General features: G+C 50.4%; 177 protein-coding genes, 5 tRNA genes, 5 pseudogenes and 1 riboswitch. Of the genes and pseudogenes, 80 read left to right on the top strand and 107 right to left on the bottom strand.

Annotated features, from left to right (window positions below; genetic code table 11):
* The first annotated feature begins 413 nt into the window (after positions 1–413).
* Positions 414–2,090 carry an alpha-keto acid decarboxylase family protein gene (locus GOB58_RS07820; RefSeq protein ID WP_086555301.1) on the top strand — a complete coding sequence of 559 codons (1,677 nt, stop codon included), beginning with the start codon at positions 414–416 and terminating at the stop codon, positions 2,088–2,090.
* 94 nt (positions 2,091–2,184) lie between these two features.
* On the opposite strand, the gene GOB58_RS07815 is transcribed toward GOB58_RS07820, so the two are convergent.
* Both GOB58_RS07815 and GOB58_RS07810 read right to left on the bottom strand, forming a co-directional pair.
* On the bottom strand, positions 2,185–2,613 hold the full coding sequence (locus GOB58_RS07815) for a hypothetical protein (protein ID WP_143295994.1): 429 nt from the start codon (positions 2,611–2,613) through the stop codon (positions 2,185–2,187).
* A gap of 251 nt (positions 2,614–2,864) precedes the next feature.
* Positions 2,865–3,095, bottom strand: coding sequence for a YiaA/YiaB family inner membrane protein (locus GOB58_RS07810; RefSeq protein WP_086555303.1), 231 nt, complete (start codon positions 3,093–3,095; stop codon positions 2,865–2,867).
* 152 nt (positions 3,096–3,247) lie between these two features.
* On the opposite strand from GOB58_RS07810, the gene GOB58_RS07805 reads away from it, so the two are divergent.
* The gene (locus GOB58_RS07805; RefSeq protein WP_173559829.1) at positions 3,248–3,835 is read left to right on the top strand and encodes a TetR/AcrR family transcriptional regulator; all 588 of its coding nucleotides are present in this window, start codon (positions 3,248–3,250) and stop codon (positions 3,833–3,835) included.
* Positions 3,836–3,901: 66 nt separating this feature from the next.
* On the opposite strand, the gene GOB58_RS07800 is transcribed toward GOB58_RS07805, so the two are convergent.
* Positions 3,902–5,311, bottom strand: coding sequence for a lytic transglycosylase domain-containing protein (locus tag GOB58_RS07800; RefSeq protein ID WP_086555305.1), 1,410 nt, complete (start codon positions 5,309–5,311; stop codon positions 3,902–3,904).
* Between the two features lie 618 nt (positions 5,312–5,929).
* On the opposite strand from GOB58_RS07800, the gene GOB58_RS07795 reads away from it, so the two are divergent.
* Entirely contained in the window at positions 5,930–6,268 is a 339-nt protein-coding gene (locus GOB58_RS07795; RefSeq protein WP_086636263.1) for a YnfA family protein, read from the top strand.
* Here the strand turns inward: GOB58_RS07795 and GOB58_RS07790 are convergent.
* The 4 genes from GOB58_RS07790 to GOB58_RS07775 form a co-directional block, all read right to left on the bottom strand.
* Entirely contained in the window at positions 6,265–7,323 is a 1,059-nt protein-coding gene (locus GOB58_RS07790; RefSeq protein ID WP_086555307.1) for a CorA family divalent cation transporter, read from the bottom strand. The two genes, GOB58_RS07795 and GOB58_RS07790, sit on opposite strands and share 4 nt — an antisense overlap.
* Positions 7,324–7,486: 163 nt before the next feature.
* The gene (locus tag GOB58_RS07785) at positions 7,487–7,765 is read right to left on the bottom strand and encodes a hypothetical protein (RefSeq protein ID WP_233127813.1); all 279 of its coding nucleotides are present in this window, start codon (positions 7,763–7,765) and stop codon (positions 7,487–7,489) included.
* 189 nt (positions 7,766–7,954) lie between these two features.
* Positions 7,955–9,022: a histidinol-phosphate transaminase gene (gene hisC, locus GOB58_RS07780; RefSeq protein ID WP_173559828.1), complete on the bottom strand. Its 1,068-nt coding sequence runs from the start codon at positions 9,020–9,022 to the stop codon at positions 7,955–7,957.
* 108 nt (positions 9,023–9,130) lie between these two features.
* A complete protein-coding gene (locus GOB58_RS07775; RefSeq protein ID WP_173559827.1) occupies positions 9,131–9,670 on the bottom strand; it encodes an ankyrin repeat domain-containing protein in 540 nt (179 codons plus the stop codon).
* Between the two features lie 493 nt (positions 9,671–10,163).
* Here GOB58_RS07775 and tkt point away from each other — a divergent pair, with 493 nt between their 5' ends.
* The 12 genes and pseudogenes from tkt to GOB58_RS07720 all read left to right on the top strand — a co-directional run bounded on the left by tkt (position 10,164) and on the right by GOB58_RS07720 (position 24,202).
* Positions 10,164–12,266 (top strand): transketolase, encoded by a 2,103-nt coding sequence (tkt, locus tag GOB58_RS07770; RefSeq protein WP_173559826.1) that lies wholly within the window; start codon positions 10,164–10,166, stop codon positions 12,264–12,266.
* A 98-nt stretch (positions 12,267–12,364) separates the two neighbouring features.
* Entirely contained in the window at positions 12,365–15,220 is a 2,856-nt protein-coding gene (locus GOB58_RS07765; RefSeq protein ID WP_173559825.1) for a bifunctional transaldolase/phosoglucose isomerase, read from the top strand.
* Between the two features lie 27 nt (positions 15,221–15,247).
* The gene (gene gnd, locus GOB58_RS07760; protein WP_173559824.1) at positions 15,248–16,246 is read left to right on the top strand and encodes a phosphogluconate dehydrogenase (NAD(+)-dependent, decarboxylating); all 999 of its coding nucleotides are present in this window, start codon (positions 15,248–15,250) and stop codon (positions 16,244–16,246) included.
* 107 nt (positions 16,247–16,353) lie between these two features.
* A complete protein-coding gene (locus GOB58_RS07755; RefSeq protein ID WP_173559823.1) occupies positions 16,354–17,229 on the top strand; it encodes a Cof-type HAD-IIB family hydrolase in 876 nt (291 codons plus the stop codon).
* 56 nt (positions 17,230–17,285) lie between these two features.
* Positions 17,286–18,032, top strand: a complete 747-nt coding sequence (pgl, locus tag GOB58_RS07750; RefSeq protein WP_086555314.1) for a 6-phosphogluconolactonase — start codon at positions 17,286–17,288, stop codon at positions 18,030–18,032.
* 24 nt (positions 18,033–18,056) lie between these two features.
* Positions 18,057–18,758: pseudogene (rpiA, locus tag GOB58_RS07745) on the top strand (ribose 5-phosphate isomerase A); the annotation flags it as partial.
* Between the two features lie 93 nt (positions 18,759–18,851).
* Positions 18,852–19,334, top strand: a complete 483-nt coding sequence (locus GOB58_RS13085; protein ID WP_233127815.1) for a gluconokinase — start codon at positions 18,852–18,854, stop codon at positions 19,332–19,334.
* A gap of 24 nt (positions 19,335–19,358) precedes the next feature.
* Positions 19,359–20,402, top strand: coding sequence for an ABC transporter substrate-binding protein (locus tag GOB58_RS07740; protein WP_173559822.1), 1,044 nt, complete (start codon positions 19,359–19,361; stop codon positions 20,400–20,402).
* 2 nt (positions 20,403–20,404) lie between these two features.
* Positions 20,405–21,781 carry an aminotransferase-like domain-containing protein gene (locus tag GOB58_RS07735; protein WP_173559821.1) on the top strand — a complete coding sequence of 459 codons (1,377 nt, stop codon included), beginning with the start codon at positions 20,405–20,407 and terminating at the stop codon, positions 21,779–21,781.
* A 51-nt stretch (positions 21,782–21,832) separates the two neighbouring features.
* The gene (locus GOB58_RS07730; RefSeq protein ID WP_173559820.1) at positions 21,833–22,147 is read left to right on the top strand and encodes a putative quinol monooxygenase; all 315 of its coding nucleotides are present in this window, start codon (positions 21,833–21,835) and stop codon (positions 22,145–22,147) included.
* 17 nt (positions 22,148–22,164) lie between these two features.
* The gene (locus GOB58_RS07725) at positions 22,165–23,385 is read left to right on the top strand and encodes a Tm-1-like ATP-binding domain-containing protein (RefSeq protein ID WP_173559819.1); all 1,221 of its coding nucleotides are present in this window, start codon (positions 22,165–22,167) and stop codon (positions 23,383–23,385) included.
* Entirely contained in the window at positions 23,372–24,202 is an 831-nt protein-coding gene (locus tag GOB58_RS07720; protein ID WP_173559818.1) for a phosphoenolpyruvate hydrolase family protein, read from the top strand. The genes GOB58_RS07725 and GOB58_RS07720 overlap by 14 nt, the downstream gene beginning before the upstream one ends.
* Positions 24,203–24,313: 111 nt before the next feature.
* Here GOB58_RS07720 and GOB58_RS07715 read toward each other — a convergent pair whose 3' ends face one another.
* A complete protein-coding gene (locus GOB58_RS07715; protein ID WP_173559817.1) occupies positions 24,314–25,099 on the bottom strand; it encodes a siderophore-interacting protein in 786 nt (261 codons plus the stop codon).
* A 520-nt stretch (positions 25,100–25,619) separates the two neighbouring features.
* Here GOB58_RS07715 and GOB58_RS07710 point away from each other — a divergent pair.
* Positions 25,620–26,594: an MBL fold metallo-hydrolase gene (locus GOB58_RS07710; protein WP_173559816.1), complete on the top strand. Its 975-nt coding sequence runs from the start codon at positions 25,620–25,622 to the stop codon at positions 26,592–26,594.
* Positions 26,595–27,332: 738 nt separating this feature from the next.
* On the opposite strand, the gene GOB58_RS07705 is transcribed toward GOB58_RS07710, so the two are convergent.
* Together GOB58_RS07705 and GOB58_RS07700 are read right to left on the bottom strand one after the other, a co-directional pair.
* Positions 27,333–27,409, bottom strand: a tRNA-Arg gene (locus GOB58_RS07705).
* A gap of 108 nt (positions 27,410–27,517) precedes the next feature.
* The gene (locus tag GOB58_RS07700; protein WP_086553296.1) at positions 27,518–28,219 is read right to left on the bottom strand and encodes a hypothetical protein; all 702 of its coding nucleotides are present in this window, start codon (positions 28,217–28,219) and stop codon (positions 27,518–27,520) included.
* Between the two features lie 218 nt (positions 28,220–28,437).
* On the opposite strand from GOB58_RS07700, the gene GOB58_RS07695 reads away from it, so the two are divergent.
* Positions 28,438–28,908, top strand: coding sequence for a DUF1489 family protein (locus GOB58_RS07695; RefSeq protein ID WP_086553297.1), 471 nt, complete (start codon positions 28,438–28,440; stop codon positions 28,906–28,908).
* A gap of 364 nt (positions 28,909–29,272) precedes the next feature.
* Here the strand turns inward: GOB58_RS07695 and hemW are convergent, their stop codons facing one another.
* The 6 genes from hemW to GOB58_RS07665 form a co-directional block, all read right to left on the bottom strand.
* Entirely contained in the window at positions 29,273–30,427 is a 1,155-nt protein-coding gene (gene hemW, locus GOB58_RS07690) for a radical SAM family heme chaperone HemW (RefSeq protein ID WP_173559815.1), read from the bottom strand.
* A gap of 3 nt (positions 30,428–30,430) precedes the next feature.
* A complete protein-coding gene (locus GOB58_RS07685; RefSeq protein WP_086636366.1) occupies positions 30,431–32,437 on the bottom strand; it encodes a potassium transporter Kup in 2,007 nt (668 codons plus the stop codon).
* Positions 32,438–32,541: 104 nt separating this feature from the next.
* Positions 32,542–33,225, bottom strand: coding sequence for a YggS family pyridoxal phosphate-dependent enzyme (locus GOB58_RS07680; protein ID WP_173559814.1), 684 nt, complete (start codon positions 33,223–33,225; stop codon positions 32,542–32,544).
* Entirely contained in the window at positions 33,222–34,259 is a 1,038-nt protein-coding gene (locus GOB58_RS07675; RefSeq protein WP_407651752.1) for an NAD(P)H-quinone oxidoreductase, read from the bottom strand. The genes GOB58_RS07680 and GOB58_RS07675 overlap by 4 nt, the downstream gene beginning before the upstream one ends.
* Positions 34,260–34,269: 10 nt before the next feature.
* Positions 34,270–35,313 carry an ornithine cyclodeaminase gene (locus GOB58_RS07670; protein ID WP_173559813.1) on the bottom strand — a complete coding sequence of 348 codons (1,044 nt, stop codon included), beginning with the start codon at positions 35,311–35,313 and terminating at the stop codon, positions 34,270–34,272.
* 222 nt (positions 35,314–35,535) lie between these two features.
* Complete coding sequence (locus GOB58_RS07665; RefSeq protein ID WP_173559841.1) at positions 35,536–36,816, bottom strand: oligogalacturonate lyase family protein; 1,281 nt, start codon at positions 36,814–36,816, stop codon at positions 35,536–35,538.
* A 146-nt stretch (positions 36,817–36,962) separates the two neighbouring features.
* Here GOB58_RS07665 and GOB58_RS07660 point away from each other — a divergent pair, with 146 nt between their 5' ends.
* From GOB58_RS07660 to GOB58_RS07650, 3 genes are read left to right on the top strand one after another with little or no spacing between them, the layout of a single operon-like run.
* Complete coding sequence (locus GOB58_RS07660) at positions 36,963–39,248, top strand: TonB-dependent receptor (protein WP_173559812.1); 2,286 nt, start codon at positions 36,963–36,965, stop codon at positions 39,246–39,248.
* 48 nt (positions 39,249–39,296) lie between these two features.
* Complete coding sequence (locus GOB58_RS07655; RefSeq protein WP_173559811.1) at positions 39,297–42,017, top strand: exo-rhamnogalacturonan lyase family protein; 2,721 nt, start codon at positions 39,297–39,299, stop codon at positions 42,015–42,017.
* Complete coding sequence (locus GOB58_RS07650; RefSeq protein ID WP_173559810.1) at positions 42,004–42,705, top strand: DUF6250 domain-containing protein; 702 nt, start codon at positions 42,004–42,006, stop codon at positions 42,703–42,705. The genes GOB58_RS07655 and GOB58_RS07650 overlap by 14 nt, the downstream gene beginning before the upstream one ends.
* A 98-nt stretch (positions 42,706–42,803) precedes the next feature.
* On the opposite strand, the gene GOB58_RS07645 is transcribed toward GOB58_RS07650, so the two are convergent.
* The 10 genes from GOB58_RS07645 to GOB58_RS07600 form a co-directional block, all read right to left on the bottom strand.
* Complete coding sequence (locus tag GOB58_RS07645; RefSeq protein ID WP_173559809.1) at positions 42,804–43,550, bottom strand: ABC transporter ATP-binding protein; 747 nt, start codon at positions 43,548–43,550, stop codon at positions 42,804–42,806.
* Positions 43,550–44,554, bottom strand: coding sequence for a FecCD family ABC transporter permease (locus tag GOB58_RS07640; RefSeq protein ID WP_173559808.1), 1,005 nt, complete (start codon positions 44,552–44,554; stop codon positions 43,550–43,552). Before GOB58_RS07640 ends, GOB58_RS07645 begins: the two co-directional genes overlap by 1 nt.
* Positions 44,551–45,396 (bottom strand): ABC transporter substrate-binding protein, encoded by an 846-nt coding sequence (locus tag GOB58_RS07635; RefSeq protein WP_173559807.1) that lies wholly within the window; start codon positions 45,394–45,396, stop codon positions 44,551–44,553. Before GOB58_RS07635 ends, GOB58_RS07640 begins: the two co-directional genes overlap by 4 nt.
* A complete protein-coding gene (locus tag GOB58_RS07630) occupies positions 45,396–47,384 on the bottom strand; it encodes a TonB-dependent receptor plug domain-containing protein (protein WP_322973247.1) in 1,989 nt (662 codons plus the stop codon). The genes GOB58_RS07635 and GOB58_RS07630 overlap by 1 nt, the downstream gene beginning before the upstream one ends.
* A gap of 176 nt (positions 47,385–47,560) precedes the next feature.
* Positions 47,561–47,788: riboswitch (cobalamin riboswitch) on the bottom strand.
* Positions 47,789–47,831: 43 nt separating this feature from the next.
* Complete coding sequence (locus GOB58_RS07625) at positions 47,832–48,722, bottom strand: LysR family transcriptional regulator (protein ID WP_086553311.1); 891 nt, start codon at positions 48,720–48,722, stop codon at positions 47,832–47,834.
* An 83-nt stretch (positions 48,723–48,805) separates the two neighbouring features.
* On the bottom strand, positions 48,806–49,834 hold the full coding sequence (locus tag GOB58_RS07620; RefSeq protein WP_173559805.1) for a methionine synthase: 1,029 nt from the start codon (positions 49,832–49,834) through the stop codon (positions 48,806–48,808).
* A gap of 28 nt (positions 49,835–49,862) precedes the next feature.
* Complete coding sequence (locus GOB58_RS07615; RefSeq protein WP_173559804.1) at positions 49,863–50,846, bottom strand: DUF1852 domain-containing protein; 984 nt, start codon at positions 50,844–50,846, stop codon at positions 49,863–49,865.
* Positions 50,847–51,168: 322 nt separating this feature from the next.
* Complete coding sequence (locus GOB58_RS07610) at positions 51,169–52,638, bottom strand: efflux transporter outer membrane subunit (protein ID WP_173559803.1); 1,470 nt, start codon at positions 52,636–52,638, stop codon at positions 51,169–51,171.
* Between the two features lie 2 nt (positions 52,639–52,640).
* Positions 52,641–53,822 (bottom strand): efflux RND transporter periplasmic adaptor subunit, encoded by a 1,182-nt coding sequence (locus GOB58_RS07605; RefSeq protein ID WP_173559802.1) that lies wholly within the window; start codon positions 53,820–53,822, stop codon positions 52,641–52,643.
* On the bottom strand, positions 53,815–57,096 hold the full coding sequence (locus GOB58_RS07600) for an efflux RND transporter permease subunit (RefSeq protein WP_242005264.1): 3,282 nt from the start codon (positions 57,094–57,096) through the stop codon (positions 53,815–53,817). The genes GOB58_RS07605 and GOB58_RS07600 overlap by 8 nt, the downstream gene beginning before the upstream one ends.
* 352 nt (positions 57,097–57,448) lie before the next feature.
* Between GOB58_RS07600 and GOB58_RS07595 the strand changes: the two genes are divergently transcribed.
* Positions 57,449–58,396, top strand: a complete 948-nt coding sequence (locus tag GOB58_RS07595) for an AraC family transcriptional regulator (protein WP_233133226.1) — start codon at positions 57,449–57,451, stop codon at positions 58,394–58,396.
* A gap of 211 nt (positions 58,397–58,607) precedes the next feature.
* Here the strand turns inward: GOB58_RS07595 and GOB58_RS07590 are convergent, their stop codons facing one another.
* The 5 genes from GOB58_RS07590 to GOB58_RS07570 all read right to left on the bottom strand — a co-directional run bounded on the left by GOB58_RS07590 (position 58,608) and on the right by GOB58_RS07570 (position 64,804).
* On the bottom strand, positions 58,608–59,516 hold the full coding sequence (locus tag GOB58_RS07590) for a hypothetical protein (protein WP_194299666.1): 909 nt from the start codon (positions 59,514–59,516) through the stop codon (positions 58,608–58,610).
* A 240-nt stretch (positions 59,517–59,756) separates the two neighbouring features.
* Positions 59,757–61,346, bottom strand: a complete 1,590-nt coding sequence (locus GOB58_RS07585) for a bifunctional aspartate transaminase/aspartate 4-decarboxylase (RefSeq protein ID WP_173559800.1) — start codon at positions 61,344–61,346, stop codon at positions 59,757–59,759.
* A 30-nt stretch (positions 61,347–61,376) separates the two neighbouring features.
* Positions 61,377–63,068, bottom strand: a complete 1,692-nt coding sequence (gene aspT / locus GOB58_RS07580; RefSeq protein ID WP_265793179.1) for an aspartate-alanine antiporter — start codon at positions 63,066–63,068, stop codon at positions 61,377–61,379.
* A 310-nt stretch (positions 63,069–63,378) separates the two neighbouring features.
* Positions 63,379–64,362, bottom strand: a complete 984-nt coding sequence (locus GOB58_RS07575; protein WP_173559799.1) for an aldo/keto reductase — start codon at positions 64,360–64,362, stop codon at positions 63,379–63,381.
* Positions 64,363–64,414: 52 nt separating this feature from the next.
* Positions 64,415–64,804 (bottom strand): (R)-mandelonitrile lyase, encoded by a 390-nt coding sequence (locus GOB58_RS07570; RefSeq protein WP_086636284.1) that lies wholly within the window; start codon positions 64,802–64,804, stop codon positions 64,415–64,417.
* A 128-nt stretch (positions 64,805–64,932) separates the two neighbouring features.
* Here GOB58_RS07570 and GOB58_RS07565 point away from each other — a divergent pair, with 128 nt between their 5' ends.
* Entirely contained in the window at positions 64,933–65,829 is an 897-nt protein-coding gene (locus GOB58_RS07565) for a LysR family transcriptional regulator (protein WP_086553321.1), read from the top strand.
* A gap of 129 nt (positions 65,830–65,958) precedes the next feature.
* On the opposite strand, the gene GOB58_RS07560 is transcribed toward GOB58_RS07565, so the two are convergent.
* The 11 genes from GOB58_RS07560 to GOB58_RS07510 form a co-directional block, all read right to left on the bottom strand.
* On the bottom strand, positions 65,959–66,699 hold the full coding sequence (locus tag GOB58_RS07560; protein ID WP_173559798.1) for an SDR family oxidoreductase: 741 nt from the start codon (positions 66,697–66,699) through the stop codon (positions 65,959–65,961).
* A 242-nt stretch (positions 66,700–66,941) separates the two neighbouring features.
* Positions 66,942–68,714: an AMP-binding protein gene (locus GOB58_RS07555; protein ID WP_173559797.1), complete on the bottom strand. Its 1,773-nt coding sequence runs from the start codon at positions 68,712–68,714 to the stop codon at positions 66,942–66,944.
* Positions 68,715–68,728: 14 nt separating this feature from the next.
* Positions 68,729–69,976 carry an MSMEG_0569 family flavin-dependent oxidoreductase gene (locus GOB58_RS07550; protein ID WP_173559796.1) on the bottom strand — a complete coding sequence of 416 codons (1,248 nt, stop codon included), beginning with the start codon at positions 69,974–69,976 and terminating at the stop codon, positions 68,729–68,731.
* Between the two features lie 14 nt (positions 69,977–69,990).
* Complete coding sequence (locus tag GOB58_RS07545; protein ID WP_086553325.1) at positions 69,991–70,278, bottom strand: MSMEG_0570 family nitrogen starvation response protein; 288 nt, start codon at positions 70,276–70,278, stop codon at positions 69,991–69,993.
* 2 nt (positions 70,279–70,280) lie between these two features.
* Positions 70,281–71,447 carry an MSMEG_0565 family glycosyltransferase gene (locus GOB58_RS07540; RefSeq protein ID WP_173559795.1) on the bottom strand — a complete coding sequence of 389 codons (1,167 nt, stop codon included), beginning with the start codon at positions 71,445–71,447 and terminating at the stop codon, positions 70,281–70,283.
* Entirely contained in the window at positions 71,444–72,415 is a 972-nt protein-coding gene (locus GOB58_RS07535; protein ID WP_173559794.1) for a sll0787 family AIR synthase-like protein, read from the bottom strand. The genes GOB58_RS07540 and GOB58_RS07535 overlap by 4 nt, the downstream gene beginning before the upstream one ends.
* Positions 72,415–72,969, bottom strand: a complete 555-nt coding sequence (locus tag GOB58_RS07530) for an MSMEG_0567/Sll0786 family nitrogen starvation N-acetyltransferase (RefSeq protein WP_173559838.1) — start codon at positions 72,967–72,969, stop codon at positions 72,415–72,417. The genes GOB58_RS07535 and GOB58_RS07530 overlap by 1 nt, the downstream gene beginning before the upstream one ends.
* A 2-nt stretch (positions 72,970–72,971) precedes the next feature.
* On the bottom strand, positions 72,972–74,081 hold the full coding sequence (locus GOB58_RS07525; RefSeq protein ID WP_173559793.1) for an MSMEG_0568 family radical SAM protein: 1,110 nt from the start codon (positions 74,079–74,081) through the stop codon (positions 72,972–72,974).
* Positions 74,078–75,046 carry a Nit6803 family nitrilase gene (locus tag GOB58_RS07520; RefSeq protein ID WP_173559792.1) on the bottom strand — a complete coding sequence of 323 codons (969 nt, stop codon included), beginning with the start codon at positions 75,044–75,046 and terminating at the stop codon, positions 74,078–74,080. Before GOB58_RS07520 ends, GOB58_RS07525 begins: the two co-directional genes overlap by 4 nt.
* 23 nt (positions 75,047–75,069) lie before the next feature.
* Positions 75,070–75,552 carry an MSMEG_0572/Sll0783 family nitrogen starvation response protein gene (locus GOB58_RS07515; protein ID WP_086553330.1) on the bottom strand — a complete coding sequence of 161 codons (483 nt, stop codon included), beginning with the start codon at positions 75,550–75,552 and terminating at the stop codon, positions 75,070–75,072.
* Between the two features lie 341 nt (positions 75,553–75,893).
* Entirely contained in the window at positions 75,894–77,297 is a 1,404-nt protein-coding gene (locus tag GOB58_RS07510; protein WP_173559791.1) for an aminotransferase-like domain-containing protein, read from the bottom strand.
* 404 nt (positions 77,298–77,701) lie between these two features.
* On the opposite strand from GOB58_RS07510, the gene GOB58_RS07505 reads away from it, so the two are divergent.
* Entirely contained in the window at positions 77,702–80,491 is a 2,790-nt protein-coding gene (locus GOB58_RS07505) for a bifunctional aconitate hydratase 2/2-methylisocitrate dehydratase (RefSeq protein ID WP_173559790.1), read from the top strand.
* Between the two features lie 433 nt (positions 80,492–80,924).
* On the opposite strand, the gene GOB58_RS07500 is transcribed toward GOB58_RS07505, so the two are convergent.
* The 3 genes and pseudogenes from GOB58_RS07500 to GOB58_RS07490 all read right to left on the bottom strand — a co-directional run.
* Positions 80,925–81,203 carry a hypothetical protein gene (locus tag GOB58_RS07500; RefSeq protein WP_173559789.1) on the bottom strand — a complete coding sequence of 93 codons (279 nt, stop codon included), beginning with the start codon at positions 81,201–81,203 and terminating at the stop codon, positions 80,925–80,927.
* 163 nt (positions 81,204–81,366) lie between these two features.
* Positions 81,367–81,666 (bottom strand): hypothetical protein, encoded by a 300-nt coding sequence (locus GOB58_RS07495; RefSeq protein WP_173559788.1) that lies wholly within the window; start codon positions 81,664–81,666, stop codon positions 81,367–81,369.
* 251 nt (positions 81,667–81,917) lie between these two features.
* A pseudogene (locus GOB58_RS07490) lies at positions 81,918–82,321 on the bottom strand (transposase); the annotation flags it as partial.
* 239 nt (positions 82,322–82,560) lie between these two features.
* Here GOB58_RS07490 and GOB58_RS07485 point away from each other — a divergent pair.
* A complete protein-coding gene (locus tag GOB58_RS07485; protein ID WP_194299665.1) occupies positions 82,561–82,830 on the top strand; it encodes a hypothetical protein in 270 nt (89 codons plus the stop codon).
* 61 nt (positions 82,831–82,891) lie between these two features.
* Here GOB58_RS07485 and GOB58_RS07480 read toward each other — a convergent pair whose 3' ends face one another.
* From GOB58_RS07480 to GOB58_RS13350, 4 genes and pseudogenes are all read right to left on the bottom strand, one after another.
* Complete coding sequence (locus GOB58_RS07480) at positions 82,892–83,590, bottom strand: GAD-like domain-containing protein (protein ID WP_173559787.1); 699 nt, start codon at positions 83,588–83,590, stop codon at positions 82,892–82,894.
* Positions 83,591–83,600: 10 nt separating this feature from the next.
* Positions 83,601–83,744 (bottom strand): annotated as a pseudogene (locus GOB58_RS13355) (polymorphic toxin type 15 domain-containing protein); the annotation flags it as partial.
* Positions 83,745–84,249: 505 nt separating this feature from the next.
* Positions 84,250–84,408, bottom strand: a pseudogene (locus GOB58_RS13080) (IS6 family transposase); the annotation flags it as partial.
* Positions 84,342–84,497: a hypothetical protein gene (locus tag GOB58_RS13350; protein WP_407651751.1), complete on the bottom strand. Its 156-nt coding sequence runs from the start codon at positions 84,495–84,497 to the stop codon at positions 84,342–84,344. The pseudogene GOB58_RS13080 and the gene GOB58_RS13350, both read right to left, overlap by 67 nt.
* On the opposite strand from GOB58_RS13350, the gene GOB58_RS13220 reads away from it, so the two are divergent.
* Entirely contained in the window at positions 84,444–84,713 is a 270-nt protein-coding gene (locus GOB58_RS13220) for a RusA family crossover junction endodeoxyribonuclease (RefSeq protein ID WP_407651755.1), read from the top strand. The two genes, GOB58_RS13350 and GOB58_RS13220, sit on opposite strands and share 54 nt — an antisense overlap.
* Before the next feature lie 22 nt (positions 84,714–84,735).
* On the opposite strand, the pseudogene GOB58_RS07465 reads toward GOB58_RS13220, so the two are convergent.
* From GOB58_RS07465 to GOB58_RS07445, 5 genes and pseudogenes are all read right to left on the bottom strand, one after another.
* Positions 84,736–85,442: pseudogene (locus GOB58_RS07465) on the bottom strand (IS5 family transposase).
* A gap of 330 nt (positions 85,443–85,772) precedes the next feature.
* Positions 85,773–85,863 (bottom strand) — tRNA-Ser (locus GOB58_RS07460).
* 65 nt (positions 85,864–85,928) lie between these two features.
* Positions 85,929–86,591, bottom strand: coding sequence for a phosphoribosylanthranilate isomerase (locus tag GOB58_RS07455; protein WP_173559786.1), 663 nt, complete (start codon positions 86,589–86,591; stop codon positions 85,929–85,931).
* A gap of 3 nt (positions 86,592–86,594) precedes the next feature.
* Positions 86,595–87,299: an orotidine-5'-phosphate decarboxylase gene (gene pyrF / locus GOB58_RS07450; RefSeq protein WP_173559785.1), complete on the bottom strand. Its 705-nt coding sequence runs from the start codon at positions 87,297–87,299 to the stop codon at positions 86,595–86,597.
* Positions 87,296–87,628, bottom strand: coding sequence for a lipopolysaccharide assembly protein LapA domain-containing protein (locus tag GOB58_RS07445; RefSeq protein WP_086553701.1), 333 nt, complete (start codon positions 87,626–87,628; stop codon positions 87,296–87,298). Before GOB58_RS07445 ends, pyrF begins: the two co-directional genes overlap by 4 nt.
* Before the next feature lie 260 nt (positions 87,629–87,888).
* Between GOB58_RS07445 and GOB58_RS07440 the strand changes: the two genes are divergently transcribed.
* From GOB58_RS07440 to GOB58_RS07415, 6 genes are all read left to right on the top strand, one after another.
* Positions 87,889–88,392 carry a protein-export chaperone SecB gene (locus tag GOB58_RS07440; RefSeq protein ID WP_086553722.1) on the top strand — a complete coding sequence of 168 codons (504 nt, stop codon included), beginning with the start codon at positions 87,889–87,891 and terminating at the stop codon, positions 88,390–88,392.
* Between the two features lie 64 nt (positions 88,393–88,456).
* Positions 88,457–89,122, top strand: coding sequence for a glycosyl transferase (locus GOB58_RS07435; protein ID WP_173559784.1), 666 nt, complete (start codon positions 88,457–88,459; stop codon positions 89,120–89,122).
* 98 nt (positions 89,123–89,220) lie between these two features.
* Positions 89,221–90,618: a dipeptidase gene (locus GOB58_RS07430; protein ID WP_173559783.1), complete on the top strand. Its 1,398-nt coding sequence runs from the start codon at positions 89,221–89,223 to the stop codon at positions 90,616–90,618.
* A gap of 19 nt (positions 90,619–90,637) precedes the next feature.
* Positions 90,638–91,609, top strand: a complete 972-nt coding sequence (gene pdxA / locus GOB58_RS07425; protein WP_173559782.1) for a 4-hydroxythreonine-4-phosphate dehydrogenase PdxA — start codon at positions 90,638–90,640, stop codon at positions 91,607–91,609.
* On the top strand, positions 91,606–92,343 hold the full coding sequence (locus tag GOB58_RS07420) for a pyridoxine 5'-phosphate synthase (protein ID WP_173559781.1): 738 nt from the start codon (positions 91,606–91,608) through the stop codon (positions 92,341–92,343). Before pdxA ends, GOB58_RS07420 begins: the two co-directional genes overlap by 4 nt.
* Before the next feature lie 90 nt (positions 92,344–92,433).
* Complete coding sequence (locus tag GOB58_RS07415; RefSeq protein ID WP_173559780.1) at positions 92,434–93,591, top strand: MFS transporter; 1,158 nt, start codon at positions 92,434–92,436, stop codon at positions 93,589–93,591.
* A 56-nt stretch (positions 93,592–93,647) separates the two neighbouring features.
* On the opposite strand, the gene pyk is transcribed toward GOB58_RS07415, so the two are convergent.
* The 4 genes from pyk to GOB58_RS07395 form a co-directional block, all read right to left on the bottom strand.
* Entirely contained in the window at positions 93,648–95,084 is a 1,437-nt protein-coding gene (pyk, locus tag GOB58_RS07410; RefSeq protein WP_086553695.1) for a pyruvate kinase, read from the bottom strand.
* Between the two features lie 29 nt (positions 95,085–95,113).
* A complete protein-coding gene (locus GOB58_RS07405) occupies positions 95,114–96,085 on the bottom strand; it encodes an SH3 domain-containing protein (RefSeq protein WP_233133268.1) in 972 nt (323 codons plus the stop codon).
* Between the two features lie 87 nt (positions 96,086–96,172).
* Positions 96,173–96,652 carry a DsrE family protein gene (locus GOB58_RS07400; RefSeq protein ID WP_173559779.1) on the bottom strand — a complete coding sequence of 160 codons (480 nt, stop codon included), beginning with the start codon at positions 96,650–96,652 and terminating at the stop codon, positions 96,173–96,175.
* Positions 96,649–97,425: a HesA/MoeB/ThiF family protein gene (locus tag GOB58_RS07395; protein WP_173559836.1), complete on the bottom strand. Its 777-nt coding sequence runs from the start codon at positions 97,423–97,425 to the stop codon at positions 96,649–96,651. The genes GOB58_RS07400 and GOB58_RS07395 overlap by 4 nt, the downstream gene beginning before the upstream one ends.
* A gap of 203 nt (positions 97,426–97,628) precedes the next feature.
* Between GOB58_RS07395 and GOB58_RS07390 the strand changes: the two genes are divergently transcribed.
* Positions 97,629–98,246 (top strand): DUF2939 domain-containing protein, encoded by a 618-nt coding sequence (locus GOB58_RS07390; protein ID WP_173559778.1) that lies wholly within the window; start codon positions 97,629–97,631, stop codon positions 98,244–98,246.
* A 66-nt stretch (positions 98,247–98,312) separates the two neighbouring features.
* Here the strand turns inward: GOB58_RS07390 and GOB58_RS07385 are convergent, their stop codons facing one another.
* Entirely contained in the window at positions 98,313–98,543 is a 231-nt protein-coding gene (locus GOB58_RS07385; RefSeq protein WP_086553720.1) for a DUF3126 family protein, read from the bottom strand.
* Positions 98,544–98,890: 347 nt separating this feature from the next.
* Between GOB58_RS07385 and GOB58_RS07380 the strand changes: the two genes are divergently transcribed.
* The 3 genes from GOB58_RS07380 (at position 98,891) to GOB58_RS07370 (ending at position 103,637) form a co-directional block, all read left to right on the top strand.
* Positions 98,891–99,430 (top strand): hypothetical protein, encoded by a 540-nt coding sequence (locus tag GOB58_RS07380; protein ID WP_143216343.1) that lies wholly within the window; start codon positions 98,891–98,893, stop codon positions 99,428–99,430.
* 318 nt (positions 99,431–99,748) lie between these two features.
* Complete coding sequence (locus GOB58_RS07375) at positions 99,749–101,539, top strand: alginate export family protein (protein ID WP_173559777.1); 1,791 nt, start codon at positions 99,749–99,751, stop codon at positions 101,537–101,539.
* 115 nt (positions 101,540–101,654) lie between these two features.
* Positions 101,655–103,637 (top strand): OPT family oligopeptide transporter, encoded by a 1,983-nt coding sequence (locus GOB58_RS07370; protein WP_173559776.1) that lies wholly within the window; start codon positions 101,655–101,657, stop codon positions 103,635–103,637.
* On the opposite strand, the gene GOB58_RS07365 is transcribed toward GOB58_RS07370, so the two are convergent.
* Positions 103,634–104,437, bottom strand: a complete 804-nt coding sequence (locus GOB58_RS07365) for a universal stress protein (RefSeq protein WP_086635450.1) — start codon at positions 104,435–104,437, stop codon at positions 103,634–103,636. The genes GOB58_RS07370 and GOB58_RS07365 overlap by 4 nt on opposite strands.
* Positions 104,438–104,687: 250 nt before the next feature.
* Between GOB58_RS07365 and GOB58_RS07360 the strand changes: the two genes are divergently transcribed.
* Positions 104,688–105,479, top strand: a complete 792-nt coding sequence (locus tag GOB58_RS07360; protein ID WP_086553719.1) for an alpha/beta fold hydrolase — start codon at positions 104,688–104,690, stop codon at positions 105,477–105,479.
* An 11-nt stretch (positions 105,480–105,490) separates the two neighbouring features.
* Here GOB58_RS07360 and GOB58_RS07355 read toward each other — a convergent pair whose 3' ends face one another.
* The gene (locus GOB58_RS07355) at positions 105,491–107,152 is read right to left on the bottom strand and encodes an NAD(P)/FAD-dependent oxidoreductase (RefSeq protein ID WP_173559775.1); all 1,662 of its coding nucleotides are present in this window, start codon (positions 107,150–107,152) and stop codon (positions 105,491–105,493) included.
* A 123-nt stretch (positions 107,153–107,275) separates the two neighbouring features.
* Between GOB58_RS07355 and GOB58_RS07350 the strand changes: the two genes are divergently transcribed.
* The 5 genes from GOB58_RS07350 to GOB58_RS07330 all read left to right on the top strand — a co-directional run bounded on the left by GOB58_RS07350 (position 107,276) and on the right by GOB58_RS07330 (position 112,965).
* Positions 107,276–108,355 carry a cation diffusion facilitator family transporter gene (locus tag GOB58_RS07350; RefSeq protein WP_242005262.1) on the top strand — a complete coding sequence of 360 codons (1,080 nt, stop codon included), beginning with the start codon at positions 107,276–107,278 and terminating at the stop codon, positions 108,353–108,355.
* Positions 108,356–108,404: 49 nt separating this feature from the next.
* Positions 108,405–109,325 carry a cation diffusion facilitator family transporter gene (locus GOB58_RS07345; RefSeq protein WP_369822903.1) on the top strand — a complete coding sequence of 307 codons (921 nt, stop codon included), beginning with the start codon at positions 108,405–108,407 and terminating at the stop codon, positions 109,323–109,325.
* 125 nt (positions 109,326–109,450) lie between these two features.
* Positions 109,451–110,830, top strand: coding sequence for a chloride channel protein (locus GOB58_RS07340; protein WP_173559773.1), 1,380 nt, complete (start codon positions 109,451–109,453; stop codon positions 110,828–110,830).
* Between the two features lie 105 nt (positions 110,831–110,935).
* Positions 110,936–111,916, top strand: a complete 981-nt coding sequence (locus GOB58_RS07335) for a CobW family GTP-binding protein (protein WP_086553685.1) — start codon at positions 110,936–110,938, stop codon at positions 111,914–111,916.
* Positions 111,913–112,965 carry a WD40 repeat domain-containing protein gene (locus GOB58_RS07330; RefSeq protein ID WP_173559772.1) on the top strand — a complete coding sequence of 351 codons (1,053 nt, stop codon included), beginning with the start codon at positions 111,913–111,915 and terminating at the stop codon, positions 112,963–112,965. The genes GOB58_RS07335 and GOB58_RS07330 overlap by 4 nt, the downstream gene beginning before the upstream one ends.
* A 23-nt stretch (positions 112,966–112,988) precedes the next feature.
* Here the strand turns inward: GOB58_RS07330 and GOB58_RS07325 are convergent, their stop codons facing one another.
* On the bottom strand, positions 112,989–113,819 hold the full coding sequence (locus tag GOB58_RS07325; RefSeq protein ID WP_086553683.1) for an alpha/beta fold hydrolase: 831 nt from the start codon (positions 113,817–113,819) through the stop codon (positions 112,989–112,991).
* Between the two features lie 37 nt (positions 113,820–113,856).
* Positions 113,857–114,252, bottom strand: a complete 396-nt coding sequence (gene msrB / locus GOB58_RS07320) for a peptide-methionine (R)-S-oxide reductase MsrB (RefSeq protein ID WP_086553716.1) — start codon at positions 114,250–114,252, stop codon at positions 113,857–113,859.
* A gap of 189 nt (positions 114,253–114,441) precedes the next feature.
* Between msrB and GOB58_RS07315 the strand changes: the two genes are divergently transcribed.
* The gene (locus GOB58_RS07315) at positions 114,442–115,917 is read left to right on the top strand and encodes a cryptochrome/photolyase family protein (protein ID WP_242005261.1); all 1,476 of its coding nucleotides are present in this window, start codon (positions 114,442–114,444) and stop codon (positions 115,915–115,917) included.
* Positions 115,918–115,941: 24 nt separating this feature from the next.
* Here the strand turns inward: GOB58_RS07315 and GOB58_RS07310 are convergent, their stop codons facing one another.
* From GOB58_RS07310 to GOB58_RS07300, 3 genes are all read right to left on the bottom strand, one after another.
* Complete coding sequence (locus GOB58_RS07310) at positions 115,942–116,214, bottom strand: YggT family protein (protein WP_233133264.1); 273 nt, start codon at positions 116,212–116,214, stop codon at positions 115,942–115,944.
* A 742-nt stretch (positions 116,215–116,956) separates the two neighbouring features.
* Entirely contained in the window at positions 116,957–117,664 is a 708-nt protein-coding gene (locus GOB58_RS07305; protein ID WP_173559771.1) for a hypothetical protein, read from the bottom strand.
* Positions 117,665–118,100: 436 nt separating this feature from the next.
* A complete protein-coding gene (locus GOB58_RS07300) occupies positions 118,101–118,664 on the bottom strand; it encodes a cob(I)yrinic acid a,c-diamide adenosyltransferase (RefSeq protein WP_086635458.1) in 564 nt (187 codons plus the stop codon).
* Between the two features lie 39 nt (positions 118,665–118,703).
* Here GOB58_RS07300 and GOB58_RS07295 point away from each other — a divergent pair, with 39 nt between their 5' ends.
* Entirely contained in the window at positions 118,704–119,120 is a 417-nt protein-coding gene (locus GOB58_RS07295) for a DUF423 domain-containing protein (protein WP_173559770.1), read from the top strand.
* 10 nt (positions 119,121–119,130) lie between these two features.
* On the opposite strand, the gene GOB58_RS07290 is transcribed toward GOB58_RS07295, so the two are convergent.
* A complete protein-coding gene (locus tag GOB58_RS07290) occupies positions 119,131–119,421 on the bottom strand; it encodes a hypothetical protein (RefSeq protein ID WP_173559769.1) in 291 nt (96 codons plus the stop codon).
* A 44-nt stretch (positions 119,422–119,465) separates the two neighbouring features.
* Positions 119,466–120,026 (bottom strand): hypothetical protein, encoded by a 561-nt coding sequence (locus GOB58_RS07285; protein WP_338421273.1) that lies wholly within the window; start codon positions 120,024–120,026, stop codon positions 119,466–119,468.
* A 37-nt stretch (positions 120,027–120,063) separates the two neighbouring features.
* Here GOB58_RS07285 and GOB58_RS07280 point away from each other — a divergent pair, with 37 nt between their 5' ends.
* Positions 120,064–120,366: a DUF1653 domain-containing protein gene (locus GOB58_RS07280; RefSeq protein WP_242005260.1), complete on the top strand. Its 303-nt coding sequence runs from the start codon at positions 120,064–120,066 to the stop codon at positions 120,364–120,366.
* A 108-nt stretch (positions 120,367–120,474) separates the two neighbouring features.
* On the opposite strand, the gene GOB58_RS07275 is transcribed toward GOB58_RS07280, so the two are convergent.
* Positions 120,475–120,891 carry a DUF2501 domain-containing protein gene (locus GOB58_RS07275; protein WP_086553676.1) on the bottom strand — a complete coding sequence of 139 codons (417 nt, stop codon included), beginning with the start codon at positions 120,889–120,891 and terminating at the stop codon, positions 120,475–120,477.
* A 478-nt stretch (positions 120,892–121,369) separates the two neighbouring features.
* On the opposite strand from GOB58_RS07275, the gene GOB58_RS07270 reads away from it, so the two are divergent.
* Positions 121,370–122,764 carry an amino acid permease gene (locus GOB58_RS07270; RefSeq protein ID WP_173559768.1) on the top strand — a complete coding sequence of 465 codons (1,395 nt, stop codon included), beginning with the start codon at positions 121,370–121,372 and terminating at the stop codon, positions 122,762–122,764.
* A 71-nt stretch (positions 122,765–122,835) separates the two neighbouring features.
* Here the strand turns inward: GOB58_RS07270 and putA are convergent, their stop codons facing one another.
* The 7 genes from putA to GOB58_RS07235 all read right to left on the bottom strand — a co-directional run bounded on the left by putA (position 122,836) and on the right by GOB58_RS07235 (position 136,332).
* Positions 122,836–126,471, bottom strand: coding sequence for a bifunctional proline dehydrogenase/L-glutamate gamma-semialdehyde dehydrogenase PutA (putA, locus tag GOB58_RS07265; protein WP_173559767.1), 3,636 nt, complete (start codon positions 126,469–126,471; stop codon positions 122,836–122,838).
* A gap of 564 nt (positions 126,472–127,035) precedes the next feature.
* Positions 127,036–127,935, bottom strand: coding sequence for a S1/P1 nuclease (locus tag GOB58_RS07260; RefSeq protein ID WP_173559766.1), 900 nt, complete (start codon positions 127,933–127,935; stop codon positions 127,036–127,038).
* 88 nt (positions 127,936–128,023) lie between these two features.
* Positions 128,024–130,102, bottom strand: a complete 2,079-nt coding sequence (locus GOB58_RS07255; protein ID WP_173559765.1) for a phosphocholine-specific phospholipase C — start codon at positions 130,100–130,102, stop codon at positions 128,024–128,026.
* Between the two features lie 101 nt (positions 130,103–130,203).
* Complete coding sequence (locus tag GOB58_RS07250) at positions 130,204–132,630, bottom strand: TonB-dependent receptor (RefSeq protein WP_407651750.1); 2,427 nt, start codon at positions 132,628–132,630, stop codon at positions 130,204–130,206.
* A gap of 829 nt (positions 132,631–133,459) precedes the next feature.
* Positions 133,460–133,533: transfer RNA gene (locus tag GOB58_RS07245), tRNA-Gly, on the bottom strand.
* Between the two features lie 71 nt (positions 133,534–133,604).
* On the bottom strand, positions 133,605–134,990 hold the full coding sequence (gene radA / locus GOB58_RS07240; RefSeq protein WP_173559763.1) for a DNA repair protein RadA: 1,386 nt from the start codon (positions 134,988–134,990) through the stop codon (positions 133,605–133,607).
* 28 nt (positions 134,991–135,018) lie between these two features.
* Positions 135,019–136,332 (bottom strand): UDP-glucose dehydrogenase family protein, encoded by a 1,314-nt coding sequence (locus GOB58_RS07235; protein ID WP_173559833.1) that lies wholly within the window; start codon positions 136,330–136,332, stop codon positions 135,019–135,021.
* Between the two features lie 307 nt (positions 136,333–136,639).
* Between GOB58_RS07235 and GOB58_RS07230 the strand changes: the two genes are divergently transcribed.
* From GOB58_RS07230 to GOB58_RS13215, 3 genes are read left to right on the top strand one after another with little or no spacing between them, the layout of a single operon-like run.
* On the top strand, positions 136,640–137,425 hold the full coding sequence (locus tag GOB58_RS07230) for an MlaE family ABC transporter permease (RefSeq protein ID WP_086553668.1): 786 nt from the start codon (positions 136,640–136,642) through the stop codon (positions 137,423–137,425).
* Positions 137,422–138,198, top strand: a complete 777-nt coding sequence (locus tag GOB58_RS07225) for an ABC transporter ATP-binding protein (RefSeq protein WP_086553667.1) — start codon at positions 137,422–137,424, stop codon at positions 138,196–138,198. Before GOB58_RS07230 ends, GOB58_RS07225 begins: the two co-directional genes overlap by 4 nt.
* A 25-nt stretch (positions 138,199–138,223) precedes the next feature.
* On the top strand, positions 138,224–138,358 hold the full coding sequence (locus tag GOB58_RS13215; RefSeq protein WP_255375955.1) for a hypothetical protein: 135 nt from the start codon (positions 138,224–138,226) through the stop codon (positions 138,356–138,358).
* Positions 138,359–138,401: 43 nt separating this feature from the next.
* Here GOB58_RS13215 and parC read toward each other — a convergent pair whose 3' ends face one another.
* Complete coding sequence (parC, locus tag GOB58_RS07220) at positions 138,402–140,609, bottom strand: DNA topoisomerase IV subunit A (RefSeq protein WP_173559762.1); 2,208 nt, start codon at positions 140,607–140,609, stop codon at positions 138,402–138,404.
* A gap of 174 nt (positions 140,610–140,783) precedes the next feature.
* Here parC and GOB58_RS07215 point away from each other — a divergent pair, with 174 nt between their 5' ends.
* A complete protein-coding gene (locus tag GOB58_RS07215; RefSeq protein ID WP_173559761.1) occupies positions 140,784–141,743 on the top strand; it encodes an alpha/beta hydrolase in 960 nt (319 codons plus the stop codon).
* Between the two features lie 3 nt (positions 141,744–141,746).
* Here the strand turns inward: GOB58_RS07215 and recO are convergent, their stop codons facing one another.
* The 7 genes from recO to dnaE form a co-directional block, all read right to left on the bottom strand.
* Positions 141,747–142,493 (bottom strand): DNA repair protein RecO, encoded by a 747-nt coding sequence (recO, locus tag GOB58_RS07210; RefSeq protein ID WP_265793146.1) that lies wholly within the window; start codon positions 142,491–142,493, stop codon positions 141,747–141,749.
* Positions 142,494–142,556: 63 nt separating this feature from the next.
* Positions 142,557–143,462: a translation elongation factor Ts gene (tsf, locus tag GOB58_RS07205; RefSeq protein ID WP_086553663.1), complete on the bottom strand. Its 906-nt coding sequence runs from the start codon at positions 143,460–143,462 to the stop codon at positions 142,557–142,559.
* Positions 143,463–143,594: 132 nt separating this feature from the next.
* Positions 143,595–144,371: a 30S ribosomal protein S2 gene (rpsB, locus tag GOB58_RS07200; RefSeq protein ID WP_086553662.1), complete on the bottom strand. Its 777-nt coding sequence runs from the start codon at positions 144,369–144,371 to the stop codon at positions 143,595–143,597.
* Between the two features lie 163 nt (positions 144,372–144,534).
* On the bottom strand, positions 144,535–145,638 hold the full coding sequence (locus tag GOB58_RS07195) for an aromatic ring-hydroxylating oxygenase subunit alpha (protein WP_173559759.1): 1,104 nt from the start codon (positions 145,636–145,638) through the stop codon (positions 144,535–144,537).
* A 116-nt stretch (positions 145,639–145,754) separates the two neighbouring features.
* A complete protein-coding gene (locus GOB58_RS07190; RefSeq protein WP_173559758.1) occupies positions 145,755–146,564 on the bottom strand; it encodes an aminotransferase class IV in 810 nt (269 codons plus the stop codon).
* Positions 146,561–147,934, bottom strand: coding sequence for an aminodeoxychorismate synthase component I (gene pabB, locus GOB58_RS07185; RefSeq protein ID WP_173559757.1), 1,374 nt, complete (start codon positions 147,932–147,934; stop codon positions 146,561–146,563). Before pabB ends, GOB58_RS07190 begins: the two co-directional genes overlap by 4 nt.
* An 8-nt stretch (positions 147,935–147,942) precedes the next feature.
* The gene (gene dnaE, locus GOB58_RS07180; RefSeq protein WP_086553713.1) at positions 147,943–151,362 is read right to left on the bottom strand and encodes a DNA polymerase III subunit alpha; all 3,420 of its coding nucleotides are present in this window, start codon (positions 151,360–151,362) and stop codon (positions 147,943–147,945) included.
* A gap of 124 nt (positions 151,363–151,486) precedes the next feature.
* Between dnaE and GOB58_RS07175 the strand changes: the two genes are divergently transcribed.
* Complete coding sequence (locus tag GOB58_RS07175; protein WP_173559756.1) at positions 151,487–152,566, top strand: cobalt-precorrin-5B (C(1))-methyltransferase; 1,080 nt, start codon at positions 151,487–151,489, stop codon at positions 152,564–152,566.
* Positions 152,567–152,571: 5 nt separating this feature from the next.
* On the opposite strand, the gene cobM is transcribed toward GOB58_RS07175, so the two are convergent.
* Genes cobM through cbiE form a run of 3 tightly spaced genes read right to left on the bottom strand, consistent with a single transcriptional unit; the run spans position 152,572 to position 154,939 of the window.
* The gene (cobM, locus tag GOB58_RS07170) at positions 152,572–153,324 is read right to left on the bottom strand and encodes a precorrin-4 C(11)-methyltransferase (protein WP_173559755.1); all 753 of its coding nucleotides are present in this window, start codon (positions 153,322–153,324) and stop codon (positions 152,572–152,574) included.
* Entirely contained in the window at positions 153,321–153,710 is a 390-nt protein-coding gene (locus GOB58_RS07165; RefSeq protein WP_173559754.1) for a cobalamin biosynthesis protein, read from the bottom strand. The genes cobM and GOB58_RS07165 overlap by 4 nt, the downstream gene beginning before the upstream one ends.
* The gene (cbiE, locus tag GOB58_RS07160; RefSeq protein ID WP_173559753.1) at positions 153,707–154,939 is read right to left on the bottom strand and encodes a precorrin-6y C5,15-methyltransferase (decarboxylating) subunit CbiE; all 1,233 of its coding nucleotides are present in this window, start codon (positions 154,937–154,939) and stop codon (positions 153,707–153,709) included. The genes GOB58_RS07165 and cbiE overlap by 4 nt, the downstream gene beginning before the upstream one ends.
* A 98-nt stretch (positions 154,940–155,037) precedes the next feature.
* Here cbiE and GOB58_RS07155 point away from each other — a divergent pair, with 98 nt between their 5' ends.
* The gene (locus GOB58_RS07155; RefSeq protein ID WP_173559752.1) at positions 155,038–155,826 is read left to right on the top strand and encodes a cobalt-precorrin-6A reductase; all 789 of its coding nucleotides are present in this window, start codon (positions 155,038–155,040) and stop codon (positions 155,824–155,826) included.
* Here GOB58_RS07155 and cobJ read toward each other — a convergent pair.
* The 6 genes from cobJ to GOB58_RS07125 all read right to left on the bottom strand — a co-directional run bounded on the left by cobJ (position 155,796) and on the right by GOB58_RS07125 (position 162,028).
* Positions 155,796–156,557, bottom strand: a complete 762-nt coding sequence (gene cobJ / locus GOB58_RS07150) for a precorrin-3B C(17)-methyltransferase (protein ID WP_173559751.1) — start codon at positions 156,555–156,557, stop codon at positions 155,796–155,798. The two genes, GOB58_RS07155 and cobJ, sit on opposite strands and share 31 nt — an antisense overlap.
* Positions 156,554–157,279 (bottom strand): precorrin-2 C(20)-methyltransferase, encoded by a 726-nt coding sequence (locus GOB58_RS07145; protein WP_173559750.1) that lies wholly within the window; start codon positions 157,277–157,279, stop codon positions 156,554–156,556. The genes cobJ and GOB58_RS07145 overlap by 4 nt, the downstream gene beginning before the upstream one ends.
* Positions 157,279–157,908 carry a precorrin-8X methylmutase gene (locus GOB58_RS07140; protein ID WP_086553653.1) on the bottom strand — a complete coding sequence of 210 codons (630 nt, stop codon included), beginning with the start codon at positions 157,906–157,908 and terminating at the stop codon, positions 157,279–157,281. Before GOB58_RS07140 ends, GOB58_RS07145 begins: the two co-directional genes overlap by 1 nt.
* 20 nt (positions 157,909–157,928) lie before the next feature.
* Complete coding sequence (cobG, locus tag GOB58_RS07135; protein ID WP_173559749.1) at positions 157,929–159,143, bottom strand: precorrin-3B synthase; 1,215 nt, start codon at positions 159,141–159,143, stop codon at positions 157,929–157,931.
* Between the two features lie 306 nt (positions 159,144–159,449).
* Positions 159,450–160,550 (bottom strand): O-fucosyltransferase family protein, encoded by a 1,101-nt coding sequence (locus GOB58_RS07130; protein WP_143216341.1) that lies wholly within the window; start codon positions 160,548–160,550, stop codon positions 159,450–159,452.
* 548 nt (positions 160,551–161,098) lie between these two features.
* Entirely contained in the window at positions 161,099–162,028 is a 930-nt protein-coding gene (locus GOB58_RS07125) for a DMT family transporter (protein ID WP_369822905.1), read from the bottom strand.
* A 178-nt stretch (positions 162,029–162,206) separates the two neighbouring features.
* Between GOB58_RS07125 and panC the strand changes: the two genes are divergently transcribed.
* Positions 162,207–163,046 carry a pantoate--beta-alanine ligase gene (gene panC / locus GOB58_RS07120; RefSeq protein ID WP_173559748.1) on the top strand — a complete coding sequence of 280 codons (840 nt, stop codon included), beginning with the start codon at positions 162,207–162,209 and terminating at the stop codon, positions 163,044–163,046.
* Between the two features lie 31 nt (positions 163,047–163,077).
* Positions 163,078–163,431: a RidA family protein gene (locus GOB58_RS07115; protein WP_086553649.1), complete on the top strand. Its 354-nt coding sequence runs from the start codon at positions 163,078–163,080 to the stop codon at positions 163,429–163,431.
* Positions 163,432–163,553: 122 nt separating this feature from the next.
* On the opposite strand, the gene GOB58_RS07110 is transcribed toward GOB58_RS07115, so the two are convergent.
* Positions 163,554–163,629: transfer RNA gene (locus GOB58_RS07110), tRNA-Asn, on the bottom strand.
* A 136-nt stretch (positions 163,630–163,765) separates the two neighbouring features.
* On the opposite strand from GOB58_RS07110, the gene GOB58_RS07105 reads away from it, so the two are divergent.
* Positions 163,766–164,806, top strand: coding sequence for an ABC transporter substrate-binding protein (locus GOB58_RS07105; protein WP_242005259.1), 1,041 nt, complete (start codon positions 163,766–163,768; stop codon positions 164,804–164,806).
* A gap of 95 nt (positions 164,807–164,901) precedes the next feature.
* On the opposite strand, the gene GOB58_RS07100 is transcribed toward GOB58_RS07105, so the two are convergent.
* Positions 164,902–167,058, bottom strand: a complete 2,157-nt coding sequence (locus GOB58_RS07100) for a TonB-dependent receptor (RefSeq protein ID WP_242005258.1) — start codon at positions 167,056–167,058, stop codon at positions 164,902–164,904.
* Between the two features lie 190 nt (positions 167,059–167,248).
* Between GOB58_RS07100 and GOB58_RS07095 the strand changes: the two genes are divergently transcribed.
* Genes GOB58_RS07095 through GOB58_RS07085 form a run of 3 tightly spaced genes read left to right on the top strand, consistent with a single transcriptional unit; the run spans position 167,249 to position 169,340 of the window.
* The gene (locus GOB58_RS07095) at positions 167,249–167,590 is read left to right on the top strand and encodes a hypothetical protein (protein ID WP_143295963.1); all 342 of its coding nucleotides are present in this window, start codon (positions 167,249–167,251) and stop codon (positions 167,588–167,590) included.
* A complete protein-coding gene (locus GOB58_RS07090) occupies positions 167,590–169,044 on the top strand; it encodes a PepSY-associated TM helix domain-containing protein (RefSeq protein WP_173559745.1) in 1,455 nt (484 codons plus the stop codon). Before GOB58_RS07095 ends, GOB58_RS07090 begins: the two co-directional genes overlap by 1 nt.
* Positions 169,041–169,340, top strand: coding sequence for a hypothetical protein (locus tag GOB58_RS07085; protein WP_086553644.1), 300 nt, complete (start codon positions 169,041–169,043; stop codon positions 169,338–169,340). The genes GOB58_RS07090 and GOB58_RS07085 overlap by 4 nt, the downstream gene beginning before the upstream one ends.
* Here GOB58_RS07085 and GOB58_RS07080 read toward each other — a convergent pair.
* Positions 169,304–170,161: an N-acetylmuramoyl-L-alanine amidase family protein gene (locus tag GOB58_RS07080; RefSeq protein ID WP_086553643.1), complete on the bottom strand. Its 858-nt coding sequence runs from the start codon at positions 170,159–170,161 to the stop codon at positions 169,304–169,306. The genes GOB58_RS07085 and GOB58_RS07080 overlap by 37 nt on opposite strands.
* 602 nt (positions 170,162–170,763) lie before the next feature.
* On the opposite strand from GOB58_RS07080, the gene GOB58_RS07075 reads away from it, so the two are divergent.
* The 8 genes from GOB58_RS07075 (at position 170,764) to GOB58_RS07040 (ending at position 178,030) form a co-directional block, all read left to right on the top strand.
* The gene (locus tag GOB58_RS07075) at positions 170,764–173,538 is read left to right on the top strand and encodes an Rne/Rng family ribonuclease (RefSeq protein WP_173559744.1); all 2,775 of its coding nucleotides are present in this window, start codon (positions 170,764–170,766) and stop codon (positions 173,536–173,538) included.
* Between the two features lie 117 nt (positions 173,539–173,655).
* On the top strand, positions 173,656–174,360 hold the full coding sequence (gene hisG / locus GOB58_RS07070; protein WP_086553641.1) for an ATP phosphoribosyltransferase: 705 nt from the start codon (positions 173,656–173,658) through the stop codon (positions 174,358–174,360).
* Positions 174,361–174,378: 18 nt separating this feature from the next.
* Positions 174,379–175,692, top strand: coding sequence for a histidinol dehydrogenase (gene hisD, locus GOB58_RS07065; protein ID WP_086635482.1), 1,314 nt, complete (start codon positions 174,379–174,381; stop codon positions 175,690–175,692).
* Between the two features lie 71 nt (positions 175,693–175,763).
* Complete coding sequence (gene infA / locus GOB58_RS07060; RefSeq protein WP_003622234.1) at positions 175,764–175,982, top strand: translation initiation factor IF-1; 219 nt, start codon at positions 175,764–175,766, stop codon at positions 175,980–175,982.
* Between the two features lie 5 nt (positions 175,983–175,987).
* The gene (locus GOB58_RS07055; RefSeq protein WP_173559743.1) at positions 175,988–176,620 is read left to right on the top strand and encodes a Maf family protein; all 633 of its coding nucleotides are present in this window, start codon (positions 175,988–175,990) and stop codon (positions 176,618–176,620) included.
* A complete protein-coding gene (locus GOB58_RS07050; protein WP_173559742.1) occupies positions 176,617–177,723 on the top strand; it encodes a ribonuclease E/G in 1,107 nt (368 codons plus the stop codon). The genes GOB58_RS07055 and GOB58_RS07050 overlap by 4 nt, the downstream gene beginning before the upstream one ends.
* The gene (locus GOB58_RS07045) at positions 177,716–177,880 is read left to right on the top strand and encodes a DNA gyrase inhibitor YacG (RefSeq protein WP_086553637.1); all 165 of its coding nucleotides are present in this window, start codon (positions 177,716–177,718) and stop codon (positions 177,878–177,880) included. The genes GOB58_RS07050 and GOB58_RS07045 overlap by 8 nt, the downstream gene beginning before the upstream one ends.
* Before the next feature lie 74 nt (positions 177,881–177,954).
* A tRNA-Phe gene (locus GOB58_RS07040) sits at positions 177,955–178,030 on the top strand.
* Between the two features lie 40 nt (positions 178,031–178,070).
* Here GOB58_RS07040 and GOB58_RS07035 read toward each other — a convergent pair.
* On the bottom strand, positions 178,071–178,391 hold the full coding sequence (locus tag GOB58_RS07035; RefSeq protein ID WP_086635485.1) for a hypothetical protein: 321 nt from the start codon (positions 178,389–178,391) through the stop codon (positions 178,071–178,073).
* 184 nt (positions 178,392–178,575) lie between these two features.
* Between GOB58_RS07035 and GOB58_RS07030 the strand changes: the two genes are divergently transcribed.
* The 3 genes from GOB58_RS07030 to GOB58_RS07020 all read left to right on the top strand — a co-directional run bounded on the left by GOB58_RS07030 (position 178,576) and on the right by GOB58_RS07020 (position 183,598).
* Positions 178,576–180,042, top strand: a complete 1,467-nt coding sequence (locus GOB58_RS07030) for a glycosyltransferase family protein (protein ID WP_173559741.1) — start codon at positions 178,576–178,578, stop codon at positions 180,040–180,042.
* 133 nt (positions 180,043–180,175) lie between these two features.
* Positions 180,176–182,974, top strand: coding sequence for a DNA polymerase I (gene polA / locus GOB58_RS07025; protein WP_173559740.1), 2,799 nt, complete (start codon positions 180,176–180,178; stop codon positions 182,972–182,974).
* A 3-nt stretch (positions 182,975–182,977) separates the two neighbouring features.
* Positions 182,978–183,598 (top strand): SCO family protein, encoded by a 621-nt coding sequence (locus tag GOB58_RS07020; RefSeq protein WP_173559739.1) that lies wholly within the window; start codon positions 182,978–182,980, stop codon positions 183,596–183,598.
* A gap of 10 nt (positions 183,599–183,608) precedes the next feature.
* On the opposite strand, the gene GOB58_RS07015 is transcribed toward GOB58_RS07020, so the two are convergent.
* On the bottom strand, positions 183,609–185,747 hold the full coding sequence (locus GOB58_RS07015) for a protein-disulfide reductase DsbD family protein (protein WP_242005257.1): 2,139 nt from the start codon (positions 185,745–185,747) through the stop codon (positions 183,609–183,611).
* Between the two features lie 285 nt (positions 185,748–186,032).
* On the opposite strand from GOB58_RS07015, the gene GOB58_RS07010 reads away from it, so the two are divergent.
* Genes GOB58_RS07010 through GOB58_RS06985 form a run of 6 tightly spaced genes read left to right on the top strand, consistent with a single transcriptional unit; the run spans position 186,033 to position 192,561 of the window.
* The gene (locus GOB58_RS07010; RefSeq protein ID WP_265793119.1) at positions 186,033–187,772 is read left to right on the top strand and encodes an ABC transporter substrate-binding protein; all 1,740 of its coding nucleotides are present in this window, start codon (positions 186,033–186,035) and stop codon (positions 187,770–187,772) included.
* On the top strand, positions 187,769–188,788 hold the full coding sequence (locus GOB58_RS07005) for an ABC transporter permease (RefSeq protein WP_173559738.1): 1,020 nt from the start codon (positions 187,769–187,771) through the stop codon (positions 188,786–188,788). Before GOB58_RS07010 ends, GOB58_RS07005 begins: the two co-directional genes overlap by 4 nt.
* Positions 188,789–188,802: 14 nt before the next feature.
* Positions 188,803–189,777, top strand: a complete 975-nt coding sequence (locus GOB58_RS07000) for an ABC transporter permease (RefSeq protein ID WP_173559737.1) — start codon at positions 188,803–188,805, stop codon at positions 189,775–189,777.
* Positions 189,767–190,774, top strand: a complete 1,008-nt coding sequence (locus tag GOB58_RS06995) for an ABC transporter ATP-binding protein (protein WP_173559736.1) — start codon at positions 189,767–189,769, stop codon at positions 190,772–190,774. Before GOB58_RS07000 ends, GOB58_RS06995 begins: the two co-directional genes overlap by 11 nt.
* Positions 190,775–190,782: 8 nt before the next feature.
* Positions 190,783–191,784: an ABC transporter ATP-binding protein gene (locus tag GOB58_RS06990; RefSeq protein ID WP_407651754.1), complete on the top strand. Its 1,002-nt coding sequence runs from the start codon at positions 190,783–190,785 to the stop codon at positions 191,782–191,784.
* A gap of 39 nt (positions 191,785–191,823) precedes the next feature.
* Positions 191,824–192,561: a lysophospholipid acyltransferase family protein gene (locus GOB58_RS06985; protein ID WP_086553628.1), complete on the top strand. Its 738-nt coding sequence runs from the start codon at positions 191,824–191,826 to the stop codon at positions 192,559–192,561.
* Between the two features lie 122 nt (positions 192,562–192,683).
* On the opposite strand, the gene GOB58_RS06980 is transcribed toward GOB58_RS06985, so the two are convergent.
* The 4 genes from GOB58_RS06980 to GOB58_RS06965 all read right to left on the bottom strand — a co-directional run bounded on the left by GOB58_RS06980 (position 192,684) and on the right by GOB58_RS06965 (position 201,683).
* On the bottom strand, positions 192,684–196,055 hold the full coding sequence (locus GOB58_RS06980) for a glycosyltransferase (RefSeq protein ID WP_173559734.1): 3,372 nt from the start codon (positions 196,053–196,055) through the stop codon (positions 192,684–192,686).
* 117 nt (positions 196,056–196,172) lie between these two features.
* Positions 196,173–199,109, bottom strand: coding sequence for a glycosyltransferase (locus GOB58_RS06975; protein WP_173559733.1), 2,937 nt, complete (start codon positions 199,107–199,109; stop codon positions 196,173–196,175).
* Positions 199,110–199,223: 114 nt separating this feature from the next.
* Complete coding sequence (locus tag GOB58_RS06970) at positions 199,224–200,240, bottom strand: CgeB family protein (protein ID WP_086553625.1); 1,017 nt, start codon at positions 200,238–200,240, stop codon at positions 199,224–199,226.
* A 237-nt stretch (positions 200,241–200,477) separates the two neighbouring features.
* Positions 200,478–201,683, bottom strand: a complete 1,206-nt coding sequence (locus GOB58_RS06965; RefSeq protein ID WP_233127702.1) for an AI-2E family transporter — start codon at positions 201,681–201,683, stop codon at positions 200,478–200,480.
* A 217-nt stretch (positions 201,684–201,900) separates the two neighbouring features.
* Between GOB58_RS06965 and GOB58_RS06960 the strand changes: the two genes are divergently transcribed.
* The 3 genes from GOB58_RS06960 to GOB58_RS06950 all read left to right on the top strand — a co-directional run bounded on the left by GOB58_RS06960 (position 201,901) and on the right by GOB58_RS06950 (position 203,839).
* Positions 201,901–202,140 carry a (2Fe-2S)-binding protein gene (locus GOB58_RS06960; protein ID WP_086635494.1) on the top strand — a complete coding sequence of 80 codons (240 nt, stop codon included), beginning with the start codon at positions 201,901–201,903 and terminating at the stop codon, positions 202,138–202,140.
* 66 nt (positions 202,141–202,206) lie between these two features.
* Complete coding sequence (locus GOB58_RS06955; protein WP_173559732.1) at positions 202,207–203,160, top strand: NAD(P)H-dependent glycerol-3-phosphate dehydrogenase; 954 nt, start codon at positions 202,207–202,209, stop codon at positions 203,158–203,160.
* A gap of 139 nt (positions 203,161–203,299) precedes the next feature.
* On the top strand, positions 203,300–203,839 hold the full coding sequence (locus tag GOB58_RS06950; protein ID WP_086553622.1) for a Dps family protein: 540 nt from the start codon (positions 203,300–203,302) through the stop codon (positions 203,837–203,839).
* A 102-nt stretch (positions 203,840–203,941) separates the two neighbouring features.
* Here the strand turns inward: GOB58_RS06950 and GOB58_RS06945 are convergent, their stop codons facing one another.
* The 3 genes from GOB58_RS06945 to GOB58_RS06935 all read right to left on the bottom strand — a co-directional run bounded on the left by GOB58_RS06945 (position 203,942) and on the right by GOB58_RS06935 (position 207,190).
* Positions 203,942–204,340: a hypothetical protein gene (locus tag GOB58_RS06945; RefSeq protein WP_173559731.1), complete on the bottom strand. Its 399-nt coding sequence runs from the start codon at positions 204,338–204,340 to the stop codon at positions 203,942–203,944.
* Between the two features lie 95 nt (positions 204,341–204,435).
* Positions 204,436–205,344 (bottom strand): 4-(cytidine 5'-diphospho)-2-C-methyl-D-erythritol kinase, encoded by a 909-nt coding sequence (locus GOB58_RS06940; RefSeq protein ID WP_173559730.1) that lies wholly within the window; start codon positions 205,342–205,344, stop codon positions 204,436–204,438.
* A 19-nt stretch (positions 205,345–205,363) separates the two neighbouring features.
* Positions 205,364–207,190 (bottom strand): tetratricopeptide repeat protein, encoded by a 1,827-nt coding sequence (locus GOB58_RS06935; protein WP_173559729.1) that lies wholly within the window; start codon positions 207,188–207,190, stop codon positions 205,364–205,366.
* A gap of 42 nt (positions 207,191–207,232) precedes the next feature.
* Between GOB58_RS06935 and GOB58_RS06930 the strand changes: the two genes are divergently transcribed.
* Together GOB58_RS06930 and GOB58_RS06925 are read left to right on the top strand one after the other, a co-directional pair.
* Positions 207,233–208,141 carry a uracil-DNA glycosylase gene (locus GOB58_RS06930; protein WP_242005256.1) on the top strand — a complete coding sequence of 303 codons (909 nt, stop codon included), beginning with the start codon at positions 207,233–207,235 and terminating at the stop codon, positions 208,139–208,141.
* 210 nt (positions 208,142–208,351) lie between these two features.
* The gene (locus tag GOB58_RS06925; protein WP_086553618.1) at positions 208,352–210,283 is read left to right on the top strand and encodes a transglycosylase SLT domain-containing protein; all 1,932 of its coding nucleotides are present in this window, start codon (positions 208,352–208,354) and stop codon (positions 210,281–210,283) included.
* A 43-nt stretch (positions 210,284–210,326) separates the two neighbouring features.
* On the opposite strand, the gene GOB58_RS06920 is transcribed toward GOB58_RS06925, so the two are convergent.
* Together GOB58_RS06920 and hpnH are read right to left on the bottom strand one after the other, a co-directional pair.
* Positions 210,327–211,625, bottom strand: coding sequence for a hemolysin family protein (locus tag GOB58_RS06920; protein ID WP_086553617.1), 1,299 nt, complete (start codon positions 211,623–211,625; stop codon positions 210,327–210,329).
* A 186-nt stretch (positions 211,626–211,811) separates the two neighbouring features.
* A complete protein-coding gene (gene hpnH, locus GOB58_RS06915; protein ID WP_173559728.1) occupies positions 211,812–213,014 on the bottom strand; it encodes an adenosyl-hopene transferase HpnH in 1,203 nt (400 codons plus the stop codon).
* A gap of 369 nt (positions 213,015–213,383) precedes the next feature.
* On the opposite strand from hpnH, the gene GOB58_RS06910 reads away from it, so the two are divergent.
* Positions 213,384–213,863 (top strand): 1-deoxy-D-xylulose-5-phosphate synthase N-terminal domain-containing protein (locus GOB58_RS06910; protein WP_277876773.1); only part of this gene is annotated, 480 nt, incomplete at its 3' end.

Here is a 213,863-nt window from a genome sequence, read left to right as displayed (position 1 = left end):
CGAAACCTCACCCTCAGAGAAAATACGCCGTCAGCATATCCCTCTCTCATATTCTCTTGTCAAAGACCGCTAAAGTCAGAAAAAACCCCGGAAGCCTCAGCCTCCAGAGCCTCATCCGCTCTCGATGAGCCAGCTTCTACAGCCTCATACTAACCCTGTCAACACACCCCAAAATTAACCCAAAAACCCAGGCAAAACCTGGTGAAAACAACTCAAACACACCTCAATTCCACTCAACTCCACTCAAAAAAAAGCAAAAATCCTCAAAAAAAAATCGTTTTTTCGTGTGATATATGATTAAAATATGACAAACGAATATTTCATATATTTGACATTTGGATGTGATATACGTTTTGATTAAGCAGACATCTGATCTCATGATCGTCCTCTGATCACCACAGGAGAGAATTCAAATGACTTATACAGTTGGTATGTATCTGGCTGAGCGTCTGGCTCAGATTGGCCTGAAACAACATTTTGCTGTTGCTGGTGACTATAACCTGGTTCTGCTCGACCAGCTGCTGCTCAATAAAGACATGGAGCAGATCTATTGCTGTAATGAGCTCAATTGCGGTTTCAGTGCTGAAGGCTATGCCCGTGCACACGGAGCAGGCGCTGCGATCGTAACCTTCAGCGTTGGCGCTATCTCTGCCATGAACGCTATTGGCGGTGCCTATGCTGAAAACCTACCGGTTATTCTGATTTCCGGCTCACCAAACAGCAACGATTACGGTACAGGCCATGTGCTGCACCACACAATCGGCGGCACCGACTATAACTACCAGATTGAAATGGTGCGTCACGTTACCTGTGCAGCTGAAAGCATTACAGATGCAGGCTCAGCACCGGCTAAAATTGACCACGTGATTCGTACCGCCCTGCGTGAACGTAAGCCAGCTTACCTCGAAATCGCCTGTAACGTAGCAAGTGCTGAATGCCCTCGCCCTGGCCCTGTTTCAAGCCTGCTGGCTGAACTGAGCGCAGATAAAGAAAGCCTGAAAGCTGCCGTTGCTGCATCTAAAGAGTTTCTTGAAGCTTCAGAACGCGCTGTTATGCTCATTGGTACCAAGCTGCGCTCTTCTCATGCGACAGAAGAAGCTGAAGCTCTTGCTGACCGTCTGGGCTGTGGCGTTGCTACTATGGCAGCTGCGAAAGGCTACTTTGCTGAAGATCATGCTGGTTTCCGCGGTTTGTACTGGGGTGAAGTCTCCTCTCCCGGCACTCAGGAGCTGGTAGAAGGTGCTGATGCGCTCGTTTGTGTTGCTCCGGTATTCAACGACTACTCAACCGTTGGCTGGAAATCATGGCCTAAAGGCGACAAAGTTCTGCTGGCAGAACCAAACCGCGTTACCGTTAAAGGCCACAGCTATGAAGGCTTTACGCTAAAAGAGTTCCTTAGCGAACTGGCTAAAGTTGCTCCTTCACGTCCGCTGTCTGCTCAGGAATCGACATACGTTAAACCTGAAATCGCAGCCGCACCGGGTGATGCACGCCTGACAAATGACGAAATGACTCGTCAGATCACAGAAATGCTGACCTCAAAAACCACCCTGAGTGCCGAAACCGGTGACTCATGGTTTAACGCGATGCGTATGCATCTGCCACGTGGTGCACGTCTCGAGACCGAAATGCAGTGGGGCCATATTGGCTGGTCTGTTCCTTCTTCTTTCGGTAACGCCATGGGCTCTCAGGACCGCCAGCACATCGTTATGGTTGGTGACGGCTCTATCCAGCTGACCGCTCAGGAAATCGCACAAATGGTGCGTTATGAGCTGCCGGTTATCATCTTTGTTGTAAACAACCGTGGTTATGTGATCGAAATCGCTATTCACGACGGTCCATACAACTACATCAAGAACTGGGATTATGCTGGTCTGATGGATGTGTTCAACGCAGGTGAAGGCCATGGCCTGGGTCTGCGCGCAAACACAGGTGCCGAGCTGGCTGAAGCCATCAAAAAAGCACAGGCTAACCGCCGTGGCCCAACCATTATCGAATGCAGCATTGAGCGTGATGACTGCACCGATACACTGATCCAGTGGGGCAAAGCTGTTGCCGGTGCCAACTCTCGCAAACCACAGGTTGGCTAAGAGTGACGCCCTGATACAGGGATAAAGAGTAAAATGAAAAACCCTGCTGCCACATTACGCTGGCAGCAGGGTTTTTTTATAATATCAGCGCAGATCAGCAGGGGCCGATTGCTTTTTCTTCAACCATAACCTTCATCACAGCATCAGCTGCCTTCACGGCAACAATTTTGCGGTCATCTGACTGGCTATTAACCTCTGCCAGGTTAAAATTTTTGGTCCATAATCGCTTTTGGTTAACAGCATCAACAAGCTTTAACATCAGCGCATCAGGCAGCATATTCAGCGTGTTACCTGGCTGTAAAAATGAAAATGCTAAAAACAAAACCCGCTCAGTATGATGCTGCGTAATATATTCTGTCACCGCCTCTCCGCTCGGGAAACGAGGCCCATCCATATCAGGAGTCTCAAGCGTGATATGACAGGCCTTAAGGTCGCTTTTAAGACGCGCTACAAAAATAGGGTGAGCCTCGGTTTCAAACGTTTTATCGAAACTGTTGATCAGAAGAATATGACTGTCAGCCACGGCTGCTGACGCGTTTTGTTGTTTTTGTTTTTCGGTCGTTGCCGTGCACTGGCTTAAAAAAAGACAGCACAGCATTAAGATCGAAGTAAGATACTTAATCTGCATGCCGCTGAACCTTATCTATGAATAACCTCCTGTCCTGCTTATTCTTTCTCTTCCTGCCCTAACAAATCAAAAAAAGAAGAGAAACCTCCCTTCCCTGCCAGGAAAACTGCACGTCTCACAGCACCTGGACTGAGGGTTTTACCTGATCATTCAGGGCGGCTGATATCGACCTGATCCTCAGCCTGATCACGTAATGTTTTAGACAAAGAGATAGAAGACTGGACAATAAACAACGCCGATAAACCCAGATAAGCGCGCAGCCAGCTTTCCATCGGCATGTAAATAACAGCGGCCGCCATAGAGACAATCGAAATTGCAAAACAGATCCATGTGAACATGATCCAGCTTGATGAGTTGGTTGCTTTACGTGTTGTCATTGTTTTCATCCTTTTCATTTGTGAACAACGTTCATTAACTACAAATAAAACAGTCCGGCAAGCATAAAATGAACATTGTTCACAAATAAATTGCATCACCTTGAATTCTCTGACACTACAGAGACAGATGTCATGCCTCAGCAGGAGATTTTATGGGCCGCAAAGGAAGAAACCCTGAGACACTCAGAGCCTTAATTACCGATTCGGCGGAAACAATTATCGTTGAACAAGGACTGAGTGGCTGCACGGCTCGTGCGATCACAACTAAGGCAGGATGTGCCCTTGGCTCACTCAGCTACCTCTTTGGCGGGATAGAACACGTTATACTGGCCGTGAATACACGTACCCTGGCCGTTATGGGTAACCTGATGTTTGAGCAGGCACTAAAGGTAACAACTGAACGAAGCGCAGACCGTCTGGAAGCTCTGGCTCTGGCCTATTTTCACTATGCCCGTAATAACCTGAATCGCTGGCATGCACTTTTCGCACTCCGCCTCTCTTCACACGAAGAATTGCCTGAAGAATATCTGACACTGAGAAACGGGCTGATTGAACGCATCACGACATTCTTTGCTCATGACGTTGAGACACGTGGTCACTCACCACAGATTCTGGCACGAACGATGTACGAAGCCGTACACGGTGTCGTTATACTCGGGCTTGACCAGCGGCTTGGTGGCAGCCCGGAGGATGTCGAGGAGCGTATTCGTCTTCTGGTTAAAAAACTCTCTGCCGGGTAAAAGGTCAGGAGGGGTTACGAGCCTCATCCACTCACTCACCCCACACTCTGGTGAAACGCATAGTCTTCAGGATGCCGGAGCAACGACAATGCACTGACCGGTACCCGCCAGCATGCCACAGGCTGTAACAGCCTGCTCATGAGACAAATTAGCCATGCGGGCACGGTAGAAAGAGTTATTTTTTCCCGAGACCTTACTAATCTGCGCAGATGCAGCACTCAGCACCCGATGCGCTCTGAGCTGCGCCTTACCTATTGCCTGACGCGCCTGCGCTACGGACGCAAATGCACCAACCTGAATTCCCCAGTTACGGGCAACTGTAACTGCCGCAACACGCACAGGAGAAGGCTTCACCACAGCAGGCGGCGGGCTGTTGCTTCTGTTACGTGCAGAAACTGCCGGCGCGGGAACATCAGCGACCTGGGGGGTATTCTCGGTTATCTCTCTGCCGCTCTCTTCTGCTCCGTCACTGCTGGCTGAAGCTGACAAACGTTTCTGCCACACTGAACTGACGTCCGCGCTTGTTTCATAACTATTTTGCTCCTGAACCGGGACTGCCGTCGTAACCGGTTCAGCTTCAGACGAAGAAGAGCTATTCTCACTTCCATCTGAAGGCTGCGTTGTCTGGGCACTCTCATCAGCCATACGCTTTGCCCATGCGGCACTGACCGCAGCCTTCTCAGAAGAGCGGGCTACATAAACAGGCTGATATGTCTGCTGATTATTTAAACGGCTATTCCATGCTGCACTGACTGACTGTGTCTGCGCATTGCTCTGCACCGGCTGATAGTTTTGCGCCATTGTGTCATGACTGCTAACCAGCAAATCCGCCTGAGAGCGGCTGGAAGGGAACACCCCCACGATGCGCCGTCCGATAGAGGCAACATAGTTACGTGTCTCACGCGGGAGTGTACGGTTATGGCTCAGAAAATCCTCAAGCCGGCCCGGCCCCGCATTGTAAGCCGCGAGAAACCCCGGCGTGCCATAGGTATCATACATCTGTCTGATATAGGCTGTTCCCGCCATGATATTATCATGGGGCTCGTAAGGATCATCCTGCAGGTTATGAGCATAACGCATTTCATCATAAGTCGGAGACATCAGCTGCATCAGCCCCATGGCTCCGGGAGCTGACGTGATCAGCTGGCCATTCTGAAAAAGCCGGCCTCCCGATTCCTGATGCATGACTGCCCTGATCCATATTTCAGGCACGTCAAAACGCCCGGCAGCTTCACGAATATAAGGTCCCCACGGGTCTTCGGGTGGACCGGGAATCGTATAAGACGAGCGTGCATGCGCACGATACTTGGCTGCAGCCTCCTCAACTGATTCTGAAGAAGGTGTTGTCTGGGAAGCCTGCTGCCCGGCACAGGCTGCAAGCAAAAATAACGCCCCACAAACAGGTACATAACGCAATAACGGCCGGGACAGGCGCCCACGAAAATAACCAAATGATAAAACTGATCCGGAGCTCATAAATCGCGCTGCCCTAAAAAGAAAATACGCCGTGCCATATCTTAAAACCTGTCCATAATACGTAAAAAAAACTTACACCACCGTTTAGCGTGACTTTTGTTATATTACTTACGATATCAAGTCGGCTCATACCCGCACCATACAACGCTGACTGCACTGTAAAGAGCGGCACCACGCCATGCACCACCTGAAACTTCAAAGAAGCGCTTATACCGGCAATCTTGTTTTCACCTCATGTTACAGACGGTCTGTATTTTCGTTTTTTCCATATGAGTATAACGAGTTGTCTGCCTAGCCCTTCTTTTCGAAGATTTTATGGCAACATACTATAGCCACCAGAATACAGAAAAATATCAAAAAAACCTGTAAAAAATGTAATTATAAAATTATATATTTATCAAATTCACACTATATAAAAAATTTATTTATATTTATGGAATAAAAACTAAAATAATTTTTCAATAAAATAATAACCAAACCACCAACCATCTTCTAAATTATATAAGAATACCCGGCACATCAAAAATCAGCCTCCCCGAAAATCATAATTCAGGATAAAGTCCCCCTTCCTGCCCGAGCAGCCCTCAGGTACCTGTATCCCCCGGCAAGGCTGAAAATATGCTTTTTTTTATCAAACCTGTTCTGATTTATATTCTGGCCGGTTTTGCTGAAATTGCGGGATGTTACATGGCCTGGCTCTGGCTCAGAGAAGGGCGTTCAGCCTGGCTGCTTCTCCCCGGGGCGTTCAGTCTGGCTGTTTTTGCTCTGCTACTGACCAGAATTGAAACGGATAGTGCGGGCCGGGCTTACGCTGCCTATGGCGGTATTTATATTATGACTTCACTTTTATGGATGCGATGCGTTGAAGGCCGCATGCCAGATAAGTGGGAAATAGCCGGCGCCGCTGTTTGCCTCTTTGGTGCAGGTCTTATCCTCCTTGCCCCCAGAGGGGGTTAAAGAAGGCGGGTAATTTTAAGCAGCATCCATGTTCCCAGCATGATAACAAAACAGATACCACCGGCTTCAACAGTTCCCCACGAACCATTGGTCAGAAACATACCACCCGTATTCATACCGAAGAAGCCAGTTACAAATGTTGCTGGCAGCATCAGCGTTGTACCAACAGAAACAAGGTAAAGCTGACGGTTAGTATCTTCAGCCTGGTTCGCCATAAGCTCGTCCTGCAGTGACCGCGCACGGTCCTGCAATGCCAGAAGGTCATCAAGAGCAGCATGAACCTGACGCTGCGAGCGATCGCGCAGATCATCCTCAGCCCATTCAGGCAGTTCAAGCTCTTCATCACGAAAAATACGGTCTACAGGCGCAAGCACACGACGCAGCTCTGTTGCCCGGCGCCGCACCAGACCAAGCAGACCATTCACACGCCTGAGATCAGTATCACGATCAAGCATAAGCAAAACATCTTCTGCCCGGTCAAGCTGATCATCAAGACGCGCAAAATCACGCCGCAACGTATCGGCAAACTCAAGCAAAGCACGGTCAACAACCTGCGCCGGAGAACGCGGGATTATACCACGCCTGAGCTCATGATATACCACGCCAAGCGCCGGAATAGGATGGCGGCGCGTTGTTGTCAGCAAATCAGGCTGAAGGGCAAAACGCCACGTACTGACATTACGATCATCATCAGTCGTCGTATCATCAAAAGCAGGCAGAGCACCAAAAACCGTATCTCCCTCATTATCGAGGCGTATACTTCGTTCGAGGTTGGTCAGAACCTGCCTGACCTCCTCATGCAAAGAAGGAATATTTTCAATCTGTGCCCGTGAAAGGGTATGGACGATATCAAAATGAAACCAGCCCCACCCTTCCATCTCAGCATAAGGAGAAGGAAATGTACCTGTTGCCAGACGATACGTGACAACATCGGGCTCAAGTTCTATCGGGTCATGGCCGGGACGACAGAAAATGGCCCAGATCAGGCCATTGCGCAGCAGGGTGCCACCTTCTGAAACAGGATCAGGTATGGCAGATGACGGGGTTTCGGTCATCACTCAACTCCCTGCTCTCCAAAATAATGCTCAGCCCATACTGAACCAGCAACACATTACAATAAAAAACCTGAACGCACGCAAAAAATGCCTGATATTCTGCGCGCTACATATCACGAGCAGCGCACAGAACAACCCCTCTCTGTGCGCTTATCGTGCTTCATTAACGAAAATGAACAACACGTTCCGTACGAGACGTAACCCTGCGACGCTCTGTTTTAGCTGCGGCAGGTTTCCTCTGCGCAGCTTTTAAGGCCGGAGCTGCGGCAACTTCAGCCTCAAGCTGGCTAATGCGTTTACGCACACTCTCTCTGAGAGCCGGAGCCGTATGAGACTTCATTGCAGCCAGTGTTTCTTTCAGGTCACGCAGCTGTTTTTGTTTCTGATCAAGGTTGCGCCTGATAGGCTGATTATCAGAAAACTGTCCATGAAATGCACGCATAGATAAAACTCCATTGCTTAAAAAGCCTGACACAGAGCACAGCCCACACATCAGGAATAACATGTTTCAAACCCTCACCAGCCCTTTGCCGATGAAGGGTGAAACTGCCTGTAAATTTCAACCAAAACACGATATTCCCATGGTATCTGCTATAAAACAGACTATGGGAAAGAGACTTTAAGCACACCCTTAGTCGTTGCGAAGAAGAATATCCCGCAAGACTGAAAGCAGCACGTCACATTGCTGATCAGTACCTATTGTCACGCGCAGCCAGTCAGCTGTGCGCTCACCCTTAAGATGACGGACAATCACGGCGTGCTCACGCAAGTCAGAAGCTATACGCGCAGCACTACGATCAACATGGTGAATATAAACAAAGTTAGCCTGTGATGGCAAGATACTAAAGCCCAGGGCGGCCAGGCCAGCACTAAGCCGCTCCCGCGAGGCCTTAACTTTTTCAACATGCTCACAAAACCAGGCCTCATCTTCAGCAGCAGCCTGTGCTCCGGCCTGGGCAATACGATCAAGCGGATAGGAATTAAAACTGTCTTTTACCCGTGTCAGCCCTTCAATCAGCTCCGGGCTGGCAAAAGCAAAGCCCACACGGATACCGGCCAGTGCCCGCGACTTAGAAAAAGTCTGCACGACAAGCAGGTTGGCATATTCTTTTACCAGGCTGGCTGCGCTTTCAGCGCCAAAATCAACATAGGCCTCATCAACCAGCACAACCCGGTCCTGATGCATTTCAAGCAACTGACGAATTTTATCCAGCCCAAGAGCAATGCCTGTTGGCGCATTAGGGTTTGCCAGCACCACACCACTACAGGGCTGATTATAATCCTCAATCTGCACCTGCATAGTCTCATCAAGTGCAACGGTCTGATAAGGCAGGCGGTATAACTCACAGTACACTTTATAAAAGCTGTAGGTCACATCGGCAAAAAGTAACGGAGCCTTATGCGCAAAAAAAGCCTGAAATGCATGAGCCAGCACTTCGTCAGACCCGTTACCAACAAACACATGATCTGCCGGCAAGCCAACACGCTTACCCAATGCTGTACGCAGCGATAAAGAGACCGGATCAGGATACAAACGCAGCGTATCATCAGCTGCATCGCGCATAGCCTTCAAAGCACGGGGAGACGGGCCGTAAGGCAGCTCGTTCGTATTAAGTTTAATCAGCCCCGGCGTTCTGGGCTGCTCACCTGGCACATAAGGGGTAAGCTGATGAACAAGAGGGCTCCAGAAACGACTCATAGCTGGTATCCGCCGATAAAAATCTCACGGCGACAGCACTGCGCTGTCACTCACTCTGAGACATAAACCAGAACACCTCACAGAGCCAGAGAGCAGATACCAGGTTCTTTACTGTTTTTGAAAAGCCTGAATACAGGCAAGCAGATCAGCATTACCCTGACGGCGAGCCAGCTCAAAACTATCCAGACCTTCTCCGTCCCGCAAAAACGGACTGGCGCCGGCTTCAAGCAAAAGCCGCGCCATTTCAACACGACCAAACATCACAGCAAACATCAGAGGTGTACGACCGACATGATTTGCGAGATCAACGGATGCCCCGGCATCAAGCAAAAGCCGCGCCACAGGCAAAAAGCCCTTAAACGCAACCCCGGCAAGTGCTGTGGCTCCCTTTTCATCCTGCAGGTCAGGCTGTGCCTTATGCGCCAGAAGCTGCTCAACCACACCAGCGTGATTATTATATGACGCCAGGATAAGCGGGGTATACCCTTTTTCAAGGCGAAGATCGGGTGACATACCTGCATCAAGGAAGCTGATAACCAGGTCCGTCTCACCATCCCGAACGGCATCAGCAAACAAAGTTTCTATCTGCTCCTGAGTAAACTCGCCTGCTGCTGCCGGCGGGACATTCTCAGAGGATAACTGTGTCATGGCCTGTCTCCGACAATTTCAAGAACACCAGAATAGCATAACATCATGGCTTACGTCATCTGCTCTGCACTTTCCCCCTGTCAGATTGAACAACGCAGACAATCCGGCACTTTTTGCAACAGGCGCCCTGGCACAAAAAAGAAAATTTTATCCCATCACAAAATTATGATGTGACAATTATAATATCGATATTGTAATAATCTCGCCCCGGCATAAACCGCTGCTTTATATCACGGCAGAGGCCAGGTTAATATCAGATTATAAGTTCTCACACATCGCAGATTGTGATTTATCCCCCCTCTTCTGCTGCGCTGAGCCCCTGTGCGTGCCTGTCCACTACAGGCCGAGCTTGCACTATTCATCCCAAGTATGTGTAATGCGCCACGCTTGACGGGTTATGTCTGCCATATCAGACTTCAGGAATTACAGCTGCGCCCTCATACAGGTTTTTTACGGGCAGGTTCGCCCTTTTTTACAGAGGATCCAGGTCAGAATGCGTACTTTATCTCCTACCCCCCTCTATGCTCCGGATAGTGCTCAGGCCAGCGGGGCAGGACATCTCGATACACTGAGTATCGACACCATACGTACGCTCTCCATGGACGGAGTACAAAAAGCTAATTCAGGCCACCCTGGCACAGCTATGGCACTGGCGCCGGTTGCCTATACCCTGTGGCAGGATGTGCTGAGCTATGACCCGGCAGCGCCGCTCTGGCCAAACCGTGACCGCTTTGTTCTCTCCATCGGTCATGCCTCTATGCTCATTTACTCCCTGATTTTTCTCGCCGGGATTAAAGATGTAAAAGGCGGAAAAGTTACAGACAAACCGGCTCTGACCCTCGAAGACCTTAAACAATTCCGTCAGTTCGACTCAAAAACACCAGGCCACCCTGAATTTGGCCACACCTCAGGTGTTGAAACCACCACAGGCCCACTGGGCGCAGGCTGCGGCAACTCAGTCGGTATGGCCATGGCAGAAAAATGGCTTGCCGCACGCTATAACAAACCTGGCTTTGACCTGTTCTCTCACCATGTTTACGCCCTGTGTGGCGACGGTGACATGATGGAAGGTGTCTCCAGCGAAGCCGCCTCCATGGCCGGGCACCTTCAGCTGGGCAACCTGGTATGGATGTATGACGCCAACAAAATCTCCATCGAAGGCTCAACCGATATCGCTCTGACTGAGAATGTTGGTGAACGCTTTGCAGCCTATGGCTGGCAGGTGCTTGAGCTGCACGATGCAAATGATACGAAAAAGCTCAAAGAGCTGCTGGCTCAGGCTAAAGCAGAAACCACCCGCCCAAGCCTTATCATTGTACATTCAGTCATTGCCTGGGGCTCCCCCAAAAAAGCCGGCACGGCATCAGCCCATGGTGAGCCGCTGGGAGACGAAGAAATTCGCGCCACCAAAAAAGCATATGGCTGGCCTGAAGATAAAACATTCTATGTGCCTGACGGCGTTCAGGATCACTTCCGGAAGGGTCTGGGAGCACGTGGCGCACAGGCACATGCAGAATGGAACAAACTGTTTGACGCCTACACCAGCAAATACCCCGAACTGGCCGCCGAGCTGAAAAACATCTTTAGTGGTGAACTGCCTGAAGGCTGGGATTCTGACATCCCTTCATACAAAACCGATGCAAAAGGCATTGCCTCACGCGCAAGCTCAGGCGAAGTGCTTAATGCTGTTGCGAGCAAACTGCCATGGCTGCTGGGTGGCTCGGCCGACCTTGCACCCTCAACAAAAACCCTTCTTAAAGGTGAAGAAAGCTTCCAGCCTGCAAAATGGGGCGGCAGCTACAGCGGGCGCAACTTCCATTTTGGTGTGCGTGAGCATGCTATGGGCGCTGTAGTGAATGGTATGGCCCTTTATGGCCTGCGCCCTTTCTGTGCAGGCTTCCTGATCTTCTCAGATTATATGAAAGCCCCGATCCGTCTTTCTGCACTGATGAACCTGCCTGTAACCTATGTTTTCACGCATGATTCCATCGGTGTCGGTGAAGATGGCCCCACCCATCAGCCCATCGAGCAGCTGCTGCAGATGCGCGCAACACCTGGCATGACCGTCATCCGCCCCGGTGATGCCAGCGAAGTAGCTGAAGCATGGCGCTTCCTCATTGCCAAGCAGAATGGCCCGGTTGCACTGGCACTGAGCCGGCAGAACCTGCCCACTATCGACCGCTCGCGCTATGCAGCGGCTTCTGGCCTGGCAAAAGGGGCCTATATTGTAGCTGACAGCAAAGCAACACCGAAAGTCATTCTTATTGCCTCTGGCAGTGAGTTGTCTCTGGCCATGTCAGCCTATGAAACACTGAGTGCAGAAGGTGTGGCTGCCCGCGTTGTCTCTATGCCAAGCTGGGAACTATTTGAGGCACAGCCTGCCTCTTACCGCGAGCAGGTTCTGCCGTCATCTGTCACAGGCCGCGTTGCCATCGAAGCGGCCTCTGCCATTGGCTGGGACCGTTATGCTGGCCCGACAGGCGAAATTATTGCAATGCGCAGCTTTGGTGCGTCTGCCCCGGCAGGACAGCTGATGAAAAAATTTGGCTTTACCCCAGAGTCTGTTCTTGAAGCAGCCCGCCGCCAGGCTGGCTAAAACTGACAGGGCGCTGCACGACATCGCCTGACCTGATACACTTAACCCTGTTCTGCCAGAGTAAGCTGACAGAACAGGGACAGAATGAAGGATGTCCAATGACCACGTCTCATAAAAAAGGTGTTAACCCTCTTCAGGCGCTGGCAACCGTCCGGCAGTCTCCGTGGCTTGACTTTATCCGCCGCTCTTTTGTGGAAGATGGCTCACTCACCCGCCTTGTTGAAGACGGTGACGTGCGTGGTGTGACCTCAAACCCCGCCATTTTTCAGAAAGCTATGGGCGAAGGCACAGAATACGATACACAGATCAAATCTGTTCTGGCGCATGACATCATCTCTCCCGGTGCACTTTATGAAAAGCTGGCTGTTAAAGACATTCAGACAGCAGCACATATTCTTGCCCCTCTTTATAAAAGCACCAAAGCACGTGATGGCTTTGTAAGTCTTGAGGTTTCTCCTTACCTCGCACGCGACGAAAAAGGTACGGCACACGAGGCAGTGCGTCTCTGGAACGACGTTTCAGAGCCAAACCTGATGATTAAAATTCCGGCTACACCGGAGAGTATTCCTGCTATTCGTCAGACAATTGCTGCAGGCATCAACGTCAACGTCACACTGATTTTTGCACTCTCTGCCTATAAAGCCGTTGTTGAAGCATGGGTTTCAGGCCTTGAAGAACTCCACAAAAAAGGCGGAGACCTCTCACGCGTTGCCTCTGTAGCGTCTTTCTTCGTCAGCCGTATTGATGGCAAAATTGATGCTGAAATTGACCGTCGCGTTAAAGCTGGTGACAAAGAAGCAGAAGCCCTGAAAGCACTGCGCGGCAAAGTAGCCATAGCAAATGCCCGTATTGCTTATGTTTACTGGCAGGATTTTGTAAAAACTGATCGCTGGAAAAAACTCGAGGCTGCCGGTGCACAGCCGCAGCGCCTGCTATGGGCCTCAACAGGCACAAAAGACAAAGCATACAGCGATGTGCTTTATGTCGACAGCCTGATCGGTCCTGACACAGTCAACACCATTCCGCCTGCAACAATGGATGCCTTCCGTGACCACGGCACGGTAAGCGAAACACTGACGCAGGATATTGAAGGCTCACGCCATATTCTGGCTGAAGCAGAACGCCTTGGCCTCAATCTTGACGGGGTTACAGCCACCCTGGTTGATGAAGGTGTAACATCGTTCGAGCAGGCATTTGACCTGCTGCTCGGCTCTGTTGCAGCCAAACAGAAAACCCTGCTGGCTGACAAACTGACAGACCTGAAAACCTCTCTTCCGGCAGAGCTGGGCGAAAGCATTAAAAAAGGCCTGGCTGACTGGCAGGCAAAAGGCACCATTCGCAAGCTATGGGCAAAAGACGCCTCTGTCTGGACCAGCGGGCCAGAAAGCAAATGGCTGAAATGGCTTGATATTGTTGATAATCGCCTGTCGCATCTGAGCGAACTTGAAAGTTTCCAGGCTGAAGTCAAAGCCCGCGGATTTAAGCAGGTTCTCCTGCTTGGTATGGGCGGCTCAAGCCTTGGGCCGGAAGTGCTGGCAGAAACTTTTGGCAAACATGAAGGCTATGGCCACCTGTATGTGCTCGACAGCACAGACCCACAGCAGGTTGCTACCTATGCTGGCAAAATTGATCCGGCTGAAACGCTGTTCATCGTTGCTTCCAAATCGGGCAGCACGCTTGAGCCAAATATCATGCTGGCTTATTTTTATGACCTGGCCAGAAAATCACTGGGCGATAAAACCAGTGCACATTTCGTAGCAATCACTGATCCAGGCTCAAAACTTGAAGCACATGCGAAAAAAGCCGGGTTCTGGAAAATTTTTGCAGGTGAGCCTGAAATTGGCGGCCGTTATTCCATCCTTTCTAACTTTGGTCTTGTACCGGCTGCAGCATCTGGCATTCCGCTCAAAGCGTTCCTTAATGATGCCCTGCATGGCGTACGCGCAAGTGATGCCAGTGCGCCACCAGCTGAAAACCCCGGTGTAACCCTCGGGACTATTCTGGGTGTCGCTGCAACGCAGTATGGACGTGACAAGCTGACCATCATTGCCTCACCTGCGATTGCCAGCTTTGGAGCGTGGATGGAGCAGCTGGTTGCTGAATCAACCGGCAAACATGGCAAAGGTATTATCCCTGTTGATGGTGAAACCCTTGCCGGTCCGGCCCGCTATGGCAAAGACCGTCTCTTTGTCTATCTGCGTCTGGCATCAGCGCATAGCCATGAGCAGGATGAAGCTATCAAAACGCTGATTGATGCCGGTCAGCCCGTGCTGACAATCACCCTGCACAACAAACGCCAGATCGCACAGGAGTTCTTCCGCTGGGAGCTGGCAACAGCTGTTGCAGGTGCTTTCCTTGGCATTGACCCGTTCGATCAGCCTGATGTTGAAGCCAGCAAAATTGAAACCCGCAAGCTGACTGATGCCTATAATAAAACAGGCAGCCTGCCGGCCGAAAAGCCTTTTGCTGAGCATGGTCCGTTTGCTTTTTTTGCTGATGCGGCAAATGCCGGCGCTTTGAAAGGCTCTGATGCCAGATCCATCCTGAAAGCGCATTTCGACCGGGTTAAAGCAGGCGATTACGTTGGGCTTCTCGCTTATATTGAGCGCGATGCCGCCACACTTGAGTGGATTCAGCACAACCGTCTGAAAATCAGAGATGCGAAAACTGTTGCTACGGCAGCCGAGTTTGGCCCACGCTTCCTGCACTCTACCGGCCAGGCCTATAAAGGTGGACCAGACAGCGGCGTTTTTCTGCAGATCACAGCAGATGACAGTCACGATCTGCCTGTCCCGGGCGAAAATTATACATTCGGGGTTGTAAAAGCTGCTCAGGCACGAGGTGATTTTGATGTCCTGGCCGAACGTGGCCGCCGGGCTCTGCGCGTCCATATTCGTGGATCACTGAAAGACGGCCTGGCCTTACTGGCTCAGGAACTCCATGCAGCTGTGTAAAATACAAGACTAAAAAAGGAATACAGAATGCAGATAGGTATTACCGGACTGGGCAGAATGGGCGGCAATATTGCCGTCCGCCTGACACGCCACGGTCATGATGTTATCGTTTATGACCGCGACAGCAGTGTTGTTGAAAAAACCGTACAGCGTGCCGAAGCTGGTAAAGCTGTTGCAGCAACCAGCCTTGAAGACCTCGTATCCAGACTGAACGGTCCGAAAAAAATTGTCTGGTCAATGCTGCCAGCAGGCCAGATTACAGAAGAAACCGTCAGCACTCTGAGCGGCCTTCTGACAAAAGGTGATATCATTATTGATGGCGGTAACGCTTACTATAAAGATGATATTCGCCGGGCAAAAACGCTGGCTGAAAAAGGCATCGACTATGTTGATGTCGGCACGTCAGGCGGTGTCTGGGGGCTGGAGCGTGGCTATTGTATGATGTATGGCGGCACACCTGAAGCTGCTGAACATATTGACCCTATTCTGGCTGCTCTTGCACCTGGTCAGGGCGATGTACCCCGCACACCCGGCCGTGACACAGGTAAGGACCTCGACCCGCGTGCTGAGCAGGGTTATCTGTACTGTGGTCCGGCTGGTTCAGGCCACTTTGTCAAAATGGTACATAACGGCATTGAATACGGCATGATGCAGGCTTTCGCTGAAGGCTTTGACGTCATGTACCGCAAAGACTCCCCTCTGCTGGCTGAAGATGAGCGCTTCTCACTCAACATGGCCGACATTGCTGAAGTCTGGCGTCGTGGCAGCGTTGTCTCCTCCTGGCTTCTTGACCTGACAGCCCAGGCCCTGGCAAAAAATGGCGAATTGTCTGAGTTCTCCGGCGAAGTCAGCGATTCCGGTGAAGGCCGGTGGACCATCGAAGCTGCTATTGAAGAAGGTGTGCCTGTACCTGTCATGACGGCAGCACTTTTCACACGTTTCCGTTCACGTACAGATAACACCTTTGCAGAAAAAGTTCTTTCTGCAATGCGCTTTGGTTTTGGCGGACACGTTGAAACTAAATAACAAGTTGCTATGGTAGCGCACCATAACATCAGCAGGACAGAACCCGTATACAGCACCCGCTGTACCAGGTTCTGAGCCTGCAACCTTACTCGGGAAGGTAAGCCACTATGCCGGTTAATATAAGTGCTTCATCAGGGGAGAGAAACTCTCCCGCCTCCCATATCAGGCTTGTCGTCACAGACATGGACGGCACACTCCTCACACCTGAAAAACAAATCACACCACGCAGCATAGAGACAATCAGCGCTCTGCATGCAGCGGGGGTTCCGGTCTGCCTCGTCAGCAGCCGCCCCCCGGCGGGTATCGAGATGTACCTCGATGCTATCGGCCTGACCACGCCTTATGGCGCGCTTAATGGCGCCAGCGTTTACAATGCTGACCGCTCGATACACACCCAGCTGACCCTGCCTCCTGATGTCATTTCTGACACGCTTGATATGTGCAACGTGCACCATCTGGATACCTGGCTGTTTCGCGGGCATGACTGGCTGATTAAGAACAGTGCCGGCCCTTATGTCGCAACAGAAAAAAGGGTTATCCGTCAGGAACCGGTCATTGTTGATAATTTTGCTGAACATATGTCCGGCATCGGTAAAGTCACCGGATCAAGCACTGATTACACGATGATGCATGACCAGGAGCTTGAAATTGGCCGCCTGATGGAAGGCCGGGCCAGCGTCGCCCGCTCTTCTCAGTGGTATCTCGATGTGACGCCACTCAACGCCAATAAGGGTTATGCTCTGTGTAAAATTGCCGAGATGTATAGTGTGGCACCGCACGAGGTTGCCTGTATTGGCGACATGAATAATGACCTGCCAATGTTTGACAAGGCAGGGCTTGCCATTGCTATGGGACAGACTTCACCCGAAGTCATGGCACAGGCACATTACATCACTGCCTCAAACAGTCAGGAAGGCTGGGCTGAAGCCATGCGCACTCTGATTCTGCCACGTGCTGTTTCTGTTGAGCAGAAACAATCCTGAACAGCCGCCTCTACTGGCGTTAACTAATAACACTCCGATCTGAAAAGGTTCTTTCTATGTCAGGACATGACACTGCCTCAGCGCCCGTTGAAATTTTCAAAAATGCGTCTGAAGCCACACATCATCTTGCTGACTGGCTGCTGAAACTGGCCTTAGAAAAAACTGATGGCCCCTTCTCTCTTGCACTTTCAGGCGGGTCAACACCACAGCCACTTTACAGCCTGATGGCCTCTGAACCTTATGTCAGCCGTTTTCCATGGGCACGTATGCAGTTCTTTATCGGCGATGATCGCTTTTTACCTCATGATCATCAGGACAGTAATTATGGTATGTTGCAGCGCCTTCTGTTCTCCCGTGCACCGATCCCGGCAGATAATATCCATCCGATTCCGGCTACGGGCACGGCGGAAGAAGCTGCTAAAAGTTATGAAGCACTGCTAAAACGTTTTTATGGCGCAGACCAGTTTGAAAAAGACCGCCCGCTGTTTGATTTCAACCTCCTCGGGCTGGGTGATGACGGCCATACAGCCTCTCTCTTTCCTGGCCAGCCTGTGCTGAACGAAAAAACCGCCTGGGTTTCAAGCTGCGTGCCACCTGTTGCCCCTTATACACGGGTTACTCTGACATATCCGGCCATTCATGCCAGTCGTCATCTGGTTCTGTTTGTTGAAGGAGCCGGTAAAAAAGAAGCTGTTAAAAAAGTGATGTCGAAAGATCCCTCTTGCCCTGCAAGTGCCATAACAGGCATGGATGATGTGCGCTGGATTCTGGATGAACCAGCAACCCCTGACTGTGTTAAATAATAAGAACAGACAAAGAGAACGACCATGACCACTTCTGCTCCTGACCCCGCATCCGTCTTTAAAAAACAGGCGGCGGAACACGCTGTAACACTGGTCAGAGATGGCATGGTCGTGGGCCTTGGCACAGGCTCAACGGCAGCTTTTGTTGTCGCTGCACTCGGCCGGCGAATCAGGGATGAGAATTTGCACATCAGTGCTATTCCGACCTCTGACGTTACAGAGCAGCAGGCTCTCTCTGAAGGCATTCCTCTGACGACCTTTGGTCAGCACACAGTGCTGGATATTGCTATTGATGGTGCAGATGAGATTGAAACATCCACCCTCAACCTGGTTAAAGGGCGCGGTGGAGCCCTGTTGCGCGAAAAAATTGTCGCCTCGGCCGCAAAACAGCTGGTGATCGTTGCAGACACCAGTAAGTATATGGACCATCTGGGCGAGAGCTGCCCTCTGCCCGTTGAGATTGTGCCTTTTGGCTGGGAACTGACGATCTCTCACCTCGCACGTCTGGGCGCGCAGGTTTCCGTGCGCAAAAACCGCGATGGCTCCTTTTACGTCACCGATGAAAAAAATCTGATAGCCGATTGCGTATTCGGCCCGATTAGCGACCCGGATGCGCTGAGCCGCAATATCTATGCCATTGTTGGCGTTATCGAACATGGTTTGTTTCTGCATATGGCAGAGCGCGCCATTATCGCCGGCCCTGAAGGTCTTTCGGTTGCCACACCTGGCACCTCAGTACCACAGCACCTTGCCTGCTCTCTGCCCCCGGCAACAGGAAAAGAGTCTGCTCTGAGCGTACCAAAACAACTCCTGGTCATTATGGGTGTATCGGGCAGTGGCAAAACAACAATTGCTCTTGGCCTGCAAAATGAGCTGGGCTGGCCGTATCAGGAGGGTGACCACCTTCACCCCAGCCATAATGTTGAAAAAATGGCTGCAGGGACCCCTCTGACCGATGAAGACCGCTGGCCATGGCTGGAACGCTGCCGTGAGTGGATGGAAAACTGTGCCACCCGGCATAGCGGAGCAATTCTCACCTGCTCTGCCCTCAAACGTATCTATCGGGACCAGCTGCGGGCATCAGGCCTGAACCCTGTTTTTGTCTATCTTTACAGCACCCAGGACGCTCTGAGCCAGCGCATGGAAAAGCGTAAAGGCCACTATATGCCGGCAACACTTCTCCCCAGCCAGCTTCAGACCCTTGAACCGCCACAGCAGGATGAGCTGTCTATTGCAATAGATGCCGCTGCATCTCCCAGTCAGATTATTGCCACCGTTATTCATAAACTCAGAACTCTCTGATATCAGACTAAAACAGAGTGAGGCATGCCAGTAAATAAGACCCTCCTGAAACGTCAGTTACCAGCACTCGGCCTCATTTGTTCTGCGTTTTGCTTTTCGACAGCAGCAACGGCTTCTGAGCAAAACCGGCAGATAACTGATATGGACGGCACAGTTGTTTCTGTGCCACCTCACCCTGCCTCTATTGCTGATTTATGGTTCGCTCATAACGAAATTCTGGTCATGCTGGGGGCGGCACAAAACATCACAACCTCAGCCGAAAGCCCGGCTGAACACCCATGGCTGTTTAAAATAGCCCCTGCTTTACGACATGCCCGCACAGGAGTGAGACCTGGGGCTGTCAGCCCGGAAGAATTACTGACACAAAAGACAGACCTTGTTTTCGTTTCCGGTCAGGCCCAGGCTGAAAACTTACGCCGCTTTTCCCTCACAACCCTGGATGCACGGTACGTCACATTACCGGCTATGCTGAAGTCACTCGACATGACCGCGCAGGCTCTGAACACTGTCCAGGCACGCGAAACAGCACAGCATTACCGTCAGAAGATGGAAGATACTCTTCTTTTTCTCAAAAAACATACAGACGCACTGGCTGAAAAAGATAAACCCCGGGTGCTGCATATTGCCCGCCTCGCCCCGCTGCAGATAGATGGCACAGACACCCTCATCAATAGCTGGATTGAAGCTGCCGGCGGGAAAAATGCAGCCACGGTGTCAGGCAACCACCGGCCAGTGAGCTTCGAACAGATTGTCGCCTGGCAGCCCGATATTATCATCTTTGATCCGGCAGCAGGGGCTCCTGATGCTGCCTCTCCCCTCAGAACCCTTGAGGCTTTTCGCAATAACCGCTGGGCCATCAACCCGGAAGGGGTTTTTCCGTGGGACCGCTACGGCTGTGAAGCACTGCTTCAGTTAAAATGGGCAGCGAAACTTATTCACCCTGCACTGTTTAACGATGTGGATATACGCAAAGATACCCGTGATTTTTATCAGGATTTTTTCAGATACACCCTGACGGAAGACGACATTAACCGTATCCTCAACGCTCAGCCTCCCGCAGCATTATAACGATGCGCCGCCAGTCTTCCTGGGCCCCTCATCTGGCTGATGGCACAACCTCTCCCGCAGAACGACTGGCAGAAGCCCTGAGTAATGACATCCTCTCAGGGCAGCTTCAGGTCAATGAACGCCTTCCTGCACATCGCGACCTTGCATGGCGCCTTAGCATTGGCATAGGCTCCGTCACCAGAGCCTACGCTATACTTGAACGGCGGGGACTGGTGCGTAGTGTGCACGGCCGTGGCACTTTTGTTGCCGTTGGGCACGAAAATGCTACTACCCGGTTTGATCTGGCAACCAATATGCCGCCGCCTATGTTCAGCAACAAAGCACTCGCTGGAACGCTCACCCGGCTTGCAAAACAGGTCGACCCTGATTTGTTCAATATCTACCCTCCGGTGGCGGGGCATCTCGAACACCGCCGGATTATGGCACACTGGCTTGAAGGGCTTGGCATTGACACACGTGCCGAGCAACTGCTGCTCACATCGGGTGCACAACAGGCATTAAATGTTGCCATCACCGTCATACGCAGACATGTACATTATGCTGTGGTGGAAGAGCAAACATATCCTGGCATGCTGGGGGCTATTCATCAAAACCAGCTTCCTGTTCATGCGGCAAGGATGGATGAAGAGGGTCTTCTGCCCTCCGCTCTCGAAGATATTTTACAGCGTAACAAACATCAGCGCGCTGTTATTTACCTGACCCCCACCATGCACAACCCCACAACGGCAACTATGGAGCTGCAACGCCGCCGGGATATTGTTGCACTTTGTAAAAAATTTGATGCTTTGATTATAGAAGATGGTGTTTATCTCTCAGAACGTGACCCATCCCGCCCTTCACTGATGGAACTTGCGCCCGAGCGGACATTTCATGTCAGCAGCCTGTCAAAAATTCTCAGTCCGGGTCTGCGGATAGGCGCTCTTATTCCTCCAGCAGATTACCTTGAAGCCTGTCACCCTGTATTGCTGGCCTCATCACTGATGATTGCCCCACTTTCTTACGCAATGATGGCCCAGTGGATGGAAAACGGCACGGCAGAAAGTGTAAGACACTCTTTACTGCACGAAGCCATACGTCGCCAGAAACTCGTTCTGACTGAACTGCCACAGGCTGTTACCCCACGTCACCATGCCTTTCATGTCTGGATGCCAGTCTCTGCCACGCTGGCCCCTCATGTCATTCAGCAGGCACATGCTCTGGGCATTTCTCTTCCCCCGGCCACAGCATTTCAGGCGACTTCAGCACCGGCAGCGACCGGTATACGCCTGGCACTGGGGAATATCAGCTTTCGTGCACTACCTGAGGCACTCAGACGTATACGCTCGGCCTGTATGCATGCTGAAGAAATAGTGTCACGTGACACTATTCCAATATACTAAAAGTGTCTCTTTCAGTTAGGCTCCTCTCATGCCAACGTGCGGAGAAAGCCAATGCGCCAGACCTCTCAGGGGGTGACAATTGTCGCCTCATTTCACCTTAAGAAAGACTATCTCGACGTTGCTTTACCCGTTGTCGCGGCTTGTGTACGGGCCTCCCGCCAGGAGGCAACAAATTTTTCCTACACCTGTCGCCGGGATATCAATAACCCGCTGCATTTTGTCTTTATCGAACACTGGCAAAGCATGGAGGCAATTCAGGAACATGAAAAACAGCCTCATTTTTTAGCACTGAAAGCTATGCTGGAACGTGGCTCGGAAGGTCCATTAACTGTGACTTTCCTTGAAGACATCACGGCTCCTGCCTGAAAACGAGGCACAGCATAATGACACTCTGCGTCTACCTTCTTGGCACAGCCGACACAAAGTCTGAAGAACTCGATTATCTCCGCGCTGTTCTGACAGAACGCGGTGTGAGCACCAGAGTTGTGGATGTCAGCACGGGCGAAGTCTCATACCAGGCAGATATCAGCGCACGCACTGTTGCCAGTCATCACCCTCAGGGCGCTGAGGCTGTTTTTTGCGGTGAACGTGGCCGGGCAATAACCGCCATGTCTGAAGCACTGAGACACTTTCTGCCCGGCTGTGACACTCTGGGCGGCGTTATCGGGATTGGAGGTTCAGGCGGTACAGCCATTGTTGCGCCTGCTATGCAGAGCCTTCCCGTCGGATTACCCAAAATTCTGATCTCAACCGTCGCTTCAGGTAATATTGAGCCATATGTAGGTGAATCAGATATTGCTATGATTTATCCTGTGGTTGACCTGCAGGGTTTAAACCGTATTTCACGCACTGTTCTGGCGAATGCCGCCAATGCCATGAGCGGGATGATACACCACCACTATACCCCGCCTGCCGATACCAGACCGGCGATTGGTATTACCATGTTTGGTGTAACCACCAGCTGCGTTGCCAAAGCAGTACGTACACTCGGGAGCAGCTTTGAGTGTCTGGTTTTTCACGCTACCGGCTCAGGTGGAAGATCAATGGAACGCCTTGTGGCACAAGGTATGCTGCGTGGCGTGCTTGATGTCACGACAACAGAGTTCTGTGACTTCGTCGCCGGTGGGATTTTCCCCTGCACAGCCGAACGTCTTGAAAGTATTGCTCAGACGGGTGTCCCGTATGTTGGCAGTTGCGGTGGTCTCGACATGGTCAATTTCGGGGCCATAGAAACTGTACCTGAGCAGTATCGTGACCGGGTTCTGCTTCAGCATAACCCGTTTATCACCCTGATGCGCACCACACCGGCAGAATGCCGGCAAATAGGACACATAATCGGAGAACGTCTTAACCGTTGCGATGGTCCTGTGCGTTTTTACTACCCGGAAGGCGGTTTTTCTCAGCTTGACTGCCCCGGCCAGCCTTTTCACGACCCGGCAGCTGACAGCGCTTTTCGCGATGCGCTGCTTGACACCCTCAGACAAACAAAACAGCGGCGTTTTATCAGTCTGCCACTGACAATTAATGATCCGGCTTTTGCTAAGGCAATGGCGGATGAACTCACTCAGCTTTTCAGGGAGCATGAACATTATGCCAAAAATTGAACGTAATCTTATCCTCGGCCGCCTGCGTAAACTCATCGACGCCCGTAAGCCTATTATTGGTGGTGGTGCCGGCACAGGTCTTTCAGCAAAATGTGAGGCAGCCGGTGGTATTGACCTTATTGTTATTTATAACTCTGGCCGCTACCGCATGGCAGGACGCGGCTCTCTTGCCGGGCTTCTGGCCTATGGCAACGCGAACCAGATTGTTATGGAAATGGCACGCGAAGTTCTGCCTGTAGTACCCGATACCCCCGTGCTGGCAGGTGTTAACGGTACTGATCCTTTCATCAATTTTGATGTTTTTCTTGATGATCTGTCACGTGCAGGCTTTTCAGGGATTCAGAACTTCCCGACAGTTGGTCTGATTGACGGTAATTTCCGCAAAAACCTTGAAGAAACCGGCATGAGCTACAGCCTGGAAGTCGATGTGGTTGCCCGGGCGCATAAAAAAGACATGCTTACAACGCCTTATGTCTTTGACACCGAGCAAGCCAAAGACATGGCCCGCGCAGGTGCTGATATTCTGGTGGCTCATATAGGGCTGACCACAGGCGGCAGTATTGGCGCTGAAACCGCCTTTACTCTGGAAGATTCTATCAGGCTCATTAATGAAATTTCTGAGGCTGCCAAAAGTGTACGCGACGATGTTATTCTGTTGTGCCATGGCGGACCAATTGCCATGCCGGCTGACGCGCAGAAAGTACTGAACGCATGCCCTGACTGCCATGGTTTCTATGGCGCTTCGAGCATGGAGCGACTACCTGCTGAAACAGCGCTGATTGAACAAACACAAACTTTTAAAGCAATGACCCGATAAATCATTAACCGGGAACGGCTGATTTTTGCTCCTGGATAGCAGCAGAAATCAGCCGGCTCTATGCCATCGTCAGGAGCGGGAAAGTATGAACAACCTATCATCTGCGCCTCCTCAGCGTGTGTCTCCGACATCTTTGACTGAGGCATCAGCCATACCCTTCACCCAGTAACCAGAAGCCTTGATCCACTTTGCCGGAATTTTACATTCTTCCAGCAGATACTGACGGATAGCCTTTGCCACTTGAGCTTCGGCTCCGACCCAGACGAAAGTCCGCTCCGGGATTTGAATATTTTTTAAGGCATCAAGAATGGCAGCAGCGTCATCTGCCATATCCATGGATCGATGAACCCAGTGTCCTACATGCCTCGCATCCGTGACGAATACCTGTTCGTCTTCAGCTCCAGGCACAGCAATGACAGTAGTGACGGAAGCCCCGGCATGAAGCTCCTCGACACGTCGACCAATTGCAGGCAGCGCTGTTTCATCGCCGACCAGAAGCCAGTGGTCGATTACGCCGGAGATCATCTGGGAACCACGTGGCCCACCAATTTCAAGCCGATCACCAGGCCTGGCGGCCCGTGCCCAGGCCGCTGCTGGCCCACCATGGTGGTTAACGAAATCCAGAATCAAAGTGCCATTTTGCGGATCATAACGGCGCGGCGTGTAATCGCGACGGGTCGGAACACCATCCAGACCGGGGATGAAAATCTTGATATGATCATCGGGAGAGGGACTGCTGAATCCAGCTAGTTCTGCTCCGCCCAGCGTAATACGGATCATGTGCGGGGACAGACGTTCGACGACGCGAACCTCAAGACTGCGCCTGTTGAGTTCATGCCTTACCCGCTGAACTTCGGGGCCGTCACCGCGATTACGAAAAGATTGGAAGAGTTTCATGCCTATGTATCCTTGTCATGCCGACAGACCGGTGACTGTGGATACACAGACGCACAGGCTGCCAGCATTCCGCTGTCAGTTGCTGTGCGTTGTTTCACGTTAACGCCTACGAGGCCTGGCTATGAAGCTTGGCCTAATCCGCTTCAGTTAGTGCGCTTTTCCTTTCACGTGTCAAGAAATTTCCGATACTTCTGACCTCAACAGAATATATCTCTAACCAGGCTCATTCTTTAAGATAGAAGATAAAATGTGCTGCAATATGGGTTGCAAACATGTTTTCGAGGCAGACATAGCTGTGTTTTAAAAAACGGCAGTTTTCTTCCATTTTTAATGCTACTTTTACAGCGCGAGTTTTACATTTTACAAAATCGATAAAAGTTTTTCACTCTTGATGTAAGATTTATTCATCTTCTGGCGTGTGGCCTATCACGAATAGATGACCGGCGTATTCTGGCTATGAATTTTGAAACAGCAATGGTCTATTCATTGACGGCATATTAATCGCAACAGGGCCCTTTTAATGACGCAAGCACATTCCCGCTGGAAACACGTTTCTTTTTACTGTTGTATAATATCTTTATCCTTAAATATCAGCATTGCTTCAGGGGCATCCTTACCTGCACTTCAGGCTCCAACTATTCCTGCTGTACCGGCAGGGGCAACTGTACCATTACTTGATGCCAGTAAAACCGTACAGCTCAGTCCCCATATATGGATGATTCCGGGCTATCCTAATATTCCGATTATTATTGGTAAAAAAGCTGTGCTGGTCGTCGATACCGGACTGGGGAATGCCGCAGCACACGTCATTTCAGAAGAAGTAGAACGCCTCGCTCCTGGTAAGCCAGTTTACCTCACAACAACACATTTTCACCCCGAGCATGCCGCAGGCTTTGGCGGCTTTCCTGCCGGCACGAAGCTACTGCGCCCGAGTATTCAGCAGGATGAACTGAATGCTGACAAAGGGCGCATGCTCGAAAGATTTCGTATTCACAATGCAGAAGCACTGAGTAACGCGGATTACGGCAAGCCCGAACTTTTTAACGGTGAAAAAACACTTGATCTGGGCGATGTGCATGCCCGTATTTTCTGGGCTGGCCCCGCACATACTTATGGTGACACACTAGTATACATTCCAGAAGATCAGGCTCTCGTAACGGGAGACGTCGTGCAGAATCTTGCTACACCAACATTTCTTGGTGGTAGTATCGGCCCAGAAGAATGGCTTCATACACTCCAGGCTCTTGTGCCACTTAAGCCCAAACTGGTTATTCCTGATCACAGTCCCCCAGGGCCGGGTGAAAAGCTTATTAAAGATGAAGAAGCTTTTATGGCAGCACTGATTGCAGAAACCCGGAAAGCTAAGAAAAGTGGTCTTTCTGAAGATGAGGCTGTAGAAAAAGTCACTACTATACTTCACGCTCAGTTCCCTGACTGGACCATGAATCCGCTTACCGGGGATGGTATTCGTCGAGCCTGGAAGAAAGAAGCATAATAGCTATTAAACCATTAATATACGTTACAGAATTTTTCTGAATCTGTGACGGTTTCCCACCCTAAAAAGGAACTTGGGCAAAGTCTTAATCGAAGTAATCAAAAAAAAAGCCGGGCTAAAATAGCCCGGCAAGTAAGAAAAATGTATTATCCAATTTTCATTGAGGCAGGTTCTATTCCCTCACTCATCCTCAGTATTGCGCCAGAAGTCAGATTTCACGATGAGTATGCGCTACACGATAGCTAACACTACAGTTGCATTTTATGTCGTGAGTGAGCGCGGATAGCGCTGGCCTGATGTGTTCGTCGAAAGACGGACCATCTGAGGATGTGGGCGACGGGCAGTCTGCGCTCACTCACGACATAAAATGCAACTGTAGTGCTAAGGGAAAGAGAGCGGCAGCAGCACAAAAGGAGGAAGTCGCCTCTCTGGTCACGATAGCCGACACACTCTTAAAAGAGACTGAGTGGTGCGGATGTCGTATCGTCCTGAAGAATGGTCGGCCAGTTATTGAGGGGAGCACCTCACAGCTAGACCCTGAAACGCTGGCACTAATAAAAGAGAACAGGCTCCTCATTATTGAGAGACTGGCAGAGCAGGAACAACACAGACCAGCAACAGAAGAAGATAGTGAGGCAGCAGCAGAGGCTCTTGCCGCCCTAGCGATCGTTTTAAGAGGGGTGACGATTTTAGGAAAGTCGTTATCTATTTGTTTTTATTGGATATTTTATAAGAGTATGGCGGACCCGAAAGGATTCGAACCTTCGACCTTCGCCTTCGGAGGGCGACGCTCTATCCAGCTGAGCTACGGGTCCACATTTTGCTTTCCTAGCGCAAAGCCTGTGTTCTGCCAAGAGGATATAATGAAAAACAAAGAATAACCCTGTGCTCCTTTTTACATCGGACCACAGGATTATAAAATATTATGGCGCGTTAGCCGGCGCAATAGCTGAAGGTATTGCTGGTGTAACCGCTTTTGTCTTCAGGTCAGGCAGAGTAGTAGCTGGCATACCTTCGACGGCTGCTCCGGCCTGAGGCGTAACGGCGGCACCCTCTCCCGTTGCAACTGGCTGCGATTTGGCAGGTTTAATCTGTGGCTGACGATATGCCTTGACCGGCCCCAGGGGATTAGAAGAAATAACCTGCATCGACGGCAGGGGACGACGAACACACCCCCTGGCAATTGTCGCACAAACACCATCAGCACCGACAATTTCGTCATTATCGCCACCATAATGCAGATCAGTCACTTTCCCGTCTGTAATACGCACATCTGCAACGCAGGTTTTTCCGGCGCCACCCAGTGCATTTTCAATAATATTGACGACACTTTGCAACGGGAAAAGAGTGGAGTCATTAGCTGATGGTATATTAAGACCCCGGGTATATTCATAAATTTCAGACCCGTCAGGCAGCTTTTTAGTCTTATCAGGGATACCCATACAGGCCTGTAAATCACTGCTTGAAATACCGATAAGAGAGATCTGCGCTTTATGGGCCGTACGAGAGTCGTAATAACCACAACCCGATAGTGCCAGTGAAAAAACACTCGTTAGTATCACAAGAGGAGAAGCTTTAGGCCTGCTACGGAAAAGACCTGTAATGTTCAAAAGACGAACAGACATGGATAACAAAAAATTCCTTATATGTTCGAAAAAAGGGAGGATGCTGACGAAACATTCATAAAATGCTGTCTTTTCTCAGGATGTCCCTGAATTTATCATTGGTGATGATAAAACACAAACTATGCTTCTACGGCAAAAGAGAATATCTGTCAGTGACAGGATTTTCCCCCATGTACCACAACCCTGCTAACTTACTCTGATATAAGAAGGTCCCTCTCATGCTCGGTCTCATCAAACTTGCCGTTGGTGTGTCTTCGCCTGAAGAGCTGATACAGCGCCAGAAAATGTCAGAAAACCTTTATCCACACCCGGATTATGGCCCGGTGCCGGTGGTCTATACGCGGTTTTTTCCTAAACGTGCGGATGAACTTCTGAGCGGCGGTTCATTATACCGGGTAATTGGCGGGCTGATTGTATGCCGGCAAACTATTCTTGATATTAAAAGCGGTACACGTCCCGATGGCAGAGAGAGTACACTCATATGTGTATCGCCTGAGTTAATACGCACTAACCCTATGACAATGCGTCCTTTTCAGGGGTGGCGTTACCTCGAAGGGAAAGATTGTCCACCCGACAGCGCCTTTCAGTCATGCTCTGAGCTACCAGGAACATTGCAAAAAAAACTGGTCATGTTAGGCTTAGCAAGTCTCTTCTTTTGTCTGGTATCACTAAATACCGCTATTTTATGACTAATAAGAATTAAAAAAACTGTCAAAAATAACAAGAGAGAAACAGGGTAGAAACAGACCATCTCAGAGTGACTGGTACAGACTATTTTACCGTCATAACCGGAGATATTTTCCTGATAGCTCCCTGCCGGAGCTCTTTACGCGAGAGGTTATAGTATGAACCTGTCTGTCCATAATCAATCTCCCTCCTCTGCTCCGTCCGAGCAGGCAAGAGAACGCTGGCTGAACACGCTGTCTCAGAAAGCGAAAAATCTGAACGGTCCCCAGGACCTTCATTTCGAGCGCCGCCCTCAGCGGCCGACACGCGAAAGAGATAATGTAAAACCCTGCAAAGAGCTCTGATAATATACGTGTAAGGTGCCTTTTAACGAATCAGGGCACCAAGCAAAGCTTCCAGGCGCAGGCGGCCCTCAGCTGTGGCACGGAGATTATTACCCTCTAAAGTAAGGTAGTTTTCTTCGCAGGCTGCGTCGAGAATAACTGAGTTCGTCGCATCAGCTAATGTAAGCCCGGTACGCTCTCTGAAGCGTGTAAGGTTCAGGCCTTCTGTGACCCGCAGCCCCATCAGCAACATCTCTCGTGCACGTTCCTGTGCAACAAGACTTTCCTTCTGTGTCTGGCCTGTACCTTTTTGCTCAACCAGCGTTGCCCATGGCTCCGGGGCACGGTGACGACGTGTCGCAAACAGATCATCACCCTCAGTAATACGCCCGTGTGCACCTGGCCCGATCCCCAGATAATCACCATAACGCCAGTATGTCAGATTGTGTCGGCTTTCACTGCCAGGGCGGGCATAGTTCGACACCTCATATCCGGCCAGCCCGAAACGGGAGGTGACTTCTGCTGTGTGCTGATAAAGAGAAGCTGCCTCGTCTTCATCTGGCAAACTAAACTTACCTGAACGAAAAAGAGCTTCAAAACGTGTGCCCTGCTCTATTGTGAGCTGGTAAAGAGAGATGTGATCTGCCGCAAGAGTTAATGCTGTTTGCAGCTCTTCCTCCCAGTCAGCAAGTGACTGCCCTGGTCTGGCGTAAATCAGATCGAAGGTAATGCGACTAAACAGGTTGCGGGCGGTTTCGAGTGCTGCAACTGCCTGTTTTGCAGAATGCTCCCGCCCAAGGAAACGCAGAGAAACATCATCAAGAGCCTGAATCCCTAATGAAACACGATTCACTCCGGCCTGTCTGAAGCCGTGCAGACGCCCCGCCTCAACACTGGTCGGGTTAGCCTCAAGAGTAATTTCGATATCATCTGCCGGATCAAAAAGTGAGGTCGCATCTTCAATCAACGCGGCCACATTTTCAGGCGATATGAGAGAGGGCGTGCCTCCGCCAAAGAAAACCGAGCCCAGCTTACGCCGCCCGAGGCGGCTGGCCTCGTAAGCCAGCTCAGCACGCAACGCTTTAACAAAGCGCCCCTCAGGGATCTGCTCTCTGACGTGCGAATTAAAATCGCAATAGGGGCATTTGGCCAGACAAAAAGGCCAGTGGATATAAAGAGCGAGTGGTTCAGCAGACAAGGATCAGATCGCCACTTTCACACTCAGCTGCACAGCACGGTCAGGCGGAATGCGGAAGAATTCCATGCTGGATGTTGAGTTACGTGCCATGAACATAAAGAGCCACATTCTCCACCGCGAGAGACGTGAAACTGGCGAACGGGTAATCATCTCGCGTGAGGTGAAGTAAGAGGCCTGCAGCGCATCAAAATCCACACCATTTGCTTTGAGGTTTTCAAGAGCGCGCGGAATATTGGGCATTTCCATAAAGCCATAGCGCAGAATAACACGATAAATATCGGGGGCCAGCTGCTCGACAGAAACACGATGGCCTCTTTCAGCTTCAGGCTGATCAAGGTTCTGCACCGTCACAAACATTACATGGTCATGCAAAATTTTATTATGACGCAGATTATGCAACAGGCACGGAGGTACAATATCAGGCGTACCCGTCATAAATACTGCCATACCCGGCACACGGATGATGCGCGACTGTGGCAGCCTGGCGATGAAGGAGCCCATGGGCAGGCTGTCCTGACGTTGCCTGCCTATGACCAGACTGCGGCCTTTTTTCCAGGTCGTCATCATCAGGGTCAGTACACAGCCAAGCAGGACCGGCACCCAGCCGCCATCAGGAATTTTAAGCGCATTGGCTGAAAAGAAGGTCGTATCCAGCACCATGAAGCTGCCAAAGACAACAGCCACCCGCCAGGCAGGCCAGTTGAAATGATAACGAAAGACAACAATCGCCAGCAATGTGGTGCAGATAAACGTACCTGTAACAGCGATGCCATAAGCTGAAGCGAGACGGTCTGAACTCTGAAAAGCCAAAACCAGCAGCACCGCACCAACAGCCAGAAAACGGTTAAAGTCGGGCAGATAAATCTGCCCTTCCTCTTCAGCATTCGTATGCGTGATACGCAGCCGCGGCATGTACCCTAGCTGAATCAGCTGGCGACAGACCGAAAAACCACCTGAAATACCAGCCTGACTGGCAATAACGGTGGCCAGTGTGGAGAGAACAATCATAAAACCCTGCATCCACCCCGGGCAGAGCAGGAAGAAGGGATTAGCCAGAGATTTAGGACTTTCAATAATAAGTGCCGCCTGGCCAAAATAGTTCAGCACCAGCATAGGCAGCACAAAAAACAACCAGGCATAACGAATAGGCGCCCGACCAAAATGCCCCATATCGGCATAAAGAGCCTCAGCCCCGGTGACACAGAGCACGACAGAGCCAAGCGCCAGAAATGAGAGCCTGCCGTGGTAGAACACGAATTCAACTGCATAAACAGGCGAGAGAGCCATGAGAATGGCAGGATGATGAAGAATTTTAAGCAAACCCATCACACCAATTGTGCCAAACCAGAGGAGCATAACCGGCCCGAAAATTGTTCCTACCTTGCCGGTACCGATATACTGCACACTAAACAGGCTGATAATAACAATCACAGCGATCGGAATAACCAGATCATGCGCTGCGGGCACACTGACTTCGATACCTTCGACCGCCGATAAAACAGAAATAGCCGGAGTAATAATACCATCGCCAAAAAACAGGCAGGCTCCGACAACACCAACCAGTGCGAGCGCTGTACGAAGCTTTGGTTTTGAAATGACACGCTGCGCCAGAGAGGAGATGGCCAGAATACCACCTTCTCCGTTATGGTCAGCGCGCATAATCAGCATGACATATTTCAGGGTTACGATGAGGATCAGTGTCCAGAAGATCAGACTGGCGACCCCCATCACCTCCCACGCGGCCACCTGATGATGACCCGAAATAACCTGCACGGTAGACCGAAAGGCATAAAGCGGGCTTGTACCAATATCACCATAAACAACGCCAAGCACAGACAGGAGGGCCGCAAAGCCAACCGGAGCTGCTACGTGCTGAGGTTCATCACCGGCAAATTCAGTAATATGCCGGGGCCCGGGAGGGGCTGACTGATCGTGCAGTGGCGCTGCATCGACTGACGTAGCGCCGTCAGAGGCACCATGATCAGATGAAGGGCTGGCTGGGTCGGTCATGTCAGTTTACACTCCGTATGCATGTACTTACGGGCAAGAGGTTCAGGAGCGCCTGCATAAAGGCACTTGCAGGCAAAGAGCAAGTCATTCGTGTTTTTTCTTCATCAGGGTATAGTTGGTCTGGGCCCGAAAATGGCCGTACCTACCCGCACATGTGTTGCACCCTGAGCAATCGCCTGGGGGTAGTCAGCTGACATACCCATAGAAAGAACAGGCAGTCCATGATGCAAGGCCATACTGCGAAGCAGCTGAAAATGCAAAGTCGGATCTTCATCCGCCGGGGGAATACACATCAGCCCGCACAGTTTCTCTCCGAAGCGTTTTTGACAAAGCCTGATGAAATCATCGGCCTGATCGCGGGCTATACCAAATTTTTGTGGCTCGTTACCCGTATTTACCTCAATCAGCAGCTCTGGCATACGGCCACAGGCATCAGCAGCTTTTGCCAGAGCATCAGCCAGGGCAGGACGATCAAGGCTTTCAATCCTGTCAGCCAGCTGCACAGCATCCCGGGCTTTGTTAGTCTGCAACCCACCGATGAGATGCAGCTTTATGTCAGGACTGAGTTCCCGTAATGCCGGGAATTTTGCAGATGCCTCCTGCACACGATTTTCGCCAAATATACGCTGACCAGCAGCAATAGCTTCAGCAATACTACTGGCGGGATGAAATTTGGAAACAGCAACAAGCTCAACATCCTCCGGGTTTCGACCGGCTTTATGTGCAGCTGCGGCAATTTCAGAGCGCACCCGCTCAAGACGTTGTGCCAGCAGAGAAGATGTTGTCATGACTGAGGAGACTCTTCTGTTGTCAGAATAATCTTACCTGAATGATTACCGCTCTCCATTTCCTCATGCGCCTGCGCTGCCTGCGATAGCGGTAAAATAGTATGGATCAGAGGCGTTATTTCACCCGACGCCAGAAGTGGCCAGGCATGCTGCTGCAATTGCTGAGCGATCTGTGCTTTTGCCTCAGGGCTTCGTTTACGCAGGGCGCTGCCGGTAATGGTCAAACGCTGTGTCATAATACGGGTCAGGTCAGCATCCGGTGCTTTAGAGCCACTCTGAAGAGCAATGATAACCAGACGACCATCCGTTGAGAGACTGCGCAGGTTACGCTCAAGGTAGCCGCCACCCACCATATCAAGGATAATATTGACGCCTTTTTTGTCTGTTAACTCACGAAGACGTTCAGCAAAATCTTCTTCACGGTAATTAATGGCTATGGCACCAAGCTTTTCACATAAAGCACATTTTTCAGCTGTACCGGCTGTGACATAAGGGATGCCACCAAAAGATCTGACCAGCTGAATAGCCGCTGTGCCAATGCCACTGCTGCCACCATGAATGAGCACACGTGCCCCTGGGGCAGGAAATGCCGGCATAAACAGATTAGACCAGACCGTAAAAAACGTTTCAGGCAGAGCTGCGGCCTCAACCGCATTAAAACCATCAGGCCAGGGCAAAGACTGGGCTGCAGGCACAAGTGCATACTCTGCATAGCCGCCACCATTTGTCAGAGCACATACCCGTGCACCGACTTCAAGCATAGTCTGACCAGGCAGAGGCTCACCGCAGGCGGCGACAATACCGGCCACCTCAAGCCCCAGACCAGGATGTGCACCAGGTGGTGGCGGATACAGCCCTTTGCGTTGCATAACATCAGGCCGGTTTACACCGCAGGCCAGGACGCGCACCAGAATGTCACCCGGCCCGGGTTGTGGCACGGACAGAGTTTCAAAACGAATTGCGTCTGGTCCGCCCGGGGCCGGCACTGTTGCAGCCACCATTGTTGCGGGCACAGGAGGGTGAGACAAAGACATAGGCTACATCCTATTCAAAAGAGCACTCTTCATCCGGTACAGAACTGTTAAGAAGCCCGAAGAGATTACGAGGGTCTTCAGGATTTGCCAGAAGATCGAGAGTTTTACAAAAAGAAGTACCGCTCACTTTATCGCGCAGATAGCGCAGAGCGGAAAAATCCTCCGTCGCGAAACCAACAGAATCAAAAATGGTAATATCACGCGCGCTGCGACGACCTTTTTTGTTACCAGCTATAATCTCCCATAGCTCGGTAACCTGAAAGTCTTCGGGCATTTGTTGCAGTTCGCCTTCAAGCCGTGTCTGTTCAGTATATTCCACAAAGACTCTACCTCGCGTCAGAATATCAGCCTGCAGTTCGGTTTTACCGGGGCAGTCTCCGCCAACAGCATTAATATGCACACCAGCGCCGATCATATTATCAGACAGGATAGTCGCCATTTGTTTATCTGCTGTAATGGTCGTTATGATATCAGCGCCCTCAACCGCCTCCTGACTACTGGCAGCGATTGTGATACTCAGGCCGCTGTTTTTCATATTGTCACAGAACTTCTGTGTGGCATCGGGGTCTGTGTCATATATACGTACAGTATCTATACCCAGCAGGGTTTTAAATGCAGTCGCCTGAAATTCTGACTGAGCACCCGCACCAATGATAGCCAGCACACGACTGTCAGCACGGGCCAGATAACGTGCTGCAACAGCAGAGGTTGCCGCTGTTCGCAAAGCTGTCAGAAGTGTCATTTCAGACAAAATAAGCGGATAGCCGGTTCTGACGTCAGAGAGCATACCAAAGGCGATAACGGTCTGAAGCCCGTCACGGGTGTTGCCGGGATGTCCGTTAACATATTTGAAGCTATAGAGAGCATCATCGCTGGTGGGCATAAGTTCAATGGCACCATGCTCGGAATGGCTGGCAAGGCGCGGCCTCTTATCAAAAGCCGGCCATCGACGAAAATCATCCTCGATATACTCAGCAAGCTCTCTGAGAACAGTTTCGATACCCTGCAGGCGAATGAGCCGTATAAGGTCGTGAACGCCAACATACTGCACCATGTTGCCTCCTGTTGCCCTGCATCATTTCGTGTCACAGAAACGCTACCATAGAAAAAAGGAGTTTTATACTTCCATACAAGGCTCTGAGCCCGTCAGTATACTCAGCTGCACCAGCCACTTTGGATAAACAGAAAACAACCGGAGGGCGTTTATGCTAAGCTTACGCCCTCCCCGCTAAATATCAGGTGGTTACCTCTGCGCTCTCCACCGGTGGAAATTTTTTCAGTCAGCACCTTCATTATGTTTTTTTACTTCAACAGCAAAAACATAAGTCGGCCCGAACATATCAGAACGGAAAATAACGTACCGGTTATCCGGAGTGAAACTAACATTAGGCTCAAGATGGTAATTATGATGTGCCATATTCACCAGATGTTCAGCCACGAAATAACCAGGACGAATAAGGTTTTTCCCCAGCGTATGATCATCTTTTACCAGTTTCGGATGGAACAGATAAATCCACTTTGCATCAGGTGCATTACTGCCATCTCCGGCAAACAGTTTACCGTCAGAGGACAAATTAAAATGGATTGAAGCCTGCTGCGGCTCATAGTGGAACCATGTTCTGCTTCCATTCTCAACATTATACCCCGCAACAAACGAATTAACACCTAATGGCATATGCAGGTCATACCAGATGTTTTTACCGCTTTTGTCCCACCACTGATGGCCACTGCCCTCCATTTGCATAATACGTGGATCGATATGGGTATTTTCTGAACCATCAGTGCGAATAGTCCAGAGCTTATCAACCTGCTGCCAGGCACCCTGATGGGCATACATCAAAAGGGTCGGATCAGAGGGTGAAAACTGCAAATGATCTATCCAGTCCGTACTGGCAAAAACGGGTTTAATCTGACCATTATGCAAATCGACAGTAAAAATAATCATTGGCAACTTTGCAGCAAACCGTCTGGCCATTTTCTCTTTCTTATTTAATGGCTCTGCAACCGTATTTTTATGTGCGATCTGCCCTGCCTGGCGCCCGTTATAGTCTTCTCCGTCACCAACGATATAGCTGCCGGCTCCCAGCGTTTCATCAGCATTAATTGAAAAAACACCCGACCGGCGTGGCAGATCTGCAATTTTCTGCTGTTTGCCTGTATTAATGTCCGCTTTCCACAAAGAGGCATACTGCGGATCATTCTCTTTCCCCTTAAAATAATAAACAACGGGGGATTTATGACCAACAACAACAGCACCCGGCCCACCACCAACCGGCCCTTTGACCAGAGGTCTGGCCTTTAGACTAGTGAGATCAATCACACCTATACCACGATCAGGCGTGGTATAAATCATCTGCTTCCCATCAGGTGTGTACGTATTGATATTAAAATAAAGACTCGATGAGCCAGGATCATCTGTCACGCGGATAACACGGTGCCCTGTATCAGGGTCTACCCATGATTTTGGTGGAGTTTTCTCGTCTGCACAGGCCAGTGCCGGCAGCAGGAGAAAGGGCACCCCCCCTCTGAGAATACGCAAAAAATATGAAGAGAACATCACTCTGACTTTCATTTAACACTAAAATTTATCGTATATTTTTTATAAAATAACATCATCTAAAGTTTATTTAACTATAATGTACATAAATATCGTGGAATCAGATGATTTAGGAATTTTAATGACAATTTTGTGGTGGTTTTTTTATGTTGCGAAAAGGGATAGTTATTAATTTTGTACTGACAACCGCTTTGCTCAGCACAAATTCATGGGCTGAAAGCGCTCAGCCCGGGCAACCATTACGGCATAAAAACGCCAGTAAATTCCATAAAAGAGAAGCACAGAAAGAATCTCTTGAGGTTATTGGCAACAAGGTACGCAAAGATCCTCAGCGCGCGACATCCTCTTCTTACCATTTTTCAGGAAAAGAGCTGGTTAGCCAGAGAATTAACACACTTGAAGACCTTCAGCAGCTTGCACCAAGCCTGAATATTGATGCGGCTGACCCTTTTAACAGCAGTATTTCTATACGCGGCATGGGTGATGGCGGTGGTCAGACAGGCGGTGAGACAAACGTCGGTATGCCCAGCAGTGTCGGGCTGTTTCTTGACGGTGTTTACCTGAGCCGTCCGTCAATGATGTCACACGGGTTTAACGACCTGGAATCAATAGACGTATATAACGGAGCCACACAGGGGACTTTATACCCCGCCAACGTCACGGCTGGCGTCATTGATATTAAAACGCGTATGCCCTCTGCCACACCGCGCAATGAAGCTTTATTCTCCTACGGTAGCTACGGGTATATGCAGGCCTCAGCTTTAACATCAGGCAGAATTCTGAAAAATTTATTTGGCAGCATCAGCTATAACCATACAGCACAGGGCGGTTTTATTAAAAATGTTCGCTATGGCAACAACGTCAACGGGTATCATGGCGATAGTGTCAGAGTGCAGCTTACTTACAGACCGGGTAAAAGATTCCACTTCAGACTGATCGCAGATTACAGTGCTGAACGGGAAACTCCGACACCGGTTTTTTATAAAAGCATTACTGTCGATGGGAAAAACGAATTCCAGGATATGTCATCCAAATTTGGCAACCATATCGTTACTGGCCGCAAAACTGATATTGACTACCAGAACTATGACACAACGCAGCAATTTGGTGTTTCACCTCAGCTGAGCTGGCGTTTTGCAGGAGGGTGGAAGTTCTCATCCATAAGCTCGTTCCGCTATTTTGATACAAACCCGGTTATGGCCGACCCATACAGCATTAATGTCTATTATAATTCGGGCACGAATGTACGTGACCGGACATGGTATGAAAACCTTCGTTTTGACTCCCCTCAATGGAAGACTATTAACTTTGCTGCGGGCTTTGCCTACTCGGGTGAAAGTCTGAATACTAATGCCATTACACGATACAGCGCTGACAGTGCTGGTGCATGGTATGGTAATAAACTGTATAACGGCCTGGATGTTTATCGCTACGGCTCACTCCGCGATGATTATTATTCGTTTTATGCGCAGGCTACGGCACATCCGATTAAAAAAGTCACAATGAAATTTGGCTTTCGTGAAGGTATCGACGATAAAAGCGGTACGTTCCGCCGGTTAAACAAAAGCCCGTTTTACTCTGGTGTGCTAAGCAAAACGACAGCCTTACCCTCAGCAATGGTCAATATTGATTATGACCCTGACAGCCTGACAAAATTTTACGTTGCACTTGCCTATGGCATGAAAGCCGGTGCGCTGAATATTTCATCCGGCTCAGCCGGAAAAGCAGGCTTTGGCAGCCTGTATATCAAACCTGAAACAACTGAAAGTATTGAAGTCGGTCTTCACAAAGAAATTCCGGTTGCCCGGCTTGATTTCAAAATTGATTATTTTAATGCTCTGGTTAAGAATTTTCAGACCCAGGGGTACGACCCGACAACACAGCAGACCTATTTAACCAATGCGGGTGACTACAGGTCGCGCGGGGTTGAATATACTATGAACTGGCACCCCCTTAAAGGGCTGATGATTACACCCAACATTTTGTATAATGACACAAAATATCTGACATACGACAATGCCAGGTGCATGCCCGAGGTTTCGATGCAAAGTCAGCCTCCGAAATCATGCAGTCTGAACGGCAAACCTGTATTCAGGGCACCTAAACTCTCATTGAGTGTGCTTGGGCGGTATGACTATACCCTCAATGATACATCCTCAGTGTACGCCACAGTGCGTTACTCTTATCGCACAGCAACATTTGCAACGGTTGATGACTCTCCCTCAGCCAAGATACCGGCTTACGGCCTGCTGAATTTTTCTCTTGGGTACAAAATTAAGGTGCATAATACGGCTATCGATACCTCTGTATGGGTAAATAATGTTCTGAACAAAACATATTATCGCAGCCTGCGTGAGGGGGATTATGGCTCTGTATTCGGCTGGCTGGGTACACCGCGCATCATCGGTGGCACGGTAAGTGTGCATTTCTGAAAAACCAGGCAGCTCATTTTCTATTCTTATAAGACGGAGACAGGTACGTTGCCACATTTAGGAAGGCGCCATTTCCTTAAACTCTCAACCGCAACCAGCAGCTTATTTTTCACCGCAGCAACGCAGGCACAAGGCTCAGCAGAGCACAAATCTGCTACGACACAGATAAACTGGCTTGACGGTCCGCCATCAGGAAATGTCTTTCAGGGCACAACGTTTGGCGTCGCCTGGCCACAGGGTGCTTTACGTGCACCAGCGCGCTTTTCGCTGGGCACCTCAGATGCCGGAACGCAGCAGGTACAGTCATGGATCACCGCATGGTGGCCGGACGGATCTGTCAAATGGAGTGCTCATGCAGTTTCTCCAACTGCACATTCTGACCTGGCGGCATATACCCGGCTTCATGCTGTACCTGCCCGACACTCAGAAACCAGAACGGAAACCATTGCGCAAAAGACGGATGATCAGATCTCTGTCAACACAGGGAAACTCCAGGCCAGTTTTTCAAAAGGGCAGTCTTTTCTATCCCTCTCGTTTCCACGCCAGGCACAGGTGCAGGCCATCACTCTGCTGGAACAAAGCACACAACAGGGAGAGATAACACAAACCAGAACCTTCCCGTGCCATGGCGACGTTCACACACTTGAAATTGAAGGTAACGGGCCTGACCGGGCTGTTATCCGCATAGAAGGTAAACATAGCGGACCAGATCATACACAGGTTATTCCGTTTATTTTTCGTTTCTATTTTTATAAAAATAGCGGTGCAATTCGCGTTATACACTCAATCATTCATGATATTGACCCCAAAAAATATGAAGTGCGTGGTCTGGGGCTGAATATTTCCTCTCAGTTTCATGGTGAAGCCTATAACCGGCACATTCGTTTTGTAAGTGCTGATGGCGGTGTCTTCGCTGAAGCATTGCAACCTCTGACCGGCTTACGCCGCGACCCGGGCAGCAATATACGTTCCGCACAAACACAGGGCCAGGCTGTGCCACCTGAGGCAGAATGGTCTCCTAAAGTCTCTGGTGCTATCGGGTATGTCCCTGTTTATGGTGATTATACACTTACCCAGGCAACGTGTGATGGCTTTTCACTCAAAAAACGAATTACAAAACATGACGCCTGGATCAATGCTTTTTCCGGACAAAGAGCTTCTGGCACTGTTTTTCTTGGCGACGTATCGGGGGGTGTCGTGCTCGGCATCAGAAATTTCTGGCAGAGCTACCCGGCAGCACTCTCTGTAGAAAACGGAGGAGAGAATAATGCACAACTCACAGCATGGCTCTGGGCACCAGATGCAGAGCCCATGCAGATGGCATCTTATCAGACCCCCGAAAATCAGAACGATTATACCACGCAGCGGCAGGCTCTCGATATCACTTATGAGGATTATGAACCCGGTTTTTCCTCCTCTTACGGTGTTGGCCGAACCAGCGAAATCGTTATAGAATTTACTGACCATACACCCGACAACACCAGCCTGGTGGCTATCGCTCAGCGCATTTCATCTCCACCACAATTAAGGCAGTCTTTGTCTGACCTGTTCACATCACGTGCGACCCATGCTTTCTGGAGCCCCGAACACCCGCAGAGTGTAAATTCAAAAGTAAACCAGGCTCTTGATACACTTTTTACATTTTACCGTAATCAGATTGAGCAAAGACGCTGGTATGGCTTCTGGAACTACGGTGACATTATGCACACCTATGATGCCGACAGGCATACATGGCGTTATGACATTGGCGGGTTTGCATGGGATAACGGTGAACTAAGCTCTGTTATGTGGTTCTGGGCATACCACCTGCACAAAGGCAATGCGGAAAGCTTTCGTCAGGCTGAAGCCATGACACGACATATTACAGAAGTTGATGTCTACCATATCGGAAAATTCGCCCCCTTAGGTTCGCGTCATAACGTGCAGCACTGGGGAGACAGCGCCAAACAACTGCGTATCTCCAGCGTTGCAAATGCAAAAATCTATTATTTCCTGACTGCGGATGAGCGTACCGGTGAGTTACTGCATGTACAGGTTAACGCTGTTAACCGCCTGCAGGATATTGTCCCCGGACGCAAAACTGGCGGGGCAGCGGCCATCAAGGCACAGCCTCATCATGCAACGGTCTCCTTTGGTACAGACTGGGGGGCCATTGCCGCCGCCTGGCTGCTGGAGTGGGAACGTACAGGTGATGAGCCATGGAAAAACAAACTACTGGCCTCTATGACCAGCATTGCAGCCCAGCCTCATGGTTTTTTTACCGGACTGGGTGTGATGGACCTGCATACAGGTGAGTTTGCTCAGGATCGCACAGGGGCTCTTTCTGTTTCACATCTGAGCGCCATGTTCGGACTGCCAGAAACATGCAGCGAGCTGATTATGCTCTTACCGCAGCCTGATTTTAAAAATGCCTGGCTGGATTACTGCACACTCTATCTGGCTGACGCACAAAACCAGAAAAACAAACTGGGGCAGGCACTGCATCACTTAAACCTCAGGCAGGCACATGCCCGCCTGTTGGCCTACGCAGGCTACACTCTCAGAGACACCGCTTTGTGCAGGCAGGCGTGGCGTATTTTTGCACAGGGTGATGCAGGGCTTTTACTCAGTGACTTTCAGATAAACCATCTCTCACCGCCGGCAGTGCCTGAAGCAGTTGATGAAGCACCACATATTTCAACAAATGCCGCAGCTCAGTGGGGGCTGGGGGCAACAGGTCTGATGGCACTTGCCCCGCAGGAGGAGAACATTTTTTATGAAACGCTCTAGACGTGTTTATACACCCGGGCACTACGTTTTATGTCTTGCTCTCAGTGCGGCCTCTCCGGTTTTATCAAAAGCCGGGACAAAAGCCGAAAACACTTTAACTATACAGGATAATCAGAACCATATCTGGCGCTTTGAAGCTGAGAAAACTCTGCCTGTCACCCCTGCTTCACAGGCAGAAATTATTCCTGATGGAGTAAAAATCGTAGCACAGCGGGGTGTCACACTCTGGTTCGAACACCCGCTAAAAGGTAACTATACCCTTACATTCGATCGGAAAATTTTGAAGCCGGAAGGAGCACTACGCGTTTCAGATATGAATATCTTCTGGAACGCACATGAAAAAAATGGCGCACTTCCTCATGTGCGCAACGGCACACTCTCTGCCTATAACTCTCTTGTTCTCGAATATGCAGGTATTGGCGGCAATAATAATACAACCACACGCTTCAGGCATTATGACGGCTCAGGCGCACGCATCCTGTTACAGGAAAGTACTGCCCCGGCTGATATGCTGAAACCGGACCATGTTTATCACACTGTTATAAGTGTTCATAACGGTGTGACGACTTTGTTCCTTGATGGTAAAAAAATCTTTTCAGCACCAGTCAATGCTGCATCCCCAGGGTATTTTGGTATCCGCACCGTAGGTTCTCAGCAGGAAATCACACATTTTTCTCTTTCTGCATAATGATCCCGCAATAGTGTATCGCTGATATAACTGCGGCATACTATTACGAAAAATCCCTTTATGATACTTAACCTATAAAAATACTGGCAGCTATGGGGTCACACACGATTCCATGGCACAAGCCCGGTTCCGATTTTACGCGTGGTGACACCATAAACATTCTGCACGAGAGTGTCCGTCAGGTCTGCCGGTGGCAAAGAGGCCTGCACTTTACCATCAGATATCAGCACCAGATTATCGCAAAAACGCGTTGCCATGAGCAGATCATGAATAACAAGCACAACACACCTGCCTGCTTCAGCCTGACTACGCAATATCTGCATAACAGAAAGCGCATGAGCGGGGTCAAGAGCCGCCATCACCTCATCTGCCAGTATAATTTCCGCTTCTGTAGCAAGCGCGCGTGCGAGCATTAATCTCGCCTTCTCTCCCCCTGAAAGCTGATCAGCCCGACGTTGCGCCAGGTCTGCCAGACCAGTAGCTTTCAAAGCATTTTCAACAGCATAATGCTTTATAGCCCGGCTACCAGTCTCACCATAAGGTAAACGCCCCAGTGAAATGATTTCACATACCGGGATAGCTGGAAGAGGCGGATTATCCTGCGGAATATAAGCCAGTTGTCGCGCCAGCTGCGCTGTCGTTAAAGACTGTATATCATGCCCGTCGAGTGTTATTTTCCCCGCACAGGCTGGCACAAGGCCGGCTGTAACTTTCAGAAGCGTACTTTTACCGGCTCCGTTCGGGCCGAGTAAGCCTGTAACACACCCTTTGTCAAACTGTGCAGAAACCGCATCCAGTAACGTACGTCCTCCGGCCTGGCAGGAAAGGTGATGCACTTCGAGCATTAAAACTGCCCCTGTTTTCTGAACTGAAGCACTCTGTAAAAAAAGACAGGTGCACCAATAAGTGCGGTTATAACGCCAATTTGTATGTCTTTATGACCTGAAACTACACGCACAATGAGGTCTGAAAGCAAAAGCAGAGCGGCCCCGCCCAAAAAAGAAGGCAAGAGCAGACGAGACGGCCTGTACCCCACAACTACCCTGAGCAGATGAGGTACAACCAGCCCGACAAAACCAATAGCGCCTGACACAGCCACACAGGAACCAACAGCCAGAGCCGTGCCCACGACAAGACGTAACTGCACCCCCTTCAGGCCACGCAGATGAAAGCCCATTGTCTGAGCAACATCCTCCCCCAGTGTCAGCGCGTCCAGAGCACGCCCTGATAACATCATCACAATGCATCCTCCTGCTACACCGGGCAGTGCCAGCAATACATCAGACATGGTCCGGTCTGTCAGAGAGCCCATCAGCCAGCGCATAATTTCAAACGAAGCATAAGGGCTTGGCACGAGGTTCAGCACAAGTGCCGTTAAAGCCGCAGTAAAACTGCTCAGAGCAGCGCCAGCCAGTAAGAGCACCAGAGCAGTGCCCCGCCCCACCAGAAGAAGCAGCATAGCGACAGCAAGAAAGGCCCCGATAAGCCCACCGGCGGGCAGCAGAGCTGAGCCCATCACACTAAGCCCCGTGTAAAATACACAAACAGCACCAAGTGCCGCCCCGCCCGAAACCCCCAGCAACCCCGGGTCGGCCAGCGGGTTACGCAAATACCCCTGTAATACGGCACCTGAAAGGCCCAGTGTACCACCAACCATAATGCCCAGAATGACCCGTGGCAGACGCAGCCCCCCCAGAATAACGGAGCCGGCTGTATGCTGACCGGCAAGCCATTCATGCAATGCCTGCATAAAAGAAAAACCGTGCTCTCCCCATAGCAGAGAGGTCATAACCAGCAGGCATATACTCATACATAACAGGCTGTTGAGTAGAACCTCGCGCTTCGTCATGGGGCCTCCGTTTTATTCTCTGCCAGTGCTGCACGGGCACGACGCAGAACAGCTACTGCCTCAAGCGTTTGTGGCAAACCACATAACCAGAGAGAGGCAGGAACATTCACATGATGCACCCCGGGAAAAAACTCCGTCAGAACCGGGTTATCCAGCATAGCCTGAGCAAGAGAGTGCCCCTGTCCTGAGCGGTCAAGAATAAGCAGGTCAGGGCGCCAGGCCAGCAGCGTTTCAAGCGGAATACGTCCCCCTGCAGGCAAAGCAGCACGCACAGCAAGATTCTGGAAACCTGAATATTTCAAAACATCATTTTGCAAGGAAGCACCACCGGCAACCAGACCATTAGCTTCATAAACAGCCGCAATCGGGTTAACACCTGTCGTCAGATCACTCATACCTCTGAGACGCTTTTCAAAAGCAGCAATAAAAGCCTCCCCCCGCTCCGGATGGCCCACAGCCTGAGCTACGCGCCGGATCTGCCCGGGGATGTCAGACAAACGGCGCGCCGGTGGCAGTATGACTATATGAGCACCAACCTCACGCGCTGCCATCACTGCAGTACGGGCTGTGTATTGCCCTGCAAGAACAATATCAGGATGCACAGACAGAATATTTTCAGCATCGGCTGCAAATATAACGTGTGGCAACCCCTCATGACACAGCACAGAAGCAGAACAGTCGCGCACAAGAGGAGAAAGGGCAACGATCTCCTCTTTATCAGCGAGCATCAGGGCAAGCTGGTCAGTACATAAATTAAGTGAGGCAATACGCGGGGCAGCCTGACCATGACCAGCCAGAACCCCACAATACACTATGCCTATCAAAGGAATTAACCAGCGCATCAGTAGCTCAGTGTTACGCCTCCATAACCTGCCCGCCCGGGCTGAAGATAGCCTATCGGTTCTTCATACTGCCTGTTGAGCAGATTATCAGCACGGGCAAAGACTGTAACAAAACGATTAATTTTATAACTGGCAGCAAGATCAACTGTGAAATATCCATGCCCCTTACCACAGGTGCTGCAAACCTCAGAACCAATAACCGGCAGGTCACGCCAGCCGCTGACATAAAGAATATTGCCAGATAACGTGAGATCTTTCACCGGGTTCCATGAAGTATTAAAATTCAGCTTATGCTGTGGCCTGCGTTGCAAAGGCAGATGATTTGTCAGATCACGGGCATGTGTCCAGGTATAAGTCAGATTGAAATCGAGGGTCTTTATGGGTTTCCACTCAGCAAATGCCTCCACCCCATACATACGGGCACGGGAGACGTTGCCATAGGAATACTGATAATACGAATAGCCTGAAGAGTTATCTATCGACAATGTTGACTGGATAAGGTTTTTAACCTTGTTATCATACCATGTTGCACCGAAATGCAGCTTATCGTGCAGCAGTTTTTGTTCAACACCGGCATCATAGCCAATCAGACGCTCTGCCCGCAGGTCAGGATTACCTTTTTGCGAATAGCTGGATCCGGTCTGATTAAAAAAGAGCTGATAAAGTGTAGGGCCATGAAAACCTGACCCTGCACTTGCCTTAATAATTGTGCCTGTATGTGGAATATGAACAGAAGGCGCCACACGCCAGGTGACATAATGGCCATAACGCGAATTGCTGTCATAACGCACGTTGGCAGCACCATAGAGAATTTTGTTCCAGTTACCTTCATACTGTGCATAGCCTGCAGTTGTATCCATACTCGCCTGTGTATGATAGCCGGTGTCATAAGCGCTGCCTGCAGTATGACTGGTATCAAACGTGTCATGAAAATGCTCAGCACCAATCAGCACTGTGCCATATTTTTTAAAGTTAAATGTACCATGCCAGTCAATTTTCAGCCGGTCTGACCGGTAATAAATGGGCCCGGTAGCATACAGCCCTGTCTGGTTCCAGCGATTACGAATGGCCATATAACCAAGGCCGATGACCTGATCAAAAAAACCATCAAATGACACAAGATGAGCGGTCCCGCGCACAATTGCTTCATTTGTATTATTACGCTCACGCACATGCCCCCCGCCTTCGTTTTCACTCTGAAGGTCATACAGGGAATAGGTGTGATAATTGCTCTGAATCAGACGGGTTGTCAGGCCAAGGTCAAAATTTCTGGTTACGTCATAGCCCAGACGAATATTCGTGCCCCGGTTATCATTGCGGTTGCCGGTGTGGCGTTGCGCACGTGTGGCACCATAATAGCGGTCAATATAATGCGGAATGCTGCGAAACCCATCCATACGATAATGATTAAGCGTCACATTATAATGGAAACGCCCCTTACTGCCACGTAACCCGATAACCTGATTAAATGTGCCATATGAGCCGCCTTCAAGACGTAAAAAAGGTTTAAAACGCCCCTCGCCACGGGCTGTCGTAATATCGATTACCCCTGCCATAGCATCTGCACCATAGAGGCCACTTTGCGGACCACGCAGAACTTCAATACGCCCTATACCATCAGTCATAAACTGAGCAGCATCGAACATGCCACTGGCAGAACTGCCATCATTAATATCCATTCCATCAAGGCGCACTTTTACTTCATTGGCATTCGTACCACGCATAAAAATTGACGTTGTGCCCCCTGCTCCGCCGGTGCGAACAAGGTTTAACCCTGGTTCACGGGCTAACAGATCTGGTAAAGAGCGACGTTGCTGTTTTAAAATCTGCTGCTCTGTAATGATTGTCATGGCAGTACCGATTTCATCACGCCTGACGGGCCTGCGGGCTGCACTCACAGTAATCTGTTCAGGATTACGTGACAGCATCTCTTCCTCTGACGTCAGGCTTGTCTCTGCCTGCTGTGGCTGTTCAGCTGCCCGAACCATACATCCGGGAAAAATGAAGAATGCTGTGCTCAAAAAAAGAAGTCTGCGCACCATAAAAACTACCTCGTGGTCCGAATGTTGCCACGAGACTAAGTTTATGCAGGAACTGACGCCCTTATCAGGCTGTGCCAGCGCATGCCACTCTGTGCTGACACTCCCCGATCAGCATTTCCCGTTTGCAACAATTCACGATGGCAGGTTTCCTGGCTTGTGGCGTCGCCGGCTGCATCTCCCTTCCCAGGCCAGGCCCAGTGGTCTGATCTTATGATCAGTATGCAGAAACATACCACTTACAGTTGCGGGGACAGCTCAGGCTTAAACAGCATATCATGCCATGATACCTGATTCCCTTTTACACTCTGCCTTGTATTTTAAAGGCAAAGACCATCAGTCAGATGATGTGCGCGCAGAACACAGGCCTGTCAACAATGCTGAAGGTAAAAAGGGCTAATGATGCGACGCAGCAAACCGGATAAAATCCTGCAGGTAAAAAATATCATCATCCGTATCACGACAGCCAAGGAAAATTTGCTTTGCGATACCCTTTTTCCCAAGCTTCACAGGAGAAAGTTCAAAGCGCTGCGCATATTCCTCAACCAGCCATCCCGGCAGAGCCGTAACACCCCTGCCATGAGCGACCATCACAAGCATAATATCTGTTGTTTCTATTTGCTTTTGCTGCCTTGGGCTAATACCCGCAGGTTGCAGAAACTGCGTATAAATATCCAGCCGCTCTGACGGTACGGGGTATGTTATCAGGGTTTCTCCCGCAAGCTGCTCTGGTGAGATAAACTTCTCACCACGCAAAGGGTGCTGAGGGCCAACAACCAGCACAAGTTCATAGTCAAAAACAGGAGTGAATTTCAGGCCGGGTTTGTAAAGCGGGTCAGGTGTGACAACAAGATCAATCTCATTACTGAACAATGCACCAATACCGCCAAACTGAAATTTCTGCCGCACATCAACATCAACCTTCGGCCATCTTTCCAGATAAGGAGAAACCACTTTTAAAAGCCATTGATAACAGGGGTGACACTCCATACCGATGCGTAATGTACCACGCTCACCATTGCCAAATTGTTCAAGCCGTTTTTCAGCCAGTTCAAATTGAGGCAACATGCGATTGGCCAGAGATAACAACCATTCTCCCGCCTGAGTGAGCACCAGTGACCGCCCCTCCCTGCGCCAGACCTTAACTCCGAGCTGATTTTCTATTTTACGAATAGCATGGCTTAGCGCGGGTTGCGTCAGGTTAAGACGCAGCCCGGCAGCAGTTAATGAGCCTTCACGCGCGACAGCCTGAATAACCTTCAGGTGACTACGCTCCAGAACATCCATGCTTCACCTTAAATCTATGCACAAAATTTATATAATTATATGATAATTATCATTTTTTATTATTTTAACAAGCTATATTCCTGTCAGCGGGTCAGCTCCTCCCGAACAATTGCTGCCCCGGCACTTAATGCTCTGAGCTTGCCGCTTGCTACATGCCGGGGCAAAGGTGCCATGCCACAGTTAGTAGACGGATAAAGCTTATCAGCCTCTGCAAACCGCAAAGCTTTACGCAAAACATCCGCAACCTTTTCGGGTGTCTCAATAGTATGAGTTGCGACATCAATAGCGCCTACCATGACCTTTTTACCACGAACAAGTTCGATCAGATCCATAGGAACGCGAGAGTTCTGACACTCCAGTGATATGATATCGAGGCTGGAGCTCTGCAGCTTTGGAAAAATCTCTTCATACTGACGCCATTCCGCGCCAAGGGCATTTTTCCAGTCAATATTCGCTTTAATACCATATCCATAGCAGATATGGACTGCTGTTTCACATTTCAGACCTTCAGCTGCTTTTTCTAAAGCCGCAATACCCCAGTCATTAACTTCCTCAAAAAAAACATTAAATGCAGGCTCGTCAAACTGAATGATATCGACACCGGCTGCCTCTAATTCCCGGGCTTCCTTGTTAAGAATTCCGGCAAACTCCCAGGCAAGTTTTTCACGACTTTTATAATAGCCGTCATAAAGCGTATCAATCATCGTCATCGGGCCAGGCAATGCCCACTTTATCGGCTTTTTTGTCAGTGTACGTAAAAAACGGGCATCTTCAACAAAAACAGGTTTTTCACGTGTAACCGCCCCCACAACTGATGGCACACTTGCATCATAGCGATTACGAATTTTGATGGTCTGACGATTTTCAAAATCAACACCACTCAGATGCTCAATGAAGGTGGTAACAAAATGCTGGCGGGTCTGTTCACCATCACTCACAATATCAATACCGGCGCGATCCTGATCATCAAGGGTCAGGCGCAGCGCATCCTGTTTCCCTTCTGTCAGCTCTTCTCCCTCTAACTTCCAGGGAGACCAGAGCGTTTCAGGTTCTGCAAGCCATGAGGGTTTGGGCAAACTGCCTGCTGTTGAGGTTGGAAGTAGTGTTTTCATGGGGCGTGACCTTGTATCTTATAAATGGTTAAACGGCGTAACTGGCAGACCACTGCTCCAGAATATCCTGATAAGGTTTAATAAATCGTTCTTCTGTAAACCTGCCCTGTGTGATAGCCAGCTGGCTGCGTTCTTCCCGGTCATAAACGATCCGGGTTATAGAATAATCCTGGTGTTTAAGGCTTGGCTGATAACAGTCAGATGCAGCAGAATTAGCATTATAAATTTCAGGACGATAAATTTTCTGAAATGATTCCATCGTGCTGATCGTGCTTATGAGCTCCAGCGTGGTATAGTCAGACAAAAGGTCACCAAAGAAATAAAATGCTAAAGGTGCAACACTCCTGGCTGGCATAAAATAGCGAACCTGCATGCCCATTTTTGCAAAATACTGATCGGTCAGCGATAAGTCGCGCTGCTGATACTCAACCCCTAACACAGGGTGCTCATTATCAGTTTTATGATATGTCCTGTTACCTGATACACTCAGGCATATGACAGGCGCTTTACTGAAATTTCTTTTATAAGAATCTGAACTGATGACCGTTTTAAAGAGATTTCCATGTAAATCTCCAAAATTATCAGGTTTAGAAAAATCCTTCCTGTCTTTATTATACTCAGGCAACAAAACACTAAAATCATAATCACGCACGTAAGATGAGAAATTATTCCCCACAATACCTTCAATACGCTTATTATTTATTTTATCAATAATAGTTGTTTTCAGAATTTCTATCAGAGGAAAAGTTTCTTTATTATTTTTAAAACTGATATCCATATCAAATGAAATGATCTCAAGTTCGACAGCATAACGATCCCGCTTCGGATTATCCCAGTGTGCCAGATCATTAAAACGATTATCAATCATCTTTAAAACATTACGCAGGTTTGCCTGGCGGCTTTCCCCTCTTGCAAGGTTAGCAAAATTTGTCGTCAGACGCGTATTCTCTGAAGGGAGATAATGCTCATCAAAACGAATACGTTTTATAGTGAATGTATCTTCCTTAATCATCGTATTACTGCATCCTGTTTTTATAAAAAAACCTGATTACGTTTATTGAAAATAAAAAAGTAAATATGCTTTCTTATTTTCATAAACGATAATTTTTCTATATGCGGTTCAAAGTCGTGACCGCCTTATGCACGATCAAATATATGAATAAAAATGATTTGTTTTCATATAAACATGAATGAAATTTATATATTATCAAAATATTGTTCAGAAAACATCATCCGTTAAATACCGCATACCTGATGCCGGGAAAATTTGTTCCGGCACCAGGGTTACACACCGGCACTCTGTTTCTGGTCTGTAAATATCAATGTCTAAGATATTATAAAATATGATTAATTACATTATCCTTACGATGCGGCAGAGTTCCCTGCCATCCTCCCCCCAGCGTTTTATACAGCGTGACGATATTAGACATTTGCTGCAAATGTGTTGTAATCGCGCCAAGCTGGGCATCATACAACGTACGCTGCGCCACAAGAGTATCCAGGTAAGGGTCATACCCGCCTTTAAACCGGGCCAGAGCCAGCTGATACTGGCGATCACTGGCCTGCACGAGTGCTACCTGGGCAGAAAGCTGCTTGAGATAAGTACTTCGTCCTGCCAGAGCATCAGCAACTTCGCGAAAAGCAGTCTGTATGGTTTTTTCATAGCGTGAGACTTCTTCTTTTTTGCGCGCTTTTGCCTGGTGCAGCTCAGCTGTAAGCCGTCCGGCATCAAACAAAGGCACTGTAACCTGCGGGGCAACATTCCAGGCACCCATGCCACTCTGAAACAGACGGGTAATATTATTACTGGCCGTACCGTTAGCTGCCGTAATCTGAATTTTAGGGAAAAATTCAGCACGTGCAGCCCCGATATCATCATTTGCTGAACGAAGAACCTGCTCAGCAGAGAGAATATCCGGGCGGCGTGCTATCATGTCTGAAGGCAAACCCTCCGGCACATCAGGAAAAGCCTGAACATCATCCAGAGAAGCCTTCTTCTCTAATGCCAGACGCGTTGCCTGATCAGGTGCCCCGCCTATAAGCAACGTAAGCTGATTCATCGCCTGTTCACGCTGACGCGTATAAATTTGCAAATGTGTCTCTGCGTCGCGCAAAGCCGCTTCAGCCTCAGCGACATCCAGCTGTGTGCCCGTACCAACACGCGCTGTCTGTTCAACCAGTCTGTACGTTTTCTGACGGTTTTCAATAACATGCTGTGTAATCAGCAAGGCCTGATTATTTGCAACCCAGTTAAGCATAGCCACCGAAACGCTGGCTATAACACTCAGGCGCATACTTTCACGCCCAAGAGCATCCGACAGATAGCGGTCGAACGATGCACGCGAGGCTGAACGTATACGCCCCCATAAATCAACCTCATAGGCTGATATGCCAAACCCTACGGCATACTGACGCATATAAAATGGTTCATTCCCCTGAGATAAACTCCAGATACGAGAATACATTTTCTGCACATTCGCACCGGCTGTGCCGTTCAGTGCCGGAAAAAGAGCTGCGTTTTCAATATCAAACTGTGCACTTGCAGCCTCAACCTGATGCTGTGCCACCTGCAGATCGCGGTTGTTGGTCAGTGCCGCAGAAATGAGGGACTGCAAAACCGGATCGCGATAGAAATTACGCCAGTTATCAAGATCAACTGCATCCTGTGCCACGGTTTCAGATGCCCCGTTACCAGGCCATTTTTTCTCAACCGGCGCAGCCGGACGATGATAGGTCGGGATCATTGTGCACCCGCCCATCAGCAACGCCAGGCCTGCAGATAATATTTTCAATGATGGTGCCATGCTCATGCTCCTTCTGGCGCATGAGCATCATGTGGTGCAATTTCCTGACCGTCTGCCAGAGCAGAAGCCGGATGTAAAACCAGACGGCTTCCCTCAGGCAACCCTGTCTGAATTTCAATTTTATCACCATAGTCACGCCCGACTGTGACAGGACGAATATGCAGATGATTCGTCATATCAACAGTAGCGACTGATAAACCTGTTGCATTATACATCAGAGATTCTGAAGGTATCAGAATAGTTGATGCCGGCCGGGGCACCTCAAAATGAACAGACCCGTAAACACCGGCTGCAAGCCTGCCATCACGGTTATCCAGTTCTGCTTCAACTGGCAGCATACGACTTTCGCGCTCAAGTGCATGGCCTGTGCGTGTAACGGAACCTGAAAAAGCTTCGCCCGGACGGCCCGGCACTGTCAGCCTGACTGGTGTTCCTGGCTGTATGCGACCCGCCTCTTCCTGCGGCACATGCACCCGCACACGCAGCCGGTCAGTTCTGTCCAGGACAAATAAAGGCGCAGACTGCGGGTTATCAGCACTGACCAGGTCACCCTTTTCAACATTACGGGCTGTAACCACACCATCAAACGGAGCCGTAATTATTGTATATGCACGCCGTTGCGCACTGACTGCCAGAGCCGCATCAGCTGCAGCCTGAGCGGCATTCTGCGCCTGCTGAGTAATACGATCAGCATCAAAATTCTGCTGGCTCACAGCTCCGCCGCCCACAAGCCCGCCCGAACGTCTGGCCGTAATACGGGCAAGGCTAAGATTAGCCCGTGCCTGCGCAAGAGCCGCCTGCGCACGGGCTTCCTCCCGGTCAAGCTCGGGCGCTCTGATAACCGCCAGAACATCGCCTGCTTTGACATGAGAACCAATATCTACATGACGCTCAGCAATATAACCTGAAGCTCTGGCGTTAATTGCTGCTGTTTCAACAGCAACTGTTTCACCGGGCAGGTCGAGAGAGACAGGCTTTGTCTCTCTGTGCACTGTCATGAAGCTCACTTCGGGAATCTGGTGCTCACGTGTTGCGGCCAGAGCCCGCACGGCACTCCCCCGCTCAGCATGGGCATAAATACCGTATCCAAGCAGGCACACAACACCAAGGCCAATAAAAGGAGCGACTGACCGGCGGGCAACATCTTTACGCGGGCCGGTTACAGGTAAAACAGGTTCAGACATGACTGTACTCCTCAAGAATGCGACTTTCCTGTTTTCTCAGGCGGGTATAAAGCCAGGGCACAATGAATAATGTGGCGCACGTACCAAGCATGAGCCCGCCAATAACAGCGCGACCAAGCGGAGCATTTTGCTCCCCTCCGTCCCCCAGCCCTAACGACATCGGCAGCATGCCAATAATCATGGCCAGTGAGGTCATCAGAATAGGGCGCAGGCGTGCCTGCCCTGCGGCAATAGCGGCTTCAGCAGCACTCATGCCTTCAGCGCGCCGTTCTTTAGCAAATGTTACGAGCAGGATTGAGTTTGCACTCGCAACACCCACACTCATAATTGCCCCCATCAAAGACGGAACAGAGAATGTTGTACCTGTGACAAACAGCATAAAAACAATACCGCACATTGCGCCAGGCAGGCCGAGCACCACGACAAAGGGGTCCATAAAGGACTGAAAATTCACAACCATCAGCAGGTAAACCGCAACAGCTGCCACTAGTAGCCCTATGCCAAGCCTGACAAAAGCTGAACGCATGCTTTCAATCTGCCCCTGCACGGTGATGCTGTTACCCGCAGAAAGTTCACCGCGATGACGGGCAATAACCCGATCGATATCACGGGCAATGCTGCCCAGGTCACGCCCTTCAGCACTCGCATCAATATCGAGAACAGGCTGAATATTGCTATGTGAAATAACATTCTGCCCTGTTCCGCGCTGAATTGTTGCAACATTGCTCAGCAATGCCGGGTTTTTCTGCACAGCAGAAGATGACGCCACCACAGTATTGCGCAAATCACCCAGGTTATTCACCCGATATTGCGGGGTCTGCACTGCAAGCGGATACTGAATACCAGAGGCAGGATCGACCCAGAAATTGGGAGTAACCGTGTTAGACGATGCCAGAGAAACCATCACATTTCGGGCGACATCATTAAGAGTTAACCCAAGGTCAAGTGCACGTTCGCGGTCAATTGCCACAGCCAGTTCGGGTGCTGCAATCTGCTGATGCAGATGTACATCGACCAGACCAGGGATATGAGAAATCTCCTGACGGATTTCCTGCATAACCTTTCGGTTATTAGTGACATCGTAACCAGAAATACGAATATCAACCTGAGCTGGTATGCCAAAATTGAGAATCTGGGTCACAATATCTGCCGGCTGGAAATAGAACACACAATGTGGAAAACGACGGGCCAGTTCGGTGCGCAGTTTACGGATGTAATCAGCTGTCGGGCGGTGTCCCTCCTTCAGCTCAACCATAATCTGCCCGTCATTTGTACCAACGGTTGTACCATCATCAAAAGGCATGGAATAACGGAAAGGCATGCCCATATTATCAAGCAAAAGCGCACGCTCTTTTTCAGGTACGATGTCACGAATAACATCTTCAACCTGGTCAAATAATTTTTCGGTACTTTCTATACGCGTTCCTTCAGGTGCCCGGACGTGAAGTTTAAATTCACCGGCATCAATACTCGGGAAAAAATCCTGACCGACCTGCGTTGCAAGAATGCCAGTAACCAGAAGAACAGTACCTGCCAGAGCTGGCACTTTCCAGCCACTGCTGATCAGTCTGTGCAGGGTGTACACATAGCTGTCACGCACACGGTCAAAATAACGGTCAAAAACCATACCAAAACGTGCAATGCGGTCTGGTGGCAGCCCTGCATCACGACGGCGTTCTGCCTGGCGTTCTTCTGCGCGTAGCAGAGTGGCTGCAAAAATAGGCACCAGTGTCCGGCTGATCGCATAAGATGCCAGCATGGCATATACCACTGCCAGTGCCATTGGCGTGAAGAGAAAGCGGGCTGGCCCCACAAGAAACTCAACGGAGACAAACACGCTTGAAATTGCCAGGGTAGAAACCAGTGTTGGCAGAGCAATTTCTGAAGCACCATCCAGCACAGCCCGTTTAAGCTCTGTTCCCTCATGACGGATACGGTGGATATTTTCAATAGTCACTGTTGCATCATCAACCAGAATACCAACAGCCAGAGCCAGGCCGCCAAGGGTCATCAGGTTCAGGGTCTGCCCGGTCCAGGACAGCACAGCGATAGAAGATAAAATCGCCAGCGGGATAGAGACAGCAACGATAAGTGTTGAGCGCCAGCTCGCAAGAAATGCCAGAATCATAGCCGCAGTCAGAAGGCCTGCAATCACGGCTTCAGACGCCACACCAGTAATGGCAGCCTTAACAAAAAGAGACTGATCAAACAGTTCTTCAATTTTCATACCTGCAGGTGCTGCAGCCCGCGTAACCGGCAGCACTTCATTACGAATGGCATTAACAACATTCAGAGTTGAAGCATTACCGGCTTTCATAATGGACAGCAGAACAGAGCGGCGCCCTTCACGACGCACAATATTTTGCTGTACAGCTGTACCATCCCGCACCTGGGCAACATCACGTATACGCACAATAGCGCCCGTTTTCGGGTCATGCTTTAATGGTACATTATTCAGGCGCGCTGCCACATCAGGCATACCATTCATACGCACGTCATACTGGGTTGAACCGAATTTTACGGCACCACCTGGCAGCGTCAGATTCTGAACATTAATGGCATTAGAGACATCAAGAGGAGTCAGGCCTGCTCCGGCGAGCTTTGTTTCATCAATATCCACCATAACCTGACGAATTTTGCCGCCGTAGGGCGGAGGCAACATAGTGCCAGGAACAGGTGCTAACTGCTGACGAATGCGGTAAATGCCGTAATCATACAAATCACTCTCTGTCAGCTTATCTGAAGACAGAGAAAGCTGAAGAACAGGCACACTCGAGGCGCTGTACTGCATGATAATAGGCGGCTGAATACCTGGCGGCAAAAGCGCACGAATGGAGTTTGTTGCAGATACTGTTTGCGCAACAGCAAGGTCAACATTAACCCCAGGCTGGAAATACAGTTTTTGCAATACAAGACCAGGCGTTGTCTGGCTTTCGATTGTACGCAGGTTATTAACAAAAAAACTTTCAGAAAACTCTGTATAAGTGCTGATACGTTTTTCTGTCTCGGCGGCATCCAGGCCGTCATAGTACCAGACAACGGTTACAACCGGGATATCGATACTGGGAAAGACATCGGTCGGTGTTTTAAAGAGGGCCGTAATACCCAGCAGCAGGATAATAAGCCCTGCGACCAGGAATGTGTAAGGCCGTCGGAGTGAAAAGGCGACGATCCCCATTAACTGTCTCTGTTCTGATGGCTTTGGGGCGCAGACATACACCCCGCTTGTCAGGAGCCCCACAGCACCCGGACAAATCGGCAAGCTTTTCGCCATGAATAAGATACCGCGCCGTGATTACGTCTTACTGCTGCCTGAAAGAGTTTTTCAGCAGAGAAGAGTAGATCAGCACGTAAGGATTGGGAGGATTATGCAACTTTTCTTTTGAAATTCGATAGAGTAATGCACGCAGATAATTGCACGATTCTGCTTTTCATTTATCTGACTGCTTATAGAGCCATGCCTTACATATAAAAAAATGGCTGAAATTCACTATATATCTCAACCTCACACACTAAGAAGACAATAAAAAATGCACAATTCAGCCATATCCTTGCACAATCCTGCCATATACCCTTAATTCTCCTTTTGCACGGATCAGGCATGACTATAAAGATGAGAGAAGCTCATGGACGAACATCATAAGGATAATTTTATGCAGGATATTCTGTTACGGCTGCGTGATATGATAGACCGTCACTGTGTTGAGCCTCTGACACGGACAGTCGTGCCTGACCTGATTTTGTTTCGTGCTGATGCACCGACCATACCTGCTGATGTCGTATATGAACCGCGTTTTTGCGTTATTGTGCAGGGTGCCAAACAGGTCGTTCTGTGTGATAAGGTTTTTCATTATGATGCCAGTAAATATCTCGTCACAGCCGTTGACCTGCCTGTAACAGGGCAAATCACACAGGCCTCACCTGATGAGCCTTACCTGTCTTTATGTCTAACACTTAACCCTGCGCATATTGCTGATCTTTTACTTGAAATGCAGGATACCTTCCCCGGTAACGGATCCTCCTGCCCTTCCTGCATGACAGTCAGTGCACTGAGCTGCGAAATACTTGACCCGGTGATGCGGCTTGTCAGGCTCATTGAGCACCCTGAAGACATTCCTATTCTGCGGCCTGCTATCTTACGTGAACTGCTATACCGTTTATTACAGGGCCCACAGGGCTACGTACTACGCCAGATTGCAACAGCGGGCACAAACCTTTCACAACTTAACCGGGCAATCAGCTGGATCCGCAACCACTATACTGAATCGTTTGATATTGCATCAGTCGCTAAAATGGCGGGAATGAGCCCCTCATCGTTTCACAGGCATTTTCGTGCAGCAACGATGATGAGCCCCTTACAATACCGTACAAAACTTCGCCTTCAGGAGGCGCGCAGACTGCTTTTAAGCACTTCAGCTGATGCCGCAGCCACAGGATTTTCAGTAGGCTATGACAGCCCCTCTCAGTTTAGCCGTGAATACCGCCGTATGTTTGGTGTACCACCAGTACAGGACGCACAACGTATACGCTCTGCCAGCGTAACTGCTGAGGGACCATTCTCCATGGCAGGATAAGGCCTGACATACCGCCATATATGAGAAAAATAATAAGGCGGGGCAACAATATTACCCTCTCACAGGAAGAACATATCAGACATCATGGGTGATTAGCTTAACGGCAAACATAATTATAGCTGCCGGCTGAACAGACGGTTATCCACCGCCTGTATTCAGCCCCTGCTTTTCTCTTCTTGTATTTTACCGGCCTGAAATAATTTAAACCACTTCAAAACATTGAATTAATAGCAAACTGCGGCGTGATCTGAATAGATTTATTGTGACCGGCAAAGTAAAAAGAAGACCCGACAATAATCCCCCACCGTGGGTTCCAGTTATACTCCATCGCCGGGGCAATCTGCCAGTCACCTGAAGCCTTACCAATCGTGTGAATATACTGGCCATCTGCATTATGCCCGCGCAGTCGGGTACCATTAGCCCAGTCACGCGCCAGGTCCATTGCCACAACCCAGCTCTGATTGATACCATATTCAAGAGAAAACCCAGTCTGACCACTCATTCCTGGTTGTCCCTTCCCCCTAAAGCCCATAGCAGTACCGTAACTGGTAACATCCTGCAGCTGTGCTGAGGTCACTGCCCGCCTGAACCAGTTCCACATACGCAGACGCAACTGATGGTACCCTGGTAAAGTATAAGTAGACTGCTCTGTCAGAGCAAAGCGGAAGACATAAGCACCAGTACCTATTCCATCCTGAGTGTCGCCGAGCTTTTTATAATCTCCCGTAGGGAAAATCATACCGACAAAGACATTCAGGGCCGGAATATAACGTTTAGGGTCAGGACGTAAAATGCGATAAATAAGATCAAGCGGCATATCACCAGCTTTAGGACCATGAGAGTGCCCGTCATTATGTTTCCAGCCATACTGAACAACCGTATGAAACTGGATACTAAAGTCAGGTGTGATTCCATACTTTATAAGTGTGGAGTTAGCAAAACTACGCTGATAAGGATGTTTTTCCGGACCTGAACGGTTATGCGCATCAAAAGCACCAACTGGCTGACTATATGAAAAATAAGGCTCGATATTAAGAATACCCGACGTCGTTGTACCTGAAGGAGAAACCAGAGAACCTGTGTACCACTGGTCAGCATAGGCAGGAGGCTCATAAGCCAAAAAAAACGTACAACAGCCAGCTATAAATCCCCTCTTTATTGTTTGTCCCACGAACTTTTTTCCTTTTGTATAACCTTCTTAAGATATCTTCTGTTTTTTAAATATCTAAGGTTGATACGACATCGTTTTCCACAGCCGGCATGACATGAGCTACCCGTTATTTATTTGTATTTCTGATAGCTACAATAAAGAGATGATATATTTACAGGCGGGAAGAACATTCTTCCCGCCCGATTTTCATCAGGATTTTTTCTGCTTGAATTCCTGATAATACTCATCAACCATTTTACGAAGAGCACTGCCAATGGCGGCATACTGAAACTCGTTCAGATTTGCCAGAGAAGCGCGGGCCGCTGCGCGGACTGTACCAAATCCTCCGCCTGGCAACAGTACTATCCCTGTTTCATCTGCAATACGGAACAAAATTTCACCTGTGCTTGCACGCTCAAGCATCCATTTTGCAAAATCTTCTCCGTAAAGTGCACGGCAGGTATCTTCAAGATCAATGAGCGTATAATAATCGACAGCATTCGCATCTTCTGACCGGCTGACTCCCAGCTCACGATACATCACAGCTTCACGACGTCGAATAAGATTTTTAAGAACTTTTTTATATCGTTCTTCATGATCGGTCAGCACAAATAAAGAGAATAGTACCATTTGCACCTGCTGCGGTGTAGAGAGACCAGCAGTATGATTGAGAGCCACCGCTCTGCTGTCGGCAACAAGGCGATCAATAAACTTAAGAGCGGACGGATCAAGCGTCAGGCTGCTGTAGCGCTTTGCAAGACGGCTTTTTTCTTCAGCGGGCAGATTTGCGAGGTGAACGTCAATCGCGTTATCTTTATGCATACCGATAACGCCCAGTCGCCAGCCGGTTGCACCAAAATATTTCGAGAACGAATAAACAAGAATAGTGTTGCGCGGACAAACTGCATAAAGAGAGCGGAAATTATCTGCAAATGTACCATAAACGTCATCTGTTAAAATCATCAGATCCGGACGTTCCTTAACGATGGATGCAATCTTAGCAAGAGAAGCATCATCCATTTTTACAGAAGGCGGGTTACTGGGGTTTACACAAAAGAAAATCTTGACGCCCGGATCACGCAGTTTTTCAAGTTCATGCTCAGGGTACTGCCAGTTCAGAGCCGGATCAGCCTGTACGCTAACGACTTCAAGCCCATATTCTTCAAGCTGCGGAATTTCAATATAGGGTGAGAAAACCGGCATCCCTATCGCAACTTTATCACCTTTATTAATCAGGCCATTCTGCTTCATCGTATTGAAGACATAGGCCATGGCAGCAGTACCGCCTTCAGTCGCAAAGAACTCTGTCGTGTCAAGCGCAATATCTCCACCCACCATTTCGCGCAAAACATACTGGCCTACAATTTTTTCGCTCAAAGGCAGCATGCGAGGAGGTGTGGGGTAATAACAACCAAGAATACCCTCAACCATTTCCTGAAGGAACTCAGACGCTGACAAGCCCATCTGGTCACGCACATAGCTCACAGCGACAGCAAGGGCATCTGCATCTTCCTGCCCCTGACGCGCCTCAACAAAACGGTCAAATCGCCCTTCTATTCCCTCAACACGCACCATTCCGCCCAGTGCAGGAGATAAATAAGACATAGACAAACGAGATTCAGCCAGAGCAAACTGCCCAAACAGGAAAAAAACTGCCCGGGGTAATGTAGCAAGAAAATTTGGATTTCCCCGCCCTGCATTAAGCATCGCACGGTCTGCCTTTGAAGAGGCGAGGCGAATAAGTTCGTCTTTCAGCTCAAAGGGGCTCAGGCTGGCAAATTTTGAATAATCCGTACTCATCAGAACATACCTTTTAAAAGGAGAAAAAAATCAGGAAAATGCAACAACCAGCGGCCCCAGCAATGTCAGTAAAACATTGGCTACCGCATAAGTAATGGCGAACGGTGTTGTTGGAACAGAATTACCTGCCTTGCTGAGAACCTCACCAAAGGCAGGATTTGCGCTACGTGACCCGGCAAGTGCACCGGCAAAAATAGCTGTGTTATTATAACGCAGCACATAACGCCCAAAGAGCATTGTCAGCACCAGGGGTATCAGTGTTACGATAACGCCGAGCAGGAATAACGTAATCCCCTGCTGCATAATTGTCGTTACCGCCTGCTGGCCGGTTTGCAGCCCTGTTACCGCCACAAACCCGGCAAGACCTAAATCAACCAGCAACGCTGAAGCCCCTGAAGGCATATTACCAGAAGAGGGGTGTCGTCCCTGATACCAGCCAAACAACAGGCCAGAAAGCAGTGCACCACCACCGCTGCCCAGTGTAAGCGGGACTGAACCCAGATGCACAACAGCGAGACCTATTAAAAGGCCAACAGCCACGCCTAAAGAATGAAAGACCAGATCAGTTTTAATACTGGGCACCAAAATCTGGCCAAGCTGTGATGCAACACGCTGTACGTCTGCTGATGCACCGAGAAGGGTGACGACATCGCCGTCATGAACCTCAGTATCCGGGGTCAGAGCAAGTTTTACACCAGCCCGCGACAAAGAGACCAGATACACGCCATGCCGCGTTACGGCAGAGAGCAACTGCACACACTGTTTAATAGTTTTACCGGAAAAGTCTTTTCTTGAAAGACAGATATCACGACGCAACAACACGAAATCAAGGCCAGCCACTTCACCAGCTTCCTGACCAATCTGCGCTCCTGCTGCAATAATATCAGCACGACGACCAACAAGAAGCACATTATCGCCAGGCTGCAGAGAAGCATCAGAGCCTGTTGCCAGCATCTTATCGTTACGCACAATTTTTTCGAGCGTTATACCCGGACTAAGCGCCTCAATAGCTGCAACTGTCAGATCTGACTTTGTTATCTGATAAGCCCGCCCGATCAGATCGGGAAAAGATTCAACTTCACCCTCCCCGGCAATATGCACGCCGGCTGCCTGTTGTGATTCTGCGCGCAGCGCATCGTCTCTTATGCTTCGCTTCATAAGCCACGGAAGCACATTAACACACATAATAATGGGGCCAATTGACCCAAAAATATATGTTACAGCATAACCAACAGCGACATTACCCTGAAGCTGCTGAACCTGTGCCAGAGGCAAACCAAGTTTTTCGAGTGATGAACCGGCAGTACCGATAATAGCTGACTGTGTAAGACCACCAGCCGCAAGTCCTGCAGCCAGACCTTTATCAAGATGAAAGATACGGGCGATCACTACAACAGTGACAAGGCCTGTTACGGCAAGCACACCAGCCATTAAAATTTCACGCATGGTCTGACGACCAAGCGAACGAAAAAACTGTGGTCCGCTCTGATAACCTACAGCGTAAATAAACAAAGCGAACAAAACAGTTTTTATACCGGAATCTATATGAACGCCGACCTGACTGATCAGTACAGCGGCCAGTAAAGTGCCAGCTACCCCGCCAAGCTGGAAAGAACCAAAACGGAAACGACCGATCCAGCATCCGGCCAGTAGTGCAAGGAATAATGCTATTTCAGGACACGCCTGAAACAGGTCAGAAACAGCCAAGATAACTGAATGCACCGGATATTCCTTAATCTGCTCAATTTTGTTTGATATTATCTTACATAATGAACTATTATTTTAATAATTAAAATCTAAAAAATATAAAATAAATTTTATTTATAAAATTTATAATAAATTTTTGTTTTATAATCAAAACAAAATTGTAAAAATAATTTTTATATTTTTATGCAAGCAAATAAGTATTTTTGTTTTAAGAAAAACATAAAAATAAAAAGCTAACCGGTTAGCTTTCTGATTAAACAGATTTACTCATAAAATCATTCAGCCGTTCTGATATTCAGAAGATATCAGAACGGCTTTTTAAAAATTATCGCCCGGCCATTTCTTTAATCCAGGCGGGATAACGTTCACCTGCCACTACAATATCAGCAAGAGCTGCATCAATACGCGCAAGCTCTTTACTACTCAGAATTACACCTGCTGCACCCAGATTTTCTTCAAGCCGGGCGATCTTTGTCGTTCCAGGAATAGGAACAATCCATGGTTTCTGCGCCAGAAGCCATGCCAGTGCAATCTGCGCCGGAGTAACCTGATTAGCCGCTGCAATATCCTCAACCAGAGTAAGCAACCCCTGGTTTGCGGCAAGAGATTCAGGAGAAAACCTTGGCACTACATGACGAAAATCATCCTCGCCAAATGTGGTCTGAGTATCAATTTTTCCGGTCAAGAACCCTTTTCCCAAAGGACTGAAGGGTACAAAACCAATTCCCAGCTCTTCAAGCGCAGGAAGAATTTCTTTTTCAGGTTCACGCCACCATAAAGAATATTCACTCTGTAAAGCTGTGACCGGAAGAACAGAATGTGCTTTACGAACAGACTGCACACTGGCTTCTGAAAGGCCGAAATGCCTTACTTTCCCTTCTGCTATCAGATCCTTTACTGTACCCGCAACATCCTCCATGGGTACGTTCGGATCAACACGATGCTGATAAAATAAATCAATGACATCTGTACGCAGTCGTTTGAGTGACTCTTCGGCGACCTGACGGATCCGCTCCGGGCGGCTGTCCAGTCCCTGCTTTGAATCCCCGTTGCGAAAGCCAAACTTCGTGGCAATCACCACATCTTTGCGTACAGGTTCCAGAGCTTCACCAACGAGTTCCTCATTCGTAAACGGGCCATAAACCTCTGCTGTATCGAAAAAGGTAACGCCTTTTTCAAATGCGTTACGAATAAGATTAATCGCACTTTTATGCTCGGTTGCCGGACCATACCCAAAGCTCAGCCCCATACAACCCAGACCAATAGCTGAAACTTCCAGACCATTTTTTCCAAGAATACGTTTTTTCATAATTCATTTCCTGCCAGTGAAATTAATAAAGTTCTTTTCTGTCTATGAATTTTTAACGATGATACTGCTCATCACTGACATGCTCCATCCAGTCAGAGGACCTGCCATCCTTTGTTTCTGTAATGGCAATATGTGTCATCGCGCATTCTGGTGATGCACCATGCCAGTGTTTTTCGTCAGGTTCGAACCAGACGATATCACCAGGATATACCTCTTCAACCGGACTACCTTCACGCTGAACCCACCCGGAACCAGCTGTTATAAGAAGAGTCTGCCCAAGCGGGTGTGTATGCCAGGCTGTACGGGCACCAGGTTCAAAAGTGACGGTAGCACAGGCGAGAGCACCACTCCCCGCGAAGGGTGCATCCACGCGTACTGTTCCGGTAAACCACTCAGCCGGACCTTTAACAGATGGTCTGAAACCAGGACGTCTGATATCCATGAGTTCTTTCCTTGCGAATTGAGCTGCAGAAAAGCAGCTCCTGCTATACAGGAAAAATTATTGAACCATGACGCTATTGCTATGATTAGATGCTATAATACGCTTGATCTTATATCAGAGGTTAATAAATGCGTCGCAGCGAACTGGTCGATCTTAATGCGTTCATGGTAGTTGCAGAGGAGCAGAGCTTTACGCGTGCCGCGGCACGACTGGGAACGTCACAATCCACACTAAGTCACACAATACGGCGCCTGGAAGCAAGCCTTAACGTAAGACTTCTGACCCGAACAACCCGGCGCGTGTCTCCTACACAGGCGGGTGAACGCCTGCTGAGTACACTCGTTCCTGCACTCGATACAATTGCTGATGAAATTGCCTCTATCAGCGAATTATCAGATAAACCGGCCGGCACTGTGCGGATTACAACATCAGAACATGCCGCCACTACCCTGCTATGGCCAGCACTCAAAAAATTACTGCCGCAATATCCTGATCTTCACGTTGAACTGGCAATAGAGACCGGCCTGACAGATATTGTCGCTGAACGTTTTGATGCCGGTGTGAGACTGGAAGAAACAGTTGCCCGTGATATGATTGCGGTACCCATTGGTCCGCCACTCCGTATGGTCGTTGCAGGGGCTCCTTCATATTTTAAATCGCACCCGGCACCTGTTACACCGCACGATCTGTCACAACACAGCTGTATCAATTTCCGCCTTCCAACGGCAGGGGGCATTTATGCGTGGGAGCTGGAAAAAGGCCATCGTGCGCTACGTGTTCGTGTAGATGGACAGCTCACTTTCAACTCACCACAAATGATCCTTCAGGCAGCTGTTGATGGCTTTGGACTGGCATACCTGATGGAAGATCAGATCGCAGCCTGCCTTGAAGACCAGCGCCTGGTCTGTGTACTGGAGGACTGGTGCCCACCATTTCCAGGCTATCGCCTGTATTACCCTAACCGGCGACAATCTTCTGCAGCTTTTCGTTTAGTCGTTGACGCATTACGCTACCGCGAAAAATAACTGACTATCCTGCAACATAATCACGATACGCCATCAGGATACTCTCCTGCTGCTTCAATAAGAAATCGTCATCATTACCAAAATACCTTTCAGTAATGATGCACAATTCAGAGCAAATAAAGAGGATATTCAGTATAGCTGAGCCGTAGGGCGAAACAGAATTTCATTAATATCAACATCATCTGGCTGGCTCATGGCAAATACGACCGCCCGTGCAAAGGAATCTGCCGGAATGGCATATTTATCGTAGAATTCCTGAATGGTTTTTGCCGTATCTGCATCAGTCACGCTTTCCGGCAACTCTGACTGAACAGCACCGGGAGAAATAACTGTTGAACGAATATTATAAGGTTTAACTTCCTGGCGCAAACCTTCAGAAATAACCCTGACTGCTGTCTTGGTGGCAGAATAAACGGCGCCTCCCGGGCCAACTTTATGACCTGCAACCGATGAAACATTTATAATCTGCCCGCTCTTCTGTGCCTTCATATAGGGCAGCACAGCAGCAATACCGTAAAGTGTGCCTTTAAGGTTAACGTCAATCATCCGGTTCCAGTCATCGATGCGACATTTTTCCAGAGGAGAATGAGGCATAAGGCCGGCATTATTAATGATCACATCAATACGGCCATGCAGTTTTATCGCGCGATCAACCAGCGCCTGAACCTGCTCGGGCTGTGTTACATCTGTCTTCACGGCTGCTCCTGCACCCAGAGAAAGTGTGTTAACCAGAGCCTCAAGCTTATCCAGACGGCGGGCACCAATAACAATTTTGGCACCGTCAGCCGCAAGCCGTCGCGCAGCAGCCTCGCCAAGGCCACTACTGGCGCCGGTAATAACGACAACTTTGCCTTCAATATTCTGCGCCATAATATTAATCCTCTTTTCCGTTAAAAACGCTGCATGCAACAATCAGGGCAAAAAAGGCTGCTGACTGTAAGCATACAACACTCACGTGGCGTGAGACCTGAACAACCACGCCCAGAGTATAGAATAAATAATTATAATAATTATCGTATTTGTTTTGCATAAAGCCATATTCAGGATTCATAAATAACAGGTATCTATGCCAGCTTCATTTTTATATTAATTTCATTGAAAACGTAGAATAATCAACAACAATGTAATTTTTTTCTGATTATTTTACCTGATTTTGTCACAGGAAGACTGCTGATAAACCGTACATCTTTAAGGCCGACCCACGGCCCAAGCATATCGTGAACTTTTCTGACAATCTGATCTGAAGAGAGCTCATGTTCTGCTTCAGTTTTTGTTACGACATAGGCAACAGGCCTTTGCCCTCTCAAAGGGTCAGAAGTAGCAATTACCGCACAGTTATAAACAGCAGGATGAGAGGAAATGATTTTTTCGATCTGCACCCCTGAAATACGGCGACCTGCTACCTTAATCACATCATCAGAACGCCCGAACATACGAACAGTAAGATCTTCCTCAATACTCCCTTCATCAAAAGTACGGTAATATTTTAGAGTATTATCAAAATATAATGCAGGAACAGTGACAGCCTCATCTTTCCACAAACCAGCAAGGCAGCCAGGAGGCAAAGGCAGTTTTAAAAGAATTTCACCACTCTCCCCTCCTGATGCAGGGGGTTGAATAACAGGGAGAAAACCTGGCGCGGGTCGTCCGATTTCATTCCCCTCACTCTCGGAGTTATAATCAGGCAGGCCTGAAAAATGAGCTGTGATACTCCACCCGGTTTCAGTTTGCCACCAGTGATTAAGCACCGGTTTGTGAAAGAATGAGCGTGCCCAGTCGAGCAATGCCGGGTCTGCATACTCTCCGGCAATAAAAATCTGTTCAAGAGCAGGCAGTTTCACATCAGAATGATAACGGCTTTCATGCCGTATAAGCCGCATCTGTGTCGGTGTCGTAAACAGACATTTTACAGTGTGCCTGCGACAAAGAGCCATTACAGAAGCAGCCGCTGTACATCCTTCTGCCAGCACACTTGTACAACCACTGATGAGTGGCGCGTAAACACCATAAGAATGGCCCACGACCCAGCCAAGGTCAGATGTCGTAAAAAAAGTATCACCGGGCTTACAGTCGTAAATCAGCTCCATAGACAAAGCGAGAGCAACAGCATGGCCGCCATTATCGCGCACAATGCCTTTTGCCCGGCCCGTTGTGCCAGAAGTATGCAGAATATAAAGAGGATCTTCCGCATGGAGTAAAACCGGCTCTGCCGGCTCTGCCTCTTCAAGCACATGAAAATTATAATCCCGCCCTGGCTGTAATGCTGCCGGGCAGGCATCGCGCTGTACAATAACGCAGGCTGATGGCTTATAAATAGCCAGGGAGAGTGCCTCACTGAGAACAGGAGCAGACGGCATAACAGTACGCCCCTGAAAGCTACAGCTGGCAGCAATAACGACTTTCGGGGTTACATCATCAATGCGCTGCGCCAGCTCAGGGCCTGCATAACCAGCAAAAACCACAACATGCACAGCACCCAGCCTGGCACAGGCCAGCATAGCAACAACCGTTTCGACCATCGTTGGCATGGTGATCAGCACTCTGTCACCACGCCCCACCCCCAGAGCACGCAAACCACCGGCAAACCCGGCTACTCTTGTTTTCAGCTCCTGATAAGTAACAACCTGATGCTCTTTAGTTGCGCATGAGTGCCAGACCAGCGCCGGCTGTGCTCCGCGACCACCCTCAACATGGCGGTCAACCGCGTTATAGCAGGTATTCAGCGTCGCGCCGGGAAACCAGTCATGCCACCCGTCTTCGCGCACACGGCATGCAACCGAGGGAGCCTGCTTCCATGTGATGCGCCGCGCAGCATTCAGCCAGAATATCTCAGGAGCAGAGACAGCCGCATCATACATCGCGTCATATGTTGTCCATGGAAGCATAGCGATGATCCTTCTCAGGCTACAGAAACGTCTTTGCCGGTGATCTGGCCTGCCAGCCATGCGGCATCACGTGATACACCTGAGAACCGCCCTGATCCCCATGTGTGCAGCCATGGCAGCCCGAGGAAATAAAAACCTGGTGCATCCGTCACACCCCGGCGCCACACAGGCTTATTCCCACCATTAAAGACGGGTACATCAATCCAGCGATAATTTGGGCGGAACCCAATACACCAGATGATTGACGTGATCCCCGCAGCCATCAGGTCAAGGGGGGCATTCCTGCCATCAGGCAGCCATACAGGCTCATAAGGTGCTTCAACCGGTGCTTCTATGCCTTCGCGGGCAATATAGGCATCTATAGATTTTTTAATATCAGCATTGGTCTTATCTGCATCATCGAGATTTACTTTCAGATCAGGCAGAAAATATGCAACATCATCGCGAATTGTCTCAAGTGTGCCATGCAGACCAACACCCTCTTTCGCAAAAAGACGCAGGTCAAGATCGTGCCCGCCATTGCGGCCGGTCACATAATGATTTGTCTTGTCACGCGCGCCATCGCGCAAGGGATGATTATCAACCGTCAGATCGTAAAACTGCATATCGGCCAGCCAGTCCACCACATCGCGGCCACGATAAAAGCGTGAAACACGCGGGGCTGACCCAACGCAGAGATGTACTTTGCGGTTTTCAAGGAAAAGATCCTCAACAATCTGTGCACCAGACTGCCCGCTCCCCACAACCAGCACAGCGCCCTCAGGCAGCTGTGAAGCATTGCGATAATCCTGTGAATGCAACTGAAAGACTGATGAATCAATAGCACTGGCATATCCGGGCACAACTGCATCATGATACGCACCTGAGGCAATCACAACATGCTCTGCATGCCATACCTCACCATTAGCAATAACCCGGTAACCACCTTTTTCATGACGGGTAACGGATGAAACTGCCGTATGTTCACGCAAAGGCGGGTTAAATGAATTAACAAATCCTTTTACATACTCTATAATTTCTTCTTTCACCATAAAACCATGCGGATCTTTTCCCTTATAGGGGTGCCCGGGCAATTCACACTGCCAGTTTGGTGTTACCAGACAAAAATTATCCCACCGTTCATCATCCCATGAATGACAGGCTGTTTTCGCTTCAAAAATAATATGCTCAACATTTTCACGGCAGAGATACCAGCTCATAGACAGGCCAGCCTGACCACCACCGACAATAATAACAGGAATATTTTTTTCATTCTGTGTCATGGTATTTTTCCATCTCAGAAACTGAAAGACAGGACGCTCACCTGTGCGTCGGGTCGGTTAAGAAAAGGCACGCAGGTCTGACGAATAACCTGAAGCTGGCCAAGGGCACGGCTGCATGGAAAGCCATAACGTGCACGTACACGCTCACTCGCTTCGCCGAGTGCTGTTTCTGCCTTTTCAAGAAAAATGCGGACCGGGTATTCCTGACCAGGCGTAAAATGATCCTGAATAACCAGGGAGGGAGAATAACAGTTTGCCTCCTTCCCGTCGGGCCATCGCACACGAAAAATCATTTCGGGCATGCTTACAAAACTCCTGAAGCATGGACACCGGCACGCGATAATGCAGCCAGGCGCCCGTATGCTAAAAAATGCCGCCTGGCGACATGATGCCAGGCGAAACGACAGGCTGTTGCGGGGCCACTCACCTTAAAACGCTCCTGAGCAACAGCGCTCAAGGCTGCACGCAATGCATGAACCAGTGTTGCCAGGTGTAGGGGATCACACCAGAACACCTCATCGCCCTCAAAGTGCTCGGTAAAAGGCCTTAAGGCTGGTACAATCACCGGAGTGCCGCAGGCCATGGCCTCAAGCGGGCACAAACCAAACCCCTCCGTTTGTGACGGATAAGCCAGAACAGAAGCCTGCCTGTACAATGCAGGCATATCGTCATCTGCAATGGCTCCTGTCACAGTAACTGCTTTTTCCAGGCCCGCGCTCTGAACTCTCTCGTCAAAAAGGCGACGATAATCTGTGTGATTCAGCAAAGACGCGCCCCCTGCAATCACCAGGTGCAGGTCAGGTTTATCCTGTCGTATCGCTTCAAAAGCCTCCAGCAGAAGAAGCGTGTTTTTACGCCGCTCAACACCACCAACAGAGAGAATAAACGGCGTATGTTCAGGCAGCCCGTAGCGGCTGCGCAACTGGCAGTCCTCCGGCTTTATTTGCGCAGAGAAATGTGTCAGATCCACTCCATTGCCTACAACCGGGGCATGCCGGCCATAATCTGTCAGCAAAGTGTCCTGCCAGAGCTGACTGACCGTAAACAGTTCATCAGCGGCAGCTAACCCTCTGACCTGACGTGCAGCCACACCTGGATCAGAGAAATTATCCAGATGATGCACCGTGCGGGCAAAACCTGCTATCTGCCCCTCAGCAACCAGATCAGCCAGAGCATTCGCACTCAGCGGGTCCTGCGCATGCAGCACATCGTACTGTGCATTGTGACGCAGAGCTGCTGATATCTCGCCAATACGACGCTCCACCAGTGATGGTAAGTGCTGCTCTGCCACAGCGGGAATATAGCGGGTAGCGCACCGGGGTTTACGAAAAAAACCTGCCCCCGTCACATCTGGCGCGATCAGGGTTGCCTCATACCCCGCATCGCACAATGCTTCTGCCAAGGCCATACCGTGCACAACACCACCGCGCGGGTTTGTTGAGTGCGTCAGAATACCAACTGAAAGGCTCATGGTGCGCACCCCATGAGAGTTTTTTGCCCAAGGTCCCAGAAAGTTTCTTTCTCATCACCCCATGTCACTTCAAGACGACGGGTATCGTTACAGACACCAATGACAGCAGCACCGATGTCACGTCTGTGAAAACGATCCATAATCGTCTTTGCATTTTCAGCTGATGCGGTGAGCAGATACCCGTAACTGGGGAATGCTGACAGCCACCGTAGCATTGGTGCATCATCCGGGCGGGGAATATGATCAAGAGTAATGCTCATGCCGATACCTGAACATTCCGCCAGCATCAGAGCGGTGCCCAGCAGTCCCGCCATGCTGATATCTTTTGCCGCTTTGCTCAGACCATCCTCTGCAATAGAGGGGAGAAGTTCGAGATCTCCTCTCAGGCGGGCGTCATCATCTGTGCCACATAGTGCTGAACTTGCATCCCAAAATGGATGAGGGTCATGCCAGCGACCACGCAGGTCTATGGCTGCGATCAGAACCTCACCCGGGCGGGCATCAAAACTTGTCAGTAAACGACGCGCACGCCCAAGAATAGCAACAGAGAGCGAATTATGCGTGCTGCGCATACTGGTGTGCCCGCCGGCAACCGGTACATGATACGTGCGTGCGCCATCACGCAGACCGGTCATAATTGTCGCTGCCGTTTCTGACGTCTCGCTCCACAGCGCATCAACTACAGCGACCGGGCGCCCGCCCATTGCGGTAATATCGCTGACATTAACCATCACCCCGCAATAACCGGCAAACCACGGCATGGCCCGTACAAAACTATCCTGAAACCCTTCACTTGCCAGGAGCAGATAACCCTCTCCGTCAAGAATGGCGGCACAATCATCACCAGGCCTGAACCCTGTTTCACTGGCCTGAGGAAGAATAGCTGTGACAGCGGCAATATCCTGCTTGGCAGCAAGAGCGCTGCCGGTGCGTAATGTATGGAGCAGTGAAGCCAGTGCGCCTGTCATTATGCCACCTGCCGGTTACGGGGCTGAGGACGAAGCAGCCAGGTCTGGTCAAGCCCGTGTGGCGGATAGCGCGTCAGGTCAGCCTGCATGTCACGATGTGGCAGGCCGTGCAGTATCACTTCCCCCAGGCTTTTCCAGTAAAGCCGGCGAAAAAACAGCACATTCTGCTCCTGTACCTGGGCGAGAAAACGCGTCGCCCCCAGACTGTGCGCGGTACTGACAGCCATGCGGATCAGCTCTGCGCCAATACGCCCCAGCTTACGGTGTTCAGCCTGCACAGCCAGGCGAGAGCCACGCCATACGCCGGTCTCAGCCTCATGAATACGCACAGCACCCACAACACGATCTGGCATGCCTGCTACACAACAGGCGGCAATAACAGGAATTGCAACATCATCAATCTCATCCCGGTCATCACCTGAGAAAATATGCTGCTCCGTGCAGAAGACTTCTCTGCGAAGTGCGTAAAACCCTGCTTTTTCCCACGGTGTACGGGCAAGTCGCACAACGTATTCAACAGGAATAAACGGGCGATTTTCTACATCTTCCGTCATCATCATGACTCATAAGCTGAGAGAGAGGAGCAGGCACCACAACGGCCACACCCGGCACGAATGTCAGTCGATTTCATATTTGCTTCACGCAACATACGACCCAATGGTGCCAGCACTGACTTCATGAAGTCGGCTGAAGGAGGAGCGTGATTTTCAAGCGGTGTGCCAGATATAGGCACAAACGGCACCACAAAGGGGTAAACCCCAAGTGCAATCAGACGTTCAGCCAGAGCAAGAATGTCTTCTGCACTGTCACCCAGTCCTGCCAGAAAGTAGGTATTAACCTGCCCGCGCCCGAATACAGGCACAGCGCTGGCAAAGGCCTCCATATACCGTTCGACACTGACAGTCGCTTTACCTGGCATAATCTTTTCGCGCACCACCTGGGTCGCGGCCTCAAGGTGCATGCCTAAACTATCTGCCCCGGCATCACGAAGGCGACCGAACCAGTCATGATCGCGCGGCGGCTCACACTGCACCTGTAACGGCAGGTCAACCGCAGCCCGAATAGCACGCGCTGACTCCGCCAGCACAGCCGCACCCCGGTCAATGACGTTCGGCGTGCCTGTTGTCAGCACCATGTCGCGCACACCATCAAGCTCAACCGCAGCCTTAGCAACCTCGGCTAACTGAGCGGGTGTTTTATACGCAATTGTACGGTCTGCTTCGAGCGACTGACCAATGGCACAAAACTGGCAGGAGGTACGACGGTCTGCATAGCGAATACAGGTCTGATGCACCGTTGTTGCCAGTGTATCACGCCCATGCAGCAGAGCGATTTTCCAGTAAGGGATACCGTCAGCTGTGCTTAGCCCGTAAAAACGTGGCGCTGACGGAAAGTGAATAATACCAAGTGTCTGACCATCGCGCTGCAACACGCTGCTGCCGCTCTGATCTGGCAGACTGGCCTGAAATGGCGAACGCTGAGCCCCTGCCGTAAACACCGGCACCATAATGGTCTGCCCGGCAATCGTGATTGTTTTATGGTCTGACGGCCCGGCGCCGCCTTTACGCGAGATACCACCGGTTTGTTCACCAATCTGCAGCCCCATAGACTGCAGATCTGTAATGAGCTTACGGCCTGATAATGTGCCAAGTGTCGGGACAGTCATAATACGTCCCCTTCTTTGTCACGGGGTGCCTCTTCACCCACATAATGCACCGTACTGGCCGGACGACGGTCATGCAGCAGACTAAGCAGCTCAGGACGGGCATAATGCCCCACTGAATCCATCATACGTTTGCGTTTAGTAATCAGAGCAAAATCAAGATCTGCAATGACCATGCCCTCACCTTCGGTCAGAGGCGGAACCAGATGCCGGCCCTCGGGGGATATGATGGCCGTAAAACAACCACCACGCAGAGGCCCTTCAAGAGAAGGATCGCGGGCGACATCCTTAATCTGCTCTTCAGTCAGCCAGCCTGTCGCATTGACAACGAAGCAGCCTGATTCAAGCGCATGATGGCGAATGGTGACTTCCATCTGATCTGCAAAAATCTGCCCGACCAGCGAACCCGGAAACTGTGCGCAGTGAATTTCTTCATGCTGCGTCATCAGCGCATAGCGTGCGAGAGGATTATAATGCTCCCAGCAGGCCAGTGCACCTATACGACCAGCTGCACTGTCAACGACTTTAAGCCCTGCACCATCACCCTGCCCCCAGACCATACGCTCATGGTAAGTCGGGGTTATTTTGCGGCGCCTGAGCAGAATCTCGCCCGTCGCATCGAAAATAATCTGTGTGTTGTAGAGCGTGCCGACATCGCGCTCGTTTACACCCAGCACAACAACCATACCGGTATCACGTGCAGCCTCAGCCACCATGTCTGTTACCGGACCAGGAATAACAACAGCGCGCTCATAAAGCTCAAGATGTTCGCCACCAAAGCGAAATGCGGGCTGAATAAAAGAAAAATAGGGGTAATACGGCACAAAGGTTTCAGGAAAGACCGCCAGCTTCACGCCTTTTGAGGCGGCATCGCGGATGGCCTTGCAGACTTTCCGGGCAGTACCCAGACCATCGTCACCAAAGACAGGGCTGATCTGAATGGCTGCGGCGCGAACAATACGTGACATGATGGCGGTTCTCCCTTCGGCCGTCAGAGAGTCCAGCTGTTCAGAATAAACGCATTATCGCGACGCGCGATGAGGGTCAGGTCGAGTACATCCTGAGGGTTGATGGGTGTAATACCCGGAATCAGATTATGCTCGCCATATCCATACAGTGCCTGAAGAGCGAAGCGGCAGGCGTAAACTTTTCCGCCTTCTTCAAGAATTTTCACGATCTGCTTATTGCAGTTCATATGACCTGGAAAAGCTTCATCACCAAGGCGGGGGAAACCACGCTGAACACCCAGGGTCACGCCCGGGCCATAGAGCAGAACTGATGTCTCGAAACCTTTGCGGATAAGACGTGTTGCCTGCAAAAGGTTTACAAACCCGACTGAACCTTCGTTGGCAACAGTATGGAATGTGATAAGAGCTTTTTCGCCTGGTTTTGCTTTAACGTCTTCAAAAACTTTATTTTCATAATTGACGAAGCAGTCACCATCTTTATGGGGTGCGTGTTCGATTGCTGGCATAGTATGTCTCCCATGTACTGCGGCCTCCGGCGGCAAGCCGGACCTGACCGTGTTGCCGAAGCAAACGTGACACGGGATAAGGGAAAGACAAAATATTGTATGCTTTCATAAAGCATTACAAACAAATCAAAATAAAAATTAAACGACAATACTATGCAATCAAAAGCATACAATATTTTATGAAAAAGCGTACAATCATATCATATTAAGATAACATATTGTTTTAAAAGGGATTTTTACTCACTAATTCGTGATCGATGCCCGTTCTTGTTTTTCACTTTCTCTCTGAGTGATGCCCCTCAGACAAGGAGTCTTCCTGATGCCTGCGCAGAGGAAGCCAGTCATACAATGTCCGTAAAACCAGGTGAGCGCTTATGATTGAGAACAGACATCACCCCGTTTAAAGATTCCTCAAGGCTGGCCGCATCAGGTGCACTTCCCAGAGCAATGCGGGCCCGCTGTGGCGGCTCACCACTAATGGTAAAAACAGTGCTTGGCACCAGTGCCAGCCCACGCCTGCGCGCATAGGCTACAAAATCTGCACTTCCCCACCATTCTGGTAGTTTTAACCATACATGCGGACCACAGGGGTTTGCACAATGGTCAGGCCCCAGCACTTTACGTGCAACAGACTGACGCAAACGAAGCTCTTTTTTTATAGCCTGAAGCAAAGCTTCAGCCTGGCCGGTCTGCATCCATCTTGCAGTCATTGCACTCAGCAGACCTGCATTCGTGAGTGCAATGGCCCGAATAGCAGCTGTGACCCGGCGGGTCATATCAGAGTTAGGCAGGGCCACATAAGCAGTACGCAAACCAGGACTGAGAGTCTTTGCAAGTGTCGCAATATAGCTCACCCGGTTATGGTCTAATACCGCCAGCGCTGGCAGCGGTTCATCCAGCAACAGACTGTAAGGATCATCTTCAACAATATGCAGATGGTGTCTCTGTGCCACAGCCAGAATATCTTTACGGCGCTGCAAAGACATTGTTGCTGTCGTAGGATTATTGATGGTTGGGATACAGTATAAAAGACGCGGATGATACTGCGCACAGACATGATCAAGCTGATCTGGCATCATGCCTTCAATATCACTGTCAACACCTGCAAGAATAAGCCCGAACTGTGCAGCTACTGTACGAACGCCCGGATAAGCAATGCGATCTGTAACAATAACGTCACCAGGCTGGGTAAGGCTGCTGACAATCGCGGCCAGAGCGCTTTGTGCTCCCGGAGCGACCAGAATATCATCCGTACGGCGCGCCCCAAGAACCGGCGCGATCCATTTCGCGCCAAGCTGACGCTCTTCAAGTGTGCCACCGGTCACACGATAAGACATAAGGCTGCTGAGATCCTGCTGCTTCAGGATCGCAGCGATATCATTTTGTATAATACGCTGGAGCGAGGGGTCCTGCGGGATAGGTGGCAGGTTCATTGTCAGGTCAACAACGGCAGGCCCTGTATGTCGCCAGTGACTCTCACCTGCTCCTAAACGCACAAAAGTGCCACGACCCACTGTTGCATCAATCAGGCCACGACGACGCGCCTCAGTGAAGGCTCGTGTCACTGTCGTAAGATTAGTGCCGAGATACTCTGCGATCGTTCTCTGCGGAGGCAGCTTATCCCCCTCCTGCAAATCTCCTTTCCGTATAGAAAAGGCCAGTGCATCAGCCAGTGTCAGGTAAATAGCGTTCGGGCTCTGGTCAATCTGCTGTTTCCAGTTAGCCAGATAATCATAAACAGGCATAAATAGTACGTTCCTGACATCTGCCACAGCATATAGGGCATAACTCCACAGAGTGCTTACAACGGGTAGACAGGGTTGTCATGCGAATTGGCATGAAAAAGCTGCTCCCGCCCCTTCTCCAAAAAGCAGTGCCGGAAATTTGAAATGACAAAAGCCCCATCATCAGTCAGATAAGCAAAGCCCAGTGAAGTGAGGCTGGCTGTGCAGGCTGGTCTGACAGGCATGTGGGTTGCTTTTTAAGCGGTGAACGCTGAATTAAAAGGACTGTTTTGCTGGAATACAGTGTCTTGTCTGTCGAAGGTAGCTGACGTAACTGAAATCGGTCTGACCGTTGCCAGCTCAGCCACCACCGGTTTGCAGGACTGTGTTTCAGGTCCACACACATCAATGACGTTGGAATTGCCATGAACGCCTACTCAGATTACCTGGCCGAAATTAAGGACAGAAAAAATCAAGGACTTGCTCCCAAGCCAATCGACGACGGTGGGCTGGTTCGTGACATTATTGCGTTAATTGAGGACGCCGGTAACGAGCACCGTGCTGATGCCCTTAAATTCTTTATTTACAACACACTGCCAGGCACAACCAGCGCCGCTGGTGTGAAAGCAGAATTCCTTAAAAAAATTGTTCTGGGCGAAACAGTTGTCCCGGAAATTACACCAGCTTTTGCTCTTGAGCTGCTTTCACACATGAAAGGCGGCCCGTCAGTTAAAGTTCTGCTCGACATCGCACTTGGTGATAAGGGTGAAATTTCTGCCCAGGCCGGCGAAGTGCTGAAAACCCAGGTATTCCTCTACGACGCTGACATGTTCCGTCTGCGTGACGCCTATAAAGCTGGCAATGCCGTCGCAAAAGACGTACTCGAAAGCTATGCCAGGGCTGAATTCTTTACCAAACTACCTGCCGTAGAAGACGAAATTAAAGTTGTGACGTTTATCGCTGCTGAAGGCGATATCTCAACTGACCTTCTGTCTCCGGGTAACCAGGCACACTCCCGCTCAGACCGTGAGCTGCATGGTCAGTGCATGATCTCACCTGAGGCGCAGAAAGAAATCGTTGCGCTGCAAAAGAAACACCCTGATGCCCGGGTGATGATGATTGCCGAAAAAGGTACAATGGGCGTTGGCTCATCCCGTATGTCAGGCGTGAACAACGTTGCGCTCTGGACCGGCAAACAGGCCAGCCCTTATGTTCCCTTTGTTAACTTTGCTCCTATCGTCGCGGGCACTAACGGTATCTCACCGATTTTTGCAACCACAGTGGATGTGACCGGCGGTATCGGTATTAACCTGAAAAACTGGGTTAAAAAAACCGACGCAGACAACAAACCTGTGCTGGACAAAGACGGCAACCCGGTTCTTGAACAAAAATTCTCAGTTGCGACCGGCACTGTTCTGACTATTGATGTAAAAAACAAGCAGCTTCGTGACGAAAATGGTAAAGAGCTGGTTGATATTGCCTCTTCATTTACGCCTCAGAAACTGGAGTTCATGAAAGCCGGCAGCTCTTATGCTATCGTTTTCGGCAAAAAGCTCCAGACGTTTGCCGCTGAGACTCTTGGCGAAAAAGCGCCCAAGGTTTTTGCTCCCAACAAAGAAATCACAGTTGATGGCCAGGGTCTGACTGCTGTTGAAAAAATCTTCAACCGCAACGCTGTTGGTGTCACACCGGGTAAAGTCCTGCATGCAGGTTCAGACGTCCGTGTAAAAGTAAATATCGTCGGGTCTCAGGACACGACCGGTCTGATGACTGCACAGGAACTTGAGGCAATGGCAGCGACTGTCATTTCTCCTCTCGTAGACGGTGCCTATCAGTCTGGCTGTCATACGGCTTCAGTTTGGGACAAAAAAGCACAGGCAAACATTCCGAAACTCATGAAATTCATGAATAATTTCGGTCTGATCACTGCACGCGACCCAAAAGGCGTCTATCATCCGATGACAGACGTTATTCATAAAGTTCTGAACGACATCACGATTGATGATGCCGCGATCATCATCGGTGGTGACAGCCACACCCGTATGTCTAAAGGCGTTGCTTTTGGCGCTGACTCAGGCACCGTAGCCCTTGCACTGGCCACGGGTGAAGCAACAATGCCCATCCCTCAGTCTGTTAAGGTCACGTTTAAAGGCAAAATGCAGCCACACATGGACTTCCGTGACGTGGTGCATGCAACACAGGCGCAGATGCTTAAGCAATGTGGCGATAACGTTTTCCAGGGGCGCATTATCGAAGTACATATCGGCACACTGCTCGCTGACCAGGCCTTTACCTTCACCGACTGGACGGCTGAGATGAAGGCAAAAGCAGCGATCTGTATCTCGCAGGATGAGACGCTGATAGAATCGCTTGAAATTGCCAAGTCACGCATTCAGATCATGATCGACAAAGGCATGGACAATGCCGCCGGTACGCTGAAAGGCCTGATTGCTAAAGCTGACAAGCGTATTGCTGAGATCCGTTCAGGTGAAAAACCTGCTCTGACCCCTGATGCAAACGCAAAATATTTCGCTGAAGTTGTTGTTGACCTTGATCAGATCAACGAGCCTATGATTGCTGATCCTGACGTAAACAACCCTGATGTGTCTAAGCGTTATACCCATGACACTATTCGCCCTGTTTCCTATTATGGCGGCAATAAGAAAGTTGACCTTGGGTTTGTTGGTTCGTGCATGGTGCATAAAGGCGACATGAAAATTGTTGCTCAGATGCTCAAAAACCTTGAAAAAAATCAGGGTAAAGTTGAGTTTAAAGCACCGCTTGTCGTTGCCGCACCAACCTACAACATCATTGACGAGCTGAAAGCAGAAGGCGACTGGGAAGTTCTGGAACGTTACTCTGGCTTTGAATTTAACGATGATAAGCCAAAAGCAGCAGCACGTACAGAATACGAAAATATTCTGTATCTGGAACGCCCTGGTTGTAACCTGTGCATGGGTAACCAGGAAAAAGCCGCTAAGGGTGATACCGTTCTTGCAACGTCAACCCGCCTCTTCCAGGGACGCGTTGTTGAAGACTCCAGCGTAAAGAAAGGAGAATCGCTTCTGGCCTCAACACCTGTTGTTGTGCTGTCTGCGATCCTTGGACGTATACCTAACGATGAGGAATATAAAGCTGCTGTCGAAGGGATTGACCTCACCACTTTCGTCCCGCCGAAAGCGACACCTCTCGATTCAGCCTCAGTTCACTACTAAAATATCCACCAATGTTCAGACCCTGCGGGTCTGAACATTTCGGGTGCTTCGGCTTCTGTGCTTCTCTCTGCTTGCAGGGAGAGAATAGATGCGACGATATGGCCTGAGTGACAGCCAGCGGGAGCGGACAAAAAATCTTCTCCCGGGGTCATGAAGGCCATGTCGACGGGATAACTGACGATAGCAGTTTATTTGTGAAAGCGGTTCTGTATCGTTACCATGCCGGCATTCCCTTGCATGATCTGCCTGTCCGTTCTGATAGTTGAAAAACGTGCACCGGCGCCTGCGTAGCTGATGCAAGAGTGACGTATTTGAGCAGATTTCCGGCATCTGGCAGGTTATGCTGAAAGGTCAGAGTTACCGCTCAGTCCTTTCGCTTTTTCTGTGAAGCAGTCTTTTCTGTTAGAAAAAACAAAGGTTAAAAATCATATCCTTATGATATATAAGGAAGTAATGCCTGAAATATAAGCACCAAAGGTATAGATACACTTACATATATAGATCTTAATTTACTCTTTTTTTTCCACTTTTTTTGCTCTTCATCAAAGGGCCACATCGCCAGACCTACCATTGTAGATAAAATCAAAACAAAAGGCCATAAATCATACCCTTTAAAAAACTGCCAATATGAACATAAAATGAATGAAATACCTACAATACCTGAATGTTTATAAGAAAAATCTCCTATCACTTTTATAAGTGATGAAATCATTATTTTATTTTCCGGCGTTCAAGGTCAAGGTCAAGGTCAAGGTCAAGGTCAAGGTCAAGGTTATAAATTGGCCAAAGTGTTTTGTGTTGATAATCTTTTCTAAGATCAACAGGTAGCACTGCGGCTGCTATCTTCCCTCCTACACCACTTGCAACTGATTTCGCTATGCTGGTGCTAAACGAGACATAACCGCACCAGCCGCAAGCATTTCAGGCATTACTGCTGTCATTATTGCACCAGAAACCAAACCAAAAACAGATATCATTGCCAGTTTTGCAGCATCTATATAATAACTTGGAGCATGGTAAGTGCTTTGTATATTCTGAATTTCACCATCAAAAATTTGCGTAGCATAGGTTGCAAACTCAACTTCAGATAACGCAAAAGGATAGGATTCAGGATCAATAATAATTTTATCCATAATAAACAGAAGGCTCATAGCAAGCCTCTGATAAGACTGCATATCTCTAGCCTGACTTGTAAATCCAATATTTTTTAAAGTGGCACAGAATGCATAAACTTTAAGTTGCGATCTAAGCTGCTCACGAAATCTTGGGTCAAATCTTACGAAACACATACCCAGAATAAAACCTGGGTCTCCTGGTCAATAAGGTTGGCATTCAAGAGCGTCCTGTTTCTTTTTTTTCAGCTTCTGCTCTTTGTTTTTGAATGATTTTTTATTCTTCCTGCCACCTTAAATTATACCAGAGGGTGTTATGCACTTTGCGTGAGCAGTCGGGCTGCGTTTTTCAACATGAAACCAGCGAAGGCTACGATGTGCATTGCGGCAAGTGTTGAAACGCAGCGCTCGTAGTCTTTCACGAGCCTTCTGCACCGTGTTGCCCACGCGAATGATCTTTCCACGATCCATCGTCAGGGCAACAACACAAAACCCCGTTTTGTCTGAGGCCGCCTGACGATTTCGATGGTAATATTGTGCTCTTCAGCGGCTTCCGTTGCTTTTGATCCGGTATAGCCCTGTTTGCCAGAGTGACGTGCAGGGCAAGAAGATGCCCCAGGGTATCGACCGCCATATGCAGCTTCGATCCGTTCTTTTTTTTCGCGCCATCATACCCGGCACGCGATCGACTCTCCGGAGTTGAACGCAATGTCCGACTGGAAGCAGGATATAAAGGAAGCTTCTGAAAGTCTTTACAAAAAAACATAAAATCAGCGATTTAAAACTTAAAAATGATATTATATTGTTGTTATTAATAGATATTTATAAAATAAAGTATCATGACAAAGACGGAATAACTTACTTATAAGCAAATTACAGATAATAGTGGAACTGTTCGTGTAAGTGTTCCTTTAAACTCTCTGTCTTCCCCGAACACACAGGGTGAACGAAGAAACAATGTCGACCATGCGACTAGCCATAGTTAGTTTACAAAAAGAATTAAACCGTCGAACAGAGAATGCTCAAAAAGATAAAAATTACCTTAAAGAACTACACGATAAAAATACTGATTTAAGAATATGTCTGGCTATAGCTGAGGCACTTTTAGCTGAACGCGATCACCCTACGTTCACCTCTAACGTAGAAAGTAAACAAAAATCAGGTATTCCGGTGAACGAACGGGGTGAGTGTTCACCCCGTTCGTGGTGGAAACGTTTCTTTACTTAAACCGGAATTTTATGGTTATTTTAAACAAAAGTCAGAACACATAAAGAAATATAAATTACCTCTATGATGTTGTTTCGCCAGCATTACGGACAAATTCCGTATTATCCTGTTCATTTTCGCGAAGAATCCGTAAATTACCCATCTGAGCAAGAAGTATAAAATGAACCCGAGCATCGACGATCTGGATATGTTTCACCGATGCAGAACCACCAAGTGCGAGTGCCGGAAAAAAACCGTAGCATTTATCTAAAGTCACTTCGCCAATCTTATCAACAGCTTCTTCAAATAACGAAGGGTATTGATCATCAGATGGTTCAATATAAAAATATTCAGGGTATTTAATTCCAGCCACAACTGTGCTTAACGGAAAATTTTCTGTTCCAAATGTATTAAAATCAATTTTCGGAATACTCATTGTTAAATATGGTAAACTGACTTCACAGCGCTGAAAACGTTCATTCCAAATTAAAAGATCTCCAAATGCAGAATATCCAATTATATGAGTTTTTTCTGGAATAATATCCGGATCACCAGAGAACAGAATATCTACTATTCCTGAGTAATCAGAAGGAATACAAAACTGAAATTTTCCGTTTAACCATGTTCCAATACCATATTCCTGCCAGAATAAAATAAGATCGTTAGGAAGTTTTCCCTTATATTTTTCACAAATTTTCTCTGGCACATCTTTTCTGTAATTTAATTCACCATATTTCTTAATATATTTTCTTATATCAAACTTTGGGTATGTATCTGCCATTTTTTCCTCTTTAGAATTCACGAAGATCTATATTCATCAGCTTCTTTCCAGCATCCTTTGCTTTCTGAGCTGCTTTTTTCAACTGTTTCCATCTCTTCATTTTACTGGATGGACCTTTCTTACTCCATTGAGAACCAAGAGATGAGTTGACCCGCGATGATCCCTGCCGGTGGAGCCGTAAGTTCGACCCTACCTATGCTGCGGGCCGTGGATCAGGAGGGCTATGCTCTCGATGAAACCCTCCAGACACGGCGTAATGACGCCTTTCAGGTCTTTCACTCGCCAGTTCGTCAGTAAAGCGGTTCTGTTTTCTTTCTATGAAGAATTAAAAAAAGATAAAATAAAAATTTTTTCTATAATTTGAACTATATCTTTTATTATCGGTTCCATTTTTTCAAAAAGATTATTTTTTATAACTTCATTTTTTTATTTTTAATTGCATTTATTTTTATATCAGCAAAATATTAATATAATGAACCTAATATTCATAATATATATACAATATTTCTTTTCAATAGTTTCTTTTTCACTTTCAATTAATTGGCTGTGCATTATTTTATCATAATAAAATGGAGGGTTCTAAAAACCCTCTTTTGGGGTCAATTTAAAATCATAACCAATTGATATTATTGTTGTCCAAAAAAATTTACGGAGGCTTTTCAGGAGGTGCAGATCCCAAACTGCCTTTCGATCAGGCGCACTACTCCCATAATGCCCTCCTGAGACTGGAAGAGTTTGACCTGCCCCGTTTTTAGTGCGCGCATGGCCTCAAAACCTTTGATCGTCGTATAAACAGTTTTAAGACTTTTGAAGCCGCGAAATCCCAGTCCATGTCTTCTTTTGTTGCGGCCTCATTCAGGGGAAAGTCAGTCATAATCTGAAGCGATTCGAAAGGAACCAGTCCCATTATGAGAAGGTCGGTGAACGTCTCTTCACGAAAATTCCGGCTGTTGCCGGTCAGGTACTGCCGGTCAGCAGGCCAGACATAGATAACCAGATGAAGACCGCCGCTGATGCTTTAAATCGTATCATGTGGAATGATGATGTACAGATTGTCGATGCTCACCTGACACGCCGTTACGGGCCGCAGAGCATGACTGTCATTGAGGTACGTCCGCTGTGACAGGACTGACTAGGCTCAGGACTCATTCTTTAAGATAGAAGATGAAGCTTGCAGCGATATAGATTGCGGACATGAAGGTATGAGTGCAGCGATCATATCGTGTTGCCACCCGTCGCCAGTCTTTGAGCTTTGCGAACATGTTTTCGATCAGGTGACGCTTTTTATACAGATGCCAGTCGTAAGGTGGCTTTGATTTCCGGTTCTTCTTCGGCGGAATACAGGCTGTGATAGTGCGTTCTGCAAGCCATAACCTGATCCTGTTGCTGTCATAGCCCCCTGTCCCCGATGATTTCTTCTGTCTTGTCGGGTAGATCTGCCAGCAGCACGTCTGCGCCTTTGAAGTCACTGACCTGTCCTGCAGTCAGATGCAGGCGGACAGGCCGCCCCGGATCATCGCACATGGCATGCAGTTTTGAGTTCAGACCGCCTTTTGTGCGTCCGGTATGGCGAGGAAAAGCCCCTTTTTAAGCAGAGAGGCTGCCGTTCTGCCAGGGTTTTAAAGATCCTGTCAAAGACACCCAGGCGGCTCCAGCGAATGAAGCGATTATATAAGGTCTTGTGCGGGCCATACGCTTTGGGAGCATCTTTCCACTGAAGCCCGTTGCGGATCACATAAACGATCCCGCTCAGAACACGCCGGTCATCCACGCGGGGCACGCCGTGCGCCAGAGGAAAAAATGGCTCAATCCGCTCCATCTGACGTTCAGACAGTAAAAATACATCACTCACAGGCTCATCCTCCATCGGTAAGCCTGTGAATCACAATCTCTCGCTCAGTTCAATGAATTAATAGGTCCTGAGCCTAACAGGAGACGGCCCCTGCTCAGTATGCGGGTGTCAGGAATGGTATAAGCGGGCAGATGATTATGACCCGTCAGAGGGATGGGTATGCATGGTCTGCCGTCCCGCGCCCTCCGGTGTGTTAGTCACGCCAAAGCACAAAGGGGATTAAGAGGACGCAAGCCGCCCTAGCGATCGTTTTAAGAGGGGGTACAAAAGGGGTAACGATTTTAGGAAATTCGTTATCTCTTTGTTTTTATTGGATATTTTATAAGAGTATGGCGGAGAGAGAGGGATTCGAACCCTCGGTACGCTATTAACGTACACACGCTTTCCAAGCGTGCGCCTTAAGCCGCTCGGCCATCTCTCCGGCGCGCACCGGTAATAGCAAGCCTGACGAAACTGGCAAGAGAAATTTTCACTTCTCAGGGTATTTCAGACAGAAAAAGCATCATAGCGGGCATTTCTGATAAAAGCCTTAATCGCTTCAGGACTTTTTTGCCCAGGGGAGACCTCAACACCGGAGGACACATCAACCGCAGGTGCGCCCGTCTGCCCAATAGCCTGAGCCACGTTATGCGGTGTCAGACCACCTGCCAGCATCCATTCAAAATCAGGAGTCCAGCCAGTCAGAACAGACCAGTCAAGCATAACGGCATTACCACCAGGGCGATCAGACTGAGCAGGTGGCTTAGGTTCGATCAAAAGCCGGTCAGCAAACAACATCTCTGCCTCCGGCAGGTCGCTCCGCCGGGTAACGGCATATGAAAGCCAGACAGGCAACCCAAAACACTGCTGTATCTCACTCACCCGTGCAGGACTAGCATAAACCTGTAGAACATCAAGCGAAACATAGTCCAGTACACGGGCTATGTCATCATTCTCAGGGTGCACAAATAACCCTACCCGCTCAGGCCCGCCGGCATGACGTAATGATAAGGTCTGTGCCCGCTGCGGGGCCACATTGCGCGGTGAACGATCAAAAAAAACAAAACCAACCCAGTCAGCCTGATGCTCAACACAGGCATCAAAACCTGCCTCTTCTGTCAGGCCACAAATTTTAATACCTCTGCGCGTCAAGCTGCTCGGCTGTATCATGGGTTAACCTGCCAGCTCTGCTGCAATCGCACGGGCTGCTTCGGCCGGGTCAGCAGCCTGAGTAACAGGGCGCCCCACAACAATCCAGTCGGCGCCAGCATCACGTGCCTGCGCAGGCGTCATAATACGCTTCTGATCGCCGGCCTGACTACCTGCCGGGCGAATACCAGGTGTAACCAGCAAAGGTGCATCCCCCAGCGCGTCACGCAACGGACTGAGTTCATGAGCCGAACACACCAGACCATCCATTCCTGAAGAAACGGCGAGCTTACCAAGACGCAGCACCTGGTTGCGTGGGGTATCATTCACACCTGTTTCTGCAAGGGCCTGATCATCAAGGCTGGTAAGCACTGTCACGGCCAGCAGAGCTGGTCTCTCCCCTTCAGGAAAGGCCTCATCACAGGCTTTGCGTGCGGCTTCCATCATGGCGCGGCCGCCAGAGGCATGCAGTGTCAGCAAACGCGGGCGCAAATGCGATAATGCCCGCACTGCTGAACCCACAGTATTAGGAATATCATGCAGTTTCAGGTCGAGAAAAAGCGGTACGCCACCCGCAACCTCTGCCATCGCGTCAAGCCCGGCTGAATAAGCAAACTCAAGCCCCAGCTTCACAGCTCCGGCAGCAGGCCCCACGGCACCTGCCCAGGCGCGTGCCTGAGCAACATCCTGCGTATCAAGAGCAACGATAAGACCGGTATGACGTTTCATGTTCTGACAGACTCTTCTGTTAAAGAATCAGGTGTATGGGCGGCAGGTGCGACATCAGAAATACTCGCGGCCTGCACCTTAAGAAGCTGAGCCTCAAGCTCTTTCACACGTTGTTCAGCTTTGCGCGCGCGCCGCCTTTGCCCAAGCTCAGACACCCAGAAGCAAAAAGCGCCGATAAGAAACGCTATCGCTGACACTACGAGCGCGAACACACCAAGCGAGCACCGCCAGGTATAGATCATCAGCCACATATTCTGAGGGTCCTGATTACTGGCACAAAATACCAGCAAAACAAGCAGGAAAGGGATAACTACAAACAACCTGATCATGTTTTTTCTTGTAACCTTACACCTGAAAAAAGGACAAGGGAGCCCTCTTCATACAGGGCCACCGGCAAGAAAGATATGATCTTTCTTTTATGTCTTTACCCTTTCTGCAAAAGATCGGACATCTTTTCTGACAATGCTTTACCGATGCAGACTCGAAAAGGCGTTATGTTGCTGCTATACAGTATTTTCAGAATTCTGGTCTCGTTTCAGCAACAAAAAACAAGACGGCCATACATAAGGAACAGGGAGTTTTTATAATTATGTCCCGCCATAAAAGAAAGTCCGGGTCCTCCCATAAAGGTTATACTGAGCCACAGAGGAAACCACAAATACTGACAGGCCTTCAGTATAATAAATCCGTCACATTTCAGGTTATGAATGCACCTGCTATTTATAACATCGCTAAAGAGCGGCCTCACATGGCCATCATTGTTGATGTACGGGCCAGCCAGCTGACGAAAGACCAGCCAGATTTTGAGGTTGAACTTATTTTGCAGTGCCGCGGGCAAAGCAGCAATCCGCCTGCAGGTGAAGAACCCACTACATTTTTCGAGACCTCTCTCACCTATGCAGGCATTTTCACGCTTGTGAACTCCACCCCCGAAAGTCTGGAACCTCAACTCCTGGTTGATGCTCCGCATATACTCTTTCCGGGAGCACGGCATGTTCTTTCCACTCTCAGCCGCGAGGCCGGCTTTCTGCCTGTCATCATACAGAAGATCGACTTTGCAAAACTATGGCAGGAACGAAAGGTGACCGTCTGAGTTCCACATCTTTATAGAAACACAAGCTATTCTACCCTCTCTCTGAAAAACAGAAAGTCAGTCTATGACCACAGCTCCTGACGCAGCACTCTGGCATAAATTTGATGCAGCCTGGTACCGCGATGAATACAAAGAGGTGCTCGGGGCAGACCTGCTCCGGTCTTCCGATGATAATCTTCAAAGCTGGTACCACAAAGAAGGGGCTTTTTCAGGTCATTCACCCAACCCTTATTTTCATGAAGAATGGTATCGCCAGAATAGTTCAGACGCCCAGCAGGCCCTTAGCAGCGGCGCCCTGCGTTCAGGCTTCGAGCATTATTGTGCGCATGGCTACCGGACTGAATCGCCTCATTATCTCTTCTCCGAGCGCTATTACCGTGCACAAAACCCTCATCTTTCTGATGAGGCCCTGACTGCCGGCGGCTATGCCAACGGATATGACCATTATCTGCGCGCAGGCGACAAAGAGCACCTCTCAGGCCATATTTTTTTCAACCCGGCTGTTTACTATAAAAACTGCGGCTTATCCCCTGACACACAGCCACTGTCACCCTTCAGACATTTTCTGCTCAGCAATCGCAATCTGCCTGATCAGATTATGATTTCTGAACATTTTGATCCTGTATGGTATAGCCTGATCAACCCCACGGCCCGAACGATGGTCTCCTTTGGTTTCATGCCCAATTTGCTGTATCTCTTTCTCAACCAGTTTTCACCTGAGGCTTTTTAGGCCTTAGTCCACTTTTCACACTACAGGTCACATGCTGGTATTCATCAGCCCGGCCACTGACCCTATTATTTTTTGAGACAACAGGACGACCAACACTCATGACACTCAATGCTGCATTGCTCCAGGCCGACAAAGACCTTGATGTCAGCCTGAACCGTCTTTTTGAGCTGCTGCGTATACCCAGCATTTCAACACGACCTGAAAATGCACCTGATTGCCGAAAAGCTGCTGAATGGCTTACCGCAACCCTGACAGACACAGGGTTTGAGGCCAGTGTACGCAACACGCCTGGCCACCCGATGGTTGTTGCTCACATTAAAGGCCCGGCAGATGCTCCTCATGTGCTGTTTTATGGCCACTATGATGTACAGCCTGTTGACCCGCTAAACCTGTGGCATTCTGACCCTTTTGAGCCAGCTATCGTCACGACACCTTCTGGCGAAAAAGAAATAACGGCACGTGGAGCCGCTGACGATAAGGGCCAGCTTATGACCTTTATCGAGGCCTGCCGCGCACTTAAAACCACATGCGGCACTCTGCCTCTTAATGTCAGCATTCTTCTTGAAGGTGAGGAAGAATCCGGCGGAGAAAACCTGCTGCCGTTCCTTCAGGCTAACAAAGATGAACTAAAAGCTGATGTTGCCCTGATTTGCGACACCAACATGCTCAGCGGTGGCAAGCCGGCGATCACCACCATGTTGCGTGGTATGACCGGCGAAGAGGTTACACTGACAGCCGCTAAGCGTGACCTGCACTCCGGCATGTATGGCAATGCCGCCCGCAACCCCATTCAGGTACTGTGTGACATCCTCTCTGACATGCGTGACGGCGCAACCGGACGCGTCACCCTGCCTGATTTTTACGAGGGCGTGCCTGTTATCCCTGAAGAAACACGGGCGCAATGGTGTGAAATTGCCTCTGAAACAGGTGATAGTCTTAGCCCTGTTGGTTTGAGCATTCCGGCTGGTGAAGCTGGTTACTCAGCCCTTGAGCAGACATGGAGCCGACCCAGCTTTGAAATTAACGGCATCAGCGGCGGCTATGAAGGAGAAGGTTTTAAAACCGTTCTGCCCTCAAAAGCTTCTGCAAAAGTCTCTTTCCGTCTGGTTGGCGATCAGGATCCTGAGAAAATCCGCACAGCTTTTCGTGCTCACGTGCTGGCCCGCCTGCCCGCTGACTGCACAGCAGAATTTATAAGTCATGGCGGATCACAGGCCAGCATGGTCTCTCCTGACATGCCATTTCTTCCCCCTGCCCTCGCCGCACTCGAAGCCGAATGGCAGAAACCTGCAGCCATTACAGGATGTGGCGGATCTATTCCCGTTGTCACTGAAATTCAGCAGGCTCTGGGTATGACCTCTCTGCTAATCGGGTTTGGTCTTGATGACGACCGTATTCACTCACCCAATGAGAAATATAACCTGAGCAGTTTCCATAAAGGCATCCGTTCATGGATCCGCGTTCTTTATGCCCTGACAGGCCAGGCCCCCGCCTGACATAACGGAGAAGCATATTATGCTGGTTCTGACACAGGGTGACCCTGCTGGTATCGCCCCCGAAATAACAATCGGGGCCTGGCAGGCTTTGCGCAATCAGGAGCCGGCATTTGTGTTTCTCGGTGCGCCAGAACTACTGGCGGGACGTGTACCGGTACAACTTATTGAAAAACCATCTCAGGCCCAGGCTGTTTTCGCACACGCTGTACCGGTTATCCCCCTGAAACTTAACACCCCTGCGGTGCAGGGGCAGCCTGACAGCCGTAATGCTGAAAGCATCATCACCAGTATCAGCGAGGCTGTCAGACTCGTTCAGACTGATGCCGCGACAGCACTGATTACAAACCCTATCAGTAAAGATGTACTCAAACAGGCAGGCTTTGCTCATCCTGGCCATACCTCTTACCTGGCTGAGCTGTGTCATACCCCGGGTGAAGATGTCATGATGCTTGCTGGCCCGTCCTTACGGGTTGTACCTGTCACAGTGCATGTATCGCTCAAAACAGCTATTTCCCAGCTTTCCCCGGAGCTGATTATCAAAACAGCCCGTACCACCGCATATGACCTGCGTCATAAATTTGGCATTACCTCACCCCGCATTGCTGTGGCTGGCCTTAACCCTCATGCCGGTGAAAACGGACTGATGGGCACAGAAGAACGCGATATTATTCTGCCAGCGATCAAAACGCTCCAAAATGAAGGGCTAACGGTGACAGGACCTTTCCCGCCGGATACACTTTTCACACCTCAGGCACGCAAAAACTACGACGTTGCCCTGTGCATGTATCATGATCAGGGGCTTATCCCGCTCAAAACCCTTGATATGGCCGAAGGTGTGAATGTTACGCTCGGCCTGCCCATCATCCGCACCTCGCCCGATCATGGCACAGCTTTTGATATTGCAGGCAAAGGCATTGCTGACCCGTCAAGCCTGCTGGCGGCCATTCGCCTGGCCAGCACACTGGTTCATAACAGAAAGACATATTCATGACTTCTGCTCTTCGCCCCGCTGTGCGCCTTGGTGTTAATATCGACCATGTTGCCACTGTACGTAATGCACGTGGCGGAGCGCACCCCGACCCGGTCGCTGCTGCCCTGCTGGCTCAGCACGCCGGGGCTGATGGTATTACTGCTCATTTACGCGAAGACCGTCGTCACATTCGCGATGCAGACCTGACCCACCTGCGTGATGCCCTGAAAATTCCACTCAATATGGAAATGGCCGCGACGACTGAAATGGTACAGATTGCCAGCACGCTCAAACCACATGCCTGCTGCATCGTACCTGAACGCCGTGAAGAGTTAACGACTGAAGGCGGTCTGAATGTTGCGGGGCATCTGAGCACCCTGACACATCAGGTGCAGAGACTTATCGATAAGGGTATTCGTGTCTCTCTCTTCATTGACCCGGACATGGCACAGATTGAAGCAGCCCATAAAACAGGAGCCCAGGTCATCGAGCTCCATACAGGCGCATATGCTGAGGGCCACCAGGCTGATGAACTGACACGCTTAAAAAACGCAGCAACGACAGCGCATACTCTCGGCCTTGAAGTGCATGCAGGACACGGTCTGACATGGGAAAATGTCGGCCCGATTGCGGCTCTTCCAGAAATCAGAGAACTCAACATCGGTCATTTTCTCATCGGACAGGCTATTTTTGATGGACTACCAGCCGTTATCGCAGAAATGAAACGTCGCATTGCTCTGGCTGCCAGTGCCTGAACAATATCTTTTAACGATTACCCAATAAGGAAAAACCGGCACTGATCTGCTCAGACTAAAGCTCAGGCAGAGCAAAGGCCTTACCAGATCATGTCTGACACCACACTTCCCTCCGCCCGGCTGGCAACCATCACATCAGGCTGCCTGATGATGGTTGCTGTCATTTTTGGTCTGACATACGGGCTGAGCGGGCCACTTTTCATGCTGGAGCTCACAGAACGCGGGTACAGCACACAAACTGTTGCTATTAACGCCATGATGCATGCTCTTGGTGTGTTGCTTATCGCTCCTTTCCTGCCTCACATTGCTGTGCAGTTTGGCCCGCGCCGCCCTGTCATGCTTGCATTATGTTTCCTGGCATGCGTCTTACTGGCATTTCCGTTCATCACCTCTGCGTCTCTCTGGTTCCCGTTGCGCACTGGCATGGGCATGGCAACGGAAACCCTGCTCATTCTTTCAGAAAGCTGGCTAAATCAAATGACACCGGACACTGTGCGTACCCGTACCATGGGTCTGTACAGTGCTATGATGTCAGCTGGTTTTGCTCTCGGGCCACTGCTGCTGGGCTTAACAGATCGCCATAGCTTCACACCCTTTCTTATAACCTCGGGCCTGCTGTTACTGACATTTGGTCTGATCGCCATGCCATGGGTTCAGATACCTCAGAAACATGAATCAACACAGCATACCGCTCTGTGGCGTTATATTGCCCTTGCTCCGATAGCTATAAGTGCAACATTGCTGCTCGCTATGCTCGAGGCATCAGGCTCTTCTTTTCTGTCCCTCTATGCCATGCAAAATGGCTGGCCTGAAAAACAGGCTACTCTTTTACTGTCTGCCATGCTGCTTGGGGCAATATGCTTTCAGCTCCCGCTTGGCTGGCTTGGTGACCGCATCAGCCGCCGCCATCTGCTTATTGCACTTGGCACGCTCTCCTGCCTGGGTGCGCTGCTCTGGCCTGTCGGCATTGCACATCAGCCCTGGGCCTATGTGATTTTGTTTATATGGGATGGGCTGTTCGCTGGCCTCTACACCATTGTTATGACTGTTGTAGGCAGCCGATACCAGGGAAAAAACCTTGTCGCAATTTATGCTGTGAGTTCAGTCGCCTGGGGTGCCGGCACCTTTATTGGCCCTGAAGCGGCGAGTACTGCCATGGGCCTGACATCAAACGGGCTGCCGCTCTTTGTCTCGATAGCCTGCGGGCTTTTTACATTACTGCCTGTATTTCTTAAAAAAAGTGCCTGACAAGCCGGAAAAACAGCCTGTCAGGCGCCCAAAAACTCTCAGTAACGCTTTATCAGTCAGGGAATTTTAGCAACGCGCAGCAGGTTAGTTGACCCGGCAACACCAAAGGGCAACCCTGCTGCAATAACAATAGAGCCACCTGAGCTGCCAACGCCCGCCTTAGCGACGACATCCTGCGCAACGTCCACCATACTTTCAACACTGGTGACAGATTTACCCTGCCCGCCGAGGAAAGCTCTGACACCCCAGACAAGTGCCATACGACGCGCAGCCTCATGTGTTGGTGTTATGCCCAGAACAGGGCACAGAGGACGTTCACGTGCAATACGGAACGCTGTCGCACCGCGATGCGTATACGCTACAATGGCAGAGGCTTTCAGCGTGTCAGCAACCTGCTGTGCTGCACCGGCGATAGCATCAGCAACAAAATCTTCCGGTGCCAGACGCGCAACAGACATAGATGCCTGCCACTCAGGATCCTGCTCGATGCGCCAGATGATACGGTTCATGATCCGCACAGCTTCACGCGGATACTGACCGGCAGCAGATTCAGCTGACAACATCACCGCATCAGCACCATCAAACACAGCCGTAGCCACGTCAGAGGCCTCAGCACGGGTTGGCGTAGGTGCCGAAATCATACTTTCAAGCATCTGTGTTGCAACAACAACCGGCTTACCCAGTTTACGGGCGAGACGGATAATACGCTTTTGTGCAAGTGGGACGTTCTCAGGTGGCAGCTCAACACCAAGGTCACCACGGGCCACCATCACGGCATCTGTCAGCTCAAGAATAGCTTCGAGATTTTCCATAGCCTGAGGTTTTTCGAGCTTAACCAGAAGGTTTGCACGGTCACCAACCAGAGCACGGGCCTCGCTGACATCCTCAGGGCGCTGCACAAATGACAGCGCAACATAATCAACACCAAGGCTGAGTGCGAACTCAAGATCACGGCGGTCTTTAACGGTCAGAGCCGGGATTGGCAGTGCCACATCAGGAACATTCACCCCTTTGTGGTTAGAGAGAACGCCGCCAATTTCAATACGGGTTTCGAGCCAGTCCGGTCCGATTTTTTCAACAACGACGGCCAGTTTACCATCATCCATCAGCAGACGACTGCCAGGACGGGCCACCCGGATAATTTCAGGATGAGGCAGCTGTACGCGGGTTTCATCACCCGGCTCATCGTGAAGATCAAAACGGAAAGGAGCACCGCTTTGCAGCGTGACCTTACCATCTTTAAATTTACCAACACGCAGCTTTGGACCCTGCATGTCTGCCAGAATGCCGATTGGTTCACCCAGTTCAGCCTCAACACGTCTGACTATAGCGTGTCGCGCTGCATGATCTTCGTGTGAACCGTGCGAGAAATTAAAACGGAACACATCGGCTCCGGCAACAGCCAGATCACGAATGGTCTCATAATCAGAGGATGCCGGGCCCAAGGTTGCTACAATCTTGGTCCGACAATGAAGGGCGTGTTGTATCGACATTTCTTGTCCTTATTTTGCCGTACTCTGCCTCAGGAAGGAGTAATGACTTCTCCTGCATCAATCCCCCACATATCGCGGCGCAGTACCCAGCCACTATATGGTCTGACGGAGACTTTGCACCAGTCACTTCCTGCGGCACATTCTTTTACTGATCCGACCGTACCTGGCCTGAGAACCGCAACAACAGCTGACGACTCTTCAGGACTCTTCTTCAGGAAGACAGCCTGCTTGATTTTTTTAGCCTCGGCAAGGTCTGTCACACTTCCTGTTACGCGACTGTCCATATGACCTGAAACCGGAATTTTATTGCCATTTTTATCAACTTTATCGGGTATGGGGCTTTCATCGCCAGGCGGCTCACCTGGCACAACAAAAGACCGGCTGCCGGAAACAACAGCCTGCTGCACCCAGCCTTTCTGGCCACTTTCATCTTCAACCAGACGCCATACATCGAACTCACGCTCAATACGCAGCGGCATGCTACGGCGATGATAAACCCACAGAATAGGAAAACGCCGCCCGGGGCCTGCACGCATATTCACCTCGTCAGCACGCAGGGACGCATAGCGTGGCAATGGCAGGCCGGTAACTGTGCCTTTAGGGGCTTCAGGCGTCTGAGGCACGTCAGGCACAGGCGGAGCAGCAGCAGAGGGGCTCTCCGCCTTCTGCACCGCAGCAGCGGCACCAGCAGCAGCAACTGCGCCCGCACCCGCGGCAGCAACGGCATGTTTCCTGTGAACAGCAGAATGATGCACAACAGGTGCAGGGTGCGCTTTATGCGCATCATGGTGAGCTGCTGTTTTCTGATGTTTCTTCGCCGGCGGAACGGCTTTTTTATCGGATGAGTGTTTCTTCGGGTTCCTGTGATGCACAGCATGAGAAGGATGCGACGAAGTACTTTGCGTTGCGGCAAAGACATCAGAAGCAGCGACAACACACCCCAGAGTCCCCAGGGCAGCGTACAAACGCAAATGGCGAGACAACAGAATTTCAGACATCATAGCAGCATCCCTGCCAAGAGAGAGCAAAGACGACAAGAGTCTTCATGCAAATTTGTATTTTTATAACACTGCACCACGCCATTTTACCTAGAAAACTGCCAGCCTGGCACCCTGAGAGAGTTCAAGGAAACCAGGCAGCCCTATAACCGTAACCGCATCACACAACTGATCTTCAGAAATTTTCATACTCCTGATCCCGGAGTCGCAAACATGAAAAGAAGCCTCATCAAATTCAAACAGCGCCTCACGCAGGGTTTCAATACCGGCAACCCCGGCTTCAAGCCGTCCTGCCTCACGCTCACTCTCTTCAAGCCCTGACCAGTCTTTACAAAACGCGCGAGTGCCACTGCCCATGCCAAACAATATGACGCGCTGCCCAAGTGCGCAGGCCGTAACAGCCAGCATCAGAGCAGCATGAATCCTCTCATAGCGGGCCTCGACAAGCATAAGGGCAATAGCCGGAGAATGCTGCATTCTCCCGTTTCTATCTTCACCAGTCATATTCTGCCCCACACCGGAGGAAGAAAATGTCTGAACACCCATGTGAGAAGATGCCGCTTTTTTCATTCTGATATCTCCTGTTTACCACCACATACCGGACAGGACGGATCCTGCTTCAGAGTAATCGTCGTAAAACGTGTACTAAGGGCGTCCCACATCAGCAACCGGCCTGACAGACTCTCCCCAAGACCCAGAATTTCTTTGAGCGCTTCAGTCGCCTGCAGGGTGCCCATCACACCAGTCACAGCACCAAACACACCTGCCTCGCTACAGCTTAACCCGGCGGCGTCACCATCAGTCTCCGGATAAAGACAATGATAACAGGGCCCGCCCTGCCAGGGACGATAGGTCGAGAGCTGCCCGCCAAAGCGCTGCACTGCCGCTGACACCAGTGGACGACGTGCCCGCACACAGGCAGCGTTTACCAGGTAACGGGTGGAGAAATTATCAGACCCGTCGCAAACCAGATCATAACGCCCGATAATCTCATCACAGGTCTGTTCTGATAAACGTACATTCCAGGTATCTACGGTAATGTCAGGATTCAGCGCCAGCAGCCGCGCCTTTGCTGAGACAACCTTCTGTTCGCCCACAGCTGCCGTGTTATGCACAACCTGCCTTTGCAGGTTTGACAGTTCAACGACATCATCATCAACCAGACCAATGCGACCTACCCCTGCGGCAGCAAGGTATAATGCAACAGGTGAGCCAAGTCCCCCTGCCCCCACGACCAGAACAGAAGCCTTCCTGAGCGCGAGCTGACCTGTTCCCCCAACCTCAGGCAGCAGAATATGACGGGAATAACGCTGAATTTCTTCCTCAGTAAACTCAGTATCCATCATAATGTTAACCTTTCATTGCCACGCCTGAGAATAACTTTGCACCTGCCACAGAACACCCTGACAGGCCATTAAGAAAATATTGCTACACCCTTAAAAAAATACCTTACAGAATCGAAATTGTATGCAGCTTATCTTTGCATATGACCTGCATGTCTGTTATGAATAGCTATGCAATTTTCATATAGGGGGAATGCGTTATTATGACCCACTACACCTCTGTCGGACAAAGTGCCCGGCTCGCAGCCCGGCCAGGACGCCACATGGCTCGCATGGTGTGTGCCGGGGCATCAATAGCCGCATTTGGCCTCTATCTGGCCTCCCCTTTTCTGACGTTGTGGTCAATCGGATCCTCGCTGAAGACACATGACATGGTCTCTCTCGGGCAGATGATTAACTGGGGAGAACTCGATACCTCTATCAAACAGCAGGCGATGGCGGGTATGCATCTGCTGCCCGCAGCAACAGACGATCTGCCTGAATTTGGCTCTTCGTTCGCAACGGAGGTCGTTTCAAATGCTGTTGATATTAACGTCTCACAGCAAAATCTTGGCACGCTGGTTGACGAGGTTCTGCCCGCTTCTGCGCAGGAGCATGCTACTCACAATCTTTCTTTTGCCAGCCTGATCAGCCAGGCTACGTTTCATTTTGAACGCCCTGACCTTTTCGTTGCCCTTGTTCATCTCCCGGGGCACGAAAATGAAACACCGCTGGAAATTGATATGCGCATCCAGCACTGGCAGTGGAAGGTGACCAGTATCAACTTTCCCGCGCCACGGCCACGCACGATGACTGCATCAGCTGCACCGGGCAACGCCTGAGCGCTTAGTGCCTGCCTGAAGGCTGGTTATTTTACTGTTTAACCAGCCTTCAGACAGATGCTTTAATCAGCTGGCAGCAGGAAGATCTTCTTCAAGCAGAATCAGATTAACTGCATAAGAAATTTCCCCCTCTTCATCATCACGATGAATAGTGCCTATAACCTCGCCGTGAACAGCCAGCTCAACTGACATACCAGCACGTGGCGGCGGGTTAACTGTCAGACCGGGTGACCCCAGAAGACGGCGCAATGCGACCTGCAGGCGGGTAATTTCGGAAGGAGAAGGACTGTTACTCATGATCATGATCCTCAGAAAAAAGTTACGGGCCAGAGCCAGTCTGCTCACCAGAGCATAATGTGACGTTCAGGCCTGATACCGCAACATAACCCACACGATCAACAGCTCTCCCGCTCCCTCCTCTTTTAACCGTTGCCTTTAAGACACGCCTTTTTCTGCCGCAACCTTACCTTTCTCGTGCCTTTCTGAAGCCATTTTGTAACGGCTTCATAGGCAGCAATAACAAACACTAACAGAAGGACTACGCTGCTTTACATGCTGTTAACCACCTGATCATTCCGCAGATGATGACCTTAACACTCTCAAAAACAAAATTTAAAAAATATACTTCGGAAAAGAGGCGCAGAATGAAACCGGGCCGCACGCTTGCTCTGACACTCCTTATTGGCTGTACCCTTGGGCTTATCGTTTTAACAAGCCGGGAAAAGCCTGCTGATATACCAGCGCCAGCGAAGACGGTAACCTCATCAGAACATCTTATGAATATGATCAAAGAGAGTGGTGTAAGGCAGACAGCCAGAGAACTTGATAAAGCACATGACTGGTCGCAGGTCAGAAAGGTTATCACCACCGGGCAGGATAATACCCGCGAAGTTGTTGCCGCATTGCTACCCCTGGCAGACCAGGCAACAAACCGCTCACTGTTGCAGACAGCCCGCTACAACCTGCCCAGGCACCCCGTACAGATTCTGAGTGCATCAGAATACACCGATGCCACACCAGGCGGCGCGTTCAGGTTAGAAGGGCTGTGCAATGCAGCAGGCATGTCTCACGCATGGCAAAGCCGGACCCGCGAAGCATTAAGCAACCTGCATGACGTAAGGCTGGCCTCTCGTGTGAACGACTGTCTTAATGCGCTCAGACAAAGCAACCATAACAGCTTCTGAAAACAAAAAATTCTTAACACACGTAAATGAGATATGACATCAATACATATCTCATATACGTTGAACGCAGAAAAAAAATAATAAGCATAGCCGGATACAATACCTAACTATGCTACCAGGAAGAGTTTGAAATTATGTTCACTGACCAGCACATGCGAACAGTCCGTTTTCTTGCCCGAAGACACTATCAGGTCACCACACAGTAATATACAACCGGCCTTCTACACACTAACGAGTTGTGTAATTATGTGTCGTTACTACCTGAAATAAGAAAATTTTTATTTCCTACCCTCGTGACATATTTCATCCGGGCATATTATGGAAAAAAAACACCTTTCTCTGCTTAAAGCAGGTTTCGGGCCCTGTTTACTGCCCTGTTCCTTCATACTGCTGACAACAGTGATAAGCGCTTCTGCTCACGCAAAAGACGCAACCACACCACTGATAAACCCACACTCCCCTGCGTCAACGCTCGTACGCCATCACACTCACGGTCAGATTGCCACAATCAGCAGTGTAACCGCACCACATAATCAAAGCCGATCTCCTGCACAGAAGCCTGCAAAAGAAAGTAGCTTCTGGGATGCTGAAATGCTGCCTCCCCTCAGCAGCCGTTCAGAGGCTTATGGCTACCCGCAAATGCTCGAGCTGAACGCGGTCCCTCCCAGCCTGCTGCACCAGGGGCCATGGGGCGTATTCAATACCAACTCAGGAGCGGCGGCAGGCTGGGGCACTGTGGCTTACTACTCGAATGTACGATGGGCTGAAGACTGGTCTCGTCTGCGCAATGACAAAAACCGGAATAAATCGCTTGAGGCTCTGAAATTCATTCCTTTTAATAAGGATGAAACTGTTTACATGACCCTCAGCGCTAATTTTGAAAATCGTAATTTTTATGACCAGAAAGCCGGTCTGGGTACAGTACGAAAATCCCCGGCATATCGTAATACACTGCGCTGGAGCGCAGGTGCAGACTTACATCTTGGGAAGCACGTACGCCTGTATGGAGAGCTTCTTAGTGGGCAGGCCGGGGGCGTTAACTACTACGGATATGCAGGCGGACGCTGGCGCAGTAAAATTGACGCACAACAGGCTTTTATCGAAGTTAAAGGGCATATGCTCGGTGCAACTATGGGCGCCATGGCCGGGCGCATGGTCTTTCTTGATGCACCTGCCTACATCACGGCAGGGTCAGTCTACCCGACCGTACCCTATTCATGGAACGGTTTACGCGGGTATGCTTTCTGGAAAAATTTCAGGGTCGATATTTTTGATCTTATGCTGACAGATACCAGTAACCCTGTTGCATTTCGCAATAAAGTCGGATGGAAAACTCGATTATTTGGTGCCTATACATCTTACGCCTTACCAAAATTCCAGTTAATGGGGCAAAAAAGCCAGATTTTTATTGATGCTTTCTACATGGGCTATCTGCTGGCTAACAGCTCCATACCAGGGGCAACCAGCAACATTGCGGGTTCAACCCACCGCGATACACCTGGTGTAAAAATATGGGGCAACGCTGGTCACGTTGAATTTTCAACTGGTGCTATGTGGCAGGGCGGTAATTTTCAGGCAGCAAACAATGGACCAAAACGCTCAGTTTCAGCCTATTTTCTGAATGCGACAGTCGCCTGGCGTTTTAGCAAATGGTGGAGCAGACCAGCAATTGGTATACAGGCGGATGATATCTCAGGCGGCAACATGCACAAAAGTGCCACCAGCAAATGGGGGGGCTTTCTCAGCCCGTTTGTTCCCTCTGCCTTTTATCTTGACCAGAGCGTTGCATTCGGCCTGTCAAACGTCATTGACGTAGGGCCGGTTATCACCCTGGCGCCCACACAGAACACAAGCCTGCTTCTGAAAGTGCCGGTTGTATGGAGACATACTACAAATGATGCTGTGTATAACAACGCCAGCACTGCCTATAATTTTCGCCCTCACGGTGGCTACAGCGCTACCCTGCCGCAAGCTAACTTTACGTGGCGGGCTACCAGAAACCTGACCTACAGCATTGGCGCTGAGTATGTTTTTGCTTCAAAAGCACTGGTACAGTCGGGGGCGTCTTCAGGAGCGTTTGTTCTGGGCACTGCTGACGTAACATTCTGATCATGCCGGGCCAGGATTCCCTTTCATTACGACTTCATTTCATTTTCAGGCAGACAGACAGGTGATATCTCTTTAGTAAAGCTCATCCGCCTGCCTGTATAACGAGATCAGAGAAATGTCGTCACCTGCCAGAACCACCAGAGAACTCACACTGCGCGCGCTTATTCTTGGCGCACTTATTACTGTTGTTTTTACAGCATCAAATATTTATCTGGGTTTGCGTATTGGCCTGACCTTTGCCTCTTCTATTCCGGCGGCTGTTATTTCAATGGCTGTTCTGCGTGCTCTGGGGCGCAGCTCTGTTCTTGAAAATAACATTGTTCAAAGTCAGGCCTCAGCTGCCGGCACGCTATCGTGCGTTTTTGCCACCTTTCCCGGTCTCATCATGACAGGAATATGGAGCCATTTCCCATTCTGGCAGACCGCAGGCATCTCTCTCGCAGGGGGGATTGCAGGGGTTTTATTCACTGTTCCTCTCCGTCGCGCACTGGTGGCAGACAGCGCTTTGCCTTATCCTGAAGGCGTAGCAGCAGCAGAAATTTTGCGTGCCGGCAATTCAGGCGAAAACAAAAAAGGACTTAATGCGCTGATCAAAGGCAGCACAGCCGCTGCCCTGTTTACATTAGGCAGCAATGGCCTGCGCCTGTTGTCAGACAGTGTATCAGTTACAGCCAGCGCAGGCGCTGCCGTGTTTCAGATAACCGGCGGCCTCTCTCTGGCACTACTGGGTGCTGGCTACCTGGTCGGGCTAACCGGTGGACTGGCCATGCTTTTCGGCTGTGTTCTGGCATGGGGCGGTGGCGTGCCATGGCTTACAGCCCATACACCTAACCCTGAACATCTTGTCCCCGCTGCATTCGCACAGTCTGTCTGGTTACATAAAGTGCGTTTTGTCGGCGCCGGCGCTATCGCTATGGCCTCTGTCTGGACACTGGTTGAGCTGGCAAAGCCAGTAGCCCGCGGGCTGCAAAGTATTGTGCGTACACGCCATCAGACCTCTGCCGGCCCGGAAGAAGATAAAGACCTCTCTTTCCGCAGCCTGCTTGCTCTGCTCGGACTGACAACAGTAATGCTGGGCAGCCTGTTTACTTTTTTTCTTACCCCGTCATCTGACCCGATCTGGCCAATCGTCATTGCATCTGTTTTATTCTGCATTATCTTCGGTTTTATCATGGCGGCTACATGCGGCTATATGGCAGGAATTGTCGGCTCATCTTCCTCACCAATATCAGGCATTATTATTATCGCAGCGATGCTCTCTGCCCTGATGCTGCTGGCCCTGGAAGCCTTCCGGCTTATGCCTGCCCATATGATGCTCGACCAGCAAAAGCTTGCAACAGGCTTCACCATTCTCATTCTGTCTGCCATTACCGCAACGGCAGCCATTTCAAACGATAACCTGCAAGATCTTAAAACAGGTCAGCTTGTTGGTGCCTCCCCCTGGAAACAGCAAATTGCCCTGATTGCCGGCTGCGTCGTTGGTGCGGCAGTTATCCCCCCGGTGCTGAATATTCTCTACCAGGCATATGGTTTTGCGGGTTATATGCCCCGCCCCGGGATGGACCCCTCACACGCGCTCTCTGCCCCGCAGCCGGCATTAATTACACTCATTACAAAAGGCATTTTTACGCATTCGCTTGACTGGTCCATGCTGTCACTGGGCATGGGGCTTGGCTGTATTCTGATTATTATTGACCTGCTGTTACGCAAACGTGCCCTGGCACTGCCCCCGCTGGGGGTTGCGATCGGCATTTATCTGCCTCCCTCTGTCAGCGTTACCCTGGCAGCCGGTGCAGTGCTGGGCTGGGCCATTAAACGTCACCTGCACACAAAAAACAAACAGGATGACAGCACAACACTGCCTCAGAGCCTGCCTGAACACGACGCAGGGACCGGCACCATGCTGGCCTCGGGCTTTATTGTTGGTGAGAGCCTGACCGGCGTTGTGCTGGCTTTTATCTCATGCACGCTTGGCAAAGATGACGTCCTCTCACTGGCCGCATGGGTACCGGCTCCCGTGGCCTCAGCAATGGGATTACTGGTATTTTGCCTGCTGGCGTTATGGTTTTACCGAACGATCGTAAAAGACGCGCGTTAATGCTGTAAAAAAACAGGCAGAACTGAGTTGTGCAGCACATAGCCCGTCGTGCTGCTCACCAGCCGGTTATGCAAAGCAGCATGTTTATACCCCCCCATAACAATCAGGTCAGCCTGCCAGCGGCGGGCTTCGCCTAAAATCGTTGCTCCTGCTGCTGTGGGTGAGCTTAACCGAACGACACGTACATCCGTCACATTAACCTCTGGCATGATGTCATAAGGCCAGGGGTCCTCTCCATTCACCAGAACATGCACAGCAGCACCGGCAAGTAACGGGCGCGAAGCTTCAAAGGCACGGCGGGCACAGTCAGACTGCTTCCATGACAACATAATATTATCGCAGCAGCTCCCTCTCCAGCCATCTGGCACAAGCAAAAGTGGTCTGCCTGTTTCAAAAACAGCACTTCTGAGAATCTGCTTCTGATGTTCTGTATCTCTCTCCTGGGGCAGGTTGAGTATCAGCAGGTCAGCATCTCTTCCAAAAACCGGAATAATCACATCAGCCTTAGCCTCAGGTGCCAGCCAGTTAATTTCAGGAAAAATACCATCTGTAACAGCCTGATACAGGTTCTGACGCCACAAATTCACTCTGGCACGCCAGGCCTCAGCCCAGTCTGCCTGGTCCTCTCTGAGTAAAACAGTGCTGCTTTCTGTAAGCAGGCTTAATCCGTCCCCTGGTGGTTCACGCAGTGCCATGAAATCAATACAATCAGGCTGCAGACGTGCGGCTATCCCACTAACGAAATTCAGCATTTCTTCTGCATTTTCAGGCCGGCCCACAATAACCAGACAGCGCCTCATCTTCTTTACTCCATCAAGATGGTAAGGCGCATAGATTTTTTATTTGCCGTCAGACGCCTCTGAGACTGCATTAGAAACAATTCTCTCAAAGACACCAAGAAAAAACTAACAATCAAAGTGTGCTCGCTATGAGGTGATGAGAAAAATTTTATTCAGCTCTCGCCACAGACGCATCTATGGGCCACATTTCGCCTGCTTTACGAGCAGGCCCGACCTGCTCAGTCCTGAAACTGAAAAGGCCCGACCTATCGTGCTTCTCAATGTCATCGAGCGTAACCCCGATACGCTGCCCGCCTCTGACACACCACTTCCGACTATTGTGCTCATACATGGTCTGTTCGGGCAGGCGCGTAATCTTGGTTTTGCGCAGCGTCACCTGGCTGCAACCCACCGCACTCTGGCTATTGATCTGCGCAATCATGGCAAAAGTCCCCATGGCCCCATGACCTACCAGATCATGGCAGAGGATGTGCGCGAAACGATACGACATTTCACGACTGAACCTGTTATCCTGCTCGGCCACTCTATGGGGGGCAAAACCGCCATGACCCTGGCGTTAACACACCCCGAGATGGTTCATAGCCTGATTGTTGGTGATATTGCCCCGGGCGCCGGCGGCTTTGCAAACATGGATCTCTCATCCGGGCTGGAACATGTTAATTTTCCTGCCAGGCTCGACCGCAAAGAAGCAGATGCTCTGCTGCGTCCGCTTATTCCCAATGATTCTGTACGCCAGCTTATGATGCAAAACCTCACGCTGGGTGAAACACCAGGCTGGTCCATCGGTCTGCATGATATATTTCAGAGCCTTCCCGCAGTTATGGGCTGGCCTGACTTCCCCCCTGACACACACTATGAAGGGCCGGCCTTATTCATCAAAGGGGAGCTGTCACCTTATATTCAACCGCATAACTTCCCTGTGATGCGTCAGCTTTTCCCGCACTATACGCTGGAGACAATCGAAAAGGCCGGACACTGGATTCACGCCGATGCCCCGGCCCGCTTTATCGAGCTGGTTGATGCCTTTATAAAAGCTCATTAACCGGGTTGTTCTTATCGTAGGGCGGCACCTTCAACGCGGCGCCCTGTGATAGCCAGTGCTACAGCCTCAGCAATACGGATACCATCAATCCCGGCGGAGAGAATACCACCGGCATACCCGGCCCCCTCACCTGCGGGGAACAGACCCGGCGTGTTGAGAGACTGACAATCCTCCCCGCGCGGAATACGCAAAGGAGACGACGTGCGGGTTTCGACACCGGTCATCACCGCATCCTCCATCGCAAAACCTTTGAGCTTACGATCGAACAGCGGCAGAGCTTCACGCAGGGCCTCAACGGCAAAAGCCGGCAAACATTTTGACAGATCCGTCGGTGTGACACCCGGTTTGTAGGAGGGCACGACAGTTCCCAGGCTGACAGAAGGCCGACCCGCCAGAAAGTCACCCACTCTCTGAGCAGGGGCTTTATAATCTCCGCCACCAGCCAGAAAAGCCTGCCGCTCCCAGTGACGCTGAAAAGCAATTCCAGCCAGCGGGTCATCAGGATAATCCTCCCCAGGGCGCAAATCAACAACCATACCAGAATTCGCATTACGCTCAGCACGGCTGTACTGGCTCATGCCATTTGTAACCACATGCCCCTCCTCAGAGGCCGCGGCGACAACTGTTCCCCCTGGGCACATACAGAAAGAATAAACACCACGACCATTGCTGGCATGGTGCACCAGCCGATATTCTGCCGCACCCAGCAGCTCATGCCCGGCACTGCTGCCAAACCTGGCAGTATCAATAACCGACTGCGGATGCTCAATGCGTACCCCCATGGAGAACGACTTGGCCTTCATCTCCACACCACTTTCTGCCAGCATAGCAAAAGTATCACGTGCACTGTGCCCGACAGCCAGCACGACATGATCGGACTCAATAATTTCGCCACTGGCCAGCGTCACGCCACGGATCGCTCTGGTAGCCGGATCAAGATCGAGCGCATCAACACGGCAGCCAAAACGATACTCCCCTCCGGCTGCCTCTATTTCTGCGCGAATATGCTCAACCATTGACACCAGACGAAAGGTACCAATGTGCGGATGAGCAAGATATAAAATCTCTTCAGGCGCGCCGGCCTTCACAAATTCACGCAAAACCTGACGGCCGAGAAAACGCGGGTCACGCACCTGACTATATAATTTACCGTCAGAAAAAGTGCCTGCACCTCCCTCGCCAAACTGCACATTGCTTTCAGGCGTCAGCACTGAACGGCGCCACAGGGCGAAGGTATCAACCGTACGTTCGCGCACAATTTTACCGCGCTCAAGCAATAATGGACGCAGGCCCATACGGGCCAGCATCAGCGCAGCCATAAAACCACAGGGCCCGGCACCAATCACTATCGGGCGGCGATAACCTGGTTTTGAGGCACAGACCGCACCGTCACTTACCGGCGGGGTCCAGCTCATATCCGGGCTGACTGCGACATGCGTGTCACGCGGGTGGGCTGCTTTATAGCGGGCCAGTACACCGGCTTCATCCTTCACGGTGCAGTCAATGGTGTACACCAGCCGCACAGCGTGACGCCTGCGGGCATCATGCCCGCGCCGAAACACACTGAACTCCTCCAGTTCTTCCGAAGAAACTGAAAGTTTCTGACAGATAGCCTCCTCCAGTTCTTCCGGTGAGTGATCAAGCGGAAGCTGCAATTCTGTCAGTCGAAGCATGGCGCGGCCCTTATCAGATGTGGTAAACAAAAAACACCGGCATAACACCGGCTTCCCGTGGCTGATGGCTTACAGATGCAATCAGCGATCGAAAAGCCACTCTGCCAAGGAGAGAAACATTTTATGGTCAAAGTGCCCTCTTCGCATCAGCATACAGATGCCGTTGACAGCCATGAAGCTGATACCCACGCACACTGCACGCACAGCCACAATGATCATGAACACAATCATGATCACCACCACGGCGAGCATCACGACCATGATCATGACCATAGTCACGGCTGGTTCAGCGCACACTCACATGCGCCGGCATCATTTGGCATGGCGTTTGCCATCGGTATCCTGGTTAATACCATTTATACCGGAGCAGAGGTAGTCTGGGGCCTGCTTTCACACTCGCTGGCGCTGCTGTCTGATGCCGGGCATAATTTATCAGACATTCTGGCACTGGGAGCCGCCTGGCTGGCAGACACGCTCTCTAAGCGTTCTCCTGATACACAATTTACCTATGGCTTACGCCGCTCATCTGTACTGGCTGCTCTGAGCAATGCAGTGGTGCTGCTGCTTGTTACCGGCGGTGTCGCATGGGAAGCTATTCTTCGCCTTTCTGACCCCACACCTGTAGCTGGCAAAACCGTGATGATTGTCGCCGCCCTTGGTATTCTTATCAACGGGGGCTCAGCCCTGCTTTTTGCAGCAGGGCAAAAACATGACCTCAATATCCGCGCAGCTTTTCTGCACCTGATGTCAGATGCCGTCATTTCTCTGGCTGTGGTGGTTGCCGGCTGGTTTATGCTGCTGACCGGCAAAGCCTGGATTGACCCTGTTGTCAGCATTATCATTTCAGCCCTTATCGCCCTGACCACGTGGAATCTGTTACGTGATGCCATGCACATGGCTATGGATGCCGTACCGGCCTCGGTTGATTACACCGCGGTAAAAGAGTTTCTGCTCTCCTCCCCCGGTGTTGAGGACCTGCATGACCTGCACATCTGGCCACTCAGCACCACCGAAACAGCCCTGACAGTACACCTGGTGCGCTCCTCCGTTACATCTGATAAACCGGCTGAAACGTCAGACAATATGCTCACAGGTATTCATGAAACACTGCTCAGCCGTTTTCGTATCGCACATGCGACGATACAAATAGAAAGTGCCGGGTACGTTCCGTCATGCCGTCTGACAGACCCTGATTCAGTCTGAGACCTGGACTGTCTCTTCCACCTCCCTCTCTGAAAGAAAGCTGTTACCCTTGGGTCTCTCTCTGCCTGAAAGCAACAAAAGCATTGCCATATACAGCCTTCTGGTCAGCCTTGTCGCCCTGAGTCTGAAATATGCTGCATGGGCTGTCAGTGGCAGTATCGCACTGTATTCTGATGCGATTGAAACCATCATCAACGTTGTTTCTGCCGTGGGAGGACTGTGGGCTCTGAGCATTGCTGCCCGCCCGGCAGACCACAACCACACTTATGGCCATTATAAAGCAGAATATCTCTCAGCCGTTGCTGAAGGTACGCTGGTTCTGCTCACAGCCTTCATCATTGCACGGGAAGCGTGGCTGGGCTGGCAGCACCCGCACCCGCCGACTGCCCCTTATGAAGGGATTGCGCTCAATGGTGCGGCAACACTGGTAAACCTTATATGGGGCATGGTGATGCTGCGTGCGGGCAGAAAGCGCCGCTCACCTGCTCTGATTGCCGGTGGGCAGCATGTTCTCTCTGATGTCTGGACAGGTGCAGGTCTGATTGCGGGTATCACACTTATTCCCCTCACAGGCTGGGAGCGGCTCGATTCCATTCTCGCCGGCCTGATTGCCCTTAACGTACTGCGTGTGGGCTGGGGTGTTATGCGCGACTCTATCGCCGGCCTGATGGATCAGGCTCCTGCCCCTGAAACTATTGAGCAGATCTGCGATATTATTGCCTTAAAAGGCAAAGGGGCGATTGAGGCACATGACATCCGCACACGCGTCATCGGAGCCATGACGTTTCTTGACTTTCACCTGATTGTACCGGGCAATATGACCGTGACAGAAGCCCATGATATCTGCGACCTCATTGAGCAGGAACTCAGCAGGCAGATGGGCAACACCCTGGTACATATTCACGTCGAGCCTGACAACATGGCCAAGCATGAAGGTATTGTTTTCTGGCCACGTCCGGCAACAAATTAAACTATTATCGGCTGCCAGGGTGCACTTTCCCTTATAATCAGGCCGGTAAGGCACAGAGATATCTTTCTTTATAAAGGGAACGTGCTAAGAGCACCCGCATCTTTTACTAAGCCTCAGGATTTCCCATGCCGTCCAGCATGACAGCCGCCTCCGCACAGCTCCGTCATATTCGTGAGCAGGCAAAAGCCGGAACAGCAAGCTGGCGCCGTAAGCTGATTTACTGGTCAGGTGCTGTGATGGTGGGAATTGTAGCGGTTGGTTTTGCTGCCATAGCTGATAAAGCGGCGCATCTGCGCAGTCATATCATTGCCATCAGCCCTCTGCTTATGCTGCTGGTCACGCCCTGTGGCATGGCTCTCTCCTCATGGCTGACAGTGAAATGGTTTCGCGGTGCACAGGGCAGTGGTATCCCCCAGGCGATTGCGTGCCTGCATCTGCACGACTTCAAAACCATTGATAAGGTTTTGTCCCTTCGTATTGCTTTTGCCAAAATTCTCCTCACGACACTGGGGCTGCTTTCGGGGGCTTCTATCGGGCGTGAAGGACCGACTGTTCAGGTGGGTGCATCTATCATGCACACTGTCGGCCGGTTTATGAAAATCAATGACCCCATGCGCCAGCATGCTCTGATCAAAGCCGGTGGTGCCGCCGGGGTTGCTGCAGCCTTTAATACACCGCTCGCTGGTATTGTTTTTGGGATTGAAGAGCTTGCTCACTCTTATGAGCAGCGCACCAGTGGCACCATGCTGACCTGCGTCGTGCTGGCCGGGGTGACAGCTATCGCTATGGTCGGCAATTACACATATTTCGGGCATACTGACTCTGTCGTGCCGGTGGGAGCCAGCTGGCTGGCTGTTCTGGTCTGCGGCATTGTCGGCGGGGTTACAGGCGGGCTGTTCTCTGCTCTCCTTGTGCGTATTTCACGGGGTATTCCCGGTTATGCCGGCCGCTTTATCATGCAACACCCGATTATTTTTGCTGCACTATGCGGTTTGGTTCTGGCTGTTATTGGTGTTCTCTCTGGCGGCATGACATACGGCACAGGTTATTTTCAGGCCCGGGAAAGTATTATGGGCACCCAGCACTATCCCATGTCCTATTTTATTCTCAAATATATCGCGACCATTGTTTCCTACTGCTCTGGTGTACCAGGCGGGCTCTTTGCGCCTTCACTCTCTGTCGGTGCGGGCCTTGGCGGATGGATCGCACAGTTTTTGCCACACTCCACTCCGGGCGCTGTCGTGCTGCTGGGCACTGTCGCTTACTTCGCCGGGGTGACGCAGTCCCCCCTGACAGCAACTGTCATTGTTATGGAAATGTGTGATAACCAGCAGGTTACACTCGCTCTGCTGGCCAGCGCATTCCTGGCCTTTGGCGTTTCACGCGCTATCTGCAGCCATGCTCTTTACGGTGCTCTGGCCGTCAAATTCCTGCGCTCTGCCACACCACGTCGTGCACAGCATACACAGCCCGCCAAAGTGATGCGCGACCATGCTTCCTCCTGAGGCATAACTGAGCCTGCCAGAGAACTCTGCTCTTCTTCTCTGGTATCAGGTCAGAATGCACCCTATATGAGAACGACTTCATGCCGTTAACGGAGACCCTGTTTGATGTCTGACTCTCCCACTTCTGATGCTCTGGTGCCCGTCACAGTCCTCACGGGCTTTCTTGGTGCCGGAAAAACAACAATGCTCAACCATATTCTGACGGCTCAGCACGGCCGTAAATATGCGGTTGTCGTCAATGAATACGGCGAGCTTGGTATTGATAACGATCTGGTTGTCGATACGGATGAAGAAGTGTTTGAAATGAACAACGGCTGCATCTGCTGCACAGTCCGTGGTGATCTTATCCGTATTCTGACCAGCCTGATGAAACGCCGTGGCAAATTTGACGGCATTATTATTGAAACAACCGGCCTGGCTGACCCTGCCCCTGTTGCTCAGACTTTCTTTGCCGACGAAGATGTCAGAAGCAAAACCCGCCTTGATGCCGTCGTTACCGTCATTGATGCTATGAACATTGAGCAAACCCTTAAAGAAAGCCCTGAAGCGCACCAGCAGGTAGCTTTTGCTGATGTTCTGATTCTCAACAAAACCGACCTGGCCGACGAAGCACAGCTCGAAGCTGTGGAGAAAACTCTCAAATCAATTAACAGCATTGCTCCCGTTCACCGGACAAAAAAGGGCAACGTCAAACTGACTGATGTGCTCGACCAGGGCGGTTTTGACCTTGAGCGTGTTCTTAAAAATATGCCTGAATTTCTCGAACACCCTGAGCATAAACATGAAGCTGATATCAGCAGCGTCTCTCTCAGCCTTAAAACTCCGCTGGATGCCAATAAATTCCAGCTCTGGATCAGCGCCCTGCTCCAGGAAAAAGGAGCTGACATGCTGCGCACCAAGGGTATTCTGAATTTTGAAGGGCAGCCTGACCGCTTTGCTTTTCAGGCCGTGCACATGATGGCTGATGGTGATTCTATTGGCCCATGGAAAGAGAATGAACCGCGCGAATCACGCCTGGTCTTTATTGGTCGTAACCTTAACCGTCCTCAGCTGCGGCGTGGATTTGAAAGCTGCGCAATCGCATGAGCACTCCCACCATCCACGGGCTGATTGATAAACGCGGTGCTTCACGCGTTGTAAACGGCCATATTATTGCCTGCACAGCATCACGCGATAGCCAGCGTTTTGCTTTCACCACCGGTGAAGGCGATGTCATAGTTATTCATCGTGCTGACCTGACAGAAACCTCTGCCTGGGTCACCCACGCTGTGCATGACGGCTCGGCATTGTGCATTGCCCCCGACACGGACCCACACAGTTTTCTGACTGGCGGAGATGATGGCCGTCTGTGCCGCATTGATATGCATGGCGAGATTGAAGAGCTGAGTAAAAGCCGCCGCTGGGTTGACCATGTCGCCACTCATGTCGATGCCAAAACCGGCTGCATTGCTCTTGCCACAGGTAAACAGGTTGAGCTGCGCGATGCAACAGGCCGCAAACTTGTCAAAACACTCGAGCACCCCTCAGCTGTGTCAGGGATTGTTTTTGATGCCAAAGGCAAGCGTATAGCGGCCTCTCACTATAACGGGGCATCAGTCTGGTTCACTCAGCCTAAAAGCGAATCTGCCCGCGTTCTGGAATGGAAAGGCAGCCATATCGGCATTGCCATACATCCTAAAGGGGATGCTCTGATTACCGCTATGCAGGATAACGACCTGCATGGCTGGCGTCTGTCTGACGGTCATAATATTCGTATGAGCGGTTATCCTTCCAAAGTACGCTCACTCTCCTTTTCCTCAAACGGAAAATGGCTGGCAACCAGTGGAGCAGACTGCGTTATTATGTGGCCATTTTTTGGTGGTGGCCCAATGGGTAAAGCCCCCAAAGAACTTCCCGGTGCCGGTGGTGCCCTGTGCACCTGTGTTGCATTCCACCCTCAGCAGGATGTCGTTGCCGCCGGTTTTTCTGACGGCACAGTGCTGCTGATTGAGACTGAAAGCCAGCGCGTTCTGCCCGTTACCACAACGGGCAAACATGGTGCTGTCACTACCCTGGCATATAGCGCTGATGGCTGCCTGCTGGGCTTTGGTACAGAAGGCGGACAGATTGGTATTGTAAACCTTTCTGCTTCCTGAGTGCGTATTTCAGAGTGTCGGGCTCAAAGCCCGGCCTCTGCTTCAGCCCGCATTAAAAAAGAACGTATCAGCGCATTTACCTCTGCTGCCTTTTCAAGCTGCGGCATATGCCCTGCCCCCTCCAGAAAATGCACTGTGACACGTGATGGCAGACCCTGCCCATGAGATGCAGGTAAAATAGCATCCTCAACACCCCAGATCACCTGAGCGGGGATATCAGTCGTCGTAAAAACGGAGCGTAGAATCTGACGCTGCCTGCTTCCGTCAAAACAGGCATTCACAATATGATGCAGAGCCTCTCTGACACCCGCGACGTTATGATTACTCAAAACATCTTCGACGGCTTTACGGCCAATAAGAATTTTTGCAGCGACCAGCTTTTCCAGCACCAGACGCATAGCAGCCGGATCATCTGCCTCAATAAAATTGTAAAGAAACTCAGCATTCACTTCAGCCCCAAGGGCTGCTGGTGCAATCAGGCTGAGAGACGCTGCCTGGTCAGGCCTGAGCTGCGCGAGGCTAAGAGCTATCCCTCCTCCAAGCGAGTGCCCCATAAGATGCACCCGTGGCAGCTCCATTTCTGTCAGCATATGCGAAACAATACTGGCAAATGCCCGTAATGTACCCTCCCCTACATGCAGGCACGAAGAGCCGTGACCAGGAAGGTCAAAAGCAATGACACGCCGGCCAGCAGCAAGGGCATTCTGCGTCAGAAACCAGCTGTTAATGCTGCCCCCAAAGCCGTGAATCAGAACCAGAGGAAGTCCTTCGCCCGCACCTGCATCGCGGATAGCCAGGTCATAGTCACCAACCTGCCTGAAATATATTTCAGGGTGTCCCGCTACGTCAGGCATGACCCTCTGGTCCGCCTTTACTCCCGATTACCACGAGTTATCCTTCATCAGGCAAAAAATCGAGAACAATCCCGTTAATGCAGTAACGGTCCCCGGTAGGAGGCGGACCATCAGGAAAAACATGGCCAAGGTGCCCCTTACATACTGAACAAACAACCTCGGTACGCACCAGACCATTACTAATATCAACCATACTTTCTACCGCACCAGAAACCGGGGCGTAAAAAGATGGCCAGCCACTACCGCTTTCATATTTTGTCCCGGACACAAATAAAGTACTGCCGCAGCCAATGCATGAATATGTACCGCTACGCTTTTCAGAATTAAGTTTGCTTGAATTTGGTGGTTCTGTACCGCGCTCACGCAGAACAGATTCCTGCTGTGATGTCAGCCTATGCACACCACAGGCCTCATTAACAGCCTTATAAGTCATAGAGTTACTTTCTATATTTTTTTGCATTTAAATACTACTCGCACTACTTTGTTATCGCAGCGATAAAAGACATAAAGATTCATAGGATATTTTCGGTTACTATACATAACTTCATATATAATTAAAATTGTATTAATTATATTTTAATAAAATAAATAAAAAGTGACCACACTGGCAGGTATTGTCAGCATGTCATCTTTCGTCAAAATAGTATTTATGAACATTGTATCATCCCCCTCACAACCGGCTCTTGTCCTGCTTCGGGACGATTTTCGTATTACTGACAACCCGGCCCTTCATGCCGCAATCAATAGCGGAAAACCGCTTATCTGCCTGTATGTTCACGACGCTGCCACAACAACGCAGGGAGTCGTCAAATGGTGGCTTAGCAAGGCACGTGCGACATTTGCCGCAACTCTACAGAAAATGGGCGGTGATCTGGCTGAAATAAGTGGACCGGCAACGCAGATTATCCCGGAACTTGCAGAGAAATTACATATTGATTCTGTCTTCTGGAATCGCCGCTATGATTTGTCAGGACGTGAGCAGGATACGCACCTCAAAAGCACCCTGCAGGACGCCGGATGCACTGTACATTCGCTGCCCGGGCGCCTGTTACATGAACCATGGGTTTTACGCACTGGCAGCGATCAGCCTTATAAAGTGTTTACCCCCTGGTGGCGTGCACTGCAAAAACTAGGAGCACCAGGCCGCAGCCTGCCAGCACCAGAGAAGGTTACCTTCTTCCCCTGGCCAGATGATCTGAAAAATCTCATCTTTAAAGAATCAGAAATCAGCCTGCCGGAAGGCGCATGTGATGCAGAAAAAGAATGGCTCTGCTCAGAGGAAACCGCGCATGAGTTGCTGGAAACATTTCTCGAAACAGGGCTGACACACTACAGCACGGACAGAGACCGGCCTGATAAAGACGGCACGTCGTCTCTCTCCCCTTATCTTCGGGCCGGCCTCCTGTCAGCCCGACAGGTGTGGCACGCAACCGAAGCTGTTATGCGGCAGAAACCACACCTGGCAGATCAGGGATGGACATTTTTGTCAGAGCTGGGATGGCGCGATTTCGCCTGGACTCAGTATTTCTATTATCCTGATATGGCGACAAAGAACCTTCGCTCTGAATTTGATCATATGCCATGGCGTGATGATGAAACCCTGTTTAATGCATGGAAAATGGGCCGCACAGGTTATCCGCTGGTTGATGCCGGCATGCGCCAACTTTATGCAACCGGGTGGATGCATAACCGGGTCAGAATGGTAACAGCCTCTTTTCTGACAAAACATCTGCTCACAGACTGGCGTAAAGGCGAAAAATGGTTTCGGGAAAGACTGGCTGATGCTGACCCGGCCCAAAACGCAATGAACTGGCAATGGTGCGCCGGCACGGGCGTTGATGCCTCCCCCTGGTTTCGCATTTTCAACCCGGTCGGCCAGTCCGAAAAATTTGATCCATCAGGCGAATATATTCGTCAGTGGGTGCCTGAGTTGCGCGCTCTGCCTGATAAATTAATACATACACCATGGCAAGCAGGCGGAGATTTGCTCAGGCATACAGCTGTGACAGCAGGCAAGCGCTATCCCGCCCCGATTGTAGACCTGAAAACAGCCCGGGCGCACGCCCTCGAGCTTTATAAAAACCTGCCTCAGAACTGATCTGAGGCAGGCTGCTGCATCCGCTTAGCCTGCTAATATATAACGAAAAACCTCTATCAGACCAGGTTGCACGGCATAGCGGATCAGAAGAAGTACAACCATAGGACTAAAATCAACACCGCCAAGATCGGGCAAAATTCTCCTGACAGGAGCCAGAACAGGCTCTGTTACGGCCTCAAGGAAATATCCTGCTCTCTGAACGAAGCTTTTACGGGCATCAAGCACCCCAAAAATACACAAATTGATAAAAATACATGAAGCAAGCAGAACCCAGCAATAAATGTTCAAAAGACGCATGAGTAAAATGAATATCATGAACAACAAGTAATTATTCCTTACTTAATTCTAATACAGACCCCAAACGAAGGCACAGGCCCCTCTCCGCGAGTATGCTAACAAACAGGATTATAACCATTTTGGGGGATAAAAACTAACCTGTAAACGATCAGAAACTGGTTTGTAAATTACATTACAACACTCTGATCATACTGATTTATAATGAACTATAAAAAAACCGGGCGCATCTCATAACCCGCTTTTATTTTCTGCCAGCAGAATACTCAGCTTTACAAAATGCAAGAAAATACAACTGCACCAGAAACGCAGGGATCATAATACAGGACAGGGATATACCAGACAAAAAACAGGATGCCAGCAAAAATGCCGGTGCCAGACAAAGTAAAAATACAGAAAATCTGTCACCGATATTATCAAGCGTCAACGCTGAACAGCTTCCTGATAAAATAAGAAATATAACTGAACACAATCTGGGAAACAGATTATATCTGCCTCCCTTTATCAGCCCGTGAGAAAGCTGATCGAGAGAAGAAACTCGTGCCGACCAGCCCATAATTTTAAATAAAAATGAAAACGGCAAAATTAAAATATCAAAAACATTTTTAAAAAGAGAAAGAAAACCTTCAATAAAAATCGGCACAGACAAAAATACGACACCGCACGCTATATTTACAAATACAACAACGAGCAGTGACTTAGACGAAAATAATTTCATCTGCTCCCTTTATCTGTACACAGAATTTTAGTCTTTCCACCATTTTACAGGCTGTGGCTCACTATCTGTGACATCAGCATTGCTTTCACTCTCAAAGTCTTTTTCCACAACCGGAGCCGCAGATACCTCTTTACGAGGGCGACCACGTGGCTTCGCGTCGAGACGTTTGCGCAGGCCATGCATTTCTTCCTCGCAACGCTCAAGGTCCCACTGAAGACCTCTGATAATGCGGGTCTGAGCTACAACTTTAGTTTCAGCTTCTTCAAGCTTCACTTTCAGCTCTGTCACCTCAAGGTCAGCATGAACCTGACGTGTAGTCAGCGCTTTATTTGTATGCTGCATATCCTCGATCAAACGTGAGGCTTCTTCTGCGCGCTTTTTCTCGGTCGCCAGCAAACGCCGCAAATGCACCAGCTCGCTGTCGCCTGTACTACCTGATGAGAAATGAACTGTACGCGCTGTACCACTTGCCTGCACTGAAGCAAGTGCTCTTGGCTTAATACCGGCCAGAGAGTGCTTTTCAACCTGTACATCACCGTCTTTTACAAAACGACGACGTCTGAGCTGATTGCCGTCACCCTGCGCGCGCTGAACAGCCTGTGCACGACTCTGATGAGAAGAACCCATGCGCTCAAGGGCACTACGAAGTGATTCTTCTTCGCTTGCCTCTTCCTGGCTTTTCTCAGGCTTTGAAAAAAATGAAGATGATGCCGCTGCTTTTATAATACTTACCATTATTATACTTTTTACTTTCTTGATACATCAGAAGAAATTCTAAAATCTTCTCTTTTCAGAAATCAGAGAAATAACTCTTCACTTCCTTCTGATGCATTACATACGCCATGTTTATGGCACGCCGTTAAATGATTAAAATACTGTAGAAATTAATCTCTTTTTCTTAACATATAAGAGAAAATAATTTCTTTAACTGACAGATAACATACTCAGATTTTTTTTCCAATCAAAAATACTTTCACTACTCACAAAACATCCCTCAAAAACAATCAAAAATAATATATAATGTGAATTTTATTTTAAAAAAATATAATTAACTTTAAATAAATAGCCATTTTTTATTTAAATAAGAACAAAAAACACTCAATAAAGACAAAAAAAATTAAAAAAATATATAAATTTATAGTTTTTTTTAAATTAAAGTTAATAAAAAATACTATTTAATTTTCCATAAAATATCTTTTTTACCATCATCGTTAAAATGTCTGGCGAGAACGAAAAAATAATCCGACAATCTGTTAAGTATTTTTAATATCTTTTTATTCACCTCTTCTTCCTGCATTAAAGTAACGAAATCCCGTTCTGTACGACGCACCTGAGTTCGCACCATATGAGCCCACGCCGCTGCAATACTGCCACCTGGCAATACAAAGCTGGTCAACGGCGCCAGTCTCTCCTGCAGCGCAAACGTTTCCTGCTCAACCCACAGCAGAAGCTCTTCTGTAATACGTGCCGCCCGCTCTGCTTTTTTTGCTGCCTCAGGACAGCAGATATCAGCGCCCATATCAAACAACAAATGCTGTATCTGCATCAAAGTTTGACTGACAGGAGACTCATCGGGAACATGTGCCCTTAACAAACCCACCGCAGCATTCAGCTCATCCAGGCTACCAATTACTCCTACCCTGGCTGTATGTTTAGATACACGGCTTCCGTCACCCAGTGAGGTTTGTCCGCTATCTCCCCCTCGTGTCACAACACGATCTATGCGAATGCTCATAACCTTATCCTTTTAAACCGAATATTAAAGGAAGCTTTTATGCCTGCTTTTTCAGTTATTACACGTATATGGTGTGTTTGTGGCGCTCTGCTTGCTGCCTCTGCTGTCATAATGAGCGCTCTGGCAGCGCATCTGCCGGATGAACAACTGGCACAGGGCGGGCGGGCTATGCTGCATAACGCAACAGATGTGCAAATGTGGCATGCCCTTGCACTTATTTCTATCGGCCTCAGACTTCCACGACACGTGCCTCGCCTTACCCTTATTGCAGGCTTCGGTTTACTGACAGGCACGCTCATGTTTGTATCTGGCGTCTGTTATACGGCCTTTAGTGGTCATCGTGCTTTTCATATCGCCCCCACCGGCGGCAGCCTTCTGATCATCTCATGGTGTATTCTCGCTTACTCATGGGCTTTCTGTAAGAGCAGAAGCGAGAACTCCGGGCCTCATCCATAAAAACAGATTTTTATGTTTTAATTCTTTTCAGAATAATTTGCCCCACCCACAGCAAAAACAAAGCAAGCAGAAAGCACACCAGAAGCAAACAACCCGTTACTATCTTCTGACGTGTGAGACTACCATCTCCCGTCAGAATCCTCAGAATATCTGCACCAGCATGCCCACCAGTGGCAGCATCTACACGCGGCAATACGGTGAGAAAAAACCGCATCCCCATAACCAGCACCACCGTCAGACCAACTGTGAGCAATGTTTTGATAAGAGTGAGACGAACGCTACCGGGAGCAGAAGAAGACATAAATTACAACTCGTTTTCAGCTATCATTTCAGACTGCTGTATTATTAGCCACGCAAACCTGTATGAACTTCATGTGGTTTTTTGGGGGCAGGCTTCGTTACTGACGGACCATCAGTTAAAGTCAGCGTGTCATGATAGGCGCCGTTTCTCCAGACCCAGCGGTCTGTACCATCAACGACTATATCATACATACCATCATGCCTGCGCGGAAGGACCGTCACCGGACCACTGACAGAATCCAGAATTTTAACCCAGTCGTCAGCTTTTTTAAGATAAACATCCGTTGAACATCCGGCAGAGCCACACAGACTTGCAGACTGCACCTGAACAAATAAGGCCGTATCCCGCCCGTCAGGAGAAAGAGCTGCTGAACCTACAAGCACCAGAGGTATTTCTTTATGACGGGCAGCTGTTGCCAGATCATCGGCATTTAACTTACGTGCTATGGTATCAAGCTCGCCCCCTGGCTGACGTGTCAGCACCACCTGATGCCCTGCCAGAGATGAGACATTGTTACTGTACCTGGCCTGCCTGGCGAAGGAGGATCCGCCGGCTGATAAAAGACCAGTGATGACAGCACACATAATGACTTGTTTTTTCAACACTGCACTCTTCTGACCTGTTATGGAACACATTCTGGCCATGAAAACTTACCCTCACAAGATGTCCGAAACCACGCCCCCGGAACATCCATGCCCCGGCTTATACAGGCACTATAAAGGCGATCTTTATACACTGATCTGCGTGGGACGTCATAGCGAAACCGAAGAATGGCTTGTTACTTACCGCAGTGAGGAACACGGCACTTACTGGGTTCGTCCCTTAAAAATGTGGAACGAATCAATTAACGGTACACCGCGCTTTGCTTTAATGCATTCTCTAAGCGCCGAAAATCTCTTCTCAGACCGGCCATATCAGCCTGCAGAAAAACCAGAAAAAAGCTGATATTTTCTGTTTTCTTTCACCGCAATAAACCCGGAATTTTTATTTTTCTATACGATATTCAATTCCAGAGAAGACTGACCAATATGACCAGCCTTCTTCAGACTATTCTTACAGCGCAGCTTTCGCACGTGCCAGCACAGCTTTACAGGCTTTTTCACGAACAGGAACTACAGACATCGGCAACGAATAAGTTTTGCCGTTAACCAGCATCTGACCGGCTGTACCACGGGCATAGTTCATGTTGCCCTCCTGCCCCTCAGGCACAGCATTTGTCTTTTTGTTATAAGACTGAAGCACCTGAAAACCATCGTCGTAAGAAACATAGTTGGTTTCAGTGCAGTAGTTAAGCAAGCCAGCAACCTCAACAGGGTCAGCGCTGGCAACAAAGCCTGACAAATCGACATCACTCAGCGCAGGCGTACCAACATCACCCGGCGCCTGATCAGCATAAGCAGAAACAGAAGAACAGGTCATTGCAACAACAAGTGACAACGCTGATAACTTACAGACAGAAGACAGCTTCATTTGAGTTTTTCCTTCCCCCAAAAATCATGCCCAAACTTCCTGTAAAACAAAAAAAAATCAAGTGATCTGCAACGCAGGAGAGCTATCTCACAGCCAGTACAGCCAGATTAAAAAAACAGGAATATCTATAAAAAAGAAAAATTTTAATTATTTTAAGGAAATGACTATTTAATTAAAAATTAAAACCCCATTATTGAAAAAAAATAAAAATACACCAAAAATCATAATAAAATAATTATTTTAATTTATACAAAAAATCTCCTGATATTATTGGAAAAAATTTCGTGATATTGATTATATTCACTTCCACAATTACAATGCCGGAGAGATTATTTTAACAGCAGCTTCAGAACGCATCTCAGGCTCACGAAAAACTGTTTTCTCCACACATTACATGAGTGTAATATTTTAATTGCATAACGCTTTTGGAATGTGCAACCATTCATTACGATATCAGAGTGAGGGACCCCTGCATATCATGCCTGACAACAATAAAAATGCAGTAACTACCAATACTGATGGGCTACAAAGCCGCCATATTGCAATGATCGCCCTGGGGGGTGTCATTGGTGCAGGCCTTTTTGTTGGTAGTAGTGCCGCCATTTCTGTGACTGGCCCGGCTGTTCTTGTAACTTTTCTGGCGGTAGGCATCCTTGTCGTTCTGATTATGCGTATGCTCGGCGAAATGGTTGCGGCTCACCCGGGCAAAGGCTCTTTTGTCGCGTATATCCGCGCTTCTTTCGGCCCACGCCTTGGTTTTACAGCTGGCTGGCTTTACTGGTTTTTCTGGATTGTTGTACTGGGAAGTGAGGCCATTGCCGGCGCCCTGATCGTGCAGGACTGGCTTCAGCTTCCCATATGGGTGCTGGCTATCGGCCTGATTATCATCCTGAAACTTATTAATTTTGCAGCCCCGCGTGTTTTTGGCGAATGTGAATTCTGGCTTTCTCTCATTAAGGTAATGAGCATTCTTCTTTTCATTGGCATTGCCGCTCTGTTTGTCGGGCATGTCTTTGGCCCGGGGGTGCCGGCTGCCAGCAATTTTCTGGGGCATGGTGGCTTTTTTCCCTTTGGACCTGCCAGTGTACTCGCCATCGTACCAACCATTCTGTTCACTATGATGGGGTCAGAAATTGCAACAGTGGCCGCAGCAGAATCACACGAACCCGGCCAGAATGTTGCGCGGGTAACGCGCAGCATCGGGGCGAGGGTCACACTCTTTTACCTCGCTTCAGTCGCTATGGTTTTACTGGTCGTGCCATGGCAGAATATCGAACCAGGTAAATCGCCCTTTGTCACCGCAATGGATGTCATGGGCATACCCGGTGCCGGCGTGATAATGCGTATCATCGTACTGAGTGCTATTCTCTCCTGCATGAATTCCAGCATGTACGTCACATCCCGCATTCTGACCGAACTGGCCGCCAGTGGTGATGCACCTGCACGACTGGCGCGCACCGGCAAGACCGAAACACCCCGCCTCGCCGTTGTTATCAGCAGTATTGCCGGCACTCTGGTCGCATTCTCATCCATCCTTGCACCTGACACGATCTTCGCGTTTCTGCTTAGCTGTAGCGGGGGTGTCATCCTGGTTGTCTACTCTATGATCGTCGCAGCCTATATCCGCACACGAGGCAGAGCAGAAAAAACCGGCGACACCGCAAATTATACTCTGCTGCTCTTTCCTTATATAAATTATGGTACTCTGATCGCGGTAACACTTGTCTTCATTGCTATGCTGTGGGGGCACAATGAACGTATGACAGCTATCGCAAGCCTGGGCACGTCACTGGCCTGTTATGCCCTGGCATGCCTGATCACACGCAGGACGGCACAGGAGCAGACAGTACTATCCGACAAAAAGACAGCCTGAACACGGATAAGCAAAAAATACCGGCTCTCAGTAATGAAAGTCGGTATTTTTCGTAAAAACAAACGGTCCGTTTAGCTCAGCGTCATGAGGCTGGCATTACCACCTGCGGCTGAAATATTAATACTGCGTGACTGCTCCTCAATAACGCACTCCGCATGAGGAAGCTCCTCTCCGGTAATCCATGCCGGAACAACCGGGCCATCCCCTTCAGCCAGTGCTGCACGTGCATAGGCAAACGCATCATCATCACGCTCACCCAGCAGCACAGCGCAGGGCTTTTCTGTAGCGCTGGCAACAAACGTAACTGCATTCTGAACAAGCAAAGGAAGAGTTGCGATCCAGCCCTCAATTGAGGCATCAGCCAGAAGCAGAACCGTATTCCCTCCTGAGAACGCCAGAGAGAGCTGGTTGTACAGCCCTTCTTTCGTGGCAGGAATACACAATACAGCGCCTCTGGGTACCAGACGGTAGAGATTTTTTTCACCCACCGGCCCTGGGAGCATGCATTCACCATCGACTACACTGCCTCGCCCAAGAACCAGAGCCTGCCCGGCAAGTTTTGTCTCTTTTTCAGCGATAAGCCAGTCTGTCCATGCCTGCATCACCACAGGTTTCTCACCAGAGAATGTCCATACTATCTCTGGCGACTGAGCAAGCAGACGGCGCAAAATCAATGGTCCACCAGCCTTCGGCCCGGTACCTGACAGGCCCTGCCCACCAAATGGCTGCACACCAACAACAGCACCAATCGTGTTACGGTTAACATACAGATTACCCGCATGGATACGCGACAGCACGTGCTGCACTGTTGCTTCAATACGCGTATGTAAGCCAAAAGTGAGGCCATAACCGGTAGCGTTAATTTCGTTTAAAAGCTGATCAAGTGTATTTTGTTTATAACGCAGCACATGAAGCACAGGACCGAACACTTCGCCTCCCATCTCCTTCACAGCTTTTATTTCTACCAGGGTGGGTGGTACGAAATACCCTTCAGAGCAATGCTCAGGCACCGGCACAGAAAAAACCGATGCTCCCCTGGTACGAAATGCCTCAATATAGCGCGTAATATTCTCTGCAGCTTCTGCTGTAATCACGGGGCCAATATCGGTTGACAGATCTGCCGGATTACCAGGCCGGAGTTCATTCATTGCGCCACGTAACATACCCAGAACATGGTCGGCACATTCCTCCTGCACACACAGCAGACGCAGTGCCGAGCAACGCTGCCCTGCACTGTCAAAAGCTGAAGCAATCACATCAGCCACAACCTGTTCAGCCAAAGCTGAACTATCGACAATCATGGCATTCTGCCCACCTGTCTCTGCAACAAACGGAACAGGCTGACCAGTATGTGTTCGTCTTTTTTCAAGCTGACGGTTAATCAGCTGTGCAACCGCAGTCGAACCGGTAAACATCACACCACTGACACGCTCATCAGCGACAAGTGCTGCGCCTGCATCCCCCTCCCCTGTCAGCAGTTGCAAGGCGGCCTGAGGCACACCGGCTTTATGCAAAATACTAACAGCAACAGCAGCAATCAAAGGAGTTTCTTCGGCTGGCTTGGCAAGAACAACATTACCAGCGGCAAGAGCCGCTGCAATCTGTCCGATAAAAATGGCCAGCGGGAAATTCCAGGGACTGATACAAACCACCACACCAAGTGGCTTATGTGTCGTATTATCAAACTCGCGGCGAATAGTCGCACCGTAATAGCGCAGAAAATCAACAGCCTCACGCACTTCAGCCACGCCATTGGGAAGAGACTTTCCTGCCTCACGCGAAAGCAGAGAAAGCAGCTCATATCGCTGTGCCTCAAGCTGATCTGCGGCCTTATCAAAAATATCCGCCCGGTATGACGGCGCCGTTGCGGCCCACTCAGCCTGTGCTGCCTGTGCTGCATCAACTGCTTTTGTCACCATAGCTGGCGTAGCTGACGCAACGACACCGACTTTATCACTGTGGCAGGCAGGATTAATAACAGGGCGCTCTTTACTTCTGACACGCTGCCTGAACACAACAGGAGCCGCTTTCCAGGTTTTTGGCGCCCCTTTCAAACCCGCAGCCAGACCAGATAAGACCCGGTCATCTGCCAGATCAAGCCCTGACGAATTACGACGCTGAGGCGCAAACAGATCTGCCGGTTTGGAAATCTCCGGGTGTGGTGCGCCGTAAGGCTCAAAGCGCTGTGCCGTAACAATCGGGTCTTCAATCAAAGTGGCGACAGAAAGTGTGTCATCACCCACCTGATTGACGAATGATGAGTTTGCACCGTTTTCAAGCAAACGTCGTACCAGGTAAGCCAGCAATGTCTCATGCGTACCAACCGGCGCATAAATACGTACCGGACGCCTGAGCTCAGCTGAGCCGGTAATCTGCTTATAAAGAGGCTCTCCCATACCGTGCAAACACTGAAACTCGTATGAGCCGGCTTCAAATTTTTTACCTGCCAGCGCATAAAGGCTACCAACAGTACGGGCATTATGTGTGGCAAATTGCGGAAAAACAGCATCTCGCGCATTAAGCAATTTACGCGCACAGGCGAGATAGCTGATATCTGTATGGCACTTACGCGTGTAAACAGGAAAATCAGACTGACCATCGATCTGTGCTTTTTTAATTTCACTGTCCCAGTAAGCACCTTTAACAAGCCTGATCATCAGCCTGTGTTCTGACCGCCGTGCAAGGTCAATCATAAAGTCAAGCACAAACGGACAGCGCTTGCCATAAGCCTGCACGACAAACCCGATACCATGCCAGCCTTTAAGCTCTGGCACATGACATAGCGCCTCAAGCAGATCGAGTGAAAGGTCAAGCCGCTCACTCTCTTCTGCATCAATGCTCACGCCAATATCATAGCCGCGGGCAAGCAGCACAAGCTCTTTCACAACCGGAAAAAGCTCAGCCATAACACGCTCATATTGCGCGCGAACATAACGCGGATGCAAAGCAGAAAGCTTAATAGAAATACCTGGCCGCTCATACACACCGCTGCCTTTTGCGCTGCGACCTATAGCGTGAATGGCATTAAGATAATCCCTGCGATAGCGCTCTGCATCTTTTGCCGTAAAGGCTGCCTCACCAAGCATATCATAAGAATAAGCAAAGCCATTTTCTTCAAGCTCTGTGCTGTTTTCACGTGCCTGCTCAATGGTCTCGCCCAGCACAAACTGCTCACCCATAAGGCGCATAGCGGTATCGACAGCGCGACGAATAAGAGGCTTGCTACTGCGCGACACCAGGTCAAGCAGCGTATTTTTCAGATTTTTCTCATCACGCTTACCAACCAGCTCACCCGTAACAGCCAGCCCCCAGGCTGCTGCATTGGTAAATAGCGGGCGGTCACGCGAAATATGCGCCAGCCAGTCACCATTACCTATTTTATCTTCAATCAGGGCATCACGCGTAGCGGTATCGGGAATGCGCAACAGAGCCTCAGCCATACACATGAGGGCAACTCCCTCAGAAGAGGACAGGGAGAACTCCTGCACAAGCATTTCAACCAGCCCCGGGCGACGCTCTGCCCTGAGCGCCGTTGTAAGGCGGGTCGCCAGCTCAGCTGCGGTTTTTTGTTCTGCATCATTAAGGGTTGCCGCGGGTGTCAGGGTTTTAACACACTCAGCTTCGGGCTTACGAAAAGACTGAATAATCGCTTTACGCAATGATGAACGAGAGGAAAATGCAGGCGCAGCTGTAACATGGTGAGGCATAAATTTTTTATTCCGTCATAAAATGCATTCAGACAGCCTGAAACTTCTCGTTATTTTTTTCAAGAGGCTCTTTTATTTTGTTTTGCAAGCAAAGCTTCTGTTAAGTTTAGTAAATCCTTAAACTATGCCTCTATATAGTTAATGATTTTTCTGAACAAAAAATGTTTTGTTAAAATACAGATGAAAGGCATAACATCAGATAGGTTTTTTGTAATATCTGGAAAAGTCAGAACAATTATATTTTTCTTACCATATGCATAAATTTAGACAGCGTTATACCTTTCTGCCTTTAAGTTTTATGTAACGCCCGCCTGCTATCAGTGAGGAAAAGTGCTCTCTGATTATTCCGTGCGTACGATGGCTAATAATTGCCATCTCAGCGACTTCTTCAGGCTCAGGAGTTTTTTGAAATACAAGATGAAACTTTCAGCGTGGCTGCAGACTGATACTGCTGACTATAACAGATAGTGCTACGAAGCCACATAACTATGCTGATAAACCGATAGAGTCTGGCACGATGTATGGTGGTAATACCGCGCTATCAGACGCGGTATTACTACTGACTTAATGCGACAGCGCTTTATTTAAAATAGCGGCCAGTCGAACTCCGGCCTGTTCCAGGCGAAGCTCCATAATCGGCCATGTCAATTCGGTATAGGCCTTGCCAACATCAGCTCCCTTACTGGCAGGCAGCGCAGCATAAGCCACAGTACGAGCCAGGGAATGACTTTCGTTAGCCCAGCTAACGCTGGCATCATGAATATCTCCGCTATCCAGATCCTGCACCCAGTATTTCGTCTCATCAGGTGTGATCTGAGCGCCAAGACGATCCGCCTCCTGCTTCGCGCGAACGGGGTCAATGCTATAGAATGGGCCAACATGCAGGTTCGCCTGATGATCTATCACCCCCTCATCCCACAGAGAGTGGAGGTTCATGTGACCATTGGCATTGTTTCCGAAATAAGTAAGGTGGATTGCATTGCCACCCATGTCCTTATTGCGCTCAGCAGCATGCAGCGGCTGATGGATATCCCCCGCAAGGTGAACTATCCACTTCAGTGCAACCAGACGCTCCTGAGGTGACGCATGCGTATCGGCAAGGATTCTGACCTCCTCGGGGAGTTTTTCCACGACGCAGGCATGGTCCGGGCAGTCACGGGCCTGATCATAGACTGAGTGGGACACGTCTATATCGACATAATGCCATTTCAGCGTTTTGGGTGCTCCTCCTTTGTTCTCCGGAATATGACCAATCGTGTCGGGCCAGGAGGCAACCTGATCGAGTGTCTGATGATCTTCAAGAGCGAGTAACGCAGTTACGGTCTTTTCAGCTTGAGGTGTCAGATGCTCCTGTGCGATATCCGCTACGATCGCATGCCCATACGGCCCCCAGGCGAATACACTGGAAGAAAAGGCAAGTGTGCCTGCACCGATCAGAGATGCACAAAAAAAACGAAATTTCATTGGAATCCTGACTGCCTGATTCTGGAAAGAATACAGATATGTAATGTTAAGTTTACAAAGCTGAGAAAGTTACTGAGACCCGACATAGTTAACCTGAGATTACCCCCATAGCCGGATCTGTAATGCTTATGCGTCCTGTCTCAACATGGCCGGCCAGACGAATTTCATTACGGTCCTCACCCTCCGTTATTACCGTCAGATCATACCAGTGATGACTATTCGCGAGGTTAACAGGCAAGCTGGAAGAGCTCTGACCCGGAACATCAAAGCTGCGGTCTGCTGCACCATAAGCATTATCCCGGAGTAAAAGACGCCTAGAAACTGCTCCGCTATTAACAGCTTTAAGAATAAGGTTACCGGTGACTGCATCATGACAGGCCGTAAGGCTCATGGTCGTCGCGTCAGGAACGTAAAAATACCGTGCAAAACCATTAGGACCCAGAACGGTAATCTTGTGACTATCACCCTGCTGCACAGACCATACGTCCTGCAAAGCTTTGCCTGCCCCGATTGTATAGCGGCGAGGCGTCTCATGCGTAGTATCACGATAAACATAAAGACACGCAGCCTGCTTACCGTCATTACGCATATTCAGGGTCAGAACACCCGGAGCAGAAGGAACGAGATCAGCTGTCAGGTCATAAGGTAATGGTCTGGCCAGACGCACACCTGTTTCCTGACGTCCCATATCCTCAATACGGCTTTGATGAGGCACAATGACGGCGGGAAGTTTGCAGGATGTATCAGCTATTTTTCGATAAGCGGTGGTATCGGGCAGTGGTGGCAGCACAGTACGTTTGCGTGTAAAATCAAACGCGCCTGTCAGATCACCGCAAATGGCACGACGCCAGGGGGTAATATTAGGTTCTTTTACGCCAAAGCGTGCCTCAATGAAGCGAATAACTGACGTATGATCAAAAACTTCTGAGCTGACAAAACCACCTGTGCTCCAGGGAGAAATGATAAAGGCCGGCACGCGCGGACCCAGACCGAAAGGCAGCATATCTGCGGTCTGGCTTTCCGGGCGAAAAGCTGCGACACGGTCATGAATTTCCCCTGTTGTATCAACCGTACTTTTTCCTGGCAGCACAGGTGTTGGCGGCTGAGGCGGCGGCATATGATCAAAATAACCATCATTCTCGTCATACATAACCAGAAAAACAGTTCTGGCCCATACTTCAGGATTAGCCGTTAACGCATCTAACGTACGAGAAATGAAGGTTGCACCGTAACCTGGTGTCCAGCGAGGATGTTCGGAATAAGCTGCCGGCGGCAAAACCCACGAGACCTGAGGCAAGCGATCAGCCAGCACATCCTGCCGCAGATTATCGAGTGTCCGGGCAGTCATAGCCCGCTCATACAAAGGGGAACCCTGTGGCGCATCAACAAAATTACGAAAATTCATCAGTACGTTTGTACCGAAATTACCATTTTCAATATCAGAGACTGACATGCTTTGCTGATAGATACGCCAGTCAATACCTGCGTCCTGCAGGCGCTCAGGGTAAGTCGTCCATGAGAAAGGTGCTGCGACATTCGAATAAAAAGGACGGTCGACCCAGTCTCTGTTATCAAGCACCGGCCCTCCGCCTGTTCCCGCCGGGTCAACCATACCCGTCATCAGGTAGTAGCGATTAGGATGTGTCTGAGTAGGAGTAGAGCAAAACCAGTGATCACAGACTGTAAACGCATCAGCCAGTGCATAATGAAAAGGGATATCATCGCGGGTATAATAACCCATCGTCATATCTGTCTTATAACGTGGCCACTGGTTATTCCAGCCCTTATTAATTGCTGCGTGCGTTGGCGTCCAGCTGTGATCAAGATCCATGACACATTGCGCGCTGGTTGTTTGTGTTGGCAGGTGAAAAGGCGTAATCCAGCCATCTGCTGATTTATGACGCTGCTGCCACCAGACCGGAAAACCTTCCGGACCGTGCACAACATGTCGGTCTCCATACCCACGCACCCCTGATAAATGACCAAGGTAGTGGTCAAACGACCGGTTCTCCTGCATCAGAATAACAATATGCCGAACGTCGCTGATTGTTCCGCTTTCACGTCGTGCCGGGATTGCACGTGCACGCTGAATTGACGGAAGCAAACCAGACAGTGAAAGACCCGCACCAGCGGTCAGCAGGCTTCTGCGATAAATGTCAGAGGACAATGATGACGTTTCCTCATGCTGCGCATCGAATTGACAATAGTCAGGGAGATAATGAAAGAAAATCCGCCTCATGCAGCAGGCGGATATCTCACTGAAGAATTTTAAAAATCTGCGCTGAACGTCCCGAGAACAGAGAACGGGCTGGCGATCAGATAACTTGTGCTCTGGCCTGCAATTTTAGAACCAAAGACACCGGTTGTGGCTTTCGCGTTCGTAGCAGCACCATTAACAAAACCCAGATAATGGTTGTTCGCGATATTCATCAGGTTCAGCTTAAGTGTTGGATGTTTAAGAAAACCAAAGTTTTTAAAGCGATAACCTGCAGATATATTCATACGAACATAACCTGGAATCTTCAGGTCATTTGTGAACGTCGCATACTGCGAACCAGTATATTTCAGACTAAACCCTGAAAAGAAATTACCGTCATCATAATCGAGGTTAAAACCAACCTGATATTTAGCCGTCTGAGGGGCAAATTTACCCTTAGAATGAACATAGTCACTGGTACTGCCACTGCTGGCAGCCAGATTATTATCAGTGCGGGCGTCAACATACTCAAAAGACGCATACGGGCGGAAATTATGAAACGGACGTGTTCCAATTTCAGCATCCACACCCGAAGCATGCATACCACCACCATTAATACTGGTTGTATAATAGCTGCCGTTCGGCTGAGTAATAACCTGTGTATAAAGACGGTTTGTAAAGTTATAATGGAAAAACGTAATGGAGCTCATTATAGTTGCTCCCTGATAACGCCATCCTGCTTCTTCAGAAATCGAATATTCCGTTTTCTGGTTTGGGTTCGCTTTGGTAGAATAGCCAGAACCTGGATAATATGACCCGGAATCATATAGGGAACTGTTCATAGGAATACGGAAGTTTGTTGTTACAGAAGCAAAAAACTGATTTTCACTATTCACTTTATAACGAACAGAAAAAGCCGGGAGAGGTTGCTGCCAGGAACCATTGATATGAGATCCTGTCGATGTGTCTGGCAGACCATTATATCCCTGACGTTTAACAAAGGTATATTTAAGGCCCGCTTCAATGTTTAATTTATTATTAAGCAGTGAAAGACTGTCAGCTAAAAAAAGTGTATGAATACGTGTTTGTGTTAACGTATCACGATATTCAGCCGTCACACCGTTTGATAATACGAGGTTAGGTCCCCCTCCCCATAAATCAAGCGCCCGCCCCGTCTCCGGGTTAATAAGGCTATAAGGGCCTGTCTGACGCTGTTTTGAATACTCAAACCAGTAGCCGGCTTCAAGACGGTTTATTCCGGTGTGCAAAGTCAGTTTGGTGACAGAGCCTGGACGGTAGGTTTGCGTGTTTGAAGGATTATACAAAAGCATCGACTTGGTATTAGATGCATTGTAATTTCCAAGAGACGCTGACATTTTTTCAGCGCCATACTGATAATTCTGAAAACTGGTGCTATAGGCCCCACCACCATTTCCGTTCCCGTACCAGAAATACGGTGTTTCTGTCAGAGTGATTTTATCAGACAACCTGAAAGTCGAAGGAGCCGATGCGTAAATGTTTGTAAACGGGTTTCTGTGTAGCTGGTAATAATTTCCACTCGGACTGTCGGGGTTCCATTTCGACTCATAGACGTTATTCTTGATCATGCTGTTGACCAGAGAGTTGTAACCCTTACCGGTGTTCATGGCGTTCATATCAGCTGCGGTGGTTACTCTCGTAGATGGAAAAAGCACCCCTGAAGAATGATTACCAATAATACTCAGTGAAACGACGTTGCCATTACCCCATTTGTTGACCCATTTGGTTTCTCCATGCATTTTATTGGAACTACCCGGACCTCTCCACATATCCTCTGCAGCCTGAGAGAAAGACACAAAACCTCGCAGGTTTGTGTGACCAACATAGCCTGTATCCACACGACCAAAAATACGACGCATATTATATGAGCCATACGACCCGACGAGCTTACCACCAAAATGGTTCGCCGGATCGCGGAGATACATATCTACAGCACCACCGGTTGCAGAAATATGCGGGCTATCGAGATCTGCAGAACCCTGTTCCACGTTGATACTACGCAAGTTTTCTGCATCCACAATTTCCTGCGGGTACACAGCATAACTGCCAATATCGTTAATGGGAAAACCCTCAAGCGTGAAACCTATCTGCTGAGATGTCAGACCACGCATTGTCATATTGCCACCGGTCATGCCCAGAGGGTCCTGGTCTGACGTATTAACACCGGGGAGCAATGCAATGAGCTGCATTGGGTTTGACCCGTTTGCCTGCTTCTCAATGAATTCCTGCGTGACGGTAGAGCGGGATTTAGGAGCATCTTCTTTAATCATCAGGCCAGCAGCAACCTGACGATGATGTGCTCCAAAAACAGAAATTTGCTCTTCCGATACGTCTGTGGGTGACGTTGCCCCCATCATACTCGGAGCATTATCTTTTGGCTTATGATGTAAGCCTTTAGATGAGTGTGTTGTAGTTTTTGCTAAAGGTTTACTCCAGGCATGTACTGGCGCGTAGTACATGAACGATATAGTTGATGTGGACAGAAGCAGACATCTGAGCTTTTTCATAGTTCTTATAGGTTTCACGTTTAACCTTTATCCGCACATCTGTTTTAGAGAATTTCAGAGGGTTTTACCCGCAGACTTTAAAATTGTGTGTTAAGGTTGTGAGACAATTTGAAGACAATACTTATGCTGTCACGCCAGCTCAGTTGTGATAGCTGCTGAGGGATCAAAGCCTGTGCAGTAAGTTACTGCCTCTCTGAAAAGATGCAGTATTAGTGTAGCGTTATTATGTCGTATGAAACGATACGCCGGTGGAGCCATAGACCAGGCTCTGCTTATGCTGCCCTTACGAAAGCGAAAATAAGTGATGCTGACACTTCGCACTCATGGCAGGTATCAGCTTTTTATCTCAGTGTTCTTTAAAGTTCGCCATCTCTTTATCCGGCCTGCCGGGATATCGTATAAAAATTCACAAAAATACTTTATTTTATAAAAAGATTTACAAATAATTTTATAAACATAAAAACCTGATCGGGCACTTCATCTGAACGCTTAAAACAATTTAAACGTATCAAGATGACCGACAAAACAGACAAAAACTTCAGTGCCATGATCTATCTCGCAGCAGCCGTGATTAACGCACGGTAAATCGCTGAAAGTCTGTCCCGGCAGTATTATCGCTCCCTGGACATAAAACTATTTCTCAATTTTTCTTTAATCAGCGCTTCTGCGCGGCAGGTTATAACGCACTGTGCCGGTACCCTGATACTCTCACAGATGATCCTCCCAATAGCAGGGGAGCACTGTCGGTTATATATTTTTTAAGGAGGGAGATAATTGTGTCTGGAGCGGATGAGGGGAATCGAACCCCCGTATGCAGCTTGGGAAGCTGCCGTTCTACCATTGAACTACATCCGCATCTGACTATGGCCTCTATACGCTTAGAGCGTTTTTCTGGCAACCATCCAATATATTTTTTCTAAACTCCTTTACTCTTCAGGTATACCGCCGGTCAGGTCCGATAAATGGCCAATTTCACGCAGGGTCAAACCTTCAGGCGGCTTGCTGCGGGCACTCCCTCTGGCAACACGCCGGGGCAGTGCTGCCTGGTCAAAACCAAGCTTTACGGCTTCTTTTAAACGGGCGTCAGCCTGTGACACCTGGCGCACTTCGCCTGACAGCCCGACTTCACCAAAATAAACATCGCCTGAACTGGTCGGCACCCCGCTCGCAGCAGAAACTAGTGCCGCTGCCACAGCAAGGTCAGCTGCAGGCTCTGTCACTCTCAGACCACCTGCCACATTAAGGTAAACATCCATACCCGCCAGCTTCAGCCCGCAACGCGTCTCAAGCACGGCGAGCAACATAGAAAGCCGGCCACTATCCCACCCCACAACAGCCCGGCGTGGTGCACCATCACCCGACTTAGGAGAAAGCAGAGCCTGCACCTCAAGCAAAACCGGGCGCGAACCCTCAAGCCCTGCAAAAATAGCTGACCCTGCAATATTGCCGCGACGTTCAGCCAGGAACAAAGCCGAAGGGTTACTGACCTCCTCCAACCCACGATCAGTCATCGCAAAAACGCCAATTTCATCTGTTGCACCAAAGCGATTTTTGGCCGCACGTAAAATACGAAACTGGTGCCCGCGATCTCCTTCAAAATAAAGCACCGCGTCAACCATGTGCTCAAGCACACGCGGGCCTGCAAGAGCGCCCTCTTTCGTCACGTGCCCGACCAGAATAAGGCTGAAACCCCGCCGCTTCGCCAGGCGGATCAGCTCAAACGCACAGGCCCGCACCTGAGAGACTGTGCCTGGTGCACTATCAATCGTTTCAAGCCACATCGTCTGAATTGAATCGATCACCACGACTTTAACATCTGGCTCAGCTTCAAGCGTGGCCACAATGTCTGTCACGTTAATTGATGCTGCAAGGTCAAGAGACGCTGACCCCACCCCCAGCCTGAGCGCACGCAGGCGAATCTGATCTGCCGCCTCCTCACCCGAGATATACAATACCCGTGACCCGCTTTCTGCCATGCGACAGGCAGCCTGCAACAACAGGGTTGATTTACCTATACCCGGGTCGCCCCCTACCAGCACAGCAGAGGCCGGCACCAGCCCGCCCCCCAGAACACGGTCAAGCTCTTCGATACTGGTTTTAATGCGTGGCGGCGGCTGAGCGATACCACTTAACCCTTCAAGCTTAATGCGGCGCCCCCGCGTTGACGGCCGTGCAGAAGAAGCTGCCAGAGGTTCAATCTGCTCCTCTTCAAGCGTATTCCACTCCTCACAGCCTTCGCACTGCCCGATCCATTTCGGGTGCACAACGCCACAGCTGCGACACACAAAACGACGTGAAGGTTTTTTTGCCACAGCCGACTCTCCTTACCGCATTATACGCTCACAGGCGCCCAACAGAATCATAACGAAGCCCGGCAGTTCGTATGGCAGCAGGGTCGAAAATATTGCGTAAATCAATAACGACGCCGTTCTTCATACGCTGTGCCAGTTCGGCTGGCACAAGTGCACGAAACTCATCCCATTCTGTCAGCACCACCAGTGCATCAGCATTTTTAGCTGTGCTGAGTGCATCCTCACAATATATCACCCCTGCAGGCAAAAGCGGGCGAGCCACATTCATAGCAACCGGGTCATAGGCACGAATAACCGCGCCAGCCTCTGCCAGTCGGTGCAATACAGGCAGTGAGGGAGATTCACGCATATCATCTGTCTCAGGCTTAAAAGTCAGCCCGAGAACAGCAATCGTTTTACCTGACACTGAACCACCACACAAAGCGGCAATGCGCCCGGCTATGCCAGCCTTACGGGCTTCGTTAACCAGCACTGTGGTTTCAACCAGGCGACAGGCACTCTGCGCCTCCTGCGCGATGCGTGACAACGCCAGAGTATCTTTAGGAAAACATGAACCGCCATAACCAGGGCCTGGGTTTAAAAACTCACGGCCAATACGCCTGTCCAGCCCCATGCCATCGGCAAGGTCCTCTACACTGGCGCCTAATTTTTCACACAGATCTGCCATTTCGTTAATAAACGAAATCTTCATCGCGAGGAAAGAATTCGAGGCATATTTGGTCAGCTCAGCGGTTTCAATACCGGTGAATAAAAGTGTTGCACCAGTGTGAGAGATTTTGTTGTATACATTGCGCAGCACCGCCTCAGCACGGCCATCGGTACGCGTTTTTTCCTGATCAAGGCCGATAATCACACGATCAGGGCGCATAAAGTCCCCGATTGCATTACCTTCACGCAAAAATTCAGGGTTGGAAGCCACATCAAAATCAGCATCAGGGCGGGTTTCACGGATAATAGCCGCAATACGCCGGCTTGTGCCCACCGGTACGGTCGATTTTGTCACGACAACCGTATAGCCTGTCAGCGCATGAGCGATCTGGCGGGCTGCGGCATGAACATACTGCAGGTCGGCTGCGCCGTCGCCATTTCTGGGTGGTGTACCAACAGCGATAAATACCGCATCAGCGCCTGTTACGGCATGAGCAATATCATCACCGAATGTCAGGCGGCCAGCCTGCGTGTTTGATGCCACAAGCGCATCAAGACCCGGCTCATAAATAGGAATTTCTCCGTTACGCAGGGCATGCAGACGCTGAGGGTTTGTTTCAACAATAGCAACATGCACGCCAAATTCGGCAAAACATGCACCTGATACCAGTCCGACATACCCGCCGCCTATCATAGCTATGCGCACTCAAACTCTCCTGCTGTATAGTCCTGTGCTGAAATCCTGCCTTCACCTGCCGGGGCAAAAGGAAAAAACAGAATAGCAGACATTATTACCACTACAGATGCCCTTCATCATCACGCTCTGCAATGGGGGGTGAACGGATGATGCGTCTGAGCTGACATTTTATCGGGCAACCCGGCGGCTACTCAGCGATCTCATCATAAAAAAATATTTCAGACTTTGACGCCTCGCCCGTATCAGGCTACGGCTTAACATCACGATTTATAAAAGCACTTAACCAGGATGATAAACCGGGCAGATGGATAGCTTGCTCTCTCTTGTAGCCAGACTGGGCCGGACAACCCTTGATCTGATTCGCGCAGCCGGGTCTCTGGCTTTGTTCGCTCTTGAAGGGTTGTCGCACATCTTTCGCCCACCCTTTTACGGGCGTGTGTTTTTCAGCACCTTTCAGGAGACCGGGTTCTTCTCCCTGCCTGTTGTCGCCCTGACCGCGCTTTTTTCAGGTGGGGTTATTGCTTTGCAGTCCTACACAGGATTTGCGCAATACCATGCACAAAATGCTATTGCCGGCATTGTCGTGCTGGCCGTGACCCGCGAGCTGGGACCTGTGCTGGCCGGCCTGATGGTAGCCGGGCGCGTGGGGGCAGCCATTGCCGCACAGCTGGGCACCATGCGTGTCACTGACCAGATTGATGCACTGAGCACACTCTCAACCCATCCGATGAAATATCTGGTGGCACCACGCCTTCTCGCAGGGCTGGTGGCTCTGCCTCTGCTGGTGTTTATTGCCGATATTCTGGGTGTAGCCGGCGGCTTTACTGTCTGTGTTATGAAGCTGGGCTTTTCACCTCATGCCTATATCACGGCAACGCTCAACTCGCTCAAAATAGCAGATGTCACCGTAGGGCTGGTCAAAGCAGCACTGTTTGGTTTTCTGATCTCACTGATGGGCTGCTATTACGGTTATAACAGCAAAGGCGGCGCTGAAGGCGTTGGTTCAGCCACAACAGCAGCTGTTGTTACCGCTTCGATTCTGCTCCTGGCCTTTGATTATCTTCTGACGGATCTGTTCTTCTCACAATGACCAGCACCACTCCCAGAATCCGCATTCGCGACCTGCACAAATCCTTCGGTTCCAGAACCGTTCTGGATGGCATTACTTTTGATGTTCCTGCCGGAATGTCTCTTGTCATTATTGGCGGTTCGGGCAGTGGCAAGTCAGTGCTGCTGCGCTGTATTCTCGGGCTTATCACCCCGGATTCCGGCAGCATTGAAATCAACGGGGAAGATATTGTCGCAGCCTCTGAGCAACGCCGTGAAAAACTACGCGGCGAAATTGGCATGCTATTTCAGAATGCTGCTCTGTTTGACAGTCTGCCCGTCTGGGAAAACGTGACCTTTGGCCTGCTGGCACAAAAGCGCATTAAACGTGCTGACGCCCGCCAGAAAGCAGCCTCAGTTCTGGCTCAGGTAGGGCTTGATGAGTCGGTTTGTGACCTCTACCCCTCTGAACTGTCAGGCGGCATGCAAAAGCGCGTTGGCCTTGCACGGGCTATCGCGGCACAACCTGAAATTCTGTTCTTTGATGAGCCTACAACAGGCCTTGACCCTATTATGGGCGCTATTATCGACGGGCTTATTGTCGATTGCGTAAAAACACTCGGTTCAACCGCTATCGCCATTACCCACGACATGGCTTCTGCCCAGCGCATTGGTGATCAGGCCGCTATGCTTTATAAAGGCAGGATGGTCTGGCAGGGTGCAGCCACATCTCTCATGAACAGCGGCAACCCGCTTGTTGACCAGTTTACCCATGGCCGGCGCGAAGGCCCGATTTCTATGGAACTCCGTAAATAACCCCTCTGAACAGAGACCCCGGACTATGAGACATGTTATCTTACTACTGATCTGTGCTGTAACGCTCTCAGCCTGTTCAGAAGAACCCAAAAAACTGACCACACCCGCTCAGTGGCAGAAGTACGGCTACCACGACCACCTGATGCAAAATAACAAATAACTGCATCCCCCCGGCTTACAAAACCGGGGGGGTGATTTGTCGGTCACCCTTTTTTCATGGCCCATGCCGGTGCAGTTTTACCGACTGCAGCGCGACGACCTGCCCACTCCTGCAGGTCAGACCACTGGCGCACGCGCACCGTACCAGGCCACAACAACCCACTCTCTGACGAGAAAACTATAGCCTGACGCAGGCGTGCATCAGAATATTTCTGCAAAGCAACACCAAGGCCACGCGCCATAACAGGCAACTGTTCTGCCGGGAAAATCAGAAAACGCCTGTTATCACCAATAACTGCGACCTGATCGCCCTCAGCCGGGTTACACAGCAAAGCACGCTCACCTGGTTTTAGGTTGAGCACCTGGCGGCCTGAGCGCTTCTCAGCCACCATACTCTCCTCCTCAACCAGCATACCGCGCCCGACATCTGAGGCAACAAGGCGTTTACCGCCTGCTTTCACAGCAAAAACAGCAATCAGCTCTTCATCATTTGGCAGGTCAAACAATAATCTGAGAGGCTGACCATCGCCACGGCCCCGTGGCAGATCAGCCGCTTTCACGGTGAAAGCTTTTCCGTCCGTTGCAAAGAAGCAGATTTTATCAGTCGTGTAACAGGGGATTGTCAGCCTGAGGGCATCACCCTCTTTGAACTTCTGATTTTCAGCATCAATATTATGGCCTTTAACCGTACGCACCCAGCCCTGCTGCGACAGTATCAGCGTAACAGCCTCACGTTCAACCGCATCAACGACAGAAATATCAACCGGCTCAGGCGCTGAAAGAAGAGTACTGCGACGCTCACCCAGGCGACCTTTACCAAACTGTACACTCATCTCACGCAGTTCACGCTCAATACGTTTCCAGCGCAGACCGGCATCAGCCAGCAACTCTTCAAGGGCTGCACGCTCTGCAGAGAGTTTATCATGCTCTTTGCGAATCTCGACCTCTTCAAGCCGTCGGAGACTGCGCAGACGCATGTTTAAAACAGCTTCAACCTGAATATCAGTCAGAGAGAAAGTGCGAATAAGGCAGTCACGTGCATCATCTTCTTCACGGATGATACGAATGACTTCATCAAGGTTAAGGTAAACTGCGAGAAAACCAGAAAGAATTTCAAGACGGCGTGCAACCGCATCAAGACGATGCTGACTGCGACGCTCCATCACCTCATGACGGTGGTCAAGCCAGGCCTGCAAAACCTCCTTCAGCCCCAGAACCCCCGGAGTACGGTTAGCGCCAAGTACATTCATGTTCAGGCCAAAGCGGCTTTCAAGCTGCGTGGCACGAAACAATGTTTCCATCAGCACTTCAGGCTCAATACCGCGTGTTTTTGGCTCAAGTACCAGACGAATCACGTCGGTACTTTCATCACGGATATCACCCAGAAGCGGGAGTTTTTTCTGCTCGAGCAAATCAGCCATCTGTTCGATAAGCCGGGATTTCTGCACCTGATAAGGAATTTCAGTGACGATAATCTGCCATGTGCCAAAACGCCCCTGCTCCACCTCCCAGCGGGCACGCATACGAAAACTGCCACGGCCTGTTTCATAGGCCTTCAGAATAGCCGCTTCATCTTCCACAATCAGGCCACCGGTCGGAAAGTCCGGCCCGGGCAGATACGCCATTAGCTCCTGCGTGGTACAGCCTGGTTTTTTGACCAGAAAAGCCGCTGCTTTACAGACCTCAGCAGCGTTATGGGGCGGAATACTGGTTGCCATACCCACAGCAATACCAGAAGCACCATTGGCTAAGAGATTAGGAAAGGCACCGGGGAGGACAACGGGCTCCTGCTCCTCACCATCATAGGTCGGGCGGAAATCAACAGCATTTTCTTCAACCCCCTCAAGCAATGCACTTGCAACTTCGGTCAGGCGAGCCTCGGTGTATCGCATTGCCGCAGCGTTATCACCATCAACCGAGCCAAAATTACCCTGCCCTTCTACCAGGGGGTAACGGGCTGCAAAATCCTGCGCCAGACGTACGAGAGCCTCGTAAACCGAAGCATCACCATGAGGGTGGTATTTACCGATAACGTCACCCACAACACGGGCGCATTTTTTAAAGCCCGCAGAGGGATCAAGCTTAAGCTGATACATGGCATATACCAGGCGACGGTGAACCGGCTTAAGGCCATCGCGCACATCGGGCAGCGAACGCGACATAATAGTAGAGAGCGCATAAGACAGATACCGCTTGCTCAGAGCATCGGTCAGTCTGGTCTCTTCTACGCAGCCTTCAACAGTTTCGCTCATCTTACACTCCCTGACACAATGCCACCTTTAACCCATGATCAGACATAGCGGCTGAACCTCTTTTGTTCTACCCCCGCACTGGGCAGCAACAGCAAATTACTCTGCTCTTTCTATTTCTGGCGTGACTGATACACATATAGGTCTGTTCTGCGTTTCAGATACAAGGCTTTTGCTATGACCTCTATAACGCGTCGTAAAATTCTGAGCACCACAGCCTCAGTTGCTCTGGCCTATGCCCTTCTGTTACCACATGCGAAAGCTGCCCCGATGCTGAACGACAGCACAACTTTTCCGTTATGGCCCGAACGTCCCCCCGGTGGTCAGGGCCCGGATTCATCCGGCCCTTTTATTTCTTCACGCGGGGCATACTCGAAAATATCTGTACCAACACTCACCGTCTATCAGCCTGAGCACCCAAACGGCACGGCGATAATTATCGCCGCAGGCGGAGGATACCACTACATTGCCACAGGTAAAGAAGCTATACCTGCGGCCCGCTGGCTGAACTCTATGGGCATTACGGCTTTTATTCTGACCTATCGCCTGCCTGAAGAAGGGTGGAATGAAGGCGGCCTCCCCCCTTTTCAGGATGCACAACGCGCTATCAGGCTGGTTAAATATAAGGCCGCCACATGGCATATCGACCCTGATAAAGTTGGCCTTATGGGTTTTTCGGCGGGCGGGCACCTTATGGGCATGTGCGCCAGCCGACCTGACTGGCAAACCTATCAGCCTGTGGACCAGGCTGATTCTCTCCCGCTTAACGTGCAGTTTGCCATGCTGGCCTATCCGGTTGTGACTCTGAAGCCTCCCTATAATAAAACACGTACCCACCGCTCTCTGGCTGGCAGGGACCCAACACCAGAGGAAGAAAAAGCATGGTCCGTCGAGACATACATAACCGATAAAGCCCCACCTTTTTTTCTGATACAGGCGGCTGATGACCGCATTGCAAACCCTGCCAACACCGCAATATTACAGCAGGCCTGCCTGGCGCATCATGTGCCCGTAACCCGTTATTTATTTGAAAAAGGAGGGCATGGTTTTGGTATGAACGTACCACAGGGCGGCACACCCTGGCCGGAGCTTGCTCAGAAATGGTTAGAAGAGAATCATTTCCTCGATAAAAAGTAATTCTTAATGAGTGCTATCAGTATTTATATTATGCTCACTCTCTTTTTTTAACCTGGCACTCAGTCGTTCACGTACCGCAGGCATAAACACATGACGCTGGCCATAAACGTGGCGAGCCAGAAAATACCCGGTCAGACGCAGCCCGTCATACCATTCTGCATGAGAGCCGGTCTCCTCCTCATGCAATAAAAAAGAGGGTAAAGGCAGCAGCTTATTTTTCCACTCGCCTGCGCCTTCCTCTGTCACAGCACACCCTGTACGTGGTGAGACACAGGATAAACCCGTCACGGCGCCTGTTACAGCACAACGAGACAAGTCCAGACCGAAACCAAGCTCTGTCAGCACCACAAGCTCCCAGCGCACATAATGCGCCAGAGCTGTTTGCTCAGCCTGCACAGGGTCACTTCCCAAAGCCGTCAGTATTTCAAGAGTTTTAATGAAAAGCAGCGAAGACGGTTCATATTCCGGCAAGGCGGTGTCAAGAATAGCACATACTGCCTGCATAACCGATAAAGCCAGTGGCTGCTCAAGCAGACGAAAGGCGCAGCTATAAAGGAGCTCACCCGACACGCGGGGCATAGAAGCCGGACCAGAAACCTGAAAGCGGGCTTTAATAATTGTACCAGGCTGCCACACAGCCCGACCAGCACGCGAGCGTGCCCCAAACACCATGCCATGGACCAGACCGTGCTCTTCGGTCATCACATGAACACGCGCCCCCGCCTCCCCCACAGGGGTAACAGAAAGCACAAGGGCGGGAATCTCCTCCTCTCCGAAGGAAATCCCGCCCCTGTTCATCATCTCAGCAATAGCTCAGACGCCAGATACTTTTGCAACTTCAGCCGCAAAATCATCTTCTTCTTTGTCAATGCCTTCACCGAGGTGGAAGCGATCGAAACCAGCAAGTTTAACACCGGCTTTTTCGACAACGGCCTTAACGCGGCTTTCACCGTCATGCACCCATACCTGCTCAAGAAGAACAACTTCTTCATAGAACTTACGGATACGACCTTCGATCATTTTCTCAATAATCGCTTCAGGCTTACCTGAATCTCTGGCCTGCTCAACCAGAACAGCGCGCTCACGCTCAACTTCTTCAGGGTTCAGGCTTGAAACATCCAGAGAAGATGGACGGGTTGCAGCAACGTGCATACCAATCTGGCGACCCAGCTGCAGCACAGCTTCATCAGCAGATGGTGCTTCGAGAGCAGCCAGAACACCAATTTTACCAAGACCAGGGCGCAGAGCACCATGAACATAAGTAGCAACAACGCCTGAAGGCACAGTGAAAACACGTGCACGACGCAGAGACATGTTCTCGCCGATGGTAGCGATCAGATGTGTCAGTTCGTCAGCAACTGTGCGCCCGGTGTCGAGAACAGCAGCCTTAATCGCTTCAAGGTCTTCACCAACTTTAAGCGCAACTTTAGCTACGCTTTCAACAAAGTTCTGGAAAGCTTCGTTACGGGCTACAAAATCGGTTTCAGCATTCACTTCAACCATAGCGGCTTTTTTGTCTTCTGACGCAACGCCAACCAGACCTTCAGCAGCTGTACGGCCAGATTTTTTAGCAGCAGCAGCAAGACCCTTGGTGCGCAGCCAGTCGATTGCGGCTTCAACTTCACCGTTTGATTCGTTGAGGGCTTTTTTGCAGTCCATCATGCCTGCGCCAGTTTTTTCGCGCAGTTCTTTGACCAGTGCAGCGGTAATAGCCGCCATATCAGAATCTCCTTAAAAACCGGCAACGCGCCCTGCATGGGGCGCGTACCGCATCATCTGCCTGCAGGTACAGGCACACATTCACCCTGAGGCAGGCGAGGCAAAATGCCCCGCGCTGCGCTCTATCAGGCTTCAGCTGGCGGCTGGAGTTGCTTCAGCAACCAGAGCAGCTTCAACTGGCAGTTCTTCAGCAGCACCGAGGTCCTGACCAGAAGCACCCAGCTCTGCAGAAATACCATCGAGAACAGCAGAAGAAACCAGGTCGCAATACAGAGAAATTGCGCGAATGGCGTCATCGTTACCCGGAACAGGGAACGTAACACCTTTCGGGTCAGAGTTACTGTCGAGAACAGCAACAACCGGGATACCCAGTTTGTTTGCTTCTTCAACAGCCAGCTTCTCTTTGTTGGTGTCGATGATGAACAGGATGTCAGGCAGACCGCCCATTTCCTTAATACCGCCCAGTGAACGCTCGAGCTTGTCACGATCGCGGGTCAGCTCAAGAATTTCTTTTTTGGTCAGACCAGCTGTGCCGGTTTCGAGCATTTCCTCGATCTGACGCAGGCGCTTAATAGAACCTGTGATGGTCTTCCAGTTGGTGAGCATACCGCCGAGCCAGCGGTGGTTCACATAATACTGACCGCAACGTTTTGCTGCTTCAGCAACAGGCTGAGCTGCTGCACGCTTGGTGCCAACGAACAGAACGCGGCCACCGCCAGCAACTGTGTTACGAACAGCCTGGAGTGCACGGTCAAGCAGACCAACAGTCTGCTGCAGGTCGATGATGTGAACCTGGTTACGTACCCCAAACAGGTACGGCGCCATACGTGGGTTCCAGCGACGTGTGTGGTGACCGAAGTGAACGCCAGCTTCAAGGAGCTGACGGAGTGTGAAATCAGGCATCGCCATGGGGCGTCAATCCTACCATTCTGGTTAATCCTCCGCGAAGCTTGCCCCGCCATTCTGGCAGGACACCAGAGGTGCAAGGCCTCGCGTGTGTCGTCCTGGCACCGGCCAGGCTGTGCCGATATGACAAGATTCTGGCGGTCATGCAAGGTAAAAAGCCAGAGTCTCAGCCTTTTTGTACAGGTTTAGCCATCTTATTAGGCACACCACACCGGGCAAGCAGACCACGCAGCGCCTTAACTGTGGGGAAAACTTCAATGTTGCGGTCCCCCCCCAGCTCACGCCAGGCTTTCTGCTCAAGCTCTACAATTTCACGGTCTTCTTCAAAAATACGGTGCGTGAAAAGCCCCAGAACGGGCCAGGCCAGATCAAGCAAAAACCCCCATTTCGGTTTTTTTACTGACAACAAACCAAAAGCCTGCGTGCCCTGCTGGTCAGCACCCAGCGGCACATAACAGGTCCACAGATCCATAATCAGATCACCATCTTTATCGTGGATCTGAAGTGTCTGATACGGATAGGTTGTACGTATCGACACAACCTCCTCAACAGGCTGCTCGCGCCCCTGAAGATCTTTATGGCGGCCAAAAATCAACGCCTCAGCCAGTGGCTGCTCACCACCTTTCCGGGCAAAACTGTACCGGGCCTCCTGAAAGTTCTCCCCTTTATCCTGCCCGAGAAAACGCGCTGTAATAGAGCCCATCTGCCGCCGGTGCAAAAACTGATGATTCATATCCATCAGATTTTCATGCATAAAGGTATAATGACATTTCAGGCGCGGGCTGAACTGGCGGGTTTTATAATCAGGGTTACCCACCTGTGCCACGCCAGGCAGCGGCACACTGTCTGCCAGTGCAGGGTCACCCGGGAAAATGAAAATCAGGCCGCCTTTTTCACGGCAGGGGAAAGAGCGAACCGGTCGTCCAACGCCTTCACGGTTAAGATAAGGCACCGTTACGCACTGACCGTCACTATCAAATGACCAGCCATGATAGCAGCATTTGATACAGTTTTTTTCGACAACACCTTTGCTCAGGGGCACCTGTCGATGAGCACAACGATCTTCCAGTGCATAAACCGGCCCGCTTTCAGGGCGGATAAGCGCAACAGGATAACCAGCATATCGTGCAGCAAATGCCTTGCCACGTCTGACCTTGTGCGACCAGGCTACAGGGTACCAGAAATCAGGGTCACAATCGATCTGGCGCAGATCGTATTCTGGTTTTCTGTCCTGATCGTCTTTCTGGCTTTTCGAAGCTTCCATCAACATGGCCCACGAATCCTTTCACATAACGGGGAGCAGGCTACACCCGCTATACAGCCTGATACAAATTTTCCGGCAGGCTGAAATGCATAAAAATTACCGAAAAAACAGGACAAATTTTGTCATATTATTAACGATAGTTCCTTACATACTCTATAAAATCCGTTTCTGTCCTGCCTGAGAAGCATACCATCCAGGCTTGTCACACAACGCAGGCTCAGAGCATTGACCAGATAAACAGCATCAGCCTGGATCAGATCCTCTCTCGTCAGAACGACATCATCCAGTAAACCCTTCTGACGCAGCACAGCACAGGCCACCCCTGGCAAAGCGCCTTCTTTCTGTGATGGTGTCAGAAACCGCCCGGCTTTTTGTACCAGCACAGAGCTGACTGTTGTTTCAGCAACACGGCCTTTTGTGTTCAAAATAAGGGCATCGCCTGCCCCGGCCTTTACCGCCTCCTGCCGTGCCAGAATGGAAGGCAGGTAATTCAGTGTTTTAAACTGGCACAACACGGAAAGTTCATCCTGGCGTACCAGCTGGCTGGTTATCAGTGTCACATCAGCAGGAACAGAAGCGCCCTCTGAGGCGGTCATAAAGACTGTCGGCTGTGACTGTGCAGGCGGCGCAATCCCCCTTAGGCCGGCACCTCGTGTAACCGTCAGACGCGCTGACCCCTGCTCAATATTCAGCGCACCAAGTAATGATGCCGCTGCCTGTTCAACGACATCCTGCTCTGGCACTGGCAGAGCAAGCACCATACTGCCTGCCTGAAGGCGCGCCATGTGCAGCCCGATATGTAAGAGTTTCCCCTTATCTACCCTGAATGTTTCAAAAAGTCCGTCACCGAGGGTCAGACCACGGTCTGCCACTGATATATAAGCCTTATCAGCCGGGCACAAAGCGCCATTCAGCCAGACAACACCCTTCACGGTTCAGCCCCAAACAACGCGAGTAACGGCCTGAGCTTAAGGCGCATTTCTTCATATTCCGTCTCAGGGTCAGACAAAATGGTAATACCACCACCGGCTGAAACATGCAGGCAGTTACGGTGCCTGACCAGAGTGCGGATAATAACAGAACTATCAAGACGACCATCTACCCCGATCTGCAAAACAGCGCCGCAATAAGCACCTCGTGCACCGGCTTCAATCTCATCGATAATCTGCATAGCCCGATGTTTAGGTGCACCGGTAACCGAACCAGGCGGTAATGTTGCCTGCAACAGATCAAACACATCCTGATCAGGGTTAAGCTGAGCCCGCACTTCAGAAACCAGGTGATGCACATGCTCAAACCGCTCTACCTGCATCAGATCCGGCACATGCACACTTCCTGTCTGTGCAACACGCCCGATATCATTACGCATCAGGTCAACGATCATCAGGTTTTCAGCACGTTCTTTTTCATTTTCTGAAAGAGCGTTAGCCAGCGCGATATCCTGCTGAGCATCCCGCCCGCGCGGTGCTGTCCCTTTAATCGGGCGGGTACTGACCTCACCCTGCGTGCTAACCTGCAAAAAACGCTCAGGCGATGTTGAATGCAGCGCATAATTGTGGCCACACCGTAAATAAGCACCAAAAGGCGCCGGGGCCTGACGGCGCAGGGTGCTGTATAAAGCGACATCAGAAAAATTTTCAGGCAAAGAGGCACTATAACGCCCGGTTACATTAACCTGAAAAATATCACCCGCGGCAATATAGTTACGCGCCTGCATGACAGCCATACAATAGCCACTGCGTGGCCTGTCTGCTTCAAAAGCAAGACGAGGCAGGGCCGGCACAACAGGCACCTCTGAAGAAAGCTCTGCCCAGGCCGTATGAAAACGTGCCTGAAGGCCAGCCTGCTGCCAGCCTGACATATCATCGCGACAAAACCCGGCAACATAAGCGCGCTTTTCCTGCCGATCCCAGAGAACTGCGTGATTATAAAGCGCAAAAGCCGCCTGTGGTTCAGCATCATCAGTATGACGTGTCGCTATTTTTTCCTGCTGCATGCCACAGCCATACCCGGCAAAACCTATAAAGCCACCGTAAAATGGCAGATTTAAAGGCTTTTTACACCCCTTTGCCAGTACAGGCATAAAGTGACGCAGGCGTTTAAATACACTGGCAGAACCAGCTTCATCGCCAGCAGGAACGATAAAAGCATGTTCGGGATCAATGCATAAAATCTGCCAGCGGCTGCGCTCTCCCTCCGGGCCGCCACTATCAAGGAAAGCACACCAGGGCCTCTCCCCCCAGGCAGCGAAAACAGCTTCCGGGTCTTTCCATGGCAGAAGCTGCGCCCATAACTGCACCATGCTGAGCCTTAAACCTGCTCAACACGGGAAATACCCGTGAATGTTTTAAGGCGCTGACTAAGCTGAGGCGTTACCCGGTAAAGCCCTTTAAGGCGAAGCTCCACATCACGTTCACCACTGACATCAGGCAACAACACAACACGCCCCATGCCACCACGCTGCTGCTCAAGCGTCTCACGCAACTGAGGCAAGGCCTCCTCCCCACCAACCCAGACACGCAAAATGCTTTTACTCTGTGCTGCTGCATCCTCCAGCTCCGTCACATCGCTGGCCGTAATACGCATCGCTTCACCATCGAGTTTTAATTCAGCTTTGACCATAACGGCTGCCCCGGTGACCAGTTTTTCACGCACACGCCCCAGCACTTCAGAAAACAGAGTGACCTCACAGCTGCCACCGGCATCTGACAACCGCACCCAGGCCATTTTATTACCTGTGCGGGTCGGGCGTTCTTTTTTATCAACGACACAGCCGGCAATGCTGACGCGGGTCACGCCCGCCTCTGCCGCAGCCTGCAACGCTGAGGACTTAGTCACCCCCATGCGCCGCAGCACGGGACCATAGGCATCAAGCGGATGAGCCGTCATGTGAAAACCGATAGCATCAGCCTCCATCGTCAGCCGTTCAAACTCAGGCCAGTCAGGCCCCTCAGCCAGCCGTAACGGTTCAACATGGCCTGTACCACCAAACAGGCCAATCTGCCCTGATGCGGCCTCCTGCGCCTGGCTTTGCGCCCGCCTGAGCAAGGTATCTGCCGAACGACACACACGGGCACGGTTTTGATCGAGGCATTCAAAAGCTCCCGCCTTTGCCAGGTTTTCAACCTGCATGCGGTTAATATGCTTAGGATCAACCCGTGTTGTAAAATCAGCCAGGTCCTTAAATGGTTTATCTCCGCGCGAAGCTGTCAGAGCCTCCATCGCACCGGCACCAACACGCTTCACCGCAGCCAGTGCGTAACGAATGGCGTGTGTACCATCAGGCAGCGTCTCAACACAAAAATCAGCTTCTGACTTATTAATATCAGGTGGCAGAACCTTAATACCCATACGCTCCGCTTCCTGGCGCAGAGTGGCAAGTTTTTCTGTGCGCTCACGCGCAAGCGACATACAGCCGGCAAGAAAGGCAACCGGATGGTTCGCCTTCATCCAGGCGGTCTGATACGACACAAGAGCATACGCGGCAGCATGCGATTTGTTAAAGCCGTAGTCAGCAAATTTTGCCATGAGGTCAAACACCTCGATAGCTTTGTCATGGTCAATACCGCGTGCTGTAGCTCCTTCTGTAAAAATTTCACGCTGCTTATCCATTTCAGCACGAATTTTTTTACCCATGGCTCGCCGCAGCAAATCAGCACCACCCAGACTATAACCAGCCATTTTCTGGGCAATCTGCATCACCTGTTCCTGATAGACCATAATGCCATAGGTCTCTTCAAGAATCTCACGAATCTCCTCGTGTGGTGGCTCCCAGGCCTCACCATGCTTACGCCGGCAGTAATCAGGAATATTTGCCATCGGACCAGGACGGTAAAGCGCCACGGCTGCAATCAGATCTTCAAGGCGGGTCGGACGCATCTGACGCAAAACGTCGCGCATACCTGCACCTTCAAACTGAAACACCCCGGCGGTATCACCCCGGCTGAGCATCTCGTACGTAATCGGGTCATCGAGCGGAATAAGGCCCAGATCAACCTCAACACCCATTTTATTGAGAAAGTTGATACCGCGCTGCAAAATGGTAAGCGTCGTCAGACCAAGAAAGTCAAACTTCACCAGGCCAGCCTGCTCAACAAACTTCATATTAAACTGGGTAACCAGCATATCGCTTTTCGGGTCGCGATAGAGCGGAACCAGCTCAACCAGTGGGCGGTCGCCAATCACGACACCGGCAGCATGTGTACTGGCATGACGATAAAGCCCTTCGAGCTGCTGCGCTATTTCAAGCAGCCGGCGCAGTGCTTCATCCTCATCGCGCATTTCCTGCAGTTTGGGCTCACCCTCAACAGCCTGCTTCAGCGTGACCGGCTGAGCGGGGTTATTAGGAATAAGCTCAGCTACACGATTGACCATGCCATAAGGCAAACCAAGCACACGCCCGACATCGCGCACTGCTGCACGGGCCTGCAACTTACCAAAGGTAATAATCTGCGCCACGCGGTCAGCACCATATTCGCGCCGCACATAAGCAATAACCTCGTCACGCCGGTCCTGACAGAAATCAATATCAAAGTCAGGCATAGACACACGTTCGGGGTTAAGAAACCGCTCGAACAGAAGGTTAAACGGAATGGGGTCAATATCTGTAATCGTCAGTGCCCAGGCGGCCAGAGACCCTGCACCAGAACCTCGCCCCGGCCCGACCGGGATGTTATGCGCCTTTCCCCACTGGATGAAGTCAGCCACGATCATAAAATAACCGGGGAACCCCATTTTTGAGATCACATCGAGCTCAAACGCCAGGCGGTTTTTATATATCTCACGCGTGGCGTCATCAGGCTTAAGCTTAATAAAACGCTCCTCCAGCCCTTCCCAGGCCATGGCACGCAGCGTTTCATCCTCCGTTGATCCCTCCCTCACCTTGGGGCACACCGGCAAAAGAGGTTTACAGGTCTCAACCTTAATCGCGCAGCGACGGGCAATCTCGAGTGTATTGTCACAGGCATCAGGCAGGTCAGCAAATAAAGCGCGCATCACCTCAGGTGGTTTAAACCAGTGCTCGGGTGTAACACGCCAGCGGTCACGCTCTGCCATTGTACGCCCCTGAGCAATACAGATCAGGGCATCATGGGCCTCATACATATCGCGACGGGCAAAAAAGCACTCATTCGTTGCTACCAGCGGCAGGCCAAAACTGTCAGCCAGGGCCAGAACCCCCGGTTCAACGGCTTTTTCGACCGGCAGATTATGTCTGTGCAGCTCAACAATCAGCCGGTCGTCAAATGTCTCGTGCAGCTGTGCAAGCCAGCGTTCCGCTTCATCCTTCTGCCCCTCCGCCAGCATCTGAAACAATGGCCCGCGCGTCCCCCCGGTCAGCAAAATAAGACCCTCGGAATGCTCACAGAGTGTCTGCATCTGCACAACCGGAGCGGCGGGGTCAGACTCCTGAAACCCGAGAGAGGAAAGAATACGCAGGTTAGACAAGCCTGCCGGATTTTGTGCCAGCAGCACAACCGGCTCGAGCGGAGCCCCCGGCTTAGGATTACGTGCCGGCAGATTGATCTGACACCCTGTAATGGGCTGCACCCCGGCCTTGCTGGCATATTGCGAGAACTCAAGCGAACCAAACAGGTTGCCCGAGTCTGTCATGCCCACGGCTGGCATCTGCATCTCCTGCGCCAGGCTGACAAGCTCAGGAACACGAATAGCGCCCTGGCTCAGAGAATAAGCAGAATGTACACGGAGATGGATAAAATCAGCATAAGACATGCCTGTTTCTACCATAAAAAACAGCTCTCTCACCACGGACAAAATGCAGTATGATGAAAGCATCTTCACATCTGTACGGAGATAACTCTTTTCCCTGACAATTCAGCTTTGTAAAAGAATGGTTATGACAAACACAGCACCACCGCTCCGCCGGGGATGGACCACCGGAAGCTGCGCTACAGCCGCAACCCGGGCCGCCTGGATGCTGCTGCTGGGCTATGATCCGCCAGCGACTGTGCCGATCACCTTACCCAACGGGTCATCGTGTGTTTTTTCCATCTGCCGTTATGGCACAGACAAAGGAAACCCTTATGCTGAGGTGATAAAAGATGCAGGAGATGACCCTGATATTACCCACGGAGCCTGTATTCGCGCCACAGTCCGCCACCTGCCACAGGGCAGCGGCGTCGTTTTTCGTGCAGGCTCCGGCGTTGGCACCATAACGCGACCGGGTCTGCCGCTCCCCCCGGGTGAAGCCGCCATTAACCCCGTGCCCCGCGCTATGATGTGCAGGACACTGAGTGAAGTTAACGGCTCTCTGCCCGATGCAGAAATCATCATTTCAGTGCAGGACGGTGCACGCCTGGCACAACGCACTCTGAACGGGCGCCTTGGTATTGTCGGTGGTCTTTCTATTCTGGGCACAACAGGCATTGTCGTCCCCTTTTCATGTTCTGCGTGGATTCACAGCATCCAGCGCGGCATTGATGTTGCCAGAGCAGAAGGCCTGCACCACCTGGCCGGCGCCACCGGCAATGTTTCCGAAAACACTGTACAAAAACTCTATAACCTGCCTGAGACCGCTCTGATCGAAATGGGCGATTTTGCCGGAGGGATGCTCAAATATCTGCGTCAGCACCCTGTGCCACGCCTGACCATTGCCGGTGGCATTGCAAAAATGACCAAACTGGGCCAGGGGCGGCTAGACCTTCATTCAAAACGCGGCCAGGCTGACATGCGTGCTCTGGCAGAACTCGCTGCCACAGGAGGTGCCTCTCCCCCCCTCATCAGCGCCATTGCGGCCAGCCCGACGGTAGCCGAGGCATTTTTACTGACACAGGAGGAAAACATTCCTCTTGGAACCCTGATCGCACAAACTGCGCTCAAAACCGTGCAGCAGGCACTGGCACCAGCCAGTATCAAAGCTGATGTTGTTGTCTGCAACCGTGCCGGCCAGTGCGTAGGCCGCACGGAAGAACACTGACGACCTCAGCTTCTGAAACGACGACGGTAATCAGGATCGTATAACGCACTCTCACGGAACTCTTTATGCCCCAGAGCAGGCCCGACCAGAACAAGGGCAGTACGCTCAACAGGTGACTGCTCAAACACATTTTGTATGGTACCCAGCGTACCACGCAGCACAACCTCATCAGGCCATGTGGCACGGGCAACAATCGCGACAGGGCAGTCAGCACCATAAAAGGGTGTCAGTTCCTCAACAATTTTATCAAGCACATGAATTGCCAGGTGAACTGCCAGAGTTGCTCCTGTTGCCGCAAAAGCCGCCAGCTTTTCTTTCTCAGGCATTGCTGAGGCTCGGCCTGTCATACGGGTAAGTACCAGGCTTTGCGTAACACCGGGTACAGTCAGCTCCTGCCCCAGAAGAGAAGCGGCTGCGGCAAAAGCAGGTACACCCGGCACCATACGCCAGGGAATATTCAGCCGGTCAAGACGGCGGGTCTGCTCAGCAACCGCACTATATATCGACAAATCCCCCGAATGCAGGCGAGCCACATCTTCACCCGCCTCATGCGCTTTCACATATTCCGCCTCAATCTGATCAAGCGTCAGAGGAGCTGTATCAATAAGACGCGCACCCGGCGGACAAAATTTAAGCATATCAGGTGGCACAACTGAACCTGCATAAAGACACACCGGACATGAAGCCAGAATATCGCGCCCCCGCACAGTCAGCAGATCAGCAGCCCCCGGGCCTGCCCCTATAAAATGAACGGTCACGCTTTCTTTCCTCCTGCCAGGGCACAGACAATGCCCCCGTGTTTCTGCCCGGGACCATATAGCTGAGCCTCTGCTCCGGCTGCAACCAGGGCACACCCCTCAGCAACCGACGCAAAGCCGGTGAGACGGCGCGCTACATCAGAATATGTCAGGCAGAAAGGCTGTATATCAGCAAGCTCTGCATCATTAACCCAGCACAAAGGCACATCCAGCATGGCGGCTACATCGCCGGCCAGCTGCCGGCTGGTTTTAAAGGCAGGCACAGCCAGACAGGTAAGGTTTACCACGTCATAATGACACATCATCTCCTGCACAATATGAACTGCCTGTTCGGCTGTGGCATGACTGTTCCAGCCCAGACCTGCTATAGTGCGGTAAAATTTCACTCCACCGGCTTCCAGGCTACCCACTGCGTAACCGTCATAGCCGGTTTAAAACCATGCAATGAGCCAACAGCAGTCAGACGTGCAGCACTCAGGCGGCTCACCTCACCACCCCATTTCTGCCAGGCCTCTAACACTCGTATTTCTGTTTCTGCAACAACGGCATTAACAACAATACGTCCACCGGGTTTCAGTCTGCTCCACGCTATCTCAAGCATATCGGGGGCAGTTGCCCCGCCGCCAATAAAAATGGCAGATGGCTGAGGTAAATTATATAAAACCCCAGGGGCTTCACCCTGCACAATATGCAGATCAGGCACACCTAACATCTGAGCATTGCGGGCAATACGCGCTGCGCGTTCAGGCACACGCTCAACCGCAACAGCCCGACAGTTCGGGTCAGTCAGCATCCATTCAATACTCACAGACCCACACCCGCCACCGATATCCCACAACAGCTCTCCGGCTCTTGGTGCCAGAGAGGATAATGTCACTGCACGCACCTCACGTTTTGTAAGCTGGCCATCATGCTCAAAGCAGGCATCAGGCAGACCTGCCGCCCGCGAGAGAGCAGACTGTGTTGTGCTTTGTGGTATCTCAAGAGCGACCATACAGAGCCTGTTAACAGGCTCTGTAATCCCCTCATACGCAAGGCGGGAAGCACGCTTCTCCTGCTGCCCCCCGAGCGCTTCGAGAATATAACACTGGGTCTGGCCAAAACCCAGCTCGGTCAGCCAGGAGAGTAAGAGCCCCGGAGTTGTCTCATCAGCACATAACACCAGAAGGCGCGCTCCAGGCTGCAAAAAAGGCCGCAGCACCTCCATCGGGCGCCCGCAGACAGACAGAACCTGACAACCCTGACGCGCCCAGCCCAGCCGGGCACAGGCCAGTGAAACAGATGACGGAGCAGGCAGGCAGACCATATCCTCAGAACTCAGGTGAGCCGCCAGCGTAACCCCTACCCCGTAAAAAAATGGATCACCTGAGGCCAGAACCAGTGTCGGGTGCCCCCTGCGCGCCAGAACCTGTTCGATGCCCGTTGAAAAAGGCTGCCCCCACGAATGGGCCTCACCCTTTATGAGCGAGCGGCATAAGGTGAGATGCCGCTCTCCTCCAATAATCCACGGTGCAGTTTCAATAAGCGCGCGTGCTGTGGCAGAAAGACCTTCTGCCCCTTCTTCCCCCACGCCTATGACCGTCAGCCAGGGCATATTTCTGCTGGGTACGATCATGCCTTATGCCCTCTCCGAATCCTGGTGCTATAACGTGTCACACTGATATAACCTACCGTATGACGCAAAATAGCGTGTTGTAGCAAAGACTTCTGATCATGCCTCTTCTGCACTCACCGCCTGTACCTGTTCTGATTCTCGGGGGCACAACCGAAGCCAGCACCCTGTGTACTCTTCTGGAATACCAGAATAACTTTGCACCAACACTCTCTCTTGCCGGTGTAACGCGCAACCCACATCTGCCAGCCCTGTCAGTGCGCACCGGTGGCTTTGGCGGGGTTGATGGACTTTACGACTGGCTGCGCCACAATAAAATTCAGGCTGTTGTGAATGCAGTACACCCTTTTGCAACTGTCATGAGCCAGCATGTCAGCATAGCATGTGAGAGGCTCTCACTCCCCCTGCTGCGTCTCAAACGCCCGGGCTGGAAAGCTACACCAGCAGACACCTGGCACCACGCACCGGACCTGAATAAGGCAGCCATGATTCTGGCAGAGATCACCCAGCCTTTACAGATTTTTTTAACCACCGGCCGCAAAGAAACCAGGCCTTTTAAAAATGCACCACAGCACCATTATATTCTGCGCTCAATCGAAGCACCCCTGCCGACTGACCTGCCACCTCACACAACACTCATCACTGCCCGCGGCCCTTTTGACCTGGCTGGCGAATATGACATGCTTCGCCGGCACCAGATTAACTGGCTTGTCACAAAAAATTCAGGTGGAAAAGCAACATTTGCAAAAATAGAAGCCGCAAGGCAGCTGAATATTCCGGTCTTAATAATCGATCGGCCAGCGCAGCCAGCCGGCCCCTGCGTACATACAGCGCAGGAGGCTCTCAGCTGGTTACAAAACTACTCCGCCACAACACTGCGCAATGTATAAAACCAGGGCTGATGACCAGAAGGCCGCTCAATCAACCGGCTGGCTGCACACCCGATCAGCACCAGAGTGCTCATATCCGCCAGGTCGGCATCAGCCTCTTCAATACTGGTTATTCTGACGGCTTCATCGGGACGACCAATAGCGCGGGCAAACGCAACAGGCGTATGAAGCGGCACAAACTGCCGCAGATGAAGCAAGGCCTCACCAAGCTGCCAGGGGCGTGCCTGCGAGCGCGGATTATAAAGGGCGATAACAAACCCGGCCTCTGCCGCCAGCTGCAACCGCCGCAGAACAACTAGCCAGGGCTTGAGGTTATCTGAAAGAGACATCACACAAAAATCGCCTCCCAGTGGCGCACCAAGTGCAGCCGCAGCCGCCAGAACCGCACTGACCCCGGGGATGACTTCAATATCAAGCGTCCGCCATGTGTCAGGCCCAAGCTGCACCTGCTCAAAGACGGCACTGGCCATGGCAAATACCCCGGCGTCACCACCTGACACAACGCCGACATGCCGGCCAGCTGAAGCCATTTCAAGAGCGTGACGTGCGCGTTCAGCCTCAACACGGTTATCAGAACTATGACGAATGACATGATGCGGCGCTTCAACCCGCTGCACATAAGGGCCATACCCCACAAGGTCGGTCACCTGTTCGAGCACCTGTGTTGCCTGGGGAGTACGCTGCAAAATATTACCAGGCCCGAGGCCGATAATGCTGATACGCCCGCTCATCTGACACCCTTTCGTCCCGGAACCAGCACCAGCGAGAAATATGGTGCGGTCTCTCCACACTCCTCAAACGGGCAGGAAAAACTATCAGGCTGCGTGCCACGCTCAACATAGCGCGCATCTGACATGCGACCTGACTGTACAAGGGCATTGCGCACTTTGCTCATGTTACGGCCTATTTTCATAATAACTGCGGCATCAGCCTGTTGCAGCCAGCGGGTCAGATCTGCCTCAGGCAATGTCGCAGGAATAACACACAGAACATCATCGCCGTGTGTCATAGGCAGCTGAACCTGTGACCAGCAGCCATTCATAGCGGCAATACCAGGCACAACCGAGGTTGCAAACTGCTCTTTCAGCCGGTCAAACAGATACATGGCTGAACCATAAAGAAAAGGCTCGCCCTCACACAGCACGACAACATCCTGACCCTGTTTAAGCATACCTGCCAGCTGCTGCGCACTGCGGTCATAAAATGCCTGGATACCACGCTGATAATCCGGGTCTTCCACTGCGATTTCTGTCGTGAACGGATACACCAGGCGCAGCTCATGCGTCCCTTCAGTAATGTATGTCTCTGCAATAGTGCGGGCGTGCCCTTTACGCCCCTCACGGCAAAAATAAGCTACCACCGAAGCACCTTCGATCAGGCGGGCAGCTCTTACCGTAAGCAGATCAGGGCTGCCCGGACCAACCCCTACAACATGCAGTGTGCCTGTAGCCATTATTCAGTCTCGCTGGCCAGAGCATTAACCGCAGCTGCAGCCATTGCACTGCCACCAAGACGACCATGCACAATAAGCCAGGGAACATCTGTACGCTGAGACAAAGCTTCTTTCGATTCAGCCGCACCGACAAAACCAACCGGCAAACCAATAACAGCCGCAGGCTTTGGTGCACCGGCATCAAGCAGTTCGAGCAGATAAAACAACGCGGTGGGCGCGTTACCGATTGCCACGACTGCGCCTTTCAGCCTCTCACCCCAGAAGTCAAGTGCTGCGGCGGAACGCGTGTTACCAATCAGCTTTGCACGCTCAGGCGTACGTTCATCACGCAACGTACAAACGACCGGATTAGAAGCAGGCAGACGGGCACGGGTAACACCATGTGCTACCATTTCTGAGTCACACAAAACCGGACATCCACCCTTCAGTGCCTGACGTGCAGAAGACGTGAAATCAGCTGACATGCTGACATGCTGAGCCAGTTCAACCATGCCGCAGGCGTGAATCATACGCACCACAATATTAGCATCAGTAACAGGAAAGGCACTCAGATCTGCCTCATCACGGATCATAGAAAAAGACCGCTGATAAATGGCCGCGCCATCATGGATATAGTCATAACCAGCCATAATGGCCCTCACTCCTTCGTTTAACCGCCGCCTTCACCCATATCTGAGCGCACAAAAGCACACACGGCCTCAAAATCTGTCACCCTGCACACAGGGGCATCACCTGCCCTACTGTTTCTGACAAGATGATACTCACCAGCAGTAGCCACAACTGTGACATCTGCCGGAGCAGGATGAGCACACCCCTTACGACACCCTGAGACATGAAGTGAAGCACCTGACGGCAAAAAAGCTGACAGAGCCAGGGCCTGTGCCGGTGTATCGTGGGCAGCCTGTGCACATCCCTTCGCACCAGAACAGGCATAAACGCGCAGCCTGGCGTCATCATGCTCTGTCAGAAGTCCTGTGATCTGAGGCATCGCATTTTGCCATGCCAGGATCAGACTATGCCACGGCGTCAGTCTGATATATCCCTCACCCTGACTGGCAACGGCGGCACAATCACGTAAAATTTCAGGCGTCAGAGAGCCAAGTGCCACACCCAGACCATACACACCCGGCAACAGAGAACCAGTCAGCAACGGATTTTTCTGCGGCGGGATTATTACGCGCTCATACGGCTGGTTACACGCTTCAAATAAAAGACAGCCTGTTTCAGGCTGGCGAAGCGGGCGTGTTTTATCGGCCTGCTCAACAAAGCGCCTGGCCAGATCAAGAGCAAGCGAGACAACACCTGAAACATCAAGAGCCTCGCTGCGAGCAACACCACAGACGACCTGCCACAAAGTGTCGGAACCAGCCACAGCCTGCAAAGATATATCGCCCTTTAAGGCACCAGCCGGGCATAAACCACCACCATCAACCACGAAGCCAAATTTATCCGGTAAAGCAGACAAATTCTCTGAGTTCATAAGCTGTTCTGACAAATTATGAGCGACAGAAAGCGTTTGTACAGCACAGTCTTTATCCAGCCCGGCCAGAGGCGAAACCTGTAGTGCCCTGCGTTTTTCCGCACCCGGATCAGGCAGACCAAGACCTGCCTCAACCATACGCCGGGGAAAAAGAAGCGCCTGCTCGTAAGTAAACCCTCTGAGCTGCAGGCTGCCACGATTTGTAAGCGTGATAACACCATTGCCATGACGCTCTGCTTCATCAGCCAGAAGGAGTGCCTGTTGCGCACTGACCCGGCCAAAAAGCGGACGCACCCGCACCAGCCAGCCATCAGCCGCCTGCATGGGCATATGCAGACCTGGACACCACCCTTTAACGACCGGCTGCACGACAGAAAATGTCATAATATGTGTTGTCCCGCCCCCAGGCTTTTATGCTCTGTGTGACAGTGTTAAGCAGGCCTGTTTCAGTGTGTCAAAAACTATCAGTGAAAATATTAATATCACGAAAAAACAGAAAAATTATCGGGTAAAAGGATATATACTGACCTGACAATGAGCAGCAGCGGCTTAACCTGTTATACCGACTGTACTATTTACGCCGGCTCTACATTTTTCTCCTGCTCGTAACTCACTTCTTTTTCTGGTCACACACGAACATCCACCTGCAGACCGAATGTTCGTATAATGTGAAACCTGTCCAATTTCTCGTCAGCTATTCTTAAACTTCTTTTTTCGAAAAGAGACCTGCATAGATATCAGCTTCTCTATCCCTGATGTGCTGCGGCACATCTCACCATTCTTAACTTCCGTGACAATTTCTCCACTTGAAAACTGTGCTGCATAAACGCAATCCAGCTCCAGACTTTCCGGCCCGGCTATCTCTATAGCAAAACCGACAAGCGGCATCCCTTCCCCTCTGGTGCCACAATATACGCCATTCGCTACCCAGTCGCTGATGCGGCCATTCAACAACACAGCTTTATACCTGATCCGTAAATTTTCAGGATTTATATGCAGCTCAAACCCCTCAATTCTGAAACGGGCAGTATTTTCAAAATAACCCACCACCACAGGAGTGCTTTCCGGGAAAGAGGCAACAGAACTCTGTGTATGAAAATCACCAATATTAGAAATATGAGCTGACAGCCTTACAGGCAGAGCAATTTCTTTCTCATGGCGAGGCATAAGGCATTTGCGCCCAAAAAAGTTTTTAGTTGCTATACGCGAATCTGTACTGGTGCCGTTATCAAAACGTTCCTCCAGCTCTGGTGTCTGTCCATTATAAATAAAATGATTGAGCGTATCATGCCGCTCCTTACAATATTTTTCAAATGCAGCAAAACATGAAAAAGTAGATTTACATGTCCCCACAAAAAAAGTCGCCTTCAAAGAAAGAGAAAAATCAATAAGTGATAAGGTAAGAGTATCATATTCTCTTATGTTAATAAAATCCGATTTCCAGTATAAATAAATATTGAAATCTTTTTTTGCTATAGTTCTTATTTCTTCTTTTGAGTATGGCATATTATTCTCATCACACAGAATTAATGCTGATGATAATAAATATCCAAATTTATTTTTGGCTTTCGACAGAATAGCTGATGGCGCCAGTAAATTATCTTCATACTTAACCGGACTTAAAACACTATGGCTGTAATCTTCCCAGTCTTTCTCAACACGCATTTGTATAACATGTTTGATATCACGATCCTGAAAAATACCATCACTAATGATCGTAGCAATTTCTTCTATAGTGTCATTCAGAATAAAAGCCCTGGTGAGCTGGCACGTCAGCCCATAAAGCGCCATATCACCAAGGATTTTAGTTTCTCCAAACCGCTCTGCACCTTCCCAGAAGCAGGCTGAGGAATCAACTTCCTGATAATCATCATCCGGCCCGTATTTAACAGGAATGGAAAAGGCATTAAGAACATAACAAATATAACGAACATCAAATACTGACGCAAAATCAACCCGTGGCCGGGGTTCTCTGCTCTGCGGATCAAACATAACCAGAGGAGGAAGCTTTATACCCTTCTTCTCTCTCAGCGCTTTATGAGCCAGGCCAATAAGCGCCAGTTTCTGGTTAGTTATACCGGCAGCTACACCATTATAACTTATATATTCCATACCCATCTCATCATCTATCTTGAAAAAACTGTATAATTTTTTAACAGACTGGCAATATTCATATAATTATACCACCCTTAAAATCATATCACCCTCTGGTCAGGCAGTAGACAGCACATAAATGGGGTTAAAAAACAAACCCATTTAAACCGACTACCAGACCACAGAAGCCAATGCTCCCTACATGGTCCATGGCTGAACGACAGAGAGAAAGCTGATGGTCTTTTTTATTTCAACATCCCGGCTTTCAAAGCACGATTACGCTCTGCACGCTCCTTCATGGCCATACGCTCGTAGCGAATACGCTGACGAAACCAGTTGAGCATGCCTGAAAAAGTAATGACGGCAATACCAACAAAGGTCCAGACATCCAGCGCATCATGAAAAACGATATAGCTTAGCGCAATGGCCCAGACCATCTGGCTATATTGCGGCAAAGCAACACGGTTAGCCGGAGCACGGGCTGTCGCCAGCATAAGCAGCAGCTGCCCTAATGCAGCCAGAAAACCATAACCAAACAAATATACCCAGGCAGTAATATGCGGCGGCCAGGCTGCATTAGCGGCCATCAGAATACCATTACCGATAAGCGGCCCCGCCAGACTTGAGCCAAACAGAGACAAACGTACACTTTCTTTATCAGCCACACGATAGGCTATAACACTACCTGCGCATGATATAGCTGAAAGCAAAGCGCATAAATGCCCTATGTTCAGGGCACGCACACCAGGGCGCAGCACTATCAGCACACCGACAAACCCAAGCACAACCGCAATCCACGCCCATATCGTCACTTTCTCTTTCAGCAACACAACTGAAAGAATAGTGACAAATAACGGCATCAGAAACATAAGAGAAAAAGCCTCAGGCATAGGCAGCAGCATAAAAGCCTTTACACTGGCTGCTGTCGCTACAAAAACGCACACAGCACGCAAAACCCACATAGCCTTATTTTGCGGCCGCACAACATCGAGATACGACTCATGTGGTTTGCGAATAAATGGCAGAATAAGCAGCCCGAACACACCACCTGAGAAAGCAACCTCAAACGGGTTCATATGTCCCGCCAGCATTTTCGAGAACGCGTCACTGATCGAGAATGACGCGTACGCCCCAAAAGCAAGCGCCATGCCAGAGAAAAGAGTTTTTGTGTTCATAAGATGAGGTGCCATATCCTGAAGGCAAAAAAAACCGCGACGCTTTGTCATCAAAACAGCGTCACGGCCTGCATATGCTCCCGATATAGCGTTAACAGCGAAAACACCACATTATTTTTCTTCAGAGCAGAAGTGCTTTATAAGTATAGTATCTTTTATTACACAACCAGGATCTGACATGCAGATTATTACAGACCGGCAGGAACTGGCCCGCCTGGTCACTCAATGGCACAGACAAGGCGAAACCATAGGTGTCGTGCCAACAATGGGATCTCTTCATAACGGGCACCTGGCACTTGTGCGTGCCCTGGACGGTAAAGTCACCCGCCGCATTGTCACGATTTATGTTAACCCCATTCAGTTTAATAACGCAGATGATTTTCGCCTCTACCCACGCAGCCCTGAGGCCGATGCAGACCTCCTCAGGCAGACCGGTATCGTCGACGTGCTGTACACGCCCGACAGCCAGGACATGTACCCCGAACATTTTTCAACGCAGGTAACCGTCAGCGGCGCAGATACTATTCTCTGCGGTGCAGACCGCCCCGGGCATTTTAATGGTGTAACCACCATTGTCACCAAACTACTGATGCAGACAGGCGCTGATGTGGCTGTATTTGGTGAAAAAGACTTCCAGCAGCTCAGCATTATCCGCCGCATGACTGAAGATCTGAACTTCCCTGTTTCTGTGCTCTCTGTACCGGTTGTGCGCGAAGCTGATCAGCTTGCTCTCTCTTCACGCAACCGTCGTCTGACAGCTCAGCAGCGTCGGCAGGCTGCGCAACTCCCCTCTCTTCTGCTCGCATGCATTGCCAGCATGAAACATGATCAGACAGAAGAAGACGCACTTGCCACCTGCCGCACCAAACTTACCCAGGCAGGATTTACTGTGCATTATCTCGAACTGCGCTCAGGCGAGACACTGAAGATCACAGCAGCGGCAGACCCTTCTGCCCGCCTCTTTGTTGCCGCAAGCCTGGAGGATATTCGTCTTATTGATAATATGCCTCTAAGCTGAGGCTTTCTTTTCTGACACACAGGAGCCTGTCATGAGCGATATTACGCGCCTTGAGCCCGAAGAACGCCTTTGTGGCGCAGTTATCTATAATGGTCTGATTCACCTGGCTGGTCAGGTCGCTGATGATCCGTCACTTGATGTAAAAGGACAGATGGCTGACATTCTGCGCCAGGTTGATTCTCTGCTCAGCAAGGCTGGCACTGACAAAAGCCGTCTTCTCTCCGTTCAGATTTTTCTGACTGATATCAACGATATTACAGAAATGAACAAAGCATGGGACGCCTGGTTAGACCAGGATAATAAACCAGCCCGTGCAACAGTTGAAGCAAAACTGGCTAACCCGGCATGGAAAGTCGAACTGACCGGCATTGCGGCCCTGCGCTGATACTACCCCGGAGCTGCTGATAACGCAGCTCCACCAGATTCTGCCCGGCACACGCGTATACAGTCAGAAGACGCAACGGTTATCACCCTGGAGAAACAATATTTATATTTTTATGAAAAGGCTGGCTCCCGAAGTAGGACTCGAACCTACGACCCAGCGATTAACAGTCGCTTGCTCTACCAACTGAGCTATTCGGGATCAGCGAGGCATCGTATAACCGCATTTGGCGGGGCTCGTAAACCCCCTTATGTGATTTTTTTTATTTTTTTTATCGCAACTGTTTCTGCCGTGACAGTACAGATCTCTCCGCGTTAGAAAGATCAGGAACATGAGCATGTCAGGCCCCCCTCCCGGCACTTTCCCGCGCCGCACGTTTCTGCTCTGTGGATTAGCCGGAGCGGCAGCCGCAGGCAGTGCTGAGCTGTACCATCTGCACAGGCATCATCACCCCCGCCGCAGAGCTGATGGCCTTTACCACCAGATACGCCTGGCATGGCCTGACGCAGATAACAGCCCGGTTCTGAATGTTGCTGCGCAGAAAAATTTTCTTACGCACTACAATCTCGATCTCCTGCCCTTTAACAACCCGCCTGAAGACGGGGATGAGGCTATAACGGCCCTGGCAAAAGGAGAGGCCTCTTTTGCGGTTGCACCCGCCACCACATGGTTAACACATCTCAATCAGGGACTGGCCGCCAGCCTTATTCTGGGGGTACAGCCAGGAACATTTCGCCTGCTCGTGCGGCGCGCGACAGGCATTCAGAGACTTAACCAGCTCCTGAACCGTACTGTTCTGGTTGGCGAGCACAACAATGCAGGAAAATTGTTTTTCGCCACCATGATGCGCCGCAAGGGCATGAACTCTATGGAGAAAATAAACTGGAAAATCGTACCTGATGCCACACTGACAGCGCCGGATACGCTCGCTGAAGCGGACGCGGTAGTGACGGATGACCCGCAAGGGTGGCAGCTGCTCAGCACGCAGCCAGGCGTATTTTCTGAACTGGCAGGCAGTACAACAGGCGCTTATTCAGAGCGTACAAACCTGGTACTTGGTATCAGCCATACTGCCCCTGACACCGAAGCAGATGCAGCAACAGCACTCACTCTGGCCCTGAAAGATGCTGCAAAATGGTCCCGCACTCATTTGCAGGAAACCGCTACTCTTATGGCCCAGACATCTGACGGATTAAACGCACAGACCATATTCCGGATGCTCCAGAAAGAACCGGTCATACAGGCGATTACAGGGCAGAAACTACGCGAGCAGGTTGCTCAGTATTGTGATGAGCTGCAACTGCTTGGCCTGCTCCCTCAGACAGCTGACTCGTCAGCTCTGGCTCATCGTTTTACCCATAACCCGTTACGCAATTAAGCGGGGTGTTCTTCCGGCCGCAGATATAAAAAACTGCTGACTGAAAACCGTTTTTTTAAATAGAAAAACTAGTTCTTCAGTCAGCATTTTTTTGATTATAAATCTGTCGTAAACGAGAATTTAAAGGTGCGTGGTTCCCCCTGCATCAAATACCCCCCGAGAGAAGACGCCCAGTAACGATTATTGGCAATATTATCGACGCTAAAACGCAGTGTCATTGGCTTATGCTTCACAGCAAAAGTGTAACGCATAGCGACATCAAAACGGGTCCATACAGGCAAGTGCATGGTATTACCTGCGTTAACCCACTGCTTGCCCGTATTAACAACACGACCAACCACTGTGCCTCCCTGCAAAAAAGGCAGGTCATATTCAAGGTTAGCATTCAGCGTGTAGTTCGGCACACCAATAGCTGTTTTCCCTTTATTATCGCCCTTAACAATATGGGCATCAATAAGGGTCGCCCCTCCGTTAAAGCGCAGCCCCTTCATAATAGTGCCATTAACATTCAGCTCCGCACCGCGGTTACGCTGCATTCCATTCGCTGTAAAACGATAATAATCGCTCTGAGCTGTCGCGGCCAGATAAGCCTGCGGCTGCGATATCTGAAAAAACGCGAGTGTCGTAGTGAAGCGGCCGGTGTCATATTTTGCACCCACTTCATACTGAACACTTTTATAAGGCGGAAATACCTCTCCGAGGTTAACAATATTCGTGCCCGCAGCCACCGGCCCCTGAGACAACCCCTCGATACGGTTAAAATAAACAGATGTACGGCGCGTGGGATGAAAAACCAGGCCGACAACCGGTGTAAAATCACCCTCATTATAATGATCGGTGCGGGCACGGGTGTTATAATCAAAAGCGTTGATGAGCATACTCTGGTAACGAAAGCCTGCAGTCAGCGCGATACGGTCATGCCAGAAGGTCACCGTATCAGAGAAGAACAGACTATAAAGGCGCGTTGTGTTTTTTGTTTTAGGGTTATGAATATTACCACCAACATAAGAGTTGTTTAATGGAGCAGAGTATTGAGGATGGTATAAATTATTTGCGGCCGGCGTTAACGACATAGCATAGGCTGTAGCTGTATCCTCCCACAATCCGTTACCACCCGCATTAATTTCATGCTTAAAAAACCCAGTATTGAAATGGGCTCTGAGGCCTGCACGGGTACTTTCATTGGTCTGTACATAAGGCACATACATACTGCCATTAGTACCATCACCTGTGCTGACATTTTTAACAGTCAGGTTAGAATATAGTCCCTTTTCGTTCGCCCCCATACCGCCAAAAGCACCATAAAGTGTAATATGCTTTGTCAGGTCATGCTCAGCATTCAGCATCCCGAAAATATAACTCAGATCATTATAGGCCCAGCGCTGACCATAGTTTTTTGAGGCTGACGGTACACGTGGCACACGCGTAACATCACTCCCCAGAAACACAGCAGACCGCCCGCCATTCACCCCCTGATTCTGGTAATTCATATCCACTGAAATGCGGGTGTTGTCGTTATGCCAGTCAAAATCGGCTCCCACCACAACACTGTGACGGCGCTCGTTCTGAATAGCATCCTCTCCGTCACGACCGGCGACATTCAGTCTGAACCCATAATTTTTATTATCACCAAAGCGTCGGCCAACATCGATGCTTCCTTCTCCCATCGCGCTGCTGGTATAGCCGCCTGTGACGCGCGTAACGGGTGTTTTTTCAGCATGTTTAAACATCAGATTAATGTTGCCGCCAACCGCCGAACCACTCGGGGCTGCACCATTAAGAAACGCGCTGGCACCATTAAGAATCTGCACCTGATCATATAGCTCAGGAGAGACAAGCTGACGCGGGGTAATGCCATAAAGCCCGTTAATAGCAATATCATCACTATTCAGTACAAAACCCCGGATAACAAACATCTCAGAAAAATTGCCATAGCCCATAGTCGTACGCACAGAGGGGTCATTTTGCAAAACCTGCCCCAGTGTCTGCGACTGCTGATTTGCAATCAGGCTGGAAGAGTAACTGCGGATATTAAACGGCACATCAAGCCCACGTTTTGTGCCAAGTGCGCCAAGCTGCCCGCCGCTGCCCACTTCCATACGGTTACGACGACTGGCCGTAACAACCAGCTGTTCATCCTCTCTCGCCTCAATTGCTTTTTCGTTCGCATCACTCTCCCTGGTTTTGACTATATTTTTTTTATGATCGGATGCTGTCTCTGCTGCCTGAGCCGAACAAGCACCGCCACTCATAAAACCTGTCATGAGAAGACACGTAAAAATTCGGGAAGCTGACCGCTGACGAGGTAACATGAGTAATCACACATTCTGAGAGGGGTTCAATTGAGCGGCCTTATATACGCAAATGAGAAACATTCTCAATGACTATTTCAAACAGCTCTGCTATAAGGCGGATGTCTAAACCTGAAGAAGCGCGAATCTCTTGCCGGCACTTTCCTCTTCTCCCGCTCAGCACACCCCCCTCACGCAGAACGCACATAAGCTGCGCAAACCGGCAGTGCGACTAATGCCATGGCACCGCGTGCTATGGCTGCTTTGCGCCGGCTGCCTCGCCTGGAGTGCTGCCCTCTCATGGGCAGACCTGCTCACAGCAGCCAGCCGCCTTAACCCTGCACAGGGCGCTATGGCCATAACTGCATTTGCGACAGCCTTCATCCCTGCACTTATTGTCATTGGTTATGGTGCGCGCATGCATAAATGGGGTTTGTGGTTTCTGGTCCTTTTAAGTATCAGTGGCATCGTAATAAAAAACCTGGCGCTGTAATGACTAAGCCCGGAATACGTGAGACTTTTCGCCTGCATATGGGCTGGCTGCACAGCTGGGTGGGTTTTATCGCCGGGCTGGTACTGGCCTGTATTTTCCTCACCGGCACCCTGACTGTTTTTGATCAGGAAATAACGCAATGGATGCAGCCCGAGGTTCCGCTCAGTCCATTACACCACATCACGCCTGAAGCATTACAAACAGCGGCTGATACAGTTTTGCAGAATCAAAAACAGGGACGCGCCGTTTTTATTAACCTGCCTTCAGCCCGTGACCCGGTGCTCAGAGTGCTGCACTATAACGGCACTGCTTTCACCGGCCCTGCTTATGACCCTGCAACGGGGCTCCTTCTTAAAGGACGCGACACCGAAGGCGGTCAGTTCTTTTATAATTTTCATTATACACTTCACAGCGGTCGGATTGTGGGGGGTATTCTGACCGGCCTGGCCGGACTGTTTCTGCTCGTTACACTGCTCTCAGGCCTTATCATACATCTGCGGTCCATATGGCCCGACATGGTCCTGTTTCGTCCTTTTGGCCCCAGACCCCGTGCCTGGCTTGACGCGCATCTGCTGACAGGCGTTCTGTTTCTGCCTTTTCTGCTGGTCATAACCTACACCGGCACAATTATTCAGCCTTACAGCCTGTTTGCACAAAAGCCACGCCCTGCGGCAGCCACACCTGCCAGACATATCGAAACAACTGCTCTTCCGCCCCTTTTCCCGCTGATTGAAGAGACAAAAAAACGCCTGAATACACAGGAATGTGGATTTATCCTCTTCACGCCAGAAGACATACGCATTTCACGCAGTGATTATTCCAGCCTTTTTCTCACGCGCGATCAGGCCATTTTTGACCGTAATGACGGGCATTTTTTACGCATCATTACACATGACAGCACAGCCGACAGACCTTTTCAGCTCGCGCGCGGCCTGCACCATGCCCGTTTTTCAATCTCTGTTTTGTCCTGGCTTTATTTTCTTTCAGGCCTGAGCTGCACCATCCTCATTATCAGTGGCCTGGTGCTCTTTCTGATCAAACGCCGCCGTATATCCGGTCACATGACTGTTTATAAACTGGCGGAAGGGTTTTGCATTCTGACAGTCGCGGGTCTTCCCATCAGTGCGCTGGCATTTCTATGGGCAAACAGACTGATACCAGTTTCTTTTCCAGGGCGGGCCGAAGCTGAAGTCAGCGTATTCTTCGCCACATGGACACTCTCAGCCACGCAGGCAATTTGCTTTTCGCTCGCCAGACGCCCTTTTGCCGCATGGACGATGCAGCTGATCACTCTGGCAGCACTGGGCGTAGGCCTGCCCATAGCTGATGCACTCATGGTGCCTCACCCCACTCCGCGCAACATAGCTCTGTCATGCACTGTTGATATATGGTGCCTTATAACAGCCACTGCCGCAGCTGTTGCTGCCATGCGCCTGATAAAAAAAACGTCATGATCTTTATACTTATTTTTCTGCTGTGGTTTACAGGCTTTCTGGCACACGAAATCGTGCAGCCGCGCACGCGCAAACTGATAGCACCCTCACCCTTACCCATCACTACACTGCGTTATGTACGATTTTTACTGCCAGGCGCAGCGCTGCTCCTCAGCCTGCACACGGACTGGCAAACCGGCGTGATGATCTGGCTGGGACTTGGCGCCTGTGCCGGCATTGTCTGCGCTCTCTCACTCGCCTTATGGCGACAAAATGCAGCTCAGCCTGACAGACCGGCACCTTCAGAGGCAAAATAACGATTAACTGCCTGGCACATTACACCAGCGACCATAGCCCTGTGACCCGCCTGACGCAGGGCTGCTTCATCCAGACGATTCGACATAAACCCCATTTCAACCAGAACAGACGGAATTTGTGCTGACTTAAGAACGGCAAAAGCAGCATGACGCTGAGGATGCGGCAAAAGATTAATACGATTTTTAAAAGATGACACAACAGCACCGGCCATAGAGGCTGAGCCCTTACGCGCCTCTTCCGTCACCAGGCTGGCCAGAATCTGCTGAACCTCGGGTGTGGCGCCACGTACAAGCGGCCCGCCATAACGATCAGCGCTGTTCTCTGTCCGGGCCAGTGCCGCCGTCTGCGAATCAGAAGCACCATGCGAATGTGTATAAACACTGGCACCACGCACTGATTTATTCAGCAGCGCGTCAGCATGCATAGAAATAAACAGGGAAGCTCCGTGCTGATGCGCCATTTCCACACGACCATCAAGCGGAATAAAATGATCACTCGTGCGCGTCATCGCCACACGATAACGCCCCGTTGCAATGAGCTGACGGTGGAGTTCTGTCGCAGCTGCTTCAGCCACATGCTTTTCATAGGTACCTGAAAAACCAATCGCCCCGGGGTCCTTACCGCCATGGCCCGGATCAAGCATCACAAGAGGTAAGGCAGGACGTGCCCTCCCTGTGATGGCAGGAGCATGAAGCGTTGAATGACCTGACGAAGTAACCCTGTGAGTGCCTGAGGCAAAAGCCGCAGCAGGCACGATACTGCCCAGTAAAGAAGCACCACCCGTAACAGTCAGCAATTTTCTGCGCGCCAGTTCGAACATGATCTTTCTTTCAGGTCATATTATGGCCAGTCTACGCGGCCTGTTTCTTATCCTGCCTGCACTAACCTCGTGATGTACCACGATTCCGGCCAGTCTGCTCATGAAAAAACATTTCGTAACAGTATACAACCCGTAATCACAGCATGCCCGCAAAATGTCAGCCGCGTCATGCTGTAAAAAAGTAGCAGGCCTGAATGACTTGCGCATTCTTCTGCTTTGCGTCATGGTTGATAATAGCGGCATATAAAAGCAATAACAGGCTTTTGTGTGCCCTGTTACTGTTTTCTGGATGCTGAACTGAATGCGGCAGATAGCGTGCGTTATTTAAGGTCATTCCGCACCACCATCGCAGACATGAAAGCAGGACTATTAAGTGATTGAAGGATTTATGAGTGTAGCCCAGGCCCGGAACGTCAGATACGTGATCAGATCACAGGCAGAGCTCTGCCTGTGCCAGCACGACGTTCTCCAGGCTACATGTTCCGATTTTTTTCTGTCGAGTGATTATTCATGCCTGCCGGAAGCGCCCCTGTCGCAGATCCGTTCGTCACGACGGACAGATCTGACAGGCTGGCCCCCGCAGCATCGGAGTTTTGTTTTTGATGTCCAAGCGTATGCTAATCGATGCAACACATGCGGAAGAGACGCGTGTTGCGGTAATGGGTGGAAACCGGCTTGAAGATTATGATGTTGAAATAGCTGCAAAAAAACAGCTTAAAGGGAACATCTACCTGGCGCGCGTTGTGCGTGTTGAGCCAAGCCTTCAGGCCGCCTTTGTAGATTATGGTGGCAACCGCCACGGTTTTCTTGCTTTCAGCGAAATTCATCCCGACTACTACCAGATTCCTGTTGCAGACCGCGAACAGCTGCTGGCCCTTCAGGCTGAAGAAGAGGCCCTCCTTGAGGCGGCCGAACGCGAAGAAAGCGAAGAGCCACCTGAAGCACGATCTGAAACAGACGACGATACTGCTGCATCTGTAGCCGAGGACGATTCGCCGGCTTTTGAAGGGGGTGATGAAGTCCCTGAAGCACGTACACGTTCACGCAATGATGCGCCTGATTATGTTGGCGGCGAAACAGACACCGGCGACGAAGCCCTGATACAAAAGCGTATTGCCAGATTTCTGCGCAATTACCGCATTCAGGAAGTGATCCATCGTCGCCAGGTTATTCTGGTGCAGGTTGTCAAAGAAGAACGTGGCAATAAAGGCGCTGCGCTGACGACCTATATTTCTCTGGCTGGTCGCTATTGTGTGCTGATGCCCAACGCACTGCGTGGGGGTGGTGTATCACGCAAAATCACCTCAGTGCCCGATCGCCGCCGCCTGCGCGACATTATTTCTGACCTTGAGCTGCCACGCGGCATGGCCATGATTGTCCGCACAGCCGGTGCCCAGCGCCCTGGCCCCGAAATTACGCGTGACTGCGAGTATCTGCTGCACCTGTGGGACGACATTCGTGACCACACATTGCAGTCTCTGGCACCCACGCTGATTTATGAAGAAGCAAGCCTCGTCAAGCGCGCTATCCGCGATGGCTATACGCGTGAAATCAGTGAAATTCTGGTTGATGGTGAAGCCGGCTGGAAAGCTGCCCGTGACTTTATGCGCCTGCTTATGCCGCAGCATGCCGACAAAATAAGGCTATGGAACCGCAATAACCAGTCACTTTTCACGCATTACCATGTCGAAGGTCATCTCGACGCTATTTTCTCTCCGACTGTGTCGCTGCGTTCTGGCGGTTACCTGGTCATCAACCAGACAGAAGCTCTGGTTGCTATCGATATTAACTCAGGTAAAGCCACAAACCAGAGAAATATCGAAGAAACAGCTTTCCGCACTAACCAGGAAGCAGCAGACGAAATTGCCCGTCAGCTCCGCCTGCGTGACCTTGCCGGCCTGATTGTCATTGATTTTATTGACATGGAATCCCGACGCCACAACGTCATGATCGAACGCCGCATGAAAGATGCGCTGCGTAATGACCGGGCTCGTATTCAGATGGGTAACATCTCCCATTTTGGCCTGATGGAACTTTCACGGCAGAGACTGCGCCCCTCCGTCGCAGAGGCGGTGTTTGCACCCTGCCCGCACTGCCATGGCACTGGCATGATACGCAGCATTGAAAGCTCTGCGCTGCACGTACTTCGTGCCATTGAAGAAGAAGTCAATCGTCGCAGGGCCTCTGCACTGACTGTATATGTTGACGGCAATATCGCTCTCTACATCCTCAACAATAAACGCTCATGGGTTGCAGAAACAGAGAAACGTCACGGCGTCAGAATTCTCTTTGCGGCTGACAATACACTGCCTGCCCCTGAAATTCGTATCGAACGCCAGCAGGCCAGCGGCAGAGAAGAGCGCTTCTCTTCACCTGTTACTACCCCGGCTGATGCGCCTCTGGCCGCTGAAACTGCACCAGCAGCACAGATCGTTGCGACCGAAACACCGGCTGAAACCAGCGAGCAGAATATCTCTGCAATAGCCCCGGCTGCAGGCGAAGAAGAGCCCCGCCGCCGCCGCCGCCGCCGCCGCCGCGGGGGTAACCGCGAGGACCGTGCGCAGCAGCATAATGACCAGAACCAGTCTGACGCGCCTCAGCCTGTACAGTCAGAATCCTCTGACACGCCGGAACCGTCTGATGAACAGCCGGATGTTGCACAGACCGAACACGCTCTGATGCCAGGCAGACGTCGTACACGTCATTCGCGCGTGCGCCGTCCGGAACAGCAGCAGGCCAAACAGTCTGAGCAAAACGATAACAAAGCTGTCAGACATGTGCCGATCTGGAGAGGGCCAACACCCGCTAATCCGTTCGGTGATGAAGTGGAGATGTTTGATCTGACTGATGAAGATCCGACTGAGGAAACTTCAGACTATCAGGAGCCTGTTATCAGAGCTGTTGCAACTGCAACTGTCAGCAAAGACAACGTAACGTCACCGGAGTCTGCTGAAAAAGAAACCGGGGATCAGCCACAGAAAAGCCGCAACTCAAAGCGCAGACGCTCTGGCCGCGCCAAACAGACTGAAGCTGAAGCGACAGAGACTGGTGAAGTGGTCACACAGGATGATTCTGCCGCACCGGTACAGGCTGATGAGCCAGCAGTCGCGACTGAAGATAAACCTAAGACACGCCGCAAACCAGCCCGCAAAAAGGAGCCGGAAGTCGTAGCTGAAGACAGTGGTGAGGCCGTGCAGGAGAAAAAACCTGCCCGACGCAGACGCACTTCGAAAAAAGCTGAAGCTGCTGAAAGCGAAAGCTCCGCACCAGAGAAGGCCGGCACAGACAACGATGCTGACCCTTCAGTGGTGCAGCCTGTTGTGATCAGTGACGAGGCCCCCAAAGGTCGTCCCCGCACCGGATGGTGGCGTCGCTAACATTTAAAACAATCGTGAGAGAGAGGAGGCCCGGCCTCCTCTCTCTCAATCTTTGCCGCATCAGCCTCCTGTGCTAGGAACATTCGTGTTCTCTGTTTTGTCCCGACCGGAAGTTTCATGACCGCGCCTCAGCCTGCCACGAAAGACCACCAGCCTCTTATTCTGGCTCTGCCAAAGGGGCGTATTCTCAAGGCTGTTACGCCACTCCTCGAACAGGCTGGCCTGACCCCCTCTGACGACTGCCTGGGCGACAGCAGCCGCAAACTACGCTTTCCGACAAGCAATCCGAATATTGATGTTGTGCGCGTCAGGTCATTTGACGTAGCAACCTTTGTCGCCACAGGCGGCGCACATATTGGTATTTGTGGCGCCGATGTGCTGATGGAATTTGACTACCCCGCCATTTATGCCCCCCTTGACCTGGGCATTGGTAAATGTCGTATTTCAGTCGCACAGCCTGAAAACCTGCCCCATAGTGCTGATGAATGGTCACAATGGTCTGAAGTACGGGCAGCTACAAAATATCCTGCTATTACACGCCGTTATTTTGCTGCACGTGGCATTAACGCCAACATTGTGCACCTGCATGGCGCGATGGAACTGGCCCCTATGCTGGGCCTGTCCCGCCTGATTGTTGACCTGGTTGATACCGGCTCAACTCTGCGTGCTAATGGCCTGCGTGAAGTCGAGACGATTGCCAGTGTTACCAGCCGTGTCATCGTAAACCGCACAGCTCTTAAAACCCGTCCTGAAGAAATTACAGCTATTCTCGATACATTCCGCGCAGCCTGTAAAACTTCCCTTCCACTTGCCACAGTCTAATAAGGTGCATGCACTGTCATGAAACGGCTCGATATTCGTGATTCAGGCTTTGAGGCCGGCTTCTCTTCTCTCCTTGCCTCACGCGAAGAACAAAGCGACAAGGTTAACGAACCCGTTGCTGCCATTCTCGCACAGGTACGCAGAGAAGGAGACACCGCGCTTTGCGCTCTGACCGAAAAATTCGATCGCCTGCCACTCACACCTGATAAGCTGGCTTTCACAGCAGACGAAATTGAGCAGGCATGCGCTGAAGTCAGCCCCGAACTGCTTGAGGCCCTCGACCTGGCAGCCACCCGTATTGAATCATTTCATAAAACTCAGCTCCCTAAAGATACCCGCTATACTGATGACGCAGGTATGACACTGGGCATGCGCTGGATTCCCCTTGATGCAGCCGGCCTGTATGTACCTGGCGGCAAGGCGGCCTACCCCTCATCAGTATTAATGAACGCCATCCCGGCACGGGTTGCGGGTGTACAACGCCTGGCAATGTGTGTGCCAACACCTGACGGTATAATTAACCCACTGGTTCTTGCCGCCGCACGACGCGCCGGAGTAACCGAAATTTACCGTGTGGGCGGAGCACAGGCAGTCGGAGCCATGGCATATGGCACACAGACAATCAGCCCGGTAGACCGCATTGTTGGCCCGGGCAACGCTTATGTGGCTGAAGCTAAACGTCAGGTGTTCGGGCATGTCGGCATTGATAGCATTGCCGGACCTTCTGACGTGGTGGTTATTGCCGACTCGAACACTGACCCGCGTCTGATTGCACTTGATCTGCTTGCGCAGGCCGAACATGACGAAGAAGCTCAGGCGACTCTGATTACACCTGAAGCCTCTTTTGCTGACACTGTGACAGCCGCTGTTGAGGCCGAACTCAAAGTACTGACCCGCTCAGCTATTGCCCGCACCAGCTGGGAGCGTAACGGCGCTGTTCTTGTTGTACGCAACTTTGACGAAGCCATAGAACTGGCCAACCGCCTGGCCCCTGAACATCTTGAACTGATGGTCGATGACCCTGAGCCTCTGCTGGCTCGTGTACGCCACGCAGGCGCGGTTTTCCTTGGCCGTTACTGCCCTGAAGCTGTTGGAGATTATGTCGGCGGCCCCAACCATGTACTGCCCACATCACGCACAGCACGCTTTGCCTCAGGCCTCTCTGTTTTCGACTTTATGAAACGCACAACTTTCCTGGCAGGCGGGCCTGAAGCCCTGAAACGCATCGGCCCTGCCGGGGTCGCTCTGGCCACCGCTGAAGGGCTTGAAGCACACGCTCTGAGCATCTCTGCCCGGCTTGATGCACTAACGAAAAATACACCTAACGCTTGACCGCAGGCTGGCACTCACCCATACCTGCACAACACAACCTTGATGAGACCCTAAAATGAACGAAGGATGCCATGTCTAAAGAGGACATGATTGAATTTAGCGGCACAGTCACCGAACTCCTGCCCAACGCAATGTTTCGTGTCAAACTTGACAACGAACACATGATTCTGGCCCACACCAGCGGCAAAATGCGCAAAAACCGCATTCGTGTTCTGGCGGGTGACAGGGTCAATGTTGAAATGACCCCCTATGACCTGAGCAAAGGTCGTATTACCTTCCGCTTCAAGTAAGCATCATGACAATGCCTGGGGCACCCGGCAGCGACAATGCAACACGCCCGGCTTTTGTCCTGGCATCAGCATCACCCCGCAGGCTGGACCTTCTGGCTAAGCTCGGGCTGGTGCCTGACCGTGTTTTGCCTGCCAGTATTGACGAAACACCCAGGCGTGATGAGCCGCCACGTCAGTATGTAAAGCGTATGGCTGATGAAAAAGCCCGGCGTGTGGCTGAGCAGCTCTCTGACCCGGCTTTAATTCTCGGGGCGGATACTGTTGTCACGCTCGGGCGGCGCATTTTGCCCAAAGCGGAAGACAGAGCTACAGCACGTCAGTGCCTGAGCATGCTCTCTGGTCGTCGTCATACTGTTATGACCGCAATCAGGCTTATGCCCTCTGCTGCCTGGCCTGAGGGACGCACCTGTGAGCGGGTAACAGAAACCGTTGTTACGTTCTCGCGCCTTTCTGATTATCAGATTGACGCATTACTTGATGCCGGCGACTGGGAGGGCAAAGCTGGTGGCTATGCTCTGCAGGGGCATGCCGCAGGCTTTATACGCTTCATCTCAGGCAGTGCTTCAGCCGTTATTGGCCTGCCACTGTTCGAGACAGCACAGCTGCTGCGTGGACAACCTGGCAACTGGCTGCCGTGACACAGCAACTTTACCTGGCTTACACGCCCGGAGAACTGCGCCTTGCTGTCGTTCAGGACGATGAACTCCTGGACTATACTCTCTGGCGACCTGATTTTCCCGACGGTGTGGGGGACCTGTATCACGGACGTATAGCGACACTTGTACCTGCTATGGGCGGTGCATTTGTCAATATCGGCCTGGGCAGGCAGCAGGGCTTTTTGTCTCTCTCTGGCAACCAGGCGCAGCTTACCGAAGGGCATAACCTGATTGTGCAGGTCACGCGCGCGGCCCTTGGCGGTAAAGGCCTGCGCCTGCGCCTGCCACAAGGCACACAGCCCGACCTGCCAGCCTCATCACAGCCAGGCCTTATAAGCCGCGGGCCAACCCCGCTTGAACGACTGGCTCAGCTCTGGCCACAGGCTGAGTTATGTGCTGACAGCCCTGAGGCCGCAGCGCTTATCCCGCCAGCTTTACGTGACAGGCGGCGCAGATTATTTCAGCCTGTACCAGCCAGCATCAATCAGGCATGTGATGCGCTGGCAGACACAATCGTCACACTCCCCGGCAGGATGAGTGCAAGCATTACTCCCACACCGGCACTTATCGCAATTGATATGGATGCCCCTCCCTCTGCTTCAGGGCAGACCAAGCAAACAGCCCAGTTTGCTGCTAACCGTGATGCTCTGCCCGTCTTACTGCACCAGATCAGGCTGCGAAACCTTTCCGGGGCTATTCTCATTGACCCGGCAGGTCTCGCTGTCAAAAAACGTCAGGCTTTGCTTGAACCTGTCAGAGCCATGCTTAAAGCTGACCCGCTACAGCCACGCTGCCTAGATATTACAGCGCTGGGGCTGATTGAAATTGTACGGGCCCGCATACACCCCTCATTACCTGAACTACTTACCTCCCCTCGGGGGCGTGCTCTGGCAGCGCTGAGAGCTATGTGCAGCGAAGATGCAGCCCAGGCAACTCAGCTACGTGGCAGCCTGCGGCTGATTGCTATTCTTGAAACGATACCGCAGACTGTGGCTGACTGTGCCCGCCTGCGGGGTAAACCATTTACATTAAAATCTGATCCCTCTTTGCCCGACTTAAGCTGGAGAACAGACACAAATGACTAAAACTGCTACCTGCCCCATCTGCAAAGCGCCAGCAAACCATGAAACACGGCCTTTTTGTTCACGCCGCTGCGCTGACATTGACCTGGGCCGCTGGTTTAATGGCACTTACAGTATTCCTGTCCCGGCCGAACCTTCAGAAAAAAACGAAGAAAATTAACAGAAAGCGCATTTAGTCTCTTGATCATCTGAGCGGGGTGAGATACACCCCTCTCACGCTGTAAGGCTTACAGTGCCCAAGTAGCTCAGTTGGTAGAGCAAGCGACTGAAAATCGCTGTGTCGGTGGTTCGATTCCGCCCTTGGGCACCACTTTTTAAAGTGGTTTTAAGCCCTCTCTCCAATAAAATCTTTAGTCTTTCAAACCCATCCATTTCGGGTGTTTACGTTCTATCCATTCGAGAATAACGCCGCTTGCCCGCCTTAAAAGGGGGGCATCATCTGAGAGCAGCAATAAGCCAAGGGGCAGCATCCATATGCCCAGCACAGGCAAAAACCATAAAAACCCACCAAGAATAAATAAAACACCAGCGGGAATACGGGTCCATTTTGCTTCAGGGCGGCGCAGGCGCGCTACATAATTCTGTATTTTTACAGGCAAACGCGCCAGAAGAAGCTGAAGACGCCGTTCGCGTTCATCTTCCTGGCCGGGAGATATAGTGCTCTGTGACATAACAGTGCTCCTCCTTTTTACTTACGGATGTTTTTTTATTCTGGCATATATTGATACTGCCAGCATTATACTATTGTGCATCTGACTTATCCTTCCGAACAGTCATCCCTTTTGCTTGACGCCCTCTGCCTTCTGTCATACGGGCGGAAACTTCCATACAGAGAAAACGCACAGGAAGACGACATTGCATATTCTGAGGCCATCAGGCGCTCGCCCTGGCTTTTACAGCGCGCTCACTTTATGCCTTTTCATGGCATTTGCAGCCCGCCTGCTGGTCGCCATTGTATGGCCGCAGCCCTGGCGACCAGATGAAATTTTTCAATATATGGAACCGGCACATAAACTGGCATTTGGAACCGGCATAACCACCTGGGAATGGCATGCCGGTATTCGCTCATGGCTGGTACCTGGTATTATCGCTCAGCTTATGAAAATCGGTGCAGCCTGTGGCATCACACAGCAACTACTGTTTATCAGAGTCTGCACCGCTTTCTTTTCTTTGCCGGTTGTTATTGCTTTTTTCTGGTACGGCTGGCGCAATGGCGGCAGCGCAATGGCGTGGACACTCGGAGTCTGTGCTGCGTTCTGGCCTGACATTCTCAGCGGTGGCATTCGCACACTGGGGGAGTTTCTGGCTGGGAATGTTTTATGTGTGGGCGTTATCTGTCTTGTTGCATATCGCCAGGAAAGCACGACAAGAATCTGCTTTTTTCTGGCCGCTGTTTCAGGCTTTTGTTTAAGTCTGGCCGCTGCCATCAGGTTTCAGATAGCCCCTGCTTCCGCCCTGGCGTTCCTCTTCCTGCTTCAAAAAGGCAAAATAAAACCATTTTTCATCGGCTGCCTCGCTGCTTTAATACCTGTTACTGCGCTTGGCCTGACAGATTATCTGACGCTGGAGCAGGCTTTTCAGTCTGTTTTCAGAAACTATCACTATAATCAGACACTGGGCGTTGCGAACAGCTTTGGCAAAAAATGGCCTGGCTATTATGTGCAAAAATATGCCCTGCTGTGGGGCGCTTTATTTCCTGCTCTGATTTTCTTTTGCATTAAAAGTGGCAAAGAGAGAAGAATACCCCTGCTGGTTGCTATTTTTATTGTTTTTTATCATTCTCTTATCCCACACAAAGAAGTCAGCTTTGTTTATTCTGCTGTACCGCTTCTGGTCTTTTGTGCAGCCTGCGGATGCTATACGCATATTATCGCCAGGCTCAGCCCTGCAGCCATGCCTGTTGCAGGGCTGAGCCTCTTACTGCTCTTTGCTTTTTACAGCAGTTACACCCCTTATCTCTCACGCGGCAATTATGGCATCAGCTTTGAATTACAGGCGACACACCGGCATGATATTTGTGGCATCGGACTACTGACAGACCCTCAGGCTGACACCTATCGGGAAATAGGTGCCGGGTATTCAGGGCTGACAAAACATATCCCTCTCTACCTGCTGACCTCACCTGAGGAAGTAAAAACAACACAGCAGCATTATAACTACCTTATTACCAGCACGTATGGAGAGAGTGGTTCTCCGGGAGCAGACTGGCAGCAGATAAAATGTAAAGAGGATTCTGTTTGCCTCTACCACCGCCCTTCAGGCTGTGACGGCGCACCCGATTTTGAGCAGTTCTCACAAAAGCTGCATACTCTCAGTAAATAGCCGCTTACAGGCTGCTTACATAAGGATAACGGCTCTGCGTTCTGGACATCCGGCACAAGGCCGCATATCCCACTGATGTGCCCCTGCTTCTGGCACATCAGTTTCTGACAGCTCTTCACCTGGTTGCCGCATCATGACTCAGACCTCCACACCTCATCTTGTCCTTGTTGATGGCAGCGGTTTTATCTTCCGCGCGTTTCATGCCCTGCCACCAATGACCAGCCCGGCAGGTGTGCCGGTTAATGCTGTTTATGGCTTTACCAACATGCTCTCGCGCCTGCTGCGTGAACATGCAGGCAGCCACCTGGCTGTTATTTTTGATGCGGGCAGACACACCTTCCGTTCAGAAATATATCCGGCCTACAAAGCTCACCGCCCTGAAGCCCCCGAAGAGCTGCGCCCGCAATTTGCCCTGGTACGTGATGCAACCCGGGCATTCAATGTGCCGGGCATCGAATTACCAGGCTGGGAAGCTGATGACCTGATTGCCTCCTACGCCCGTGCCGTTCAGGCCATTGGCGGCACCTGCACTATTGTCTCATCCGACAAAGACCTGATGCAGCTTATTGGCAATGGCGTCAGCATGGTTGACCCCATGAAGCAACAGCCCATTGGTCTTGCCGAGGTTGAAAAAAAATTCGGCGTCACCCCGGATAAAGTGATTGATGTGCAGGCATTAATGGGTGACTCAAGCGATAACGTACCGGGAGTGCCAGGCATTGGCCCTAAAACGGCTTCTGCCCTGATTAATGAATTCGGCACACTCGAAGCTGTGCTCAGTGCTGCACCGGAGATGAAAAAATCCAAAAAGCGCGAAATGCTGATCGAGCATGCAGAGGCAGCCCGCATCTCACGCCGCCTGGTTGAACTGGCCTGTGACGTTCCCCTGCCTGTCGCTATTGACGAACTGACCGTAAAAGAACCTGAAAAAGAAACTCTGGCTGCCTGGCTTGAAAACATGGGCTTTCGCTCACTCATCAGCCGTATGGGTATGGCCACCTATGCCGGCACAGAAGCACACAGAGCAGCCCGCGCCACAGCTGAAGCATCAGTCAACCCGACAGAAGCTCAGGCCGACACCGGCATTTCTGAAACAGTTACCGCCCCCCCTTACAGCGGTTATGAGACCGTACGAACAGCTGAAGCGCTTGAACGCTGGGTTGCCGCCGCGCGGGAGGCCGGCCTGTGCGCCGTTGACACAGAAACAGACGGCCTTGACCCGCTGAGTGCCGGTATAGTTGGCATCTCGCTGGCGACGGCACCTGGCAAAGCCTGTTACGTGCCCCTGCGCCACCAGGGCACCCTGGAAGAGCCTGCAGGCGAGCAGCTCAGCCCGGATGATGCCATTACTCTGCTACGCCCGCTGATGGCCGACGCAAGCGTGCTGAAAATTTTTCAGAACGCCAAATTTGACCTGCTGGTCTTTGACCGTGCAGGCCTTGATTTTACAGACATCAGCCCGACTGATGACACGATGCTGCTCTCTTACGTGCAGTCCGCCGGCCTGCATGGGCAGGGAATGGATGAGCTTTCTGCCCTGCATCTGGGGCACAAGCCCATCAGCTATACAGACGTTACCGGCACAGGCCGCAATAAAATTCCTTTTGCTCAGGTGGCCGTCAGTAAAGCGACTGACTACGCGGCAGAGGATGCCGATGTCACACTTCGCCTGTGGTATGCGTTGCACCCTTCCATGCGTGCAAACCAGTGTCTTGCCCTGTATGAACAGATTGAACGACCACTCTCGCCCGTCCTGGCAGAGATGGAAAAAACCGGCATTGCCATTGATCGTGCAGCACTGAGCCGTTTGTCAGAAGATTTTGCAACCCGTATGGCAGTAATGGAGACAGATATTCACGCGGAAGCAGGGCGTGAATTTAATGTCGCCTCACCACGTCAGCTGGGTGAAATTCTGTTTGACGAGATGGGCCTTAAAGGCGGTAAACGTGGCAAAGCCGGAGCATGGGGCACTGACTCCTCCGTATTGCAGGACCTGGTCGATCAGGGCCATGCCCTGCCAGAGAAAGTACTGGCATGGCGCCAGCTGGCAAAACTAAAAAGTACCTATACCGATGCACTATTGCGTCAGGCTACCACAGACGACAGAGTGCACACCTCGTTTCAGATGGCAATTACCACCACAGGCCGCCTTTCTTCCAACGAGCCTAACCTGCAGAATATTCCCGTCCGCACAGAAGAAGGTACACGCATCCGACAAGCCTTCATTGCGTCCAGAGGTAAAAAACTGATCTCAGCTGACTATTCGCAGATTGAGCTGCGCCTGCTGGCTGATGCCGCTGACATTCCTGCACTGCGGGAGGCCTTTACACAGGGACAGGATATTCACACCCGTACAGCCTCTGAGGTCTTTGGCATTCCGGCTGAAGAGATTGACTCCCTCACCCGGCGCAAAGCCAAAGCTATTAATTTCGGCATTATCTACGGCATTTCTGCTTTTGGTCTGTCAAAGCAGCTTGGCATCTCACCAGGTGAGGCCCGCACCTATATCGAGGCCTATTTTACACGCTATCCCGGTATCAGAGATTATATGGAGCGTATGCGCGAACAGGCCCGTGAACTGGGCTATGTACTAACCTCATTTGGCAGACGCTGCTACGTACCAGGAATTCACGATAAAAATGCAGCCCGCAGACAATATGCCGAACGTCAGGCCATTAACGCCCCGCTTCAGGGGGGGGCCGCTGACATTATCAAACGTGCCATGGTCCGCCTGCCCCGTGCCATAGCAGATGCAGGTTTGTCTGCACGCATGCTCCTTCAGGTGCATGATGAGCTTTTATTCGAAACCAGTGAGGATGAGGCACCGCGTGTTGCTGCCCTGGTGCGCGATATTATGGAAAACGCAGCACAGCTCTCTGTGCCGCTGGTTGTCGAAACAGGTATCGGAAATAACTGGGCAGAGGCACACTAACCCATGACCCCTAAAGATAAACGTGTACTCACCGTCACCCTTACTGTCCTGCTCGCGGCTGGCATTGCCACAGGGGCAGGTACTTTTCTTGCCATGCAGCATGGCGTCAAACTCAACAATTATGGCAATGAGGTGGGCGGCTCTTTTCGCCTGATGGACGCCTCAACCGGCTCAATGACTGACCTGATGTTTCGTGGTCGCTGGATAGTCGTGCTTTTTGGCGCAACCCACTGCACTCAGGACGCCTGCGAGACCGCCCTGCGCAACATGTCAGAGGCCCTGAACAAGGTTGACCCTTACCGGCGCAATGCCTCGATTATTTTTGTCAGCCTCGACCCGCAGCGCGACAATGCCCCACGCCTGCATCAGTATACTGATGATATGGGCACACGTGTTGTAGCGGGCACAGCTTCACCTGAAGCTCTGGCTGAGCTTGCCCGCGAATATCATGCTCCTGTCGAAAAAATATCAGACCCCGAATGGGGCTACACCATGAAGATGTCTCCCTCCTTCGTCGTCATGGACCCGGATGCCCACTATAAGGGCAGCATTGACGCCACGCTGGATGCCGGGGCAATGCAGGCACGTCTCGAACAAATTATGCATCCTGACGCAAAACAGTAAGCCTTTCGGCTTACTGCTCCAGCGTTTTTAAAATCAGTGCCGGCGTAAGAATCTGAGGCAGTGTCACCTCAGGCCCATGCGCCGGGCTGTATACATAAAGTGGCACACCATCACGCCCGTGCGCGCTCAGAAACGCACTGATAGCCGGATTATGGTTAGTCCAGTCACCGCGCAGTACTGTCACACCATATTTTGCAAAAGCCGCTCTGGTTGCCGGAATATCAAGCGCTATGCGCTCATTCACCAGACAGGTAATGCACCAGGCTGCTGACATATCAACAAACACTGGCTTACCCTGAGCTTTAAGTTCGTCAAAACGGGCCTGAGTAAAGGCTTCAACACCCTCTGGCAGGCCGGATGCACGGGCCTGCGATACATTGCCACTGCTCTGGGCCAGTATGGGCAAAAGGCTGAGTGCCCCGACAAACACCACTATCGCCAGGCCATACACGCCATAAAGCCCGTGTGTCATACCACGCTGTATAAAACGTACCTGGGCAACGCCATACAACCATGCTGAAAATGCCAGCATCACCAGCCCGCTCGCCAGCATGAGCACACTCTGCGCCCCGCCCTGTAGCGTAGCCACCCAGACCAGCCAGACGCAGGTTGCCAGAAGAGGAAAAGCCAGGAACTGACGCAGATACTGCATCCACGGCCCTGGTTTTGGCATTTTCGAGGCGAGACCAGGTACCAGGACAAGCAGCAGATATGGAGCTGCCAGCCCGAGCCCCATAGCCGCAAACACACTCAGCCCCGCCAGAGGCGGACCAGAAAGCGCACCGGCTATAGCCACGCCCATAAATGGTGCGGTGCAGGGAGATGCCACCACCGTTGCCAGAACGCCTGTCAGTACATCATGCATATAACCATGTTTGTGTGCGTTTAGACCGCTCCCTGCTGAAACCGGCAGAAACTCAAAGACACCAAGCAGATTAAGAGACATAACAAACAAAAGCCATGTCATAGCCGTGACAAACACCGTTGACTGGAACTGAAAGCCCCAGCCAGCGGCACTCCCGGCTACACGCAGGCTCATAATCAACCCGCCCAGTGCCAGGAAGCTTACCATCACACCAGCGGCATAACAGGCTGCGCTGCCAATTTGTGCATGACGCTGACCATGCCCCATTTTTGCAACTGACAGAGCCTTCATCGCGAGCACAGGAAAAACACAGGGCATAAGGTTAAGAATCAACCCACCCAGCAGCGCAAAAGCGATTTCCTTCAGCAGGCCAGTATGCGCTGCTACTGCAGAGGGCGTGACTGCAGGGGCCTCACTTACCGTTATTGCCTGTGTCAGGGCACGCTGTGCACCATCAGCATCTTTAAGAACAAGCACGCCAGATAATGAACGATGCCCCTTAAACTCTGGCAGCAGCGTGAGCTGAAGAAGCACATCTCCATTTTCAACTCTCAGTTTCTGCTCAGCAGGCTGGTTAATAAGGCCAGGCTGCTCAGGCATGAACCAGGCCTCTTTCACCGATCTTTCTGAAAACTGACCACCACTGATTTTGAGTAATCCCTGCGGGGTCATTGTCGCAGTAAACGGTGATGGAACAGGGGTATTTTGTCCAGCGGCTTCAAACAAAGGTGCCTGCGCTGAAGGTGCGGGGGTACCAACCGGCAGCGTAAGTGTAAAATCTCCGCTTTCGGGCACACACAGACTGGCACAGACCAGCCAGTCCGCATGGGCCTTTACCTCGACCCGGTTCTGAACTGCGTCTCCTTTACGGAGAGTCAGCGATAAAGGCAGCACAACATCGCCGGTATAAGCATACGACATCAGGGAGGCATCGGGAATACGCAGGGGCACAGGCCAGATAATAGTACTGGTCTTACCCTGCAACGCTCCCTGAGCTGCAACCTCTGTCGTGACGGCCTCACCGGCATCACCGGGGTTAAGCCAGTATGTATGCCAGCCCGGGCTGAGCTGCAGGCGTAGTGCAACATGCAGGGGATTCTGCTCGTCTGCTGCATCTGACGCGGTAATGAGCGTTGCAACCGTGTGGTCTGTCTGCACTGTGTTGCTCTGAGCTGCCAGGGCCACATGTACTGGCACCATCATCGTCAGACACAAAACAAAAAAAACAGACGTTACACGTGATAACACTCTGATCTTTTCTGAAAGAAAGGATAAAGCACTCATGAATTCTTTGCGGTTATGACAATTCATGTCCAAATACTTTCAGGTCTGTTCTCTCGTCATAAAGCTTTTCAGCATAGAAAAACTCTTCTTCTGAAAGCTTATTTTTGAAAAAAATCGTTGCAAACTATCTATGCGTTAATGAGAGGTCAACATTACGCACTGAAAAATCAGACATTTTGCGGAAAAATATCCTTTTCCTTCGTTTATTACTTTCTTTTCGTTTTAAAAACGGAAATTATAATCCAGGCCCCCTCTTTTAACAGCCAGACCGGAGTATGACATCAGGTGCTGAGATGCCTTACTTTTGCCGCTCGCATGAATTTCCTGCGTGCATCCACTCTCGCTGTTATCGCACAGACACTGTCAGTCAGCGTGGTTATTCTGTCTCCTGCCGTTGCTATGGCACAAAACGACTCACAAACACCTCCCCTGCCACATTCAGGGGGCACACTGCGTATGGTGGCCCAGAGTTCAGGCGGCACGCTCGACCCTCAGATCTCCTATATGGCACTGACGCGGCAATTCGAAACCCCTGTTTATGACACACTCCTTGCCTATCCAAAATTTGCAGGTGCACGGGCAGTGCCCGTAATCGCCAGCCTGGCAGAAAACGTACCACAACCTGAAGATGACGGGCTGACATATCGTATTACCCTGCGCAAAGGTATCCGGTTTTCTAACGGGCATGAACTGAATACTGAAGATGTTGCAGCGTCTTTCCGCCGTATTTTTAAAGCCGGCAGTCCGACAGCTGGTCCGTATTACAGCCACCTTAAGGGGGCAAAAGAATGCCTTGCTGACCCCGCGCACTGCACGCTGAAAGAAGGGATAACAACAGACCCCGCCAGCCGCACAGTAACCTTCCACCTCGACACACCTGACCCGGAATTCCTCCCCAGACTGGCCTGGTCGCATTCGGCCATTCTGCCCGCTGATACACCAGCCTCTGACACAGGTAACACTGCCCCTCCGGGTACAGGGCCGTATCGTATCACAGGGTATGACCCAACACGTTTTCTGCGCATGGAGCGCAACCCCTATTTTCATGAGTGGGCGCATGATGCCCAGCCAGCCGGCTATCCTGATATTATTGAAGCCACATTTGGTCTTGACCAGGAGTCAGAGCTAACGGCTGTCGAAAATGGTCAGTTTGACTGGATGTATGAGAGCATTCCCCTTGACCGGCTGGGTGAGGCAGGTGACCACTTTGCAGGCCAGGTGCAAATATATAGCCAGCTTCTTTATTATTATGCCGCTCTTAACACCACACTACCGCCCTTTGACAACCTGAAAGCCAGACAGGCGCTCAATTATGCCGTGAACCGCCACGCCATGGTTATTTATCACGGTGGCCCTGCTGTCGCGACGCCAATATGCCAGCTCATCCCCTCCGGAGCACCCGGCTTTGACTCGTCATGTGCCTACACAAAGGGGGCTTCACCAGAGCACCCGGCGGCAGAATGGAAGGCACCCGACCTGGAAAAAGCACGTCAGCTTGTGAGGGAAAGCGGTACAGCCGGGCAAAAAATCACAATCGTCGCACCACTTGACGGGCGCTACGGCGCTATGGCGACAGAGCTGCGTAATACACTGGCTCAACTGGGATATGACGCTTCAGTGCGCAGCATGACCCAGGCCGTACAGTTTTCCTATATTCAGAATAGTGACAACCGTGTGCAGATTGCCCTGACAGGCTGGCAGGCTGACTACCCCTCTGCCTCGTCCTTTTTGCAAACTTTATATTCGTGCACCACCATTCACCCCCATTCAGACAACTCCCTCAATGTCTCGGCTTATTGCAACCCGGACATTGATGCGCTCATGGATCAGTCTGCCATGCTGGCACTGAAAGACTATGACGCGAGCAATGCCTCATGGGCCAGGGCTGACCGTGCTCTGATGGCGCAGGCTCCCTCCGTACCACTAGTACAGATCAGACGCGTAACCCTGCTGGCAAAACGCGTTCATAATGCCATTGCCACCCTTAACGATGACCTTCTGCTCTCTCAGCTTCAGATCAAATGACCACTGACCTTCAAACTCCTGCTTCTCCGGCTCCCTCTGTCAGCCTGTGGCGACAGGCCGCCCGTACCCTTCTGGCTGATAAAGGCAGCATGACAGCCCTTGCTGTTTTGTGCATCATAGTGCTCGCCTGCCTTCTGGCACCACTTTATGCGCACTATGTAGCTCATACTGACGCCTTTGCCTCAAACGTTGCGGGCAGTATTGTCCTTAACGGGCATGAGGTGGATATCATGCAACCTAATGATAACCCGCTTCATCTGGGTCTCAGCCCTATTGGGCCAACAGGTCACACAGCTTATCTGCTGGGGGCGGACAGCCAGGGCCGCGATATTGCTGCACGCCTGCTGTATGGTGGCAGAAACTCCCTGATGATTTCGGCCTGTGCCGCTGTTCTGTGTCTGTTTTTATCTACCCTCGTGGGTGTCACAGCCGGCTATTTTGGCGGTATCACTGACAGTATTTTGTCACGACTGATGGATATTATGTGGGCTGTACCGGTTTATCTGTTTGCTATTTCCCTCTCCATCATCACGGTCAGGCACGGGCTGCAAATTGGCCCTTTTACGATTGAAGCCGATAACCTGCTTATTCCCATCATCATTATTGCACTGGTTTATGTCCCTTATGCCGCGCGCCCTGTACGCGGACGGGTTATGGTGCTGCGACAGGCTGAGTTTGTCACAGCAGCACGCTGCCTTGGTGTGCCTCAGTGGCGTGTGCTCCTGTTTGATATTCTGCCCAATGTGCTGATCACTCTGGTTGTGCTTGGCCCGCTCCTCATGGCGCTGTCTTTACTGGCTGAGAGCGCCCTCTCCTTCCTGTCACTTGGTGTACAGGCTCCCGCTGCCTCATGGGGAACCATGATTCAGGATGGGGAAGGACTGATTTACTCCCGCCCTGTCGTTGCCATTGCTCCGGGCCTTGCGATTGTTTTTGTTGTTCTTGCCCTCAACATTCTGGGTGATGGCCTGCGAGACGCCCTGGACATTCGCAACGCCACGCGCCGTTCGCGCTGAAGGAGGAAAACTCTATGCTCTCAGCTTTTCTCCGCAGGGTCGGGCAGACGCTTATCGTCCTGTTTGGTATTTCCGTTCTGGTATTTCTGGTCTTTTTTGCAACGCCCGGAGCTGACCCGACGGCACGCATTGCAGGACGCAATGCTTCCCCCCAGACGATGGAAAAAGTGCGACATGAATACGGCTTTGATCGTCCTCTGCCGTTTCAGTACGCCACCATGATGAAAAAACTCTTCATCACCCGGGATCTGACCTCTTATGCTAATCGTGGTGAACAGGTTGTACCTGAAATTATTCAGGCAGCCCCTGTTACCCTCTCTCTGGTCTGTGGCAGTGCTGTCATCTGGCTTATCGTCTCAGTGGCAATGGGCACACTGGCCGCAGCCATGAAAGGAAGCTGGGTTGACCGCACTCTGATAATGCTCGGCCTTGTCGGTATTTCTATGCCTGTTTTCTGGCTGGGCCAGGTTGCCAACCTGATTTCACTCAGCCGCTATCATGACACATGGCTGTTCTCATGGGTGCCCGGGCCAGGTTATGTGCCGCTGACGCAAAACCCCCTGGCATGGTTTAAAGCTCTGGTTATTCCCTGGTGTGTGCTGGCCGTTATGTTTATTGGCATTTACAGCCGTATATTACGGGCTGACCTTGTCGCTCTGGCACAGGAAGATTTTATGCGCACAGCACGCGCCAAAGGTCTTTCGCCAGCCCGCATCCTGGTTTTTCATGGTCTGCGCACCTCAGCCATTACTTACGTATCGCTCTTTGGTCTTGATTTTGCACAGCTGCTGGGTGGTGGTGCCCTGCTGACAGAAGTCGTGTTTGGTCTGCCTGGTGTGGGCCGCCTGACATATCAGGCTCTGACGAACCTCGACCTGCCCCTCATTATGGCAACGGTGATGTATTCAGCCACCTTTGTCGTTCTTGCCAATGCTGTTGTCGATATTCTTTATATTCTCCTTGACCCCAGAGTGCGTGATGGCCGTTAATTTTCCCCACTCCACATCTCAGCCCCTGCTGGAAGTTAAAGACCTGTGTGTCAGCATTCCCTCATACGGGCGCTCTGTAGCCCTCATTGAGCATATTTCCTTCACGCTCAGAGAACGCGAAATTCTCGGCCTGGTTGGCGAATCAGGCTCTGGCAAATCCGTTACAGCTACCGCCATTATGGGGCTGCTTGATACGCCAGGACTGAAAATTACTGGCTCTGTACGCTTTAGGGGGCAGGAACTGGTTGGTCTCTCAGCCAGGAAAATGCGCGCCATTCGCGGGCGTGACATTGCCATGATTTTTCAGGACCCGATGACTGCCTTCACCCCTGTTTATACTGTGGGCTGGCAAATTGATGAGCAGATTATGGCGCATGAGCGCCTCTCTCGCAAACAGGCCCGCGAACGCACCGTGCAACTCCTCGCCGAAATGGGCGTGCCTGACCCGACACGCACAGCAAACCGTTACCCCCATCAGTTATCCGGTGGGCTGCGCCAGCGGGCTGTGATTGCCATGGCCTTATCGTGTAACCCCACACTCCTGATTGCTGACGAACCAACAACAGCTCTTGATGTCACAGTACAGGCGCAGATACTCGAACTCATCAGCACATTACGTGACACACACGGGTCATCTGTTCTGCTCATTACGCATGACATGGGCGTCGTGGCAGAAACATGTGATTCCGTTATGGTACTCTATTCCGGACGCATCGCCGAGACAGGGCTGGCCGAAGCACTTTTTGCTCACCCCAGGCACCCTTATACAACAGCTCTGCTTAACTCCATTCCTCCTTTTTATGGTGAACGCCCCCACAGACTACCCGCTATTGCAGGCACACCCCCCGCCCCGCACGAGCGACCCGCAGGCTGTGCCTTCTCACCACGCTGCCACGATGCACAGACAATCTGCTCGACTATTCCACCTCTCTCCCCTGCAGGAAATGGTCAGCAGGCTGCATGCTTTTTCTCCACTTCAGGCCAGCAGGAACACTAGAAATGTCGATACCTGCACCAGACACAACCAAAACCCTTCTTGAAGTACGCCACCTGCACAAGACATATCAGCTGCCAGGCAGAAAAACGCTGAAAGCCGTTGATGATATCTCCTTCTCGGTCAGGCAGGGCGAAGTGCTTGGGCTGGTTGGCGAGTCAGGGTGCGGCAAATCAACCCTTGGCCGCTGCCTGCTGCGCCTGCTGCCTGCATCATCTGGCAGTATTTTATTTGATGGACAGGACATCACCCGGCTTTCAGAAAGAAAATTACGCCCTCTGCGTCAGAGACTTCAGATGGTTTTTCAGGATTCATCAGCCTCCCTGAATCCACGCCGCCGTATTGGCGACCTGCTGGCTGAACCGCTGCGTGTGCATGCTGACCCGATAAACGGCAAACACACGGCAGATATGATAACTGCCCGCCTCACAGAATTACTTGATCTTGTCGGGCTACCCCGCTCTGCACTTGAGCGCTACCCTCACGAATTTTCGGGCGGACAAAAGCAGCGTATTAACATTGCCCGCGCCCTTACTCTTTCACCGCAGTTAATTGTTGCTGATGAACCTGTCTCAGCCCTTGATGTATCAGTTCAGGCTCAGATTATTAATCTTTTCGCGGACCTGCAGGACCAGCTCGGCCTGACATATGTTTTTATTTCTCACGATCTCTCGGTCGTCAGACAAATATCAACACGTGTTGCCGTGATGTATCTCGGCTCGATTGTGGAAATAGGTGAAACAGACACCGTTCTTCACACGCCGGCTCACCCTTACACCAGCATGCTGACACAGGCGATCCCTCACCCCACAAAAGGAAAAACAGGGCTACCTGCCATTACAGGGGATATTCCAAGCCCGGTTTCACGCCCTTCAGGCTGCCATTTTCACCCTCGCTGCCCTTATGCACAGGCCATCTGCCGCGAAAAAGCACCTGCTTTAGAAAACGTAAAACCCTCCCATATGGTGTCGTGTCACTTTCCTCTGGTTGCATTACAAAAAATTTATGTATAAAAGTTAATTTTAATAAATACATAATTTTGGCCGCTCACCATGAAATTTGCAGATATCATTTTAATTCATATAAAATTTTTTCTTTCCCTGATCGTATTCGGATTACTTTTTATAATCATGGATGCCGGATCATTTTTGATTAATTTATTTTTGCCTGACACGCCATTCCGGCGCTGTCTGGGGCGTAAATGGCTGGCCATTATGTCAGGCGCAGGTGTTCGCTACCTCATTAAATCAAAGCTCTTTACATGCGATTTCGATGAAATAGAAAAAATTAAAAAAGAAAAAAACCTGATTATTATTTCCAACCATCCCTCCCGCATGGATGGTATGATTCTGGCCTCCTTACTACCCAATGCCATCGCAGTGACAAAAAGCTCTATATGGAAACGCTACGCCATGGGCATGACACTGCGCACGGCAGGCTACCTTGAAATTAAACCGTTAAATAAACTTTTCCCTGAAATTCAACGCTCATTCGACGAAAGCGCGCAACTTTTACTATTCCCGGAAGGAACGCGCTCTAAACCTGGTGAAAAAACAGGTACATTTCAGGGGGGCTTTGCCATCATAGCGCAGCGCACCGGCAAACCTGTTCAACCGGTTATTATTGAATCTGCCTCTCCATACCTCTCACAAGGCTGGCCGTTCTATAAGCTTCCACCAGTACCTATGGTATTTAAAGCACGGCTTGGCCCACGGCTTGAAGCTCCTGAACGGGGACCTGGCAACGTAACCAGCCTGGTAAGAACTGCTGAGAAAATTTTCACTTCATAAAAATAAAGCCCGGGACTGAGATTTGTGCACCTGGCTTTGTTTTATTAAAATATTGAAGTCATAACCCCAAAAATCAGGAGAGATATTTCTCCACAGACCATGGCTGTGGAGAAATAATCAGCTCAGACCAGTTTCAGGCCTGCTGCTTCTGCATGTAAATGACTTTCAAAAATATGATGAATGTGATTTGTCACTTTCTCTGACAAATCACTATCACTTACTTTTTTCAAAATATTATTATCAAGAGTCAGCAGAATATTAAGCGGCTCTATACTTACAGAATCATTGATAACATTAAGCAAGCAAACACGGTAATTACCACTGAAGTGCTGAGATAAACCCGTTTTAAAAGATATCTCTACAAAAAATCCTGCGCAGAGCGGTGAATCTGAAAACAGTCCGCCTACATCGCTTCTGGGGCTACGCTCCGTTCCAACAAAGAACATGCTTTCACTGTCTTCCGAAATGCAGGCCAGAAAAATCTGACCAGCAGCACGGGTATTATGCTGGAACGCCCATCCCTTCAGAATGAAATTATTTTTTGTAATTTCAGGAGCCGGACTACCGATAAGAGACGTGCATTCATCAATATAGTACTCGATGCCATTTGCACGGGTAATTTCAAGAGGACGCCTGTGATTCAGGTGCTTGAGCTTGATGCCTCTCAGCAGACTATCCTGATGAGAAATACGCTGGAAGTCAGCAATGACACGTTCAACAGATGATGGGCTCTGGATGATACGGTTAATTTTTGCACCTTCAACTTCAATCTGGAAAGCTGTCAGAGCAAAGCTGCCGCGGCCATTAATTACGTTCACCAGACCAATACGGAACGTACCTTCACACCACTTTCCACGCAGAGCCACCTGACCTGCAAAACCTGAACGACGAGGAGCATCAGGATAAATTGTCAGTACGTCAGGGCGTGACTCTCTGACACAGGGAATGAAAATAACAGGCTGATCTTCGCTGCCGATCAGAACGGTATACAGTGTACCGGTCGTCGTAACACGCGGGACCATATGCCAGCCACGAATATGAAATTCATAAGCCTTATCAAAGTCAGAAAGTTCACTCTCAGCAAAAACATGATGGCAGATATCATCAATATAATATTCTGCATCCTGAATAGCGAACCAGTCTGTTACAACTTCAGGCAACTCTACACTCAGATCACGCATTGTTGGCGGATCAAAGATATGACGAGGCGGAGCCTGCTTACGCCAGATCTCATGAGGCAGTAAATGAACCTGCCCTGCATCAATCTGCATTTCAGAGAAGCCAAGACGCTGAACCGGAGCAACATCCTGATAAATTTTATAAAGCTCACGACCATATTTTTCTGCATCAGGCCACAGCGCAGGGGTAATATTGCTCATAATCTTCTGGCGAAGTGTCTCAGATGCACGCAGAAGCTCAAGGCGGGCCAGAACAACGGAAGGACTATTAACAGGTACTTTAAAACCGTTTACGCCATTTTCAACACGATCATGAAGCGCACCGATATCGGTCACGATAGGGATAAGACCATTCTGCCATGCTTCTGACAGCGAAATGCAATAAGTCTCAGGCCATATACTCAGGTTAAGCGCAACATCCGCCACTTTCAGGGCATCTGTGCTACCCATCGAATACTGGCCGTGCACTGTAACATTCGGCGCCATCATACTATTCAGAACCTGCTGATATTCAGGATGAACAGCACCAAAAATATGAAAATGGAAATGATCCGGGTGAGCCAGTGCGATCAGATTAAGGATCGTATCGGCGCCTTTTGTGCGTAAAAAATTACCAACAATAGCGACACCCAGTTTACCATCCACAAGAGGGGCATAACTCTTGCGCGTTACAGGCAGTGTGCTCTGTGGTGAAGGGATACCCAGAATAGCGCATTTTTTTTCTTTAACAATCGGGTAAACTTCACTGACCAGATTGTAAGAATGCTCGGTTCCGAACAGCAGCAAATCAACAGAATGCAGCATAGTCGCGACAAAGGCACGTCGGGTCTGCTCGCCGCCATACTCAATATTCGACGAATTTTTAAGAATATTATCGTAAGCAACAACCGATTTTGTAAGCTCTTCATCATAAATGAAGCTCTGGTCGAGCAAATTATAACGCGACGAAATCAACCAGAAATCATGAGCAGAGAAAACAACGCCGGCACCACAGGCTTTTGCAATAATAGGCAGCGACAGAGCATGGTGACCAAGATGCTGAAAATGCACAACGTCAAAATTATAATGACTGATAACATTAGAAAAAGCTGCTTCCTCAGGAGCATCGCACATGGCGTCTGTCCAGCCGACCTCAGGCACATCAAAGCGCTCAACCTCTTCACCACTGGACGTCAGAAGGCGACAGCATCCGTCACGTCTGAGCCAGTAATAAAAATCAACCTCACGCCCAAGCAAAGTGCACAATGTTTCCTGGTATACTTCCACACCGCCCCAGGCTGCCTCATATTTAGTCGAATGAGTGCACATCAGCACACGAAGAGGACGAACTTTCTTCGCTTCAATAACAGCAGCTGCCGGACGCTTATATAAATTAGCGCCGGTTACATCCATAATTTTATTGATACGGTTTTCATAAAGATGCTTTTCCATAACAGATTTTTTAGCAGCCTGAGCCGCTCTGTTACGTAACGTGCTGTTATTAAGGAAACCATCAATCGCCGCAATGACACCACCAGTATGACGCGCCAGGGCAATACCTTTAACGTCGTCAAAATATTTACTATCCATTGCTTCAGGCGCTTCAATAACCTGAGCGGTACCAGCTAAAGCAAGTTCGTAAAATCTTGGCCCGGGAGCGGTCGCCTGGCTGGTGTCACCATGGCTGGCATAATCACGGAACATAGTCAGAGTCACAGCACTGACATTGGCAAAATCGACAAAAGCCTCGTGACTGACAGAACGCTGAATAGCGAGTTCTGCAAGGTCGGATGACAAAGGTGGCAGGTACTCATTGCCTGGGCAAATCAGCTTCAGGCGTGCATCAGGGAACGCTGCGATAATATGACGCAGAGTTTTAACGCGGTTTGGCCACATCGTCCCCGCAAAGAAAATATCATACTCAAGCTCATCAGCTTTTTTAATCTTACGATCATGCAGCGAGCGTGAAGCAGCCAGCGGTAAATAATGCCCTTTATTCCCGTAGGCCTCAGCACAGGATGGATCATTTGTGAAAATATAATCAAACAAACCCGCATTTGCGACATTGAAGTCCTTCATAAAAGGATCTTCAAACGTCCACAAAATCATAGTCTTAAAGGCAGGCCGAACACGTTGCAAAAGGGCCATATTGATACGCTGCCCGTCAATACAGAGCAGTGTATCATGCTCACCTGCCGCAGCCAGTGCGCCGAGGTTATGATTATCGGCAACCACGACGTGCTCTTTACCCAGCAGCTCGACTGCTGCCCGCTGCACAGCAAGGGTCAGATAAGCATTCGGATTGTTTGTATAGTTCGTATTATAAATAACGGCCATCTGTCCCTCTTGACCCCTGCTCACGCCTTTTTACTGTCACTCACCGCGCTATGATCATTGCCGGTTACTTCATAGTAAAAAAACATATTTACACACCATGATGTCTTACAAACGTAGTCACATCATTATTATTTTCTCAATAGCGTTAATATAGGCCTGCGGCTGATTTTCCCGGGCGATACGCTCAAGCGCATTATGCTGTATTTCTCCCCACAGATCTGACGTTGTATAAAGCTTTACAATAGCCTCTGCAAACGAAGACGCATTCATATGATCACAGGCCAGCATATCAGTGCCATCCTGCCATCCAACCTGCTCACGCAAAATATCTGACGCAACAATTGGCAGGCCATGAGCTGCTGCCTCATGAATTTTATAGGGTATACCACCTGCAAAACGTGTTGGTGCAACAAAAACACGATGTGCATTATAAACTGGTGCGAGTGCATCAACCCGACCAAGCACCCTTACGCGCGGATGGGGTAATAACGCAGCAAGATCAATATCTGCGCCACAAAAACCACAAACATCAAATGTCACATCATCAGGCAACCTGCCATCAAGCAAAGGCAGAACCTGCGTTACAAACCAGATAAGCGAATCTAAATTCGGAGAATCTTTGTCGTGTACAGCACCTACAAACAAAAGGTTCTTCCGCGCATCATAGCCAGGAGCAGAACGATCAGGAGACTGCAGATGCCCCAGAACGGTGACATCCTGCATCCCCAGCCTGCGCAGGGTCGCCGCATCGCGTTCATTCACCGCAACAAACTTCTGCGCAACACCTGCAGAACGAAACTCCTGCCTCAGCATTTCATCCAGACTATGCTGTGCCTGCTCACCACGCAGAGCCGCCTTTTGCTGTTCACGCCCCGCGGCAACAGCTTCTGTGTCGAGAATAACCTTACAGCCCGGCATAACACCGGCAACATCAGCCAGAACCGGTGCAACACGCTCCGCATTATGAGTACGCGCAACCCATATGGCATCATAATAACCAGGACGACTTTTCAGAAAATCTGTAAGATCATCTATCCCTTTATTCCACATAATTTCTGCACGATCTGGGAACCCGGAATAGACATCATCTCCCTCACCGGTATTTCTAAATACCGGATACACAGTAACATGACATCCCAGACAATTCGTTAATACCGTAATAATGTCATTTGAACGGGTAAAACCCGAACCCAGGTGCCGGAAAGGCAAATAATCTTCAATAAACAACACACGCTTAAGCGAAGGATATGCTGAGCGCGCATAAAGAAGCTGCCCGTCATGCCGCGGCAGACGCTGCTCTATATAATCGCTGTTTTTTTCGATAAAACGCTGCTGATTAATGAGCATGAGCTGGTTGCTGCCACTGGACCCCGACGTACCATACTCATAATGTATAACGGTAACGCCCGGGTCATATACGACATCAAAACCCATTTTATTAATACGAACACACAGATCCGTATCTTCAAAATAAGCCGGGGCATAATCAGCATCAAACCCACCCAGCTCTTTAAGAATATTCGTACGTACGAGCAGGAAAGCGCCTGAGCAAAAATCAACAGAACGAACATAATTTGCCTCAGGAACATCAGGCAGCTGATCGCGAAGATAACCCGATGCCGCACCTCTTTGCCAGATGATACACCCGGCCTCCTGTAACAGACCGTTCGTGCGAATAATCTTTGCACCAACCGCACCAGCCTCAGGCTCTTTTACAAATCGGGCCAGCGCTGTTTCCAGCGCTAAAGGCATCAGCTCCAGATCATTATTGAGGTATAGCACATAGTCTGCTTTAACCTTCTCCAGCGCTGCGTTACAGCCTGCCAGAAAACCAACATTGCCTACAGTTCTGATAATATCCAGCCCATTTACATAGCGCTCGATATGCTTGACCTCATCAGAGGAGCCAGAATCAACCAGGATAACCTGAATGCGCCCATCATAATTATCACGTAGTGACGCAAGCGTTGTCATAGTCATGGCGAAATTATTATAAGCCACGATAATAACGCTGACCTCAGGATTTTCACATGAAAAATCAATTTTTGAGCGCAAAAGTAACGGAAGCCGCAGGCGGCTCATACGCTGGTACACGTCTTTAGAAATACTCTCTATTTCTTCTTCAGTGTAACCTGACTGATCAATAATACCATTGTTCATCACATAATAAACAAAAAAACTAGACTTCGCATATTTAGCGACTTCAGTCTTAACTTTGGTATTTTCTGCATAAACCCGCAACGACAACTCAGGCTCAGGCTGGCGCAGTTCATATTGCCCATATTTGGCAAAATGCTCGTAGCCGTTCCTGAAACCGCCATTTTGCACTGCACCGGCAATATCAACGTAGCAGCTCAGATAAAAATCTTCAGAAAAATACTGATTGGGATTATATTTCAAAGGGGTATCATTAGTAAGATAATGATGCAGAGGCCCCTGCCATAACACCCCGTCTTCGCAGACATCCGGATATGTTTTTACATACCAGTCCGGGTCAAAATACCAGGACATACGCTTCTGATACACGGCCGGCTCAGGCACAGACCGCAAAAGCGCAATATATGGCCCCTCCTCAATATCAATTTTAAAATCAGGATTTTCTGAAATAAACAATGACGGATCAAAAAACACAGAGGGAGAATTAAGCTGACGGCTCCCCTGATTTAAATAATGATCATAGCCATTACGAATATTATTCTCTCTTAATATTTCGGGCGAAACATCGAGGTAGAGACGACGATAATACTCTTCATCAAACAACCAGTGCGGGCTGTGTGAAAGATTTCCCACCCGGACATAATGATCAAAACCTGAATGATACTCACCTGAAGCAACCAGCTCACGCACATCAGAATAACGTTGCAAATACCAGGATTCATCAAAAAATGGATTGGGAGAGTGCTTCAGGTCTCTCCCTTTTGTTTTATAAAACTCTTCGATCTCGCCATCCTGAGATAACTCGAAAAAAGACAATACTGAGTGGTACTGTTGCTTATACCACTCACCATCAAAAACGGCCCAGTCTATTTTACGCTTTAGCTTTAATAATGACATTTCAAAATCCGAACTTTATAACCCGACGCATCGAAAATACTACAAAAAAGCAACCAGTTACAAACGACAAAAGATATGACGGATTTTAAGTTACGAACCCTCTGACCGCCTTCATCAGAGCACTATCAGCTTCAGATCCTCAAGAATTTTCACAACCTCACGAATACGATTACCATAAGTATGCTGCTCCAGAGTTCTCTTCTGCGCCAGTTTTGTCGCCTGCAAGCGTTTTTCAGGTGCGGCAAGATACTCACTGATCAGACGATCAAAATCCCGCTTATTCGAGAAAGACGGAATTTCACTGGCCGGGTAATACCGGCGAAGCTCATATGTATCTTCATGAAAAATCTGAAACGCACCAGCTGCGGCTGCCTCAAACGTACGGGGGCCCGGCGTTGAGGGAGAAATCATGAAGCGTTTATTTTCAAAGTGCAGCGAACGCCCAAGATTAAGCACTATCCGCGAATGCTGATAAAGCTCAACCAGCTGTTTTTTATCAATACGATCATCAGAGAAGCCAATACCGAACTCATTCCAGCCTGGTCCGATGATACGAATATTCAGACGACGCAGAGACGGGAGAAGATTACGGACAATATCTTTACGGCTGGTAAACGCGACACCACAGAAAAGAACATCAATGTGACGCTGCTCTTCACTTACGACTGGTGCATAATGCAGCTTGCGGCTCGCGGCGAGCGGCAGATGAAAAACCCGGTCACGCTGATAAAAATTATGCCCCCAGCGGTCACAGGAGAAAATAACGTCAAAATCGTCAGCTACGCGATAATTAGCGTCCTGCTCGTAGGGATCTTCTGTCGCCCAGAAAACAGTTGTCGCACCAATTTTTTTGGCCTCACGACATACTTCACCAAAATAAGTACTCTCAGGCAGGTATGACCCAATAGCAAAAACAATCGTAGGCTTAAGAAATGCAATAGACTCAGCTGCACCACTAATATGAACAGCCGTCACATTTTCTTCACCAAAACACTCAACCCATCCGTCCATAATAGACTCACGAATTTGAGCATTTGCCTGAGACTCATACCGTCCGCCACTACACACCAGAACGCGCTGATTGTTCCATACCTGCGCTACAGTTGCGTTTTCCTCTTGAGAAGCTGCCATAAAAGTATCCGTGCGTTAAAACCGTCCAGCCAGATTAATCTAACCGCCAACAATATGACAGGCACAGTCGCATGTCATATACAGGCTGTAAAGGACTTCTTCCCTTAGAAAAACAGCAAACAACGCAGCGAAGAAAAAATTAAAAATAAATTTTACTAAATAATTATAAAAACTTTAAATTTTTATATAAATCCAAAAACTGGCCTGTTAAAAAACCGACCAGCTCACCGTGCAGTTTCAATCAGCCAATAGTTCAGATTTACTCTTTTTTGCCAGCCCGCCCCCTGACGCTACACTCCATATAAAATATGCAACCGCAGTCAGTACCGGACCAATAAACAACCCTTTAATACCCCAGGTTTCAAGCCCTCCCAGAATACCCATCAACACCCATACAAATGGCAGGCGCACAGAGCCCCCTATCAGGACAGGCCGGACAAAATGATCCCCCATAAAAAGAATAAAAGAGCCATACACAGCAACACAAATTGCCGAAATCATGCTCCCCTTTACAGCAATCAGCAGACAGCACACCAGCAAAGCAACTGACCCGACAATAGGTATCATTGAAGCCAGAGCGGTAAAAACTCCGAGCAGTACCGGCTGAGGTGCTCCCGCAACAAAATATGCGACACTTATAAGTGCCCCTTCGCCAAGACCAACAAGCACAAGACCTGCCATAGTACCGCGCACAGCACTGACAATATAATAACAGACCATTCTGGCACGCACACCAAAAAGCCGCACGCCAAGCCGCTCACACCGCACAGCGACTTCATCGCCTGAACGAAGAAAGAAAAACTGAATAAGCAGGGCAAAACCCATGATAACGAGTATACTGACGAAACTATGCCCAAGTGACGCGGCTGGTTTCATCAGCTGATCGAATTTCAGGTGACCAAAAAGGTTACGCAGCTCTTCAGGTGATGCAAGATTTTGCTGCCACCACCCATGAGCAGCAGCAGCCCCCCAGGGCAAACGCTCCACCCAGACAGGCTCCGGCAATCCGTTCTGGATAATATCTTTAACCCAGGCAATACCCTTACCCGCCTCGTCTGTTAAAACGGAGACAAGCAGAATCATGGGCACGACAAAAATAAGCACGACACCAACGACACATGCAGCAGCCACGGCTGAACGACCATGGGAGGATGGCCACCGGCGCATAAGCCGCGATGCAACCGGCCAGCAAATGATGGCCAGTATCCCGCCCCACAATAATGACAGACAAAAACGCCCAAACGTGTAAAGGGTCAGCGCCGCAACAATAAAAGCCAGTACCCCCTGCATACGCAGATGAAAGCCTTTGACCTCATAGTTATGCCGCGAGGGAATATCACGGATTTTCACCTTACCCTCTTCACGCCCCTCATCAGCTTCGTCATTTTTAAAAAGTAATAATAAAAAATCAGTCATCGCCGTTTTTATTTTTTTAAAAGACAAAAATATCTCCTGTTTAATGAGCTTAATTTTGAAAAAATATTAAAAATTTTATTATTATTAACACGTCTATTTCTCATCATACATATTTTTCTACATTATAAACCTGCCTCGCAATAAGAACCTCATCTCACTGAAATTCATCAGAAAAAATTTTATTGCGAATAATTCTCATTCGTGTATAAAAAAATGAGTTTCTTCAGGAATCGGAACGATCACAATGATCATCTGCTCTTGCAACTCTCTTACGCACAAAGATGTCGAGCATGCTGTTGAATATGGCGCGACACATCCGCGCGATATCTATGCTGCCAGAGGCTGCAAAGCCAAATGCGGCAACTGCGTGCCTGGTGTCGTATGTATGCTGCGTGAGGCTCTTGTAAAAAAAAGCCAGACACCAGCATTGTTTTCGCATCTGAGCAACTGTGCTGAAACACCGGCAACAGCACTTACGGCCTGATACTTTCCTCTCAGCACTGTAATTCTGTTATTTGCCGGATTCATTACTTTCTGGCAAAGTCGTGTCATGACAAATATTACTGTTTTTGGGGCCGGTGCGTGGGGATGCGCTCTTGCTCTGCATATTCATAAAACCGGCGCAAATGTAAGATTATGGGCACGCAACCCGTCTGCCCGCCTGCCTTCGGGAGCCATGCCGCGACTACGTGACCACCCCTTGCCAGCAGACATCACAGTCTCTGACACATTCCCTGTCACAACCGACCTGAGCGTTGTTGTTATCCCCGTTCAGCACCTTGCATCTGTTTTGCCACATCTGCCTCAGGCACCTGTCCTGCTATGCTGCAAAGGCATTGAGCAAACCACTCTGGACTTTCCACTTGAAATTCTGGCGCGGGTCAGACCAGACCTGAAAGGTGCCTTTCTTTCAGGGCCAAACTTTGCTCATGAAATTGCCGCAGGCCTGCCCGCCGCAGCTGTTATTGCTGCTACTCAGCATGAAACAGCACAACATATTGCCGAACCGATTTCATCACCCTTGTTTCGGCTATACACCAGCACTGACTGCACAGGGGTACAACTGGGCGGAGCAGCTAAAAACGTAATTGCTATTGCAGCAGGTGCCACCATGGGAGCTGGTCTGGGGGAAAATGCCCGGGCAGCTCTGATTACCAGGGGGCTCGCCGAAACCGGACGCCTGGCGACAGCACTTGGTGGACAGCCGGCCACCTTATCAGGTCTGGCTGGTATCGGAGACCTGCTCCTCACCTGCACAAGCCCGGCCTCACGAAATTACCGGATGGGTCTGGCTCTTGGACAGGGAAGCAGGAAAGAGGAAGCTCTTACCACACTTCCTGGCGTTGCCGAGGGTGTGACTACAGCCAGCGCTCTTCTCAGCATTGCCCGACGCCATAATGTGCATGTGCCCATTACTGAAACTATTGCGAGCTTCCTTTCCGGCAGCCTTACACTAGCGCAGGCACAGGATAAATTACTCAGCCGCCCACCCGGCTTTGAGTAAGATTTTTAATAACAATTTTATGTTTTTTTAAATAAAATAGAAAACACCTCTTTATTTTAAGTCCTGTTATTCACACATTATTATATGCGTCACGAATGATTTTCAGTGCATCAACATAGTACAGTAAGGATCAGGATTCATGACTAAAGCATCTTCAGAAGCTAAATCAGCTCACGTTAAAGAGTATCTTGGCACCCCGACAGATCTGCCAGCTAAGGCTGTTAAAGAAGTTGGTATCGGCCTGGGAGACCTGCTGGCTGACACATTTGCACTTTATATTAAGACGAAAAATTTTCACTGGCACATGAGTGGCCGTCAGTTTCGTGACTACCACCTCCTGCTCGACGAACAGAGCGACCAGATATTCGCAATGACGGATCCTCTGGCTGAACGCGCCCGCAAAATCGGAGAAACAACTCTGCACTCAATCGGCGAGATCAGCCGCCGTACAAAAATTGCAGATAATGATGCCCTCTACGTTACGCCTGAAGATATGCTGGCTGAGCTGCGCGAAGACAATCTGGCACTCACCACACATATGAGAAAAGTGCATGCACTGTGTGATGAAGCCGGCGATATTGCATCAGCCAGCCTGCTTGAAAACTGGATTGATGAGACAGAACGCCGCACGTGGTTTCTTTTTGAGGCAACCCGTCCTGCATTCGGAAAAAATAGCTGATACTTAATCAGCACATTACCTCACTGATAGCGGCCAGTTAATTTATGGCTGCTATCAGCGTATTATGACCGGATATTCCTCTTATAACAAAAAACTCAGGCCTTAATTAAGCTTCCTGTCATCAGGACGTCCTTCAACCCTGAGGCCATGATGGATTTGCAGGCCGCGTACCAGCTTTTCCGAATCATTCGGCGTTAAAACCAGCCCGACAGGCCCGTAAGCAGGGTGCTGAAATGCAAGGACTGATCCACCGGTTACTACTTCCGGCTGCAGTGCCCAGCGTGTTCTCGAAACAGCAGAAAAACGTGCCCCTTCAATGGGTGGTACGGCTTTATCCTTAAGCATCGTTTCACGCACGCGGCCAAGCACCTGAAGCAATGATGTTACCTGTTCAGCAGACAGCGCAACTTTAACTGCCTCAGCAGACTCATCATCAGAGGAGAGAGTCATCACCACGGATTCAAGATCATCCGCCAACGTCAGATCTACTTTTGACACCATAGCTTTTCTCCGCATAAAAAACATTCATACCAGAGCATGAATACCTGCAACAGTTTCCCTTACCTGATGCGTTTATCTCACATATATAAGGCGGCTCAACAGAAGCCTCCACCCCAGACCCACCATTCAGGCCGATTTCGGGAAAGCGAATAAGCAGCCTGCCGGGCGGTTGCGTCATCTGGGAAAATAGCAAAGCATGTTGCCCCGGACCCGCTCATACGCACCAGTAAATTGTCCGGGATATCAGCCAGCACATTAAGAACATCTCTGACAGGCGGGCAAACAAGGCATGCTGCGTCCTGCAGGCTGTTACTCTGAAGCGACAAAAAACCAGCCAGAGACTGCGCATCAGGCCAGGCATCAGGCAGATCTGCCCGGGGCACAAAATGACCATCGCGACGGCGGAAGATCTCAGGGGTTGAAACCGCGACACCACAATTGACCAGTAATATACCACAGGAAGGAGGCAGGGCGGGTGCATCCGAGAGTTTCTCACCGATGCCTTCCATCCGGGCGGCCCGACTATCAAGACACACCGGAACATCTGCCCCGAGTTTTTCAGCCATCAGTGACAATGCCTCACTATCAGGCTCAACCTGCCAGGCACGACTGAGCAGACGAAGTGCTGCAGCTGCATCTGCTGACCCCCCACCGATACCAGAGGCAACCGGCAGCTCTTTTCGCAGCACAAGCCGTCCCCCAGGCACTTTGGCAGCTCCACCTGCAGCGGCCTGCACCATGGCTGCAGCTTTCATCACAAGATTATTCTGTCCGGCAGCATCCTGTCCCAGCGGGGCGCCAAATCGTCCGGTCAGTTCCAGGCGCAGTTCTTCATCGCCAGGTTCATAAAGCAGTTCATCGCAGGCTTCTGCAAAAACAGCCAGACTATCAAGCAGGTGGTAGCCATCTGCTCTTTTACCCGTCACATGCAGATACAGGTTAATTTTTGCACGAGCAGACTCTGAAAAAATCTGCGAAGAAACATTTTCTGTTTTTTCAGACATTCTAACTTATATTTCTCTTTTATTTTCCTGCAGGCAGCCCTGATAGCGACACAGAAGCCTGTTTATCAGGCAGATTGCCAGCCCGGGCAAGAGCACCCCTGATCAGCTTTTCATCCCGCGGCTCAGGCTTCAGTTCAAGAGCAAGATTCCAGTGATCAACAGCCTCTCTGTGACGTCCCATACGCCAGTAAACCTCACCCAGATGATAATTCACCTCCGGGTCTTCAGGTGTCTGCGCGACAGCCCTCTCCAGTAATTGTGTACCTTCCTTCAGGTCCCCACGCTCAACCATAACCCAGCCGAGACTATCACGAATAGCCGCATCATCCGGGTCAAGTTCAACAGCTTTTCGCAGCAGGCGCTCAGCCTCAGCAAGGTCTTCATGCTGTTCGGTCATAGAGTAACCAAGAAAATTAAGCAGCAAAGGATTATCAGGCTGCAAGGCCAATGCTTCTTTCAGATCGGCTTTAGCCTTTGGCCAGTTCCCAAGCTCATAAGACGTAACTGCCCGCAGAAATAATAACGACCAGTATTCCTTCTTCACCCCGCGCAGCGGTGCTCCTGCCCTGGATAAATTAACCGCCTTATCATAAGCAGCAAATGCACCCTGCCAGTTTTTACGGGAAGCTTCCGTATTCCCCAGCTCACTTACAGGCAGCACCAGCTCAGGGTTATCTTTAACCAGCGCAAGCAACTTATCTCTGGCTTCATCAAGATGATCTGATTCATTATCAATAAGAGCCAGTTTAAACGCCGCAACGGGCATCAGCGGGCTCCCTGATGGCATGCGCAAGAGCGTAGCACGGGCAGCCTGTGGATGCCCCTCATCCTGCTGCACTTCCGCCATCATCAGCAAAGCCTCAGACATATGCGGGTCAAGCTCAAGTGCAAAACTGAGCATGAGCCGCGTCGCCTCATTTAAACGAAAACGGGCCTGTCTGGCGGCCTGTGGGCTCATAGCCTCCTGCTCAGCATTACGCAGCTGCTGCTGAAAAAGAAACGCTGTCAGCACATAAGCCCGGGCAAGCCCCTGCAATGACGTATCAACCGGAAACTTACTGACTTCAGCCTGAAACTGCTTTCCTGCCAGAGCGAGAACCGGATCAGCATCAATCATACGACGCAAAAGTTCTCGTGCTTTATCACGCTGACCATTCTGCCAGCACCAGGCAGCATAGGAGCGGGCAAGCAAAAGATCCTCACCCGGCATTGCATGCTGCGCCTGAGCAAATAGACGGCCAGCTTCAGCACTGTCACCCGATAGCTGAGCAATTAATGCCGCATGCAACGTGTAGAAAGGAGAAAGCACGCTCCCCTGTATACGAGATAATGCATCAAGGGCAGCATGCGCTTTATGCTCGGCCTGATCACACCAGGCCAGCAGCAGAGGCAGAACCAGATGAGCCATCGGGTCCTGACTGCCCTGCTGATAATAACGGGCAGCAGCCTGCCAGTCTCCCTTAAGAGCAGCGTGATTACCGAGAACAAAGGAGGAAAGAATTTCCTTCCCCGCAAACTGCTCTTCTCTGCGGGCCAGCTCAACAGCTTCAGGACTACCTGCCAGGACACTCAGAACAAAAGCCTGGGTAGCCATGTCACGGTTAGCCGGGTCAGCCTGTGAGGCCGCACGCAGTGCACGGGCAGCCTCAGAATCATCCCCGCGACTCCTTGCGGCAATTCCGGCCAGAAAAGCGCCCGAATCGACCTTCTGGTTTGCGGCAGTTATTTTTTTACCCTGTGTCTGTGCCAGTTCTGGCACTGATGCTGCACACGCAAACGGATCTGCAGCTACATTAACAGAAAAAAACAGCACAAAAGCTGTAGGCAAATAGCGACAAAGTACCATAATAACCCAGGTCTCAGGAGCAACAGAAAGGGAAAAACTAATATGAACCCCTCCTGCCTTTCTACTCCGCCTGAAGCTAATAGCCAAACTCTCTTCTTTTCAGGTAATGGTGACATGACACATTCTCCCCTTTCTCTTCTTCGTCTTTACGAAGAATGGGGAGTCGATACCGCGATAGGTGACAGTGCAACTGATCAGAGAGAGAGCACTTTCACACCGGTTTCTGTCACCCTGCGCCATACAGATACAGCTACCGCAGCACCACAAACGAGACAGCAGGCCGCTGCAACGCCGCCAGCAGCACAAAGAGCCCGGAATCCGGTTACTCAGCACGCTTCTATGCCAGGCGAAAGCGTTGAAGCCGCGAGAAAGGTCGCCAGACAGGCAACCTCCGTTGCAGAGCTGAAAACTGTTATGGAGCAGTTTCATGGCTTCTCGCTCTATAAAACAGCGATTCACACCTTATTTGCGCAAGGCCCGCGTCACGCTCCGCTTATGATTATCGGTGATGCTCCTGATGCTGATGAAGACCGTAGTGGCAATGTCTTCTCAGGCTTATGTGGCTCTTTGCTTGATCAGATGCTTAACGCGGCAGGAATCGACAAAAAAACCCTCCTCCTTGCAACTGCTCTGCCGTGGAGACCACCAGGCGGACGCCCTCCCTCAGAGATCGAGATTCAGACCTGCCGCTCCTTCCTCGAACAGACCATCAGGCTCTTTGCGCCTCAGAGGCTGTTGTTATGCGGCAGTATGCCCTCCCGGGTGCTGACAGGGTCAGCTAAGCTCCCTGCCGCACATACATGGCACGACCTCACCCTTGAAGAGTACCCTGAGCCACTCCCCATGATGAGCATACGCCACCCCCTTCAGCTTCGCGCCAGCGCGGCTGCACGCAAGGACATATGGGCAACTCTGCTTCTTGTTGCACAAACGCTACAGCAAAAAAACTAAAAACACCGGGAAATTCATGTCATACAACACGCATTCATTACTATTTATTTAATATAAAAATTTCATTTTTTCATACAGTTAAAAAGAAAATTATCGTCATTTTATAAAATTAGCGAAGCGTGTAACACACCCTGTTTATAACTCAGCGAAGGCACTTCCCGGCACTGCAAGGTTGCTTTTTCACGCAGAAACCCCTAGATCCCGCCAGCCATGCGAGCGATAGGACAAATCTCTAATCATATCGCAGCGACAGCCATTCTGGCTGGAGCAGCTTTATGGGCAGGGGCCAGCGTTACAACAACGAAGGCTCATGCCGCACCGCCTGAACCAGGACAGGACGCGCACAGCAATGAGCTGGCGATGGTCATGCCCAGGCAGGCTTTCAATGGTAGCGATGATCTCCCGCTTCCTAAACCTCTTTCCTCTGAAGCAAGCCTTCAGATCCGCTCTATTTTTCGCCTGCAGCGACAGGGCGCCTTTAGCGAGGCAATCAGCAGCAGCACACATCTGACAGATACCCTCCTTCTGGCAGACATTGAGGCGGACCGTTACCTTAACCCGGCTTACCACCCCAGCGTGGCAGAGCTTCGACTCTGGCTAAAACAATACAGCACACACGCTGATGCCTCAGCGATATGGGACAGGCTGGCTGCCATTACGCAGCAAAAAAGCCCTGCCCCGCTTCCCCCGTCAGGGAAAGTTCTGAGCTATGCCGGTATTCCGGCCAGTCATGTCGCTTATGATTTTACACGCAACCATCTGCTTGACCGTACACTGCGCGAACGAGCCGGATGGGGCATCAAAGGGGTACGCAGCGCGCTCAGGCTGATTGAAAAAACCCCGGGTATGACCCCCGCCTATGCCGCACAGCTCAAAGCTGAAGCCGCACAGGCAATGCTGGCAATGGGTAATACCGACGTCGCGCTCGAAATAGCACGCTCAGGGTTTGAGCAGACACACAATAAAAATGCCCTGGCTGGCTTTATTGCAGGCCTCGCTTTGTGGAAAAAAGACCTGCACGCTCAGGCCGTGCCTTTTTTCACCAAAGCGACATATGCAGAAAACGCAACACCAGCCATGCGTGCAGCCTGTGCTTTCTGGGCCTCACGGGCCTATAAAAAGCTGGGACAAACCCATAAATACCATTTATGGCTTCAGCATGCAGAAGGCTTCACCGACACCTTCTATGGCCTGCTGGCGTCACAGCAGCTCCATGCCTCAGGTGGCGGGCATGACAAAAATTATGTACATAAAGCCGAACTTACACGAGCACTTAAAGATTCTGCTCCTTCCACACCGGTGCTGACAGAGATTGACCTGGAAGCCGTTGGCGGGACTGAAATAGGTCGTCGCGTTTTTGCACTTCTGCAAACGGGAGAGCAGGAAAGAGCTGAGCGGACAATTCGTCGGGCATGGGCTGATTTTCGTGACGTTACCCTGGCCCGCTCTTTTCAGCTTGTGGCCGAAGCCGCCGGTTTGCACAATCTGGCAACCGAAATGGCCGAAGCTATCAATAACCGGGAAGCGCATACACAGCGAAACGACAATACGCCTCTGCCTGTGCTGAAACCCAGAAATGGTTTCACCATGGACCCTGCACTGGTTTATGCGCTGACACGACTTGAATCCAACTTCGACGCCAAAGCTGTCTCAGGCTCAGGGGCGCACGGGCTTATGCAGATTATGCCTTTAACTGCCGATTTTATCATAAGCCCTTCACCAGCGAATATCACCCACCGGTTTGAGCAGGCCGTCGACACCCTGCACGACCCAAGCCTGAACCTTGAAATCGGACAGCGGTATGTGCATTACTTGGCTGACCTGACCCAGCATACCACTCAGCAGCCAGGTCTGCAGGGGGGCGATATGATCCGCCTTCTGGCCAGCTACAATACCGGCCCGGCAGCACTGGCAAAATGGGAAAGAGACAGTGCAGTCAGCTCTGAAGATCCCTTCTTATATATGGAGCTGCTGCCCAACGCTGAAACGCGGGAATATGTGCACAGGGCGTTATCTTATTTATGGATTTATGCCAGCAAAATGAACCTGCCAAAACCATCGTTACAGGCTCTGGCACACAATCAATGGCCCGACTTCGCTGAAGAAACAGCGCTGGCAAACAGAAAAATCACACTACACTAGAGCATTTCTGTGCTGGCGCAGACCTCGCGCCAGCACAGTCAGATCAGTTTTCTGCCAGGCTCTGACGGCTGACTCTGACCCGGGCCACGCGGCGCCCCTCCATCTCAAGCACCTCAAATAACCAGCCCGAATAAATAACCTTATCGCCAGCAGCGGGCACACGACGCAGCAACGCCAGAAGAATACCACCCAGGGTATGATAACTGCCCTCATCAGGCAGATGGCGCAGGCCAAGACGATCTTTCACCTCATCTGCTGACTCTGTGCCGTCAAGCATCAGAACAGCATTCTGGCTGTCTGCCTGAGGATTATGCACAGCAGGCTGTGTCTCGTGGTTTTTCTCACCTACAATCGCATCAAACAGGTCAGAGGCTGTCACCACCCCTTCAAACGAACCATACTCATCAAAAACGAAAGCTATACCCAGTGGGATGGCGCGCATGCGCTCAAGCATATCGAAAGCTGATATACTGTCAGGCACAACAACCATTGGCCGCAACCCGGCCTCAATCGACACCGGCATGCCGTCAAGTGTGCGGTCCAGCATATCTTTAGCCAGCACAACCCCCACGGGGTTATCAACCCCGCCCTCACATACAACAATACGGGCATAGGTTGTCTGACGCAGGACTTTAATAAGCGCATCACGCCCGGAATGACGGTCAATCCAGTACAGCTCGTTACGCGGCGTCATAATCGCTCTGACTGGCCGGTCGGCAAGTCTGAGCAGACGCTCAATCATCGTCCGTTCCTGATGTTCAAGAACTCCCGTCCGGGCTCCTTCTGCAATATAGGCTTTAAGCTCCTCCTCAGTCATAGTCTGAGTAACAGCATCTCCGGCGCCCATCATTTTGAGTACCAGGTTTGAAGACTGACGCAGAACAGCAACAACCGGCCGCGTCATATTAGCCAGAAGCTCAAGAGGAAAAGCCAGGCGGGCCGCCATGACCTCAGGCTCACGCAGAGCCAGCTGCTTAGGCACCAGCTCACCCAGCACCAGCATCAGACAGGTGATAATCATCACCACCAGCACCATTGACAGCTGAGCCGCAATGGGACGGAGAACCGTCACCTGCTGCAACATCGGCGTAAGATATGCCTCGATACGCACACCACCAAAAGTACCTTCGAGAATAGAGACCAGCGTCATACCGATCTGCACAGTAGGAAGGAAAATCTGAGGATTTTCTGCCAGCTTCATAGCCCGCGCAGCACCACGCACACCGCGTTCACGCAATATGGCAAGCCTGGGCATTCTGACTGAAATAAGAGCCAGCTCACCCATAGCAAAGACTGCATTAAGAAAAACGAGAAGGAAGATAATAAGGACAGAAACCGTCATTGGAGAAAATCACCACCACAGGCAGAAAATAACATTTATAAAAACACAATAGTCAGAGACGCATGCATAGCTGCATATCAGGGCAGCCTGCTTAGTTTAAAAAATAAACACCACATAAGCTGTAAAAAAAAGGACAGCCCATACTCTGAGCTGTCCTTTCTTCAGGCGTAGTTACTCAGGCAACACTCAGTCTGCCCCGGCAACCTCTGCCTCCAGTGGCATTGCTGCATCTTCAGCCTTTTTACGCACAACCTTCACACGTGGTGCGCGGGCAGGCTTGCGGGCCTCAATTTCAGCCATCTGCTCTTCAACCTGTTCAGAGTAGTTGTACTGAGCCGGGCGCTGGTTCGCCAGGGAGATCTCCGGCACCATTGGCTTTTCAGTCTCAGGCCCGAACAAAGCTACTTTGGCAATATGCCACGGACGCTGAACGGCATCGATCACAGCTGTTGATTCATAACCTGAGTGCACCATGCAATCTGCGCATTTCTCATAGTTACCTGTGCCATAATCATCCCAGTTGGTATCTTCAACCAGCTCACGGAACGATTTTGCATAACCTTCACCCAGCAGGTAGCACGGACGCTGCCAGCCGAAGACATTACGCAGCGGCTTACCCCACGGCGTGCAGTGATACTGCTCGTTGCCAGCCAGGAAGTTCAGAAAGAGTGGTGACTGTGTGAAACGCCACTTTTTCTTCTTTCCAAGACGGAAAACGTCACGGAACAGCTGCTTGGTTTTCTGACGGTTAAGGAAGTGCTCCTGATCAGGTGCGCGTTCATACGCATAGCCCGGAGCAGTCATAATACCGTCCACACCCATCGCCATCACTTCATCAAAAAATGCGGCAAGACGCTCAGGTGCGACACCATCGAACACAGTACAGTTAATAGAGACGCGGAACCCGCGTGCTTTCGCCTTCTTAATTGCTGCGACTGCACGTTCGTACACACCATCCTGGCAGACAGATGCGTCATGCATTGTCTTATCACCATCTAGATGCACGTCCCATGAGAAGAAAGGTGATGGTTCATACTCATCCATCTTTTTCTCAAGCAATAACGCATTTGTGCACAGATAAACGTATTTTTTACGCGCAATCAGACCACGGATAATCTCGGGCATTTCTTTGTGCAGTAATGGCTCGCCACCTGCCACGGCAATAACCGGGGCACCAGCCTCGGCATCTGCATCAAGACATTCCTGAACGGTCATACGCTGGTTAAGGATAGCCGCCGGGTAATCTATTTTACCACATCCCGCACACGCCAGATTACAGCGAAAAAGCGGCTCCAGCATCAGCACCAGCGGATAGCGCTTGCGCTTTTTGAGATGCTGCGTGACAACATACTTCCCGACCCTGACGGCCTGCATTATCGGTACGGCCATAAACCCCCGCTCCGGCGTTTTTTTACGCCTGCAATCATGAAACTGGATGAGACTGCCAGTCATTCCAGAAAAAAAGAATGAAACTAACCTGACACCTGGTTTCTGTGCCCTGTAGCAAGTTTGTCAGATTTATTACAGGAATCCACACAACGAAACCATAATTGCCCAGCCTATAAGATATCCGCTCTCAAGAGTCTAAAGCTTTTTCCAAAAAAGTGACAAATAAGCAACAGACGTCAATAAGTTTGTAACATACCCTTGCCTTAATCACAGAAACATTAAAACCAGAGCCTGCAAACCATGATACCCCAGGTGCGCTGATACTGCACTAAAAGTGAAAAAACACTCAATAAGAATGGGAAACATCACATGACCTCGCCGTTTCAGGAAAAAAACTCAAACTCCACCACTGTGCCGACTCACGGCCGTTTTCCTGTTCTGGACCGCGTGACATACCCGCAGGATCTGCGTAATTTTTCGGTTGACCAGTTAAGCCAGCTTGCTGATGAGCTGCGTGCTGAAACAATTGATGCGGTCTCCTCCACCGGGGGGCATCTTGGTGCCTCTCTTGGTGTTGTTGAGCTCACCGTTGCCCTGCACGCTGTGTTTGATACGCCTGAGAGCAAGGTCATCTGGGATGTGGGCCACCAGGCCTACCCCCATAAAATTCTGACCGGCCGGCGCGAGCGCATTCGCACCCTGCGTCAGCCTGGCGGGCTTTCGGGCTTTACCAAACGCTCAGAGAGCGAATACGACCCCTTTGGTGCGGCTCACTCCTCCACATCCATTTCTGCGGGTCTGGGCATGGCTGTGGCCCACCATCTGCGCGCTGAGGAAGACCCCTCCTAC

The organism is Acetobacter thailandicus (assembly GCF_011516655.1).
In the GTDB taxonomy this organism is placed as follows: domain Bacteria; phylum Pseudomonadota; class Alphaproteobacteria; order Acetobacterales; family Acetobacteraceae; genus Acetobacter; species Acetobacter thailandicus.
This window is presented reverse-complemented; position numbering and strand designations above follow the sequence as displayed.

Bases quoted from the DNA above. Each gene is read 5' to 3' on its own strand.
- GOB58_RS07310 (WP_233133264.1), bottom strand. From the start codon at position 116,214: ATGCGTCTTTTGAACATTTATTGCTGGGTTCTGCTTGCTTCATGTATT.
- pgl (WP_086555314.1), top strand. From the start codon at position 17,286: ATGTCAGGACATGACACTGCCTCAGCGCCCGTTGAAATTTTCAAAAAT.
- GOB58_RS07665 (WP_173559841.1), bottom strand. From the start codon at position 36,816: ATGTTCTCTTCATATTTTTTGCGTATTCTCAGAGGGGGGGTGCCCTTT.
- GOB58_RS07295 (WP_173559770.1), top strand. From the start codon at position 118,704: ATGCCTGCTTTTTCAGTTATTACACGTATATGGTGTGTTTGTGGCGCT.
- GOB58_RS07400 (WP_173559779.1), bottom strand. From the start codon at position 96,652: ATGAAAAAAGCGGCATCTTCTCACATGGGTGTTCAGACATTTTCTTCC.
- GOB58_RS06995 (WP_173559736.1), top strand. From the start codon at position 189,767: ATGGCCGTTAATTTTCCCCACTCCACATCTCAGCCCCTGCTGGAAGTT.
- GOB58_RS07445 (WP_086553701.1), bottom strand. From the start codon at position 87,628: ATGATCAGGTTGTTTGTAGTTATCCCTTTCCTGCTTGTTTTGCTGGTA.
- GOB58_RS07300 (WP_086635458.1), bottom strand. From the start codon at position 118,664: ATGAGCATTCGCATAGATCGTGTTGTGACACGAGGGGGAGATAGCGGA.
- GOB58_RS07605 (WP_173559802.1), bottom strand. From the start codon at position 53,822: ATGTCTGAACCTGTTTTACCTGTAACCGGCCCGCGTAAAGATGTTGCC.
- GOB58_RS07640 (WP_173559808.1), bottom strand. From the start codon at position 44,554: ATGACGAAGCGCGAGGTTCTACTCAACAGCCTGTTATGTATGAGTATA.
- hpnH (WP_173559728.1), bottom strand. From the start codon at position 213,014: ATGGCCGTACCGATAATGCAGGCCGTCAGGGTCGGGAAGTATGTTGTC.
- GOB58_RS07585 (WP_173559800.1), bottom strand. From the start codon at position 61,346: ATGAGTACGGATTATTCAAAATTTGCCAGCCTGAGCCCCTTTGAGCTG.
- GOB58_RS06930 (WP_242005256.1), top strand. From the start codon at position 207,233: ATGAACCCCTCCTGCCTTTCTACTCCGCCTGAAGCTAATAGCCAAACT.
- GOB58_RS07675 (WP_407651752.1), bottom strand. From the start codon at position 34,259: ATGTCTTTGTCTCACCCTCCTGTGCCCGCAACAATGGTGGCTGCAACA.
- pdxA (WP_173559782.1), top strand. From the start codon at position 90,638: ATGCTGGTTCTGACACAGGGTGACCCTGCTGGTATCGCCCCCGAAATA.
- GOB58_RS07735 (WP_173559821.1), top strand. From the start codon at position 20,405: ATGCGCCGCCAGTCTTCCTGGGCCCCTCATCTGGCTGATGGCACAACC.
- GOB58_RS07365 (WP_086635450.1), bottom strand. From the start codon at position 104,437: ATGAGGCGCTGTCTGGTTATTGTGGGCCGGCCTGAAAATGCAGAAGAA.
- GOB58_RS07455 (WP_173559786.1), bottom strand. From the start codon at position 86,591: ATGATACAGCCGAGCAGCTTGACGCGCAGAGGTATTAAAATTTGTGGC.
- GOB58_RS07805 (WP_173559829.1), top strand. From the start codon at position 3,248: ATGGGCCGCAAAGGAAGAAACCCTGAGACACTCAGAGCCTTAATTACC.
- GOB58_RS07635 (WP_173559807.1), bottom strand. From the start codon at position 45,396: ATGCGCTGGTTAATTCCTTTGATAGGCATAGTGTATTGTGGGGTTCTG.
- GOB58_RS07375 (WP_173559777.1), top strand. From the start codon at position 99,749: ATGGAAAAAAAACACCTTTCTCTGCTTAAAGCAGGTTTCGGGCCCTGT.
- GOB58_RS07000 (WP_173559737.1), top strand. From the start codon at position 188,803: ATGCTCTCAGCTTTTCTCCGCAGGGTCGGGCAGACGCTTATCGTCCTG.
- GOB58_RS06920 (WP_086553617.1), bottom strand. From the start codon at position 211,625: ATGACGGTTTCTGTCCTTATTATCTTCCTTCTCGTTTTTCTTAATGCA.
- GOB58_RS07680 (WP_173559814.1), bottom strand. From the start codon at position 33,225: ATGACAACATCTTCTCTGCTGGCACAACGTCTTGAGCGGGTGCGCTCT.
- pyk (WP_086553695.1), bottom strand. From the start codon at position 95,084: ATGTCGATACAACACGCCCTTCATTGTCGGACCAAGATTGTAGCAACC.
- GOB58_RS07525 (WP_173559793.1), bottom strand. From the start codon at position 74,081: ATGACTGTCCCGACACTTGGCACATTATCAGGCCGTAAGCTCATTACA.
- GOB58_RS07130 (WP_143216341.1), bottom strand. From the start codon at position 160,550: ATGGCGCTTTATGGGCTGACGTGCCAGCTCACCAGGGCTTTTATTCTG.
- GOB58_RS07650 (WP_173559810.1), top strand. From the start codon at position 42,004: ATGAAACGCTCTAGACGTGTTTATACACCCGGGCACTACGTTTTATGT.
- GOB58_RS07500 (WP_173559789.1), bottom strand. From the start codon at position 81,203: ATGATTTCATCACTTATAAAAGTGATAGGAGATTTTTCTTATAAACAT.
- GOB58_RS07105 (WP_242005259.1), top strand. From the start codon at position 163,766: ATGTCAGGCCCCCCTCCCGGCACTTTCCCGCGCCGCACGTTTCTGCTC.
- GOB58_RS06945 (WP_173559731.1), bottom strand. From the start codon at position 204,340: ATGGTGTCAAAAGTAGATCTGACGTTGGCGGATGATCTTGAATCCGTG.
- GOB58_RS07710 (WP_173559816.1), top strand. From the start codon at position 25,620: ATGACGCAAGCACATTCCCGCTGGAAACACGTTTCTTTTTACTGTTGT.
- GOB58_RS07230 (WP_086553668.1), top strand. From the start codon at position 136,640: ATGGATAGCTTGCTCTCTCTTGTAGCCAGACTGGGCCGGACAACCCTT.
- GOB58_RS07280 (WP_242005260.1), top strand. From the start codon at position 120,064: ATGAAAACTTACCCTCACAAGATGTCCGAAACCACGCCCCCGGAACAT.
- GOB58_RS07785 (WP_233127813.1), bottom strand. From the start codon at position 7,765: ATGCGTGCATTTCATGGACAGTTTTCTGATAATCAGCCTATCAGGCGC.
- GOB58_RS07290 (WP_173559769.1), bottom strand. From the start codon at position 119,421: ATGTCTTCTTCTGCTCCCGGTAGCGTTCGTCTCACTCTTATCAAAACA.
- GOB58_RS07820 (WP_086555301.1), top strand. From the start codon at position 414: ATGACTTATACAGTTGGTATGTATCTGGCTGAGCGTCTGGCTCAGATT.
- GOB58_RS07380 (WP_143216343.1), top strand. From the start codon at position 98,891: ATGAAACCGGGCCGCACGCTTGCTCTGACACTCCTTATTGGCTGTACC.
- dnaE (WP_086553713.1), bottom strand. From the start codon at position 151,362: ATGTCTTATGCTGATTTTATCCATCTCCGTGTACATTCTGCTTATTCT.
- GOB58_RS07115 (WP_086553649.1), top strand. From the start codon at position 163,078: ATGAGCGATATTACGCGCCTTGAGCCCGAAGAACGCCTTTGTGGCGCA.
- GOB58_RS07720 (WP_173559818.1), top strand. From the start codon at position 23,372: ATGCCAAAAATTGAACGTAATCTTATCCTCGGCCGCCTGCGTAAACTC.
- cobJ (WP_173559751.1), bottom strand. From the start codon at position 156,557: ATGAGCGGGCGTATCAGCATTATCGGCCTCGGGCCTGGTAATATTTTG.
- GOB58_RS07395 (WP_173559836.1), bottom strand. From the start codon at position 97,425: ATGGATACTGAGTTTACTGAGGAAGAAATTCAGCGTTATTCCCGTCAT.
- GOB58_RS07175 (WP_173559756.1), top strand. From the start codon at position 151,487: ATGACAAACACAGCACCACCGCTCCGCCGGGGATGGACCACCGGAAGC.
- rpsB (WP_086553662.1), bottom strand. From the start codon at position 144,371: ATGGCGATGCCTGATTTCACACTCCGTCAGCTCCTTGAAGCTGGCGTT.
- GOB58_RS07195 (WP_173559759.1), bottom strand. From the start codon at position 145,638: ATGTTGATGGAAGCTTCGAAAAGCCAGAAAGACGATCAGGACAGAAAA.
- GOB58_RS07775 (WP_173559827.1), bottom strand. From the start codon at position 9,670: ATGACACAGTTATCCTCTGAGAATGTCCCGCCGGCAGCAGCAGGCGAG.
- hisD (WP_086635482.1), top strand. From the start codon at position 174,379: ATGAAACGGCTCGATATTCGTGATTCAGGCTTTGAGGCCGGCTTCTCT.
- gnd (WP_173559824.1), top strand. From the start codon at position 15,248: ATGCAGATAGGTATTACCGGACTGGGCAGAATGGGCGGCAATATTGCC.
- GOB58_RS07600 (WP_242005264.1), bottom strand. From the start codon at position 57,096: ATGGCGAAAAGCTTGCCGATTTGTCCGGGTGCTGTGGGGCTCCTGACA.
- GOB58_RS07715 (WP_173559817.1), bottom strand. From the start codon at position 25,099: ATGAAACTCTTCCAATCTTTTCGTAATCGCGGTGACGGCCCCGAAGTT.
- GOB58_RS06980 (WP_173559734.1), bottom strand. From the start codon at position 196,055: ATGGCCGTTATTTATAATACGAACTATACAAACAATCCGAATGCTTAT.
- GOB58_RS07145 (WP_173559750.1), bottom strand. From the start codon at position 157,279: ATGGCTACAGGCACACTGCATGTTGTAGGGGTTGGTCCGGGCAGCCCT.
- GOB58_RS06950 (WP_086553622.1), top strand. From the start codon at position 203,300: ATGACTAAAGCATCTTCAGAAGCTAAATCAGCTCACGTTAAAGAGTAT.
- GOB58_RS07795 (WP_086636263.1), top strand. From the start codon at position 5,930: ATGCTTTTTTTTATCAAACCTGTTCTGATTTATATTCTGGCCGGTTTT.
- GOB58_RS07530 (WP_173559838.1), bottom strand. From the start codon at position 72,969: ATGACGGAAGATGTAGAAAATCGCCCGTTTATTCCTGTTGAATACGTT.
- GOB58_RS07305 (WP_173559771.1), bottom strand. From the start codon at position 117,664: ATGGTAAGTATTATAAAAGCAGCGGCATCATCTTCATTTTTTTCAAAG.
- tsf (WP_086553663.1), bottom strand. From the start codon at position 143,462: ATGGCGGCTATTACCGCTGCACTGGTCAAAGAACTGCGCGAAAAAACT.
- GOB58_RS07125 (WP_369822905.1), bottom strand. From the start codon at position 162,028: ATGAACACAAAAACTCTTTTCTCTGGCATGGCGCTTGCTTTTGGGGCG.
- GOB58_RS07610 (WP_173559803.1), bottom strand. From the start codon at position 52,638: ATGGCACCATCATTGAAAATATTATCTGCAGGCCTGGCGTTGCTGATG.
- GOB58_RS07080 (WP_086553643.1), bottom strand. From the start codon at position 170,161: ATGTTCGAACTGGCGCGCAGAAAATTGCTGACTGTTACGGGTGGTGCT.
- GOB58_RS07810 (WP_086555303.1), bottom strand. From the start codon at position 3,095: ATGACAACACGTAAAGCAACCAACTCATCAAGCTGGATCATGTTCACA.
- GOB58_RS07250 (WP_407651750.1), bottom strand. From the start codon at position 132,630: ATGTACTACGCGCCAGTACATGCCTGGAGTAAACCTTTAGCAAAAACT.
- GOB58_RS07755 (WP_173559823.1), top strand. From the start codon at position 16,354: ATGCCGGTTAATATAAGTGCTTCATCAGGGGAGAGAAACTCTCCCGCC.
- GOB58_RS13350 (WP_407651751.1), bottom strand. From the start codon at position 84,497: ATGGGACTGGTTCCTTTCGAATCGCTTCAGATTATGACTGACTTTCCC.
- GOB58_RS07235 (WP_173559833.1), bottom strand. From the start codon at position 136,332: ATGATAGGCGGCGGGTATGTCGGACTGGTATCAGGTGCATGTTTTGCC.
- GOB58_RS07765 (WP_173559825.1), top strand. From the start codon at position 12,365: ATGACCACGTCTCATAAAAAAGGTGTTAACCCTCTTCAGGCGCTGGCA.
- GOB58_RS07550 (WP_173559796.1), bottom strand. From the start codon at position 69,976: ATGACACAGAATGAAAAAAATATTCCTGTTATTATTGTCGGTGGTGGT.
- parC (WP_173559762.1), bottom strand. From the start codon at position 140,609: ATGAGCGAAACTGTTGAAGGCTGCGTAGAAGAGACCAGACTGACCGAT.
- GOB58_RS07440 (WP_086553722.1), top strand. From the start codon at position 87,889: ATGTCCCGCCATAAAAGAAAGTCCGGGTCCTCCCATAAAGGTTATACT.
- GOB58_RS07515 (WP_086553330.1), bottom strand. From the start codon at position 75,552: ATGCCAGCAATCGAACACGCACCCCATAAAGATGGTGACTGCTTCGTC.
- GOB58_RS07575 (WP_173559799.1), bottom strand. From the start codon at position 64,362: ATGAAAAAACGTATTCTTGGAAAAAATGGTCTGGAAGTTTCAGCTATT.
- GOB58_RS07075 (WP_173559744.1), top strand. From the start codon at position 170,764: ATGTCCAAGCGTATGCTAATCGATGCAACACATGCGGAAGAGACGCGT.
- GOB58_RS07415 (WP_173559780.1), top strand. From the start codon at position 92,434: ATGTCTGACACCACACTTCCCTCCGCCCGGCTGGCAACCATCACATCA.
- GOB58_RS07730 (WP_173559820.1), top strand. From the start codon at position 21,833: ATGCGCCAGACCTCTCAGGGGGTGACAATTGTCGCCTCATTTCACCTT.
- GOB58_RS07535 (WP_173559794.1), bottom strand. From the start codon at position 72,415: ATGACAGGCGCACTGGCTTCACTGCTCCATACATTACGCACCGGCAGC.
- GOB58_RS07090 (WP_173559745.1), top strand. From the start codon at position 167,590: ATGACTAAGCCCGGAATACGTGAGACTTTTCGCCTGCATATGGGCTGG.
- hisC (WP_173559828.1), bottom strand. From the start codon at position 9,022: ATGAGTCGTTTCTGGAGCCCTCTTGTTCATCAGCTTACCCCTTATGTG.
- GOB58_RS06935 (WP_173559729.1), bottom strand. From the start codon at position 207,190: ATGGTACTTTGTCGCTATTTGCCTACAGCTTTTGTGCTGTTTTTTTCT.
- GOB58_RS07485 (WP_194299665.1), top strand. From the start codon at position 82,561: ATGTCGACCATGCGACTAGCCATAGTTAGTTTACAAAAAGAATTAAAC.
- GOB58_RS07740 (WP_173559822.1), top strand. From the start codon at position 19,359: ATGCCAGTAAATAAGACCCTCCTGAAACGTCAGTTACCAGCACTCGGC.
- GOB58_RS07620 (WP_173559805.1), bottom strand. From the start codon at position 49,834: ATGAAAACACTACTTCCAACCTCAACAGCAGGCAGTTTGCCCAAACCC.
- GOB58_RS07520 (WP_173559792.1), bottom strand. From the start codon at position 75,046: ATGTCACGTATTGTTCGCGCCGCAGCCATTCAGATCAGCCCTGTCTTT.
- GOB58_RS07800 (WP_086555305.1), bottom strand. From the start codon at position 5,311: ATGAGCTCCGGATCAGTTTTATCATTTGGTTATTTTCGTGGGCGCCTG.
- GOB58_RS07510 (WP_173559791.1), bottom strand. From the start codon at position 77,297: ATGCCTGTTTATGATTATCTGGCTAACTGGAAACAGCAGATTGACCAG.
- GOB58_RS07615 (WP_173559804.1), bottom strand. From the start codon at position 50,846: ATGATTAAGGAAGATACATTCACTATAAAACGTATTCGTTTTGATGAG.
- GOB58_RS07565 (WP_086553321.1), top strand. From the start codon at position 64,933: ATGCGTCGCAGCGAACTGGTCGATCTTAATGCGTTCATGGTAGTTGCA.
- polA (WP_173559740.1), top strand. From the start codon at position 180,176: ATGACTCAGACCTCCACACCTCATCTTGTCCTTGTTGATGGCAGCGGT.
- GOB58_RS07035 (WP_086635485.1), bottom strand. From the start codon at position 178,391: ATGTCACAGAGCACTATATCTCCCGGCCAGGAAGATGAACGCGAACGG.
- GOB58_RS07695 (WP_086553297.1), top strand. From the start codon at position 28,438: ATGCTCGGTCTCATCAAACTTGCCGTTGGTGTGTCTTCGCCTGAAGAG.
- GOB58_RS07570 (WP_086636284.1), bottom strand. From the start codon at position 64,804: ATGGATATCAGACGTCCTGGTTTCAGACCATCTGTTAAAGGTCCGGCT.
- GOB58_RS07725 (WP_173559819.1), top strand. From the start codon at position 22,165: ATGACACTCTGCGTCTACCTTCTTGGCACAGCCGACACAAAGTCTGAA.
- GOB58_RS07260 (WP_173559766.1), bottom strand. From the start codon at position 127,935: ATGAAATTTCGTTTTTTTTGTGCATCTCTGATCGGTGCAGGCACACTT.
- GOB58_RS07350 (WP_242005262.1), top strand. From the start codon at position 107,276: ATGGTCAAAGTGCCCTCTTCGCATCAGCATACAGATGCCGTTGACAGC.
- GOB58_RS07045 (WP_086553637.1), top strand. From the start codon at position 177,716: ATGACTAAAACTGCTACCTGCCCCATCTGCAAAGCGCCAGCAAACCAT.
- GOB58_RS07005 (WP_173559738.1), top strand. From the start codon at position 187,769: ATGACCACTGACCTTCAAACTCCTGCTTCTCCGGCTCCCTCTGTCAGC.
- GOB58_RS07155 (WP_173559752.1), top strand. From the start codon at position 155,038: ATGCCTCTTCTGCACTCACCGCCTGTACCTGTTCTGATTCTCGGGGGC.
- infA (WP_003622234.1), top strand. From the start codon at position 175,764: ATGTCTAAAGAGGACATGATTGAATTTAGCGGCACAGTCACCGAACTC.
- GOB58_RS07055 (WP_173559743.1), top strand. From the start codon at position 175,988: ATGACAATGCCTGGGGCACCCGGCAGCGACAATGCAACACGCCCGGCT.
- GOB58_RS07435 (WP_173559784.1), top strand. From the start codon at position 88,457: ATGACCACAGCTCCTGACGCAGCACTCTGGCATAAATTTGATGCAGCC.
- GOB58_RS06955 (WP_173559732.1), top strand. From the start codon at position 202,207: ATGACAAATATTACTGTTTTTGGGGCCGGTGCGTGGGGATGCGCTCTT.
- GOB58_RS07670 (WP_173559813.1), bottom strand. From the start codon at position 35,313: ATGGTGCAGTATGTTGGCGTTCACGACCTTATACGGCTCATTCGCCTG.
- GOB58_RS07595 (WP_233133226.1), top strand. From the start codon at position 57,449: ATGGACGAACATCATAAGGATAATTTTATGCAGGATATTCTGTTACGG.
- GOB58_RS07215 (WP_173559761.1), top strand. From the start codon at position 140,784: ATGACCTCTATAACGCGTCGTAAAATTCTGAGCACCACAGCCTCAGTT.
- cobG (WP_173559749.1), bottom strand. From the start codon at position 159,143: ATGACATTTTCTGTCGTGCAGCCGGTCGTTAAAGGGTGGTGTCCAGGT.
- GOB58_RS07505 (WP_173559790.1), top strand. From the start codon at position 77,702: ATGAACGCCTACTCAGATTACCTGGCCGAAATTAAGGACAGAAAAAAT.
- GOB58_RS07085 (WP_086553644.1), top strand. From the start codon at position 169,041: ATGATCTTTATACTTATTTTTCTGCTGTGGTTTACAGGCTTTCTGGCA.
- msrB (WP_086553716.1), bottom strand. From the start codon at position 114,252: ATGACTTATAAGGCTGTTAATGAGGCCTGTGGTGTGCATAGGCTGACA.
- GOB58_RS06970 (WP_086553625.1), bottom strand. From the start codon at position 200,240: ATGGCAGCTTCTCAAGAGGAAAACGCAACTGTAGCGCAGGTATGGAAC.
- GOB58_RS07355 (WP_173559775.1), bottom strand. From the start codon at position 107,152: ATGCTTCGACTGACAGAATTGCAGCTTCCGCTTGATCACTCACCGGAA.
- GOB58_RS07555 (WP_173559797.1), bottom strand. From the start codon at position 68,714: ATGCTTCCATGGACAACATATGACGCGATGTATGATGCGGCTGTCTCT.
- GOB58_RS07325 (WP_086553683.1), bottom strand. From the start codon at position 113,819: ATGCCTGACGTAGCGGGACACCCTGAAATATATTTCAGGCAGGTTGGT.
- GOB58_RS07700 (WP_086553296.1), bottom strand. From the start codon at position 28,219: ATGTCTGTTCGTCTTTTGAACATTACAGGTCTTTTCCGTAGCAGGCCT.
- GOB58_RS13215 (WP_255375955.1), top strand. From the start codon at position 138,224: ATGAGACATGTTATCTTACTACTGATCTGTGCTGTAACGCTCTCAGCC.
- tkt (WP_173559826.1), top strand. From the start codon at position 10,164: ATGCGTACTTTATCTCCTACCCCCCTCTATGCTCCGGATAGTGCTCAG.
- GOB58_RS07645 (WP_173559809.1), bottom strand. From the start codon at position 43,550: ATGCTCGAAGTGCATCACCTTTCCTGCCAGGCCGGAGGACGTACGTTA.
- panC (WP_173559748.1), top strand. From the start codon at position 162,207: ATGCAGATTATTACAGACCGGCAGGAACTGGCCCGCCTGGTCACTCAA.
- GOB58_RS06925 (WP_086553618.1), top strand. From the start codon at position 208,352: ATGCGAGCGATAGGACAAATCTCTAATCATATCGCAGCGACAGCCATT.
- GOB58_RS07660 (WP_173559812.1), top strand. From the start codon at position 36,963: ATGTTGCGAAAAGGGATAGTTATTAATTTTGTACTGACAACCGCTTTG.
- GOB58_RS13085 (WP_233127815.1), top strand. From the start codon at position 18,852: ATGGGTGTATCGGGCAGTGGCAAAACAACAATTGCTCTTGGCCTGCAA.
- GOB58_RS07625 (WP_086553311.1), bottom strand. From the start codon at position 48,722: ATGGATGTTCTGGAGCGTAGTCACCTGAAGGTTATTCAGGCTGTCGCG.
- pabB (WP_173559757.1), bottom strand. From the start codon at position 147,934: ATGGTGCAGTTATGGGCGCAGCTTCTGCCATGGAAAGACCCGGAAGCT.
- GOB58_RS07545 (WP_086553325.1), bottom strand. From the start codon at position 70,278: ATGCCCGAAATGATTTTTCGTGTGCGATGGCCCGACGGGAAGGAGGCA.
- GOB58_RS07275 (WP_086553676.1), bottom strand. From the start codon at position 120,891: ATGAAGCTGTCTTCTGTCTGTAAGTTATCAGCGTTGTCACTTGTTGTT.
- GOB58_RS07540 (WP_173559795.1), bottom strand. From the start codon at position 71,447: ATGAGCCTTTCAGTTGGTATTCTGACGCACTCAACAAACCCGCGCGGT.
- GOB58_RS07405 (WP_233133268.1), bottom strand. From the start codon at position 96,085: ATGATGTCTGAAATTCTGTTGTCTCGCCATTTGCGTTTGTACGCTGCC.
- GOB58_RS07685 (WP_086636366.1), bottom strand. From the start codon at position 32,437: ATGACCGACCCAGCCAGCCCTTCATCTGATCATGGTGCCTCTGACGGC.
- GOB58_RS07420 (WP_173559781.1), top strand. From the start codon at position 91,606: ATGACTTCTGCTCTTCGCCCCGCTGTGCGCCTTGGTGTTAATATCGAC.
- GOB58_RS07020 (WP_173559739.1), top strand. From the start codon at position 182,978: ATGACCCCTAAAGATAAACGTGTACTCACCGTCACCCTTACTGTCCTG.
- GOB58_RS06960 (WP_086635494.1), top strand. From the start codon at position 201,901: ATGATCATCTGCTCTTGCAACTCTCTTACGCACAAAGATGTCGAGCAT.
- pyrF (WP_173559785.1), bottom strand. From the start codon at position 87,299: ATGAAACGTCATACCGGTCTTATCGTTGCTCTTGATACGCAGGATGTT.
- cbiE (WP_173559753.1), bottom strand. From the start codon at position 154,939: ATGATCGTACCCAGCAGAAATATGCCCTGGCTGACGGTCATAGGCGTG.
- GOB58_RS07560 (WP_173559798.1), bottom strand. From the start codon at position 66,699: ATGGCGCAGAATATTGAAGGCAAAGTTGTCGTTATTACCGGCGCCAGT.
- GOB58_RS07315 (WP_242005261.1), top strand. From the start codon at position 114,442: ATGTCATCTTTCGTCAAAATAGTATTTATGAACATTGTATCATCCCCC.
- putA (WP_173559767.1), bottom strand. From the start codon at position 126,471: ATGCCTCACCATGTTACAGCTGCGCCTGCATTTTCCTCTCGTTCATCA.
- hisG (WP_086553641.1), top strand. From the start codon at position 173,656: ATGACCGCGCCTCAGCCTGCCACGAAAGACCACCAGCCTCTTATTCTG.
- GOB58_RS07790 (WP_086555307.1), bottom strand. From the start codon at position 7,323: ATGACCGAAACCCCGTCATCTGCCATACCTGATCCTGTTTCAGAAGGT.
- GOB58_RS07370 (WP_173559776.1), top strand. From the start codon at position 101,655: ATGTCGTCACCTGCCAGAACCACCAGAGAACTCACACTGCGCGCGCTT.
- GOB58_RS07100 (WP_242005258.1), bottom strand. From the start codon at position 167,058: ATGAGTGGCGGTGCTTGTTCGGCTCAGGCAGCAGAGACAGCATCCGAT.
- GOB58_RS07335 (WP_086553685.1), top strand. From the start codon at position 110,936: ATGTCTGACTCTCCCACTTCTGATGCTCTGGTGCCCGTCACAGTCCTC.
- GOB58_RS06975 (WP_173559733.1), bottom strand. From the start codon at position 199,109: ATGTCATTATTAAAGCTAAAGCGTAAAATAGACTGGGCCGTTTTTGAT.
- GOB58_RS07330 (WP_173559772.1), top strand. From the start codon at position 111,913: ATGAGCACTCCCACCATCCACGGGCTGATTGATAAACGCGGTGCTTCA.
- GOB58_RS07270 (WP_173559768.1), top strand. From the start codon at position 121,370: ATGCCTGACAACAATAAAAATGCAGTAACTACCAATACTGATGGGCTA.
- GOB58_RS07480 (WP_173559787.1), bottom strand. From the start codon at position 83,590: ATGGCAGATACATACCCAAAGTTTGATATAAGAAAATATATTAAGAAA.
- GOB58_RS06985 (WP_086553628.1), top strand. From the start codon at position 191,824: ATGAAATTTGCAGATATCATTTTAATTCATATAAAATTTTTTCTTTCC.
- GOB58_RS07430 (WP_173559783.1), top strand. From the start codon at position 89,221: ATGACACTCAATGCTGCATTGCTCCAGGCCGACAAAGACCTTGATGTC.
- GOB58_RS07225 (WP_086553667.1), top strand. From the start codon at position 137,422: ATGACCAGCACCACTCCCAGAATCCGCATTCGCGACCTGCACAAATCC.
- GOB58_RS07340 (WP_173559773.1), top strand. From the start codon at position 109,451: ATGCCGTCCAGCATGACAGCCGCCTCCGCACAGCTCCGTCATATTCGT.
- GOB58_RS07015 (WP_242005257.1), bottom strand. From the start codon at position 185,747: ATGAGTGCTTTATCCTTTCTTTCAGAAAAGATCAGAGTGTTATCACGT.
- GOB58_RS07385 (WP_086553720.1), bottom strand. From the start codon at position 98,543: ATGAGTAACAGTCCTTCTCCTTCCGAAATTACCCGCCTGCAGGTCGCA.
- GOB58_RS07630 (WP_322973247.1), bottom strand. From the start codon at position 47,384: ATGGTTCGGGCAGCTGAACAGCCACAGCAGGCAGAGACAAGCCTGACG.
- GOB58_RS06940 (WP_173559730.1), bottom strand. From the start codon at position 205,344: ATGTCTGAAAAAACAGAAAATGTTTCTTCGCAGATTTTTTCAGAGTCT.
- GOB58_RS07495 (WP_173559788.1), bottom strand. From the start codon at position 81,666: ATGCAGTCTTATCAGAGGCTTGCTATGAGCCTTCTGTTTATTATGGAT.
- GOB58_RS07390 (WP_173559778.1), top strand. From the start codon at position 97,629: ATGACCCACTACACCTCTGTCGGACAAAGTGCCCGGCTCGCAGCCCGG.
- GOB58_RS07140 (WP_086553653.1), bottom strand. From the start codon at position 157,908: ATGGCTGGTTATGACTATATCCATGATGGCGCGGCCATTTATCAGCGG.